Source organism: Fimbriimonadaceae bacterium (assembly GCA_019454125.1).
Classification (GTDB): Bacteria; Armatimonadota; Fimbriimonadia; order Fimbriimonadales; family Fimbriimonadaceae; genus JALHNM01.
Map to the genome: position 1 here is coordinate 1254666 of CP075365.1, position 230686 is coordinate 1485351.

228 protein-coding genes, 6 tRNA genes and 1 other RNA gene (2 of these 235 only partly in view) are annotated in these 230686 nt (G+C 63.2%); 119 read left to right on the top strand and 116 right to left on the bottom strand.

The window, feature by feature from the left end; all coding sequences use genetic code 11:
- The 4 genes from KF733_06190 to KF733_06205 form a co-directional block, all read left to right on the top strand.
- Positions 1-446 carry the 3' end of a GAF domain-containing protein gene (locus KF733_06190; protein QYK57069.1) on the top strand. It extends 1033 nt beyond the left edge of the window, so 446 of the gene's 1479 nt are visible here — the last part of the coding sequence; its start codon lies off the left edge, out of view; its stop codon occupies positions 444-446.
- A 17-nt stretch (positions 447-463) separates the two neighbouring features.
- A complete protein-coding gene (locus KF733_06195) occupies positions 464-1624 on the top strand; it encodes a sigma-54-dependent Fis family transcriptional regulator (protein QYK57070.1) in 1161 nt (386 codons plus the stop codon).
- Between the two features lie 110 nt (positions 1625-1734).
- Positions 1735-2328 (top strand): sigma-70 family RNA polymerase sigma factor, encoded by a 594-nt coding sequence (locus tag KF733_06200; protein QYK57071.1) that lies wholly within the window; start codon positions 1735-1737, stop codon positions 2326-2328.
- A gap of 125 nt (positions 2329-2453) precedes the next feature.
- Positions 2454-3911, top strand: coding sequence for a glycogen synthase (locus tag KF733_06205; protein QYK57072.1), 1458 nt, complete (start codon positions 2454-2456; stop codon positions 3909-3911).
- Here the strand turns inward: KF733_06205 and queG are convergent.
- The 12 genes from queG to KF733_06265 all read right to left on the bottom strand — a co-directional run bounded on the left by queG (position 3902) and on the right by KF733_06265 (position 15437).
- Positions 3902-4846 (bottom strand): tRNA epoxyqueuosine(34) reductase QueG, encoded by a 945-nt coding sequence (gene queG / locus KF733_06210; GenBank protein QYK57073.1) that lies wholly within the window; start codon positions 4844-4846, stop codon positions 3902-3904. The two genes, KF733_06205 and queG, sit on opposite strands and share 10 nt — an antisense overlap.
- A gap of 1 nt (position 4847) precedes the next feature.
- Positions 4848-5732 (bottom strand): ribosomal RNA small subunit methyltransferase A, encoded by an 885-nt coding sequence (gene rsmA, locus KF733_06215; protein QYK57074.1) that lies wholly within the window; start codon positions 5730-5732, stop codon positions 4848-4850.
- On the bottom strand, positions 5636-6292 hold the full coding sequence (locus tag KF733_06220) for a 3D domain-containing protein (GenBank protein ID QYK57075.1): 657 nt from the start codon (positions 6290-6292) through the stop codon (positions 5636-5638). The genes rsmA and KF733_06220 overlap by 97 nt, the downstream gene beginning before the upstream one ends.
- A 192-nt stretch (positions 6293-6484) precedes the next feature.
- Entirely contained in the window at positions 6485-7309 is an 825-nt protein-coding gene (locus tag KF733_06225) for a hypothetical protein (protein ID QYK57076.1), read from the bottom strand.
- Between the two features lie 11 nt (positions 7310-7320).
- On the bottom strand, positions 7321-8136 hold the full coding sequence (locus KF733_06230) for a hypothetical protein (GenBank protein QYK57077.1): 816 nt from the start codon (positions 8134-8136) through the stop codon (positions 7321-7323).
- Between the two features lie 68 nt (positions 8137-8204).
- Entirely contained in the window at positions 8205-10220 is a 2016-nt protein-coding gene (gene ligA / locus KF733_06235; GenBank protein QYK57078.1) for an NAD-dependent DNA ligase LigA, read from the bottom strand.
- 14 nt (positions 10221-10234) lie between these two features.
- The gene (locus KF733_06240) at positions 10235-11221 is read right to left on the bottom strand and encodes a hypothetical protein (protein ID QYK57079.1); all 987 of its coding nucleotides are present in this window, start codon (positions 11219-11221) and stop codon (positions 10235-10237) included.
- A 45-nt stretch (positions 11222-11266) separates the two neighbouring features.
- A complete protein-coding gene (locus KF733_06245; protein ID QYK57080.1) occupies positions 11267-12394 on the bottom strand; it encodes an AI-2E family transporter in 1128 nt (375 codons plus the stop codon).
- 69 nt (positions 12395-12463) lie between these two features.
- Complete coding sequence (locus KF733_06250) at positions 12464-12691, bottom strand: YtxH domain-containing protein (protein ID QYK57081.1); 228 nt, start codon at positions 12689-12691, stop codon at positions 12464-12466.
- 14 nt (positions 12692-12705) lie between these two features.
- Positions 12706-13053, bottom strand: coding sequence for a hypothetical protein (locus KF733_06255; GenBank protein QYK57082.1), 348 nt, complete (start codon positions 13051-13053; stop codon positions 12706-12708).
- 92 nt (positions 13054-13145) lie between these two features.
- Positions 13146-14270: a tRNA 2-thiouridine(34) synthase MnmA gene (gene mnmA / locus KF733_06260; GenBank protein QYK57083.1), complete on the bottom strand. Its 1125-nt coding sequence runs from the start codon at positions 14268-14270 to the stop codon at positions 13146-13148.
- On the bottom strand, positions 14271-15437 hold the full coding sequence (locus tag KF733_06265; protein QYK57084.1) for a vitamin K epoxide reductase family protein: 1167 nt from the start codon (positions 15435-15437) through the stop codon (positions 14271-14273). It lies immediately after the preceding gene.
- A gap of 133 nt (positions 15438-15570) precedes the next feature.
- On the opposite strand from KF733_06265, the gene miaB reads away from it, so the two are divergent.
- Positions 15571-16944 (top strand): tRNA (N6-isopentenyl adenosine(37)-C2)-methylthiotransferase MiaB, encoded by a 1374-nt coding sequence (gene miaB, locus KF733_06270; protein QYK57085.1) that lies wholly within the window; start codon positions 15571-15573, stop codon positions 16942-16944.
- Between the two features lie 1474 nt (positions 16945-18418).
- Here miaB and KF733_06275 read toward each other — a convergent pair.
- Positions 18419-19537, bottom strand: coding sequence for an erythromycin esterase family protein (locus KF733_06275; protein ID QYK57086.1), 1119 nt, complete (start codon positions 19535-19537; stop codon positions 18419-18421).
- A 147-nt stretch (positions 19538-19684) separates the two neighbouring features.
- Here KF733_06275 and KF733_06280 point away from each other — a divergent pair, with 147 nt between their 5' ends.
- Positions 19685-20263 carry a hypothetical protein gene (locus tag KF733_06280; protein QYK57087.1) on the top strand — a complete coding sequence of 193 codons (579 nt, stop codon included), beginning with the start codon at positions 19685-19687 and terminating at the stop codon, positions 20261-20263.
- Between the two features lie 657 nt (positions 20264-20920).
- On the opposite strand, the gene corA is transcribed toward KF733_06280, so the two are convergent.
- On the bottom strand, positions 20921-21889 hold the full coding sequence (corA, locus tag KF733_06285; protein ID QYK57088.1) for a magnesium/cobalt transporter CorA: 969 nt from the start codon (positions 21887-21889) through the stop codon (positions 20921-20923).
- 139 nt (positions 21890-22028) lie between these two features.
- On the opposite strand from corA, the gene KF733_06290 reads away from it, so the two are divergent.
- A complete protein-coding gene (locus KF733_06290; GenBank protein ID QYK57089.1) occupies positions 22029-22880 on the top strand; it encodes a hypothetical protein in 852 nt (283 codons plus the stop codon).
- A gap of 40 nt (positions 22881-22920) precedes the next feature.
- On the opposite strand, the gene KF733_06295 is transcribed toward KF733_06290, so the two are convergent.
- Positions 22921-23400 carry a hypothetical protein gene (locus tag KF733_06295; GenBank protein QYK57090.1) on the bottom strand — a complete coding sequence of 160 codons (480 nt, stop codon included), beginning with the start codon at positions 23398-23400 and terminating at the stop codon, positions 22921-22923.
- A 341-nt stretch (positions 23401-23741) separates the two neighbouring features.
- Between KF733_06295 and KF733_06300 the strand changes: the two genes are divergently transcribed.
- The 3 genes from KF733_06300 (at position 23742) to KF733_06310 (ending at position 25944) form a co-directional block, all read left to right on the top strand.
- Positions 23742-24173: a hypothetical protein gene (locus KF733_06300; GenBank protein ID QYK57091.1), complete on the top strand. Its 432-nt coding sequence runs from the start codon at positions 23742-23744 to the stop codon at positions 24171-24173.
- Between the two features lie 70 nt (positions 24174-24243).
- Entirely contained in the window at positions 24244-24750 is a 507-nt protein-coding gene (locus KF733_06305; protein QYK57092.1) for a DUF1579 domain-containing protein, read from the top strand.
- A 180-nt stretch (positions 24751-24930) separates the two neighbouring features.
- Positions 24931-25944 carry a PEP-CTERM sorting domain-containing protein gene (locus KF733_06310; GenBank protein QYK57093.1) on the top strand — a complete coding sequence of 338 codons (1014 nt, stop codon included), beginning with the start codon at positions 24931-24933 and terminating at the stop codon, positions 25942-25944.
- A gap of 103 nt (positions 25945-26047) precedes the next feature.
- Here KF733_06310 and KF733_06315 read toward each other — a convergent pair whose 3' ends face one another.
- Positions 26048-26377, bottom strand: a complete 330-nt coding sequence (locus KF733_06315; GenBank protein QYK57094.1) for a hypothetical protein — start codon at positions 26375-26377, stop codon at positions 26048-26050.
- A 66-nt stretch (positions 26378-26443) separates the two neighbouring features.
- On the opposite strand from KF733_06315, the gene KF733_06320 reads away from it, so the two are divergent.
- Together KF733_06320 and KF733_06325 are read left to right on the top strand one after the other, a co-directional pair.
- The gene (locus KF733_06320; protein QYK57095.1) at positions 26444-27619 is read left to right on the top strand and encodes a thiolase family protein; all 1176 of its coding nucleotides are present in this window, start codon (positions 26444-26446) and stop codon (positions 27617-27619) included.
- A gap of 261 nt (positions 27620-27880) precedes the next feature.
- Complete coding sequence (locus KF733_06325; GenBank protein ID QYK57096.1) at positions 27881-28975, top strand: hypothetical protein; 1095 nt, start codon at positions 27881-27883, stop codon at positions 28973-28975.
- Between the two features lie 73 nt (positions 28976-29048).
- On the opposite strand, the gene KF733_06330 is transcribed toward KF733_06325, so the two are convergent.
- Positions 29049-29486: a CBS domain-containing protein gene (locus KF733_06330; protein ID QYK57097.1), complete on the bottom strand. Its 438-nt coding sequence runs from the start codon at positions 29484-29486 to the stop codon at positions 29049-29051.
- A gap of 260 nt (positions 29487-29746) precedes the next feature.
- On the opposite strand from KF733_06330, the gene KF733_06335 reads away from it, so the two are divergent.
- The 3 genes from KF733_06335 (at position 29747) to KF733_06345 (ending at position 32327) form a co-directional block, all read left to right on the top strand.
- Positions 29747-30538: an ABC transporter ATP-binding protein gene (locus KF733_06335; GenBank protein ID QYK57098.1), complete on the top strand. Its 792-nt coding sequence runs from the start codon at positions 29747-29749 to the stop codon at positions 30536-30538.
- On the top strand, positions 30535-31725 hold the full coding sequence (locus KF733_06340; GenBank protein QYK57099.1) for an ABC transporter permease: 1191 nt from the start codon (positions 30535-30537) through the stop codon (positions 31723-31725). The genes KF733_06335 and KF733_06340 overlap by 4 nt, the downstream gene beginning before the upstream one ends.
- Positions 31726-31799: 74 nt before the next feature.
- Positions 31800-32327 (top strand): hypothetical protein, encoded by a 528-nt coding sequence (locus tag KF733_06345; GenBank protein QYK57100.1) that lies wholly within the window; start codon positions 31800-31802, stop codon positions 32325-32327.
- A 6-nt stretch (positions 32328-32333) separates the two neighbouring features.
- On the opposite strand, the gene KF733_06350 is transcribed toward KF733_06345, so the two are convergent.
- The 6 genes from KF733_06350 to trxA form a co-directional block, all read right to left on the bottom strand.
- A complete protein-coding gene (locus tag KF733_06350; protein QYK57101.1) occupies positions 32334-34070 on the bottom strand; it encodes a S8 family serine peptidase in 1737 nt (578 codons plus the stop codon).
- Positions 34071-34114: 44 nt separating this feature from the next.
- Entirely contained in the window at positions 34115-34870 is a 756-nt protein-coding gene (locus tag KF733_06355; GenBank protein QYK57102.1) for a glucose 1-dehydrogenase, read from the bottom strand.
- A 134-nt stretch (positions 34871-35004) separates the two neighbouring features.
- On the bottom strand, positions 35005-36540 hold the full coding sequence (locus KF733_06360; GenBank protein ID QYK57103.1) for a hypothetical protein: 1536 nt from the start codon (positions 36538-36540) through the stop codon (positions 35005-35007).
- 387 nt (positions 36541-36927) lie between these two features.
- A complete protein-coding gene (murJ, locus tag KF733_06365) occupies positions 36928-38505 on the bottom strand; it encodes a murein biosynthesis integral membrane protein MurJ (protein QYK57104.1) in 1578 nt (525 codons plus the stop codon).
- 77 nt (positions 38506-38582) lie between these two features.
- Positions 38583-38657 (bottom strand) — tRNA-Gly (locus KF733_06370).
- A 68-nt stretch (positions 38658-38725) separates the two neighbouring features.
- The gene (trxA, locus tag KF733_06375; protein ID QYK57105.1) at positions 38726-39049 is read right to left on the bottom strand and encodes a thioredoxin; all 324 of its coding nucleotides are present in this window, start codon (positions 39047-39049) and stop codon (positions 38726-38728) included.
- A 180-nt stretch (positions 39050-39229) separates the two neighbouring features.
- Between trxA and KF733_06380 the strand changes: the two genes are divergently transcribed.
- From KF733_06380 to KF733_06395, 4 genes are all read left to right on the top strand, one after another.
- A complete protein-coding gene (locus KF733_06380; GenBank protein ID QYK57106.1) occupies positions 39230-40063 on the top strand; it encodes a hypothetical protein in 834 nt (277 codons plus the stop codon).
- An 8-nt stretch (positions 40064-40071) separates the two neighbouring features.
- Positions 40072-41838: a DNA primase gene (gene dnaG / locus KF733_06385; GenBank protein QYK57107.1), complete on the top strand. Its 1767-nt coding sequence runs from the start codon at positions 40072-40074 to the stop codon at positions 41836-41838.
- Positions 41839-41900: 62 nt separating this feature from the next.
- A complete protein-coding gene (locus KF733_06390; GenBank protein QYK57108.1) occupies positions 41901-42803 on the top strand; it encodes a sigma-70 family RNA polymerase sigma factor in 903 nt (300 codons plus the stop codon).
- A gap of 119 nt (positions 42804-42922) precedes the next feature.
- Positions 42923-43348, top strand: coding sequence for a hypothetical protein (locus KF733_06395; GenBank protein ID QYK57109.1), 426 nt, complete (start codon positions 42923-42925; stop codon positions 43346-43348).
- Here KF733_06395 and KF733_06400 read toward each other — a convergent pair.
- From KF733_06400 to KF733_06410, 3 genes are read right to left on the bottom strand one after another with little or no spacing between them, the layout of a single operon-like run.
- Positions 43280-44023, bottom strand: a complete 744-nt coding sequence (locus KF733_06400) for a hypothetical protein (GenBank protein ID QYK57110.1) — start codon at positions 44021-44023, stop codon at positions 43280-43282. The two genes, KF733_06395 and KF733_06400, sit on opposite strands and share 69 nt — an antisense overlap.
- Positions 44024-44055: 32 nt before the next feature.
- Entirely contained in the window at positions 44056-44877 is an 822-nt protein-coding gene (locus KF733_06405) for a prepilin-type N-terminal cleavage/methylation domain-containing protein (protein QYK57111.1), read from the bottom strand.
- Between the two features lie 50 nt (positions 44878-44927).
- Positions 44928-45149 carry a hypothetical protein gene (locus KF733_06410; GenBank protein ID QYK57112.1) on the bottom strand — a complete coding sequence of 74 codons (222 nt, stop codon included), beginning with the start codon at positions 45147-45149 and terminating at the stop codon, positions 44928-44930.
- Positions 45150-45185: 36 nt separating this feature from the next.
- Between KF733_06410 and KF733_06415 the strand changes: the two genes are divergently transcribed.
- Entirely contained in the window at positions 45186-46076 is an 891-nt protein-coding gene (locus KF733_06415; GenBank protein QYK57113.1) for a diacylglycerol kinase family lipid kinase, read from the top strand.
- 49 nt (positions 46077-46125) lie between these two features.
- Positions 46126-46368: a hypothetical protein gene (locus KF733_06420; GenBank protein ID QYK57114.1), complete on the top strand. Its 243-nt coding sequence runs from the start codon at positions 46126-46128 to the stop codon at positions 46366-46368.
- Here KF733_06420 and pyrE read toward each other — a convergent pair.
- Genes pyrE through KF733_06440 form a run of 4 tightly spaced genes read right to left on the bottom strand, consistent with a single transcriptional unit; the run spans position 46365 to position 50091 of the window.
- Complete coding sequence (gene pyrE, locus KF733_06425) at positions 46365-46943, bottom strand: orotate phosphoribosyltransferase (protein QYK57115.1); 579 nt, start codon at positions 46941-46943, stop codon at positions 46365-46367. The two genes, KF733_06420 and pyrE, sit on opposite strands and share 4 nt — an antisense overlap.
- Positions 46930-47292, bottom strand: a complete 363-nt coding sequence (locus KF733_06430; GenBank protein QYK57116.1) for an aspartate 1-decarboxylase — start codon at positions 47290-47292, stop codon at positions 46930-46932. Before KF733_06430 ends, pyrE begins: the two co-directional genes overlap by 14 nt.
- On the bottom strand, positions 47264-49663 hold the full coding sequence (gene ccsA / locus KF733_06435; GenBank protein QYK57117.1) for a cytochrome c biogenesis protein CcsA: 2400 nt from the start codon (positions 49661-49663) through the stop codon (positions 47264-47266). The genes KF733_06430 and ccsA overlap by 29 nt, the downstream gene beginning before the upstream one ends.
- Before the next feature lie 29 nt (positions 49664-49692).
- Positions 49693-50091 (bottom strand): cytochrome c maturation protein CcmE, encoded by a 399-nt coding sequence (locus KF733_06440; protein ID QYK57118.1) that lies wholly within the window; start codon positions 50089-50091, stop codon positions 49693-49695.
- Positions 50092-50200: 109 nt separating this feature from the next.
- Here KF733_06440 and KF733_06445 point away from each other — a divergent pair, with 109 nt between their 5' ends.
- Together KF733_06445 and KF733_06450 are read left to right on the top strand one after the other, a co-directional pair.
- Positions 50201-50737 (top strand): hypothetical protein, encoded by a 537-nt coding sequence (locus KF733_06445; protein QYK57119.1) that lies wholly within the window; start codon positions 50201-50203, stop codon positions 50735-50737.
- A gap of 4 nt (positions 50738-50741) precedes the next feature.
- The gene (locus KF733_06450; GenBank protein ID QYK57120.1) at positions 50742-51569 is read left to right on the top strand and encodes a ribonuclease H-like domain-containing protein; all 828 of its coding nucleotides are present in this window, start codon (positions 50742-50744) and stop codon (positions 51567-51569) included.
- On the opposite strand, the gene KF733_06455 is transcribed toward KF733_06450, so the two are convergent.
- Positions 51480-52502 carry an aminotransferase class I/II-fold pyridoxal phosphate-dependent enzyme gene (locus KF733_06455; GenBank protein ID QYK57121.1) on the bottom strand — a complete coding sequence of 341 codons (1023 nt, stop codon included), beginning with the start codon at positions 52500-52502 and terminating at the stop codon, positions 51480-51482. The genes KF733_06450 and KF733_06455 overlap by 90 nt on opposite strands.
- Positions 52503-52527: 25 nt before the next feature.
- Positions 52528-53289 carry an alpha/beta hydrolase gene (locus KF733_06460; protein QYK57122.1) on the bottom strand — a complete coding sequence of 254 codons (762 nt, stop codon included), beginning with the start codon at positions 53287-53289 and terminating at the stop codon, positions 52528-52530.
- 43 nt (positions 53290-53332) lie between these two features.
- Here KF733_06460 and KF733_06465 point away from each other — a divergent pair, with 43 nt between their 5' ends.
- From KF733_06465 to KF733_06535, 15 genes are all read left to right on the top strand, one after another.
- Complete coding sequence (locus tag KF733_06465; protein ID QYK57123.1) at positions 53333-54112, top strand: hypothetical protein; 780 nt, start codon at positions 53333-53335, stop codon at positions 54110-54112.
- A 17-nt stretch (positions 54113-54129) separates the two neighbouring features.
- Positions 54130-55068 carry a thioredoxin-disulfide reductase gene (gene trxB / locus KF733_06470; GenBank protein ID QYK57124.1) on the top strand — a complete coding sequence of 313 codons (939 nt, stop codon included), beginning with the start codon at positions 54130-54132 and terminating at the stop codon, positions 55066-55068.
- Positions 55068-56168, top strand: coding sequence for a hypothetical protein (locus KF733_06475; GenBank protein QYK57125.1), 1101 nt, complete (start codon positions 55068-55070; stop codon positions 56166-56168). Before trxB ends, KF733_06475 begins: the two co-directional genes overlap by 1 nt.
- An 82-nt stretch (positions 56169-56250) precedes the next feature.
- Positions 56251-57273: a flagellar motor switch protein FliM gene (gene fliM, locus KF733_06480; protein ID QYK57126.1), complete on the top strand. Its 1023-nt coding sequence runs from the start codon at positions 56251-56253 to the stop codon at positions 57271-57273.
- Positions 57274-57276: 3 nt separating this feature from the next.
- The gene (fliN, locus tag KF733_06485) at positions 57277-58161 is read left to right on the top strand and encodes a flagellar motor switch protein FliN (protein ID QYK57127.1); all 885 of its coding nucleotides are present in this window, start codon (positions 57277-57279) and stop codon (positions 58159-58161) included.
- Entirely contained in the window at positions 58158-58646 is a 489-nt protein-coding gene (locus tag KF733_06490; GenBank protein QYK57128.1) for a hypothetical protein, read from the top strand. The genes fliN and KF733_06490 overlap by 4 nt, the downstream gene beginning before the upstream one ends.
- Positions 58643-59413, top strand: coding sequence for a flagellar type III secretion system pore protein FliP (fliP, locus tag KF733_06495; GenBank protein ID QYK57129.1), 771 nt, complete (start codon positions 58643-58645; stop codon positions 59411-59413). The genes KF733_06490 and fliP overlap by 4 nt, the downstream gene beginning before the upstream one ends.
- Entirely contained in the window at positions 59410-59673 is a 264-nt protein-coding gene (locus KF733_06500) for a flagellar biosynthetic protein FliQ (GenBank protein QYK57130.1), read from the top strand. Before fliP ends, KF733_06500 begins: the two co-directional genes overlap by 4 nt.
- Before the next feature lie 4 nt (positions 59674-59677).
- Positions 59678-60400 carry a flagellar biosynthetic protein FliR gene (locus KF733_06505; protein QYK57131.1) on the top strand — a complete coding sequence of 241 codons (723 nt, stop codon included), beginning with the start codon at positions 59678-59680 and terminating at the stop codon, positions 60398-60400.
- Between the two features lie 6 nt (positions 60401-60406).
- Positions 60407-61468, top strand: a complete 1062-nt coding sequence (locus tag KF733_06510) for an EscU/YscU/HrcU family type III secretion system export apparatus switch protein (protein QYK57132.1) — start codon at positions 60407-60409, stop codon at positions 61466-61468.
- A gap of 17 nt (positions 61469-61485) precedes the next feature.
- Positions 61486-62544, top strand: a complete 1059-nt coding sequence (locus tag KF733_06515) for a hypothetical protein (GenBank protein QYK57133.1) — start codon at positions 61486-61488, stop codon at positions 62542-62544.
- Between the two features lie 4 nt (positions 62545-62548).
- A complete protein-coding gene (locus KF733_06520; protein ID QYK57134.1) occupies positions 62549-63052 on the top strand; it encodes a hypothetical protein in 504 nt (167 codons plus the stop codon).
- Positions 63049-63888 carry a carboxylating nicotinate-nucleotide diphosphorylase gene (gene nadC / locus KF733_06525; protein ID QYK57135.1) on the top strand — a complete coding sequence of 280 codons (840 nt, stop codon included), beginning with the start codon at positions 63049-63051 and terminating at the stop codon, positions 63886-63888. The genes KF733_06520 and nadC overlap by 4 nt, the downstream gene beginning before the upstream one ends.
- Complete coding sequence (locus KF733_06530; protein ID QYK57136.1) at positions 63885-64580, top strand: biotin--[acetyl-CoA-carboxylase] ligase; 696 nt, start codon at positions 63885-63887, stop codon at positions 64578-64580. Before nadC ends, KF733_06530 begins: the two co-directional genes overlap by 4 nt.
- A gap of 9 nt (positions 64581-64589) precedes the next feature.
- On the top strand, positions 64590-65495 hold the full coding sequence (locus KF733_06535) for a hypothetical protein (GenBank protein ID QYK57137.1): 906 nt from the start codon (positions 64590-64592) through the stop codon (positions 65493-65495).
- A gap of 336 nt (positions 65496-65831) precedes the next feature.
- On the opposite strand, the gene KF733_06540 is transcribed toward KF733_06535, so the two are convergent.
- Together KF733_06540 and KF733_06545 are read right to left on the bottom strand one after the other, a co-directional pair.
- A complete protein-coding gene (locus KF733_06540; protein ID QYK57138.1) occupies positions 65832-66119 on the bottom strand; it encodes a DUF1844 domain-containing protein in 288 nt (95 codons plus the stop codon).
- 53 nt (positions 66120-66172) lie between these two features.
- The gene (locus KF733_06545) at positions 66173-66919 is read right to left on the bottom strand and encodes a type II secretion system protein (protein QYK57139.1); all 747 of its coding nucleotides are present in this window, start codon (positions 66917-66919) and stop codon (positions 66173-66175) included.
- A 91-nt stretch (positions 66920-67010) separates the two neighbouring features.
- On the opposite strand from KF733_06545, the gene sucC reads away from it, so the two are divergent.
- Positions 67011-68162 carry an ADP-forming succinate--CoA ligase subunit beta gene (gene sucC / locus KF733_06550; GenBank protein ID QYK57140.1) on the top strand — a complete coding sequence of 384 codons (1152 nt, stop codon included), beginning with the start codon at positions 67011-67013 and terminating at the stop codon, positions 68160-68162.
- Here the strand turns inward: sucC and mfd are convergent.
- From mfd to KF733_06575, 5 genes are all read right to left on the bottom strand, one after another.
- Positions 68149-71685 carry a transcription-repair coupling factor gene (gene mfd, locus KF733_06555; protein ID QYK57141.1) on the bottom strand — a complete coding sequence of 1179 codons (3537 nt, stop codon included), beginning with the start codon at positions 71683-71685 and terminating at the stop codon, positions 68149-68151. The two genes, sucC and mfd, sit on opposite strands and share 14 nt — an antisense overlap.
- Before the next feature lie 32 nt (positions 71686-71717).
- Positions 71718-72941, bottom strand: a complete 1224-nt coding sequence (locus KF733_06560) for a hypothetical protein (protein ID QYK54671.1) — start codon at positions 72939-72941, stop codon at positions 71718-71720.
- Entirely contained in the window at positions 72938-75052 is a 2115-nt protein-coding gene (locus KF733_06565; GenBank protein QYK54672.1) for a hypothetical protein, read from the bottom strand. The genes KF733_06560 and KF733_06565 overlap by 4 nt, the downstream gene beginning before the upstream one ends.
- 94 nt (positions 75053-75146) lie before the next feature.
- Positions 75147-76160 (bottom strand): endonuclease/exonuclease/phosphatase family protein, encoded by a 1014-nt coding sequence (locus tag KF733_06570; protein QYK54673.1) that lies wholly within the window; start codon positions 76158-76160, stop codon positions 75147-75149.
- Positions 76157-77542: an MBL fold metallo-hydrolase gene (locus KF733_06575; protein QYK54674.1), complete on the bottom strand. Its 1386-nt coding sequence runs from the start codon at positions 77540-77542 to the stop codon at positions 76157-76159. The genes KF733_06570 and KF733_06575 overlap by 4 nt, the downstream gene beginning before the upstream one ends.
- A 34-nt stretch (positions 77543-77576) precedes the next feature.
- Between KF733_06575 and KF733_06580 the strand changes: the two genes are divergently transcribed.
- The 14 genes from KF733_06580 to KF733_06645 all read left to right on the top strand — a co-directional run bounded on the left by KF733_06580 (position 77577) and on the right by KF733_06645 (position 95923).
- A complete protein-coding gene (locus KF733_06580; GenBank protein ID QYK54675.1) occupies positions 77577-78305 on the top strand; it encodes an MTAP family purine nucleoside phosphorylase in 729 nt (242 codons plus the stop codon).
- Positions 78306-78338: 33 nt separating this feature from the next.
- The gene (locus tag KF733_06585) at positions 78339-79187 is read left to right on the top strand and encodes a DNA-processing protein DprA (protein QYK54676.1); all 849 of its coding nucleotides are present in this window, start codon (positions 78339-78341) and stop codon (positions 79185-79187) included.
- Positions 79188-79228: 41 nt separating this feature from the next.
- Positions 79229-82051 (top strand): hypothetical protein, encoded by a 2823-nt coding sequence (locus KF733_06590; GenBank protein QYK54677.1) that lies wholly within the window; start codon positions 79229-79231, stop codon positions 82049-82051.
- A gap of 103 nt (positions 82052-82154) precedes the next feature.
- A complete protein-coding gene (locus KF733_06595) occupies positions 82155-86204 on the top strand; it encodes a hypothetical protein (GenBank protein QYK54678.1) in 4050 nt (1349 codons plus the stop codon).
- Positions 86205-86386: 182 nt separating this feature from the next.
- A complete protein-coding gene (locus tag KF733_06600) occupies positions 86387-87352 on the top strand; it encodes an ABC transporter ATP-binding protein (protein QYK54679.1) in 966 nt (321 codons plus the stop codon).
- Complete coding sequence (locus KF733_06605; GenBank protein ID QYK54680.1) at positions 87349-88143, top strand: ABC transporter permease; 795 nt, start codon at positions 87349-87351, stop codon at positions 88141-88143. The genes KF733_06600 and KF733_06605 overlap by 4 nt, the downstream gene beginning before the upstream one ends.
- A gap of 10 nt (positions 88144-88153) precedes the next feature.
- Positions 88154-89572, top strand: coding sequence for a hypothetical protein (locus KF733_06610; protein ID QYK54681.1), 1419 nt, complete (start codon positions 88154-88156; stop codon positions 89570-89572).
- Positions 89573-89607: 35 nt separating this feature from the next.
- Positions 89608-89706: signal recognition particle sRNA small type (ffs, locus tag KF733_06615), an RNA gene on the top strand.
- Between the two features lie 3 nt (positions 89707-89709).
- Complete coding sequence (gene dnaX / locus KF733_06620; protein QYK54682.1) at positions 89710-91344, top strand: DNA polymerase III subunit gamma/tau; 1635 nt, start codon at positions 89710-89712, stop codon at positions 91342-91344.
- Positions 91341-91676, top strand: coding sequence for a YbaB/EbfC family nucleoid-associated protein (locus tag KF733_06625; protein ID QYK54683.1), 336 nt, complete (start codon positions 91341-91343; stop codon positions 91674-91676). Before dnaX ends, KF733_06625 begins: the two co-directional genes overlap by 4 nt.
- A gap of 10 nt (positions 91677-91686) precedes the next feature.
- Positions 91687-92280, top strand: coding sequence for a recombination mediator RecR (gene recR / locus KF733_06630; GenBank protein ID QYK54684.1), 594 nt, complete (start codon positions 91687-91689; stop codon positions 92278-92280).
- A gap of 232 nt (positions 92281-92512) precedes the next feature.
- Positions 92513-93775, top strand: a complete 1263-nt coding sequence (gene purD, locus KF733_06635; protein ID QYK54685.1) for a phosphoribosylamine--glycine ligase — start codon at positions 92513-92515, stop codon at positions 93773-93775.
- Between the two features lie 119 nt (positions 93776-93894).
- On the top strand, positions 93895-94614 hold the full coding sequence (gene deoC / locus KF733_06640; protein QYK54686.1) for a deoxyribose-phosphate aldolase: 720 nt from the start codon (positions 93895-93897) through the stop codon (positions 94612-94614).
- A gap of 22 nt (positions 94615-94636) precedes the next feature.
- Entirely contained in the window at positions 94637-95923 is a 1287-nt protein-coding gene (locus KF733_06645; protein QYK54687.1) for a thymidine phosphorylase, read from the top strand.
- On the opposite strand, the gene KF733_06650 is transcribed toward KF733_06645, so the two are convergent.
- The gene (locus KF733_06650; protein ID QYK54688.1) at positions 95920-97167 is read right to left on the bottom strand and encodes a NupC/NupG family nucleoside CNT transporter; all 1248 of its coding nucleotides are present in this window, start codon (positions 97165-97167) and stop codon (positions 95920-95922) included. The genes KF733_06645 and KF733_06650 overlap by 4 nt on opposite strands.
- Positions 97168-97496: 329 nt before the next feature.
- Between KF733_06650 and KF733_06655 the strand changes: the two genes are divergently transcribed.
- From KF733_06655 to KF733_06675, 5 genes are read left to right on the top strand one after another with little or no spacing between them, the layout of a single operon-like run.
- The gene (locus KF733_06655; GenBank protein ID QYK54689.1) at positions 97497-97967 is read left to right on the top strand and encodes a sigma-70 family RNA polymerase sigma factor; all 471 of its coding nucleotides are present in this window, start codon (positions 97497-97499) and stop codon (positions 97965-97967) included.
- The gene (locus KF733_06660) at positions 97957-98634 is read left to right on the top strand and encodes a hypothetical protein (GenBank protein ID QYK54690.1); all 678 of its coding nucleotides are present in this window, start codon (positions 97957-97959) and stop codon (positions 98632-98634) included. The genes KF733_06655 and KF733_06660 overlap by 11 nt, the downstream gene beginning before the upstream one ends.
- Before the next feature lie 23 nt (positions 98635-98657).
- Positions 98658-99974: an adenylosuccinate lyase gene (locus KF733_06665; GenBank protein QYK54691.1), complete on the top strand. Its 1317-nt coding sequence runs from the start codon at positions 98658-98660 to the stop codon at positions 99972-99974.
- Between the two features lie 2 nt (positions 99975-99976).
- Positions 99977-101548: a hypothetical protein gene (locus KF733_06670; GenBank protein QYK54692.1), complete on the top strand. Its 1572-nt coding sequence runs from the start codon at positions 99977-99979 to the stop codon at positions 101546-101548.
- A gap of 9 nt (positions 101549-101557) precedes the next feature.
- Positions 101558-102232 carry an SOS response-associated peptidase gene (locus KF733_06675; GenBank protein ID QYK54693.1) on the top strand — a complete coding sequence of 225 codons (675 nt, stop codon included), beginning with the start codon at positions 101558-101560 and terminating at the stop codon, positions 102230-102232.
- Positions 102233-102250: 18 nt separating this feature from the next.
- Here KF733_06675 and KF733_06680 read toward each other — a convergent pair whose 3' ends face one another.
- Positions 102251-102916, bottom strand: a complete 666-nt coding sequence (locus KF733_06680) for a hypothetical protein (protein QYK54694.1) — start codon at positions 102914-102916, stop codon at positions 102251-102253.
- A 234-nt stretch (positions 102917-103150) separates the two neighbouring features.
- On the opposite strand from KF733_06680, the gene KF733_06685 reads away from it, so the two are divergent.
- The 3 genes from KF733_06685 to KF733_06695 all read left to right on the top strand — a co-directional run bounded on the left by KF733_06685 (position 103151) and on the right by KF733_06695 (position 104777).
- Positions 103151-104206 (top strand): M42 family metallopeptidase, encoded by a 1056-nt coding sequence (locus KF733_06685; protein ID QYK54695.1) that lies wholly within the window; start codon positions 103151-103153, stop codon positions 104204-104206.
- Positions 104207-104375: 169 nt separating this feature from the next.
- The gene (locus KF733_06690) at positions 104376-104576 is read left to right on the top strand and encodes a hypothetical protein (protein ID QYK54696.1); all 201 of its coding nucleotides are present in this window, start codon (positions 104376-104378) and stop codon (positions 104574-104576) included.
- Between the two features lie 39 nt (positions 104577-104615).
- Positions 104616-104777: a hypothetical protein gene (locus KF733_06695; protein QYK54697.1), complete on the top strand. Its 162-nt coding sequence runs from the start codon at positions 104616-104618 to the stop codon at positions 104775-104777.
- Between the two features lie 45 nt (positions 104778-104822).
- Here KF733_06695 and KF733_06700 read toward each other — a convergent pair whose 3' ends face one another.
- From KF733_06700 to KF733_06760, 13 genes are all read right to left on the bottom strand, one after another.
- A complete protein-coding gene (locus KF733_06700; GenBank protein ID QYK54698.1) occupies positions 104823-105203 on the bottom strand; it encodes a VOC family protein in 381 nt (126 codons plus the stop codon).
- Between the two features lie 60 nt (positions 105204-105263).
- Positions 105264-106130, bottom strand: a complete 867-nt coding sequence (locus tag KF733_06705; protein QYK54699.1) for a 5'-3' exonuclease — start codon at positions 106128-106130, stop codon at positions 105264-105266.
- A gap of 88 nt (positions 106131-106218) precedes the next feature.
- Positions 106219-106294, bottom strand: a tRNA-Arg gene (locus KF733_06710).
- Positions 106295-106316: 22 nt separating this feature from the next.
- Positions 106317-106823 carry a hypothetical protein gene (locus KF733_06715; protein ID QYK54700.1) on the bottom strand — a complete coding sequence of 169 codons (507 nt, stop codon included), beginning with the start codon at positions 106821-106823 and terminating at the stop codon, positions 106317-106319.
- 2 nt (positions 106824-106825) lie between these two features.
- On the bottom strand, positions 106826-107422 hold the full coding sequence (locus KF733_06720; protein ID QYK54701.1) for a lytic transglycosylase domain-containing protein: 597 nt from the start codon (positions 107420-107422) through the stop codon (positions 106826-106828).
- Positions 107419-107838 (bottom strand): flagellar FliJ family protein, encoded by a 420-nt coding sequence (locus KF733_06725; GenBank protein QYK54702.1) that lies wholly within the window; start codon positions 107836-107838, stop codon positions 107419-107421. The genes KF733_06720 and KF733_06725 overlap by 4 nt, the downstream gene beginning before the upstream one ends.
- Complete coding sequence (locus KF733_06730; GenBank protein QYK54703.1) at positions 107831-109141, bottom strand: FliI/YscN family ATPase; 1311 nt, start codon at positions 109139-109141, stop codon at positions 107831-107833. Before KF733_06730 ends, KF733_06725 begins: the two co-directional genes overlap by 8 nt.
- Positions 109141-109740: a hypothetical protein gene (locus KF733_06735; protein QYK54704.1), complete on the bottom strand. Its 600-nt coding sequence runs from the start codon at positions 109738-109740 to the stop codon at positions 109141-109143. The genes KF733_06730 and KF733_06735 overlap by 1 nt, the downstream gene beginning before the upstream one ends.
- A gap of 55 nt (positions 109741-109795) precedes the next feature.
- Positions 109796-110806, bottom strand: coding sequence for a flagellar motor switch protein FliG (gene fliG / locus KF733_06740; protein ID QYK54705.1), 1011 nt, complete (start codon positions 110804-110806; stop codon positions 109796-109798).
- Entirely contained in the window at positions 110803-112464 is a 1662-nt protein-coding gene (fliF, locus tag KF733_06745; GenBank protein QYK54706.1) for a flagellar M-ring protein FliF, read from the bottom strand. The genes fliG and fliF overlap by 4 nt, the downstream gene beginning before the upstream one ends.
- A 61-nt stretch (positions 112465-112525) precedes the next feature.
- On the bottom strand, positions 112526-112816 hold the full coding sequence (fliE, locus tag KF733_06750) for a flagellar hook-basal body complex protein FliE (protein ID QYK54707.1): 291 nt from the start codon (positions 112814-112816) through the stop codon (positions 112526-112528).
- Between the two features lie 17 nt (positions 112817-112833).
- Entirely contained in the window at positions 112834-113223 is a 390-nt protein-coding gene (gene flgC / locus KF733_06755) for a flagellar basal body rod protein FlgC (GenBank protein QYK54708.1), read from the bottom strand.
- Positions 113223-113588, bottom strand: coding sequence for a hypothetical protein (locus KF733_06760; GenBank protein QYK54709.1), 366 nt, complete (start codon positions 113586-113588; stop codon positions 113223-113225). Before KF733_06760 ends, flgC begins: the two co-directional genes overlap by 1 nt.
- Before the next feature lie 166 nt (positions 113589-113754).
- On the opposite strand from KF733_06760, the gene KF733_06765 reads away from it, so the two are divergent.
- The gene (locus KF733_06765; protein QYK54710.1) at positions 113755-115008 is read left to right on the top strand and encodes an aspartate aminotransferase family protein; all 1254 of its coding nucleotides are present in this window, start codon (positions 113755-113757) and stop codon (positions 115006-115008) included.
- On the opposite strand, the gene KF733_06770 is transcribed toward KF733_06765, so the two are convergent.
- Entirely contained in the window at positions 115001-115609 is a 609-nt protein-coding gene (locus KF733_06770; GenBank protein ID QYK54711.1) for a hypothetical protein, read from the bottom strand. The genes KF733_06765 and KF733_06770 overlap by 8 nt on opposite strands.
- A gap of 263 nt (positions 115610-115872) precedes the next feature.
- Between KF733_06770 and KF733_06775 the strand changes: the two genes are divergently transcribed.
- Positions 115873-116610: a hypothetical protein gene (locus KF733_06775; GenBank protein QYK54712.1), complete on the top strand. Its 738-nt coding sequence runs from the start codon at positions 115873-115875 to the stop codon at positions 116608-116610.
- A gap of 71 nt (positions 116611-116681) precedes the next feature.
- Here the strand turns inward: KF733_06775 and KF733_06780 are convergent, their stop codons facing one another.
- Both KF733_06780 and KF733_06785 read right to left on the bottom strand, forming a co-directional pair.
- Complete coding sequence (locus KF733_06780) at positions 116682-118097, bottom strand: DUF4139 domain-containing protein (GenBank protein QYK54713.1); 1416 nt, start codon at positions 118095-118097, stop codon at positions 116682-116684.
- A gap of 334 nt (positions 118098-118431) precedes the next feature.
- Positions 118432-118770 carry a hypothetical protein gene (locus KF733_06785; GenBank protein ID QYK54714.1) on the bottom strand — a complete coding sequence of 113 codons (339 nt, stop codon included), beginning with the start codon at positions 118768-118770 and terminating at the stop codon, positions 118432-118434.
- 212 nt (positions 118771-118982) lie between these two features.
- Between KF733_06785 and KF733_06790 the strand changes: the two genes are divergently transcribed.
- Positions 118983-119174: a hypothetical protein gene (locus KF733_06790; protein ID QYK54715.1), complete on the top strand. Its 192-nt coding sequence runs from the start codon at positions 118983-118985 to the stop codon at positions 119172-119174.
- A gap of 4 nt (positions 119175-119178) precedes the next feature.
- Here the strand turns inward: KF733_06790 and KF733_06795 are convergent, their stop codons facing one another.
- Both KF733_06795 and KF733_06800 read right to left on the bottom strand, forming a co-directional pair.
- Positions 119179-119565, bottom strand: coding sequence for a hypothetical protein (locus KF733_06795; protein QYK54716.1), 387 nt, complete (start codon positions 119563-119565; stop codon positions 119179-119181).
- Positions 119566-119670: 105 nt separating this feature from the next.
- Positions 119671-119853 (bottom strand): hypothetical protein, encoded by a 183-nt coding sequence (locus tag KF733_06800; GenBank protein ID QYK54717.1) that lies wholly within the window; start codon positions 119851-119853, stop codon positions 119671-119673.
- 236 nt (positions 119854-120089) lie between these two features.
- Between KF733_06800 and KF733_06805 the strand changes: the two genes are divergently transcribed.
- The gene (locus tag KF733_06805) at positions 120090-120281 is read left to right on the top strand and encodes a hypothetical protein (protein ID QYK54718.1); all 192 of its coding nucleotides are present in this window, start codon (positions 120090-120092) and stop codon (positions 120279-120281) included.
- 4 nt (positions 120282-120285) lie between these two features.
- Here KF733_06805 and KF733_06810 read toward each other — a convergent pair whose 3' ends face one another.
- The 10 genes from KF733_06810 to tadA form a co-directional block, all read right to left on the bottom strand.
- Positions 120286-120672: a hypothetical protein gene (locus KF733_06810; protein QYK54719.1), complete on the bottom strand. Its 387-nt coding sequence runs from the start codon at positions 120670-120672 to the stop codon at positions 120286-120288.
- A 105-nt stretch (positions 120673-120777) separates the two neighbouring features.
- The gene (locus KF733_06815; GenBank protein QYK54720.1) at positions 120778-120960 is read right to left on the bottom strand and encodes a hypothetical protein; all 183 of its coding nucleotides are present in this window, start codon (positions 120958-120960) and stop codon (positions 120778-120780) included.
- Between the two features lie 157 nt (positions 120961-121117).
- A complete protein-coding gene (locus tag KF733_06820) occupies positions 121118-121780 on the bottom strand; it encodes a transposase (GenBank protein QYK54721.1) in 663 nt (220 codons plus the stop codon).
- Between the two features lie 52 nt (positions 121781-121832).
- A complete protein-coding gene (locus KF733_06825; GenBank protein QYK54722.1) occupies positions 121833-122531 on the bottom strand; it encodes a hypothetical protein in 699 nt (232 codons plus the stop codon).
- A gap of 495 nt (positions 122532-123026) precedes the next feature.
- A complete protein-coding gene (gene dapA / locus KF733_06830) occupies positions 123027-123941 on the bottom strand; it encodes a 4-hydroxy-tetrahydrodipicolinate synthase (protein QYK54723.1) in 915 nt (304 codons plus the stop codon).
- Positions 123938-124618 carry a (d)CMP kinase gene (cmk, locus tag KF733_06835; protein QYK54724.1) on the bottom strand — a complete coding sequence of 227 codons (681 nt, stop codon included), beginning with the start codon at positions 124616-124618 and terminating at the stop codon, positions 123938-123940. Before cmk ends, dapA begins: the two co-directional genes overlap by 4 nt.
- 51 nt (positions 124619-124669) lie before the next feature.
- Positions 124670-125212: a DUF1579 family protein gene (locus tag KF733_06840; GenBank protein ID QYK54725.1), complete on the bottom strand. Its 543-nt coding sequence runs from the start codon at positions 125210-125212 to the stop codon at positions 124670-124672.
- Between the two features lie 81 nt (positions 125213-125293).
- The gene (locus KF733_06845; GenBank protein QYK54726.1) at positions 125294-126805 is read right to left on the bottom strand and encodes a type IV pilus twitching motility protein PilT; all 1512 of its coding nucleotides are present in this window, start codon (positions 126803-126805) and stop codon (positions 125294-125296) included.
- An 11-nt stretch (positions 126806-126816) separates the two neighbouring features.
- A complete protein-coding gene (locus tag KF733_06850) occupies positions 126817-127746 on the bottom strand; it encodes an HDOD domain-containing protein (GenBank protein ID QYK54727.1) in 930 nt (309 codons plus the stop codon).
- 4 nt (positions 127747-127750) lie between these two features.
- On the bottom strand, positions 127751-129466 hold the full coding sequence (gene tadA, locus KF733_06855; protein ID QYK54728.1) for a Flp pilus assembly complex ATPase component TadA: 1716 nt from the start codon (positions 129464-129466) through the stop codon (positions 127751-127753).
- Positions 129467-129599: 133 nt separating this feature from the next.
- Between tadA and KF733_06860 the strand changes: the two genes are divergently transcribed.
- Positions 129600-129686: transfer RNA gene (locus KF733_06860), tRNA-Leu, on the top strand.
- Positions 129687-129708: 22 nt separating this feature from the next.
- On the opposite strand, the gene KF733_06865 is transcribed toward KF733_06860, so the two are convergent.
- Both KF733_06865 and KF733_06870 read right to left on the bottom strand, forming a co-directional pair.
- Entirely contained in the window at positions 129709-130170 is a 462-nt protein-coding gene (locus KF733_06865) for a DinB family protein (GenBank protein QYK54729.1), read from the bottom strand.
- A 20-nt stretch (positions 130171-130190) separates the two neighbouring features.
- Positions 130191-131321 carry a choice-of-anchor D domain-containing protein gene (locus KF733_06870; protein ID QYK54730.1) on the bottom strand — a complete coding sequence of 377 codons (1131 nt, stop codon included), beginning with the start codon at positions 131319-131321 and terminating at the stop codon, positions 130191-130193.
- 485 nt (positions 131322-131806) lie between these two features.
- Here KF733_06870 and KF733_06875 point away from each other — a divergent pair, with 485 nt between their 5' ends.
- Positions 131807-133660, top strand: coding sequence for an exo-alpha-sialidase (locus KF733_06875; GenBank protein ID QYK54731.1), 1854 nt, complete (start codon positions 131807-131809; stop codon positions 133658-133660).
- 87 nt (positions 133661-133747) lie between these two features.
- Here KF733_06875 and KF733_06880 read toward each other — a convergent pair whose 3' ends face one another.
- Positions 133748-134191 (bottom strand): hypothetical protein, encoded by a 444-nt coding sequence (locus tag KF733_06880; GenBank protein QYK54732.1) that lies wholly within the window; start codon positions 134189-134191, stop codon positions 133748-133750.
- A 94-nt stretch (positions 134192-134285) separates the two neighbouring features.
- On the opposite strand from KF733_06880, the gene KF733_06885 reads away from it, so the two are divergent.
- The 5 genes from KF733_06885 to KF733_06905 all read left to right on the top strand — a co-directional run bounded on the left by KF733_06885 (position 134286) and on the right by KF733_06905 (position 141683).
- Positions 134286-134795 carry a PH domain-containing protein gene (locus KF733_06885; protein ID QYK54733.1) on the top strand — a complete coding sequence of 170 codons (510 nt, stop codon included), beginning with the start codon at positions 134286-134288 and terminating at the stop codon, positions 134793-134795.
- On the top strand, positions 134792-136273 hold the full coding sequence (locus tag KF733_06890) for a PH domain-containing protein (GenBank protein ID QYK54734.1): 1482 nt from the start codon (positions 134792-134794) through the stop codon (positions 136271-136273). Before KF733_06885 ends, KF733_06890 begins: the two co-directional genes overlap by 4 nt.
- Positions 136274-136431: 158 nt before the next feature.
- Positions 136432-140859, top strand: coding sequence for an SBBP repeat-containing protein (locus KF733_06895; protein ID QYK54735.1), 4428 nt, complete (start codon positions 136432-136434; stop codon positions 140857-140859).
- A gap of 93 nt (positions 140860-140952) precedes the next feature.
- Positions 140953-141150, top strand: coding sequence for a hypothetical protein (locus KF733_06900; protein QYK54736.1), 198 nt, complete (start codon positions 140953-140955; stop codon positions 141148-141150).
- Positions 141147-141683: a peptidylprolyl isomerase gene (locus KF733_06905; GenBank protein ID QYK54737.1), complete on the top strand. Its 537-nt coding sequence runs from the start codon at positions 141147-141149 to the stop codon at positions 141681-141683. The genes KF733_06900 and KF733_06905 overlap by 4 nt, the downstream gene beginning before the upstream one ends.
- Here the strand turns inward: KF733_06905 and KF733_06910 are convergent.
- Both KF733_06910 and KF733_06915 read right to left on the bottom strand, forming a co-directional pair.
- On the bottom strand, positions 141680-142288 hold the full coding sequence (locus tag KF733_06910) for a 2,3-bisphosphoglycerate-dependent phosphoglycerate mutase (protein QYK54738.1): 609 nt from the start codon (positions 142286-142288) through the stop codon (positions 141680-141682). The genes KF733_06905 and KF733_06910 overlap by 4 nt on opposite strands.
- Before the next feature lie 6 nt (positions 142289-142294).
- Complete coding sequence (locus tag KF733_06915) at positions 142295-143173, bottom strand: hypothetical protein (GenBank protein QYK54739.1); 879 nt, start codon at positions 143171-143173, stop codon at positions 142295-142297.
- A 120-nt stretch (positions 143174-143293) separates the two neighbouring features.
- On the opposite strand from KF733_06915, the gene KF733_06920 reads away from it, so the two are divergent.
- The 6 genes from KF733_06920 (at position 143294) to KF733_06945 (ending at position 150566) form a co-directional block, all read left to right on the top strand.
- Positions 143294-144544, top strand: coding sequence for a 2-oxo acid dehydrogenase subunit E2 (locus KF733_06920; GenBank protein ID QYK54740.1), 1251 nt, complete (start codon positions 143294-143296; stop codon positions 144542-144544).
- 132 nt (positions 144545-144676) lie between these two features.
- Positions 144677-145624, top strand: coding sequence for a MoxR family ATPase (locus KF733_06925; GenBank protein QYK54741.1), 948 nt, complete (start codon positions 144677-144679; stop codon positions 145622-145624).
- A 6-nt stretch (positions 145625-145630) separates the two neighbouring features.
- The gene (locus KF733_06930) at positions 145631-146827 is read left to right on the top strand and encodes a DUF58 domain-containing protein (GenBank protein QYK54742.1); all 1197 of its coding nucleotides are present in this window, start codon (positions 145631-145633) and stop codon (positions 146825-146827) included.
- Positions 146824-148914 (top strand): transglutaminase domain-containing protein, encoded by a 2091-nt coding sequence (locus KF733_06935; protein QYK54743.1) that lies wholly within the window; start codon positions 146824-146826, stop codon positions 148912-148914. The genes KF733_06930 and KF733_06935 overlap by 4 nt, the downstream gene beginning before the upstream one ends.
- A gap of 9 nt (positions 148915-148923) precedes the next feature.
- A complete protein-coding gene (locus KF733_06940; GenBank protein ID QYK54744.1) occupies positions 148924-150042 on the top strand; it encodes a hypothetical protein in 1119 nt (372 codons plus the stop codon).
- A 14-nt stretch (positions 150043-150056) separates the two neighbouring features.
- Positions 150057-150566: a glutathione peroxidase gene (locus tag KF733_06945; protein QYK54745.1), complete on the top strand. Its 510-nt coding sequence runs from the start codon at positions 150057-150059 to the stop codon at positions 150564-150566.
- A gap of 2 nt (positions 150567-150568) precedes the next feature.
- Here KF733_06945 and dnaB read toward each other — a convergent pair whose 3' ends face one another.
- Complete coding sequence (dnaB, locus tag KF733_06950) at positions 150569-151999, bottom strand: replicative DNA helicase (GenBank protein QYK54746.1); 1431 nt, start codon at positions 151997-151999, stop codon at positions 150569-150571.
- A 268-nt stretch (positions 152000-152267) separates the two neighbouring features.
- On the opposite strand from dnaB, the gene KF733_06955 reads away from it, so the two are divergent.
- Positions 152268-152822, top strand: a complete 555-nt coding sequence (locus KF733_06955) for a hypothetical protein (protein QYK54747.1) — start codon at positions 152268-152270, stop codon at positions 152820-152822.
- Positions 152823-152825: 3 nt separating this feature from the next.
- Here the strand turns inward: KF733_06955 and KF733_06960 are convergent, their stop codons facing one another.
- From KF733_06960 to flhA, 9 genes are all read right to left on the bottom strand, one after another.
- Positions 152826-153671, bottom strand: coding sequence for a neutral zinc metallopeptidase (locus tag KF733_06960; protein ID QYK54748.1), 846 nt, complete (start codon positions 153669-153671; stop codon positions 152826-152828).
- A gap of 6 nt (positions 153672-153677) precedes the next feature.
- A complete protein-coding gene (locus tag KF733_06965; protein QYK54749.1) occupies positions 153678-153887 on the bottom strand; it encodes an Rdx family protein in 210 nt (69 codons plus the stop codon).
- Positions 153888-153950: 63 nt separating this feature from the next.
- Positions 153951-154265, bottom strand: a complete 315-nt coding sequence (locus KF733_06970; GenBank protein QYK54750.1) for a hypothetical protein — start codon at positions 154263-154265, stop codon at positions 153951-153953.
- A gap of 31 nt (positions 154266-154296) precedes the next feature.
- Positions 154297-155013: a peptide-methionine (S)-S-oxide reductase MsrA gene (gene msrA, locus KF733_06975; protein ID QYK54751.1), complete on the bottom strand. Its 717-nt coding sequence runs from the start codon at positions 155011-155013 to the stop codon at positions 154297-154299.
- A 52-nt stretch (positions 155014-155065) separates the two neighbouring features.
- Positions 155066-155449, bottom strand: coding sequence for a fluoride efflux transporter CrcB (crcB, locus tag KF733_06980; protein QYK54752.1), 384 nt, complete (start codon positions 155447-155449; stop codon positions 155066-155068).
- Positions 155449-155934: a DinB family protein gene (locus tag KF733_06985; GenBank protein ID QYK54753.1), complete on the bottom strand. Its 486-nt coding sequence runs from the start codon at positions 155932-155934 to the stop codon at positions 155449-155451. The genes crcB and KF733_06985 overlap by 1 nt, the downstream gene beginning before the upstream one ends.
- Positions 155935-155959: 25 nt before the next feature.
- Positions 155960-156937, bottom strand: coding sequence for an acetyl-CoA carboxylase carboxyltransferase subunit alpha (locus tag KF733_06990; protein ID QYK54754.1), 978 nt, complete (start codon positions 156935-156937; stop codon positions 155960-155962).
- 3 nt (positions 156938-156940) lie between these two features.
- Positions 156941-157765, bottom strand: a complete 825-nt coding sequence (locus KF733_06995) for an acetyl-CoA carboxylase carboxyl transferase subunit beta (GenBank protein QYK54755.1) — start codon at positions 157763-157765, stop codon at positions 156941-156943.
- A 24-nt stretch (positions 157766-157789) separates the two neighbouring features.
- Entirely contained in the window at positions 157790-159871 is a 2082-nt protein-coding gene (gene flhA / locus KF733_07000; protein ID QYK54756.1) for a flagellar biosynthesis protein FlhA, read from the bottom strand.
- A gap of 379 nt (positions 159872-160250) precedes the next feature.
- Here flhA and KF733_07005 point away from each other — a divergent pair, with 379 nt between their 5' ends.
- Together KF733_07005 and KF733_07010 are read left to right on the top strand one after the other, a co-directional pair.
- Complete coding sequence (locus KF733_07005; protein ID QYK54757.1) at positions 160251-161786, top strand: hypothetical protein; 1536 nt, start codon at positions 160251-160253, stop codon at positions 161784-161786.
- Between the two features lie 4 nt (positions 161787-161790).
- Positions 161791-163311, top strand: a complete 1521-nt coding sequence (locus KF733_07010) for a hypothetical protein (protein QYK54758.1) — start codon at positions 161791-161793, stop codon at positions 163309-163311.
- Between the two features lie 405 nt (positions 163312-163716).
- Here KF733_07010 and KF733_07015 read toward each other — a convergent pair whose 3' ends face one another.
- Positions 163717-164760, bottom strand: coding sequence for a trypsin-like serine protease (locus tag KF733_07015; protein ID QYK54759.1), 1044 nt, complete (start codon positions 164758-164760; stop codon positions 163717-163719).
- Positions 164761-164908: 148 nt separating this feature from the next.
- Between KF733_07015 and KF733_07020 the strand changes: the two genes are divergently transcribed.
- The 10 genes from KF733_07020 to KF733_07065 all read left to right on the top strand — a co-directional run bounded on the left by KF733_07020 (position 164909) and on the right by KF733_07065 (position 171778).
- A complete protein-coding gene (locus tag KF733_07020) occupies positions 164909-165619 on the top strand; it encodes an ABC transporter ATP-binding protein (GenBank protein QYK57158.1) in 711 nt (236 codons plus the stop codon).
- Positions 165616-166071, top strand: a complete 456-nt coding sequence (gene rimI / locus KF733_07025) for a ribosomal protein S18-alanine N-acetyltransferase (GenBank protein QYK54760.1) — start codon at positions 165616-165618, stop codon at positions 166069-166071. Before KF733_07020 ends, rimI begins: the two co-directional genes overlap by 4 nt.
- Positions 166068-167069 carry a tRNA (adenosine(37)-N6)-threonylcarbamoyltransferase complex transferase subunit TsaD gene (gene tsaD, locus KF733_07030; GenBank protein QYK54761.1) on the top strand — a complete coding sequence of 334 codons (1002 nt, stop codon included), beginning with the start codon at positions 166068-166070 and terminating at the stop codon, positions 167067-167069. The genes rimI and tsaD overlap by 4 nt, the downstream gene beginning before the upstream one ends.
- Before the next feature lie 10 nt (positions 167070-167079).
- Entirely contained in the window at positions 167080-167592 is a 513-nt protein-coding gene (locus tag KF733_07035; protein QYK54762.1) for a hypothetical protein, read from the top strand.
- 71 nt (positions 167593-167663) lie between these two features.
- Positions 167664-168155, top strand: coding sequence for an Lrp/AsnC family transcriptional regulator (locus KF733_07040; protein ID QYK54763.1), 492 nt, complete (start codon positions 167664-167666; stop codon positions 168153-168155).
- A complete protein-coding gene (locus KF733_07045; protein ID QYK54764.1) occupies positions 168152-169294 on the top strand; it encodes a GNAT family N-acetyltransferase in 1143 nt (380 codons plus the stop codon). The genes KF733_07040 and KF733_07045 overlap by 4 nt, the downstream gene beginning before the upstream one ends.
- 73 nt (positions 169295-169367) lie before the next feature.
- Positions 169368-169637 carry a hypothetical protein gene (locus tag KF733_07050; GenBank protein ID QYK54765.1) on the top strand — a complete coding sequence of 90 codons (270 nt, stop codon included), beginning with the start codon at positions 169368-169370 and terminating at the stop codon, positions 169635-169637.
- Between the two features lie 99 nt (positions 169638-169736).
- Positions 169737-170957, top strand: coding sequence for a pyridoxal phosphate-dependent aminotransferase (locus tag KF733_07055; protein QYK54766.1), 1221 nt, complete (start codon positions 169737-169739; stop codon positions 170955-170957).
- A gap of 51 nt (positions 170958-171008) precedes the next feature.
- Entirely contained in the window at positions 171009-171323 is a 315-nt protein-coding gene (locus KF733_07060) for a YHS domain-containing protein (protein ID QYK54767.1), read from the top strand.
- A 278-nt stretch (positions 171324-171601) separates the two neighbouring features.
- On the top strand, positions 171602-171778 hold the full coding sequence (locus tag KF733_07065; protein ID QYK54768.1) for a hypothetical protein: 177 nt from the start codon (positions 171602-171604) through the stop codon (positions 171776-171778).
- A gap of 324 nt (positions 171779-172102) precedes the next feature.
- Here the strand turns inward: KF733_07065 and KF733_07070 are convergent, their stop codons facing one another.
- Positions 172103-173626, bottom strand: a complete 1524-nt coding sequence (locus tag KF733_07070; protein QYK54769.1) for a hypothetical protein — start codon at positions 173624-173626, stop codon at positions 172103-172105.
- 4 nt (positions 173627-173630) lie between these two features.
- Entirely contained in the window at positions 173631-175274 is a 1644-nt protein-coding gene (locus tag KF733_07075) for a hypothetical protein (protein ID QYK54770.1), read from the bottom strand.
- A gap of 88 nt (positions 175275-175362) precedes the next feature.
- On the opposite strand from KF733_07075, the gene KF733_07080 reads away from it, so the two are divergent.
- From KF733_07080 to KF733_07090, 3 genes are all read left to right on the top strand, one after another.
- Entirely contained in the window at positions 175363-176526 is a 1164-nt protein-coding gene (locus KF733_07080; protein ID QYK54771.1) for a PLP-dependent transferase, read from the top strand.
- Positions 176527-176530: 4 nt separating this feature from the next.
- Positions 176531-177799 (top strand): homoserine dehydrogenase, encoded by a 1269-nt coding sequence (locus KF733_07085; GenBank protein ID QYK54772.1) that lies wholly within the window; start codon positions 176531-176533, stop codon positions 177797-177799.
- Between the two features lie 608 nt (positions 177800-178407).
- A complete protein-coding gene (locus KF733_07090) occupies positions 178408-179436 on the top strand; it encodes a hypothetical protein (protein ID QYK54773.1) in 1029 nt (342 codons plus the stop codon).
- Between the two features lie 38 nt (positions 179437-179474).
- Here the strand turns inward: KF733_07090 and KF733_07095 are convergent, their stop codons facing one another.
- From KF733_07095 to KF733_07105, 3 genes are read right to left on the bottom strand one after another with little or no spacing between them, the layout of a single operon-like run.
- Complete coding sequence (locus tag KF733_07095) at positions 179475-180563, bottom strand: hypothetical protein (GenBank protein ID QYK54774.1); 1089 nt, start codon at positions 180561-180563, stop codon at positions 179475-179477.
- Positions 180560-181117, bottom strand: a complete 558-nt coding sequence (locus KF733_07100; protein QYK54775.1) for an N-acetyltransferase — start codon at positions 181115-181117, stop codon at positions 180560-180562. Before KF733_07100 ends, KF733_07095 begins: the two co-directional genes overlap by 4 nt.
- Positions 181118-181128: 11 nt before the next feature.
- A complete protein-coding gene (locus KF733_07105) occupies positions 181129-182244 on the bottom strand; it encodes an SPFH domain-containing protein (protein ID QYK54776.1) in 1116 nt (371 codons plus the stop codon).
- A 113-nt stretch (positions 182245-182357) separates the two neighbouring features.
- On the opposite strand from KF733_07105, the gene KF733_07110 reads away from it, so the two are divergent.
- Positions 182358-183317: a threo-3-hydroxy-L-aspartate ammonia-lyase gene (locus KF733_07110; GenBank protein ID QYK54777.1), complete on the top strand. Its 960-nt coding sequence runs from the start codon at positions 182358-182360 to the stop codon at positions 183315-183317.
- A 55-nt stretch (positions 183318-183372) separates the two neighbouring features.
- Here the strand turns inward: KF733_07110 and KF733_07115 are convergent.
- From KF733_07115 to KF733_07125, 3 genes are all read right to left on the bottom strand, one after another.
- A tRNA-Met gene (locus KF733_07115) sits at positions 183373-183449 on the bottom strand.
- Between the two features lie 74 nt (positions 183450-183523).
- Positions 183524-183886 (bottom strand): hypothetical protein, encoded by a 363-nt coding sequence (locus tag KF733_07120; GenBank protein QYK54778.1) that lies wholly within the window; start codon positions 183884-183886, stop codon positions 183524-183526.
- Positions 183886-186468, bottom strand: coding sequence for a hypothetical protein (locus KF733_07125; protein ID QYK54779.1), 2583 nt, complete (start codon positions 186466-186468; stop codon positions 183886-183888). Before KF733_07125 ends, KF733_07120 begins: the two co-directional genes overlap by 1 nt.
- A 197-nt stretch (positions 186469-186665) precedes the next feature.
- On the opposite strand from KF733_07125, the gene pyrH reads away from it, so the two are divergent.
- From pyrH to uppS, 3 genes are read left to right on the top strand one after another with little or no spacing between them, the layout of a single operon-like run.
- The gene (gene pyrH / locus KF733_07130; GenBank protein QYK57159.1) at positions 186666-187388 is read left to right on the top strand and encodes a UMP kinase; all 723 of its coding nucleotides are present in this window, start codon (positions 186666-186668) and stop codon (positions 187386-187388) included.
- A gap of 41 nt (positions 187389-187429) precedes the next feature.
- The gene (frr, locus tag KF733_07135) at positions 187430-187951 is read left to right on the top strand and encodes a ribosome recycling factor (GenBank protein ID QYK54780.1); all 522 of its coding nucleotides are present in this window, start codon (positions 187430-187432) and stop codon (positions 187949-187951) included.
- A 3-nt stretch (positions 187952-187954) separates the two neighbouring features.
- Positions 187955-188743 (top strand): di-trans,poly-cis-decaprenylcistransferase, encoded by a 789-nt coding sequence (gene uppS / locus KF733_07140; protein ID QYK54781.1) that lies wholly within the window; start codon positions 187955-187957, stop codon positions 188741-188743.
- Positions 188744-188752: 9 nt separating this feature from the next.
- Here the strand turns inward: uppS and KF733_07145 are convergent, their stop codons facing one another.
- Positions 188753-189703 carry a hypothetical protein gene (locus KF733_07145; protein QYK54782.1) on the bottom strand — a complete coding sequence of 317 codons (951 nt, stop codon included), beginning with the start codon at positions 189701-189703 and terminating at the stop codon, positions 188753-188755.
- Between the two features lie 55 nt (positions 189704-189758).
- On the opposite strand from KF733_07145, the gene KF733_07150 reads away from it, so the two are divergent.
- The gene (locus KF733_07150) at positions 189759-191282 is read left to right on the top strand and encodes an ATP-grasp domain-containing protein (GenBank protein QYK54783.1); all 1524 of its coding nucleotides are present in this window, start codon (positions 189759-189761) and stop codon (positions 191280-191282) included.
- On the opposite strand, the gene KF733_07155 is transcribed toward KF733_07150, so the two are convergent.
- Entirely contained in the window at positions 191279-191728 is a 450-nt protein-coding gene (locus KF733_07155; protein ID QYK54784.1) for a cyclic nucleotide-binding domain-containing protein, read from the bottom strand. The two genes, KF733_07150 and KF733_07155, sit on opposite strands and share 4 nt — an antisense overlap.
- Positions 191729-191817: 89 nt before the next feature.
- Positions 191818-192018, bottom strand: coding sequence for a hypothetical protein (locus tag KF733_07160; protein QYK54785.1), 201 nt, complete (start codon positions 192016-192018; stop codon positions 191818-191820).
- 590 nt (positions 192019-192608) lie between these two features.
- Here KF733_07160 and KF733_07165 point away from each other — a divergent pair.
- Together KF733_07165 and KF733_07170 are read left to right on the top strand one after the other, a co-directional pair.
- Positions 192609-193346 carry an electron transfer flavoprotein subunit beta/FixA family protein gene (locus KF733_07165; protein QYK54786.1) on the top strand — a complete coding sequence of 246 codons (738 nt, stop codon included), beginning with the start codon at positions 192609-192611 and terminating at the stop codon, positions 193344-193346.
- Positions 193343-194227: an FAD-binding protein gene (locus KF733_07170; protein QYK54787.1), complete on the top strand. Its 885-nt coding sequence runs from the start codon at positions 193343-193345 to the stop codon at positions 194225-194227. Before KF733_07165 ends, KF733_07170 begins: the two co-directional genes overlap by 4 nt.
- Before the next feature lies 1 nt (position 194228).
- Here the strand turns inward: KF733_07170 and KF733_07175 are convergent, their stop codons facing one another.
- From KF733_07175 to KF733_07205, 7 genes are all read right to left on the bottom strand, one after another.
- Entirely contained in the window at positions 194229-196748 is a 2520-nt protein-coding gene (locus KF733_07175; GenBank protein QYK54788.1) for a hypothetical protein, read from the bottom strand.
- Between the two features lie 4 nt (positions 196749-196752).
- Positions 196753-198264, bottom strand: a complete 1512-nt coding sequence (gene carB / locus KF733_07180; GenBank protein ID QYK54789.1) for a carbamoyl-phosphate synthase large subunit — start codon at positions 198262-198264, stop codon at positions 196753-196755.
- A gap of 1 nt (position 198265) precedes the next feature.
- Positions 198266-199393, bottom strand: coding sequence for a glutamine-hydrolyzing carbamoyl-phosphate synthase small subunit (gene carA / locus KF733_07185; protein ID QYK54790.1), 1128 nt, complete (start codon positions 199391-199393; stop codon positions 198266-198268).
- A gap of 30 nt (positions 199394-199423) precedes the next feature.
- Positions 199424-200308 (bottom strand): hypothetical protein, encoded by an 885-nt coding sequence (locus tag KF733_07190; protein ID QYK54791.1) that lies wholly within the window; start codon positions 200306-200308, stop codon positions 199424-199426.
- A gap of 260 nt (positions 200309-200568) precedes the next feature.
- Entirely contained in the window at positions 200569-203262 is a 2694-nt protein-coding gene (locus KF733_07195; protein ID QYK54792.1) for a HEAT repeat domain-containing protein, read from the bottom strand.
- A 43-nt stretch (positions 203263-203305) separates the two neighbouring features.
- Positions 203306-204418, bottom strand: coding sequence for a hypothetical protein (locus KF733_07200; GenBank protein QYK54793.1), 1113 nt, complete (start codon positions 204416-204418; stop codon positions 203306-203308).
- Entirely contained in the window at positions 204400-205080 is a 681-nt protein-coding gene (locus tag KF733_07205) for a VanZ family protein (protein ID QYK54794.1), read from the bottom strand. Before KF733_07205 ends, KF733_07200 begins: the two co-directional genes overlap by 19 nt.
- Positions 205081-205238: 158 nt before the next feature.
- Here KF733_07205 and surE point away from each other — a divergent pair, with 158 nt between their 5' ends.
- On the top strand, positions 205239-206021 hold the full coding sequence (gene surE / locus KF733_07210; GenBank protein QYK54795.1) for a 5'/3'-nucleotidase SurE: 783 nt from the start codon (positions 205239-205241) through the stop codon (positions 206019-206021).
- Here surE and KF733_07215 read toward each other — a convergent pair.
- Positions 206018-206710 (bottom strand): hypothetical protein, encoded by a 693-nt coding sequence (locus KF733_07215; protein QYK54796.1) that lies wholly within the window; start codon positions 206708-206710, stop codon positions 206018-206020. The genes surE and KF733_07215 overlap by 4 nt on opposite strands.
- 80 nt (positions 206711-206790) lie before the next feature.
- Here KF733_07215 and KF733_07220 point away from each other — a divergent pair, with 80 nt between their 5' ends.
- Positions 206791-207240, top strand: a complete 450-nt coding sequence (locus KF733_07220; protein QYK54797.1) for a hypothetical protein — start codon at positions 206791-206793, stop codon at positions 207238-207240.
- On the opposite strand, the gene KF733_07225 is transcribed toward KF733_07220, so the two are convergent.
- Positions 207135-208010, bottom strand: coding sequence for a hypothetical protein (locus KF733_07225; protein ID QYK54798.1), 876 nt, complete (start codon positions 208008-208010; stop codon positions 207135-207137). The two genes, KF733_07220 and KF733_07225, sit on opposite strands and share 106 nt — an antisense overlap.
- 99 nt (positions 208011-208109) lie before the next feature.
- On the opposite strand from KF733_07225, the gene KF733_07230 reads away from it, so the two are divergent.
- From KF733_07230 to KF733_07245, 4 genes are all read left to right on the top strand, one after another.
- Positions 208110-208778 carry a response regulator transcription factor gene (locus KF733_07230; GenBank protein QYK54799.1) on the top strand — a complete coding sequence of 223 codons (669 nt, stop codon included), beginning with the start codon at positions 208110-208112 and terminating at the stop codon, positions 208776-208778.
- Between the two features lie 3 nt (positions 208779-208781).
- On the top strand, positions 208782-210239 hold the full coding sequence (locus KF733_07235) for a HAMP domain-containing histidine kinase (GenBank protein ID QYK54800.1): 1458 nt from the start codon (positions 208782-208784) through the stop codon (positions 210237-210239).
- Positions 210240-210282: 43 nt separating this feature from the next.
- Positions 210283-210912 (top strand): hypothetical protein, encoded by a 630-nt coding sequence (locus tag KF733_07240; protein ID QYK54801.1) that lies wholly within the window; start codon positions 210283-210285, stop codon positions 210910-210912.
- A gap of 102 nt (positions 210913-211014) precedes the next feature.
- The gene (locus KF733_07245; GenBank protein QYK54802.1) at positions 211015-211497 is read left to right on the top strand and encodes a hypothetical protein; all 483 of its coding nucleotides are present in this window, start codon (positions 211015-211017) and stop codon (positions 211495-211497) included.
- Positions 211498-211588: 91 nt separating this feature from the next.
- On the opposite strand, the gene KF733_07250 is transcribed toward KF733_07245, so the two are convergent.
- Positions 211589-212365, bottom strand: coding sequence for a PEP-CTERM sorting domain-containing protein (locus KF733_07250; protein ID QYK54803.1), 777 nt, complete (start codon positions 212363-212365; stop codon positions 211589-211591).
- An 82-nt stretch (positions 212366-212447) separates the two neighbouring features.
- Here KF733_07250 and KF733_07255 point away from each other — a divergent pair, with 82 nt between their 5' ends.
- On the top strand, positions 212448-212858 hold the full coding sequence (locus tag KF733_07255; GenBank protein ID QYK54804.1) for a secondary thiamine-phosphate synthase enzyme YjbQ: 411 nt from the start codon (positions 212448-212450) through the stop codon (positions 212856-212858).
- Positions 212859-212863: 5 nt separating this feature from the next.
- Here KF733_07255 and ffh read toward each other — a convergent pair whose 3' ends face one another.
- From ffh to sdhB, 4 genes are all read right to left on the bottom strand, one after another.
- Entirely contained in the window at positions 212864-214213 is a 1350-nt protein-coding gene (ffh, locus tag KF733_07260; protein ID QYK54805.1) for a signal recognition particle protein, read from the bottom strand.
- Between the two features lie 39 nt (positions 214214-214252).
- Positions 214253-215086, bottom strand: a complete 834-nt coding sequence (gene kdsA / locus KF733_07265) for a 3-deoxy-8-phosphooctulonate synthase (GenBank protein ID QYK54806.1) — start codon at positions 215084-215086, stop codon at positions 214253-214255.
- An 11-nt stretch (positions 215087-215097) separates the two neighbouring features.
- The gene (locus KF733_07270) at positions 215098-216930 is read right to left on the bottom strand and encodes a thioredoxin family protein (GenBank protein QYK54807.1); all 1833 of its coding nucleotides are present in this window, start codon (positions 216928-216930) and stop codon (positions 215098-215100) included.
- Between the two features lie 94 nt (positions 216931-217024).
- The gene (gene sdhB / locus KF733_07275; protein ID QYK54808.1) at positions 217025-217798 is read right to left on the bottom strand and encodes a succinate dehydrogenase iron-sulfur subunit; all 774 of its coding nucleotides are present in this window, start codon (positions 217796-217798) and stop codon (positions 217025-217027) included.
- A 143-nt stretch (positions 217799-217941) separates the two neighbouring features.
- Between sdhB and KF733_07280 the strand changes: the two genes are divergently transcribed.
- Together KF733_07280 and gcvPA are read left to right on the top strand one after the other, a co-directional pair.
- Positions 217942-218775, top strand: coding sequence for a prepilin-type N-terminal cleavage/methylation domain-containing protein (locus KF733_07280; GenBank protein ID QYK54809.1), 834 nt, complete (start codon positions 217942-217944; stop codon positions 218773-218775).
- Positions 218776-218889: 114 nt separating this feature from the next.
- On the top strand, positions 218890-220179 hold the full coding sequence (gcvPA, locus tag KF733_07285) for an aminomethyl-transferring glycine dehydrogenase subunit GcvPA (GenBank protein QYK54810.1): 1290 nt from the start codon (positions 218890-218892) through the stop codon (positions 220177-220179).
- 51 nt (positions 220180-220230) lie between these two features.
- On the opposite strand, the gene nusG is transcribed toward gcvPA, so the two are convergent.
- From nusG to KF733_07300, 3 genes are all read right to left on the bottom strand, one after another.
- On the bottom strand, positions 220231-220758 hold the full coding sequence (nusG, locus tag KF733_07290) for a transcription termination/antitermination factor NusG (protein QYK54811.1): 528 nt from the start codon (positions 220756-220758) through the stop codon (positions 220231-220233).
- A 2-nt stretch (positions 220759-220760) separates the two neighbouring features.
- Positions 220761-220997 (bottom strand): preprotein translocase subunit SecE, encoded by a 237-nt coding sequence (secE, locus tag KF733_07295; GenBank protein ID QYK54812.1) that lies wholly within the window; start codon positions 220995-220997, stop codon positions 220761-220763.
- Between the two features lie 105 nt (positions 220998-221102).
- Positions 221103-221600, bottom strand: a complete 498-nt coding sequence (locus KF733_07300; GenBank protein ID QYK54813.1) for a transcription elongation factor GreA — start codon at positions 221598-221600, stop codon at positions 221103-221105.
- A gap of 231 nt (positions 221601-221831) precedes the next feature.
- On the opposite strand from KF733_07300, the gene KF733_07305 reads away from it, so the two are divergent.
- The 5 genes from KF733_07305 to KF733_07325 all read left to right on the top strand — a co-directional run bounded on the left by KF733_07305 (position 221832) and on the right by KF733_07325 (position 226251).
- Positions 221832-222560 carry a hypothetical protein gene (locus KF733_07305; protein QYK54814.1) on the top strand — a complete coding sequence of 243 codons (729 nt, stop codon included), beginning with the start codon at positions 221832-221834 and terminating at the stop codon, positions 222558-222560.
- Entirely contained in the window at positions 222496-223632 is a 1137-nt protein-coding gene (locus KF733_07310) for a PilT/PilU family type 4a pilus ATPase (GenBank protein QYK54815.1), read from the top strand. The genes KF733_07305 and KF733_07310 overlap by 65 nt, the downstream gene beginning before the upstream one ends.
- Before the next feature lie 44 nt (positions 223633-223676).
- Entirely contained in the window at positions 223677-224756 is a 1080-nt protein-coding gene (locus KF733_07315) for a type IV pilus twitching motility protein PilT (protein QYK54816.1), read from the top strand.
- A 191-nt stretch (positions 224757-224947) separates the two neighbouring features.
- Positions 224948-225268 carry a hypothetical protein gene (locus KF733_07320; GenBank protein ID QYK54817.1) on the top strand — a complete coding sequence of 107 codons (321 nt, stop codon included), beginning with the start codon at positions 224948-224950 and terminating at the stop codon, positions 225266-225268.
- Positions 225265-226251, top strand: a complete 987-nt coding sequence (locus tag KF733_07325; GenBank protein QYK54818.1) for a hypothetical protein — start codon at positions 225265-225267, stop codon at positions 226249-226251. Before KF733_07320 ends, KF733_07325 begins: the two co-directional genes overlap by 4 nt.
- A 17-nt stretch (positions 226252-226268) precedes the next feature.
- Here the strand turns inward: KF733_07325 and KF733_07330 are convergent, their stop codons facing one another.
- From KF733_07330 to KF733_07340, 3 genes are all read right to left on the bottom strand, one after another.
- A complete protein-coding gene (locus tag KF733_07330; GenBank protein ID QYK57160.1) occupies positions 226269-226970 on the bottom strand; it encodes a prepilin-type N-terminal cleavage/methylation domain-containing protein in 702 nt (233 codons plus the stop codon).
- 43 nt (positions 226971-227013) lie between these two features.
- Entirely contained in the window at positions 227014-227682 is a 669-nt protein-coding gene (locus tag KF733_07335; protein ID QYK54819.1) for a PEP-CTERM sorting domain-containing protein, read from the bottom strand.
- Between the two features lie 125 nt (positions 227683-227807).
- A complete protein-coding gene (locus KF733_07340; protein ID QYK54820.1) occupies positions 227808-228227 on the bottom strand; it encodes a hypothetical protein in 420 nt (139 codons plus the stop codon).
- Positions 228228-228287: 60 nt separating this feature from the next.
- On the opposite strand from KF733_07340, the gene KF733_07345 reads away from it, so the two are divergent.
- The 4 genes from KF733_07345 to KF733_07360 all read left to right on the top strand — a co-directional run.
- A complete protein-coding gene (locus KF733_07345; GenBank protein ID QYK54821.1) occupies positions 228288-229466 on the top strand; it encodes a type IV pilus twitching motility protein PilT in 1179 nt (392 codons plus the stop codon).
- Between the two features lie 127 nt (positions 229467-229593).
- Positions 229594-229670 (top strand) — tRNA-Asp (locus KF733_07350).
- A 6-nt stretch (positions 229671-229676) separates the two neighbouring features.
- Positions 229677-229752: transfer RNA gene (locus tag KF733_07355), tRNA-Phe, on the top strand.
- 111 nt (positions 229753-229863) lie between these two features.
- A protein-coding gene (locus tag KF733_07360; protein ID QYK54822.1) for an SLBB domain-containing protein crosses the window boundary here: on the top strand, positions 229864-230686 show its 5' portion. It continues 440 nt past the right edge of the window; 823 of the gene's 1263 nt are visible here — the first part of the coding sequence; its start codon is at positions 229864-229866; its stop codon lies beyond the right edge, outside the window.

The following is a 230686-nucleotide window of genomic DNA, read 5'->3' on the forward strand; positions in this document are numbered from 1 at the left end:
TGAAGCTGGCGCCGAAACTCTGCGATCTCGCGGAGCCCGTCCGGCGGGCGGTGGAGATGTGCCGGTCCCAGTTCGAGGAGAAGGGGGTCAGGATTTCCTTTGAGACAGGCGGCAAAAGACCGATGATCCAATTGGACGTCCGACGAGTCGAACAGGTGGCCCACAACCTGGTGCGCAACGCCCTGCAGGCCAGTGCGCCTGGTGGCACGGTCTGGGTCCGGGTTCGAGGGGCCTCGTTCGAGGTGGAAGACGACGGAGTAGGGATAGATCAGGAGACGATCGACAAGTTGTTCGCGCCCTTCTTCACGACCAAGCCGGGAGGCACTGGCCTTGGCCTGTGCAATTCGCGGCGGGTGGTGGACGCCCATGGGGGCTCGATCACCGTCGCCTCCGAACCCGGCGAGGGCACTGTTTTCACCGTGACGTTCCTGGAGGGTGGGCGTTGAGCAGCAAGAAACGGGTGATGATCGTCGACGACGAACTGAACATTCGTCGGATCCTGGAGATGGCTTTCGAACGCCACGGCTGGGCCGCAGTGACCGCCGCCGATGCAGACGAGGCTGTCGCCGTTCTGAGCCGTCATGCCGTGGACTGCGTCCTTACGGACGTAACGATGCCGGGCCGGACCGGCTTACAGCTTCAGGCCGAGATCGCCGAGCGGTGGCCGGAAACGCCGGTCGTGATCATGACCGCCTTCGGCACGATCCCGCAAGCGGTCCAGGCGATCCGCAACGGCGCTTTTGAGTTCGTCACGAAACCCTTTGACCTTGACGCCCTGAAGAAGGTCGTCGGAGCCGCGATGGAAGGGAGCAGGCCGACCAAGAAACCGAGGCGGGGACGCAAGGCGGGTGAGGCCGGCTCCAGCTTCATCGCCGAATCCCCTGCGATGCAGGAAGTGCTCGATACGGTTCGACGGGCCGCCGATTCTCGAGCGACCGTCTTGGTCACGGGTGAGAGCGGCACGGGCAAGGAAGTCGTCGCAAAGCTCCTTCACCAGTTGTCACCGCGGGCGGAGAAGCCGTTCGTCGCCGTCTCCTGCGCCGCCCTGCCGGAAACGCTGCTCGAAAGCGAGCTTTTCGGCCATGAGAAGGGGGCATTCACTGGCGCCCAGGCGGCGAAACCGGGCCGCTTTGAACTTGCCGACGAAGGGACCTTGTTCCTCGATGAGATCGGCGATGTCCCGATGGCGATCCAGGTCAAGCTCCTTCGCGTGCTGCAGGAACGCGAGTTCGAGCGCCTCGGCGCTACTCGCCCGACCCGGGTCGACGTCCGTCTGGTCACCGCGACCAACCGTGATTTGCAGACTGCCGTCGACGAGGGCATTTTCCGTCTCGACCTAATGTACAGGCTCCAAGTCGTGGAAATTGCCCTACCCCCGCTTCGGGAGCGGGTCGAGGACATCAAGCCCCTCGCGGAGCACTTCCTAAGCAAAATCAGCGTGGAGAACGACCGCGCTCTGGCCGAAGTCTCGCCCGAGGCCCTTGCCAGCCTTACGTCCTATTCCTGGCCGGGCAACGTGCGTGAACTGGAGAACACGATCGAGCGGGCCGTCGTACTCGCTGCGAAAGACGAGACGGTCCTGCTCCCGCGCCACCTCCCGAAGACCCTGCAAGCGGCGGCGTAGATTATTCGGGGTGCGGATCGGGACAATGAACCCCGGACCCTGGAACCGCCGTCAACCCTAGAGTGTTTTCTCAATGTGGCCGGTCCGAAAGGCGGCCACGCCCCGCTGAAATGTCCGCAACTGCCGAACTCACCGCTGATGAACAGACCCGCTTCGAAGAGCTGGTCGCGGGGAGCTATGCCAAGGTCTACCACCTGGCATACCGTCTGAGCGGCGATAGGAACGATGCGGAGGACCTTACCCAGGAGGCCTTCTTCCGGGCCTACCGAGGTTTTCCTGCCTACGAAGGCGACAAACCGTTTGAGAACTGGATTTTTCGTATTGTCACGAGGCTCTTCCTTGACCTGAATCGGGCCCGCCGCCGCCGCGTCAAGACAGTCTCCTACGACGCTCCGCTGAGATTGGACTCCGCCGAGAACAGCGTCCAGTTCGACAGTCCTGACCCTGCCCCGACTCCGGACGAGGCGGTCCTACGCGGCGAAATCGACGAAAAGCTCGAGCGGTCGCTGACTTACCTGACCCCGGAACAAAGGCGGCTGGTCTGGCTTGCGGACGTCGAAGGAGTCTCCTACAAGGAGATCGCCGAGATGACCGGCGCGCCGGTGGGCACCGTCCGCTCCCGTCTGCACCGGGCGCACCGCCGTCTGCGCCAGATTCTTGAGTCGTTCGGTTCGGGCGATTCGGCCAAGGCCTGCCCGGCCTGAGAAAGAAGCGGGCAATCCTGGCACCTTAACCGGCCCGAGCGGTCCGCGGAGAGCCGAGACTTGAGGGTAGGGTGTCTTTTCCATTCGGGCCCGAACCCCGATGCCGATAAGGCTTTTTCGAACTCATGCGAATTCTTTTCTTGAGCGCCGAGGTTGCTCCTTACGCCAAAGTCGGCGGATTGGCCGACGTCGCCGCCTCCTTACCCAAGGAGCTTCGGCAACGCGGCCATGACGTCCGCATCGTAATGCCGGCTTACCAGATGGTCTGCCGCGACCCCCGATGGGGTAGCCGGCTCGTCCGGCCGCAGTTCCCGGTCCGCATGAACGCGAAGACCACGATGCTGGCGGACCTCTATGAGTTCGAGCACGACGACCGGCATGTCTGGATGATCGACGGGGACGACTATTTCGACCGCATCGAGCGGAGCCAGGACGTCTACACGCCTTCCGTCGACGCTTATCTCTTCTACACGATGGCGGCCCTTCAAGCCTGTGTGGTCTCGGATTGGATCCCGGACGTCGTGCACGCGAACGACTGGCACACCGGTTTCGCCCCTGTCCTCATGCGCGAACGGTTCAGCGAGTTCGGCGCCACCGGAAGCTGTTACACGATCCACAACCTGGCCTACCAGGGCGAGTTCGGCAAGGAAGTCCTGGAAACGGTCGGACTGCCTGAGCGCCTTTGGACCATGGACGCGCTCGAGACCTGGGGCAAGGTGAACTTCATCAAGTCCGGTTGCGTGTTCGCCGACCAAGTCAACACGGTTTCCCCCACCTACGCCCGCGAGATCCAGACTCGGGGCTTCGGCTGCAACCTGCACGGCTTGATGCGGCACCTTGACGAGGAGGGCCGGTTGCGCGGCATCCTCAACGGGATCGACGAGCAGCGCCACGATCCCGCCACCGACCCGGAACTGCCCGCCCACTTTTCTGTCGCCGATCCCGCAGGGAAGGCGAGTTGCCGGGCTGAACTGATTAAAGAGTTGCGGCTAGACATAGACGAAACGACCCCGGTGATGGGCGTTGTCAGCCGCTTGAGCGACCAAAAGGGCTTCGACCTGATCGTCCACGGCGCGGCTGGCTACTTGAGCCTGGGAACGGCGCTGGTCGTACTCGGAACGGGCGATCCTTGGGCTGCAAACGAGTTGCGCCGCCTAGAAGAGCGTTACCCCGGGAAAGTTCGATTTGTTGAAGCTTACAACGCGGAGCTTGCACAAAGGATTTATGGGGGAAGCGACATGTTCCTGATGCCGAGCGCGTTCGAGCCCTGCGGCCTGGGACAGATGTTCGCGATGCGATACGGCACCATCCCTGTCGTCCGTAAAACGGGGGGACTTGCCGACACGGTCTTTGAGAACGAGAACGGGTTCGTCTTCGATGAGAAGAACCTTGGCGAATTCGTCGCGGCCATCGCTCGAGCGGTCATGGCTTTCCGCGACCCTTCGCGCTGGCAAGGCATCGTCCGCCGAGCGATGGAAGGCGACTACAGCTGGGCGAAGAGCGCGGTCGAATACGAGAAGCTGTACGAAGACGCGGTCGCGGTGAGGAAGCTCCGCGTCGAATCGACTCCGCGTCAAGCCTGACCGTTTTCGAGGTTGGTCCGCGCATTCCGGCGCAACCCCTCCAGCCCCGCGCGCCGCACAGGCGAGCCTTGCGTCAACACGTCCCACTCCTCGGGTTGGATCACGCGAAGGCGCTCCAAGGTTGGCCAGACGCGCGTGGCCAGGAAGCCAGGTTCGCGCGTCGGGACGGCTCGCAGCGGTTGGGACTGGCGCGGCTGGTTGAAGGGGCAAACCTCCTGGCATACATCGCACCCGAAGGTCCAGTCACCCACCAGCCCTTTCAGTTCGGGGTCGATGTCCCCCTTCTTCTCGATGGTGAGATAGCTGATGCAGCGCCGCGCCTCGATTTGCCACCGCCCGTCCTCGAACACGATGCACCCGGTCGGGCATGCGTCTATGCAGGCACGGCAACGCCCGCACCCGCCTATCGCCGGTCGATCCGGCTCCAGCGAGAGGCTCGTGAGGAGCAGGCCGATCAAGAACCAACTGCCCCGCTGCGAGTTTATGAGCATGCTGTTCTTTCCGAACCAGCCCAGGCCGGCTCGGTGCGCGAACTCACGCTCCAGGATCGGGGCGGAGTCAACGCAGACTCGCCAGCGGCAAGTTTCGCGCTCCTCAAGCCAAGTCCCGATGCGTTTAAGTTTAGACCTTAAGACTTTATGGTAGTCGCGACCCAGCGCATAGCGTGCGATCCGCGGCACGCCGTTTACAGGCGGGTTCGGCTGGTTGTAGTTGAGAGCGAAAGCGAGCACCGAGCGCGCTCCCGGCAAGAGCCCTTCCAGATCTTTACGCAGGTCCAGTGACTTCGCCAAGTACGTCATCTCGCCGTGGAAGCCCTTCGCGACCCATTCGGCGTATTGCGGCCAAGTCGCGGGTGCCTCGGCGGCGCAAACGCCGACCAAATCGAACCCTTCGGCTTGCGCGCGGCGGACGACCTCGTCCTTGATGCCTGCCATATCAACCTTCCCGGTCAATCGCCCGGCAAAGCGCGAGCCACTGGGCCTCGGCCAGTTCGTGCGGGCGCAGCGAAGGCGAAACGCCGGCCCTCTCAAAGTCTGCGGCGGCGACCGTGGGCAAATTGTTCTTCAGCGTCTTTCGGGGTTGACGGAAGGCGGCTCGCACTGTCGAGCGGAACGCCTCGAGGTTCTGAATCCGATCGGGTCTGGGGGCGAATTCCAGGACGATGCTCTCGACTTTGGGGGGCGGCAGAAACGCGCCCGGGGGGACGAGGCAGACCCGACGAATCTCGTAGTCGGCCTGCAGGACGACCGAGAGGGCTCCCCGGCCCGAATCCCCTGCGGCAGCAAGGATTTTTTCTCCCACCTCGCGCTGCATCATTAAGACCGCCCGGTCGATCAGTTCTGGCCGCGAGCAAATGCGGTCGAGCAAAGGCCCCGTTATGTTATACGGCATGTTCGAGACGATGGCCCTTGGGCGGGGAAGGGACGTGAGAAGCCCGTAAAAGCCGTCGCCAGGCTCCTCAAGGGCGTCCCCGAGTACGACGCGCGCGTCCGGCGCCGATTCGGCCAAGACGGGAAGGAAGCGGGGATCCAGCTCGATGGCGACGGTTTCCTCGACCAGCCGGGAGATGGGGCCGGTCAGGACGCCCGGGCCGGGCCCGACCTCGAGCACGCCACGAACGCCGCCCAGACGGCCCGTAATGGCGCCTGTGACGCGGGTGGACGTGAGAAAGTGTTGGCCAAGCCTCTTATCGGCCCGCAATCCGTGGCGGGCCAAAAGGGCGCTCAGCGGCTCTTGCCGCTCTGAAGCCGTTCCTTGAATACGTGCACCGTCACCTTCTTCCGGCCCCATCGGCGGCATTCGGAATTCGTCGGGAAGCACACGTCGATTTTATTCCCCTTGATCGCGCCGCCCGTATCCGCGGCAAGCGCGAATCCGTAGCCTTCTACGTAAACAAGGGTTCCCAGGGAGATCACTCTTGGATCTACCGCCACGATTCCATAGCCTGCGCGCCGACCTGTCGCAGTCCTTCCTGTACTGCTGCCGTCGTAGGGCGTGTAGGCTGTCGACGTCATCTGCATGACTCTAGCCCGCGAGAAGCTGCCGCGGCTCGTGTTGAAGCCTGGCCGGCCGATCTCGAAGATTTCGGGTTGCGCTTCGGTCTGCGAAACGACTGTCTCTTCGCGGAAAATCGGCTTGTCACCGACCATCACCGCGTCGACCCGAACCTTGATCTCTCCCTTCCGGCCTTCTTGCGCTTTGCGCATCCGGCCCCCGACGAGATCGCGGCTAAAACGATATTCAGTAGCGTGGTCCAGCACTTTCGTTCGATAGCGCTTGACCATCTGCAGTTTTCCTAGGCTCGTTACAATCTCCGCCCGGCCCGACATGGGCAGCATGAGCAGACAGACCGTCGTCGCCAATATGAGTTTCACTCGCATTCGGTTGTGCCTCTTGCGGGGGCACCCTCCGCATGGATGGGCGCGGCGGGACTCTACCCCCGTTTAAGGCGCATGGCCGTTGCAATAAGGGGTTCGCCCGGACTCTCGGCCCGGGCCTTAAGACCGAGTTTTAAGGCCCTTAATAGAGCTGCTTAGGTTCAACCGCCAGATTTTTGGAGGAAAGTTCGACCTTTATCTGGCCTTGGCCAAAAAGACAGGGCAGGGATTGCCCTCGCTCGTGACCAAAAGTCCCCTTCCGTCGCTGGTGAAGCAGATCGCCTCCGACTGGCTCATGACGGGCATGGCCACGGTTTTTGGCACTTCGCGCCACCAGTCACGGAACACGGTGCCGGGCTCGAAAACTAGGGCGCCGCTGTAGGTGCGGAGCACCACGGACTTGCGGTCCGGAGAGATGTCTCCGGCCGTCACATACTTGCCCCCCAGAGCTCCCGTGTCAAGGGGAATCACTCCGAGTTTCTTTAGCTCGTAAGAACCCGATTTCTGCGGGCTCGGCAGGTAGTAGACCCCCGTCTCTCCGTCGCGCGCCTTAGTGACGAGGAAGAGGCTTCCGGAGCCCGGTTCGACGAGAAGCGCCTCGCAATCCCGCGGTTTATCCGGATAGGTCAGCGTTAAGGTCAGGTTTGGGACAAGGGTCGAACTTGCCATCTCGGCGGGGTCGTCCACGCGATAAATGGCAATCGAACTCCGCTTGCGGTCGTTGTCGCCAATATCGCCTAAATAAACGTAGGCTTTACCGCCGATCATAGCGGCCGCCATGTCCTCGCAATCGCTTGTCTTAACGTCTTTTAGCCTGAATATCCCTGTGACTTCACCCGAACTGTTAAATCGGAAGAATCGTGCCGAGTCTCCACTATCGTTGTGTGTATAGAAAACGCCAGGTTTTAAGGGGCTGGCCGCAACTCCGCTGCTCTCGGTAACCCTCTCGTTCTTAATCTGGCAGAGCAGCTCGGGTTTGCTCCACGTTTGTTGGGCGAGCAACAAGACGGCAGGGATCATCGCCCCCGAGTCTACCGGGGCGCGGTTCTGCGGCGGTGCAGCTCGTCCACGAACAGGACTTGGTGGACGAGGCCGGAATGACTGCCGAACCTGGAACGGAGCCAGTCGCCGATTTCGTCGTAGCGACGGGCGGTGAGCGCCTTATCGCGCCAAGTCGGTTGGCAAAGGCGGCAATAGGCGTTTCGCACATGGACGTCGACCGGAACCGCCTCTCCATGCCCCAAGGCGAAGAGCGCGACGCAGTCCGCGAGCTTGGGCCCGATGCCAGGCAGGCGCACGAGCGCGGCATGGGCCTCTGCATAGGGGGCTTCGGCCAAGCCCCGCAGCCAGGCCGCGCCCCCAAGTTCGACCACGCGCTGCGCCACCAGCGGAATGGTCCGAGCCCGATAGCCGAAGGCCTCGGCGCGCAGGGCGCTTTCCGTGAGCGAGGCAAGTTGCGCTAGGCTCGGGAAGGCGTGCAAGGCGACTCCGTGGGGTGCGGCCAAGAACGGCCCGCGTCTGGCAAGCGACTCAACCATGGATGTGATTCGCGCAAGGTGGTTGTTTGCGGTGCAGAGGAAGCAGAAAAGGGTCTCGACGGCGTCGCTTGGCCGCATCAGCCTCAGTCCTCCCGTGGCTGCAAGAGCCTCCGCCAGGACAGGCAGGTGCGAAACCGCCTCCCGCCGAACCCTGTCTTGGTCCTCGCCCAGCGAAAAGAGCGCCCTGAAATCGCTCTCTGCCGCGTTCGACTCCACCGAGAGGCGCGGCCCGTCAGCCTGGACCGCGTACCAATTGCCCCCGTCCGCACCTACCCAAACGCCCGGCTTAGGCTCGCGCCACCGGAACACCTGGCCAGACGAAACGCACAACCCGAGGTCAAGGTCGGCCCTTTCGATCTCGAGTTCGAAGCGACAGGTCAGAGCGCCCCCTCGGGCAACATGGCGAGGAAGGTTTCCTCATCGATGACCTCTATGCCAAGTTTTTCCGCCTTCTCGAGTTTCGACCCGGCACCCGGGCCGGCGACGACGAGGGTCGTCGCCTTGCTGACGGAACTCGTGGCCTTGCCCCCTTGCCGCACGACCAAGGCTTCCGCATCGGCCCGGGCGAACCGTTCAAGACTGCCCGTGAAAACTACGACTTGTCCAGCGAAGAGCGTCCCGCTTGGAGCTTCGGCTTCGATTGGGCGTACACCCGCGGCAAGCAAGGCATCGAGCAGCCCTTGGCTCTCCGGCTGTTCCAGCCATTCTTCGATCTGGCTCGCCGTCAACGGGCCGATATCTGGCACGTTAAGTAGACGGTCGAAGGTCGCGTGCCGGAAGGCTTCAATGGAGCCGAAGGCCAAGGCGAGGTCATGGGCGGTGCGGGAACCGACTTGTGGAATTCCTAGCGCGAAGATAAATCGATCGAACGGACGCGTCTTGGAAGCCTCGATGGCAGTCAGGAGATTTGTAACACTTTGCTCCCCCATCCTTTCCAAATCGACCATCTCTGCGCGGCGCTCGTGCAAGTGGTAAATGCCGGGCACGTCTGCGAGCCACCCGAGCCCTAGAAACCTTTCGATCTGCTTGCTTCCAAGCCCTTCGACGTCCATGCCGCCGCGCGAGACGAAGTGTTCCAACTTGGCTTGGATCTGCGCGGGGCACCCGCGCTTGTTCGGGCAGCGGAGCGCCACCGCGCCTTCAGCGCGGACCAGCGGCGTCCGGCATGCGGGGCACTCGATGGGCGGGGTCGGGGGTCGAGCCTCGCTCGGCCGCTTCTCCAAGACTGGCCCCACGACTTCCGGGATGACATCGCCCGCACGCTGGACGATCACGGTGTCGCCCACACGAAGGTCCTTGCGGCTCAGCTCATCGTAGTTGTGCAAGGTCGCGCGGGTCACGGTAACACCGCCGACGAAGACCGGCCGAAGGACGGCCACGGGGGTGACGGTGCCCGTTCGGCCAACTTGGAGTTCAATGCCGTCCAACACGGTGAAGGCCTGCTCCGCAGGGAACTTCGCCGCAATGGCCCAGCGGGGACTGCGCGAGGTCCACCCGACTTCCTGCTGCAGGCGGACACTGTCCACTTTCACGACGAAGCCATCGATTCCGAATGGGAGGGCCTCGCGTTGCCCGCGGAGGGCATGGCCAAAGTCGATGACCTCTTGGATTCCGCGACAAATCCTCGCTTCTGGGCGGGTCGGGAATCCCTGCCCGGCCAGCCACGCCAACCGGCCGGATTGGGTGTCAGGCAATGCTTCCGGTCCCTCCGCCGCGCCGAACCCGTAGGCGAAAAACGAGAGCCGGCGCTCCGCCGTGAGCCGGCTATCCAATTGGCGTAGCCCTCCAGCCGCCGCGTTGCGCGGGTTGACAAAGGCTTCAAGGCCCCGTTCAACCCGGCTTGCGTTCAGCTTTGCGAAGACTGACTTGAACATAAGTGCCTCGCCCCGGATCTCCAGAACTCCGGGGTAGGGCTCCGGGAGCCGAAAGGGAATGCCCTGAACGGTCCGGATGTTCGCGGTCACGTCCTCGCCCGTGGTTCCGTCTCCACGCGTCGCCCCCACGGTCAAGTCCCCGTCGACATAAGTCAGGGAAATGGAGAGTCCGTCAAACTTTAGTTCTACAAAGTAGTCGATATCATCGGTGCGGTTGAGCAAACGCTTGATGCGCTCGTCGAACGCCACCAGGCTAGCGTCCTGGAAGGCGTTGTCGAGCGAGAGCATGGGCTCGCGGTGCTTGTGGGGATGAAACTTCTCGACCGGCGGCCCGCCGACCCTTTGAGTCGGGCTGTCAGGCGTGCGGAGGGACGGGTGCTCTTCTTCGAGCGCGACCAACTCGTGGAAGAGCCGGTCGTATTCATCGTCCGAAATCTGGGGCTTGTCCTCCAGATAGTAGAGCCGGTTATGCCGCTCGATCTCCTCTCGCAACCAGGCTGCGCGTTGCGCCGCTTCCACGAGCGGATTTTGCCCTAGCGGCCCAGGAGCCAAGGGAAACTTCGCCGGATGTCCTCGCGGAACGGTGCGATCCAGGCTTGGATGTGGCTCGGCAGGGCCTTCATTCCAAACATTGCGGCCAGCTGGAGCCATGTCCAAGCGTCGCGGCCCATCATGCCCGCCCGCGTCCAGAGGTCGCCCGGGTTGGATGCTTTCGGGGCCTTGCCGCCGCTTGCCGCAAGCTGTCCCTTAAGCGCGACCTTGAAAGTCGTGACAAGCTTTCGCTCCTTGTTCTCGCCTGAGCTCAGGTTCTTCGCCGTGCTCACGGCCGTGTTCCTCATTTCCGCGGACCGGGCGACCCCGTTCGCCAAATCGAGAACGACTGTACCGGAACCTGTCATTTTCGTTGTGACTTCGCTTACCGCGTCCTCGCGGTTCACAACCACTTCGAGCGCTTCGTTCTCCAGTACCGTATACTCCTGCTTTACTTCGACCTTTATCTCGGCTCCATTGTCGGTAAGGGCCACGGGAGTGCAGGTATACGTTAAGGGACTATCGCCGAAAGTCCGTACGAAAGTCCACGACTCACCGACTTCGAAACCCTCGGTCGGAAACTCCAAGGGGATATAGGTAATGTCCGGAAAACGTTTCACATCCAAGCCAGGGAGCCGGACGGGGAGTTTGCGGTCCGGAGCGTCGTTAGAAAGGATCTTGCCCTGTGGGGTGAGGCCCACGTTGGTCTTGGGGAAATAGTCGGTCACGTTGCTCAAGGTAAGGGGAAGCTTTGAGCCGTTGAACGTGAGGTCGAACGAGGTGATCTCGCTGGCCGCCTTAAGCATGCCCGGCTCAGCTTTCGCCCCCGTCACTTTGACGCCCATCTTGACGTCCACGACCCCTTCGTTACCGCCTAAGACGGGTAGAAAACCTTCAAACTGGACGTTTACGTCGTAGTCAACTTTTGTGTTCGGACCAAAGGAGTAGGCGAACGGGGCGAGGGCGACGGCGGCTAAGAAAACGGGCATTGATAGAACGTAGACGCTGCAGAGCAGCCTGACGCTCGCTGCGGCCTAGGCCTCGGCGAGCTGACGGTGGCGCAAAGGAACCGAAGGCAGCCGAAGCCCGGTGTCGTCGCTCGTGCTGACCCGAAGGAGCTTCATGACCGCGATCTTGATGGCCCCTGCGAGAGGGTAGGCGACGAGCATGCCGGGTAGGCCGAAAAGCGCGCTGGCGGCAAAGACCACGAATACACCGAGAAGGGGATTCAGCTTCACGGCACGCCCAACAATGTTTGGCGTGATGATTGTGTCGTAGGCAGTGCCGACAAGGAACATCACTGTGAGGATCGCGAGGCCATATTGCCACGGCTCGCTGAAGGAGAACCAGCTCCCTTCCGTGCCGGTCTGTCCGCCGATGACAAGCACGATAAAGACGATGATAGAGCTGATGATGTTGCCAATGATCGGGATGAGGTAAAGGGTGCCGACCACGACGCCTAGGACGAAATAATAGTCGACGCCTAACACGTAGAGCACCGTCGTCATGACCGTGGCGTAGAGCATAACGTTCAGGATAAGGCCCCGAATGTAGTTCTTAAAGACGGCTACGATCTGGCCGACCGTTTCGACTGTCCCGGCGCGGATGGAAGGTGGGACATAACTAGCCAGTTTCGCGCGCAACCGATCCATGTCCATCAACATGAAGAACACAAAGATCGGCGTTAATGAAAGCAGGAACAATTGGCCGAAGATGCTGAAGATCGAGGCGAATCCGCCCGTCAAGAACCGTTGTGCAGTCTCCAGCAAACGTTCCCGGTTTGGAACGATATACTTGTCAATCAGCCCCTGCCGCGTCGTCGGCAGGTCGAACTGCCGAAGCACCTCTTCGTTTCGGACAAGGAACTTGTCGACTTCGGCAAAGGTCTTGTCAGGAGACTGACTCTGCAATTCATCCCACTGTCTGGCCCCTTCGGAGTAAAGCACGGCCGCTTGGGTCGCGACGAAGGGCGCGGCGGAAACGATGGCCAGGCCGAGCACCGCGTAAAAGGAGATCGTGAGGACGCCGGCGGCAAGGGGAGAGGGGAGGCCGATGCGTCGCAACCCCTTCGCCAAGGGCTCGAGCATCACCGCGATAAGGCCCGAGAGGATGAAGGGAAGGAGCACACCCCTGACGGCCCAAAGGAAAAAGACCGCCGTCACGACGACGGCAATCCAAATCCCTATGCGCCACCAGTTCAAAGAGCGCTCCCTCGCCTCTTCGACAACGCCTTATGCGCCGATTTCTTCGTGGCCGTGGGTCAGCTTCTTAGAGCGCTGCTCGGCAATCCACTCTTCGGTCTTGCCTTTCAGGTCCTTGAGCCGATCGGCGAGTTGTTCGCGAGTCTCGGTGCCCGCCTTCGGGGCGAACAGCAGGCCAGCCACCGCGCCCAGGAGCGCACCAAGGCCAAATCCGGCCAGCAGGTAGACCAATGCGTTCTTATCGTCGTTACCGTTCATAGTTTTTTTGATCCTTAGCTCTTTGGCGCCGGCAGTGCAGGCGCCGCCTTCTTCTGGTGCAAGTATGACCCAACCAGGCGCGAGCCGACAGCGACAAGGGTCGCCAACCATCCGCGCGAACGGTATTTTTTGAACGCTTCGAAAGCCGCCGCGAAGGGTTCCTCGCCTCGGCGGGCCTGGGCCGCCTGCACAGCGGCGAGACGGGTCTCGATCGACTTCATATCGCTCTGGAGGCCGTCAAGCCGCTTTTCCAAGCCCTTGACGCTCGACTTGAGCTCGTTGACCATGCGCATCGCCGCGCCCACGACCAGCATAAGCAGGGCGAGGAGCACGACGACCACCCAAAGGAGGACCGTCTCCATAGTTACTATTCTGAACGACTGCCCAAGGCCGATGGGGCGGGCCTGTGCTTAGAGGCTGTCAAGGGGCTGTCCCGCATGTGGGGCCGCAGTATTCAACGAGGACACGGGTGAGACTGCGCGATCGTTCCGCCCGCGACCACGGTCATCCCGCGGTACGCGACCGCGATCTGGCCGGGAGTCACGGCGTTCACGGGCCTATCGAAGACGAGGCGAGCCGCATTGGCTGACGCCGCATCGGTGCCAGCGTGGCTTGAGCCTGCGAAGAGCCAGGCGTCGCGGGGCTCCATCATGTGGCGGATCTTCGCCTTCACCCGCATCGGCATCGCCTCGGGGGGGAAGGCGCTCCAGGCGACGTCGGTGACCGAAACTTCGCGCTGGCCGAGGTCTCCTTCATCCCCGAGCGTCACGCGGCGGGTGACGGGATCGATGCCGATGACGTAGAGGGGGCGCCCGGCCGCGATGCCGAGACCCCTCCGCTGGCCGATTGTGAAGTCCGCCACTCCCCCGTGCCGGCCGATCACCTGGCCCCCCACGCCCACCAACTCGCCTTCTTCGAACATTTCCGGCTTGGCCCGTCGCAAGAACTCACGGTATCCGCCCACCTCGCTGACGAAGCAGATCTCCTGCGAATCCGGCTTGTCCGCAACGGGGAGTCCGAGTTCGCGCGCCATCCGGCGCGTCTCCGTCTTGTCAGGCACCTCGCCCAGCGGGAACCAGACTGATTCGAGTTGCGCCTGGGTCATGGCATAGAGCACGTAGCTCTGGTCCTTCGCCGCGCCTCGCGCCCGCATCAACCTCTGCCGCCCCTGGATCCTGCGGATGCGGGCGTAGTGCCCCGTCGCCAAGACGTCGCACCCCAGCTCGCGCGACTTCGCAAGCAGCGCGTCGAACTTCACCTTTCGGTTGCAGGTGACGCAGGGGTTTGGCGTGCGCCCCCTGCCGTATTCCTCGATGAACTCGTCGATGACGGCCTCCTTGAAGGCGTCCTTGAAGTCGACGACGTAGTGGGGGATGCCCAGCATCCGGGCGGAACGGCGGGCGTCCTCGACCGCGCCGAGCGAACAGCAACCAGAATGGCGCGGGTCGCGCTGGCTCTCCTGCCAGATCTGCATGGTCACGCCGACGACGTCGTGGCCGCGGCGCACGAGCATCCCCGCCACGACCGCGCTGTCCACCCCGCCGGACATCGCGACGCAGACCGTCCGTCGCCGCGGCACCTACTTGCCCTCGATCAGCGAGAGGTAAGGCTCTTCCTTGAGCAGGGCTTCCAGCCGGGATATGGTCACGACCTTCGGTTCCGCGCCCTTGGCCAGGACGATGAAGGTCGGGGTCCCGCCGAGGTCGATCTGCTTGGAGAGGTTCAGGTCTGCGACGACGGAGGTCGCCTCAGGCGAATCCGACTGCATGGCGGCGCGGACCCCTTCCTCGTCCAGCCCCATCTCGGTGGCGATCTGGATCAAGCCCTCGGGAGACTTGACGCGGAACTCGTTCGCTTCCGAGAAGCAGGCGCCCAGGTACTGCCAGAACTTGCCGGACTTGGCTGCATACTCGGCGGCGACGGCCGCGTGCATGCTGGTCTCGTGCCCGGCGTGTTCCACCAGTGGAACGTGGCGGAAGGCGATGCGGATGCGGCCTTTGCCCTCGCGGAAGATCTGCTCGATGACCGGGGCAGCTCGACGGCAGGCGGGGCAGTTGACGTCGGCGAACTCGATGATCGTGACCGGTGCGTCGGCCGTGCCCTTCATCCTGGATTCGCCCGGGAGCAGCTCCTCGATGGTAATGCCCTGCAGGTTCACCCCCTTCACGATGTCCTCCGCCTTGGCGTTGAGGTACGCGCTATAGCCCCCCAGAGAGCCGAGGGCGAGGATCATGCCGCCCGCCGTCGCCATCATGTCCTGGCGCCCGCCCCGCCCTTCCGGCACAGGCATCTGCGACATCACGAGGGTCGCGAAGAATATGGCCGTCATGATGCCCGCCGAGGCCAGGCACCAAAGGCAGGTGGCCTGGATGACCGCGATCGAGGTGTAGACGAAGTACATGCTGGCCATGAAGCCAAAGCTGGCGACCACGAGCCCGGCTTGCGAGAGCGGCTTCCACATGTTCGGCGGGCCGAACGAGCGTGCCGCGGCCAATCCGGCCAGGAGAAGGTAGCCGATAAGGCCGACAAGGGCGACAGGAACCCCGAACCACGCCGCAGTCGGGTGCATGGCGACCGTGTCGCAACCTCCGGTGGTGCCGCAAGGAAGCGACTTGCCGAAGACGTGGGAAAAGCTCAGGGCGCCCGCGACGAAGACGCCGGCCCAGGAAAGGAACGCGACCACTCGGTTCACCATCGCGGCCGACCCGGAAGCCTTGACCGCCCCAGCTTCGGTAACAGTGCTCATCAGACTAAAGTATACGGCTCCGCAAAGCCTGGTTATGCTGACCAATTGCCAGCCGCCCCAGTTCCCGCGTCCCAAAGCGTCTTGCGAGGACGGCCCGCGCGAACCCTAATGGTATCCTTTTAGGTTCAGCCGAATGGCCGCCCTCCTCCAGCCCGGCATCCTTCCGAAGCGCAACAAAACCGTGCGCGGCACGTACTTCGTGCAGACCTGGGGGTGCCAGATGAATGAGGAGGACAGCGAACAGATCGCGCTCTACCTGGAGAACCTTGGCCTCGCCCGGGCCGAGAGCCCCCGCGAGGCACACGTGGTCGTGCTGAACACCTGCAGCGTCCGCAAGAAGCCGGAGGACAAGGCGTTCAGCTTCCTCGGATTCCTGCGCGAGATCAAGGCCTCGCGGCCTGAGATGGTGGTGGGGGTGGCGGGGTGCATGGCCCAGCTCCGCGCCGACGAGATCCGACAGCGCAATCCCCACGTGGACTTCGTCGTGGGCACCGCCCAGGTGAGCGCCATCCCCGGCCTCGTCGAGCAAGCCCTCCAGCAGAAGCGTTTCGAGAAGCGACTGGATCTCCCCGAGCGAAAGGGGGCGGTCGTCACCGACATTCCCCAGCGCCAGATCGAACGACGCGGCAAGCTCAAGGCGTTCGTGCCGATCCAGTACGGCTGCGACAAGTTCTGCACGTTTTGCATCGTGCCGACCACCCGCGGCCGCGAACGGTCAAGGCCGACCCAGCACATCGTCGAGGAGGTCCGCCGCCTCGCCGAGCTCGGAACCCGCGAGGTCACGCTGCTCGGCCAGACCGTCAACTCCTATGGCAAGAACCTGGCCGAGGGGAACGTGCCGTTCTCGACGCTCCTGCGCCTGCTCGCGGGCATTCCCGGCCTGGAGCGCATCCGCTACACGTCCCCCTACCCGCGCGACTTCAAGCACGACCTCATTGAGACGATCCGCGCAGTCCCCGAGGTCATGGAGCACTGTCACATGCCGCTCCAGGCGGGCGACGACGGGTTGCTGAAGCGCATGAAGAGGCTCTACACGGTCGAGTCCTATGCCGCGATCGTCGCGGAACTCAGGGCGGCTGTGCCCGGGATCGGCCTCACCACCGACATCATCGTCGGCTTCCCCGGCGAGACCGACCTGGAGTTCCAGGCCACCTTGGACGCGATGGAGCGGTTCCAGTTCGACGGGGCGTACATGTTCAAGTACAGCCCCCGCCCCGGCACCCCCGCCGCCGAGATGGAACAGGTCGACCCCCTGGTCGCCAAGACGAGGCTGGACAAGCTGATCGAGGTGCAGACCGCCATCACCTGTGCCCGCAACGCCGCACTCGTGGGACAATCGTTCGAGGTGCTGGTCGAGGGCCCGACCCCCAAGAACCCCTCCCTCATTCAAGGCTACTCCCGCTGCTTTCGCATGCTCCACTTCCCGGCGAAGCCGGAGTGGGTCGGCGAGTTGGTCACGGTACGGGCGACTGAGGGCCACCTTTGGGGATTGAGCGGTACGGCGTAGGGGAAGCTCCGTGGTAGCCGCAGGCTGTCGGCCCATGCGGCAGCAATGGGTCGATCCCTGCGGGCGGGAAAGGTGAGTCGCGGGACGCAGGGATCCTCCGGACAGCCTGCCACCCTCTCCTTCGGCGAAGGAGAGGGTCGGTGAGCGAAGCGAACCGGGGTGAGGTTTCCCGGTTCGGGGTTGCGCAAGCTCTAAGCGAGCCCTTTAGGTCCCCACCGCCGGGGAAACCTCACCCCCAACCCCCTCTCCTTCGCAGGAGGAGAGGGGGCTCCGGACTGCGTCCCGCGCAAGACCGGGCCGATCTGGCCCCCCGGCTGATCCTATGGATCTGGGCCACGGGGCCAGCTGGTCATCCCCTCTTTAACTCCCTAGAAACTCCCCAGAAACTCCCCAGAAGCTCCCCAGAAACCGGGTTTCTGGGGAGTTTCTGGGGAGTTGGAGGCCGCTTTCTGGAGGGGTCACGCCCACCCCCCACCGCCGGGGAAACCTCACCCCCCAACCCGCTTGCCGAAGCTGGCCCCCGGCCAGAGCCGCGGCCATGCTTTGCGTTCGTCACGATTTGGGCCACCGGTTACGGGGTGTCCGATGCTCAGCAGTCCCGTGGGCCTTGCCTTGCTGACTTAGCTGCCCCACCAGACAACTGCGGTACGCGCGGATTTTGCCCGGTTTTATTCGCTAATGCTTGCGCAACGAGGGGCTGGGGGGCTAAAGTCTAACTTGTGAGGGCAGTAAGAACTCTTAGTAGACACACCTTGGCGAGGTGCGTTGCGGCATTATTCCTTTTTGCCCTCGGCGTTCCAGCTCGTGCTGACTTCCTTTACGGACTTTCTACAAGCCGTGAACTGGTCAAGATCGATCTGGACACCTATTCAGTCGAGGTTGTTGGAAACCTGGGCAAAGGGGCTGCGGTGCAAGGCTTGTTTTAGGGCCCCGCCAACGGCCTGTACGCGGTTGGCAACAAGTCCGCCTTCTATTTACTTGACCAAAGGACTGGTCGGGCCAAGGAGATAGGGATCGCATGGGATCCGGAAGTAGCACAGTGGCCTACGATCTAACCAAGAACCAGTACATGGGGATCGCGTCCCCCAGCTTCTGTGAAGTTGACCCTGCCGATGGCTCGGTAGTGCGGATGTTTACCGGTCAGTCTATCTACCGCCATCTTCTTTTCGTCCCTGAGATTGGATTGGTGACATCCTCACAATTCGGTGACCTTTACCGAGTCGATTGGGACGCAACGTTTACCTTCTTGGTAAGTCCTGGGGTCATTTATGATTCATTGGCCTTTGACCCGGTTCGAAGAGTCGTCTGGGGCGAAAGGAACAATCGCCTTGTTAAACTCGAACCTTATAACGGATGGAGAGAGACCGAGGTCAAGCGACCATTCCCGACAATGTGGGCCCTTGCCTATTCGTCGCCCCTTCCCTCAAGAGCTAGGAAGTAGAACACGACCGGGCTACTCGCCAAACTGATCCATTTAGCGCGGCAAACGAGTCGGAGCGGTAGAACGGCTGACGGAGACGACCGCGTCGAAGCGGTCGGCGGGCACGAACGTGAGCACGCCACCGTTCTCTGGCTCGGCCGCGGCTAGCGGCTCGCGGAAGGCACTGGTCGTCGCGAACCAGGCCTCGCCTTCGGCGGGGAACTTAGAGGGGAGCCCGTCGGGTGCTGCGGGGAGAGGGCGAACCGCGCGCTCCCAGTGAGCGTAGAACTCGCCCTCCCGCGCGAACAGACCAATGGCGTAAGTCTTCGCCCCGAGTTTATCGCGTAAAGTATCGCCCAAGATTCGATACCCCAGGCCACGGCCAATATGGCCATTGTGCGCCCAGACAACCGCACGCCCCTTGCCCAAACCAGCAAGGGTTCGCTCGGCCATAATCTGGTCGCGAAGCGCCATCCTCTCTACGAGCGGAGTGTCGGGTCTGTAATTCCAATAACGTCGGAGATCCTTCACGGCCTGACGAAGAGTGGAAGACGCGACTCTCTCGGCAGTCTTGAAGCGGATCGAGCCCAACTTTTTGTCAAAGTCCTTGAGCCATTCGAGATAAGAATCGCGCGCTTTGTTGAATTCTTCTGGCTGGTCGGTCTTGCCAAGGAACTGGTACCCTTCGCCTAGCCGTTTTGCTGCCTCTTCGGCAAGGCTGGGCTCGTACGGCTTGATGAGGTCTGAGACTAGCGTGAGCACCGCGTCGGAAGAGAATTGCGGATCCATCCCCAGGACCCGTAGTTTGGGTCGCGACTTGATATAGGTGAAGAGGGGCAGCGCTTCCTTCCAACAGAAATTGTCGAACACCGTGCTCTCCATAAGTTCACGGTCGCTTAACCCATTCCGCTGCGCCATGGCAAGGTTCGTCTCCAACGCCCCGCTCTCTAAAATGAGGGTGTCGTAACCCAACTCATCGTGAAGAAACTTCACGAGACGGGTCTTCAATAAGTAGAACTCAGCCGTGCCATGGGTCGCTTCGCCCAACTGCACGAGAGACTTGCCTCGCAATTCTTGCCTTAAGAAGCCAAGGTCGGCGTAGTCGTCGCCTTCCAGCGCCACATGTTGGGCGACCAAGGTTTGCCCTATGGCGATCGCGGCGAGCCACGTCATTTAGCGGCATCCTACCTGGCCGATAGCCTGATCCCCTGTGTCGGATTGCCTGGTCCGGCTGCTCCAGAGACGGGCCGGGGGAGATTGCCCCGTAAGACGGTTCTTGCCCGGATCCGACATGGCGGCTAAGGCCAATATAATGAGGGCATGGCCAAAATCCTGATCGCCTATGCCACCAGCTATGGCCAGACGGCAAAGATCGCGGCGAAGATCGCCGATTGGGCCAACGCGCGGGGCCATGAGGCGGTGCTCTTCGACACGGGCGCCCGCAATCCGGAACCGGATTTGACCGGTTTCGACGCCATCGTGCTGGCGGGATCGATCGTGCAGGCCCGGCACCAAACGTCCTTGGTGTCCTGGGCAAAGCGCAACGCCTCCGCCTCAAAGGAGCGGCCGTCGCTGTTCCTCTCCGTGAGCATGTCCGCCCACGGCACCGAGCCCCGCCACCGCCAAGACGTTGCGAAGTGCATACGCGGGTTCTTGGAGGAGACGGGTTGGTGCCCGACGCTCTCGCTGCCGGTCGCGGGGGCGCTCGCCTACCGCAAGTACGGCTGGCTGATCCGGCTCATGATGCGGAGGATCGTGGCGAAAGAGGGCGGCGACACCGACACCTCCCGCGACTACGAGTACACCGACTGGGCGAAGCTGGAAGGGGACTTCGACGCCTTCCTCCGCGCGCTCCCGGAGGGCGCCCCCAGCCTCGCAGAGCCGGCCGCGACCCAGTAGCGGGGGCTCGCGGGGCCGAAGCCGGTCCCCCCCCCCTTGCCCAAGCCTGGGGGGGGGGAGAGGCGTCAACGGGTTCTTGGCGGAGACGGGTAGGGGCCTGACGCTCTGCCTGCCGGCCTCCCCTCCCCCTTGCCCCCTCCCCAAGCCTGGGGAGGGGGAGAGGCGTCAACGGTTCTTGGCGGAGACGGGTAGGAGCCCGACGCTCTGCCTGCCGGCCTCCCCTCCCCCTTGCCCCCTCCCCAAGCCTGGGAAGGGGGGGGCGGGCGCTTGGAGGAGACGGGTAGGAGCCCGACGCTCTGCGTGCCGGCCTCCCCTCCCCCTTGCCCCCTCCCCAAGCCTGGCGAGGGGGGGGAGGCGTCAAGGGGTTCTTGGAGGAGACGGGTTGGAGCCCGACGCTCTGCCTGCCGGTCTCCCCTCCCCCCTGCCCCCTCCCCAAGACTGGGGAGGGGGAGGGGCGTCAAAGGGTTCTTGGAGGAGACGGGTTTGGGCCTGACGCTCTCCCTGCCGGGCTCCCCTCCCCCTTGCCCCCTCCCCAAGCCTGGGGAGGGGGGAGAGGCGTCACAGGGCTTGGAGGAGACGGGTAGGAGCCCGACGCTCTGCCTGCCGGCCTCCCCTCCCCCTTGCCCCCTCCCCAAGCCTGGGGAGGGGGGAGAGGCGTCACAGGTAGCCGCGGCGCTTGAAGACCGCGATCACGACCAGGCTCGCGACCACCATGCTGACGAGCGCAAGGGGGTACCCGTAGCGGAGCTGCAGCTCCGGCATGTATTGAAAGTTCATGCCATAGATCCCGGCGATTAGGGAGCTGACCATGAGCAGGGTCGAGACCACGGTCAAAGTCCGCATCACCTCGTTCAGCCGGTTGCTCACGAGCCCGATCTGCGCGTCCATGATAGACGTCAAGATGTCGCGCCCAAGGTCAATGTTCTCGCTTAAGCGCATGCAATGGTTGTAGACGTCGTTAAACGCTAAGATCTGGTCTTTCGGCACAAGCGGTTCGCCATAGCGGACTAACGCGTTGATATTATCGCGGACGGGGGCGATCTGCTTTCGCATGACGAGCAAGTCCCGTTTCAGCGCGAGCGCAGGGCCGGGTTGCACCCGCGCCTGCTCGAAGACGGTGTCCTCCAAGTCCTCGATCTTCTCGTGGAAGGTGTCCAGCACCGGGAAATAGCCGTCGACGAGGGCGTCCAACAGGCTGTGCAAGAGGGTGCCCTGGTCTGGGCCGACGTCGTCGGTGTCCTCGATCCAATCCTGGAAGACCTCGTCCACCACTGGCACCGGTTCCCGCGTGAGCGTCACGATCCGGCGAGCAGAGGCGAAGACGGCGACCGGCTGATAGACAGGCTCGGAGGCGTAAAAGTGGGTGGCCGTCAGCATGAACCCGAAGACACCGTTGCGGCGTTCAATCCCGGCGCGCATGTGGCCGCTGAGGGCGTCCTCGATCGTCAGTGGGCAGAGATCGACCAGGGTCCGCGCGACTTCGGGCAGGTGGTCGAGGTCGCTTGCGACCGCGTTCACCCAGAGCAGCGCGTCCGGATCGACCTGGTCGCCCGGCAGGGCCAGCGGTCTTGCCTCCAACCCCACGAGCTGCGCCGCGCGTACGGAGCCGACCAAAGCCTCTGCCATCCTCAAACTTCTAGACGAGCCGACCGGTCGAAACGAGCCGGGCGTCCACCGAGTGGCAAGCCCTGGGCCCCCGGGCTCGTCGGCCAAATCTGGTGGAACCAAGCTGAGAGGGCGGCGGTATTGCTGACAGGTTAGGACAATGAACAAACCTCGTCGAACGATGATTACTGCCCTTGGTGTAGTCGGCCTTGGGAGCGCCTTTGCGATCGCCTTTGCCCAGACCGCGCCTCCTGCACCCGCGCAAGACCCGGTGCCGCCGCTTGCGGCACTCTCGGTCGCCCCTAGCGCGCAACAGGAGAAGAAGGTTTCGGTCAGCAAGACCGACGTGAGCGGCAGCGAACTCATCAAATGGCTTAAGGACCAAGGTGTGTCCTTTGCCGCGGAGACCGGCGGTTTCGACAAGGGCAGATATTCGGTGAACATCGTGAACCGACCCTTGAGCGAAGCGGTCGAAGCCATCGCCGAAATCCTGGGGATGAGCGTCAACAAGCACGGAGGGGTTTACACGCTAAAGCCCGGGTTCGCGTTCGGGACGAAGTCCATCGCCCCCGACATGAAGAACTTCACCTTTGACACGAAGGAACTTCAGAAGTCCATGGAGAAGCTGCGGGCCATGCCCGAGCTCAAAGAGTTCAAGGGTCTAGAAAGGATGCCAGAACTTAAAGAACTGGAGAAGCTGCGGGCGATGCCGGAGCTGAAAGAGCTGGACCCTGAGGCCCGCAAGGCGTTGGAAGAGGCCCTGGGCTCGGTGCGAGGCCTTAAGTTGGAAGACCTGAAACCTGGCGTGACGCCGTTAAGGGTCAAGCTCGGACCCGAGAACATGTCGCGCCTCCTGGATAGCCTAACGCCAGAGCAGAAGAAGCTTAACGAAGAGCAAGGCTTCTTGAAGTACGACGACCTTACGCCGCAACAGCGCGAGTTGCTGGGCGGAAGCGACTTCAGTTCGATCACCTACGAATCGCCGAAAGGCAAAGTCACTATTAAGAAGTGACCATCGCCCGAACCCCCTCAACCGTGAAGGGGGAGGGGGATTAAGCCGGCGGAGGAGAGTTTTGCTGCCTGAGCTCGGCGATTCGCTCCTCGACGTCCTTCTTTTTGAGTCCGAAGAAGCCCGCCTTAATACCATACTTCTTTATGCCGCCCAAAGCGAACTGTTGCATCACAATATAGCCGATAAGACCGCAACAAAGCGCGGAATTGAGGCCCATGAGCAAACTTGCCAAAAGCGCACTATAGGAGGGCCAGCCAAGGCCATTCGCGATGCGAGCGTTGGGCTTGAAAGTGAGGAATGCGACGATGATCCCAACGGCCGCGCTCCCCGCGAGCTGGATCCCTAACTGGTCTTTCTCCTCGACGCTGCGAACGGCAAGGTTCAATGCGACGACCATGACCACATTGACGATGAACACGGTGTTAAGCCCGAAGAAACCGTCTGCCAGCGACTTCAGCCTATCGGGGTCAAGGGTTTCGCGCGGGTAAGCGACGTAGCCAGGGGGCGGGGCGCCTGCCATAGGGCGGACTATAGTCCATCCCCGGCCCACGCTGCAACCTAGCGGCTTGGCCATTCGCACGTCTTCTCCACGCTTTGTCGTCCGGTCGTCGTCCGATTGTCGTCCGATTGTCGTCCGATCGCGATGGGACGACGATGCGGCGACGAAGGGCCGACCAAGGGCTTCCAAAACGGGCACGCTAAATGGGACGGCCGCGACGTGCGACGCAGTCCGGAGCCCCCTCTCCTCCTGCGAAGGAGAGGGGGTTGGGGGTGAGGTTTGACCGGCCCTCGGACGCGAAAGCCCCGGGTGACAGAAGTCCGTGGAGAAAGCTATTGCGGGGCGTGTAAGATTTAGGCTCCATGAAAGCTGCCCCTTGGGCGGTCGGGTTCGCGGTCCTCGCCGGGTGCCAGAACACCCAAATGGTGGTCGGCAAGTGGAAGGCGGAAGGCGGCAGCGACCTCCCAGACACCACCCTCGCCATCGAGTTTAAGCCGGACGGCACCTTCCGATCGGACTCAGAATCTTGGTCGGGCAGCGGCCAGACCGTCCAAACCTTGTGGGGCACGTGGACTCTTGAAGGCGACACGCTTGTGCTGGAGCATAAGAAGGTGGGGTGGGCTTTCCCTGGAGACAAGCGCCGAGAGGAGAGGTTGCGCAGGGAGCGAAGCGAGGCCGACCGCCAAGTCCTGGAAATGGCGGATTTGAACGGCCGTTGGAAGCTGGAATGGCACAACGAGAGCCAGTTCGCGGTCTCCCTTCCCATGGGCCGCTTTCTTTGGAAACGGCAGTGAGCCAAAGGATTGCTTGACTATTGGCTCAACCTTGCCTAGGGCCGAGGGACGCAGGCAACCATGATACGGCATGTCCGAAACGACAGGAAAAGAAGAATTCATGCCGGCGAAGCCGGGCGCGGAGCACGAGTGGCTCGGACGAATGGTGGGCGACTGGACCTTCACCAGCGAGTCCCAGATGCCCGACGGCTCCACGGTCATCGGCAAGGGCACCGAAACGGTGCGCTCCCTGCACGGGATGTGGTTCATCACGGAAGGGAAGGGCGGCATGGCGGAGGGCGACGATATGGCTTACATTTCCGTACTTGGCTACGACCAGAACAAGGGGGCGTACGTGGGCTCCTGGAGCGGCTCGCCCACTTCCCACATGTTCATCTATGAGGGCCAGCGCTGCCAGGAAGGCGACTGCCTGCCCCTGAAGAGCACCGGCCCGGACTTTAGCGACCCGTCCAAGACGGTGGAATACATCGACCGTATCGATTGGATCGACGAAGACACGCGGACGCTCACTTCGCTGCTGCCGGGCCCGGACGGCGCGCTCATCGAGTTCATGAAGGCGACCTATAAGAGGAGTTGACCTGCGGCGAAGGGGGACTGGAGCTCGCCGAGAGCAGCCGGCCCCCCTTTTAGCCCTGGTGAAAACACGAGAAACAATCGGCTTTTGCAGGTTTAACACTCCCTTAATCTCAAATCGACCTGCTCGCGACAATGGGATCGTACGCCGCTCCTGATGATGGGCCGGCCGACGAAGTCAGCTATGCGACACATCACGATCCTTTCCCTTGCGGCAGTCGCCGCCAGTTCGTTTGCCCAGTTCAGCGCGGGCAACCTCGCCGTCGCCGTCGTGGGTGACGGCCAGACCCCGACGTCCGGCAACCTCGGCATTTCTGTCCGCCAGTTCACGACCGCGGGTAGCCAGGTCGGCAGCGACCTCAGCCTGATCAACCTCTCGGGCGGCCGCAACATCACGACGACCTACGGTGAGACGAGCGAAGCCAACATCACCCTGAGCGGCGACGGTCGGTTCTTCATGCTCGGCGGCTATGACCTCTCGGTCCGCAACGCCGGTTTCAACACGATCAACTCTGACCGCGCCGTGGCCCGCATCGACATGAACGGCGGCGTCGATGTCAGCACTGCCTTCAAGCCGGCTTCTGGCGACGGCGTTCGCGCGGTCTATTCTGCAGACGGCACCGACTATATCGCCACCGGCGGCGACATGGGCCTGCTCCGCGGCAGCTTCCCGGGCGCGCCCACCCAGGTCGTCTCGGGCTTCACCAGCAGCCGCACAGTCAAGGCTTTCGGCAGCGGCTTCATGTTCAACGGCTCGAACGCCTTCCAGGGCGGTAACGGCTTCGCCTTCTTCGACGGCACGAACGTGACGGAGCTCTTCGGGACGCCGAACGGCGCGAGCGCCCGCGACTTCGAGGTTGTCAACAGCACGACGCTCTATCTCGCCACGAGCTCCGCCAACACCGGCCTCGTGAAGATGACCTTCGACGGCAGCGCCTGGGTTCAGTCCTACGGCCTGACGGGCACGGCCCTCTCCGGCGTCGCTTTCGACGGCAACTCGGTCTACGCCACCTCGTCGGACGGCACCCGCCTCATGGTCTCGACGGACACGGGCAGCGGCTTCACCGCGTGGTCGACCCTTGCCACGGCCTCGGCCAACACCCGCTTCCGCGGCGTGGAAGTCGTTCCCGAGCCGGGCACGATGATCGCCCTCGGCGCGGGCGTCGCCGCCCTCGCCTCTCGCCGCCGCCGCAAGTAAGGCGTCTCCGCTGTCAACGCCTCCCCCCGTGGGGTGGGGGAGGGTTGGCCAAAGCAGGCGAAAACCCGGACTGTCTTCTTGACGGGCCGGGTTTTTCCTTTGATCAGCGCGGAGCGTCCGGGAAGTCGCGGTAGAGCCCGCTCTTGTAGTTTGTCACGCGCCTGTAGACCTCGGCGTGCAACGCCTCGACCTCTGGGTGCCGCGAGGCCGCGGTGTGGAACGCATCGTCCGCCTGGGTCAGGTTCTTGAACTCGATCGTCACGTGCCATTCGCCCAAGGCCTCTGGGCCAAAGCCAAACTTGCGCCGGGAGAGCCGATACCCCTCGATCTCACCCCGCTCCTGCAGGAAACCGAGCCACCCCCGGATCGCTTCGACAAACTCGACGTCTCGCACCCCCGGCGCGAGATCGACCCAAATCTCGTAAAGGTCCACGCCCGAATCATAGCTCCGGTGCCCCCTCTCCCCCGGAGGGGCGAGGGGGAGTAAACTCCGACCACAATGCCTGACGTCGTCGTCCTCTCCGGGGTCCGCACCCCCATTGGCGCATTCCAGGGCGCTTTCGCGCCGCTTACCGCACCCCAACTCGGCGCGATCGCCATCAGGGCCGCGCTCGAGAAGGCGGGCGTCAGCCCCGACCAGGTCGACGAGGTGCTTATGGGCTGCGTTCTGCAGGGCGGGCTCGGCCAGGCCCCCGCTCGGCAGGCCGCCAAGGGGGCGGGCGTCCCCGACAGCGTGCCCTGCACCACCGTCAACAAGGTCTGTGGCAGCGGGATGAAGACGGTCATGATGGCGGCCCAGGCGATCAAGGCAGGCGACGCCCAGGTCGTGGTCGCGGGCGGAATGGAGTCGATGACCAACGCGCCCTACGCCATGCCTGCCGCGCGCGCTGGCTTCCGCCTGGGCCACGCCCAAGCGCTCGACCTCATGATCCATGACGGCCTGTGGGACCCCTATAACGACAAGCACATGGGCATGTGCGGCGACGCCTGCGCCAGCACCGAGAACTTTAGCCGTGAGGAGCTTGACGCCTATGCCGCCGAGAGCTACCAACGCGCCCTGCGCGCCCAAGAAGAGGGCCGGCTGGGCGAGGAGATCGTTCCCGTCCCCGTGCCCCAGCGCAAAGGCGACCCGCTCATGGTGACTGAGGACGAGGAGCCGAAGCGCGGCAACCCGGCCAAGCTGCCGGAGCTCCGCCCCGCCTTCAATAAGGACGGCGTCACCACCGCCGGCAACGCGAGCAGCCTCAACGACGGCGCCGCCGCCATGGTCGTCGCCTCGGCCGAATGGGCTAGCGCCCAAGGGCTGAGCCCGATCGGACAGGTCAAGGCCTATGTGCAGTACGCCCACGCGCCCGAGTGGTTCACCACGGCACCGGCCCATGCCATCGAGCGGCTGCTGGAGAAGGCAGGCCTCACCCTGGACCAGATCGACCTCTTCGAGATCAACGAGGCGTTCTCGGTCGTGCCCTTGTACGCGGCCCGCAAACTCGGCATCCCCCAGGCCAAGCTGAACGTGAACGGCGGCGCGGTCTCCCTCGGCCACCCCATTGGCATGTCCGGCACCCGGCTGCTGATGACGGCTTTGCACGAGCTCCGCCGCCGCCGAGGCAAGTACGCCATCGCTACGCCGTGTATCGGTGGTGGTGAGGCTACGGCGGTTCTGTTGACGGCTTAGCCAGTTTGCTTCTGAATTGCCGTTGGCGGGCGGGTGGCTTGGCCGTCTTGGCGACCCCGGGCGCCCCGTTCGTCGCCCCATCGTCGGCCCTTCGTGATCGGACGACAATCGGACGACAATCGGACGACGACCGGACGACAAGACTTGGGAAACAAGGGAGTGCGAAGGCTCGCGCTCGCTGGGGATGGGCCGCGCCGAGTCTGGCGCAGACCGTGCCACCCCACCCAAGACCGCAAAGTGCCGCTTCGCCATACTCAGGGCATGACCTGGGAGAAAACGCTTCAGGAGCTTCGAGAAGAGCTTGCCGTCCACGAGGCCTACCCGTGTGTGACCCTCACGATGCCCTCTGCCCGTAGCATGCCCGCGAACGCGGAGGATCCCATCCGGCTCAAGAACCTGCTCACCGAGGCGAAGAACCGGCTCAACGACGAGCTTGGCAAACGCCCCGCCAAGGGCACCCTGGAAAACCTCGAACGCGCCGCGGACTCGGTCGACCACGACCGCAACCTAGAGGGCATCGCCATCTTCGCCAACGAGACCCTGGAAGTCGTCTTTAAGACCCGCTTCCCGCTTCCTGAGAAGCTGACGATCGACGAGCGGTTCTCTCTGCGTCCGATCCTCCGCGCCGAGCGCCGGGCCGAACCCTACTCCCTGCTGGTCCTCTCGTTGCAGGATGCCCTGCTCTTCGAGGGGAGCCGCGACGACCTTTACGAAGTGAGGGGCCACGGCTTTCCCGCCGAGAACAAGGGGCCGGGAGGGGCGAGCAAGGTGCCAGGCGGAATTGGGGTCGACTCCACCGCCGCAGTTGACGAGTCGCGCCTGCGGTTCGTTCGCGAGTGCCTTGAGAAGGCGGCCGCCCTCCCGGGACTGCCGAGCAAGATCATTTTGGCTGGCACCGAGGAAGTTCTTTCGGCGGCCCAGAGCCACGTCCCTGCTTCGTTGGAGCTTGTCGCGACATTAGCAGGGAACCTGACCGAAGAGAACCCGGCCGCCCTCGGCAAGCGGGCCTTTGAGGCCCTGCGGAACGCCAGGCGCGAGATGGCGCAAGAACTGTTAGGCAGGCTCGACTCGGCACGAGGCGCTCAGAAATGGGAGGCCGGTGTCCAAACGCTCGCCCCTCTCGCCTTGGACGGCCGCATCGAACTCCTCGTCTGCGGGTTCGACTACGCCGTGCCAGGAAAATTCGACGAGGGCGCCCGGACGATGAACCTCATCGAGGTGCCCGGGGACTGGAACGATAGCGACGACGCCGTCGAATGGATCGTCCAGAGAGTGGTGCAGAGCGGCGGTACGGTGCGGTTCGTCGAGGACGAGCTCCTCGGCGAGGCACCTATGCAAGCCATCCTCCGATACTGAAAGGCCGCGAGAATCGGACGCTCGGCGAGGTATGCCTGAAGCTCTCGCCGAGCGCCGTGGGGCGGTGTAGGCGTCAGCCTGCGCCGTTGCCGTTCCGGTTTCGGTGGGCGAGGGTGCGTCCGACCTCTGCGCCCTTGTCCGCCGAGCAGTGGTCCAGCGCATCGCCCAAGGAAATGACGCCGCTCAACGTACCCTTCTCGTCGCAAACCACGAGCCGGCCGATCTGGGCTTCGCCCATCATGGCGAGCGCCTCGTCGACTTCGCAGTCGTCGCAGATCGTGCGGGCGGGGCTGGTCATCGCCCGGCTGACCGGGGCAGTCGGCGGGATTCCGGCGGCGAAGGCGCGGACAGTGATGTCCCGGTCCGTCAAAACCCCGACCGGTTGATTGTCCCGGTCCACGACCGGCAGCATGCCGATACCTTCGTTCCGCATGATCTGGGCGGCTTGGCCGAGCTGCGTTTCTGGGTCTACGGAAAAGACGTTCTTCGAGATAACGTTATTGAGTTGCATAGAAAGTTCTCCTATCTCCATTGACGATGCGTCCGGGGGCCGGGCCCAGCCCTGGAACCCTTGAACAACTGGCCTCGACCCTCGCCACCACCGAAACAATCTTTATGGCCTTCAGGCCGACGCTTACGAGTTTGTTTCGAAAAATGCCAGGCCTCTTCGAAGACGAAAACCGGCCCGGCCGTAAAAACCATAAGAATTGGCTCTCCGCGTGGCCCAGTCCATGCAACCTCTCGAAAAAACGGGGAGAATAAAAATTGTGATTGTTCGATGGTCTAACGGATTTCACGAGGCGTGCGGCTAGCATGGTGACGGTGCGCGATGTGCGCAAGGCGTTCGAAGTGCCTAAGAAGCCGCCGATCCAGGCTTTGACGGGGGTTGACCTGACGGCCGAGCCGGGGCGGGTGCACGGCCTCCTCGGTGTGAACGGGGCGGGCAAGACCACGCTGCTGCGGATCCTCGCCACCGTGATCCGGGCGGATTCCGGGACGGCCACCGTCCAGGGGTTCGACGTCGGCAGGGAGCCGGAGAAGGTGCGCGCCTCGATCGGGTTCCTTTCTGGTTCGACTGCGGTCTATGGGCGGCTCAATCCCGTGGAGACCCTGCGCTACTTCGGCTCGCTCTGCGGGATGTCAGAGGAGGCGCTCGACAAAAGGGTGGGATATGTCGTGGAGCGTTTCGGCATAGACAGCTTCAGCGACCAGCTTTGCGAGAAACTTTCGACCGGCCAAAAGCAGCGCGTCGGCATTGCCCGCGCCATCCTTCACGACCCACCCGTCGTGTTCTTTGACGAGCCGACTTCCGGGCTCGACGTGGTCACCAAGCAGGGGGTCATGGAGTTCATCGAGGAGTGCCGCGAGATCGGCAAGACAGTGGTCTTTTCCACCCACGTCATGAGCGAGGCAGACCGGGTGTGCGACGACGTCACGATCATCCATGACGGCAAGGTGCTGGCCGCGGGCACGAAAGAAGAGTTCCTGCGGCAGCACGGGGCGGTCGCCCTAGAGCCCGCGTTTTTGGCTGCGGTCGGCTACGGTTCGGCGGTGAAGGCATGAATCGCGCCCTGACGATTTTTTTGAAGGAGCTGCGGGAAACGTTCCGAGACCGTCGCGTGGTGCAGGCGGCCTTCGTCATGCCGGTCTTCATGATCCTCCTCATGGTCTTCCTCTTCGGCATGCTGGAGAAGAAACTGAGCGAGCCGCCACGACCAGAGATCGCGGTGGTCGGCCAAGAAGTCACCGGGGTCAGGGCGGCGCTCTTGAAGGGGTTGGCCGGGGAGACCAAGTACGTGGCCGACCGCGAATCGGGGGTCAAGATGCTTCGAGAAGGGAAGGTGAAGCTCGTGGTCCAATTCGATCCGGACTTCGAGGAGAAAGTCGCATCGGGGCAGACGAAGATGCAGATCGTCTTCGACCCGACGAACACCATGTCGCAGATTTCGGCCGGGACCGTGCGCAAGGCGGTCGAAGCTTTGAACGTCCAGCGGGCGCGCGCGACGTTCGAGGCGGCCGGGTATCCGGGTAACGCAGTGGAGCCGATCAAACTCCAAGAGAGCGCCGACAAACCGCCGGAGGGCTTGGGCGGGTCGCTGCTCGCGGGATTGCTGCCGTACCTGATCGTGCTGTGGGCCTTCTATGGGGGGATGAGCCTGGCGGCGGACATGGTCGCAGGGGAGAAAGAACGCGGCACCCTCGAGACGCTCCTCACGACACCGGTCTCGCGGATGGACATCGTCGTCGGCAAGGCGCTTGCGCTGGGCACGACGTGCCTCTGCAGCGCGGGCAGCAGCCTCATCGCCTTGCTCGTGGTCGGGGCTATGGGGTTGCCGGCGACGCGCGAGATGTTCCCCTCGGGACTGTCGCTGCCGGTCACTTCGGTCTTGACCCTGCTCCTGGTGATCGTGAGCCTGGTCGCGATGTTCACCACGATCCTGATGGCGGTCTCGTCCTATGCCAAGACCATGCGTGAAGCCCAGACCTACCTGACCCTGGTGAGCTTCGCCGTGCTCATGCCGGCCGTTTCGAGCCAGTTCATCGGGTTCACGGGGGCGGAGCGGGCCCCTTGGATCCGGTGGACCCCCGTGCTGAACGCGGCCATGAGCCTGCGCGACGCGCTGGTCGGGCGGATCGATTGGGGCAGCACGGTCGCGACCGTCGGGCTGAGCTTCGCGATCGCCGTGGTCTTCGCAATGTTAACAGTGCGCCTCTTCAAGGACGAGCGGATCCTAGGCAAAGGCGCTTGACGGCTAGGCCTTGGTGCCGGGTGAATCACGAGTCTTTGGTTAAGGCGTAATCTAACCGGGCAAAATCTTGCCCGGTGTCGCGTTTTGCTGAGCAAGAACGAGAAGTTCGGACCGGTCCAGGGGCCGCCTTCGTCGTGCGGGAGGCTTCTTTTGACGACCTTGACGGGATCGCCGATTTGACGGCGGGGCGGAGCGGTGTCGAGGTCGAGAAGCTCCCGCCCTGGGACCAGAGCGAGGTTCCGGCAAACCCTGGCGACCGGCGCCTCTTCATCGTGGAGTCCGACGGGGCAGTCGTGGGCTTTGGCCGTGTGGCGCGGCTGGAGATCCCGAGCTTGCCGAGCGGTTGGTACCTCGCCGGTGCCGTGATCGACGCCGACCACGCCACTTCAGAGCTTGGTCACGTCTTGACGCGCAAGCGGCTCGACTGGATCGGGGAGCGCGCGCCCGAAGCCTTTTCTTGCGCCGATTCTGACGACTCCGCCAGCATCATCCGGCATGCAGAACTCGGATTTGACGAAGTGGCGAACCCGGGACTTAAGGGGAACGCCCTCTTGTACCGGATCTCCCTGCCGTTGAAGCCTGCCTTCAAGAGTCGGAGATAAGGCGACTCAGGACTTGATGGCCGCGCGCAGGTTTGCGTACTGGAGGTTCGACTTGAACCGGTCCGGGACGCGGCCGCCGCGTGAGTAGCCGGACATCACCCGCACCCCGACTTTCACCTTTCGGTCGCTCGAGACGTAGGGGCCAATGTTGTCCACCAGCCGAAGCTTCAGGGTCGCACCCCCCGAGCGGCCGGTCTGTTGCGCTTGCAGGTAGTCCCAGCGGTTCGTCTTCGTGTTCCAGACGTAGAGGAACGCGGTCGTCGTGGCGGTGTTCGTCGCCGAGACGGTGACGGTCGGTTCGAGGTAGCGCAGGCTGCTGGCGGCGGTCGGCGCGTCAAAGGTCACGCTCGCCATGGCGGCTCGCTCGCCGCTCGCGTTGGCCTCGTCCTGCAGGACGTAGCCTGCGGCGTTGGGGCTCGCCACGTCGTCGAGGGTCCCGCTCACATAAGTTCCGAGCACTCGCGCCACCGAGGCAGGCCGAATGTCGTTCTTGCTGAAGCGGTTGGCATAGGCCATCGCCGCGGCTCTCGCGACGTTCACCCGGCCGTTGCTGAACGTGGAGGCTGGGCCGATCTTGTCAGCCGTGGCATAGAGGATGTCGCGGACATCTGCGGGTTCGAGGTTCGGGCTGATCGACCAGATAAGGGCCACCGCACCGTTGGCCACCGGAGTCGCCATGCTCGTCCCGCTGGCGAAGCCGAAGCCGCCGCCGTTGGTGGTGCTCAGGATGTTCACGCCCGGCGCGAAGATCGAGACTCCGCGGCCAAAGGCGGAGAAACCGGCCTTGCGGTCGGCCTCGTCCGAGGCGCCGACGACGATCGTCGACCGGTACTGGAACCCGGAGAGGTTGCGACCGTCGTTGCCGGCCGCGTAAAGGAAGAGCCCGCCCTTCGCCTCGACATACTGCGCAGTGGTCTCGACCGCGGGGTCGTCGACGCCGGTATAGCTCGCGCTGACCACCTTTGCGCCGTGGTCCACCGCCCATCGGGCGCCGGCCAGGATGTCCTCGCCGGACGCGCCGCCGCCAGGTTCGTTCGAGGTTCGGATCGGCATGATCCGGAACCCCCAACCGACGCCGCAGACGCCGACGCCGTTGTTGCCGACCGCGGCCGCGTCGCCCGCCACGTGGGTGCCGTGGCCGTTGATGTCCTGGACCTTTCCGCCTTGCGCTTGGGGCAAGCGGTCGACCGAGTTGTAACCCCGCACCATGGCAGCGCGGAGGTCCGGGTGGCCGATGTCCATGCCCGTGTCCACCACCGCGACGGTGACGTTGGACGTCCCACTTCCATAAAACCAGCCGAGCGGGCACTGCATGACGGTGTGGTGCCACTGCTGGCCGAACATCGGGTCGTTCGGGGTCACTGGGGCAACGGCGAGCGACTTCTTCCAGTTCGGGGTGACGTAGTCGAAGGCCCCTGTGCCCATGAAGCGCTTGCTCATGGCATTCTCGTTGTCGCCCCTGGGGACCTTGAGGATGAACTCGTTCACCTCTGGGTAGCTGCGGAGCGTCAGGGGCTTAATCTGCCTCAGGGCGGCATCGTAAAGGGCCTGCGCGCGGCTCGGGCTAGCGCCGAGCTTCATAAGTTCGCTGGGCAGGTAAGGGCGCGCGATCATCGTGCCCGTGAACTCCAGCTCTCCCTTTTCTTGGATGTAGGGCCCGAACCTTCCTCCAGCACCGAACGGCGACGCGACCGCAAGAGTGACCGCGGAAAGCGCGGCGAGGGTCAGAAGGGTTCTTGCCATGGACTAGGCCATGGTACCCAATCTAAGGCCCGGTTCGCGATGCGTCATTGGCAGATGTAGCCTCCGTCGATGACCAGCTCCGCGCCCGTCACAAACTTGGATTCGTCGGAGACGAGGTACACGATGCCCCAGGCGATGTCGTCCGGTTCGCCCACGTGGCCCACGGGGTGGCGCGCGTCAAGCGCCTTGCGACCCTCGGCTATGTCCAACCCCGCTTCGCGCAGGAAGCGTTCGACCAACGGCGTCCAAATGAAGCCGGGGTGGACCGAGTTCACGCGGATCTTGTCCTTTGCGTAGAGAAGGGCGTCGGTCTTCGTCATCGACCGCACGGCGCCTTTGCTCGCGTGGTAGGCCGGGATGTCCGGTGCGCTGATGATCCCGTAGATGCTCGAGACGTTGACGATGCTGCCGCCTCCGGCGCGGAGCATGTGCGGGATCGCGTGCTTCGTGCAGAAGAACACGCCTTTGGTGTTTACGGCTTGCACCCGGTCCCACTCCTCTTCGGTGAGTTCATGGGTCGGCTTGTTCGCCCCCTCGATGCCCGCGTTGTTCACGACCGCGTCGAGGCGGCCCCACTTGGCGACGACTTCGCTAAAGACGGTCTTCGTCTCTGCCTCGTCGGATACGTCCAGGTGCCAATAGGCTCCGCCGATCTCTTCGGCCAAGGCCCGGCCTTCTTCATCGAGCAAATCTGTCACGGCGACTTTCGCGCCTTCTTCGGCGAGCCTCTGGCAGGCCGCGCGGCCTATTCCGAGGGAGCCACCCGTGACGATGACGACTTTATCTTTAACGCGTGCCATATCGCCTCCATGAGCGGCGCTCGGCCCGGTCTTCCTTGTCGTTTCTTGGGCGTCGCGCCCTTCTCTATTGTACTCAGGGGGCGCAAATGAAACGCCCCCTCCGGAAGGGAGGGGGCGTCGGGTCTGACGGTCGCTTAGCGACCGACGGTCCAGTTAACGAAGTCGACTTCGTTGCACCAGAGGCTGAGGGCGGACGGGCCGGTCTGCTTGATGCCGTAGCGCATTCGGACCGTGCCGCTGCCGTCGGCGTAGCGGGCAAGGTTGCCGTCGCCGTTGACTTCACGGACGGCGTAGCTGCTCGTCACGGGGAACTCGGCGCGGTTCACCCAAGCGGCGTTCAGGAAGTCGCGGAGCTCGATCGCGATGCGGAACGCACCGGTGTTGCCCATTCGGACCTTCATGCCGAGCTTGAAGCTGCTCGGGTTGGCGACGGTCGTGCGACCCTCGACCTCGACCTGGACCGGATCCACGCTCTGGTTCGGGACGATGAACTTGCAGACGCGGAGAGCGTTGTTGTCATCGGCGGCGAGGCTGGCGAGGTTGCCCTGGTCGAGGCGGCCCAAGCGGACCACAAAGGCGGTCGGGACGACCGTCTCGGGGCTCTGGGCGCCCTGCGGAACGAGCGAGACGCCGCGGAAGCGGGTGTCGGCCGGGGCGCTGGCGATCACGGTGAAGGCCGAGAGCGGGCCCTGGTCGATCGTCGTCGCGAGGACGTTGTTCGCGTTGCCGCCGCTGGTCACGAAGATGCGGACGTCGTTTCCTTCCTTCCTGACCGTAAGGCCGCGGGCGGTGGCGACGTTGAGGCCGGCATTGAGCGTGTACTGGTTCACCCACTGCGAACCGTTGAACGTCCACTTAGAGACGCCGCCGAAGCCGGCGGCACCCGCGTCAGAGGCGACGTAGAGGGTGTCCTCGTCAGAGAAGGCGAACTCGTAGGGGCTGATCGGCGCGTTGGTGGACGGGTCGAAGCCGGGGAGCAGGATCGTGGCGTTGTCGGGGCCGGTCGGCAGACCGTTGCCCACCGTGTTCACGCCGCGGAAAGCGCCGGACATCGTGGAAACGAACAGCTGGCCGAAGAAGATGCGGACGACGCGGGTGTTCGTCGGCGAGGGGGAAACCAGGGTCGAAAGGAGGTCGCCGAGCTGGGCGCTGCGGACGCCGCCGAGGGTGCCAGCGGCGGTGCCGGCCGACCAGAACTGGACGCCGTCCGAAGACGTGCCGGAGCGGACGTTGTTCGTGTCGTAGGCGTCGGTCAGGGCGGTGCTGCTGTCCACGGTGCCGTCGGCAGCGATGCGGGCGATGACGCGGTTGACGCTGGAAACGCTCGTCGAAACGACGGCGGGGGTGCCGACCTCGGCGTCGTAGCCGACATGGACGAGGTACTTACCGTCGGCGCTCAGGCTCAGCCAGCCTTCGCTGGTCGCGCTGCCGCTGTTGGTCACGATGCGGTTGTTGCCGACGCGCGCCGTGGGGAGCATGATCGACTGGACAAGCACGCCGGCCGGGGTGTACTCGTCAAGGAAGACGGCAGCGGCGGCGTTATTGAGCGGCGCGGTGCCGTCGCCAACTCGGCTGACAACAATGTTGCCGGGCGTGAAGGGGGCGGCGTTGGCCGCGACGGCGGCAAGCGCCATGAGCGCAACAGCGCCAAACTTGATATTTAACTTCATTTTCCTTTCCTCGGTATAGACGTGAGGTAAATGTTAAGAACTCTTAACATTTCATGCTCAGCCTTCAAGATTGAGCACCCAATGGGTTTACCCTTTTGATAGGGGCCATGGGAACGTCCCGGGACGAATAGCTACTCTCTTGCGGGACCCCTTGCTGGAGGCCTTTTCTCGCCAGGAGATGGCGAGAATTGAGTCTACAACGGCAGGCACAACACCGGAGAATTAGGGCAGTCTTGGCAAGGCTTCTGTGCGGGGCCACCCAGTCGTCGCATTGAAGTTTTGCGTCGTTAATTCGTAAGGGTCGACGGGATTGCTCCGCCTTAACCTTTAGCCCATGAAACACCCTAATGCCTTGCCAGGCGAGTGCACGTCAGGGGTTCGTCGATGCTATGAACTCTTTGGCCCGACCCGCTTCAGCGCGCGGTCGAGGTAAGCCGTCTCTGGCATGCCGAGCCGCTTCGCTGCGAAATAGTACGCCCACGCGCCGGTCAGCCCACCAAGGAGCAGAACGGATCCCGCGACCAGCTTGCCCGGGTGCGGCTGCACCACGAGCGCGTCCAAGGCGAACCATAAGCCGGCGATAGGCGCCGTGGAGGCCAAGGCAAGGCCGAGCGTGCGCAGGATCCCACGGATATCGAGCCCGTCGACCTGCCTCTTGATCGCCACGAGCAGAAGGGCCGCCATCACGACGGCGGCGATCGAGCCCGAGAGGGTGAGCAGCGCGGGCGGCCACGCGAGAAGGTAGCTCAGGCCGCAGAGCCCGAGAAAGACGGCCGTCGCAATGGTGCCGAGGACGACGGGAGTCAACGTCTGTTGCACGGCGAAAAACGCGCGCATCAGCACGGGCTGGGCGCACCACGCCACGATCCCGATGGCGAAGGGGCGAAGCACCATGATCGTCCGCGCCGTCTCCTCCGGGCCGAACGCGCCGTGCTCGAGCAGCAGCCGGATGATCGCCGTCGGCATCGTGATCAAGAGGACGGTGGCGGGGACGGCGAGGAAGACGACCGTGCGGAGGGTGGAGGAGACCTGGTCGCGGAAGGCGTCCATCCGGCCTTGGGCGAAGAACTGGGCCAGGGCGGGGAAGGCGGCAATCGCCAGCGACTGGCCGAAGATGGCGAGCGGCGCTTGGACGAGCCGGTTCGCGTTGTCCAGGGCCGAGACCAGCGACTCGTCCTTATAGAACGTCGCGAAGACGTTCAGGATGAGCGCGAACACGCTCGGAAGAGAGAGCCCGAGGACGACCGGCAACATGAGTCGGAAGACTTTCCGCGCCCCTTCGTTCTTCAGGTCGAATGTGAGCTCGAACTTTGCGCCCAGGTGCCGCATCACGAAGAGTGGGATCACGATGTTCCCGATGAAGGCCCCTGCAAGCGCGCCCCATCCCAGGCCAAGGACGCCCGGGGTGAAGAAATGGGAGAGGACGAGCCCGCCCGTGATGATGCCGAGGTTGTAGACGTTCGGCCCGAGGCCAGGCACGGTGAAAACCTGGCGGGCATAGAGGGTCCCGAACATGATGCCCCCTATGAAGAAGGCGAACTGGGCGGGGAGCAAGACCCGGCTGATCGGCACAATGAGGTGGTGCAACTCTGGTTTGCCGGGGGCAACGAGATAGGCCAGTTGTGGTGCGAAGACCCAAGCGGCGGCGATCACCACGATCAACAGCACCGACATCACGCTGACCACGACGCTGAAAAGCTTCCACGCCTCCTCCTCGCGACCGGTGTGGAGGTACTCGCTGAAGACGGGAATGAAGGCGGAGCTGAGCGCACCGCCGGCGACCAGGAAGAAGATCAGGTCCGGGATGCCGAAGGCGAGGACATAGGCGCTGCGCTCGGCCGATTGGCCGAAGAGGCCTGCGATGACGGCGTCCCTCACCAGGCCCAAGACCCGGCTGCCCACCAGGCTCGCCATCATGATCCAGCCGGCGCGGGCGACGTTCGGCTTTGCTTCTGAAGCCTCCAAGGGAAGCGAGTTTAGCCGACCCCCAAAATGACGGAGGGCACGAGCGATGTGCCCGTGCCCGTGTCAATCCGAAGGGTTGGAGCGGGAAAAGAGATTCGAACTCTCGACCCTCTCGTTGGCAACGAGATGCTCTACCACTGAGCTATTCCCGCCTCCGGAATTTGATTATAGCCACTTCGGAACTGCTTTTCAAGGGCCCTGGGTGGCGGGTCCTAGGGAATCAGACGTGGCGCTCGAGGAACCCCTTGATCGTGTCCTTGCTGCCGGCGCCGACCATTCGGTCGACCTCTTGGCCGCCCTTGAAGACCACCAGGGCTGGGATGCTCATGATCCCGTACCGGGTCGCCAAGTCGCCCTCGGCGTCGACGTCGACCTTGTAGACCTTGGCCTTGCCGGCCATCTCAGACGCGATCTGTTCGATACTCGGGCCGATCGCCTTGCAGGGACCGCACCATTCGGCCCAGAAGTCGACTAAGACGGGGACGTCCGACTGGAGGACCTCTTTCTCAAAATCTGCGGTGGAGACCGCCATGTTCGCTGCCATTGTGTAGTTCCTTCTGCCGAGCAGGCGGAAAAGTTACCGAGGTATACCTCAGAGGCGACCGGCTTCGGCCTGTCGCGAACCTCCCGTCCTGCCGTATACGTCTATAGAAGGCTAACGGCAGAAGGACCGTTCCAAGAGGACTAAGACTTGAAGACGAACCCGAGAATCCTGACGTTGACCATGGGCCTCGCCCTGGTTTCCATGGGCGCGGTGGCCCAACAGCGTTCGACGCCTCAGAACTTCCGCGGCCCGGCGGAAACGGGGCTCGTCGGCATCAACCTCTTCGATCCAGGCACCCGGGTCATTGCCAAATACGGTTCGCCGGTCGAGATCCAGGCGCTCGCGATCGGGACTGGCGCAGGGCTCGGCGCGACAGCCTCGACCAGCGGCGGTGGCCGACAAGGCCCGGCCGGAGCCGGCGGCCAGCGAGCTGGTGGCGGTGGAGGCGGCGGCGGACGCCCGACGGCTTCGATCGACCAGATCCTGCCCGGTTCGCTCGGCGGCTTCATCGGCGACCCGTTCGGCGACGGCAGCGAGTGGAAGCAACAGGCTCCCAGCGCTCCGACGGCGGCAGGCGCCCAGGGCGGCCAGTTCGGCGGGGGCACCGGTGAGGGGGCGGCCCGTGCGGGCGGCGGCCAGATCGACCCAGGCGCGGGCGGCGCCGCTTCCGGTGGCGGTGGACTGCAATCGAGCGGCCTCGTCACCTTCACCCGATGGGTCTACAACCGTGGCCCCAGCCGCTACGCCTTCGTGCTGGACAACCACAACCGCGTGATCCAGATCGAAGCCGTCGGCTCGATCGATTCGCGGCCGGTCACGAAGCGGGGGATCTGCTTCAACAAGACGTTCGGCAACATTATCAACGCCTACAACGACCCCGACGGCTACGAGATCAACGGTGACACCATCGTCGTGCGCTACCTGCAGCGAGGAAACGTCGCGTTCCGGCTCCAGCGCACTGAGGCGAACAAGCCTCACCGGGTCACCGGCATCGTGGTCGCCGCAGGAAGCTAAGAGGCGGCGTGGACGACGTCGACCGGGTTCGCTCAAGGGCTAACCTTGTCGATTTGGTGCGACAGCGGGTCGCGCTCAAGAAAGTCGGTCGGACGTGGAAGGGGCTCTGTCCCTTCCACGACGATCGCAACCCCTCCTTCCAGGTCGACCAAGAGACGGGTCGCTACCGCTGCTGGTCCTGCGGGGCGAAGGGCGACTCCTTTGACTGGGTCATGCAGACCGATAAGGTCGATTTCGCCGAGGCTCTGCGCATCCTCGCTGCCCTAACTGGGGTCGAGCTCACTCGGCGGCAAGGGGAGAAAAAGACCGAGGTCGAACAGTGGCTCAGCGCCATGGAAGCCGCCCAGGACTTCTTTCAGAAGCAGTTCGCCCTTTCCGCGACTGCACGAGAGTACTGCCAGGCCCGAGGGCTCGACGCGGACACCGTGGCCCAATGGGGCCTTGGCTACGCCCCGGACGTAAACGCAGCCCTCGCCACCGTGTTGCAAAAGGCCGGGCACAGCCTGGCCGACTGCCGCAAGCTTTTCCTCGTCGAGGCGGATAGCGGCGGGGGCTACTACGACCGCTTTCGCGGTCGGCTCATGTTCCCGATCCACGATGAACGGGGGCGCCTGGTGGCATTCGGCGGACGCATCCTCGGGGACGGCCACCCCAAGTATGTCAACAGTGGCGATACCCCGCTTTTCTCCAAGAGCCGCGTGCTCTACGGCTTGGACCGCGCCAAGCCGACCCTCGTCGAAACTCAGACGGCCGTGCTTGTCGAGGGCTATCTGGACGTCATCGCGTGCCATCGGGCGGGCGTGACCGGCGCCCTCGCCAGCCTGGGGACTTCCTTGACCGAGGAGCATGCCAAGCTGCTCCGGCGGTGGGCCGAAACCGTGGTCGTCCTTTATGACAGCGACACGGCGGGCCAGAAGGCTTCGGAGCGGGCGTGCGAGGTGCTTCGGGCAGGAGGGTTGAAGGTGCGGGTGGCGGTGTTACCGGAGGGCGACGACCCGGACACCCTGCTCCGCAGGGACGGTCCGCAGGCCGTTCTGCGCGCGGTGGAGCAACCCGTCTCCGAGCTTCAATACCGCCTGGTCCAGGCAGAACGCCGGCACGGCCACACCTCGCAAGAGTTCTGGACCGAAGCGGCAAAGGCACTGGTGGAAGCCACCGACCCGATGGAGCGGGCGGGGGAAGTCGACCGGCTGGTGGCTCGGTATCCGTTCACCGCCGATCGGGCCTCGGCCCGGCGCGCCGTCGAAGAACTCATCCGTGCCGAGGCCGCCAAGTCGGAACCGCAGGGCTCGACGCCGAGGACGTCTGCGCGGGGGGGCCGGCGGGCGTTCCGGCCGAGGCTCCACATGGAGATGACCCAGGCCGAGGCGGCGATCCTGCGGTCCCTCCTGTCCGCCCAGCTTCGGCAGCGTGCCTGGGAGACCTGCTTGCGCGAGGACATCTTCTTCTCCGCGCCGGCCGCCAAGATCGCGGAATCGGTCCGACGGGCGTTTCCTGACCAGGCTCCCGAGGGCGAGCCGCCCGTTTGGCTGTCGAAGCTGGATCCGGACGATGCGGCGCGGCTGACCGACCTCGTCCGCGAAATGCACCTTTCGCCCAGCAAGGAGCGGCTCTTGGCCGAGCACGAGACCTTCGACGGCGCCATGGAGATCCTTGAGGAAAAGCTGGAATCCAGGAAACGGCAGACGGGGAGCTCGGCCGCCGTCGTCGACATGGACGCCTTCCGCGAATACAGCGCACGCCTGCGCGCGGCCAAGGGCGAGCCCCAAGACTAAAGTCCATTAAGATTCCTTTACCGAAAGTCCGAATCGCACGGCTTTTGTCGTATGGTTACTTCGTGGGCACGATTCCTGCGCTCCGAAGGCAACCCCGAAGATTTGGGGATGGCGGCGCGCAAAGAGCCGCGGGTGCGGACGACGCGGTCAAAGCTTGGCTTGAGCGCATCGGCGAGATTCCATTGCTGAGCGCAGAGCAGGAACGGCGCGTCGCCGAATGCAGCGCGCAGGGCTGCCCAGAATGCCGTCGGGAGTTGATCGAGCACAACCTTCGGCTCGTCGTCGGGATCGCTGCGAAATTTGCGGGGACGGGTGTCCCCCTCCAGGATCTTATCCAGGAGGGCAATATCGGCCTCATGAACGCGGCCGCGCGTTTCGACCCTTCCCGTGGCCACCGGTTCAGCACGTATGCGACCTGGTGGGTCCGGCAAGCGGTGAGCCGGGCGGCGGCCAACCAATCCGGCTTGGTGCGCGTCCCTGCCCATGCCCGCGACGCGAAGGCCCGGCTGCAGCATTTGGTCCGGCGAATGGCCCGAGAACTCCGCCGCGAGCCCAGCCTTGAGGAGCTTGGCTCTGCCGCTGGCGCCAGCATCGAGGACGTCCGGTTCCAGCTCTCTCCCTCGCCGGAGGTCTCGTTTGTCGGCTCAATGGAAGAAGATGCCTGGGAGCGGATCGCGCCGACGACGGCCGGGAACGACTTTGACGTGCTGGTGGACGAGGAGGTCGCGCACGTCGTGCGGCGGTTGATCGAGACGTTGCCGACCGCGGAACGCGAGGTGACGATGCGGCGTTACGGCCTCTCCGGCGAGAAGCCGCAGAGCGTGCGGGCCGTGGCGGAGGCCCTTCGATTAAAGCCGAGCGAGGTGCGCCAGGCGCAGGCAAGGGCTCTTGCGCGGCTCCGCCATCCGATGCTTTCCTCCGCGATCCGCGACGCCCTCAGCGGAATCTCGTATGGAACGGCGTGACCGCGCCTCACGTCGAAGTCCTGCTCGCCACGGGCGAACGCGTCCCCCTTTCGGCGCTCTATGCCGAGCCGCTGGCGCTCGTCTTTCTGCGGCATTTCGGGTGAGTGTTCTGCCGACGATTGGTCGCGCAGTTGCGCCGACACCCGGAACTGAACATCGTGCAGGTCTGCATGGCGACGCCTGAAGACGCCCGGAGCTTCGCCAATAAGTTACGGAGCCCGCATCGATTTATCTGCGACCCGGATGCGAAGCTTTACGAACGATTCGGGCTTAAGAAGGCGGGGACAGGGCAAATTTTGAACCTGAGGACGGTCTCGCGCTCTCTGGCCGAAGTCGGGATGGGGAATTTAGGGGGCAAACCAGTAGGGAACCCATATCAAATGCCGGGTGTCTTTGTACTTGCGAGCGACGGCGAGGTCGTATGGAGTTATTACAGTACGGACATCTCAGATAATCCGCGTGTGGAGGAGATCCGCTCAGCCTTGGAGCGCGCCGTCGGGCAGGATCGCGAAGTGCCCGCAGCTGACCGGCCGTGCAAAGCCTGACTCGTCAAACTCTCGCCCGTCGGTGTGTTGTACGCGCAGGCCGACCTCGCGGCAGACCACTAAGCTCCCAGCGGCATCGTAAAGGTGGCACCGGTGGGAGGTCATTCCCCGGATCCGCCCGGTCGCGGCGAACATCGCTTCGATCACGAAGGCACCGAGCATGCGGGGCTTTCCGCCAAGCACCTCGAACTCTGGGGCGACCTCTTCCGAATGGGCCATCAGCTCGGTGCGCTTCACCGGGCCCGGCACTACGTTTAGCAACCGATCGCCATTGAGGAAGGCTCCTTGGCCCTCGGCGGCGACATAGCTCTCGCCGAGGTCGGGCAGGATGACGGCGCCGCGGGTCAGGCGGCCCGCTTGCAGGAGCCCCGCGCTAATGCCCCAAAGGGGCTGGCGGTAAGCAAAGTTCGAGGTGCCGTCGATGGGGTCGACGAGCCAGGATCCGTTCTCGCCGGGTTCCTCATAGCCGAACTCCTCGCCCCAGACCGTGGTGCCCGGAACCATCGGGACCAAGCGCTCCCGCAGGAAGGTCTCGACCGCGCGATCCACGTTCGTGACCAGCGAGCCGTCGCCCTTGTTCTCGACCTTTAGCTCCTCTCGGGCGGCCAAGGCAATCTCCGCAGCCTCAGCCATGACTCGTTCAAGCTCGCGGAGGCTCTCAGGTAGGTCGGCCACGGCCTCCTAGTATGGGCAATCCGGGAGGGCGGTTACTGGCCCTCGTAAATGTCCTTGCGTACGCTGAACATCGGCCTCCGCAGCTGGCCGAAGACCATGCGGCGGGTGTGACCGTCGCCCCAGATCGTCACCGCCCCGTCCCGGTGAAGGAAGTTGAAATGGTCGCGGTATCGCTTGTCATAAGCGGGCGGCGCATTGAACCAGTCCGGCTGCTGCAGAAAGTTGCACACGACCACGTATGAGGCGTGCTCCCAGACGGCCAGCGTGTTCGCGGGGTCGTCGAGTTCGCCATTGTTCGCGCCGTCGCATTCCTCAACCCCCCACTTATAGCTTGTGCGGCAGTTCTTCGCGCCTGGGCCGAACTCGTTGTCCATCGCCTTTGGGTTGCGGTTGTAATAGTACGAGTAGCGCCCTTGGCGGAAGTAGTTGTAAGCCAAGGCGAGCTGCCAGCGGGCCTCTTTCTTCGGGCACACCTTCACCTCATAGCTCTTGAGGTACGGGTCGATCATGCCAGGTCGGATCGGGTTCACGGCGGGCTTCGTCATGTCCCCGCAGAACTCGTAACACCAGCTGTTGTTGTTGTCGTATCCCACCCACATCTGTTGGGGGGCGAACTTCGGGTCGCTGTCGACGATGTTCGCCACCGGCGCCCAGTTATCGTCGTTGTCCGGCATGTACATCTGCAGACCAAGCCCGATCTGCTTCATCTGGGCGATGCATTGGGTCTGCTTGGCCGAATCCTTCGCCTGCGCGAAAACAGGGAAGAGGATGGCGGCGAGGATGGCGATGATCGCGATCACGACCAACAGCTCGATCAACGTAAAGGCGCGACGAAGGCGGCGAGAGCCCTGCACTAGGGCATACTACCTAATACAAAGCTGATTTGCGCCACTCCAAAGAATATTCAAGCGGGGTGTTTGCGGCTGACGACCACAAAGCGGTTGCCCAGCGCCTTGGAGCGTCGGACGAAGAACTCGGCGTCCGGCGTGTGGGTCGCGAAATGGAGATCGGCGTCGTCGATGGTCACGATGCCGAGGCCGGGCACCTCATAGTCGCCTTGGGCGACGGGCTCGCCCAGTTCCTTCCAGGTGACCAAGTAGCGGTCAGCGACCACTGGCTCGCGCATTAACGGGAAGATACCCGTCGGGCTAGAATTGCGGCCGTGGACCGGGCCTGTCTGATCGTCAATCCTTTCGGCGGGTCTGGACGGACGGCACGTGTCTTTGAAGGGTTCCGCGCAGCTGGGGCGCTGGAGGGCATCGAAGTCTGCACGACCGAGCGCCCCGGCCACGCGACCGTGATCGCCCGCCGCGCGACCCAGGAGGGTGCGAAGCGCGTCATCGCCATGGGTGGGGACGGCACCCTGAACGAGGTCGTGAACGGCCTGCTCGGTTCAGAGGCGGTGCTCGGGATCGTCCAGGTCGGCACGGGGAACGACTACGCAAAGACGCTCGGAATTCCTACCGACCCAAAGGAAGCCCTGCGGCTGGCCCTGGAAGGGAAAGGCAGGGCGGTGGACGTCGGCATCGTGAACGACGAGCTGGCCTTTGTGAACGTGGCGGGAGTCGGGTTCGACGCGGAGGTCACGAAGACGTTCAACTCGAAGAATGCTGCATGGCGTCGCCTTCCGCCGCGCGTTCGGTATTACCTCGCCATCGCGTCCACGTTCGCAAAGTTCAAGGGTGTTCAGTCAAAGTTGGTCATAGATGGAGAGAGCTTCGCTGTGGACCAGCTCTTTCTGCTGGCCGTCGGGCACGCGCGTTTCTATGGGGCGGGGATGATGATCCTGCCCGATGCCGACCCCTTCGATGGCCTTTTCGATACCGTCTGGGCGAGCGACCTGCGGTTGGCCGAACTCGTCGGCTTGCTGAAGAAGATCGACGGCGGTGGTCACATCGGACACCCAAAGGTGGCGCACAGGCGGGCGCGGCGTGTCAGTCTTGCGACGAATCCAGACGCCCCGTTCCATTTGGAAGGCGACATCCAGGGAGAGACGCCCGCCGACTTTACAGTCCGACCCTCGGCCCTTTTAGTTTCCGTCACACTTGATTAGAAACCGATCTAAGGGTTGCTCCGTCGTTAGCAATACTGGAAGGCATTACATGCAGATTCTTGGTTCCCTTTTCGCCATTGTCAGCCTGGTTTGCTCGATCATCATCCTGATCGACGCGTTCAAGAGTGCCATTTGGAAAGGCATCGTGGGCATCCTTTGCGGCCTCTACCTGCTTTACTACGGCATCGTCGAGTTCAAGCACCCGAATAAAACCGTGATCCTCGCGGTGTGGCTCATCTCCGCAATCCTGGGGGGCGGCCTTTCCGTGATGAGTTCCTCGGGCCGGATCTAGGATCCCGCAGGACGTGTGCCGGGCTTGGTCACAGGAATGGCCGAGAGCCAGTCCGGCACCTCTTCGGTCGCGTAACTCGTGGCCGTGACTTTATAGGCGGCGTAGTGCGCGACGCCAAAACCGGGCGGGGCCCCGGACCGGTCGATCAGGACGCCGACTCCGGCGGGGACGCCCCCGTTTCTGCGTACGACTTCGAGGGTCTCCTGGACAGAGAGCCCGGTGGTCAGCACGTCGTCCACGATGAGCACCTTGGCGCCCTCACGGACGCTGCCGCCTCGGCGCAGTATCTTCACGCCCGCTTCGCTCTCCACATAGAGCGCCTGGACGCCGAGTTGACGGGCGACCTCGAACGCCACGATGATGCCGCCGGTAGTCGGCCCCGCCACGACCTCGATACCAGCCGAACGGTAATGAGCCGCGATCTCCCCGCAGAGCGCGCTCAGCACGTCCGGGCGTTCCAGCACGCGAAACTTCTCGAAGTAGACGTCGCTATGGCGGCCGCTCGTCAGGACGAAATGGCCACGGAGCACCGCGCCGCTGGATTCCAATAGCGCCCCGAGGTCAACCGAGGACATGGAAGGGGTTCATCTCCCGAACGACGCGGTTGTCGCCGTCCAGCAGCAGCACTTCGGGCACGACTTCCTCATCGGTGAGGGTGAAGGCGGCGATGATGACGCGCTCGCCCGCCTTGAAGAGGTGGGCGGCCCCGCCGTTGATCCCGACCACGCCGCTTGGGCCAGAGAACGCATAGGTCTGGATTCGCGAAGTGCCGTCGACGGACCAGACGTGGACCAACTCTCCGTCTTGGATTCCGACCCTCCTCAGGAGTTCGCCGTCCACCTCGATGCTCCCCACGTACTCCGGGTTGGCGTACGTGATATGGGCGTGGTGCAACTTAGCTTTTAGCAACTGGTTCAGGCGCATTCTCGCTCTCTTCTAAGGGGTCGATCGCGGCGGAAGTTTCCTCGGGCCGTGGGGCCGCGGGGCTTTTTGATCTCGGGCGGCGAGCCCAGGCGGCGGCCAGACCGCCTAAAGTCATGATACCGACACCCCACCAGACCAGCTTGGTCAGGGGCTTATAGAAGACTTCGACCGGATAGGCGGGCGCTTGGTATTGCACTTGTAGCGAGGCGCCGCCGGTCGCCGCGTCAATCTGCCTCAGCCGGATCCGGTACTTATCGCCGATGGCGGAAGGCAGCTCGATCATTTCGCCTTCGCCGAGTTGGATGGCCGGCTCCGCCGTCCACTCGCCGTCCGGAGTCTCGACCTTTACTTTCGCCGTGAACTTGGCGCCCGGCATGCCTGCCTCACCCTCGCGCTGCAGGCCCTCATAGGTGACGAGCATGTTCTCGTCTCGCACGAGGCGGGTCTCGCCCTTGGCCATCGGGGTGGTGTCAGTGGCGTCAAACGTGAGGTCGTGGACGACGACGTAGAAGTCATAAAGGGGCCGGGAAAGGATCCCCGGCCAGGCCATGGGCTGGGGCTCGCCTCCAGAGTTCATGCCGAGGTAGTAGAGGCCGGGTTCGACCTGGAACCGGTCGCCTGCGCGCGTCGCGACGACGGGCACTTTATTGTTCCGGTCGGCATAGTTCACGGTCGGCGCGCCCGCTTGCCATTGGTAGCCGAAGGCGGGCATGGGGCGCGTCGGGAGGAGCACCATCTGCTCCTTCTGTTCCAGGCTGCGCGAGACGAGGAGGCCGAGGACCGCGGTGAGGACGCCGACGTGGGTGAGCAAGCCGCCGACCGAAAGGCCCTTCTTGGGAAGGGTCTCGGCCAGCCGCCAGGCGCTCGCGACGATGCCGAAGAGCGTGACTCCGGCCACGAGTGCCGACCAGGACAGGTGGTTGACCTTGAGTCCGAGCAGCCGCGTCGTCGCCGTCTCCGAAGCGGGAAGCGCTTCCCACGCGTGCGGGAGCTGGAACCCCTTTAGCCAGAGCATCAGCACCCCGGTCAGGAAAATCGTGAGTGCGAGGACGTTCAGAAGCCGCGCCATGAGCTTGGCCAACCCGATTCCGCGCCATGAGAGAAACGGGCCGGCCGCCATCGCGACAATGAGCGGAAAGTACAGGAAAGCAAGCGTGGAGTTGTACAGTTTCTCGTCCACCACCTTCGGTGCCTGCCCCGCCAGCGACTGGAAGAGGGGAACGCTCATCCCGATCGCCGTCACCACCCCGAACGCTCCCATGATCCATGCGGAGGTGCCGAAGAAGACTTCGCGGTTCAGCCAGGACTCTGGCTTTGCCAGCGACTCCTCCTGTCGGTTGAGGTTCCGCGCGCGCCAGCCCCAAGCCGTCGCGAACACCAGCGTCGTGACGAACATAAGTGCGATGAGGGTCCAGAGCGCAGAGCGGTCCATCTCAGCGAAGCTGTGCACGCTCGTATCGCCCAGGAAGCCGGACCGGGTGAGGAACGTGCCGTAAATGAACGTCACAAGCGGAGCCGCGGCGAGGGCCACCGTAGTCATCGCCCACTTCTTCCGGGCGACCGTGACGAACGCGTTATGGATGAAGGCGACGGTGAAGCACCAGGGCACGAAACTCGTGTTCTCGACCGGGTCCCACATCCAGAACCCGCCCCAGCCGAGCGTCTCGTACGCCCAGAAACCGCCCATCGCGAGGCCAAGGCCGAGCAGGGTCGCGGAGAGGATCGCCCACGGGCGGACAGGGGCGAGCCATTCGGCCAGGTCGCCCTCTAACAAGGCGGCGAAAGCCCACGCGAAGAGCACCGCCAGCGAGCCGAACCCGAGGAAGATCGTGGGCGGGTGGATCACCACCCAGTAGTTCAGAAGGGACGGGGCGAGCCCCTTGCCGTCGGGAGGGATGATCGGTTGGCCGTGGACCAGCAAGAGCACGAAAGGAGACTCATAGGCCAGGATCGCGCAGATCGCAGCGAGCAAGGCCGCGTAGCTCGCCGTGAACCAACGGCGATAGCGCCCGGTGGCCGGGCTCGCAAGGAGGCCAAAGATCGCCGTCGCGGTTCCCCAGAGGAGGATCGAGCCTTCTTGGCCGGACCAGACCGCCGCGACCTTGTACTTCAACTCCATTCCAAGCGCGGAGTGGCCGGCGATGTACTTAAACTGGAACTGGTCGTTGACGAAGAGCGAGAGGAGGCAGCCGAAGGCGGTGAAAAGGCCCAGCACGCCCAGAGTGAAGGCCCAAGCCGCAGGTTTGCCGCGAAGGCTCAGGAGCGACGCGAGCAGGAACGCGCCGAGCGCCACAAAGACCGCGGCGTACCCGATTTGGCCGACCACGAGCGACCATTGCGGGGCAATGACCGCTCGCACTTCAGGTGTCACTGGTCGACCTTAACCTCCACCGGCTTAGGTTAGGAAGCCTTCGCTTCCGATTTGGCCATCGGGGTGTCCGAGCTCTCGTACTTCGAGGGGCACTTGAGCAGCATCTTCTCACTGGTGAAGACCCCTTCCTTCATGCCGCCGATAACGACTACGCGCGTTGCCGAAGCCATGTTGGCGGGCGGCGCGCCCTTGTAGAGGACCGGGAGGGTCTTGCCCTCGTCGTCCTTCACGATGAAGCGGACGGTCTGCGACGTGGCGGAGACGTCGAGGGTGCCGGGGACGATTTCGCCGGCGACGTGAAGGTTATCGGCCTGGGAGACCTGTGCCTGGGCGACGGTTACGTACGGGCTGGCATTGGTCATGAAGGCGTACACCACGGCGCCAATTCCCACGAACGAAAGGACAACGGCGAGTAAACCTGGTTTCATACGCTCTCGCCGCCTATTTTACGCGATCTTGCAACGCCGATGCGGGAACGAGACTAGAGCCTGCGGCGTCTACCGATACCGGGAGAGTAAACTCCCCACCCTCGGTCGCATGGCACTACGGAACGGACTTACCCTGGCAGGATTTCTTCTCGTCGCGGCAGCCTTTGGGCAACCCGCGACCCCAGCCCAAATGGCGGGGGTCAAGCCGGCGCCCGGGTACGGCACGATGCATTTCCAGACCCGCCTGGGCGGTTTCCGGAGTATTGACGGGCGCGGGCGGCTTGAGTTCACTTTCACGGGGACGGTGTTGCTCAGCCAGGTGAAGGGCGACGCCAAAGTCACCGGACAAGTCCGCAAGGAATGGGACAAGAACGACCGCCGGGTCTATACGGGCACGGGCCGCGTCGTGGTGACGGGGGAATGGCGGGCCGTCCAGTGGTTCGGCCGGGACATGCAGGGCGTCTGGTACGGCCGGGGCACCTTGCGAATGGGCGGAGAATTCGACCGGGACTTGAACACGGGCACCTATTGGTTCGACGACCCGAACGACAAGATGTACTGGCCCGCGGGCACGACCTTCGACATCAGCTTCCCGCGCAACATGCCGGGCGTCAACCCCGCCACCACGCCCCGCAAGAAGAAGTAGCCTCTTGCTCCGCCACACGTTCGTCCACCTTCCGGGGGTCGGCCACCAGGCCGAGCGGGCGCTCTGGCGACAGGGGTGCCACACGTGGGACGACTACCTCTCCGCGCCAAAGGAGTTTCGGATCGGGAGCGCGGACAGGGGCCAGGTCACGGAACTCTTGCACCGATCCGTCGAAGCCCTTGAGAACCGGGAGCACCAGTTCTTCGCTCGGTGGCTCGGCGCCCGCGAGGCGTGGCGAGCCTGGGAAGACTTTCGCGACTCCTGCATCTATCTGGACATCGAGACAGACGGCCGCGCGGGAGGAGACTCGGTCACGTGCGTCGGGCTCTACGACGGCAACACTTTTCGATGCCTGATCGCCGGGGAAGACCTGGCCGTTTTTGCGGACGCCATCACCTATTACAGCTATATCGTCACGTTTTTCGGCACAGGGTTCGACATTCCCGTGTTGCAGAAGGCCTTCCCCCACGTGATGTTCGACCACATCCACCTCGACCTCTGCCACGTGATGAAGCGGCTCGGGATGCAGGGCGGTCTAAAGCGCATCGAGTACGACCTGGGCATCACGCGGTGCGACGAGACGCGCGGTCTGACCGGGCGCGATGCCGTAAGGCTGTGGCGGAGGCACCTTTATGGAGACGAGTCCGCCTTGCCGATCCTCGTGGCCTATAACCGGGAGGACGTGGTGAACCTGGCGAAAATCGCCCAGATCGCCTACGACCGCCTCCGGATCCAGACGTCGCTAGACGACGAGCTCGGCAAGTTCCCGAAACGCGCCTTGAGAAAGGGCGAGCCCAGCCTCTTCGACGTCGTGGTGGAACACGGCCCTTAGCCGGTTCGGTCCCATCGCGATCAGATCCACCCCCTTCTCGCGCAGCGCCGCTTCCCACCGGTCCGCCGGGGCGACCGTGTCCACCATCAGGATGTTCGTTTGGGGCGGCACGGTCGAGAGCCCAGGCAGGCCGTCCAGGCTCTCGGCGAGGCGTCGGCACCGGTCGTGGTCTTCGGCCAGCCGGTCCACCATTTGCGTCAGCGAAACGATGCCGCAGGCGGCGAGGATCCCGGCTTGGCGGAGGCCGCCGCCCATTCTCTTGCGCCAATAGCGAGCCTCGCTGATGAAGTCGGCCGTGCCGCAAAGGACCGAACCGACCGGCGAGCAAAGCCCCTTGCTCAAGCAGAAACTCACGGAGTCGACCGTGCGCGTGATATCGTCGACGGGCGCTCCGAGCGCGACGGCCGCGTTGAAGACGCGCGCTCCGTCCAGGTGGACCTTGATTCCGAGTTCGTCCGCCGCCTGACGAAGGCGGCGATGGGTCTCCAGGGAGGTGACGGTTCCTCCCGCGCGATTGTGGGTGTTCTCAAGGCAGAGCAGGGTGGTGCCCGGCGTGTGCTCCGACCGGCGCAGGACGCGAGAGGCGAGCGCGTCCGGGTCGACCACGCCCTCGTGCGAAGGGACTGTCCTCGCCTGCACACCCGCGAACACGGAAGGGGCCGCCCCTTCGTAAAAGAGCATGTGGGCCTCGTCCTCGAAGAGGACGCTCTCGCCGGGGTTCGTGTGCGTGGCCAGCGCGACTTGGTTGCCCATCGTGCCGCTCGGCACAAAGATGGCGGCTTCCTTGCCGGTGAGGTCGGCGGCCAGCCGTTCCAGTTTCTCAACCGTCGGGTCGTGACCGAGGACGTCGTCGCCGAGTTCGGCGGCCATCATCGCCTCGTACATCGAGGGCGTGGGCCGCGTCACCGTGTCGCTTCGGAGGTCAACGCGCACGCGCCTAGGATACTTTCTGCTGTGGTCAGAGCCCGGCGAGGTGCGCGTGCGCCGCTTCGCGGACCTTCATCCAGGCGCCGTACGAGAACGCGTGGTGCTCGCCTTCCATCGCGAGAAGGCTCACCTGGTTGCCTGCCTGGCGAAGACGGGCTTCCATCTGGAGCGATTGCGAGAAGGGCACGATTTCGTCGGCGGTCCCGTGGACGAGCAGGGTGGCGGGCGCACCCGCCAGTGGCTGGCAGGCTGGGCTCGCATCTGCCCACCGCGGGTCTTCCGCAGAATAGCGGTCGCCCATGAACTGCTCGGCGAACCCGCGGGCGAGCGGTTCTTCGACGATTCCGGGGTCGGTCATGTCCGTGATCGGGCATACGGCCACCGCCCGCGCGGGCCGGACCGACGGTTCGTCGCCATCCAAGATTCGGCCCGCCAAGGCTGTCATCAGGGCCAGATGGCCGCCCGCGCTGTTGCCGAAGACGGCAGTCCTCCCCGGCGAAGTGCCGAACAAGCTTGGGTTCTCGGCGGCAAAGAGCAGGAACCGTTGGACGTCCGCGATCGGGATCGGGAACGGGAAGAGCGGCGCGAGCCGGTACGAGACGCATACGGCGGCCCAGCCATGCGAGGCCCACCAGAGCGCTTCGTCGCGATAGTCCTCCTTCTCGCCGCTGATCCATCCGCCGCCATGGATCAGCACCAGCAGCGGGAGCGCCTCGTCCGTGTTCCGCCGGAAGAGGTCGAAGGAAAGCTCCGCCCCTTTCACCGGAAACCGCTGATTAATGTCCGCCCGCATGGTTTTGATGCTATACCCGTTTCCGCGCGGGTAGAACACGCGGGTGTTTGTGCCCTGCTGCCTCTTGCTCCTGGCCCAAGTCCAGCCCTTGCCCCGCGCCTTTTCCCATAACGACTATTGGCGAAAGCAACCGTTGGCGGACGCTTTGGCCTTGGGGTTCTGCGGCGTGGAGGCTGACGTCTTCTTGCAAGACGGTGAGCTACTGGTCGGCCACAACCTCAGCGAACTTAAGAAAGGGAAGACCCTCCAGGCGATGTACCTGGACCCGCTCCTGGAGCGTGTCCGGCAAAACGGGGGGCGCGTCTATCCTGGCGGACCGGAGTTTCTGCTCTTGGTCGACGTGAAGCAAAGCGGGACGGCCGTTTGGGACCGGCTGAAGGAACTGCTTGCGGAGCGGAGAGAAATGCTTGCCACCAAGGCGCCCGGGGCGGTGCGGGTGGTGGTCAGCGGAGACCGCGATTCGCGGATCCTGAAAGACCCAGATGCCCTGGCCGGCTATGACGGCCGCAAGGAAGACCTGGCAAGCGACCTCCCTGCCTACCGCATCCCGCTGGTCAGCGAAGACTGGACCTCGCTCTTCCGATGGAAGGGGATCGACACGATGCCCAGCGACGAGCAGGACCAGCTGGCGGAGTTCGTCCGGCGCGCCCATGCCCGCGGCAGGAAGGTCCGGTTCTGGGCCATCCCGCACGGCAAAAGCGTCTACGCGACATTGGTCGGGGCGGACGTCGACTTCCTCAACGTCGACCGCCTGGGCGAGCTTGCCGACTTCCTGCGCGCCAGGGACTCGGGTGGGTCGTCGGGAACCGAACGGGAAAGGTAACCTCTTTCCTCCTACCGATGGCCCACAATGTGATCGTGGTCGGCTCCGGCCCGGCCGGCTACACCGCCGCCCTCTACGCCGCTCGAGCGAACCTGCAACCCCTCGTACTCGCGGGCCCTGAACCGGGCGGTCAGCTCATGATCACGACCGACGTGGAGAACTACCCCGGCTTTCCCGACGGCGTCATGGGGCCCGAAATGATGGATCTCTTTCGGCGGCAGGCGGAGAGGTTCGGATCCCAGATCGAGCACGACGTGGTCACGAGGGTCGACCTTTCCGCGAGGCCGTTCCGAGTCTGGACGGCGGAGAAGGAGCACACGGGCAAGACCTTGATCATCAGCACGGGCGCGGTGGCGAAGTGGATGGGCGTGCCCGGCGAGGTGGAGTTCGGCGGCCATGGGGTCAGCGCTTGCGCGACTTGCGACGGCTTCTTCTTCCGCGGCAAGCGGATCATCATCGTCGGCGGCGGGGACACCGCAATGGAGGAGGCGAACTATCTGACACGGCACGCGGAGATGGTGTACGTCGTTCACCGGCGCGATTCGCTCCGCGCGAGCAAGATCATGCAGAAACGTGCGATGGAAAACCCCAAGATCGAGTTTATTTGGAACACCGTGATCTCTGAAATCCTGGGCGATTCCGCCCCTTATAAAAAGGTGCACAGCGTGCGGCTGGAGAGCACGGTCGAAGACCGCTCCTGGACAATGCCGATCGACGGCGTCTTCGTGGCGATCGGCCACAAGCCGAACAGCGAAGTCTTCGCGGATTGGCTGGATCTTGACGAGCTGGGTTACATCAAAGTCGAGCCCTATTCGACGCGCACAAAAATCCCGGGTGTTTTCGCTTGCGGCGACGTGACCGACCGGACATACCGCCAAGCCGTTACGGCTGCGGGGACCGGGTGTATGGCGGCCATCGACGCGGAGCGGTTCCTCGAAGCCGAGGAAATGGGTTAGTGCGCTTTCCGGCCCTCGCCGTATGCCTTTGCATCGGGCCGGCTTTGTACGCCCAGCCCGTCCTCCACAAGTTTCCAAGCGTCCTCGATGGACAACCGAGGTTTGAACTGGAATATGAGCCAGAGCCCATGGCTTCTCCCAAGGCAGCCCCGGGCAAACCCTGGCCCTTTGACCGAAAGATCACCGCTCGCGTTTTGACCGAGCAGGGCCCGCGAACGAGGTTCAATGTCTATATCGAACAAGGGCTGCCGAAAAGCGAGCTGGACCGGGGCGTCTTAGCCGCCCGCTTTCTGCTGCGTCTTTACGATTTCAATGTCAGCTGGCTCCGCTTAGACCACAGCCCTCTTTACGGCGGAGGATCCATCGATGTTTATCTTTGCGCGAGCGGCCAACCGGGTGGCGAGCATCAGTTTACAGTCGATACAACTGCGACGGACTCGTCCCGACGCCCAAGGAAATCCAGCGTCATCTTTATTTACCGAATTGGCGAACTTCACGATCAGCTTGAGTTCGCGCGGGAGCTCGCCCACGAATATGGCCATGCCACCTTGCCCCCCTTCCGAATCGATGGCGGTCCCGAGGAGTGGGTCAGCGGAGACGTTGGCGAACGCTTATACCTTAACTGGATCCAGGATCTTTTGCTTTCTGAAGCGGCGGACTCTGCCGATGTCTTATCGGTGACTCCCAGCCAATTGGCGGCATATGCGAACAAGCGCGTCCTCCCAGCCATGGAAAAGGTCGCCTTGGAGGGGCCCAACTGGAGCTTGATCAAGACGGGCGGCCAAGAGGGGTATTCCTCGTTCCTCGGCCTCGTTTCCTGGTGTGCGCAAGTCCTGCCCCGCAAGGTTCTTTCCCGAGCGCTCGTCCTCGCGCCAAACCAAAATGCGATCTCTTTCCGAACCTCTCTTTCGGAGGCCGTTGACGAGTCCCCGGGTTTCCGCCCCACGATTCCACAGACGTATAAGGGCAGGGGCGTGTGGATTCCGACCGGGAGCGCGAAAATCGCGGGCGGCGCGGTGCTGCAGCAACGTGAGAACTGGACGAAGGTTACTGGCGCCGACGAGCTTTGGGTCGCTCCTTCGGCGAGCCGAGGGTCCTGATCCCACCTCTCTCCCCTGAGGAAAACCCCAGGGGCACCGACAACAATGCTGACGGCGCCGAAAGGACCTCAATCCAGCTGCGATGTCGGAAATCCTCTCCCAAGCTGAAATCGAAGCCCTTTTGACTTCGCTGTCTCCAGATTCTGGCGGCGGCGCCTCCGCACAGCCGGAACAATCGGGCGGCAAACCCGGGGCAAGTTCCGCCAGTGTCCGCAGCCTCCGTGCGGCAACGGCCTACGAAGTTTACGACTTCCGGCGACCCGACAAGTTTAGTAAAGACCAGCTCCGGACCCTGCAAATGTTGCACGAAACCTTTGCACGTCTGGCCGGCTCGTCCCTATCTGGACACTTGCGGACCCATGTCAGTGTCGACCTAATCTCCCTTGAACAGGTCCCTTACGAAGAGTATCTGCGCAGCATCAACCAATCTGTCTTTGCAGTGATGAACATTTCTCCTCTTAACGGACAGGCCGTTTTGGAGATCGAGTTCAGTATTGTCTTCACAATGATCGATCGGCTCTTAGGCGGCCCCGGCCGCATGATCGCTCGACAAAGCATTACTGAGATCGAACAACCTCTTGTGCGCCAGACTATAGAAAGGATGTTCGGGGCTTTGAAGAGTGCTTGGGAAGGCGTCGTCGTCATAAACCCAAGCATCGAAGCGATCGAGACGAGCGCACAGTTTGTACAAATCGCCCCTCCGTCTGACGTGGTGATCAGCGTCCTCTTCGAGATTCGCGTGGGCGATACGCGAGGCGCCATGAGCCTCTGCATTCCCTACATGGTTTTGAAACCGATCACGGTCAAGCTTAGCGCCCAAAAATGGTTTGCGAGCAGCAACCGAAAGCAGGCGCCTGCCTACCGAAGCACGCTGACCGGCCATGTCGCAGCGTCTAACGTGGAGTGCACGGCGACACTTGGGAAATGCCGCATGCAGGTCCGCGAATTCTTACAGCTTAAGGCCGGGGACATGCTCAGATTGGACCGGCGCGCTGACCGAGAGGTACTAATGATGGTTGCTAAGAAGCCGAAATTTGAGGGACGTCCCGCCCTCCATAACAAGAAGCTGGTGTTCCGCATCAGCCAGCCGTTCGCTGAACTTTAAACCATGAGCGTCTCACCAGAAATCATTGAGAAGTTTCGAGCCTACCAACCACAGGTTTGGCAGTCAGTCAAGAGAGTTATCACTGACCAGGTCGATCAATTCTCGTTGGACGATAGTAATGTCGAGGGACTATCCACCGCCGAAGCAACCAGGGGTCTCGCGACAGGCGTTCAGATAGCCTTCGCATTTGCTAACGCGCCAGAAGACAACATGGTTGTCTTCCTCCCGCAACTCACGGTCAATGCACTGTCTAACCGGGATGAAGCGATCACCCTCGATGACAATCTCGTCGCAGAACTTCGGTCTACCTTCGAAGGGGTTGTCCAGGGGATCTGCCTAGCGATAGGCACAATCCTTGACGAGCCGATGGTTGCTAGCGGCTTGCAGATCCGGTTGCAGGATCTCCACTTGCCCGAGAGCCTCGATCGATCTGAGGAAGTCGTTAAGGTATCGACGAGTGGCACCGTTAACGGACAAACCGTCCAGGTGTTCTGGTTCCTAAGCCGTGTCGCTGCCGCTACGATCTGTGGAGAATCCACACAGTCCGACGAGGGTAATCCCTTCAAACTTGTATCTGGTGGGGTGGAGGGCCGGCACGGTGACCCGAGTTTCCTGGAGGATGCCAGCCTAGAGATCATTATGGACATTCCCCTTGAAGTGAGTGTCGAACTTGGTCGCGTCAAGATGCCCGTAAAGGACGTGCTCGAGCTTGGGCCGGGTTCGATTGTCGAAATCGATAAGGCTGCGGGTGAACCTGTTGATGTCCTGGTGAATAACCGACTTGTTGCGCGTGGCGAAGTTGTCGTGATTGACGACAATTTTGGTGTGCGTATCACAGAGATCGTGAGCCTGCAAGAACGATTGCAAAAGTTGAACGAGGCAGCATGAAGTTGGTATCGCTTCTTCTCTTCACGGCTCTTGCTGCTCTTTGCCTTGGCCAAGGCGCGACAAGCGGCAAGTTCGGAACCAAGGTCGAACCAAGAAGCGAGAAACCGGTTGAGCAATCCTCCTCAGCGCAAAATATGCTCGTGTTGCCGATCGTAGCTATCGCCCTTTGTTGGGGCTGCGTCACGATCTATACGAAGTTTAAGAAGGGTGCCAGCACGATTGTCCAAAACCACGACGGTCTGCATATAGTCGCAAAAGGCAGTCTTGGATCTTGCAACGTAGCCATCATTCGACATGGCGGAAACCGCTGGCTAATGGCCACTAATGGCGTAAGCCAACCGACAGTTCTGGAAATTCCGGAGTGGGTTGAGCCCGTTTCGAGGAATGAGGTAGGTGACGCAGCCTTGGTTCATGAAGAGACTGGCGACGAGGTCATCGAAAGTGCGGACTTCGGCGACCGCTTGAAGGTGCTGCTCGAAGGATGAAGCGCGAATTCCGAGGTCCGCTGCTTCGTATTCTCCTCCTGCTGGCAGTTCTTGGGCTAGGCACAATCGCCTATACACAGTCCAATAGCATTACTCCGGTAATCAACATCGGCATTGCCGGTGACGAACAACGCTCTCAGATTAGCACGGGCTTACAGATCTTGGTGCTGCTGACGGTGCTGTCCTTGGCACCGGCAATTCTGATGTTGACCACGGCCTTTACCCGGATCGTGGTCATCCTAAGCTTTATGCGGACCGCGCTTGGAACGGCTTCCATCCCGCCGAACCAGGTTATAGTGGGTCTCAGCCTGTTTCTAACCTTCTTCGTCATGGAGCCTGTCTACAGCTCTGTTTACAATGAGGCATATGTTCCATATACACGAGATAAAGATCCGATTCCGTTAGAGGAAGCTGTCGCCCTGGCAGAAAGGCCTGTCAGGGCGTTCATGCTTAAGCATACGTATGAAGCTGATCTAAAGACGCTACTCGAGATCCGTCAAGAGAGGCCAAAGAATGGCGATGATGTTGCACTCCTGACCCTTGTACCTGCCTTCGTGATCAGCGAGCTCAAGACCGGATTTGTCGTGGGTCTCTATATTCTAATTCCATTTGTCATCATCGATATCATAGTGGCAAGTATCCTCATGGGTATGGGCATGATGATGATGCCGCCGACCGTAATATCTCTGCCGGCTAAGATTCTGATCTTCACAATGGCAGATGGTTGGTCCCTTCTGGTCAACTCAATCGTGATGGGCTATCGATGAATCATTCTGTTGTCCTTGGAGTTGTCCGCGAGGGTTTGATCGTGGCGGGATCCGTCGGCATGCCGCTATTGCTAACCGCCCTGGTGGTAGGTGTTCTAATCAGCATCTTTCAGGCTGTTACCCAGATCCAGGAGGCGAGCTTATCATTTGTCCCTAAGATCTTGGCCGTCGCCGCAGTGGGCATCTTGCTGAGCAACTGGCTCTTATCGACTCTGGTTTCGTTCCTAATCCACTGTCTGCAAGTTCCGGTTGGAGGATAATTAGGTGGCGGTCGACGTGTCCCTCATTCTTTCGGGTCTTCTCATCTTTTGTCGGATTGGCGCCTTACTCATGGCCATCACGTCGCTCGGGAACATGATTCCGGTTTCAATCCGCATCGGAGTGGCCGCATGTCTGTCGATATGTCTCACGCCAATCTTACGCGAACTTGTCGTTCCAATGGACTCTTGGGAAGCGCTCGCCCTACAGGCCTTAGGTGAGATTGCTAGAGGGCTCTGCTTCGGCGGTGCGGCTTCGCTCCTCATTTTGTCAGCAGGCTGGGCAGGCCAACTTATTGACACGCAGATCGGCATTAGTTCTGCGCAAGTCCTTAATCCGAGCCTGGGCGAAGCAATCACTCCGTTTGGCACGCTCTATAGAAGCGTGGGCGTCTTCGTTCTCTTTCTTTCTAATGGCCACAGCTTACTATTGAAAGGCATCATTCGTTCGTTTGAGATCGACCCGCTCAAGTTGACCGAAGTGTCACGAATTGGATCTCTCCTAGAACAGTGCCTGGGAATTGCTTTGACACTAGCGATGCCGGTCGTTATGGTGACGGTCATTGTCGACGTTACCTCAGCCGTTATCAACAAGGCGGTGCCTCAGGTGCAACCGTTCTTTCTCTCATTGCCCCTTAAGCTCGTTACTGGAATCGGTGTGGCATCTGGTTCCTGCATGTTGCTGGCGCCTGTGATGGACAAGGCGGGAATCGTATTATTGGGCGGGTAGCTCTTTATGTCCCAGAAAGATGCAAACGAGAGAACAGAGGAGGCAACGCCTAAACGTAGGCGTGAGGCCAGAGAGCGGGGACAAGTTGCCAAGTCCCAGGAACTAACAAATGCCTTGGGTTTTCTCGGATTCCTTGTGCTCACATGGCAAATGTTCGGAGCAGTCGGGATCAATTCGCTCTTGTACTTCTCCCAGTACTTAAGCTATTCTGGCACCGAAATAATAGATACGAAAAACTTTGCAGTCTCCTCGCTCTTTGCTCTGCTTGCTTCGGTCGTCCTTGTGCTCTTGGTCACGACTGTTATCGGAACGGTATCGAACGTAGGTCAAACAGGCCTGCTTGCCAACCGCGAAGCCTTCAAGCCTAAGTGGGATCGAATCAATCCAGCTTCAGGATTTAAGCGGCTATTCTCTAAGGTCGCCGCCTTCGACTCTGTTAAGGCTTTGTTGAAGTTAGGTCTTTTCCTGACCCTATGTTTGAAGAGCGTCGAATCCTTTCAGATCAAACACCAGGGGAGCGAGCTTTCCCCAACGGAGTCCCTCAAGCAAGGAGGCGAGACACTCCACGGGGTACTCGTCCAGATTGGGATTCTTTGGTTGATTTTCGCCGTGTTCGATTACATGTTCCAGAAGAAGGAATTTGAGAAGAGTATACGAATGACTAAGGCGGAGGTGAAGCGAGAAATGCGGGAACAAGAGGGCTCGCCTGAAGTCAAGTACGCCCAACACCGGCGAAGGTCGAAACTGTCGAAAGGCTCCTTGGAGTCGCGATTGAAGAAGGCGGACGTCATCGTCACCAACCCTACCCACTTTGCCGTTGCTCTTCATTACGACCCCCTCACAATGAAGGCTCCGATGGTTCTAGCAAAAGGTCAGGATGTCCTTGCTCAGAGAATTAGGGAAACCGCGAAGACGTACAAGATTCCGATTGTTGAAAACCGTGTTATCGCTCGGGCAATTTTTACCCGGTGCGAGGTTGGTGAGTTCATTCCCCGTGAGCTATTCTCCCCGGTCGCCGAGATCCTCGCATACGTCTACGGTAAAATTGGTGGCAAGCGATCTGAATAAGGTCACTTCGGCGGAAGATGCAGGGAGGGTCGGAAAAGTGGAAAGCGGCGGTGTTGCAGGGCATGGCACTGCCGGCATGGCTCACCGAGGTCTCCGACCTCGACGACGTCGTTGTGAGTTCGCGAATAAGAATGGCTCGGAACTATTCGGGGTACTGCTTTCCGAATGTGGCTCCGAACAGCGACTTGGAGGCAGTTTCCAAAATTGTGCGGTCTCGCTGCAACGAGGCTCCCGAGAAATGGTCTAGCACCTCTTCATTATCTGACCTCGAACGTTGGTATTTAGTTAGCTCCAGACTTGTTTCGCCGGAGTTCAAGTATCGCGCTGTCGGGCGGATCGTCGCGATCGATGCTGATCGACGCATTAGCATTCTGGTGAACGAGGAGGATCATGTGCGGCTACAGGTGATCTCTCGCGGCGGCAGATGGCAGCAGGACCTTGAGTTGTGCGACTCTACGCTCAACTTCTTGGAGCGTGGTTGCTCATTTGCGAGAGATTCAGAGGGCAACTTTCTGTCAGCCTGTCCTACTAATTGTGGTGCTGGATCCCGTTTTTCAACGTTGCTTCATTTGATCGGCTTGTCGCAGTGCGGTGACCTTCAAGGTGCTACCACTGAGTTGCGGGAGATGGGTGCGGTGGTGAGGGGTATTTTTGGAGAGACCAGCCGCGCTGTCGGCGCCTTTTTTCAGATTAGCTTCACCGGTACTAGTAGCGACAAGCTTCACGTAGCCATAGAGAAAGTGGTCGAGCGTGAACGTCTTGCGCGAGAGGCAGCAAGGCGGATACTTGTTTCGAGCTTGGAATCCATTTTGGCCACCGGCATCTCTACTCGTTCACTGAGTATGGAAGAGGCGATAAAGTTGCTCTCCTGGGTTCGTTGGGGAGCTTGCGCAAGGGAATTCGCAGACCTTAAGCCGGCAGAGGTCGACCAACTTATGGTCACCAGCGAACTTTTTGGCCACCAGTCCATTGCCGTGTCTGGTGCCCACCGGGCTTCGTCGATCCGGATTTTCTGCGAAAGCCTCCTGAAAGGCAACGGGCAGACGTCGATGACCGTAGGCAAGGTTCGAGTCTAGAACAATGGCAGAAGTGGATCAACCGAGTGGTGTCGTCACGTATAGGCCCGCTTCTGCGCTCAAGTGGGCCGAACTTGACAAGATCTCGTGGAAAGAAACACTGCAGAAGTCGCGCGGGGTTTCCCTTAACTCTTCTGAAGTGATCGGGGCGATTAAGGAGGCAGCTGGAAGAGCGACGGCCTTCGGCAAGTCTGCTGTTCGTGATTACACAACGCGACAGGCTGTCCAGGTGTCATATCATCTTCTGGATACATCGTTTCTCGTAGTGTCGTCCGGGGCACAAAGAGCGGTAGATTATACGGAGATCCGTGCAATCCGTGAGAGACCCGAGAATTCATTTGAACTGGTGACCGCGAGCGAGCCGGTGGTGATAAAACCTCCGGCCCTTCTATGTGTCGGTAAACAGAAGGTGCCTGTTGGTTGGGAACGAAACGGAATAGAAGTCCCGTACCTTTTCCTTGTTGAGGAATTGGTCTCGCGCACGGGCAAAGAGGTTTTGCAGGGATGACCGGCTGGTTTGAAACCCCTCCCTTTGGGTGGGAAAGTTTGGTCGAGCGCGCGCTTGAAGAGGACATCGGCACTGGCGACGTGTCAGCCGCTCTCGTTCCGAAGGGAATCTCCTCAAACTGGTATGTCGAGGTAGAACATACAGGTGTTCTATGTGGCATTGCCATCGCTGCAAATATCTTGTCGAGGGCACCCGGTAGTGTGCAAGTCCTTTACGAGGATGGATCTGGAGTCAAACCAGGACAGGTCGTTCTTCGTGGTAAAAGTAAAGCTTCGAGTCTCTTATCTTATGAGCGCGTTGCCCTGAATTTCCTTATGGTGCTCAGCGGTGTATCTTCAAAGGTTTCTGAGTATGTGGAAGCTGTGTCGGGCACTAGTGCCGCTATCCTTGACACGAGAAAGACAATTCCTGGACTTAGGAATCTCGAGAAGTATGCGGTTCGTTGTGGAGGAGGTTTAAATCACAGGTTTGGACTTTATGATGCAGTCATGATAAAGGACAATCACATACGAGCCTTGGGATCGATCACTCATGCAGTTCATTCTGCGCGGAGTCGTTATGGGCCCTTGATGGGCGTTGAGGTGGAATGCACGAGCGCAAAAGAGGTTGAAGAGGCGGTTGACGCCGGCGCTGATGTCGTCATGCTGGACAATATGTCGCTTGAGGCAATGGCCGGCTTGGTGCGCGACTTTAAGGGTAAATGTCGATTTGAAGCAAGTGGAGGTGTCTCGTTGGAAAGCGTGGCTGCGGTTGCCGGAACCGGCGTCGACTTTATCTCGGTGGGAAGAATCACGCATTCGGTGGCAGCTCTCTCGTTTCACTTAGAATTTGAATGAAGATCGGACCAAATTGGTTGCTTCTCGATGCCGTTGATTCAACGCAAAGAGTTCTTCAAGACCTGCAAGGGCTTGGCGTCCCGTGTGACGTCGTCTATGCAAAGGAGCAGCTGGCGGGGCGTGGAAGATTCGACAGGACATGGTACAGTCAAAAAGGCTCTTCGCTGACCTTTTCAGTCGCAATTGGCGTCGAGGAAAGCCACAACCAACCTTGGCTTTTTGGAATGGCTGCGGCAGTGGCGACCGCATCGGTCATCAACTGCAAAGTGCAATGGCCGAATGATCTGCTTCTCAGGAATAAAAAGGTAGGCGGCATCCTCTCTTCTATGGTTTCCAAGTCCACAGGCCAACGAGCCGTCCTGGCAGGGATCGGAATAAATCTGGGCGAAGGAAGTTATCCAGAAACGTTAGCGGAAAGTGCCACCAGCCTCAGCATCGCACAATGGGAAGGCTCGGCAATTGACTTAGCCGAGGCAATAGTCGCAAAGTGCAGGGACGTCGCAACCCCTCGAAATTGGTCGGAACTTCTACCACTATGGCAGTTGTTCGACGCTACGCCCGGCAAGGAATACCGGGAGGCGAGTGGGAGGGTTGTCACGGCAATTGGGGTTGGACCGAACGGTGAGTTGTTAGGAAGTGCTGACGGCGAGACCGTGAGCGTGATGGCCGCAGAAGCGCTCTGGGGTTCTTAATCAATGCAATTGACGGATACCGTTCTCATGGTTCTTCCGAACACCTTTGGATTCGACGAAGAGACGGCAAAGACAAACACTTTTCAAGAGCCGATATTCGATCGGAAGGTCGTGCAAACGGCTCGCGAGGAAGTTTTGGGCCTCAGTCGCACCCTGGAGGGCGCCGGAGTGAGGGTTCTCCTTTATGAGGATACCGACCGAGATCCTTTGCCAAACGCAGTTTTTCCGAATAACTGGCTCATCACCACCAATGATGGATACTGTTTATGTCCGATGGCGACTCCTTCCAGAAGAAGAGAGCGCAAGGAATCGATCCTGGCCTTTCTCAAAAAGTCTCATAGCATGGGGGCTGAGACGGATCTCTCCAAACTGGAAGTTAAGGGGCAGTTTCTTGAGGGGACTGGAAGCCTAGTATTGGACAGGAAGAACCGAGTCGCGTACGCAGCGGTTAGCGCGAGGACAAGCGTTGACGCTGCCAAGGAGTGGTGCAATTTGATGGACTACCGGTTACAGAGTTTCGTAGCCGATGGCCCTGGTGGCCTACCGGTCTATCATACGAACATCTTGTTAACGATTAGCGAGTCTCTTGTGGTGGTCGCGCTCGAGCTTCTTGATTGCAAGGAGGACGGGCGGGTCGCTCTCAAGGAGCTGGAACAGACTGGCCGGGAAATTATTGACATCTCGACACAACAAATGACTCGCTTTGCCGGGAACGTCCTTGGCTTAAGGTCTATAACCGGCGAAGAACTGATAGCAATGTCTAAGACAGCCGAACAGGCATTCACGCCAGAGCAGATGGATCGTATAAAGCATCATGCCCGAGTTGTTTCGGCAGACATAAACACAGTTGAGACCGTGGGGGGTGGTTCGGTAAGGTGCACCCTATGCGAGATCTTTTCGCCCAGGATCAGTTAACGCCTAGGCGCGAAGATTCGCAGAGCTCAAGGGCTTCTCGAATGTAATCAATGCGCGCTACTATTCGGCGTTGATCGCGCTGAAGAGCCTGGGAGAGCGTCGGGGGCTCTATAAGCTTCTCCAACGCATCGGCCGTCCTCTGATCGATGTGCGATCCAGTTTCGGTCCCATCGAGGAATGGGGCCAGCTCGTCACGAAGTGACTCGTACGTTTTAAGCATCCAGGATCTGTACTGGCGGTACTGTTGATCTACATGTGGAGTGGGTCCGTAGCGCATAGCATCCAACAAAATGCCCGAGATCTTTTCGTGCGCTGAGCGAAAGTCTGACAGGGTGTTCATGGTTGCCCTTGCGATTTCTCGACAAAGTTCAGCTTTAAGTTGGCATTGAGGTTCTCAAGCTGGCGCCGGTCTTCCCCCTCAAGGACAGGGGTTAGGATGGTGGAAAGGGCCTGCACTGAGTCGATGGCCATTCGCGCCTGGACTAGATCCTGGGCTAGTCTTCCCGTGACAGGATCCGGCTGCAATCCAAGCTTCTGCCAAGCTAAGGAGGAGAGCTGGTCGACCACTATCACCAGCACCTCAGGTACGGCAATCGGGCTCCGCTCGCTTTCCGGTTGCTCCACTATGGTGATTGACGGGCGCGGCGGTCAAAACGTCGCCTGCACACCCCAGAATACTAGGGAGAATGGTCGCGAGTAAAGTTGCTGTCTTTAACCTGCGCCTCTCGCTTTGTCGCTGAGTGGCCGTCACAAAAGACTAAGACTGCACGCCCTTCGGAGCGTACGGTTTTCGAGAGAGGATCGATAATTGGTGGTGAACCGTGGCGAAAGTCGACGTTCGGATTTCCCTGCCAAAGGCTCGGGGGATCAATGAAGCCGAAGTCAAATTCTTCGTCGTTTCCGCCCTCCCAAGACACGTCTCGGTAGATTGACGTAGCAAAAACGATTGTCCCAGAAGGATCTGAAAGTGCCGAACCTGTACTTGCATTCTGGCAGTTCGGGAAAGAGCTATAGTCCGCCGTCACGTGAAAATCGCTCCCAAGATATCCATAGTTGTATCCAAAGCCACGGCCGTCTCCTAGGTAAGGTTTCGCGCGGAAAGTCAAATCTTTTGCGAGAGCATTTCTGGTATATGCTGAGAGCAGCCCGCCTCTCAGGTCAAACGCTTCTGGGCCAGTCTGAAGCCCGAACCAAGTTACTAAAGACATGTCAGGGCCGTAGTACATTGCGATCGGGAAGGTGTCGTCATAGTCGGCCGTGTACTGCTTAGCAGCAAAGGCAAGTTGGGCCAACTGAGCAGAAGCCTGGGACTGATAAACCACTTGCTTTGTCGAAGTTATCGCGGGAACCGCGATGGCCGCAAGGACGGCAATGATGGAGATCGTCACAAGAAGCTCGACGAGGGTGAAGGCCGCTCTTGCCACATCATAAATATTTGGTCGGAAGCGGTAGGTTCTTATGGGCCCGGGCCAAGTTTGTGCTCCCGCGGTGAAGGGTAACCTGACGGCTCGTCAAATGAAGCTTCACGAATACCAGTCGAAGGCCCTCCTCCAGCAATTCAACGTGCCCGTGCCCAAGGGCGAGGTCGCAGAGGACGGTCATGCGGCACGCACCATTGCCAGGGACCTTGGGGGCAAGGTCGTCGTGAAAGCCCAGGTGCTGATGGGTGGCCGAGGAAGGGCCGGTGGAGTCAAGCTCTTTAGTGACGCAGATGAAGCCGGCAACTTCGCCGGTGAGCTAATCGGTAAGCGGCTCATCTCAATCCAAAACCCGGATGGAATGATTGTCGAAAAGGTGTTGGTCGCCGAGCAGGTGGACATCGCCTCGGAGTACTACCTTTCAGTCTTACTCGACCGTGCGGCCCAAAAGCTCCTCGTAATGCTTAGCAAAGAGGGCGGAATGGAAATCGAAGAGGTAGCCGCGAAAAGTCCGGAATCTATCGTGCGGCTGCACGTAGATCCTGCATGGGGCCTCGCCGACTTCGAGATTCGGGATGCAATCATCAAGGCTGGGATTCCGAAACCAGTCCAGCGCCAGCTCGCCTCAATGATTCGAGGCTTGGTAAAGGCGTATTTGGAAAACGATTGCGACATGGTAGAGATTAATCCGGTGGCGGTAACTCCGGAGGGCAAGCTCATTGCGGCTGACGCAAAAGTTAGCATTGACGAGAACGCGCTGTTCCGTCACCCTGAGTACGAAGCAACTAAATCGGACGCTGCCGGTGACCCGCTGGAAGCGGCCGCCGCCGAACTCGGGATTGCCTACGTAAGTCTTGGCGGCGACATTGGCATAATCGGTAATGGTGCAGGGCTCGTTATGTGCTCCCTCGACGAGGTTAGCGCGGCTGGAGGAAAGCCGGCTAATTTCTTAGACGTAGGAGGAGGAGCCAGCGCCGAACGTGTGAAAACTTGCGTCGAACTCGTTTTACGCGATAAGAACGTAAAGGGGTTGCTCATTAACATCTTTGGCGGCATTACCAGGGGCGATTTGGTCGCGCAAGGGATCATCCAGGCGCTTGCCGAACTGAATGTAAAGATTCCGGTCGTCGCCCGCGTTGAAGGCACGGCTGCGGCAGCGGGTCTCAAACTGCTAGAACCCACAGATATCGTCGGGGCCGCAACGATGCAGGAAGCCGCTGCGAAAATCGTTGAGCTTACGCGGAACTAGACGCGACACCGAGTGAAGCCCTTTGGGCCTCGATGCTTTCATAAGCGAATTGAATGGCCTCAAGAAGGCGTTCCGTCGCCTTGATTGGGTCACCTTCGAAGGGCCAAATTAGCTTCTCACCACTCATATAAGCGGACTTGTAGCGTTGTCGGATTATCGAGAACGCGCGCGGCGAAAACGCGGAACGGGGCTCGAAGAGTGCGGCCAGGCGGCCATCCTTGCCTTCAACCTTTTGGAGACCGAGCTCCGCGCAGCGGATGCGAAGGCGCATGACCTCCGTTATCATCTCAACTGTCACGGGCAAGGCTCCATACCGGTCACGGATCTCATCGCGCACATCCATCAATGTGCCTACTTCCCGACTTGACATAAGGAGCTTATAGTAGTAGAGTCTTTGGCCCTCGTCCGGGACATAGACGGTTGGAATCAGGGCCTTGACAGGTAACTCAAGAATGGGAAGGGGTGCCAAGCCAACGAGCGGATCCTTCATGTCCTGCGGTTCGGTGCCATCCGCGAAAGATTTGAGGAAATGAACCTCGCTGTCAATGAGTTGGCTATAGAGGTCAAATCCCACGGCTGACATTTGTCCGCTTTGCTTGGCACCTAGCAAATCACCCGCGCCTCGAATCTGTAAGTCGCGAAACGCTAGGGAATATCCGCTTCCAAGATGGTTGAACTCTTGAAGGGCTCCTAGGCGAGCAGTGGCGTTTTCAGTCAGGACTGTGTCGGCAGAATAGAGGAAATAGGAGTATGCTTGGACGTCGCTGCGTCCTACCCTTCCCCGTAACTGGTATAGTTGCGACAAGCCAAACTTATCCGCATTCTCTACGATGAGGGTGTTGGCGCTCGGAATATCGAGACCGTTCTCGACAATCGTCGTCGAAACAAGAATGTCGATCTCGCCATTGATGAAGCCAAGCATGACCGGTTCAAGTTCAGCCTCCGTCATCTGACCATGGCCTACGGCAATCTTAGCAGTCGGGACGAGCTTCTTCAATCTTTCGGCGACGTGATAGATGCCACTTACCCGGTTAAAGACGTAATAAACCTGCCCACCCCTTGTCAACTCGCGCAAGAGGGCTTCTCGGACGACTTCGGTGCTGAAGGGCCTTACGTAAGTGCGGATGGGTAGGCGTCCCGGGGGTGGGTCGTTTATGAGAGACATCGGCCTTATCGACATAAGCGACATGCTCAAAGTACGAGGTATCGGCGTAGCGGAAAGCGTGAGCACATCCGCCTGAGTCCGTAAGGTCTTCAGGGCCTCCTTATGCTTCACCCCGAACTTTTGTTCTTCGTCGACAATGATGAGTCCCAGCTTCTTAAAAGCCAATTTGTCGTTCAAAAGCGCGTGCGTTCCAATGACGATGTCTAGATCGCCTCTTTCCAGATCTTGTCTGAGGGCTTTACGTGCCGCAGCTTTCGTGAAGCGTGTTAGGCAGCCCACCCGTGTCGGGAATCCGGAGAGGCGTTCGCAAAAACTGCGATAGTGTTGTTCGCTCAGAATTGTCGTTGGGCACAAAACCGCCACTTGGCTACCGGCTTGGACAACCTTGAAGGCAGCGCGGATGGCAACTTCGGTCTTCCCGAAACCGACGTCACCGCAGATAAGGCGGTCCATAGGATATTCGGTCTCGAGGTCCTCTTTGACATCGATAATCGCCGCAAGTTGGCTGGGGGTCTCAACCCAAGGAAACGTGTGTTCGAGTTCGGCTTGCCATGGAGAATCCGAGCCGTAACTCGGGCGTGTCGTCTTCCGGCGTTCTGCGTAGAGCCTTATGAGTTCTCGTGCAAACTCACGTGCCTCCTCGCGGGCCTTTCCCACGGTCCGCTGCCAGTCACCTCCTGTAAGTCGGTTGATCTTCGGCGTTACGTCGTCCGGTGCAAGATACTTTTGCACTCGGTCCAGCTGGTCGGCGGGGACAAACAGCCGGTCAGGAGTCTGATAGTCAATGTGCAGGAATTCGCGTTCTGTCCCTTCCTGAACCCGCTTGACCAAACCTCGATAGATTCCGATCCCGTAATTGATATGCACGACAAAGTCGCCGGGCTTAAGGTCTAAGACGGTCGTGATCGGCACCCCTTCGCTAAACCGCCTTTGGGGAAGCTTTAGGCGGCCGACGCCGAAGAGCTCGTGATCGGTCAGGAGCGCGGCCCCATGAGCCGGAGCCACGAAGCCGCCGGCGAGGTTGCCCTCGAGGAGGCGAAGAGCGGCGGGTTCGGGCGTTTCGGATTCAGTAGGGAAGAGTTCGGCTTGGGCGAGCACGGCCTTGGCGCGGGTGGGCTGGTCGGTGGAGACTCCGACGGCCAGTTGCCCGGTCAACCAGTTCTGGATCGTTGCGGTAAGGATTGTCGGGTTAGACCTATACGGTTCCAATGATTGGAATCCGAGCTCGTGCCCCTCGCCACGCGGAAACCAGTTCGGCGCGGCGTCGCTCGCAGTGAGCATCGTTGCGGGACCGTGTTGGCCAAAACGCTCGGGCGGTAGCATGTAGTCGTGGGCATGGACTTCAAGGAACTCGCCCGCGGCAGCGCGTGCGGCCAGGGCCTGGCCGAGTTCCTCTTCGGCGCGGTTCGCCAACGCGGCGAGCTCGAAAGGCTCCTCCAAGACCAGCCACCCCTTTTCCCCAAGAAGGTCCACGGCACAGCCGGAATCCGGCTGGATGAACGGCCGATAGAGGTCTAGGCGGTCGAAATGGCGCATCGCCTCCAAGCTTCGAAGATCGTGGGCGACGGTTTCTCGCAGTTGGTCGCCGGCCGCTGGCGGCAACCGGTTCGCCTCGCTCTCCAAGGTCGACTGGAGAAGCTCCACGACCCCAGAGCCCGGCAGGGGAAGGATGGTCTCGCGCGCTGGAAGGACTTTGAGCGGAGGGGAAGAGCCGACGGAGCGCTGGCTCATCGGGTCGAAAAAGCGGAGTGTCTCGACCTCGTCGCCAAAGAGTTCGACGCGCACCGGGCGCTCCGCGCCCATCGGAAAGACGTCGAGGATCCCTCCCCGGCGCGAGAATTGGCCGGGCACGCGAATCGGGTCGGAGATTTCGTAGCCAAGCTTTGAAAGTCGGTCGACCGTGTCGTCGATATCTAGAGTCTGGCCAGCATAAAGTTGGACATAGTGTTCATCCAAAACTTCAAGGGGAAGGGTTCGTTCCAGGGCCGAAGCGGCTGTGGCTACCACAATGGTCGGCGTCTCGCCAGAAAGCGCGCGGAGCGCGCCGATGCGGTCTGAAAGGGCGGTGGTCTCCGGCGCCGCGTTCTCAAAGAGCGCGCTCTGGCCGCTCGGCAAGAGCCGGATCGCGTCCGCGGGAACGCCGCAAAGGGCCAACCGTGCTACCCAGTGGAGGGCGCGGTCGTAGTTCTTCGTCACCACGAGGCACGGGCCGGGGCTCATTTGCCAAGCGGCGGCGACAAGGGGCGGCCGGGCCTCAGGGCAAACGTCGTACCAGCGCTCCCCGGCAGACTTCTGCCCAAGAATCGGAGAAAGCGTGGCTCGCTCGCCCAGCCAGCGGCAAAAATCCTGCAGGCGCATGCGGACACCTGATGATACGCCCGAGGGCCGCGCTACTTCAGGACGTTCCAGGTCACGGCGCGCGTGCGGACGAGTTCCGCGCCGTTGCGGACTTGGACGAAGGCGGTCTGCTTGCCGGGCAGCAGCTTCACGTACCCTTCCCACTCGCCGTTCGCACCGACCGGGAAGCGCCCGACCCGCCTTGCCCCGACGATCACTTCGACGCTTTGCCCAGGCTTGGCCTTCCCAGAGACTTTGTTCATGCCTTGCGGAAGGTTGGCGCCATTGCGGGGCGTGTCCATCTCCGGGCCGGTCGGCGGCGCCGGGCGCTCCGCGGGACGCCCGGGAGCGTTGAACTCCTTCTTCTCGACCGTGTCGCCCTTCTCATTGAGCAGCCTGGCCGTCACCGAAGTCGGATCCGAATGGCGCGGCGGAACGTCCGCGACCCATTCACCAGAGTTCTGGATCGTCGTCTCGCCAAGGTCGTCGCCGTCGACGCTGATGCTCACGCGGCTTCCGGGCTTACCCTGGCCGCGCACCTGGACGATCTTCGTTTGAGGGCGGCGCAGCACGCCGCTGATCTCGAACTTTGGATCGTCGACAGATTCGCCCGGCTTCTCGACGCGCAGCGGCACTTTTTCCATCATGGCAATGCGCTGGCCCTTCCGACCGACCGCCTCGACTTCCAACTCATAAAGGCCGGTCTCTCGAAGATTGAGGACGACTTGCCACCTGCCTCCGGCGTCCGCCGTGATCTCATGCCAAAGCGCGTTGTTCACGCGGACCTGCAGCCGGGACTTCGGTTCGGCGATACCGGAAACCAGCGTCTTGCCGGGCTCGACGGTCGGATTCTTGGGGTCAGGGACCTTAAGCTGGATCGGCGAGGATTCGCCGGGGACTTCGATCGAGCGTTCTTGATGCGCGACCTCCGTTTTCGAGACTGGATCCAGAAAAAGGGCCTCGACCAGGACTTCTCCGGCAATCCGCGGGCTCCATTCGAAGGCCCACGTGCCCTCGTCGGAGACGGTCAGGTTCCGCTCGCCCGTCGAGATCGGCATCTCGTTGGCACTGAGCCGCACGATGTAGCCTGGCTTTCCGTGGCCCTCAAGCGTAATGGGCTGCCCAGCCACGGGTTTAATTTGTAGCGGTTCTATCGAAAAATCTGTACGGATCGCGACTCCGCCGCCATGGCCGCTGAGGGCAGCGCCAATGAAAGAGCCTGCGGCGACGAACGCCTTGAAGCCCGTATAGAGGTTGCTCGGCCCTCCTCGACTCAAGACGCTTCCTCACGCGCCATGGCCGCAGCCTGCCGGATCCACTCGTCGCAGTCCACGCCCTGCCATTCCTTAAGGTGGAGCGTCTCTCGCAGAACTTTCGGTCCGGCTGCCGCAAGATCCCCGAACGTGAGGATTCCCGCGTCCCACAGCATCTTCTTATAGACCGGGCCGAGCCCGGTGATCTCGTCGAGCGGGTCGCGACGAGAGGCGAGCGAGACGCCCGGCACGCGGCCCTGCCCCTGGACAAGCACCGGCTCCGGTTTGTTCCCGCTGGGCCTCGGTGGTTCTGGTTCCGAGGTGCCCCCGTCGAGGCTCTCCAGGATTCGCCGGGTCTCTTCGATTTCTTCCTGCAGCGCCTGGCTGACTTTGGTGGACTCTGCGGTGCGCTCGCTGGCCTTCTTCGCCTGAAGATCGGCGACGGCCGCTTGGAGTTCCGCGACCCTGCCGCTTTGCCTATGGGCCTCTTCTTGCGCGGTCGCCGCCGCTGCCTTAGCTTTGGTCAGAGCCTCCCGCAGTTCCTTGGCCTCGTTCGCTACCGCTTCCGCGGCCCGCCGGGACTCTGCGCTTTGGCCTTCCAGTTCGGCAAGTCGCGTGCTCGCCTGCTCCGCTTCGGCACGCCACTTGGCCTGCTCTTCGAGCTGCGAGTTCAAACGCTCGACCTCCTTGGCGGAGGCTGCCGCCGCTTGTTTGGCCGCCTCAAACCCTTTCCGGAGCGCCTCGCTTTCCTCAGTCGCGCGCTGGGCCGCTTCGGCTTGCTCTCGAAGCTTGGCGAGGTCGGCCGTCTGGGATTCCACTCGGAGAAGGGCGGTCTCTGCGTCGGAGGCCCGCTGGCGGGCGGAGGTCAGTTCTCCCGACATCGCCTTAAGCTTGTTGGCCGCTTCGACGAGCAGCTGTCGGGCCTGGCCGATCCCGGCCGCTTGTTCTCGCATCGCAGCGAGTTCGTCTTCCAGGGCGGAAGCACGACGCTCGGCTTGGTCGAGTTTGGCTCGGAGCTCCGTAGTCTCGGCGGGGGCGTCGTTGCCAAGTTCTCGCATCAGAGCCTCAATTGTGGCCGCTTGGCCGGCGGCCTGTTCGGCGAGCCGCTCATAGCGTTCGCGGTACTCCTCCGAGGCTCCAGAGGGCGTGCTGGCGCGGCCGCGCTGCTGGGTGAGTTCGGCTTGGCTCGCGGCGAGTTGGGCGCGCAACTCCTCAAGCTCACTCTGGACGTCTTTCCCGCCCCGTTCCATCGAGATGCGGGCGAGCTCGTTGTTTGCATCCTGCAGCCTCGCTTCGAGCAACGACGACCGAGAGGCGCGTTCCCGCAGCGCTTCGAGTTCCGCGACCTGCAAGGCGGGTGCCTTCTCCACCTGGCGGGTGAGCTTCTCGACCTGCTGCTTCGCCGCGGCAAGCTCGCTTTCCAGCCGGGGCAACATCTCTGCGCGGGCCTTTAGGCCGGCCAGTTCGGCAAGGTCCGGCGCGGGGGTCGGGGCAGCCTTCTTGCGCTCCAGTTCAAGCTCCCTACGTGCCTGGAGCAGTTGGGCCTCGAGGTTGGGGACGGTGGCGGCCCGGTCGCGAAGGGCGCGAAGCTCGGCAGGGTCGAGCGCCGCGTGCGCTCGTTCCGAAACCATCGCCTTCAGCTTCTCGAGCGTCGCCTTCAACTCAGCGTTCTCAGCCGCCAGCTCGGGGTCGATGCTGGCTTGCGTCGCCCGCTCGGCGACCACGGTGGCGTACTTGTCCTCCAGTTCTTCGAGCTCACGGAGGCGCGCACGGAGCTTGTCGGCTTCGTCCAGGGCCCGGCGGTGGCGCTCCTGCCACGTGCCGGAATCGCCAGAAGAGGCCCGTAGTTCTCTAAGTTGTTCTGCCAGCTTGTCGCGCTCTAAGGCGATGGGCTCCATCTCCGCGATGCGCCGCTGGGCTTGGAGCAGTTCCAGCCGAACGTTCTCGTCAGCCTCGGGAGGGGCGCCTGCCGCTTTCGCCCGTAGCTCGTCGATCTCGCGCTGGGCGGCTTCGAACCTTCGCTCCCAAGCCGCTTCCATCTCGTCCTTCGGCTTCCGACGGTAATAGAAAAGGTCGATCAGAAGCCAAATGACCGCTGACCCGCCGATCCCGTAAAAGAGTGACTGGATATCCATCGCGAAAGCCTTAGAACCTGCTCTAAGTATTGGCAGATTCTTGACAGCGCACAGGCCAATGGCCCGATAGCACGCCAAGGATCAAGTTCCCGACCTATTTGTCTACCAAAACATCGACGACCAAGGGATTATGGTCGGAGGCTCCTGAAGATTCGACGAACGCCGTGGCACATCCGGTACGCCCGAACAGCCAAACATGGTCGATCCTCTGGAGCGGAGTCCGGGAGGGCATCGTCCAGCCGGGGCCAATGCCGCGCTCAGCCCATGCGTCGCGTCCCCACCTCTGCAACTCGCGAAGGCTTTGGCCCGAAGGGGACCGGTTCATGTCTCCCGCGAGCACGGCAGGATCTCCGTGGCCCTTTGCGATCGGCACGACCTTGCGAAGGAGGCAAGCCTGCTCCGTGCCGACTTCGCCGAAGCGGCGCCAAAGTTGGTGGAGCGGCCGCCCGAGCATGACGTCCGTGCGGAAGCTGGGCATGTGCATGTTCACGACCCGGAGCGTGGCGCCGCCCTTTCTCACCTTTGTCTCGACACAGCTCCAGGAAAAAGAGAACTCTGTTAGCCAAACTTCGCGCTGCCACTCGATCGGTAATCGAGTGGCCGTCGTCCGACCGTTGCTGCAATAGAAGCGGTATTCGGGTAAAGCTTTACGAAGTGCGTTATACGTGGCCGCGTCCTCACCGCGCCAATCCAGCTCTTGCATGCACACAATGTCGGGGTCGCAGCGCCTTATCGTCGCCGCGACCTTCTCGACCCCGGCCCAGCAATGCTGGACGTTATAGGACATCACGCGAATCTGTCCAGGCTCGCTGGCAGCCGTGGAACGCGGGAAGTGCCACTGACCTGCATAAACAAAAAGGCCGGTTTGAAGCAGTATGGATAGGGCCAAGCGTTTCCAGTTCCTGCGTGCGAGAGCGAAGGGAAGGGCCAAGGCGAGAGGAATAAGACAAAGCGCAGAGTGCAAGGAGTTCGCGACGAAGCCGAGCGAGGTCGTATCGTCGCCGGAATAGCCATAGTAGACCAGAAAGGACACGGACAGAAACGCCAGCAGCACAAGGCCCGTCCACAACTGGTCAAAGCGCTTGGAGCCCTGCTTCCTTTCGGTCACTCCAATGAAAACGTCTCGTGGAGGTTGGGAATCCCCACATTCCACCCCAGCTCCCTTTCGATGCGGGCTTTTAGGGCTTCTTGGACGGGAAGTTCGCCATGGACAAGGAAGGTCTGCTTGGGCGGTTCTTTGAAGTGGCCGAGCCACGCCATGATCTCGTCCGCGTCGGCATGGGCGCTCATAGAATCGATCCGCTCGATCTTCGCCCGGATCGGCACGGCCTCCCCGAGAATCTCCACCGAATCCGCCCCGTCGATCATTCTGCGTCCGTTCGTGCCCTCGGCCTGGTAGCCGGTGAAAAGGACCGTCGTGGTGGGATCACCCAGCCGCCGCTTCAAGTGGTGCACGACGCGCCCGCCGCTCACCATGCCGCTCCCACTGATCACCACGAACGGCCCGTGGGAGTCGTTCAGCTCTTTTGAGGTCTGCCGATCGCGGACGAAGGTCACGAGGTCGTTCGAAAAGGGCGACCGCCCTTCGCTCAAGTCGATCTTCATCTGCTTGTCGTGGTCCTCGTCCTCCTTCAGGTAGAGCAGGGTCGTCGCGCTCGCCATGGGGCTGTCCACGTAGATCGGGATGCGGGAGATCTCCCGCCGTTCAATCAGCTCGTGCAGGTGCCAGAGAAGCTCTTGCGTACGTCCGATCGCGAAACTCGGCACGACCACCACGCCCCTCTCCGCCTGGGCGCGCTGGATCACGGCCTTCAGGATCGCCTTTGGGTCGTCCTTCGAGTGGAGCCGGTCCCCATAGGTGCTCTCCATGACGAGGAACTCGGCGAACTCCACTGGCGAGGGATCGTGGATGATCGGCCGGTCGTTCCGGCCGAGGTCGCCGCTCATAAGGATGCGCTGCCCGTCCGGGAAGTAGACCTCGGCGAAGGCGGAGCCCAGGATGTGGCCGGCGGGGATGAATCGGAAAGTGGCCCCTCGCGGCAGGTCCTGCCACTGGAAGTAGTGCACCGGGCGCATCGGCTTAAGCGCCTCGAAGGCGTCGGCCTCAGTGTAAAGCGGCTCGGCGGGGCGGTGGCGGCTGGTGCCGTGCCGGTTGTGATAGCGGGCCTCTTCCATCTGCAGCCGGCCCCCGTCGGGCAGGCTGATCCGGCAAAGGCCGATCGTGCCGGGCGTCGCATAGACGGGCCCTCGGAAGCCGAGCTTTATCAGCCTGGGCAGGTAACCGATATGGTCCGTGTGGGCATGGGTCAGGATCACGGCGTCCAGCGACGCCGGGTCGAACTGGAGCGGCTCCCAGTTCAGTTCGCGAAGCTCGCGCGGCCCTTGGAAGAGGCCGCAATCCACCAAGATCTGCTTGCCTTCGTACTCGATGACGTGCTTGCTGCCCGTGACGGTCCGGGCTGCGCCTTGGAAGGTGATCCGCTGGGGCACGCGCGCCAGTATGGCCGACCGGTAACATGTGCGTGTGGAGCGGGCGGACGCCGCCTTGGTGGGCGGCACAGGCATTGGTCGTCGTCTGACCCAGATGGCCGGGAAACAAATTCTCGTGCCAACGCCCTTCGGGCCGTTTCGTGGCCGCCTGTTCGAGCACCAGGGCGTGCGGATCGTGGCGGTGCAGCGCCATTCCATGGGCCATCGCACCCCTCCCCATTTGGTGAACTACCGCGCGGTGGCCGACGGCCTCGCCCGTATGGGAGTTCGCGCCTGCCTCTCCAGCGCGGCGGTCGGCTCGCTTCGCGCGGATTGGACGCCAGGCACGCTCGCTGTGGTCACCGACTTCCTCGACTTCACGGGCCGGCGGCTGACCCGCTTCGACCGTGAGTTTGCCCACGTCGATTTCTCGCGGCCCCTGCCCGCGGGGAAAGCCCTGGTCGAAGAAGCGGAAAAGCTCGGCCATATCGTCGAGCCGCAAGCGGTCTACGCCGCGACGGACGGCCCCCGCTACGAATCGCCCGCCGAAATCCGCATGCTCCAGCATGTGGGCGCCGACGTGGTCGGCATGACCGCCACCACGGAAGCGGTGCTGATGCGCGAGAGCGGAGTGGACTACGGTTGCCTGGCCGCGGTCACGAACCTGGCCTGCGGCCTCGAGGACGACGTTCTGGCCCATACGGGGGTCGAGGCCGTGATGAAGCGCTTGCAACAACCTGTGCTCGACCTCCTGCTCGGCGCCATCGTCCGGGCGGTCAGCTAACCCGCCATGCCCCTCTCCCGCAGAAGTCTGGCTTTGGCCCTTGCCCTTACGCCCGGAATCGGCGGCAAGTCCGTCACCCGAATCCTCACTCGCAACGACCTGCTAGGGCGGACCCCGGACGAGTTCCTCAGCTTCGGTTTCGAGACCCTGCGCGAGGAGTACCGCCTGAACCGCCCGGCGGCGGAGGCTTGGACTGCGGACGTGCAAAGGCGGGTGCACGACGCCCTGGCGCTGGAAGACCGCCTGACCCCGCTTGGCGTCCGCATGGTCACGGCCGCCGACGCCCACTATCCGCGCCGCATCGAGCAGATGGAGGCGGACCCGCCGGGCGTGCTCTTCCTCTATGGCAACCTGCGGCTGCTCGAAGCGGACACCTTCTGCGTCCTCTCCAGTCGCATGAGCGCGCCGGAGGCGCTGGACTGGGTGGAGCGGGTGGCCGAAGAGGGCGTCCTGGACGGGAAGGTCGTGGTCGCCGGGCACGACACGCCGGAGTACCAGCGGTCCGCCGTAGTCCCCCTGCGCTATGGTGCGCCGCGCGTGCTGGTGCTGGACCGCGGGCTCGTCAAGGCGCTGGGCGAAGACCTGCGCGAAGAGCCTTTTCGCACGGCCCGGCTCTGGCGCCACCAGTTCGACGACCGCACCGACCTGGCCGTCTCGTGCCAAGTGCCGGACCGCGATTTCCATCCGAACAGCAACCGCATGCGCGACCGGCTCGTCGGCGCCCTTTCGACGGCGCTTGCCTTTGCCGAAGTCCGCCCTGGGGGGAACATGGAGCGGATCGCCGTCGCGGCGCTGAAGGCGGGCCGGCCCGTTCGCGTTTGGGAAAAATCGGAGTCGAGCGCAACGATCGCCCGCCTCGGCGGCAAGGTCTCCGTGCAGTGATAAGATATGTCCTGGGCAAGCCCCTGGGTTAAGGACCGGTTGTGAGGGTCGCGTTTTTTGGCGGTCTGCGTGTCGTGGGGGAGCGGCCCGTCGAGTTCTCAAACCGACGGGTCGCCTCGCTCTTTGCCTACCTCGCCCTGCGGCCCGAACCCGTGAGCCGTGAGCTCGCGGCCCTCGCCATCTGGCCGGGCGATCGGGAAGCAGCCTTGGCGAGCCTTCGAAACGCCCTCCCCTTGCTCCGTCGCGACCTTAGCGCGGCCGGAATCGAGCCGGAGACATTGATGGTGATCGAGCGGGCTTCCGTGGGGCTGGCCTCGGCCGCTTTCGAGAGCGATCTGGCGGATCTGCGCGCGGCGGTCAAGGAAAGCCCGGAGGATTTGGTGGCCCGACTGCGCGTCTGCGCCGGCCCGTTCCTCCCGGAGTTCGAGGAGCTCTGGGCCGAGGCCGAGCGAGAGCGCGCATACCACGACGTCCGACGCGCAGTCGAAGGTGGCTGCAAAACGCTGGCCGGCGAGTGGCTCGACCTCTTGCGCCACCTTTCGGCGGAGCTTCCCGATGACGAGGAACGGCTTAGGTGGCTGATGGAGGCGCTGCTTGCCGAGGGGGAGACGGGCGAGGCGCTCCGGCGCTATCGCCGGTTTGAGGCCCAGCTCCGTAAGCGGCTCGCGGTTTCTCCGTCTCGGGCCACAGTGCTCCTGGCGCGCACTGCGCGGCGGCAGGCGTCACGGCCAAGCCTTCAGAGCCACCTGCCCGGGCTGCTGCCTCCCCTCATTGGCCGCGAAAGGGAACTGGAAGCCCTCAGGGGCACAGCGGGCCAAGGCGTGCGGTGCCAAACCCTATTGGGCACTGGCGGAGTTGGAAAGACCCGCTTGGCCCAAGAACTGGCCGTCTGCTTTCATCGCGAGACGCACCACCCGACTTGGTTCGTAGACTTGAGTTCGATCACAGACGCGGACGCGATCCTGCCGACGGTCGCCCAGGTCGTGGTCCCCGATGCGGATGGGGGGCGCCCCTTGGACGCCCTGCGGGAGGCGGTTGGGGACCAGCAATCCCTCGTGATCCTGGACAACCTGGAGCAGATCGGACCGGGAGCGGCGGGAGCGGTCAACGCGCTGCTGCAAGCCTGTACCCGGATAGCGGTCGTCGCGACGACCCGCACCGCCCTTGGCGTTCCCGGCGAGGTCGTCCACCGCCTGGAACCACTCCCCCTGCCGATGGCCAGTGAGGAGGCGCCGAGCGTCCTGCTTTACCGCCAGCGGGCAGAGGCGACGCAAGGCCGGCCCGTCATCGGGGCGGAAACGGAAATCGCGGAGCTCGTGACCAGGCTCGAAGGCCTGCCTTTGGCGATCTGTCTCGCCGCCGCCCACGCGGACGTCCTCACACCTGCCGAGACGCTGGCCCAGCTCGAAGACCGGTTCCGGTTGCTCCGCGACGAGCGGTCTGACTGGCCCGTCCGCCACCGCCGACTCTGGTCATGCATCGAATGGAGCTATCGCATGGTGCCAGAGGCCCACGCCTTGCTCGACCGCTTGGCCCACTTCAGGGCCGGCTGGACCCTGGCTACGGCCCAAAGCACGGTGCCCGATCGGCCGGTCGCCCCGCTCATGCAGGCCTTGTTGCGATCCTCGCTGGTCCACGAGATGCCTGGCGAGGCGAGGCGCTTCACGATGTACGAATCCGTTCGCGAATTCGTTTTGGCGTTGGCCGAGCCCGATGGGCGGGCTCTCGCGCGGGCCGACTTCGCCAGGGCGATGCGCGAGTGGATCGAAGACTCCCGGCTCCGCCAACAACCCTACAACGAAGGCTATATGAGCGAGCGCCAGGCAGAGTACGAGAACCTGCGCGCAGCCTTCGAATGGTCGCTGGAGCACCGTCCGGACTGGGCGCTCGACATCACGAATGGCCTCGCCTATTACTGGTGGAGCCGGACCATGAACCGAGAGGGAAGGGGGTGGTTCGAGAGGGCCATCGCCGCCGCGCCAGACGTATCCGGGGAAGCTCTGGCGATGGCTTACCGGGGGCTCTCCACGATGCTCGTGGGCCTGGGTGAGTACAAGGCGGCCGTCCACATCATCGAGGCGGGGCTGCGCCGCCTTCCCTCCGAAACCAGCCCGAACTTGCTCGGCCGCTACTACAACTCCTACGGCAACGCCGCCATGCACGCGGACGTCGAGGCCGCCGTGAAAGCGTTCGACGACGGGATCGCGGTTCTAAAGGAGGCAGGGGAGGTGCCTATGGCGAACGCCCTTCTCGGCAACAAAGGGTTGGCCCTCTACCTTGCCGGGCATTTGGAAGAGGCCGAGGCAATTCTGAGCACGGCCGTCACCGAAGCCGCTGCCCGCGACAACGACGATTGGACGGCGAACCACACCCACCACTGGGGTCTCGTCGCCCTAGTGAGGCAGGACTGGGCTAAAGCGGCCGAGCGCTTTGCCCAAGCGCGAGCCCTGGTGGAAAAGCATGGGATCGATCCGGCCCATCGGGCCTGGCTCCACGACGCCGCCCTGGCAGAGATCGGCCTCGGACGCCTGGGGGAGGCTTGGGAATTGATCCGGCGCAGCGCGGGTCAAGTCGGCAAAGCGCGGGGCAGGGAACAGATGGCCGAGTGCGTGGCCGCGGCCGCGCGGTGGTACGCCGCGACCGGGTATCCGTTCGAAGCCGTCAGCCTGCTGGGCTACCTCAGCTCACAAGGGCTGGAGCCCCAGCGGTCCAAGGGCGACCCCGTCCCCGACCTCGAAGGGCAGATCCAGGCCCTGCGCTCCAAACTGACCCCGGACGAGTTCCGTCTTGCCACAAAGGCGTACGAGTTCGTCCCCCTCGAAGACTTGCTTTTGGACATCAGCGAGCGCGACGCCTCTCCCTAGCACCGCGTCCTATCGCTTCTCTCAGTTGTCGCCACTTTGCGTTAAGTTTGCGGTCCGGTCGCCAAAGTGTGCGTTGGGGCTACCTCGCCCCAGAGGAAAGACAATGCTGACGACACTAATCGCGGCGGCGGCGCTCAAGGCACCGGGTGACGGTGTCGCCGGCGCACTTGCTGCCTTCAAACGGCCCCAGGCCCCTAAGCAACTGGACAACTGGCGGCATATCGACGACTACTTGGCCCAGGTTGAAAGGTACGAGGAGCGGTGCAAGGCCGCCGGACTCTGGGACGAGGAGAAGGACGAATGGGCTGAAGAGCAAGAAGAGTTCTTTGGTATGCGTTCCTACATGCTCCGAATGCGCGCATGGCCCAACGCAACCATAGACTCGGCCCGGGTTCGCAAGGCCATGAAGCAGCGTGACGCGATGGAGCCGATGGCTACTCCTGCCTACCCTGGCACGGCTTGGACCTTCTTTGGGCCGAGGGCGCTAGAGGCCTCCAACGGCGTCAGCGGCCTCGTCGGCGGTCGGTGCAACGACGTCGCCATCAGTCCGCAGAACTCGAACACTTGGTGGATCGTCGGCGCGACCGGCGGGCCTGCTAAGACCACGAACGGCGGCGCCGGCTTCACGATCTACGGCGGCGACTGGCCCTACACCTATGCAAGTTCGGTCGAGATCGACCCGACCAACGAAAACCGCGTCTATGTCGCCTCGGGCGATTATCCCGGTTGGTGGGGTTACGGCGTCGGCCTTTTCCGCACCCAGGACGGCGGCTCGAGTTGGACTAACCCGCTCGACGCCGATGACCTGAAGGGTTGCGAGGTCTCCGATGTGCTCGTCTGTCCGGATGCGCCAAACGTGGTCCTCGCGGCGGTCGGCCGGGGAACGATGGACGCAGCTGGTTGCGGGCTCTGGAAGTCCACGAACTACGGCCAGACCTGGAACCGGATCGTCTCTTCCACCGGCAGTGGGTTCACCACCCTGCGGGCGGGAATCAGCGGCAGCGGGAAGAGGTGGATCTACGCCACAAACTCCGCGACCCACGATGTGCTACGCAGCGACGACAACTTCACGTCGTGGAACACGCTTAAGAACCTTTCGTACGACAACGGCATCCTGACCGTCGCGACTTCGACAACCGCACGGGACACGGTCTACGTTGTGCAAACAAACGCCCACCGCATCCTTCGCAGCACCGACAACGGGACGAACTGGAGCGCGCTTTCCACTTCCGGCATCGAGTGGGGCCAAGAAGACTACAACTACGCGTTTGAGTGCGTGAACACGGTCGCAAACGGCACGGGCGAAGACATCCTCATGCTCGGAATGGTAGAGCTCTACGCCAAGAAGGCGTCGAATTCTGGCTGGACTCGCATCAGCCGCCCCGCGGACACCCGCTTGATCCACGTCGACTACCACAACATCGAGCCTCACCCGACCCTCAAGAACAGCTGCTTGATCGCAAACGACGGAGGCATCTACTTCGGCACCTACCTCGGTGCGGTGGGCTGGGGCTTTTCCGACCAGAACCAGAGCATTCGGTTCACCGAGCACGTGAACGCCGCCTACCACCCCAGCGCCTCCACTTATCCGAACTACTGCCTCACCGGCATCTGGCACAACGGAGTGGCACACTGCACCGTCGACCCGCAGAACTGGGCGCAGCGCTCCGGCGGTGACGGCGCCTACAGCATCATCGACGACCAGGCACCAGGGACCCAGCAAACGACTTGGCAAAACTTTGGGCTGGACAAGGACAACCGAACGTACCGGATCCAGGTTACTCGCGACGGGTGGGGCAATTCTGGAACCTTGACGCCGGCTTGGTTCAACTCGGAAGACACGGCCTTCATGGGGCCGATGACGGACATCCCCGGCAAGAGGGAGTCCTTCTATTTCGGCGGCGAGTACCTTCACCGCGTCTACCGCCACCAAAGCTCGGGGCTCTGGCTCTACGACATGAACTACGGTCGGACGCACCTCGCGAGCGATGCCGGTGAGGTCATTACGGCCATCGGCACCTACGTGAGCGCGACCGACGGTGCCTACGTCGGCACCAGCGACGGTAAGTTCTATTCCGCCACCGACCCATCGGCCGGCTTCACCTTTATCGACACCTTCGACACCGCGATCCGGTGTATCGACGTCAACCCGTATTTGCCGAGCGCCGTTCTTGTTTGCACCGGCAACAACCTTGCACCGGGGGCGGGCGGCGGCATTTGGGAGACCATCGCCGCGAACTCCGTCAACCCGACTTGGCATGACCGTTCCGGCGCCGGAGGTTCGAACCCCTTGCCCGAGATCGGTGTGAACTGGGTTGCCCGCGACCCTTATAACCCGGTTAGCGAGTGGTACGCGGCGACCGACATCGGCGTCTTCTACACTCCCGACCGAGGGGCCAACTGGTACAACGCGACCAACCCCCTCGGCCTGCCCAACGCCCTCGTCTCCCACGTTGGTGTGAGCGACGGCTATCTCTATGCGGCGACCTTCGGCCGTGGGATGTGGCGCATGCCGCTCCGCACGACAAAGCCCCGGGTGACGGCCGCAACTTTCTCCAGCGCGGAGGTCACGGGCGGTAAGACGGCCAACCTCCTCGTTACGCTCGACACGCCTGCGGGCCCCGGCCTTGAGATCTCGGTCAGCTCGAACAGCCAAGCGGCCATCAAGAACCAGTCGATCCCGTTCCCGGTCGGGCAGACGCAGGCGACTCTCTTCGTCCAAACTGAACAAACGTCGGCGGACATCAACACGACCGTGACGGCCACGTCGAACGGTGGTTCCGCCCAAGACTCCATCATCGTCCGCAAGATCAGCGTGACGGCGCTGGAACTGCAGGATGTCACCGGCGGCAACAGCTACCAGGCGCTCGTGAGGATCGACCGCGGCGCGCCTCCCGCCGGCGCAGTCGTCAACCTCGCCGACAACAGCCCCTTCGTCACCACACCCCAGCAGGTGACCATACCAAGCGGCGCTCTCGCCGCCTACTTCACGGTCACGACGAGCAAAGTCCCGCAGAACACCCTCGCAGGGATCCAAGCTTCGCGGCCGGGAAGCGGAATCCAATCCTCGTTCACGCTGTACTCGGTGAACCTCATCCGCATTCAGATTGTCCCGACCTCGGTCTACAACACTGAAGACTTCGCGGTCAGGGTGACGCTTAACCGGGCCGCCCCCACGGGCGGGTTCACCTTGAGCCCGCTGTCGGGCAACTCGAGCCTTGCCCAACTGCCGCCCAGCTTCGTCGTTCCCGAAGGGGCGAGCGGTGCCGACATCGTTGGCACGACCTCCTACACGGCGAGCGACCAAACCGTCGGGATTCGCGTTACGGATCCCTGGGCGAGCTTCTTTGAGAGTAGCCTTACGCTCTTAAACCTGGACATTACCGGCTTGAGCTACAACCCCAATCCGGTGGTCGCAGGCAACGACACGGTGGGCACGGTCCGCATCAACCGGAACCCGATCCGCAACGTCACCTTGCGCCTCGTTTCAAGCGATCCCTCTATCCTCTCGTTGCCGGCGACCGTGACCATCCTGCGCGGCACGGGCCAAGCCACGTTCACGGGCTCCACAGATGTCCGGCTCAACGGCAAGAAGACGGTCAAGACCTTGGCGGTCTTCAACCAGGCAGATACCCGCCAACAGCCCCGTCGCGAGGAAGAGGTGGACGTGATTGGGAGCCCGGTGACGGTGGTGCCGGACGCGTTCCAAGTGCTGCTGGGCAAGACGTCGGCCGGCAACCTGACGAGTCTTGCCGCGACCGACGGCAACACGTTACGTGTGTGCAAGTTCTTGGTGCCGAACTTAGTCGTACCTCCGATCCAAGTGCAGATCGAGGGGACGGCGCCCCTGCCCTTCATCAGCGACCTGAAGCTACAAGCGACGGCGCGCATGGTCCATGTCGGCTCGTTCCTGCAGACTTTGGAGCTCTGGAACTGGACCACGAACAACTGGGACACGGTGGATAAGCGCACGGACACAGTCACCACGACTATGGCGACGCGCGAGCTCGCGACCAGTGGGAACAAGCTGCGGTACGTCCAGAGTGGCACACTCAAGATGCGCGCTCGCTACTCGGTCAAGCAAAGCGGGCCCTCGAGCGTCACGCTCTGGTGCCACGAGGCTGACCGGACCGCCTGGGTCTATTCCTTCTAGCGCCGTGCGCGCCCCCGCCCCCTCTTCGAGTGCAATCGGGAGGGGGCGCGGGAACTTTGCAGCGCGAGCCTCGTCCCTTTCTCGGCGGCACTTTGTGCCGCCCAAAGTCGTTGAAGGAACTGTGCGGGCTGCTGAAGCGCCCGCACCGGTATAATCGCCACGCCATTTTTCGGAGGCCCTGATTGAGCCTTGCCATTGAGACTCGGAACCTAACGAAAACGTATAAGTCACGCAGCGGACAGGTCAACGTCGTCGACAACCTCAACCTACAGGTCGAGCCGGGAGAAATCTTCGGCTTTCTCGGCCCCAACGGTGCAGGAAAGACGACGACCATTAAGATTCTGCTGAACATTATCGAGCAGACTTCGGGCCAAGCCTTCGTGCTTGGACACGAGGCCGGCGACATTAGGGCCCACCGCGAGTTAAGCTACTTGCCGGAAAAGCCTTACTACTACGAGCACATGACGGGCCTCGAGATCATGCAGTTTTATGCAAGTCTCTTCGGCATTCGCGACAACGACCACTGTAAACGGTTGCTGACACGCGTAAACCTGGGGAACGACATGAACCGACCGATCAGCCAATACTCAAAGGGTATGCAGCAGCGTGTCGGACTGGCCCAGAGCTTGCTGAACGATCCCAAGCTCTTGTTCTTGGACGAACCGACCGGCGGCCTCGACCCCATCGCGCACATTGAGATCCGAGACCTTATCCTTCAGTTCCGCGACGAAGGGAAGACGGTCTTTATCTCCAGCCACGAGCTAAGCGACGTCGAGCGTATCTGCGACCGAGTCGCAATCATCAACAAAGGCGAGGTGGTCGCCCAAGGGCGGCTCGAAGAGCTCTTGATCGGCGGTCGTATTGAGATTACTGCGAACAACTGCACCACTGAAGTTGCGGACAAGATTCGCGACCTTCATACTATGGTGTCGATCAACAGCGGCCGCATGATTGTGGATATGCCGGACTCGTCGAGTCCGAACGACGTCGTTGCTATGGTCCAGGCGGCGGGCGGCGAGATCGTGAGCGTCATTCCGCGGCGTAAACGGCTAGAAGACTTGTTCCTCGAAGCCGTCAGCAGCGATGACAAGGTAAAAGGTCGAGAAAAGGTCAGCATGCTTGAAGACAAGGAGGTCACGAAGCCTTGAACGTCATCTTATCCATTGCCAGAACGACGCTCGGTGAGGCGATTCGCCGCCGCGTCTTGCTCGTCATCCTTCTCATCGGCGTCCTTTTCCTCGTCGTGGCCCCGGGCTTAGAGGCCCTCTCGCCTCGACAGGAATCAACCGTCCTCCGCGCCCTCACGCTGGGCGTTATCCAGCTCACAAGCGCAGTAATCGCAATTGTCCTTACCGTTTACCTTATCCCGAACGAGATCGAGCGAAGAACCATATACACCATCCTTTCCAAGCCTGTCCAAAGATGGCAGTTCTTGGTAGGGAAGTACCTGGGCGCGGTCGGTGCGCTCGGGCTGATGATGGCCCTAATGACGGGCACGATGTTGCTGGTCTTCATGCTAATGAAGCAAAACCAGCTGGACCAGCTCGGAGAACTCGCGCGCGTGCCAGTCTTGTTCTTCGCACAAATGGCGCTGCTCGCCGCAGTCGCAGTGTTCTTCTCCACATTCGTATCGCCCATCGTTAACTTCTTCCTTTCGGGAGGTGTCTACCTCCTAGGTTCTGTGTTCAACTCGTTGTTCGAGTCATTCGCGGATCCGGAAAGATCGGACATTAACCCCTTGGTCCGCGGCATAGCCGGGGCCATCCAGTTCGTGATCCCGAACTTTCAGAACTTTAACGTTCAAAATGCGGCGATCAACCAGGGAACTGCGATCCAGAGCGAGGCTGTTTACTATGCAGGGCTTGTCGGTTACGCGCTAGCGTATATCGGCGTGCTCCTCATAGCCGGCATCCTGATCTTCGACCGGCGTGAGGTCTAACGAAGGAAGAATGAAACGGAAAGTCGCCCCCCTGATCGCCGCAATGGCTGCCCTCTTCTTGGGGCAGGCCACGCTGCAAGGCACGACCATCTTCCCTTTATGGAAGAAGAACTTTGCGCCCTTGCGAGCTGACCTTACGGGATTGGACCCGAGCCAGTTGCTGTTCGCCTTCGCCGGTTTTCGCGAGCTCATCGCGGGCATTCTCTGGGTGCGCGCGGACGCGTTCTTCGACGAAGGGAACTTCGACGCCGTCTTGCCGATGATCTGGCTCGTTACTCGTTTAGACCCGCACCAGATCGACGTTTATGCCACCGGAATGTGGCACATTGCGTACAACTTTACAGACGAGGGGTCGCGGTCGGACCGGCGCTATATCCCCAGTGCGGTCGCGCTCGGCAGGGAAGGGGCGCGCAACAACGACCAGACTTACGAACTTTTCTTCGAGACGGGATGGCTCTACTACCACAAGATCGAGGACGACTATCCGGAAGCCGTCAAGTGGTTTGAACAAGCCGCCGGCCATAAGGATATCATGACGGCCCGCCGCAACCTCCTCAACAACGTTTATCAGCGGAACAACGAGGTGGACAAAGCGGCAAACTACCTGTACGGCTTGCTCGAAGAATCGCAAGAGCGCTATAAGAAGGCGCCGAACGAGTTCGTCAACATGCAGAACCGCGACACGATCGAGCAGAACTACGACAACCTGCTCGTGCGCATGGCCCAACGCGGTTACTTAGCGAAGAAGGAAGGATACTATCCCTCCTGGGACTACGACACGAAACCCCCCTTCGATGTAGGGTTTAGCGCGCAAGTGACCGTTATCGAACCGCGCGTGATAAAGATTGTCGGAACGTGGAACGTGCTGCCGGTGGGAACCAGGATCCGCGTCGTGATGCGCGACGCCGACTACCCGAACGCGATCCCGGCCGGGATGAAGTGGTACCAAGGCGAGAACATCAATCTGGACCCGCCGAAAGACCGCACATTTATGCAGGACCAGCTCTTCGTGAAAAACCAAAGGTTTAACCGCACGATCGATATGGGCCGCGACCGCACGATGTACCCGTTCACCTCGGACAAGTACGTCATCGAGTTCTATTACAACCCGCGCCAGGCGCCCGCCTACATCCAGGACAAGTTCGGTTGGAACGGCGAGGGCATGACCGATAAGAACTTCATCAACAATGAAGTGCGTCCCGGGAACCCGGTCGTTTACACTCGCATGGAAGTGAGCCGCGACCAGATCGAGCGCCGCGGTGAGTGGAAGGACGTCGCTCCTGTCTTCCAGACCAAGAACTACGCGGGCCTAGCCCCCACCCAGGTGGACCAGGGCGTGATCAAAGTCCCAGGCATTCTGGAGCAACCCAAGACCCAGTCCGCCCCCTCGACGCCAGGAAAGGCGCCGGGAATTTCGGCGAACGAGTGACGCGCCCGCCCGGCCCCACAGTGCTATCATCGAGGGGCCGGGAACTGCGCGGCAGCAGAACGGTGAACCCCGCCAGGGCCGGAAGGCAGCAACGGTAAGTCGTCTCTCTGTGCGACGCACCCTTCCCGGCACTTGCCATGCCCGACCTTGCCCTTTACCGGAAATATAGGAGCCAGACCTTCGGCGACCTAGTCGGGCAAGACCATGTCGTCCGGACCATCCAAAACGCCATCGGCCGCGGGAGGATCGCGCATGCTTACCTCTTCACGGGCCCACGCGGGACGGGCAAGACTTCGACCGCGCGTCTGCTCGCCAAAGCGCTGAACTGCCAGAGCGCAGATTCTCCCGTGTCCGAACCCTGCAACGTCTGCGAGACCTGTCTCAGCATAATGAATGGCAACTCGCTCGACGTCCATGAACTGGACGCGGCGAGCGAATCGGGCGTGGACAAGGTGCGGGAGAGCATCATCGAGGCGGTCGATTATCGGCCCGCGGTCGGGCGTTACCGCGTCTTCATCATCGACGAGGTCCACGATCTTTCGACTAAAGCGTTCGACGCGCTCCTCAAGACCATCGAAGAGCCGCCGTCGCACGTCGTCTTCGTCCTCGCCACAACGGAGTACAGCAAAGTTCCGCCCACGATCCGGAGCCGATGCCAGCGGCACGAGTTCCACCGGGGCACCGTGCAAGACCTGGTGAAGCGGCTCGAGACAGTCGCCAAGGCGGAGGGGATCGAGGCGGAGACCGCGGCGCTGGGCGCTATCGCGCGCATGGCCGACGGAGGCTATCGGGACGCCCTTACCTTGCTGGAGCAAGCGATGGTGACGAGCGACGGACCGGTCACCCTCCAGCACGTCTACGACCAACTCGGCCTCGTGCCGGACGAGACCGTGGACAATCTCCTGCGGTCGATCGCGGGCGCCGATGTGCCGCAGATCATCACGATGCTCGACAGTCTCTACCGTCTGGGCCGGGATCCGCGGGCGCTTCTGGAGTCGCTCCTCCTGCGGTTGGGCGACCTGACCCTCGCGGCATACGGGATCGAGGGCACGCATGTGGACGCGACCATCTCCGCCGCCATGACCTCGACCGCACGCACGATCGGCGTGGAAAGGCTCGGACACTATCGCAGCGAACTCGCGGTGGCGCACGCGAAAATCCGCGAGGTCACGATCCCTAAGGTTTGGCTCGAGGCCGAGATCATCCGCCTGACGCGGGAACCGGCAGCCGCGCAGCCCGTGAACCCAGCGCCGCCCGCCGCAGCGGAGCGAAAGGTGGAACGCGCGAAAATGCGGGAGCCAGAACCGCCCCGAGAGCCCGAGAAAAAGCGTGAGGCCAAGAAAGAGTCCCCGCCCGCGGCTGCGGTGGTGAGAGAAGCGGGACCGCCGCTCGTCGTCAATGAGCCGACCGGCATCGAGACGGTGTGGCGCCGAGTGGTCGCCGACGTCTCCGAGCTTTCGCGCACTGCGCGCGAACGCCTGATGGCGACGCGGGTCTGCGGGCAAGACGCGAAAACCGTCACCATCGAGTTCACCCGCCAGGTCGACGCGGACGGCGTGCGCGGCAATAGCAAGCTGATGCCAGCCCTCTTGGAGGCCTGGCAACGGCACGGGGGAGGAGACTTCGCCCTTGAGTTCGTCTCCGCGCCGAAGACCCAGGAACCTTCGAGGCCCCATGTGGAGAAGACGGCGGTAGAATCGATCCTCGAAGGGGACTCGCTGGTCGAAGCCACTCGCGAGATTCTCGGCGGCGAAACGTACCAACAGAAATGAAACTTCCAAAGGGATTCGGCGGACAAGGGTTTGGCGGGTATTTGAAGCAGGCTCAAGAGGCCATGGCTCGTGCGCAGAGCCTGGAACAGGAGCTGCAAGGCGAAACGGTCGAGATCGACAAGGGCCCGGTCAAAGCGGTGTTCAACGGTGCGGGCGAAATCCAGTCGATCAAGATTGATCCGAGCGTGGTCGACCCTGATGACGTCGAGGCCCTCGAGGACCTGATCGTCGGGCTCGTCAGGGACGGCTTCGCGAAGTCCACCGAGCTAAGGAACGCGCGCATCCAGGAAATCATGCCGAACGTGCCTGGAATGGGCAACCTCGGGCTCTGACGGTCGCCCGATGCACTTTGCCCGCCCGCTGGCGGAACTGATCTCGCGGCTGGAGCGCCTTCCCGGCGTCGGGCCAAAGTCCGCGCAGCGCTTGGCTTACCACACGCTGAAAATGCCGACGGACGATGTTCGCTCACTGGCGAACGCGCTCGTCGCCGCGCGCGAGTCCCTGCGGTTTTGCGAGGTCTGCCAGGACTTCTCCTCGGAGGAGACTTGCCGGATCTGTAGCGATCCGCGCCGCGACCCGCGCATGATCTGCGTCGTTGGGGAGCCCCGAGACGTGGCCGCGATGGAGCGGCTTAACGAGTATAAGGGCACCTATCACGTCCTTCATGGCCTGCTTTCGCCCATGGACGGGATCGGCCCCGAACAGATTCGCGTGCGCGAACTGCTCGAGCGTCTTCGCGCGGAGATCGACGAGGTCATTCTCGCGACCAACCCGACTGTCGAGGGTGACACGACCGCGCTCTACCTGGCCAAACTCATGAAGCCGCTGGGGGTCACAGTGACGCGCCTTGCGCACGGAATGCCGGTCGGGGGAGAGCTGGACTATGCGGACACCGCGACTCTTCTCAGCGCCTTCGAGTACCGCCGGCCCATCTAAAAAAGGAACCCTGCCGGAACGGCAGGGAAAGACACACTAATTGAGCTGCACTAATCAGCTTTCTCTTCTTTTGCATCGATGGGACTGGCCCGTAATCATGCCGTCCAACCTGCTATTGGATTGAGAACCATACTTTGTGACTTCTAAACTAAAAAAGTGATGGTTTTGAGTCGATTTATGCAGACGCCCCGAACTTACACTGAGTCGCGAACTGGGCGAGTATCCTGAGGACGTGCGCTTCTTGGTGGTGGGCTCTGGGGGGCGCGAGCACGCCCTTGCGCGAAAGCTCGCGCGTCGCGCCGAAGTCGTGGCGGCTCCTGGCAACCCGGGCATCGCCGAATTGGGCGAGTGCCACCCCGTCCCCGCGAACGACCTCCGAGGCATCGCCGAGCTCGCCGCCCGAATCGAGCCGGACGCGGTCGTCATAGGCCCTGAAGACCCCTTGATCGCGGGGCTGGCCGACACTTTACGGTCTGCTGGATTGGCCGTTTTCGGCCCCAGCGCCCGGGCCGCAGAGCTCGAGGGGAGCAAGTCCTTCGCGAAGCGGTTGATGGCTGAGGCCGGTGTCCCGACTGCGGCCGGAGCCTCGTTCACCGACGCCGGGGAAGCCGAAGCTTACGTCCGGGGCCGTTTCGCGGCCGGTCGACAGGTCGCCGTCAAGGCGAGCGGCGCCGCTCTCGGTAAAGGGGTTGTCGTGGCCGAGACCTTGGACGAGGCGCTCGCCACCGTCGACGCGTTCATGCGGAAAGGCGACCTTGGCGACGCGGGAAGAGTCGTTGTGATCGAGGACCGGTTGCTCGGCCGCGAGTTCTCGCTGCTGACCATGGTCTCGGACGGCCGGCTTCTGAGCCTGCCCATCGCGCAGGATCACAAGCGTGCGCTGGACGGCGACTTAGGGCCGAACACGGGCGGTATGGGCACTTACTCGCCCGTCCCCTGGGTCTCCCAGAGCTTGCTGGAGGCCGCCGAGGAGCGCGTCGCCAGACCGATCGTCGAGCACCTGGCCCGTCAGGGGATTTCGTACCGCGGCGTGCTATTTAGCGGCCTTATGGCGGTGGACGGGGATCCCTACTGTCTCGAATACAATGTTCGGTTCGGGGACCCCGAGACCCAAAGTGTCCTCCCACGGCTCGCGGATGATTTTTGCGACGCGATCCTGGCTGTCGCCCGCGGCGAAGAGATTCCCCCGGTCGCCATTCTGCCCGTCTGCGCCGTGACCGTGGTCCTGGCCAGCGGAGGCTATCCTGGCCCCTATGAGAAGGGGGTGCCCGTCGAAATCGGGCCCTTGCGGGAAGGGGCTTTTGCCTACCACGCGGGCACTGCCCGAACCGCCGACGGAACCCTCGTAACCGCGGGTGGGCGCGTCCTTGGTGTGACCGGTACGGCAAAGACACTGGGCGAAGCTCGAAACCTCGCTTACGAAGGCGCGGCGCAAGTCTCCTTTTCCGGAAAGTCATTCCGAAGCGACATCGCCGCCGACGCAGGGTTCGGCTAGGTTTTGGGCTTTGGGCGGCCAAGCCTGGCGAAGGCCGTCACGCCTCGGCACGCCACGCGCCGAGGATAAACTGATGCGGTGCAGACGCGACACAAGACGGACCGGGCCGGAGCGAGACCGTGAGCGAAGGCTCGCCGAACTTCGTCGGCATGGTCGATTTCGCTCTGTTGCACCCCACCCTGACGGACACCGAACTCCAGCAAGGTTGCGAGCGGGCGGCGCTGTTAAAGGTGGCCACTGTCTGTATAAAGCCGTATGCTGTCAAGCAGGCGGTGCAATGCCTAACGGGCACTGGCGTAGGGGTGGGGACCGTCATTGGTTTTCCCCACGGCTCGCACGCCACCGACATTAAAGCTGCCGAAGCGCGGCTGGCTTGCCAAGACGGCGCGACCGAACTCGATATGGTCATTAATGTCGGCAAAGCTTTGTCAAGGGATTGGGCTTACGTCGAGCAAGACATCGCGGCAGTGCAACGCGTTGCCAAAGAACACGGGGCGGTGCTCAAGGTCATCTTCGAAAACGACTATATTTCGGACGCCGCGGTCAAGATAACGCTTTGCAAAGTCTGCACCCAGCTGGGCGTCGACTATGTCAAGACTTCCACCGGTTTTGGATTCGTGAGACAGGCTGACGGCGGGGTTAGGGCGTTAGGGGCGACATTGTCGGACTTAGAGCTCATGCGCAAACATTGCGGCCCTGCTGTGAGGGTGAAGGCGGCTGGTGGTGTCCGCGACTTTGCCACCGCGCAAAGGATGTACGAGTTAGGCGTAACGCGGTTTGGCACGAGTTCGCCGGAAGCGCTGCAGCCCGATGCAAGGGACAAGAACACCGGCTACTGAGGAGTCGCGGTAAACAAAGTCGATGCTGCCCACAACAATCATCGCTAAGAAGCGCGACAACGGTGAACTTTCACCGCAAGAAATCACAGACTTCATTAACGGCTATGTCTCAGGTGACATCGCCGACTATCAAATGGCGGCGCTAGCGATGGCGATCTATCTACGCGGGATGAACGCCACCGAAACAGCCGCGCTGACCGATGCCATGCTGAACAGCGGCGTGCAGTTGACGTGGGAGTCGCCCTTCCCGGCCAAAGTCGATAAACATTCGACGGGCGGCTTGGGCGACAAAACGTCGCTGATTCTGGCCCCGCTTCTCGCATGCTGCGGCCTGCAAGTGCCCATGCTCTCGGGTCGGGGCCTGGGCGCGACCGGCGGCACGCTCGACAAACTGGAAGCCATTCCGGGCTACCGGACCGACCTCTCGCTGGAAGAGATCCGCCACCTGACCGAAAATGTGGGCTGCGTCATCACGGGGACCACACCGAATCTGGTTCCTGCTGACCGCAAGCTGTACGCGCTGCGCGACGTCACCGCGACGGTGCCGAGCATTCCGCTCATCACGGCCAGCATCATGAGCAAGAAACTCGCCGAGGGCCTCACGGCTTTGGTGCTCGACGTGAAGTTTGGAAGCGGCGCATTCATGAAGACCCTGGACGACGCCCGTGCCCTCGCTCGTTCGCTGGTGGCCACCGGCAAGCGCATGGGCGTGACCACAGTGGCGTTGCTGACCGATATGAACCAGCCATTGGGCCGCATGGTGGGCAACGCGGTGGAAGTGGACGAATCGATCGCCGCCATGCAAGGCGAAGGATCCGGCGATTTGATAGATGTGACGACGGCCCTGGGAGCAGAGCTCTTGGTGGCCACCGGCAAGGCGGCTTCGCAGGGCGACGCGAGAGCCCAACTTCAGGGGCACATCGCTTCGGGCGCGGCACTGGCCAAGTTCGAGGAGATGGTCACCGCCCAAGGCGGCAATCTGGCACTACCGAGACCGGTGGCTTCGGCCCACGAGGTTGGCAGCCCGTCCCAGGGCGTGGTCTCGGCCATCGACACGGAGCAACTGGGTCTGGCCGTCATCGAGCTGCGCGGTGGGAGACGCAAGATGGGGGACCAACTCGATCTTTCCACTGGGATAGAGATGTTGGTCCGGGTGGGCGACCGGGTTGAGGACGGGCAGCCCTTGGCCCGCGTCTTTGCCCCCTCCGCTTTGGCAGAAGAAGCTTGCCGGCGCATGCAGGCAGCGGTGCGGATCGGAGACCAGGCGGCGCCCCCGCTGCCCTTGATCGTCGATCGGATCAGCAGCTAAATCAAAATCCCCGCGATGCAGGCCGTCATGAAGCAGGCCAGGGTACCGCCGATCATGGCGCGCAGGCCCAAGCGGGCCAAATCGCTCCGACGTTCTGGCGCGAGCGCCCCAATGCCGCCGATCTGGATGCCGATCGAGCTGAAATTACAGAAACCGCAGAGGGCGTAAGTGGCCAAAATCTGGCTGCGCTCGGACAAGGCGTTGGGCTGCTTCATGAGCTCGCCCAAGTCGATATAGGCCACGAACTCGTTCAGCGCGGTGCGGGTCCCCAGCAGTTGCCCCACTGCGAAGGCATCTTTGAAGTCCACGCCGATCAAGAGCGCGAACGGGGCAAAAAGATAACCCAGAAGCGCCTTGATCGTCCAGCCCGGTTGGCCGAACAATTGCCCCACCGCGCCGACGATCCAATCGCCGCAGGCGATGAGGGCGATGAACGCGATCAGCATGGCCCCCACGTTGACGGCCAATCGCATGCCGTCCGTCGCGCCGATTGCGACGGCTTCGATGGGGTTGGTCGAGATCCGTTCGACCTCCATTTCGACTTTGCCCAGCGTCTTGGGTTGATCGACCTCGGGCTGCATGATTTTTGCGATGAGTAGCGCGGCCGGGGCCGAGATAACCGACGCCGTGAGCAAGTGCCCGGCACTGACGCCGAACTTGACGTAAGCCGCCATGACACCTCCGGCGACCGTGGCGAACCCGCCCACCATGACCGCCATCAGCTCGCTTGAGGTCATGACATTGAGGTATGGCTTGACCACCAGCGGCGCCTCGGTCTGCCCCACGAAGATGTTGGCCGAGGCCGACAGGGTTTCGGCCCCGGAGGTGCCCAACGTCCGTTGCATGAGGACCGCAAAGCCCTTCACGATGACCTGCATGACCCCAAGGTGATAAAGAAGCGACATGAGCGCCGAGAAGAACACGATCGTGGGAAGCACTCCGAAGGCAAAGGTGCGCATTAAGGTAATGCGCGCTGGCAAGTCCGGGTCGCCGTCACGTGGGTTGATGCCGAACATGAACATCGAGCCTTCATCGACGAACCCCAGCAGGGTGTTCACCGCCTCCCCCATTCGGGCGAACGCCCATTGGCCCGGCTCCGTCTTCAGCGTCACGATCGCGAACACCAATTGGAGGATCAATCCGCCAATCACGATCCTCCAGCTCACTTTCGTCCGATGGGTGCTGAGCAGCCACGCGATGAGAAGCATCGTGAGCAGGCCGCCAAAACTTATCAAGCGCTCCATGCGATGAGTTTCCTTAGGCTGAGCCCACGCGCCGTCGGCGAGCGGGCGAGCGTGCCTTGGGAGCTTGACACACCCGTCCCTTTGTCGGCACGGCGGCGTCGCTTCTCGCAAGGGACGGCAAAAACATTCGGCCGAGCGCCGGGCCTGCACTCACGCTGGGTCTGACCAGGCAACCTGGGAACGCAACTGCCCGGGGCCGCGTTACGGTTGGCGACAATGCGATTCGAGGTGGTGCCATGATCTTGACGATGGGCGGAAGAGCCCCTGCCGGGACTTCGCGCGGTCTGCTGGATATGTTTAAGAATCCTGTACGAGACTTTGAGTCGGCAGTGAGCTCTGAACTGAAAGTGCTCTACCGCGTGGCCCGCCGACTTGGCGCATCCGCCGAAGAAGCGGAGGACTTGGTCCAGGTCACCCTCGTCAAGGCTTACCAGAATTGGCAACGCTTCGACGGCCGCTATATCCGCAGCTGGCTCATCCGCATTTTGCGGAACGAGCGCCTCGCCACCCTGCGAGCCGTGAACCTGGAGGTCGAATGGGACGACGCCAGCGAGAACCGCGCCGTCGAACAGCCGTTCTGGTCCGGGATCGAAACGAAGCTCGAGGCCGAGCGAATCGTTGCCGAACTTGAGACCTTGCCCGAAATCTATCGGCTCGCCGTGCAGTTGTGCGACGTCGAGCAAATGAGCTACGAAGAGGCAGCCATCGCCATGGACGTACCCATCGGCACCGTCCGAAGCCGGCTCTTTCGAGCCCGCACCGAACTCAGAAAACGGCTGGGAGGAACGCTTGAGCCCTGACTGGCAGGCATATGAAGACGAGACTTTGACGGCGGCCGAACGAACGGCGGCCGATTCGCTCCTTCGGACCGACCCGGCGGCGCGGGCCGAACTTGCAGCCCTGCGCCGTCTGCGGCAAGCGACCCGCGAGGCGGTTCTCGCCGAAGAAGTCCCGGAAAAGGAGCTGAAGGCCCGTCTCGCCCAAGTCACCCGCTCTGCCCCGGAGCAGCTCAATCGAATGCGCGTTGTGTTCGCTTTTGCAGCCGCGTTCTTACTAATAGCCGTCTTTGCGACCTCGCGTCTTCGACCCTTGGAGCAGGGGGCGGTGATGGAACTCCGCACGGAAAGCGTGCAACTCGCGCGTGACTTTGCGGGGCGTAGCGCCCAGATCAACGCCCCCGTCCCTGCCCTTGCCGGGCTCGGCCAGTTCCAGCGTGTCCACTGCGGCAAGGACTGGGCCTGCTTTGATTATCTGGTCGATGGGCGCACGGTCCATGTGCACGTCCAACGCGACTCGGGTGGCAGTTTGCCGGGCGAAATGGTCGCTATTGACGGCTTTAACATGTACATATCGACTTCGATTACCTGGCGGTGCCACGGCATGGTGTACGAAGCCTCGGGCACGTCTTTGCCCACGCTGCGCCGGGTCGCCCTTCAGGCGGCGGCTGAAGTCGCAAGCCAGAGCTAAAGGGGCAGGTACCCTGCCCTTCGGTGATTGAAAGGTACTGCACGGACGCCATGACAGCGATCTGGAGCCGCAAAGCGAAGTACGAGCGCTGGCTTGAAGTCGAAGTGGCCGTATGCGAGGCCTGGGCTGAGGCTGGGGTCGTGCCAAAGGAGGACTTGGCCCAGATTCGAGAGCGGGCGGCGTTCAGCCTTGAGCGCTCGGACGAGATTGAGAAGGAGACGCGGCACGACCTGATGGCTTTCGTCCGCAACGTGAGCGAAGAGGTATCCAAAGGAGGGTCGGCGGCAAGCCGCTGGATCCACTACGGCCTGACCAGTTACGACGTCATCGATACCTCACTCGGCATGATGCTGCGGGATTCGTGCGACGTGTTGCTGAAGTCTTCCGAGCGCCTCGGCGAGGAGATGGCGCGCCTCTTTGAGCGATATGGCCAAGAGCCGTGTATCGGTCGCACCCACGGCATCCACGCGGAGCCGATCACTTTTGGCCATAAAGTCCAAGGATGGTATCTGGAACTTGAACGGAGTAAGGCGCGGCTTCGTGCAGCTCGTGACGAAGTCGCGGTCGGCAAGATCAGCGGGGCGGTGGGCATCCACGCTCATGCGGGCTTCGACCTTGAGCGCAAGGTTTGCGAGGCGTTGGAGCTAAGTCCAGACCCGAACAGCACGCAAATCGTCGCGCGGGACCGAATGGCAAACTTGCTCTGCGTCCTTGCCGTCTTCGCCGGGAGCCTTGAGAGAGTCGCGACAGAGCTTAGGAACCTGCAAAGGACAGAGATCCTTGAAGTGCAAGAGGCCTTCGCGAGCGGCCAGACTGGGAGTAGCGCGATGCCTCATAAGCGCAACCCTTGGAACAGCGAGACCGTTTGCGGGTTGGCAAGGGTTGTCCGTGCTAACGCCCATGCAATGCTCGAAAGCATCATGACTTGGCACGAACGGGACCTTAGCAGCTCTTCCGTGGAAAGGATAATCCTTCCCGACACCTTTCATCTCGTCGATTTCATGCTCGCAAGGCTCACCACAATCCTTAGTGGTTTACACGTCGATTCCGAGCGGATGATAGAGAACATTCGTCTTATGGGCGACCTCGTCTTTAGCGAGCATTTGATGATGGCTCTCATTGAGAAAGGGATGAGCCGCGAGGCGGCTTACAAAGTTGCGCAGCGTCACGCCAGCGCCGCCTGGTCCGGCAACGATTTCCGTGCGTCAGTCGCTGCCGACCCGGAAGTCGCGGCCCTGCTCGCGCCGGAGGAGCTGGAATCTGCGATGAACCTAGGCCATCATCTGCGTAACGCGCCCAAGGAACTCGGGGCTGGCCGCGTCCCTTGCGAGGCAAGCTAAGCATGGTTCTTGCCGCATTCTTGCTAGGCGCAACCTTGGCATCGGCACAGGATTGGCCCCAGTCCAAAGCCGAAAGGACTGAGTTTCGAGAAACGTCTAGTTACGAAGACGTCCTCGGCTTCTTAGACGGATTGCAAACCCAGTCTCCGGATCTAAGCGTCCAGTTCATCGGGGAAAGCGCGAGGGGCCAAAAACTGCCATTGGTCATCGCTTCGCGCCCCCTCATTACGAATCCCCTTGAAGCAAAACGGCTTGGAAAGCCTGTCCTTTACGTGCAGGCGACCATCCACGGGGGAGAGGTGGAAGGTAAAGAAGCCGTCCTCCATCTCTTGCGGAGATACCTTCAAGAAAAGACTGGAATCCTTGACAAGGCCGTACTCCTCGTTACCCCGGTTTATAACATCGATGGAAACGACTCTTTCGGCCCACAAGAGACGAACCGACCCGGACAGAATGGACCTGCCATTGTCGGTCAAAGAGCGAACGGAGACGGCCTCGACCTGAACCGAGACCACATCAAAGCCTTGAGCCCGGAAATGCGGTCCCTCCTTCGCGAGGTCTACACGAAATGGGAGCCGGACCTCATGATGGACCTCCATACGACGGACGGGACGCGGCACGGCTACCCCATCACCTACCTCACTCCGCTCAACCCTCTCACCAACTCGGAAATCGATAGGTTTGCTCGCGAAAAGTTAATGCAAACCGTGAAGAAGGGGCTCAACGACGACTTTAACTTGCCGATCTTCGACTACGGAAATTTGGAGACGATCGAAGGAAAGAAGGGCTGGTACGTCACCGGGGTCGAAGGGCGCTACAGCACGTCGTACCTGGGTTTAAGAAACCGCATCGGCGTCCTTTGCGAGTCGCTCGTCTACGTGCCGTTTAAGCAACGGGTTTTGGATACAGAGAGGTTTGTGGATGCAACCTTAAACACACTCTTAGCGCAAGCTGACGTTCTCCACGCGATATACGCCCGGGCCGACCGCGAGGCGGCGGATTCAGTCGGCAAGGAGTTCGCCGTCCGGTCAGAGTTCGGGAGCCGCGGCCAGGAGGCGGTCATGATCGAGAAGCCAGGCGCCCAGCCGCAAGGCGTGCCGACCGATTTGGAACCGCTGGACCTCACAATCTACGACCGCTACGTACCGACCAAGCTGGCAAAAATGCCGAGCGCGTACTTGGTTCCACCCCGGGAGACACGGCTGCTGGAGCTGCTCCATAGCCACGGCGTCCGTCTCGAAGTGGCCCTTGAAAGCTGGGAGGGCCGAGGCGAAACCTTCTCAATCGACGAGGTGAAGGTCGCCAGACAAGCCTTCCAGGGCGTCCGGATGACGACCCTAGAGGGCCGGTTCCAGCCTGACCGGACAACGGTCCAGGCGGGGGACGTCCTCGTCCGCACAAACCAGCCTCTCGCACTCCTGGCTTTCCATATCCTAGAACCTGAGAGCACCGACGGCGCCGTCGCCTGGGGGTTCCTCTCCACCGCTCCGGAAAAGGGCGCGCGCTATGCGATCGGCAAGCTCAGCGAAGCTCCGCTGGTGCCAAGCAGGGCGTGGGCCGCAGGAAAGCAATAAGCAAAAACCGTGTGCGCCCGATACGTCTTTTTTAACGGCAGGATGTTCGTGGATCGGTATGGCGTGCCTGTCGTGCCAGACCTCACCCCTCGATACAACATTGCGCCGACCCAGGAAGTCCCGGCCGTGGTCCAAGGTCGGGCGGGAAGGGAGTACCGACCCTTGCGGTGGGGCCTCGTGCCGAGCTGGGCTCGCGACCCAGCCGTGGGGCAACGCATGATCAACGCCCGTTGCGAGACCCTGCTTGAGCGTCAAGCCTTTAAGGACGCGTTCTTGCGTCGGCGCTGTCTTCTGCCCGTCGACGGGTTCTACGAGTGGGCCGGGGAAGGGAAATCGAAGCGCGCATATTACATTTCGTGGCCCGGCGGCCCGCGTGCCTTCGCCGGTCTCTTTGAATCCTGGCAGGGGCCCGAGGGCCTGCTCGAGACCTGCACCGTCATCACGACCGAGCCGAACGAGGTTGTCGCCCGGGTCCATGACCGCATGCCGGCCGTCCTGCATCCCGAGGACTACGAAGACTGGCTGGAGGCAGGACCAGAAGAGGCGCCCCGGTTGATGGCGCTCCTGCGACCGCTTGCGGTCGAGGAGACGGTTCTGACCGAGGTCGGCCGCGCGGTCGGCAATCCCCGCAACGAGGGGCCGTCGCTTATCGAGCCCGTCGTGAACCGCTCGCTCTTCGATTGAGGACGGCTCAACGGCCGCTCACCAGTCCACGGCCCGCCCGGCGAACCCTATCTTGGGGGAGGTGATCGCGCGGTGCCACCTTTCGGAGATCTTCGCTTGCCCGGCGGCGTTCGGGTGGATGTAGTCCGCAAGGTCGGTCGCAGGGTCCAGTGCGCTGAACATATCCACGTAAAAGACCTGCCGGCCGAGGGCCCGCTGCTCCGCACAAAGGAGGCGGATGAGCGAATCGAGCTGGGCGGCCCACACGTTCCGAGATTGGCCGTTCGGATAGTCGGTCTTGGTCACGGAACCCCAGTAGACCGTGGCCCCGCAAGACCCGGCCTCTTCGATGAGCCTCCGATACCGAGACTCCATCTCTGGTAGGGGGGTGAAGTAGTCGTTCGTTCCGGCCATTAGGAGGATGAGTCTGGGGCGGAACAAGGCGACCCATTTCGCGACGTTTCCCTTGCCGTCCCTGCCGTCGCAGAGGTCAAGCAGGGTCCATCCTCCGAAACCTGCGTGTTCCGGATCAATCATTCCTGCCGAATTCTCGACACTCGGGCCGACAAAGTCAAAGGAGTAACCGGAGGTCGTAAGCCGGTCTTGGAGGAAGCCACGGTAGCCTCCGGGGACGGGATAGCCCGAGGTGATGGAATCGCCCAACGGCATCGTCGGGCCAAGGTCCACGGCACTGGCACACAGCATTAAAAAAGGAAGCCACATGACCGGAAAGAACAATTGTAAGCCAGCCTTTGTTTCAGGTTTAGCAAAAATCATCTCTAGTAAACGGAAAAAAGGTAACCAAAAGTGGCGGGCGTGGCGCTACTCTTGCGGTTTGCCACTGGCCACCGGGCTGGGAGGTGGCTCGCTGAGAGGTCGGGCAGGACGCCGGATCGAGCCAGCGCTAAGCGGCGCCAAGAGTGAGTAACCTCTGCATCAATGAACATCGAGTTGTTCCGCGAGCTGACCGAGGCGCACGGCTCGCCGGGCCGGGAAGAAGCGATTCGCGACATCGTGATCCGCGAGCTCAAGCCGTTCTGCGAGCTGAGCTCAGATTCCATGGGCAACGTGATCGCCCTGAAGCGCGGTTCGAAGAGGGAAGGGGCGAAGAAGCTGATGATCGCTGGCCACATGGACGAGATCGGGTTCCGGGTGAAGCACATCAGCGACAAAGGGTTCCTGCGTATCGTGCCGACCGGCGGCTGGGATCCGCGCCAGATGGCGAGCCAGCGCGTGAAGGTCCACACCCGCGAAGGCTTGATCTCAGGATTGCTCATGATGAGCACAAAGCCAAAGCACATGCTTCAACCGGGCGAAGGAGCAAAGGAGCCTAGCATCGACGATTTCTTCATCGATATCGGCATGTCGGGCGACGCGGCGAAAGAGAGGGTGGAACTGGGCGACGCCGTGACGATGGACCGGACGTTCATCGAAATGGGCGAGCTATGCACCTGCAAGGCGATGGACGACCGCGTCGCCGTCTTCGTGATGATCGAGGCCATGAAGGCGGCGAAGGCGCACGAGGTGGACGTGTACGGCGTCGCGACCGTCCAGGAAGAAGTCGGGCTGCGAGGCGCGGTGGCCAGCGGCTGGGCGATCCACCCCGATGTCTGCGTGGCGCTCGACGTCACCTTGGCCAATGACATCCCGGGCTTGACGGACGAGTTCAGCGTCACCAAGCTGGGCGAAGGCACGGCGATTAAGATCCTGGACAGTTCGCTCATTTGCCACCCCAAGGTCGTCCGCCACTTCCGCGACCTTGCCGAGAAGAACGAGATCAAGTACCAGCTTGAGGTCCTGCCTTTCGGTGGCACCGACGCGGGCGGGGTCCAGCGCCTTCATGGCGGCATCCCCTCGTTCACTCTCAGCGTCCCGTGCCGATATGTCCACACCGTGAACGAGACGGTGCATAAGGGCGACGTCCAAGCGTCCATCGACCTCCTGGCGCGCTATATCGAGGACTGCCAAAACGGGGACTACGGCTACGGGGTGTAGCCCACGGGCTTCGTAGGGTAACTGCTTCCATCGCCAAGGGGCAGAGCCATGGGCTCATGCGCCGTCGCGAAGGAAGGCGAGAGCCGGGCAGGCGCGGGGCCGCTGTTTCTCCGTGCAACGGCCTTGAGGCTTCAAGGCTCCTCCGAAAACCCGGTAACATCTTACTGCTATGGTTCGAAGCACGACCATCACGGCCGCCTTGGCCGCGGTGCTTGGCCTGGCCATTTTTGGGTGTGCGCCGCAGGACTCGGAAATCTCCGAGTCCCCGGTCGCCCAGAAAGAGGCCGCCCAGCCGACCGCAACTGTCGCCGCTTCGGAAGCTGAGGCCAAGAGCTACAAAGCCGTCCTCAGCGTTCCGGGCATGACGTGAGCCTCCTGCCCCGCCACGGTGCGGTCCATCTTGGTCAAGATGGATGGAGTCAAAGACGTCAAGACCGACCAGCCGTCCCTCACGGCGACCGTCGTCTACGACGGAAAGGTCACGACCGCGGAGAAGATCGCCAAGGCGCTCGGTGACGAGCAGGCGCGTTACGCGGCCACGGTCAAGTCCAAGTCGGTCCAGCCCGGCTAAACCTCAGGGGCCTTCCGTCTTCGACCGGAGGGCCCCGATTCACCCCTAAGGGTTCCAGCGCTCGTCGCGGAACTGCTGGACCTCGATCCGGTAGCCGTCCGGGTCGTCGGCATAGAAGTGGTAGATCTGGTACTTCTTGTTCAGCCTCGGCGGCCCGTCGGTCTCCACGCCGTGGGCACTCAGGTGCCGGTGCCACTCGTCGACCTCGTCGGTGACGATGGTCAAGACGATCGCAGAGGCCGGTTCGGCCATCGCCTTACCGTCGGCACAGAAGCCGAGGAACGCCGATGTGCCCGCCCAGCGGTAAATCCGGCACCCGCCCTGCCCCAGCACGAGTTCCAGCCCGAACAAGTCCCTGTAAAACCGCCCGTTAGCCTCCAGGTCGCGCGTCCGCAGGAACGTTACGGCTTGATCGATCCTTGGCACGAACCATTATCTCCCCAAGGCATCTGCGCAGGGACCGTGCCACTTTCGGACAGCTTGCGCCTACGACTCCGATGTCCGGGGGAGGGGGGTGTCTTCGAGCGGAATGTCGGCAAGCCGATCGGCGAGGCCGTCGGCCCCGATCTTGCGCAGCGCCGCCGCCCCGGATTGCCAGTCGACGTTCTCAGTCGGCAGGTCCACGGGCAGATCGCACCGCATGCGCGCCACTTCGCGGAACATCAGGGCGAGCCGCGCGTTGGGCGTGTCTCCCCAGGCCTGGCAGACTCCATCCAGCGAGCCGTGCGTCTTCAGAAGGCCAGAAGCCGCCACTGGGCCGATGCCCTTGACGCCGGGGATACGGTCGGAAGAATCTCCGCTCAGGGCCTTGAAATCGGGCACAAGTTCCGGCGCCACCCCGAAGTAGTCCACCACCTGCTGCGGCCCGATCCGCGCCAGCTCGCGGGTCTTGCGCTGGGGCGAGAGCACCGTGACCCGTTCGTTCACAAGCTGGTAGGTGTCGCGGTCCGTCGTCAGGACCAGGGCCGTGCCCCCGCGGGCTTCCTCGGCCCGAGCCGCGCTCGCCATGTAGTCGTCCGCCTCGTGGCCTGGCCCCTGGCCGGTCGCTATCCTGAAGGCTTGGCACAGCTCGGGCAAGGCCGCCAGCTGTTCGACGATCTCGGGGTCGAACTCGCGGCCCCCTTGGTAGGCGGGCCAGAGCTCGTTCCGATAGGTGCCCACCCCCAGCGTGTCCCACGCCACGAAGATCCCGCGCGGCTGCTCTTCCTGCCAAACCCGGGCCAGCATGCTGAAGAACCCGACGATGGCATTGATCGGTCGCCCGCCCTCGCCCCGTGTCTCCTTGGGATACGAATGGTAAGCGCGGTGCGCCAGGTTGTCCCCGTCCACGATCAGCAGCGGCCGTTCCGTCACGTCCGCACTATGCCCGGTCTCCGCCGGACGCGGCTAGTGCCTGCGAGCGGGCGAATGCTGAAGGGGGGGCCGCTTTCGGGTTGAGAAGTGGCCCGGGCGGAGGGACTCGAACCCCCGACACCCAGTTCCGAAGACTGGTGCTCTATCCACTGAGCTACGCCCGGAGAAGCGCGATGGTACCTGCGATCAAGCCCCGGTTTTAGGCTCGACCTGGCTCGCCTGCTTCTGGATCTCCTTACTCAACTTGGCGGCGCGGGCCGAGTCCAGAGTGGAGAGCAACTCCGACGCCTTTTCCGGGTCCATTTGCAGGATGACCCCGGCGAGTTCCGGATCCTTATACGCCTTTGCCAACTCGGCAAGCTTCTGCCCGTCCAGGTTGTTCCAAAGCTGGGCGATGCGCTTGGCCCCTTGCTTCGGGTCGTCAGTTTGGTCCTGCGTCGGCGGCCTCTTGGGGGCAGGTTCGGGCGGCTTCTCGGCTACCGGCTCCTGCTCCAACGGCGTATCCTTCGTCTCCGCATACTGCCCGGCCGCTTCGCCGTAAAGCCCGGCGGGCCCGCCCTTCTTGGGCGTGACCCCTGGGATTTTCAGAATCCCCGCGAGTGCGAGCCCGACCACCGCCGCGGCAAGAACGACCACCGCGATCCCGGCGATGATGAAGACTTTGCCCTTTCCCTTGCCCTTTTCCTTCGCCATGGTTATCGTCCCCGCAAGGCGTTAACCCGACTCAAAACACGCTTCACGTATGCCTGGGTCTCGCCGAAGGGCGGTACGCCATTGTGACGCTTGACGTTGCCGGGCCCCGCGTTATAGGCAGCCAGGGCGAGTTCCTCGTCCCCACCGAATTGACGGAGCATTTGTGCAAGATAGGACGCTCCACCTTTAAGGTTTTGCCACGGGTCGAAGACGTCTTTGACTCCCATCAGTCGAGCTGTGCCCGGCATCAGCTGGGCTAAGCCGGACGCCCCTGTATGAGAGACCGACTTCGGGTCGTATGCGCTCTCCATCGCGACCAGCGAATCGAACAGCATCGGATCGACCCCGGCTTCGCCGGCCGCCCGCTGGATCAATTCGGCGAGGTGGGGAGGCGCCCCGATGCCCCGCAACCGCACGGCCGAGCTCATCGGGTCGAGCGGCGCGAACGAATCGCCGATCTGACCGGCCATGGGAGCGGGGAAGGGAGAGGGCGCCGTCATTTCCGGTTCCGACGGACGGCCGCGGAACTCGTCGAGTTTGTCCTTAAGCTCCTCAAACCGCCGTTTGGTCGCTTCATAACCCTTCGGCTGGATCGTCATAGTTTCCTCTGCTGGACGGCCCATTCGTCCAGTTCTTTCTGTTCAAACCTATCAAATTCTATCTGCCAAGCTTCTTGGGCCCGTTCGCGGAGCTTTCTTATGGCTTCAGCTTCTTTCTCCGATTCCCGCCATGCCGCCAGCGCGAGGGCCTCGTCTTCGAGCGCTGCCTGGACCACGCTCTCGGCGACCGCCCTTTCATCCTCCAAACGGTTCAAGAACGCCTCGTTTGAGAGTTTCTCGGGGAGGGTGCTGGGCACCTGACGCAAGGCATGCGCCAGCCGTTCCTTGGCCTCCTCGAGCGAGTGCTCCCGGCTGATCCTATCTGCCGCCGCCCCGAGGTAGGCGGCCTTGGCCTCGGAGGCGATAGCGTTTCTCCATTCAAGTAGCTTTTCGAGCCTAAACTTGAACTTACGCACCAACAACCTCCGCAAGTTGTCGCTGGGTTTCCGCGAACGGTGTCCCGTCCTCTCGCCCCTGGCGCAAGAAAGCGTTCAGCGCGTCCCATCGCTCGATCGCAAAGTCTGCGTCCGGCCTCGTGCCCGGCTTATAGGCCCCGACCGACACAAGGTCCTCGACATCGCTATAGGCGGCGATGAGCTCGCGCAGCCGCGCCGCCTGCCGCACCTGTTGCTGGTCGACGACCATAGGCATCACGCGGCTCAGGCTCTGCCCGACATCGATCGGCGGATAGTGGCCGCGGCTCGTCAGGCGGCGGTTCAAAACGATGTGCCCGTCCAAGATCGAGCGTGTCGCGTCAGCTATCGGTTCGTTTGTATCGTCGCCGTCGACCAAGACCGTGTAGATCGCCGTGATCGCGCCCCGCTCGCCGCACCCCGTGCGCTCCATCAGCTTCGGCAGAAGCGCGAACACGCTGGGCGTGTAGCCCTTTGCCGAGGGGGGCTCGCCGACCGCCAAGCCGACCTCGCGCTGGGCCATCGCGAAGCGCGTGACGGAGTCCATCATCAGGAGGACTTCGAGGCCTTGGTCTCGAAACGCCTCCGCTATTGCGGTAGCCGTCAAACTCGCTTTGATGCGCACAAGCGCAGGTTCGTCGCTGGTCGCGCAGACCACCACGGTCCGGCGCATGCCCTCTTTGCCGAGGTCTCGCTCAATGAACTCTCGGACCTCACGACCGCGCTCGCCGATGAGCGCGACGACGTTCACGTCTGCCTGCCCTTCACGCGCGATCATGCCGAGGAGGGTCGATTTGCCGACGCCCGACCCCGCGAAGATCCCCATGCGCTGGCCGACGCCGATCGTGAGGCAGCCGTCGATCGCGCGCACGCCGGTGGCAAAAGGCTGCGAAATCATCTGCCGGCTCAGTGCGTTCGGGGGAGGAGCCAAAATTGGGTACGTGTCGGCCGTGTTCAGCGGACCTTTTCCGTCGATCGGCTTGCCAAGGCCGTTGACGACGCGCCCCAACAGCGTATGGCCGACCGGCACACGGAGGCAGGTGCCCGTGCCGCGGACCAGGTTTCCGGCCTGGACGCCCGCCATATCGCCGAGCGGCATGAGCAACACGTTCGAGCCTCGAAAGCCGACAACCTCGCAGGGAAGCGGTTCGGCTCCGTCTTCCGGCTCGACGATGCAAACCTCGCCAATTCTTGCGCCCGGCCCGTCCGACTCGAGCACAAGCCCGACCACCTTTTCCACTCGACCAAGCGCCTCGAACCTACTTGTCGCGAGAATCGCCTCGCCGAGCCGCGATAACGCGCCCATTAAGCCGCCTCCTGCTCCAACCGAGCCAAATAGGTGTCTATTCGGGCGTCGACCACCCCGCCCTTCGAGACAACTTCGCAGCCGCTCCTGATGGAAGAATCTCCAACGACCTCGACCTTTCTTACGGAAGACACGGCCTTGAGAATGTCATCCCGATGGGCATGCAGAAGCCCGACATCTAACGGATTGACGCGAACGACAACCTCTTCGCCGTGACGAACTTCTGCGATTGCTTCTTGCGTAATCTTGAGGATCGCGTCTCGCGAAAGGCTTAGTTCCTGGCAAATCGCGCGGTTTGCGATTTGAATCGCGAGCGTCGCGAGCCGCTCTTCGGCCCGCAAATAGTACTCTTCGAGAGATCGCTCGATTTGCCGCACCAACTCTTCAAGCCCGGTCTTGAAATCGTCAAGAAGCTGCCGGTGCGTCTGCTCGAACTCTTCCTTACCCTGCCCTGCCCCAACCTCTAACCCTTCTTGATAGCCAAGCTCCTTACCAATTTGAAAACCCTCCTTTTCTGCCTGCTCCCTCATGATTGCCAAGCCCGACATCAGCCGGCTCGAACCCGACTTGCGCGACGCCTCGACCTCGGCCGTTGACACAGTCTCAAGGCTCTGGGACAAGGACACCGCATCCTTATCGATTGGTGGGCGCCATTTAGACAAGGATATCGTCCTCTCCGCGACCGATGTTGATCTCGCCGGTTTCTTCAAGGCGCCGGATAGCCGCCACCACCTTTTGCTGTGATTCTTCGACGACCTTAAGCTTTACCGGGCCCATAAACTCCATGTCTTCCTTTAGCATATCGACGGCACGCTCGGACATGTTGTGGAAGATCTTCTCTTGGACTTCTGCACTAGTTCCTTTCAGTGCAGTGGCCAAATCCTTGATGTCGATCTCCTTAAGGATCGACTGGATCGCGCGGTCGTCCAGGCCCACCAAATCTTCGAACACGAACATCATGTTCTTAACCTGGTCGGCCATCTCTGGGTTGTTTTCGGAAAGAGACTCGATAATGAGCCGTTCGGTCTGGCGGTCGACGCGGTTCAGCAAATCCACAAGAGCTTTCGGGCCACCCGCCTTGCTGAGTTCTTGGCTCAGAATCGCGGACATCTTCTTTTCGAGTACAGCCTCGACCTTGCGGATGACTTCAGGCGGGGTCTGCTCCATAACGGCTATCCGTTCAGCAACATCGCCGCGTAGCTCAGGCGGCAATTTTGTGAGGATCATCGCAGATTGGTTAAGCGGCATCCATGCCAGGATGAGAGCGATCGTCTGCGGGTGCTCATCCTGAATAAACGAAAGGAGCTGGGTCGGATCCGTCCGCTTAAGGAACTCGAACGGCACGACCTGCATGGCCGAAACGACCTTGCGCATAAGCGCGTCAGCCTGGTCATTGCCAAAAGCGAGTGCAAGCACCTTCTGGGCTTGATTAACGCCGCCCTCAGCAATATAGTCCTGAGCTTGCGCAAGCTCGTGGAACTCATGGACTACCTGCGTCCTAGTCTCGGAAGAAATCTTGTCTATGCGCGCCACTTCGAGCGAAAGAACCTCCACCTGTTCCTCGCTTAAGTGCTTCACAACCTCGGAAGCGATCTCCGGGCCAAGGATCGTTAGGATGATAGCCGCCTTCTTGCGGCTTGACAAGTCGTTTTGGATCTTTCTCATTTACGCTCTTCCATGAGCCAACCTTTGATCAAGAGTGCTATCGCTTGCGGTTTTTGGCGTGCCATCTTTTTAATCTGTTCCAGCGGAACGTCGATCCGGGCTCGGATTGCTTCGACGTCGACGGAATCGTCAATACTTTCAACTCCCATCTGCTGCAAAGCTTCTGCGATCTCCGGTTCGGTTCGAGCGAGTTCTGCGACCGTACGCGTATTTCCAGAATTGGGACTTCGCTCTAAGATGCCGCTGATTTCGTCTTGTTGCGGGTTTCCAGACGGCACCTGCATAGTGCCGCCAGCAGGCAACGCCATCGTTAAGGTCTTTCCGGGGATTTTGCCGAGCGCCTTCGTTACCATGAAGCCGACAAAGACGAGGGCGGCGATGGGGAGAAGGCTTATAATCTGTTGCACCTGTGCCTTGGCCGCCGAGTCGGCAAGCGCCTTCTTCTCCAGGTCTTTCATGCTCGTGTCGAAAGACACTGCCTGGACGCTTCCTGCAAATCCCGGAGTCCCTTTTCGATCTCCAAGATAGCTGTCGACTATCGATTGGACGGGAGCGACGTCCTTGATAGCGGTGTTGTTCGCGATGACGCTAACTGTCATCGCGATTAGCTTGCCTGGCGACTTCTTGAGTTCGCGACTGGTCTCGGTACTTGGGTATTGGTTAGAGACGACCTCGCTGGAGTATTTGGCAGACTTGGGAATATCGACTGCAGTGGGGGCGGAGGGAGTGTTGCTGTCGAGACCCGCAGCTCCGCCGACCGTGTTTCCGGAGCCGTCCGTCATCGTCTCTGTCGACTTTTGTGCGACCTTCTTGTCCCCAAACTCGAGGATCTTCTCGTGCTGGGACACAGAGTCCATGTCCAGTTCGACCTGCACCATGGCTACTGTATTGCCGGGCCCGAACGCCACGTCAAGTCGTCGCTGGAGGTCCCTTTCCCGTCGCTTCGACTCTTCGACTTCTGCCTCGATCTTCCTCGAGGCAATAGACTCGGAGCTGCCCTGCTGGTCACCATCGTAAATCAATCGTCCAGAAGCGATAACATTTACGCCACTAGACTTTAATCCGGTCACTTTGCTCTGCACCAGACGAGCGATGGCGATGGCCTGGTCTGAAGACACAGACCCCATGGATTGCTCGACAATGTTCACGGAAGCGGTCGGTGGTACGACTTCGTCCTGAAAGGGTGAATCTTTGCCTAAGGCAATGTGGACCGTCGCCTGGGATACGCCCGCGAACTTCAGTATTGAGTTCTCGAGTTCTCCCTCGATGGCCGCGATAATTTTTTCGCGTTCCTGCGCCGGAGTGTTAAACGAATTGATCCCATCGAGCAGTTCGAGACCTTTGCTTCCAGAGTTCGGAGTCTTACCGGATGCGGCGAGCCGCATCTTAACTTCGTCGATGCGGTCGGACGGCACCAGGACCGTGCCCTGCGTGCCGATCTGGACTGGGACGCCTAAGGCGTTAAGTTCATCGACGACAGCTCCCTGGTCTTTGGCGGTTAAGCCGGAGTAGACAGGTTGAAACCGTGGAGCAGTGGCAAAGTGGAATGTCAGGCCCATCAAGAGGGCCAGAATCGCCGCGCCAAAGATCGTGACCGTACGTTGAGTACGGTCCGCTCCCTCCCACCAATCTTTGATCCTTTGGACTATTGCACCCATTTATGAAAAATGCGAACGTCCACTTCCTGAAGATTCTGGTCGCTAGCGACCACGCGCAAAATCAGACTTGCATGCGGCTGATTTCTTGGTAGGCTTCCAGGAGCTTGTTCCTTACCTGAATGGTTAAGGACATTGCCGTGCTGGCGCGTTCCATCGCGATCATCAGGTCGTGGTACTCGACCGGTCGATTCGCCATGAGGTCGTTCTGGAGCTGCATAGCGTTCTGCTGCGACTCGTTCACGTCCTTCAGGGCGTCCATCAACAATTGGCCGAAATCTTGCGACTTGTCTGGAGTCGCAAGGCTCTTACCACTCTGAGCAAGATTGTTCGCGATCTGGGAGTTGATTCTCACTGCCTAGTCCTCTAGCTTTAAGCCCGGCCAATTGAAAGGGCTGAACGCACCATATTGCGCGAACTGTTATAAGCAGCGACATTCGCCTCATAGGATCTTTGGGCGGTGATCATATCCACCATTTCACGCAAAGGTTCCACATTACTGTACTGCACGTTGCCCTGGGCGTCTGCCTGCGGATTGCCAGGTTCGAAGACGTTGCGGAAGCTCGCCCGGTCTTCTTCGACCCGGCCGATCGAGACACCGTCTTCTCCACCCCTCAGGATAACGGCACGGCGACGATAAGGATCCTTTCCGTCGACACGCATGGAGTTGGCGTTAGCGATATTGGACGCGATAACGTCCATCCGAAACCGCTCCGCACTCATGCCGCTTGCACTAATGCCCATCGCAGATCGAATGTTCATTATCTACCTTCCCGGATAACTGTCTTCAGTCCGCTGAAGTAGCGGCTCGTTAATTCGATAAGCGTTTCGTACCGGACTTCCGATTCGCCGATAGCGACGACCTCCTTTTCCATATCGACGCTGTTTCCGTCGATGCGGTTGGAGCCGGACTTGGATTGGGGGTCACCTGTTCGGCGCAGGGATCCTGCCCGGCGTCCTTGCGCCCCTTCAAGCTCGATTCCAAAGTCGATGTCCCGTCGCTTGTAGCCCGGTACGTTGACGTTCGCCAGGTTCGTGGTCAAGAGGCTGTGCCGTTCCGCGGTCCGATCCAGCGCGCGCTCCAGGTTCAGGGAGTGCGGCCCCATCAGCTTGTTGAGTTGAAACATCTGCCTTACCTCGCGCGATCCGTCGCGGTTCGCCCTTCCGTGGCGGCCCACTGCGGGCCCGTGTCATCTGTCGGTCGAAAGGCGCCGTGGGCTTAGGCCGGCGGGGCATCTTGGCCCGCTTTTTTCCTGGCCCGAGCCGCGGGGAAAAGGCCCGTAAAATACGACCGTGAAGCCCGACGACTTTCTGGCGCAGGTTACGGACCAATATGCCCGGCACGTCAACCCCTACCAAGCGAGGCTGATGGCCTTCGCGGGTTTCGGGGTCGAGGTCGAGGCCGAGGGCTGCTACGTGACGGACCACGAGGGCCGCAAGTTCTTAGACTGCCTGGGCGGGTTCGGAGTTTTTGCCCTGGGGCACCGGCATCCGAAAGTCGTCGAGGCGGTCAAGCGACAGCTCGAAGCCATGCCGATGAGCTGCAAAACCTTCTTCAATTCGCGCCAAGCCGAGTTGGCCGAGCGCCTTGCTCAGGTTGCGCCGAAGGGGCTGGAGTTCACGTTCTTCAGCAATAGCGGGGCAGAGGCGGTTGAGGCGGCCATGAAGATGGCGAAGATCGCGACCGGGCGCGCAGGGTTCGTCTCCACAACCGGTGGCTACCACGGCAAGACGCTCGGCGCGCTCAGCGTGACCGGGCGGGACAAATATCGCAGTCCGGCCCAACCCCTTCTTGCCGGGGTCGAGTTTGTGCCCTATGGAGACGCAGGCGCGGCTGAGGCGGCCATGGGCGAGGGTGTCGCCGCTTTCATCGTCGAACCCGTCCAGGGCGAGGGCGGGGTGCAGATCCCCCCGCCGGGCTACCTCGCCGAGCTGCGCAGGGTCTGTGACAAGGTCGGCGCCCTGCTCATCGTCGACGAGGTGCAAACTGGCGTCGGGAGGACGGGCCGAATGTTCGGCAGCGAGCACGATGGAGTGATGCCGGACTTGATGCCGTTGGCCAAAGCCTTGGGCGGCGGGGTCATGCCGATCGGGGCGACGATGGGAACGGAGGCGGTTTGGCAAGGCGTCTTCGGCCAAAACCCGCTGATGCACACGTCCACCTTCGGCGGCAACCAGTTGGCTTGCGCCGCCGCGATCGCCACGCTCGACATCGTGCGGGAGGAAGGGTTGGTGGAGCGTTCCGCCCATGTGGGCGCCTTGTTCTTGGCGGCGCTGAAGGAGGCGCTGGCGGGACAGGAACTGGTCGCAGAGGTCCGCGGCAAGGGCCTCCTCATCGGGATCGAGTTCGCGGTCGACGAGATCGGAGAGCTGATCGTCGCCCTCGCGCTTAAGCGGGGGCTGATCGTGGCCTACACGCTCAACAACCCGCGGGTCATCCGGATCGAGCCGCCGTTGGTCATCACTGAGGAGCAGGCGCGTTGGGCGGTGCAGACCGTCGCGGAAGCCGTGACGGAAACGACCGAGATGGTGGCAAGCCTCACCTAAGGCTCACCTTCGGACCCCTCAGCGCCTTTGCTTCGAACGCCATCGCCATGGCCGTATCGCCACGGCTCCGCGCGTCGTCGCAGAGGATGTTCGCCGCTTCCTGGTAGAGCTTGTCCGCTTGCTCCCGCAAGGGGGCCAGCCAGGCGGCGTCAGTATCGGTCGCCAGCGGCCCGCCATAGAGCTCGACCGCCGATCGGAACAGCGCAAGCCGCCCCGCGTCCGGAGTCGAGTCACAATCCGCCAAAGCCCGGAAAAAGTGCTGCGCGTCGACGAAGACTTCCTCTGGGTCGAGGCGCACGTTGTGGCGGTCCACCTGCAAGGCGTCGCCCAATCCCGTGCCCGCCTCGGCGGCGGAGCGCCGCAGGTTATAGAGTGTGACGCTGAGCCGGTTGCGCGCCTCACGCGGCTCCACCATTGGCCACAGGATTCGGTTCAGCCAGAGCCGCGGCACGGGCTCCGATCCATGAAGACCAAGGTAGACGAGGAGCTCTCGAGCCTTTGCCGTGGGGAAGCGGTCGAGACGGCAATCCCCTTTGCGCAGGCACACCGTCCCAAAGAGGACCAGTTCGAGACGCCCGCGGGAAGCAGTTGCTGGAGACATAGACTTAAGACGCAGTTATAGCACGAAACTACTCGTCATGCGTACACCTGTTCGCCCTTTTAATGGCGACGCCGGACGACGTTCGAAGTCATTCGGGCCTCAGACGAAACGAGTCGTGCAGAAAATCGGTATCTTTTCATGAGATGCGAGCTTTTCGTCCGCTCCTGACCGTTTGCGCCCTGCTTGTCGCGGCTGGGTCTTTGGCCCAAAGCCAGCCCACTAAGCTGCGGTTTCAGCCTGGGGCCGGCCTTTACAAAATGACCATGTCCACGGACATGAAGATGTCCTTCAGCGGCATGATGGACCGGGAGATGAAGATGAAGACCGACACCTCCCAGAACATCGACTTTGGCGCCGATGCCGATGGGTGGAGCAAGTTCACCATCACGACCACAGACATCAAGATGGCGGGCGACGACCCGGGCCAAGGGATGGGCGGCGATCCGCAAGACATGGTGGACGGGCTCAAGAAGGTCAAGATCGTGGGCGAGGTGAATCAGCGGGGCGGGACGCGCAACGTGCAACTGGCCGACGCGGATAGTCTTGACCCGATGTCGCAGGGCGCCATGGTCCGGTCGGTCGAGCAGTTCACCCAGCTCGGCTTCTTCGGATTGGAGTTCCCCGAGGACGACGTCTCCGTCGGCACCAAGTGGTCGAAAGAGATGGACATGAAGAAGCTCCTGGAAGCGAGCATGATGGGCATGGCCCAGGACATCCAGGGCAAGTTGCCGACCACCTTCGAGGTCGAAGGGTTCGAGGACGTAGACGGCCAGCCTCACGCGAAAGTGAAGTTCTTCTCGGACGGAAAGGCGACCTTCAACATCAACGTCGGCAGCGGGGACACTGCGGGCAGCATGAGCATCACCGTCCTGGGCCACTCGTGGATCAGCCTCGGCACCGGCATGCCGACGAAGAGCGTCAGCGAGACCGCGCTCATGATCGATATGGGCATGCTTCAGATCCAGCAGGAAATGAAGTCCGAAGCCAAGATCTCCAAGTAACCGCCCCGACAACGAAAAGAAGCCCCGCTCGTTACGAAGAGCGGGGCTTTCCCTTTGGTTTTGCCCTTGCCTTACCAGGTCGTCTCGACCGTGTACTGGACGGTCTTGACCTCGTCCGCCTTCAGGTCGACCTTGAAGACGATCGTGTTCGAGTCTTCCTGGACGAACGGCAGGCTGTTCCCCGAGATCTTGTACTCGCCCCAGTGGCGCTCGTAGACGTGGACCGTCGTGGGCTCCTGCTTGCGGTTTCGAACCTCGATCTGATAGGTCTCGCGGGCGCCGGTGATGGAAGAACCAAACCGGATCCAGTTGAAGCTCGTCCGCTTTCGCGACGCGACGACGTCGAAGGAACGGCCGACCGGCAGTGAGATCCGCTCCTTGCGCGGCGTGTGGTCGATCGAGGCTTCCCCGATCATCTGCGACCCACCCGACGAGTCCCGCTGGTAGACCTTGACCGTCCCCTCGGGCAGCGGGATGCCGAGTTGGTTCGCTTCGGTGTTCTCGAATTCGACCAGGAAGAGGGGCGTGATCGGGCCTGTGCCGACCTCGCCCTCGCTGGGCCGCCACCCTGAATAGGTCCGCATGGCGTCCACGACCAGCTTCTTATCGACCTTCATGCCCTGGGCCTCGAGGAGCGAGATCTGCTTGATCTCTTTGTTCTTGAGGGTCGCCGGGCGCTGGAGCGTGTAAAGGTGGTACTCGGCGAAGGACTCCTCCTGGAATCCGCCTCTTCCGGCGTCGGCATCGAACCGCATGGCCTCGTTCTTGGCCGCCATCCGCATCCGCGGCACCACGCGGTAGACGTCGCCGGCCAGGAGCTTGAGCTTTGCGCCCTCGAAAGTCGCGCCGCTGTTGTTCGTCATCGTGACCCAACCGTTCAGGTCGCCTGCCGTGCCCTTCGCATCAAGGCTCAAGACGTAGTCCGCGCTCCAGTTCATTCCCTGGGTCAGGTAGCTCATCTCCACCTTGCTCTCGCCCGCGCGCGCCGAATCGACCATCCAGACGAGCGTCGGCTTGCTGATAAGCCCGTTCGGCAGGCTCGAGACCTCGATCTCGCCCGTGGGGTTGAGCAGGATCCGCCCGTCCTCGGTGCGGATCACCATGCCGTTCCAACTGCCGCTCTGGTTGCCGTATTGGTCGCTCACCGTGGCGTAGGGCGCGCTTAGGAGCGTGCCCCGCACGACTTCGCGCTGCCCGTTCGGAAGAACCCGGTTGAAGACGATGACCTGCCCGACCGCCTTGTTCAAGATGGCGCTGGGGCTGATGAGGTCGTACTGGTAGTTCTGCTCCAGGACGCGGAACCCCTTAGGATCAGTGAGGTTGCGGACGCCCACGGAGTTCGCCTCGATCATCGCGGCCACGTCTTCGACGCTGACCTCCTGCATCCCGCTCCGCAGGTTGAAGACCCTGCTCTCGCGGACGAGCGCGAAGCCCTTGTTGTAGACCGTCAGCTGGACGTCTTCGGGCTGCCCCTGCGCGATTGCCATACCTAGTGCCATTGAACCCAACATAGTGTTTCCCGGCTTTGAGACGCCTGACCGCGCCCTTCGATTCGTCGGCGGGAACTTTCGATGGGCCCCGGGCGGTACGCGCCTCGCCCAGCCTGCCTCAGACCAGGGTCGTCCAGCTCACCAAAAACCCTCTCCCTTGCGAGGGAGAGGGTCGGTGAGCGAAGCGAACCGGGGAGAGGGGTCTCGAGTTGGAAGGCGCCAACCGCCAACCGCCAACCGCCAACTGCCAACTGCCAACCGCCAACCGCCAACCGCCAACCGCCAACCGCGAACCGCTAACCGCCAACCGCTAACCGCCAACCGCCAACCGTCAGGCCGCCTTCTTCTTGCCGCCCGTGCGGGAAACGCCGTCCTCGAGCGCCAGCGTGACTTGCGAGACGCCGATCTGCCGCAGCTCGGTGGCCTCGCCCGTGGCTAGCTTAACGAACCGGTACGCCGCCGCATAGTAGCCCGGCGGCACCGTCACGTCCGTGCTCAACCCGCCAATGATGAATCGGAAGAACGCCTTCGAGCGGTAACCGCCCTTCTGCGGGTTGCGCAACTGGCTGGCGAGCGGCTGAAGCAGCAGTTCGGTGGTCACGCCGGATGCGTTCGGCTGGTTGCCGGTGAAGGTCACCTTGCCCACCCCCGCCGTGGCCGTCACCACCACGGCGTCACCTGTGAAAGGCGTGGTCGGCGGGGCCGTTTATGCCTCGGCACGCCCCGTGCCGAGGCTAAATGCTGAAGCACGAGAGCAAAAAGGTCGGCTGGTCCAAGTCGAATGCATCGCGTAGGAGGATGGACTAGACTGAGGCATGGCGCTCGCGGTGTTCAGCGTGGCCGAGCAGGATCTGTCGGTCGAGAATAGCCTCGGCACGGGGCGTGCCGAGGCATGAAAAAGGAACCACCGTCCGCGTGTACCATGCCGCGAGTGCGACGAATACGGTCGCCGTCCGTTTCGGCACCACCGGACTACCCGCGGCGACGATCGCGAGCGGCAAGTCGTCGGAGTTCGTGTTCGTCGGCGGGAAGTGGCGCTCCACCTACCACGACGTCGCGTACGTCCAGCAGTGAAAGCCTAGCGAGTCCAGGCCCTCTTCCTAGCCAGCAGGAGGGCTCCGGTGCTTGCCCCGAGGAAGCCAGCAGGCTCTGGCACGGCTCGAAACTCTGTAACGTAATGCACAAGCGGAATGTTGCGGGTGCCACTGAATGACTGCCGGAACATGAGGGTTCGGATGTCCGACCAGTCCACTTCCCCGACGAAGTTTTTCTGCTGAAACCTGATGCCGGTATCCGTCAGCCCAGGTTGAAAGTTCGTCGCAAGACGACCTGTGCGGTCACCGACCAAGATCATCCATGTTTGGGCAAAGAAGAACTGCGGCTCCATGTCGATGTCGAGCTCGAAGGTCGGGAGTTCGGTAAGGTTCATGCTAAACGAGCCGCCGAACCCTTGACCGTACGCCAAGATCTCCTCGTTGCTGACGGATTCAGGCCCGGGTGTTACGACCCGAGCTTCGCCGAGCCCAACCTCGAACGTTGTCGTGTACCCATAAATGTTTCCGCCGACCGTTTAGGCAGTGTAACGGTGGCCCGCGTACACCTGGTTGCGGTCGAGGTCGCGGGCGAAGTTGTCCTTGCTCCCGTTGCCGGTGATGGTGGCCTTGAAGTATCCGCCGTCAAGGCTGTCGATGAGGATTGCCGCCGGGCCCAGCGACGGAATGGCGAGGAGGGCGAGGCTGAGCAAACGACCCATGGCATCAGTATAACGGTCTCGAAGGGAAGTGCGATACCAGATTTGCTAACTGGCGAGTGTTCATGCCTCGGCACGCCCCGTGCCGAGGCTAAATGCTGAAGCGCGAGAGCAAAAAGGTCGGCTGGTCCAAGTCGAATGCATCGCGTAGGAGGATGGACTAGACTGAGGCATGGCGCTCGCGGTGTTCAGCGTGGCCGAGCAGGATCTGTCGGTCGAGAATAGCCTCGGCACGGGGCGTGCCGAGGCATGAAAAAGGAACCACCGTCCGCGTGTACCATGCCGCGAGTGCGACGAATACGGTCGCCGTCCGTTTCGGCACCACCGGACTACCCGCGGCGACGATCGCGAGCGGCAAGTCGTCGGAGTTCGTGTTCGTCGGCGGGAAGTGGCGCTCCACCTACCACGACGTCGCGTACGTCCAGCAGTGAAAGCCTAGCGAGTCCAGGCCCTCTTCCTAGCCAGCAGGAGGGCTCCGGTGCTTGCCCCGAGGAAGCCAGCAGGCTCTGGCACGGCTCGAAACTCTGTAACGTAATGCACAAGCGGAATGTTGCGGGTGCCACTGAATGACTGCCGGAACATGAGGGTTCGGATGTCCGACCAGTCCACTTCCCCGACGAAGTTTTTCTGCTGAAACCTGATGCCGGTATCCGTCAGCCCAGGTTGAAAGTTCGTCGCAAGACGACCTGTGCGGTCACCGACCAAGATCATCCATGTTTGGGCAAAGAAGAACTGCGGCTCCATGTCGATGTCGAGCTCGAAGGTCGGGAGTTCGGTAAGGTTCATGCTAAACGAGCCGCCGAACCCTTGACCGTACGCCAAGATCTCCTCGTTGCTGACGGATTCAGGCCCGGGTGTTACGACCCGAGCTTCGCCGAGCCCAACCTCGAACGTTGTCGTGTACCCATAAATGTTTCCGCCGACCGTTTAGGCAGTGTAACGGTGGCCCGCGTACACCTGGTTGCGGTCGAGGTCGCGGGCGAAGTTGTCCTTGCTCCCGTTGCCGGTGATGGTGGCCTTGAAGTATCCGCCGTCAAGGCTGTCGATGAGGATTGCCGCCGGGCCCAGCGACGGAATGGCGAGGAGGGCGAGGCTGAGCAAACGACCCATGGCATCAGTATAACGGTCTCGAAGGGAAGTGCGATACCAGATTTGCTAACTGGCGAGTGTTCATGCCTCGGCACGCCCCGTGCCGAGGCTAAATGCTGAAGCGCGAGAGCAAAAAGGTCGGCTGGTCCAAGTCGAATGCATCGCGTAGGAGGATGGACTAGACTGAGGCATGGCGCTCGCGGTGTTCAGCGTGGCCGAGCAGGATCTGTCGGTCGAGAATAGCCTCGGCACGGGGCGTGCCGAGGCTAGTCGCGACAGAGAGCTCAGTCTCTTCAATTCCGAATTCCTTCAGTGCCATGCTTAAGTCTAGCCCGTCCTCGCGGGCGATGCCCTCGACGAGGTAGAGCCGGGCTGACGACCATCGGTAGTCCTCCTCGCGTTCGCAGAGGCCCGCCCGGACAGGGTTTTGGTGGACGTAGCGGACTTTCTGGTCGAAGGTGGCGGTGTCCGCCACGGTCACCGACCGGAAGCCCGCCTGCCACATCGAGCGCCGGTTGAGCCCCGTCTGCTGGGCGAGGGCCGCGCGCTCCGCCTCGTCCAGGAGTGGCAGCACCAGCTTCGCCAGGTTGGACTTCAGCCGTTGCACCAACCACGACACCGTCTGGCCTGCAGGGCACTGCACAAGGAGGTGCAGGTGGTTGGACATCACGACGAAGGCGTGCAGCGGCGCCCGGTAGCGCTGGCAGTCGGCGAGCAACGCGGCTGCGACGAGGTCATGGGTCTCGGCCCTGCCGAACACTGGGGCGAAGTCAAGCGCCGTCGTTGTGACAAAGGCCACCTGCCCGCCTTCCGTCCAGTTGCGCCAGTGCCGTTGCCGCACGTTTGGAGTTTAGCCTCGGCACGGGGCGTGCCGAGGCATGCCGAGGCTATTCTCACCCGACCCAGACGGGGGGCAGGGGGACGAGGGAGGAGGCTTGGCCGGTGGCGGGGAAGACGAAGCGGTAGGCGGGGGCGTGCCAGCCCTGGGGCGCGGTGACGTCGCGGGACAGGACGCCTTGGGTGAACGTGGCGAAGGTTTGGGTGCGGTACTTTCCGGGGTCGGGGCGGGAGAGACTGGTGCGGAGCGGTTGGAGCAGGAGCTCGGTGACCACGCCAGGGGCATTGGGGGCTGAGGCCGTGAAGCGGACCCCCTCACCCCCCTGCCCCCTCTCCCCCAGAGGGGCGAGGGGGAGCGGTGCTGCCGTCACGACCAGTGCGTCGCCGAGAAAGCTCGCGGCCGGTGGGGTGCGCGGCGGCGTCGCCTCCGGGTCGACCTGCAGGATCTTGGTCGCCAGGCGGACGAAGGCGGACTGGGCGCGGGGGTCTGCGGGTTGGCCGTTAGCGGTTAGCTGCTCTGCTTCACGGCGGGCGTAGGCATGCCAGGAGAGGGCTTCCTCAGGGTTGAGCGTCCGGAAGAGCCGGGCGGCCCGGGTCAGCCGCTCTCGCGCTGCTTCTTGCAGGGGCGTCCTCGGGTTGCGGGGCGTGACCTTCTGGCGCACCTGCACCCGTCCGTCGCCGAACCGCACGACCACTGCGTTGCCGAGCGTGCCGCTCAGCCCCTCGACCAGTGCCCCAGGCCGCATCTTCGCCATACCCTTGTTATCGGCGCATAGGTGCCGTCACCCCAGGGCTGCCCCCGGGTTCCCCGAGCATTCCCCACGGCACCGGTGCCGTGGGGAACCCTCGGGGAGCGCGGGGGGAGTTGGCGGGGCTGTGGTCGAGGACGCGTTTTGTCTCGACGGGTGGCACGGCCCTCCGAGTGGGTGGCATGGTTATGGCCCTCACCAGTCGCTCCTGCCAACTCTCTGCCCACATGCGGGCCAGAGGCCCGCTAGCCGGGTTGCGGACGGGACGTCCGCGCTCCGGCGGAGCCTCTTGCCACATGCGGGCCAGGGGTCCGCTAGCCGGGTTGCGGACGGGGACGCCCGCTCTCTGGCGAAGCCTCCTGTCACATGCGGGCCAGAGGCCCGCTAGCCGGGTTGCGGACGGGGACGTCCGCGCTCCGGTGAAGCCTCCTGTCACATGCGGGCCAGAGGCCCGCTAGCCGGGTTGCGGACGGGGACGTCCGCGCTCCGGTGTTACGAACGTCAGGCCGTGGTCAAGGCAGGCAGCGCCCGTTCGAATGCGATCCGCAGCGTCGCCTTCTGGGCGGCTTCCAGTTCGACGAGCGGCAGGCGCACCGACTCGCAATCGAAGCCGGCCAGGCTGAGGCCGAACTTGACCGGCACCGGGCTCGGGGCGCTGAAGACCGCCTTGATCGCGGGTTGGAGCTCGCGGGCGATCCTTGCACTGGCCGCCGGATCAGTCCAGAAGGCCTCGATCATCGGCTTCATCCGGTGCCCGATAACGTGGGCGGCGACGCTCACCAGGCCGTGGCCGCCAAGAGAAAGGACGGGCAAGGTCAGGGCGTCGTCGCCGCTGTAGACCCGGAAGCCGGCCGGCGCCTGCGCGCAGACCTCGCCGATCTGCCCGACGTTGCCGCTCGCTTCCTTCACCGCCACGATGTTCGGCACGTCCTCGATCAGGCGCATCAGGGTCGGCGTTTCAAGGTTGATCGCGCTGCGCGGCTGGATGTTGTAGAGCATCACGGGGAGGCTCGTCGCCTCGGCCACCGCGCGAAAGTGCGCATAGAGGCCTTCCTGTCCGGGGCGGCTGTAGTAGGGGTTGACGACCATGATGCCGTGCGCACCGAGCCTTTCGCCCTCGCGGGCCATTTCGACCGATTCCGCCGTGTCGTAGGTGCCCGCGCCGAAGACGACCGCGGCCCGGTCGCCGACTTCTTCCAGGGTGGCCTCCAGCAGGGCGAGCTTCTCCTCGGCGCGAAGGGTGGGGGATTCGCCCGTCGTCCCGCTCACCACCAGCCCATCGTTCCGCTGCACGTCGACCAGGTAGCTGGCGATGCGCCTCGCCTCCGCTATGTTCACGCTGCCGTCTTGGGCAAAGGGCGTCAGCATCGCCGTCAGCAGCCGGCCCCAATCCCGCGAGCCCCTGAAGTCGCTCATGCAGGCAATTTACCAGTGTCCGCAAGGAGCCTGACGATTTTCTTCGTCACTTCTTCTGGGTCCAGCCCGAAGGTCTCCAGGATGACGGCGTCTTCGGCCAGGGTCAGCGGGCTGTCCGCCCGCGTGTAGTCTCGGTGGTCGCGTTGGACGACCTCTCGGACGACGTCCTGCAGGCTTGGCCCGCCGGGCCCCCTAAGCTGAAGCCAGCGCCGTCGCGCCCGCTCCTCGATGCTTGCCGTGAGGAAAATCTTAAGGTCGGCGTCCGGTGCGACGACGGTCGTGGTGTCGCGGCCTTCCAGAATGGCGGAGCGCCCCTGGATGTATTCCTGCTGCCTCGGCACCAGGCTCTTCCGGACGGCGGTGTGGGCGCTGAGGATGCTGGCCGCTTGGCCGACTTCCAAGCTCCTGATCTGGTCCCCGACGGGTCGCCCGTCCAGCAGGATCTCGGGAGGGAGGTCCGCAGAAAAGCTGATCTGCGTCTCCGCCGCGAGGTTGGCGACTGCGATCGGGTCGGCGGGGTCGATTCCTTGCCGCATCGCGGCGAGCGCCACTGCCCGGTACATCGCGCCGGTGTCCATCACCTGGATGCCGACGCTGAGCGAGAGCAGGGAAGCGACGGTCGACTTGCCCGAACCGGCGGGTCCGTCGATGGCGATGACAAGGCGTCTTTGGATCAAGTTGGCATTAAGATACCGGGGCGCGGACCCTTGCCCGCGCCCCGCCCGGGCTCACTTCTTCTTGTAGGTCCCTTCCATCAACGTGAACCACGTGTCGTCTGGCATCTTCATTTCGAGCTTCATGCCCATCTCGTCCGTGCCTTTGTGCGACAGGGTGTAGCGCATCACAGTCGGCTCCTCCATGCCGGGCATGGGGGTGGGGTCGCTCGTCATCTCGAGTGACTCTCCCTCTTTCTGCGCCGTTTCCACCATGCGCATCCCGGTCGCGCTGGTCTGGTCGAACCACCAACTGACCCACTTTTCCATGGTCTCGTCGTAGGTCAGCAGGAGCATCCCCGCCATCTTCACGCCCATGAAGTCATAGGTGTGCATCTCCTGGGCGAAGCGGCCGCCCAGCACCATGCCAGCCGTGAAGTTCGCCTTCACCTTCATCTTGGAGCCGTCCATCTCGGACATCGTGAGCTCGCCCTCCCAGGTGCCAGGCAGGTGCTTGGCGATCTCCTTCATCTGGGCGGGTGGCTCCATCATCTGGGCCATGTCCGTGCTGTCTTGCGCAATCGCGAACATCGGCACGAAGAAGCCGACGATGATCATTAGTTTTCGCATTTCCATCTCCCGGCGGCGTGCCGCCTGGATGCGAATGCTAGCACAAGTTATAGGGATGCGGAACCAGGCTTACGCTACATTTTTCGCCAGGCGGGCAAACGTTTCCTTGTCCACCGCTCGCATGAGGCACTCCTCGTAGGAGACTTGCCCTGTGCGGAAGAGCTCCGCCAAGTGGCTGTCCATGGTCTGCATCCCGATCTGACGGTTGGTCTCGATGACCGAGTACATCTGGTGCGTCTTGGCTTCGCGGATCAGGTTGCGGATGGCGGGAATGCCGATCATGATCTCCAGCGCCGCGCAGCGGCCGCCGCCAAGCTTCGGCAGAAGCTGCTGGGCGATGACTCCCTCGATCGTGTTCGCGAGAAGGACGCGGATCTGGTCCTGCTGGTCCGAAGGGAAGACGTCGACCACGCGGTCGATGGTCGAAGGCGCGTTCCTGGTGTGGAGCGTGCCGAAAACAAGGTGCCCGGTTTCCGCAAGGGTGAGCGCCGCCTCGATCGTCTCCAAGTCGCGAAGCTCGCCGACGAGGATAATGTCCGGGTCTTCGCGGAGGACGGCCCTTAAGGCATTGTGGAACGAATACGTGTCCGCGTGCATCTCGCGTTGGTTCACCATGCACTTCTTGTGGCGGTGCAAGTATTCGATCGGGTCTTCGATCGTCATGATGTGGCCCTGGAGTTGCGCGTTAATGTCATCCAACATCGCCGCGATGGTAGTGGACTTACCAGAACCCGTCGGCCCAGTGACCAAGATAAGGCCGCTGGTACGTTTTGCAATGTCACGGATAATCGAAGGAAGTTTGAGGTCGTCGTACGAAGGGATCCTGTTCGGGATCATTCTGAGCGCCGCCGCGACCGATCCGCGTTGCATGTAAACGTTCACACGGAAGCGGGCCACCGCCTTGGCCGTGTAGGCGAAGTCAAGCTCGCGCGTCTGCTCGAACTTTTGCAGGTGCTCGTCTGTAAGGACCTCGTAAATAAGTCGCTTGGCCGTTTCGGGGTTGACGACTTCGTAGGGCAGGGGAATGATCTCGCCGTCCACGCGAACCATGGGAGGAAGGCCCGTCGTGATGTGGATGTCGCTCGCCTTTCGTTCGACGCCGGCCTTAAGGATCTCGTCCAGGTGGACTTCCTTAAGCGGCAGCATATCGTCGGTCGTCTTATGATATGTCGGTTGTTGGATAAGCGAATCGACGTGGTACTTACCGTTGTTCGACTTGTTCGGCTCGCGTTCATGACCCGGCGGCGGGGCGCCAAATTCGTCTTCGTCACTCGCATGTGTCGGAATATGGGTTGCGACCGGTTCGACAAGGTCGCGGGGGATCGCGGCCGGCACGTAGTGTTCGCCGGTCGGGTTCTCAATGGACTTGGCGATGCGAGCATCGTGGCTCGCTAAGGTATCAGCCTGCTCGATCGTGAGTCCGGGCGTCGTCTCCTCTTCACCTGGTTCGTCACTACGACCGGTCAGCTTGCCGATCTGGCTCAGAATCTTCTCAAGTTCCGCTTCGCTGTCGACCGGCGGCGGAACTTCCCCAGATCCCCCTTCACCAAGCACTTTGTCCCAACTGAATTCGTTCGCCATTTTCGTCTCCCTTACGTGACCATCACGTGTTCCGCTTTCTCGATCGATTCGAAGGCCGCTTCCATTAACTTATCGGCATCCTCTTCTTGCAACATCAGGACTTCCATTGTCCAGGCTGGCAATTGGTTCGAGCTTAGCTCCCTTGTCGGCTTTCCAGTCGTCGTCAACTTCGCGATTCTGGAGGCTACGGCGGTCGTCGCCCTCAAGAGGTTCTCAGGCGTCCGATCGGTCACGGGCGAAAAGTAGTTGAGCCCTGCCACCAAGGATTCCGGGAAGCTCCATTTTTTAGCGGCGGCAAGGCCCACTCCGATATGGTCACAGTCAAAGACCGCACGTTCTGCCAAAACATCGGGAGCGCCCTGTTCCACAACTCCTTGAACCCTTTCATATTTCGCGGGATCATACCGACATAAAAGTGTCTTTCCGATTAAGTGCAAAAGCCCGCAGGTATAAGCCTCGTCAGCGTTAATCCCCCTCACCCGTTCGGCCACGACGCGGGCGGCGACGGCAGCGTCGAGCGAGGTGCGCCACCAGGTCCGGCGGCGCAACGACTCTTTGTCGGTTCGGCCGACGAAGAGGTCAAAGACCCCCACCGTCATCGCCAGCTGACGGACCGATTTGAACCCGAGAAAAAGCACGGCCTCGCGAATGGAGGTCACTTTCCGGGGCAACGCATAATAGGCCGAGTTCGCCTGAGCGATAAGCCGCGCCGAGAAACCAGGGTCGACGAGGATCGCCCGCTCTAGACTTTGGGTCGAGGCGTCGTCACTGCCCGTCATGTCCACAATTTGACAAATAACTTGGGGAAGAACCGCGATTTCACCGACCTTGTCCAATACAAGTTCCACCGGATCGACCGTCCGGCTCTCCACCTCTCCAGTTTCGCATAATCGTAGCTTTATGCGATCACTGCCGAATTGAGTACTGTGCTCTGTAGACATGATCTTATGCGTAAATAACCCTGAGAACTTCTTCGACGGACGTGACTCCAGATATGATCTTTTGAGCGGCGTCCATCTGCAACGTCCTCATTCCGGCGTCGATGGCAAGGTTTCGCAGAATGTGGGACGGAGACCTGCGCAGCACTTCGTCGCGGATCTGGTCGGTCATAACCATAAGTTCATGGACACCGGTGCGGCCCTTGTGGCCCGATCCCTTACAGAGGTCGCAACCACGCCCTTTAAAGATCGTCACGTTGTCGTTTTCGTCCACCGCAGTGTCCTCTGGAATCGGGAGGCCAAAGCGTTGAAGCGTTGCGATGGGCTCTTTGTAAGAGTCCTTGCAGTTCGGACATATTTGGCGCACGAGCCTTTGGGCGAGAACGCCGTTTATCGACGAAGAGATCAGGAAGGGCTCGACGTCCATGTCGATCAGCCGGGTCGGGGCAGATGGAGCGTCGTTCGTGTGCAGAGTGCTGAAGACCAAGTGGCCCGTCAAGGCGGCTTCCATCGCAATGGTCGCCGTCTCGGTATCGCGCATCTCACCGACCATGATTACGTCAGGGTCTTGGCGGAGCATAGCCCTCAGACCGGCCGCGAAAGTCATGCCCGCCTTCACGTTGACGTTACACTGGTTGATCCCGCTTAACTCATACTCGACGGGATCTTCAATAGTGATGATGTTTTTTTGACCGTCGTTGGTTTGATTCAACAACGAGTACAGCGTCGTCGACTTACCGGAACCGGTCGGTCCCGTGACCAGGCAGATACCGTAACTCTTTGCGGCCAAGTCCTCCAAAATCCGTAGGTTGTGGTCTAGGAAACCGAGTTTTGCTAAGCCGATGCTGATCCCGCCTTTGTCCAAGACGCGCATGACGATCTTTTCGCCATAGACAACGGGCAAGGTCGAGACGCGGAAGTCGAACTCCTTGCCACCAATGACCGCACTGATGCGGTTGTCTTGGGGCGCCCGCTTTTCCGCAATGTCCATGTTCGCGACGATCTTAAAGCGGCTTGTCAACGGCGCGACGACCTTCTTTGGAAGGCGCATGGCTTCGTTCATGACGCCGTCGATACGAAGCCGCACAACCATGCCGTCTTTGCGAGGCTCAAGGTGGATGTCGCTTGCCCGATCCGCGACCGCCTGGTTGATGATAAGGTTTGCCAAGCGGATGATGGGCGCGTCTTCGCCCATCCTCTTCAATTCTTCGGCGCTGACCTCGGGGTCTTCTTCTCGAATCGCGAGGTCGCCCTCGACGTCTGCCATGACGCCCGCGAGCATCTCGGTCATGCCCGTGTCGTCTTGGTAGACATCGTTGATGAGCTGGACGAGGTCGTCCTCAATGGTTATGAGCGGTTCTATCTCATAACCGGTCGCCATTCGTATTTCGTCGATGACGAAGACGTCCAGCGGGTTGGCCATCGCGACCAAGAGGCGCTTGCCCTGAAGGTCTAGGGGGAGCGCCTTGAACTTGCGGGCTTGCGGGCCCCGCATGAGCTGGGCGACCTCTTCCCGCACGGGAAGGCCCTTGACGTCAATGAACGGGATGCCCCAAACCTTGCCGAGGCAGCGCACGCGGTCGCGTTCCGCGATGAGGCCCATCTCGACCATGACCTTGGCGATTGGGTCGGTCCCGCCCAATTCCAGCTGCCGGAACACGGCTTGCTGGAGTTGGTCCTGCGTGACCAGCCCCTCATCGACAAAGATTTCGCCCGTCAGCATGAGCCCTTCAGGTTATGGTCGGCTTCCCGAGCAGCCGGCTTCACCTTAAGGCGACCCAAATCAGCAGGTGAGTGGGGCCTGCCCGGCCCCGCCGCCCAGGGTCGCAAAGGTATCATTCCACCCTTGCCGCTGTGCCCAGGTGGCGGAATTGGTAGACGCGCTAGTTTCAGGTACTAGTGCCAGCAATGGCGTGAAGGTTCGAGTCCTTTCCTGGGCACCATTTCCCGCGTAGTCGGCGGGGGCTAGCCCCAATGCCAGGCATCTTCGCCCAGCAGCGTTTGGATGAAGTTCAACTGGCCGCTGTGGTACCACATGTGCAAGACCATGAAACGGCAGCGCTCCTGGCGCGTGGTTTCGCCGTGCTCGGTGGTCACCGGAGCCATCAAGTCCTCTTCGCTGTAGGCTCCGACCTGGCTCAGAATCTTGGCTGACGACGCCCCCAAAGCGTCCAGGACGCTCTGCTTCGATTTCAAGCCGTCCGGAGCCCTCTGCCATCCTTCCGGCCAATCGGAAGACGGCTCCCCGCGCATCGAGGCGGCGACGTCGTCGTTCACCAAGTTCACCTCGTAGGCGATGTCGGCGACCGTCCGGGCCTTTCCACCAAGGTGCCTGTCGAACACATCCTCGGGCAGAGCCTCCAAGTCTTGTCGGAAGACTTGAAAGGCTCTGCTCAACGACCGAAGCGTCTGCTGGCTTTGCTCCACGGGCCAGAGGCTACCCTTGGTCAGTCGATGCTGTTGTTGATCCAACCCGGCGAAATCGCGAGGACGAAGGCTCGGACCTGAATCACGCGGGTCGGCTGATCCGGATCGTCGGACTGGATCGTTACGGTGCCTGTCTGCAGGCCCGGCTCGGTCGGGACGAAGAAGAGGGTGTGGTCGTTGGCTTGGCCAGGGGCCGCTTGGAACTGGCCGCCGTTTACGAAGAACGGAGAAGAGGCCTGCATCGTGTACTTGAGGCGAGCGATGCCGTCAAGGCCCCAAAGGTTGGTGTTCCCATTGTTCCTGACATTGAACGTTCTGCCCACCGGCCGGTTCAGCATTACCGTCCCAAAGTCAATGGCCGTCGTGCTATCGACCTTTGCCGGGACTCTAAGGTCTAGAAGTACCGGAATATGGCCTGCACCGTTGGCGGCGTTTCTGATCGCTGTCGCGATGTCCGGCCCCACCATCGTATTGTTGGTCACTGTCAAGGTGGTATTGAAACTTGTGCCGTCGTTCCCCCAGGCTCGGTAGGAATGGTTGGGGTCGTTCCACGTCGTCGTACTGTATGGCTTTGTGGGATCCCCTAAATAGTCGAACCCGTCACCATCGACAAGATCAGAAGAAAGAAGGATCTGGTCAAAGCGGTCGTCCATGCCCCCGGCTCCAATCGGGTCTTGGGTGTGGACGAACCGAAAAGCGCCGTTGTTGTTCCAGGTGCCAGGGGTCTTGATCGGGTCGAAGAATTGCCCGTTGTTATTGACTTGCGACCCCGTGAGTTCAACATAGGCCGGCTCTGTACTTCGGTAAACGTTGAAGTCTCCGGCAACCAGGAACGGTCGCCCGAGGACCTTGGCGTCGTTGCGAACGATCACGGCCTCGAGGCGCCTGCGCTCCGCGTCCGCCGGTGTGTCCGCCGCTTTCATGTGGCAGTTGTACATCGCGATCTTTGTCGCCTGGCTCGTGTAGCCAGTCAGGGTGAAGTCATAGCGCATAACGTTTCGCGGGTTTGCGCTCGAGTTCCCCGTCGCGACCACGGTCGCGGTCACCGAACTCACTTTGGAAGTGCGGTAAAAACAGGCTGCGTCCGAGTCCGGGCCGTTCACAAAGGTCGCGAAAGCCCAGTCTCCAGGGCTCCCGGGGGCGCTATTCAATAAGCTGCGGAACTCTGTGACGGCTGTAAGGCTCGCAAACTCTTGGCAAAGGACAACGTCTGGCCGCATGCTACGGCCTTGAAACGTCCCGTAAACAACGGTCTGTAGGTCCGCAACTCTGCCTCCAGAGTAGAAGGAGATGTTGTAAGTCACAACCCGGAGTTGTGCAGATGCAATGTTGGCGCTTATTGCCGCTAAGGCAAGCAAAAGGGTCGTGCTTCGGGTCACGTCGGCGGATTCTACCGTTGCGGAAGCAGGCGGCTAAGACTTAAGGTTACAGAGAAGAAAAGTTAGGCTGGGTGATCCTCTGCACTTCTCACGAGAGATCCAGCGTGAACAGCAAGGTTAGGAATAAATTCTTACCTCGTAAACCTGCCAAAGTCGGTTCGGTCGCCTAACCTGTCCTAGACATCGCCCACGTTCGTTCCGTAAACTGTCCTCCGGCATTTGGCGGACCCGCGAATTGCCTTGAAGGTCGACCTCTAATGAGAATTTCCTCGACATTACGCCTTGGAGCCCTCTCTGGCCTCGCGCTGGTCTCGGTTCTCTCCCACGCCCAAAAGTACTCACCGGCCGAGCTTCGCGAGATGGAGCTCGAGCGTGAGGATATGCCCTACATGCCGATGCCCTTCAAGGTCACGACTCCGCCCAGGATCGTGTCGGCCGGCGGCTTCACCAGCATCCAGGTCAACGTCGACAACAACGGCATGAACATCGTCAACGACGCGGCCAACGAGCCCTCGATGGCGATCAATCCGCTGAACCCGAGCCAGATCACGGTCGGCTGGCGCCAGTTCGACAACATCCAATCGAACTTCCGCCAAGGCGGCTACGGTTGGAGCAGCGACGGGGGCGCGACTTGGCGCTCGAGCAAGATCGAACCAGGGATCTTCCGTAGCGACCCCGTCCTGGACGACACTCCGAGCGGAGACTTCCAGTACAACAGCCTTCTCACCACGTTCTTCACGGACCAGTTCGGCTCCACCAACGGGGGCGCCACGTGGACCAAGCTTGGCCCCGCCACCGGCGGCGACAAGAACTGGATGATCGTCGACAGCGTCCCGGGGAGCCCCGGCAACGGGTTTGCCTACCAGATCTGGTCCACGGCGGGCAACAACTATGGCGGCCGCCAGTTCAGCCGGTCCACCAACGGGGGCAGCGTCTGGAACAACCCGATCAACTTGCCGAACCAGCCTGTCTGGGGAACGCTCGACGTCGCCAGCAACGGCGACCTCTATATCTGCGGTTGCGACTTCGGCTCGACGTTCTACTTCTTGAAGTCCACGAACGCCAAGAACAGCGCCGTCACCCCGACCTTCACCTCGACGACCGTCAACATGGGCGGTTCGATCCAATACGGCATCCCGATCAACCCGGACGGCCTCGGCGGCCAGGTGTGGATCGCGGTCGACCGCTCCGGCGGCCCGACCAACGGCTATATCTACATGCTCGCCTCGGTCCGGCGCAACACCAGCAACCCGCTTGACGTGATGTTCACGCGGAGCACGAACGGGGGCACGACATGGTCCGCCCCGGTCAAGGTCAACGACGACGCGGCCAACGGCGGCAAGTACCACTGGTTCGGAACCCTGGCGGTCGCCCCGAACGGCCGCATCGATATCATCTGGTACGACACTCGCAACAGCCCGAACAACACCCAGAGCGAAGTCCGCTATACGTCATCGACCGACGGCGGCCTCACCTTCGCGCCGAGCACCGTGGTCAGCCCGATGTTCACCCAAGGACTCGGTTATCCGCAGCAGAACAAGCTTGGCGACTACATCGCCATGGTCAGCGACAACACGGGTGCGAGCATCGCTTACGCCGCCACCTTCAACGGGGAGCAGGACGTTTACTACCTTCGCGTCCCGACGGCGGTGCCGACCGAGGTCTTGCCGCGGTCGTTCAGCCTCTTCCGCGGCGCGCTCGTCAGCGGCACGCTGCCTGACCTTTTCCAGGCCGACTCGAACTATGTGGTCGTGAGGCCGGGCATCGTGGTCAATCCGGCCGAGCGCCCCGTCCAGGTCGTCATCGAAGGCGCCTCGCCCTCGAACACCCCGTCCGCGCTCCAGTTCAAGTTGGTGGCGAAGACGACCACCTCGAGCGTCCGGCAAGACATCGAGCTCTTCAACTTCCAGACCAACGCCTACGAGATGCTCGACCAGCGACAGAGCACCACGAGCGACCAGACGGTGACCGTGACGGCCGCAGGCAACCTGGGTCGGTTCGTCGCCGGCGACGGCACGCTCCGGGCCAAGGTTGGCTATGTGGCCAACGCTCCGACCCCGGCGCTTTGGCAAGCCTCGCTGAACCAGACGGTCTGGACCGTCACCCCGTAACCCCTGTTCCCTAATAGAGACAGAGGACGCAAGGCGGCCCGCTCAGGACTTGAGCGGGCCGCTTCGCTTCGCCGGTCCCTGGCGCGCCTACCAAACGTAGCGGCGTCGGGGCGAGGCTGCGGGAACCGGCGAAGGAACGGTGGCGACCACCGGCTCGCTCCCGGCTAGGGAAGGATGTCCGTCGGCCAAGGGCGGAGCCTGGCCCTCGCCGATCACCCACTTGTCCTTTGAGAGCCCGATCACGATCGGCCCGAGGAGGCCGAGGATCCCAGTAGCGGCCAACCAGGGGGAAAGCGCCTTGCTCTTCGCCCAGGCGGCCAAGCCGGAAAACCACATGACGAGGCTCGCGACCGCCCCGAGCAGTCCGAGGCTCAGCATCACGAGGGCGCCCGTCCCTCCGTTCTGCGGCAAGAATAGGGTCAGGCCGTTCAAACCAACGTTAAGCACGATCGCCCCGACGATCAACTTGACCGCCTTCTGGCTCAGGGCTTTCTTTTCTGCGTAGCTGCCCATACGCAGGATGTGTTCCATCCTGGCCGACATTTGTTTACGGCATCTGCACGGGCTTAACGGAAGGTCTCTATGGCAGAACTTCCGGCTTTTCCTTCTGCGGCTAGAATCGGGCGTGCTTGGTGAGACTGAAGGTTGGAAGCCCCTCGACCCGCGGGTGAAACAGCTTTGGATCGTCCAGTCCATGATCTCGGCCGTTATCCTGCCCCTCGTCGCGTTCGTCTTGGACACGTTCCTGCGCAAGGAGGTCGAGGGCTATCGGGTGCCGTTCGGGGTCTTGCCCTTGGCCGTGCTGCTGGTCTCCGTTCCGCTGGGCATCTGGCTCGTCTCCGCGGGCTACAACAATTGGCGCTACGTTCTCCGTGACCACGACCTCGTGGTCGCCCACGGCATTTTCTGGAAGACCAGGCGCTACATTTCCCGGCCCCGGATCCAACACCTCGACGTGACGGCGGGGCCGATCGCCCGGGGGCTTGGCATTGAGCACGTGAACGTCTATGTCGGGGGGCACACGGGTCCGGTGGCCAGTATCCCCGGACTCGGCCCCCGCGAGGTCGAAGAGCTTCGGAGGACGCTGGTGAGGGTGGAGACCCCGCCGCCCCCTGTCGTGGGCGACCGTCTATGAGGCCGCCCGAGTTCCGACGCCTGCACCCGGGCACCATCGCCGTTGGCGTCGTCAACGTCCTCGCCCGCTTCATCTATGCGATCGCGATCTTCGTGGTGGTCTCCCTCACCGGGGGAAGAGGGGACAGCCTCGACATGTTTGTCAGCCTCGCGGGCGGCTTCGCCGTGGTCGTCTCGATCGTCCGCTACCTGACCTTCCAGTTCGCGGTCTACGAGGGGAAGCTCGTCATCAGGGAAGGGCTCATCGTCCGGACCGAACGGACCATCCCCATCGACCGCATCCAAAACATCAACCTCACCCGGAACGTCGTGCACCGCATGCTCGGCCTCGTAGACTTCCAGATCCAGACCGCGGCGGGCACCGGTGTCGAGGCCAGCCTCAATGCCCTGGGCGAGGAAGAAGCGGGGCGCCTTCAGGAAGAGCTCGGCGGGGCCAAGCCCAGCCACGCCAGCCTCAAGCCGGTCTGGCTCCGCGAAGACCAGCCGCTCTACGCCGCCCATGCCCGCGAGCTGTTCCTGCTCGGCGCGACCTCGAACCGCGCCATGGCGATCATCGGGACGGCGCTGGGCCTCACCTATATCCCCTCCGTGCGCGACCGCCTCTTCAGCGGCCGGCTCATCGAGAACGTGGTGGGGTCGCCTCTCCAGGGATGGGTCTTGCTCTCGGCGGTGCTGTTGCTCGCCGGTTGGCTGCTCTCCATCGGCACTGCTTTCGTGAACTACTGGGACTTCCACTTGGCCCTCGAAGACGGCCGGTTGCGACGTACTTACGGTCTCTTCAAGCAGATCGAGAACGTCATTCCCCTGCGACGCGTGCAGATCGTCCGCATTGTCGAAGGGCCGATCCAGAGGCTGCTGAAGCTGGCTAGGGCCTACGTCGAGACCGCGGGCGGCATGGGGATCGAGAACAAAGAGCACGGTCGCGAGCACGACTCGCACGCCCCGCTCGTGCCGCTGCTCGGGCTAGACGCATTGGAAGGCTTGGTGCCTCGGTTCGTGCCCTCGGCCGCGTTCCCCGTGGTCCAATGGCACCGCATCGCGACCGCGACCGTCTGGCGTTCTGTACGATTTTGGGTGGTTCCCGCCCTTGCTTTCACGGCCCTCGCCTATTGGCGGCTCGGTGTTTCGGGCCTCGCCGTGTTCCCCGCGCTGCTGATGTGGGGCTGGGTGCTGGGCCGCGTTCGGCTACGCACGTGCAGCTTTTCCGACCTTGAGACCGTCTTCGTCGCCCGGGACGGGGTCTTCACCCGTACGACCAGCTACGTCCCCGTGCAGAAGATCCAGAGCGTCCGCCTGACCCAGTCGTTGAGCCAGCGCGCCTTCAAACTCGCCACCGTGACGGTCTCGACGGCGGGCGGCTCGGTCCATGGTGCCCAGGCCGCCGTGGTCGATCTTCCCGTGGAAACGGCGGTCACCTTGGCCGAGTCTCTGCATGGCCGGAGCTTGGCCTCGGCGCACGAGAACCCCGATGGATTCTGACGACTGCCAAGAAAATTACGGGAAGTTTGAACAGGAGGGGCGTGGACTCTCGTCTTTGTCTTGGGCTACACTCCAGGGAATCGCCTGTCGGCGCATCTCTGGCAGGCCCGGGGCGCGCGCCCAAGGAAGGTCGGCGCGGGTCGGGAGTCATAAGGTTCATGAACTGGCATCATCGTCGCGTCCTCGCTGCGTTCGGTCTCGCAACCGCGCTCGTGGGCCCATTTGCACACGCGCAATCGCCCGACGTTAACAAAGCGGTCGCCGAGTCGAAAGTCTCCTTCCGCGAAAACCGCGGGCAATGGGACACTAAGGCTCTATTCGTTTCGCAACTTCCCGGGCTGGACTACTGGGTCACGCGCAAAGGTCTCGTCTTGGACTTCCACCAGACCGTGCAGGTGCCAGGCAAGACCGGCGCCCGCGAGGCTCACCGGCAAGGCCAAGTCGTCAGCTTTGAGCTGCGCGGCGCCGCCGAAGGCGCCCCGAAAGGCTTTAAGCCCACGTCCGACGTGGCCTCCTACTTCGTCGGCGGCCCCTCGCGGCATGCCGCCGAGGCCAAGGCCTACGCCCAAGCCCAGGTCTCGAACATCCGGCCGAACGTCGACCTGATGCACTACCATGACAAGGGCCGGCTCCGCTACGACGTCGTCGTGCGGCCCGGCGGCAACCCGTTGGACGTCGTCTTCGACGTCAAGGGCGCCAACGGCATCGAGATCGGCAAGGACGGCGACCTTTATCTGAAGACCTCGGTCGGCACGCAGAAAGTCGGCGACCTCTACACCTACCAGGTGGTCAACGGCAAGCGCCGAGAGGTCTCCTCCGAGTTCTACCTTCAGTCCAACGCCAGCTTCGGAGTGCGCGTCGGCGACTACGACCGGAACCTCCCGCTGGTCATCGACCCTCTCATCTATGGCACGTACCTGGGCTCTACCGGCGGCGACAACAACGACCGCGGGGTGGCCAGCGCCGTCGACAGCCGCGGCAACATCTATGTCGCGGGCACGACCACCTCGCTGGAGTTCCCGATCAACGTCGGCCTCTATAACCGCGTGGTCGCCGAAGGTGCGGACGCGTTCCTTATCAGGATCAACCAGCTCTCGATGAAAGTCGAGTTCTCCGGCGTGCTCGGCGGTAGCGGCGACGAGTCGGTCGCAGGTCTCCAGATCGATCGCACGACAGGCTCGCTCTGGCTCGCAGGCACCTCGACCTCGGCCAACTTCCCGGGGGTGGTCGGCGACCCGAAGGGCAACAACGAGCGCGTGTTCGTCACGAAGTTCGACGTCAACCTTGGCGTCGTGCCGCAATTCACCCGGTTCGTGAACGATATCGGCGCGATCTCGGTCCGCCGGATGTACGACGTGTTCGGCACCAGCTTGCGCGCGTTGCGCGTCTCGCGGGCCGGCACCGTCTACCTCTGCGGCAACCAGACCACGGCGAGCCTTGTTGGCTTCGATAACTACTTGCCGAACACCGTCACCGGTAACCAGTCCGGTTTCCTCGTCGCCCTCGATACCAACGGCGTCGTAAAGTACAAGCGGCAGATCGGTGGTGGCGTGGGCATTCGCGTCTACGGCATGGACGTCAACGCCAACGACGAGCCGGTCGTTATCGCGACCATCGCTTTCGACGGCGTCGAGGACACGTCCATCGCGAACCCGCCGACCTTCCGGACCACGGCCGGTGTCTACGACCTCGGACCGCAGTTCCAAAGCGGACGCTTCATGCAGGGCGTCACGGCCGGCATCGTTAAGTTCGGGAGCAACGGCTCCTGTCTCTGGGCGGCCACCCTCGGCGGCACCCTTGTCGACTACGGCATGAAGGTCGCCTACGGTCCGAGCGGCGACGTCTTCGCGGTCTGCTACTCGAACTCCTTCAACTACCCGATCACGAACGGTGCCTTCGGCAACGTCGGCATCGGATTTGGCGCAGGCCGCCAGCTCTGCGTCACGAAGCTCGCCCCAGACGCCAGCACCATCCGCTACTCGACCGGCCTGAACGTCACCAACTTTGTTTGGCGCGACGACGAAAACCCGATCCTGCAGTCACTCCGAGTCAACGACGCCATCGTCGACGGGCGCGACCAGGTCGTGATCGTCGGCGAAGCCGGCTTCATTCTCACGACTGGTCCGAACCCGGCACCGAGCGTTCCTGTCAGGCTGCCGATCACGCCCGACGCCATCGATGCGGACTATACCGACGGCGCCGAGACGGTGGACGCCAGCAACACCCCGCCTGACCCGACCGGTTTCCCCTCGTCCACCGACGGCTTCTATATGTACGTGGCCCCGGGCGGCGACCGGGTGACCTACTGCAGCTATGTCGGCGCGAGCTCGAACGATACGGTCAACAGCGCCCACCTCGACCCGGCCGGCCTCGTCTGGTTCACAGGCACCTCGAGCGCGACTCAGAGCTTCGCCGGCTTCCGCACGCCGTTCGGCATCGCGCCGCACGTGACGACGAACGCGGACCGGAACTTCATGACCGCCGGTGGCGGAACTGCCTGGGCGTTCAAGTTCAAACCGACGGGCCTGCCCGTCCTCCGATCCATCGCGCTTGGGCCGGCGACGGTCGCCGGCGGCAACGGGTCTACTTCGGTGGCAAGGGTCACCCTCTCCGACCCGGCGCCCATCGGCGGCGTCCGAGTCGACTTGCGCCTTACCAACGCCTCGAAGACATCCTTCAGCCAGACACCTGGCGTCACGACGAGCCAGATCACGATTCCTGAGGGCGAGACCTTCGGGGACGCCACCATCTACACGTCCAGCGTCACCACGCTGACGACTTCTGACATTATCGCGACCCTCGACCTGGACTCCATCCAGGCCCGGCTCACGCTACTGCCATGGCTCTCCGAGTTCAACGTGTCGCCGCCGGTCGTCTCGGGTGGCAACCCGATCACGGCCACGGTCATCTTGAACCAGGCTGCGCCCCCAGGCGGCGTTCGCATCACGGTCGCGACCGACCAGCCGGAAGCCATCACGCTTCCTTCGCCGGCGGTCATCACCGTCCCCGAGGGCGCCACCTTCGCCTCGGTGCAGATGGCGACCAGAGGCGTCGCCCAGGACACAGTGGCGACCATCAACGCCACGTATCTTGGAGTCGGCAAGACGAAGCAGGTCACGATCCTGAGGAGCTTCATCCAGTCGCTGGTCTTCGACCCCGTCCGTGTGAACGGCGGTGAGACCTCGACGGGCACCGTCACCCTTAGCGGGGCGGCCTCCACGGCTCGGACGATCACGATCAGCCGCATCTCTGGCGTCAACAACGTTAAGGTCAACGGCGTCGCCCTGCCCGTCAACGTGACCGTCCCGGCGAACCAGAAGTCGGTCGACTTCACCGTGACCACGGCACGCGTCACCCAGGAAACCTCGATCACGATGCGAGCCAGCGACGGCAACAGCCAGGCCAACGGCACGCTGTTGATCGACGACATCGACATCGCCGATGTCGTGGTGAGCGGGACCGACGTGGTGGGCGGTACAGACGTCCGCTGCCAGATCCTCCTGACCAGGCCCGCCGGGCCGAGCGGGTTCACCGTCCAGGTCTCGAACTCGAACTCGGTGGCGGGACGCCTCAACCGATCTTCGGTGACGATCCGCCCCGGCGAGATCGTCAGCCCGGAGTTCCTCCTGCTGACCAATGTGGTCAAGACCGACCAGAACACGAACGTCAACGCAACCCGCGCGGGCTTCTCGACTAAGTTCAAGTCCGTCAAGGTGCGGGCGATCACGCTCACGCTTGAACCGGAGAAGACTCGGGTCACGGGCGGGCTCGAGAACATCCGGTGCGTGGCTCGGATCAGCCGGGCAGCCGCCGCGGGAGGCGTGGACATTGACCTGAGTTCGACAGACTCGTCGATCAAGGTGCCGACGTCCGTGAACATCGGCCAGGGCAAGTCCGCGGTCGCCTTCACGATGCAAACGTCGAAGGTTCCGGTCCAGCGACAGGTCCGCGTGCGGGCCTCCATCGCGGGATCTATCACGGCAGATGTGACGATCACCCTTGACCCGGTCGCCCTGCAACGCCTAACCTTCGACCCGGACATCGTGGTCGCAGGGACGCAAACGCGCGGCACGCTGACCTTCGAGAGCGGCGTGGCGGCGGGAACCACCGTGACCCTGAGCGCGTCGCCCGATTCTGCGGTGACGATGCCGTCCTCGGTCACAGTCACCTCCGGCGCCCGCCAGTTCTCGTTCGTGGTGCGAACGCGTTCCGTAGCGCAGGACACCGTCGTGACGGTCACCGCGAACCGGGACGGCGATATCGTCACCGGTCAGTTCACCGTCCAGCGGCCCTCCGTGTTCTCCGTCACCTTTAACCCGACACGGGTGCGTGGCGGCGCGACCAGCGTCGGCACGGTGACACTGGAGCAAGCGGCTGGCGCCGGCGGCGTCCAGGTGAAGATCACGAGCAACAACACGGCCGTGGCCCGCGTGGTGGGTTCGGACACGATCACCATTCCGCAGGGCCAGAAGTCAGGCACGTTCAACGTCCAAACCCTCGCTGTGTCGCGGTCGCAGGCCGTGAACTTCACAGTCCAGTTCGGTAACGGGCAGAACGCGTCTGGTTCGCTCTTCGTCGACCCGTAAGGGCGCGAAGAGACCGACCGAAAGAAGGCGGATTCCGCACCAGCGGCGTCCGCCTTCCTTATGGCTTTCTCGAACCTAGACTAAAATAGGCGCGTGTCGAAGACAATGGCATCGCTCGGGTTCGGAGTTTTGACCGGAGTGGCCCTCGCGTTGCTCCTTATGCGCTTGCGCGAAAGGTCGGGAGACGACCTGGAAGGCCTGGCGGACAGCATCTCGGAACGCCTGGACATCCTTGAGGAACAGTTTCGCGCCACCGGAAGGTTTCAAGATTCGTCTAGAATTGGCGCATGATCGGTGGCCTGGTCGCCCTCACCGTCCTCTCGCCCCTCGCCCTGCCGCAAGTGACCTTCGTGGTGGAGGGCCGCGGCTCCTTCACGATGGAGGTGCGGATCGACCAGGCGCCGAAGATCGGCGGCCACTTCCTGGATCTGGTCGACCGCAAGTTCTACGACCGCATCCTCTTCCACCGGCTTGTGCCTGGCTTCGTCGTCCAAAGCGGCGACCCCGAGTCAAAGAAGGTGACGCCCGCCTGGGCGCGGAACCACCCAGGCGAAAGCGGCGGCACAGAGAACCTTGGGGAAGGCGGCAGCGGCAAATCGGTCCCCTTCGAGATCAACGACCTCAAGCACACGAAGTACTCGGTCGGCATGGCCCTCGAATCGCCCATGGACGATTCCGGCGACAGCCAGTTCTTCATCAACCTTGCCGATAACCACCGGCTCGACGGCTCTTACGTCGTCTTCGCGAGGGTGACAAAAGGGAAGGGCGTCGTCGACAAGATTCGCCGCGGCGACCGCATCAAGACGGCGCACCGAAGTGGTTAGTGGTCGAGCACCGAGACGCTTTGCACTGCGCCTTCGGGTGTGAGTTCGTAGACGCGGGCCACACCCGTGGGGAGCTCCAGGGCGAGGATCTCGTCCGGGGAGAGCCGCTCCAGCTCCATGACGATCGAGCGGTTCGAGTTCCCGTGGGCGACGACCAGCACGTTCTTGCCCTGGCGGATGTCACCTAGGATCGCGCGCTCGTAGAACGGGATCGTCCGCTCCTTAGTGTCCTTCAGGGCCTCGCCCCCCGGCGGGCGCACGTCGAAGCTGCGCCGCCAAATGTGGACCTGTTCGGCCCCATATTTCTCACGCATGGCGTCCTTGTTCAGGCCGGCAAGGTCGCCGTAGTCGCGCTCGTTCAGGGCCTTGTCGCTTATGACCGGTAACTCCATGGGAATAGTCTGGAGAATGATGTCCAGCGTCCGGGCGGCCCGCTTCAGCGCGCTGCTGTAGGCCACGTCAAGAGGCACGCCGCGGAGAAGCTCGCCCGTCCGCCGCGCCTCTTGCTCGCCCTGTTCTGTGAGGGGGACGTCGACCCACCCGGTAAACCGGTTCTCCAGGTTCCAGAGCGACTGGCCGTGGCGGACTAGGACGAGCTTGGGCATCAGGCTCTAGCCTACCCCTGTCGAGCCCGGCCAGAGGACGAAGTCCGTGTCAGGGAACTCATCGACCTGGTGCCGCTGACAAAGCCCGCGCAGCTGTCCCCGATGATAGGTCCCATGGTTGAAAACGTGCCAAGAAAGCACCCAGACCGGCCACGAGAGGGCGGGCTTGGCCACCCGCCGCCACGTGTAAGAAGCATCGTGGGGAAGCGACTGGACGACCTCGACCCAAGTCCGCGAGGAAAGTTCAGCCCACTCCGGCGGCATCTCGCGGGGAAGGCGCTGCGGCCGCCGGGATTGGACGGCGATCCCTGCAAGCCAACCCTGGAAGGCCCCGTAATCGTGGGCTTGGACGCGGGCCAGTTCCTTCAGCGGCACTCCCGCCCAGGCGTCGCTCGCCCAGCAATGGTAGTCGGCCATTCGCGTCCACCAACCGGGCTCCGGCGCTTTGCCGTCCCCCTTCGGCCACCAGATTGAAACGTCCGTCTCGGGGAAGGCGTCGCCGCGCTTGGCCAGGCCGCGCAGGTGGCCCCGATGGTAGGTGCCGTGGTTCGCGACGTGGAAGAGGGCCGCCCCCACGGAGTGGCGGTGTCGGGAACCGTCGCGCATGCGCGTCCACTCGAAGACGCGGTCAAGGTCTTCTGAGGCGGCCAGGGCTGAAAGCTCGGCCGTCCCTCGGTCGATCGCCGCCGCGATCTCCCCCTCCGGGATCTGGGTCAGGGTCGGCGTCTCGCCCCGGATCCGGCGGGCCCATCCCAGCATGGCCTGTGCCATATGCCCTAGGATCGGGACGGCTTCTTCACGATAGCGCAGATCGGGGAGCGCCTCAAGCCAACGCGCCGACGCCCAGTTGTCGTACTCAAGGGCCATATTGACAAACTCGCGCACCCCTCCAGTCTAGCCGCCCCGAGCGTAGGGTCGGAGAACTCAGGTGGAAAGAGACTCCGGTATCCTGCGACCTAACGACAATGAAGTCGGTCCGGATTCGTAAAGCATAGGCAGACCGCGATGACCGAAGTGATCATGCCCAAGATGGGCGACGGGATGGAGGAGGGCACACTCATTGAGTGGCTCAAGAAGGACGGCGAGGACGTTAGGTCGGGCGAGATAATCGGCACGATCCAGACCGACAAGGCGACTTTGGAGCTGGAGTCTCCGGGGTCGGGCAAATTGACCGGGTTCTTGATCGGCGCTGGCGACACCGTCCCCGTGGGCCGGCCCATCGCGGCGATCCTCGCTGGCGAGGAGAGGCTCCCCTCCGGTTGGGGCTCGGGCGAATCGAAAGCCCCGGCCCCGGCCGAAGCCCCTGCCAGTCTGCCGAAGGCCGAGCGGCCCTCCAACGGCGCCACCGAGCACCAACCTGCGCCCTCCGCCGAGAGGCAAGGCTCCGATAGGATCAAGGCGAGCCCGCTCGCCAAGCGAATCGCCAGTGAGGCAGGCATCGATCTCGGCACTGTCACCGGCACCGGGCCGGGTGGGCGAATCGTCGAAGCGGACGTCCGCGCGGCCCAGGCCGCGGGCCCGGCTACGTCCTCCGCGCCAGTCCGGGCAAAGTCCGCTGGACCTGCGCCCGCCGACCGAAAGGTCTCGCTCAACAAGATCCGGGCGTTGACGGCCAAGCGCACGGTGGAATCGAAGCGCGAGGCGCCCCACTTCTATGTCACCGTGGAGGTCGACGTAGACCGCTTGATGGCCCTGCGGGAGTTCTTCAAGGCGGAGGAAAGCGGCGCCGTCTCGGTCAACGACTTTGTGGTCGCGGCCTGTGCCCGCGCCCTTCGCGATATGCCGGAGGTCAACGCGAGCTTCGGCGGCGACCACGTCCTTGAGCACGGCCATGTGAACATCGGGCTCGCGGTGGCGCTCGACGACGGGCTGACCCTGCCCGTCCTGCGCGATGCGGACCAAATGACGCTCCGAGAGATCGCGGTCGCGTCCAAGGACCTCTCCAAGCGTGCTCGCGAGAACAAGCTTTCGCTCGAGGAACTCAGCGGGGCGACCTTCAGCATCTCGAACATGGGCATGCTGAACGTCGACTCCTTCTCGGCCATCATCGTCGGCCCGAACGCGGCCATCCTCGCCATCTCGACTGCCCGCAAGAAGCCGGTCGTCGTGGACGAAGAGGACGATGAGATCGAGGTGCGCTGGCGCATGAACGTCACCTGCTCCTTCGACCACCGTGTGGTCGACGGCGCCGTCGGGGCGAAGTTCGTGAACACCGTGCGACGCTATCTGGAGAGTCCGACCCGCTTGCTACAGTAGCTTACGCGGCAGTCCTTTCGGCCTGTGCCATCCCGGATGAACTCAGCGTATATCTTAGTGCGTCCTGACCATTGGAACGCGCCGGGTGTTTATAGCCTTGTCTTAAGGTAAGAGTTCGGCCAGGGGAAAAACTTGACAGCTTCAGAAGTAGCCCGCGTAGCGCAGACAGTCGTCGCAGAGGTCGAGAAGGCCATCATCGGGAAGAGGGAAACGGTGGAAACGGCCGTGCTCACGCTCCTTTGCGAAGGGCACCTCCTCATCGAAGACGTTCCCGGGGTCGGCAAGACGACGCTCGCAAAAGCGCTCAGCCGGGCAATCGGCGGCGAGTTCCGGCGCATCCAGTTCACGCCGGACCTTCTGCCGAGCGACATCACGGGCACGAGCATTTTCAACCAGGAGGCGCGCGACTTCGAGTTTCGCCCTGGCCCGCTCTTTTCGAACGTCGTGCTTGTCGACGAGGTGAACCGCGCAACCCCGAAGACGCAGTCCGCGTTGCTGGAAGCGATGGAGGAGCGCCAGATCTCGGTCGACGGCGTCACCCACGTCCTTGAACGGCCCTTTTTTGTCTTGGCCACCCAGAACAACGTCGAGATGACGGGCACTTTCCCGTTGCCAGAGGCGCAGTTGGACCGCTTCTTCGCCCGCGTGATCCTTGGCTACCCGAGCCGCGAAAGCGAGGCGGAGATGATCCGGGCCCAACAGACAGCGCACCCGATCGACGACGTCGTGGCCGCCGTGACGACCGAGGAAATGATCCGGGCCCAGGCCGCCGTCCGCGAAGTTTTCGTCCACGACTCTGTGCGTGAATATATTGTGGACGTCGTCCGGGCGACGCGCTCTTCGTCCCTGGTCTACTTGGGAAGCTCGCCGCGCGGTTCGCTCTACTTGATGCACGCTGCCCAGGCGCGGGCCGCGATGCAGGGATCCGACTACGTCCGTCCCGACGACGTCAAGTTCTGTGCGCCGTTCGTGCTCGGTCACCGGCTCATGGTCCGCGGCGAGGTCCGCGCCCGGGGCACCACCGGCGAGGACATCGTGCTCCAGCACCTGGACGGCGTGCCCGTGCCCATTCCTGCATAGGAGCCCATGAACCGTTTTGTCGCCATCGCTCTCAGCATCGCCGGACTCTTCCTGGTGGTGATGGCGGTGTTGGTGAACTCGCCGCCGCTCTTTTACATGACTACCGCAGTGATCGCGCTCCTCTTGGCCTCGCGGTTGCAGGCGTACCTTGCCGTGCGCGGCCTGCGGTTCGAACGGAGCCTGCCTCCGGCCGTGCGGGTCGGCGAAGAGGTCGTGGTCGATGTGACGGTCTGGAGCGAGCGACGCCTCCGCCGGCCCCTGGTGACGGTCATAGATGGGCTACCCAAGCGGATGCGCCTGCAGGACGTCACCCTCTCCTTGCCGATCGCCCCCTCCTTCGACCAGCCCGTCCGCTCGCGCTATACGTTCCGCCCCATGCGCCGTGGCCATTACACGTGGAACCGCCTGACGGTGCGGGGGAGCGACGCCCTCGGCATCGTGACTCTGGACAAGACTTACACGACCGATTCGGTCGAGCTCAAAGTCTATCCCGTCCCGCTCCCCGTCCCCATCGAGATCCGCCCGCAAGCGGGCTGGGGCCTCACCGATGTCGAGGCGGGGCGGGTGCGCGGCTCGGGCCTGGAGCCGCAGGGCGTGCGGGAATACGTCTCCGGTGATCCGATGCGCCACATCCACTGGAAATCAACCGCCAGAACAGGGCAGCTTATGGTCAAGGAGTTCGAATCAGGCTCCGGTGTCACCCTGGCGTTCCTGCTCCAACGCAGCCAGGGCACCGACGTCGGGACTCAAGCCCTCTCCACCTTCGAGTGCATGTGCGGCCATGCGCTCTGGCTCGCGAACGAGTTCCTCCAGAAGGGAGCGACCGTCAGCTTGCCCGGGCTCGAGGATCCGACCGCGGGGCTCCAGCACGCGGACGCCCGAATGCGCGCCATCCGGGAAGCCTTGACCTTGGTGACCCCCGAAGCGACCACAACGCTAGCTGAACAGGTCGCCAGCGCAAACCTGCCCAGCGGCGCCACGCTCGTCGTTTTTGCCGCCGTTCGAGACGTCCGGTTGCCGGACACCTTGGTGGCGAGGGGTGACCTCCGGCGTGTCGTCCTCGTCTATGACCTTGCCGACTATGTTCCGAACCGAGCGGTGCCCAGCAACCTCGTGAACGCCGCTGACCCTGCGTACCTCGCCCGGCTAGAGGCGGCCGGTGCCGAAGTCCACGTCCTGCCTCCCGTAGCCCCCTGGATATGACCGAAAGAACTCTCCGCCGCGGTTTGCTCGACCACCTCCTCGTGCTCTTTGGGTGCGGGATGGCCGTCTACGCCGTCGGCATGAGCCTCTCCAAGCCCGTGCTTGCCTCATTGCTGGCGCTCTCCGTCATGGTGTCGCTCACGACCGGTTATGTGATCGGGAAGGTTGCGGAAGGGAAGCGGTGGCAAGAGTTCGACGGCATCCTGTGGACGGTCCTTGCGTTCGCCTCGGCCTTTCTCGTTTGGCCCCTGAACTACGTTCTGCCGGAAGAGGGGTTCCCCTTTAACCTGATCGCGGGGGCATGGCTCTCGTGGATGATCATCCTTTGCGGCTTTGTCTCCTGGCGCGACCAGACCCTCTTGTTCCTCAATTTGCCGTGTCTTGCCCTCTTCGGCCTGGTCGGCACGTTCGACACGTACAAGCCCGCGACGCTGATGTTCTTCGCGTTCCTTGTCAGTTCCGCCTTGCTCTATGCGCGGATCCACCAGCGCGGCATGCTGGAGCGCGCGAAAATGGCCGGGGTCGGGGACCCTGCCATCCTCCGCCGGGACTCCTGGCGTTGGGTCGCAGGGCCGGAATGGGGCCTCGCCTCGGCCGCTGCCGTCGTCATCATCAGCTTGGTGGGCGCCCCCATCTTGCAGCTCTCCCTGCAGGAAGTGAGCGGCACCGTCCGCGTCCAGCTACCAAACCCGCCCACCAGCCAGAACCGCCAGACGCAGACCATGGCGACCAGCGAGCAGTTCGTCGGCCGTGGCCCCGTGAACCCCTCAAACGACCCCGTCTTCCAGGTCGACCTGCGCCAGATCGGCTACCTCCGCCGCGTGAACTACGCGATCTACAACGGTCGCGGCTGGAGCCGGGTGAACATGGACTTCGCCGGACACGAGAACTTTGGCGAGAACCTGCCCTCTAAGCGGAACAAGTTCGTGACCGAGAGGGGCGGGGTCGTCGCCTTCCCGAACGGCGTGCCGTTCGAGCCGCTCGACGACGCTCGGCTGAAGGAGATCCGGTACCGGCCTGCCGGGAACGTCCCCTTGGACGTGGTGGTCGGGCCGGGGCCGATCCGGGAGGTCTTGGGCTATCCGCGCGAGAACTTGACGTTCACCTATTCGGGCCAGGCCGAGCTCCGTCCGAACCTGATGGAGAACAAGCCCATCACGGCGACCTATTGGGACTCGACGGTCGACCCCGCTGAGAGGAAGGCCACCCTGCCGAAGTCCTTCGAGCGGATTCGCGAGTCGTACTTTAGCTCGGCTTCGATCGATGAGCGCATCCAAAGCTTCGCGAACGATGCCGTGCGCAAAGCCAACGCGAACACGGACTACGAAAAGGCCCGCGCCGTCCAGCTGGCGATCTCGGCGGCCGCGCGGTACAACCTAAACGCGGCTGCCGCGCCCCCGAACCAGGATCCCGTCGCCTTCTTCCTCTTCGAGTCGAAGGAAGGCTATTGCGACCTCTTCGCTTCCGCTATGGTGCTCGGTGCGCGCTCGGTCGGTTTGCCCGCCCGCTACGCCATCGGCTACATCGTGAACGATCCCAGCCGGGACAAAGACGGCTTCATGACCGTTCGCCGCCGAGACGCCCACGCCTGGGCCGAGATCTATTTCGAAGGGGCCGGATGGGTGGTCTTCGACCCCACCGAAGGCGCCCTTCCCGTGCCTGGCGGCGAGCGCGGCTCCGCGATCGAGTTGAAGCGCCCCTGGCTCAACGTCGATCTTCTCGGGCAGGGTTTCGGCCAGTTCGCTTTGGTCGGGTTCGGCACCGCGATCCTCGGGTTGATCCTCTTCCGAGGGCGTGAGTCGCTCGGCATCATGCCCCCGCGCCAGAGCGCGCTGGCCCGCGCCCATAGCAGCTTCGTCCGCACGATCGAGCGCCGGACGGGCTCCCCAAGGAAGTTCAGTCAGACCACGACCGAATACGTGGAGCAGTACGGCTTTGCCCTGGACGAGACCCTGCGCGAAGCCCGCCGACTTGCCAAGACCTTTGAGGACGCCCTCTATTCCCCGAACGGCGACACGGTCGCGCCCGAGGTGGCCAAGGAAGTCGCCGCGTTCCGAACGGCCGTCTCGCGCTTGCCAAAGGGATAAGCTTTGGCCGTGCGTGTCGACCCGGGCAAAGCCGCCGCTTCCACCGTCGTCCTCCTCACTGGGCAGGACGCGGTCCTGCGTCACCGCTTCTTGGGCGAACTCCTCACCGCGAGCCAAGCGGACGAGCTGGACACCGAGTCGATTGTCGCCGACGCCCGTCCGCCCGGCGACTGGGTCGGGTCCGCCTCGACGGCGCCGTTCCTTAGCGAACGTCGCGTGACCGTCGTGCGCAACGTCGCCCGGATCGAACCCAAGAAAATGTGGGGACAGGACAAGTTCACCAAGACCCACCCATTTGCCAAGCAACTTGCTTCGCTGCCTTCAAGCACCCTTCTTATCCTCGTGGCCGACGACGAGACGGGCGACCCCAACCGCCAGGCGCGCCTCTCCGCGAACGTCGCCCAGTGGACGACCCTGGTTAAGGCGGCCGAGGGGGCCGTCGTCAAACTCGAAATGGACGCCGAAGGCGTCCCCGAGGCGGCCCGGGAAGAGGCTAAGCGCCTCGGCAAGAAGCTCGGTGCGGCGGCGGCTCGCAGACTTTCGGAGATGGTCGGTGGCCATGCCGGCCGCGCGATCGCCGAAGTCGAGAAGCTTTCGCTCTACATCGGCGACGCGTCCGAGATCGACGACCGCATCGTGGCCGAGCTCGTGATCGCGGAGCCCTCGTACAACGTGTTCAAGATGGCCGAGGCGATCACCAGTGGCAACTCGGTCGCCGCGATCCGGTCTCTTCGAGAGTTCATGCGGAGCGCTGGCAAACTGGAGGACCAGGTTTACAGCCAGCTCTTCCCAAACCTAGGCAGGCAGATCCGGTTGGTCTGGCAGGGAAGGTTCCTGGTGGAAGAGCGCGTCGCGCCGCAGCGCCCGAGCGAACACGTGCTCGCTTGGCTGCCCGAGAAGAACGTGACGAGCCTGAAGCCTTGGCAACAATCGAGTCTCCTCGACCCCGCGCGCCGGCTGGGCTACGACCGCCTGCTGGAATGCCTGGCCGAGCTGGTCGATTGCGAGGCGCGGATGAAGGGTCGGCGTCCTTCGTTCTCCGGCCAAGACTCCTTGGAACAGGCGGTCCTTCGTATGTGCGCGATCTGCCGGGGTGAGACCTTTGAGCCCAAACTTTCGTATCTCTAGGCGTGGTTCCGTCCTTGCTCGCGCTCGCCCTTGTCGCAGGTACAACGATCTACGACTTCAAAGTCCCCGATATTGACGGGAGCGAGGTCTCACTCTCCCGCTACAAAGGCAAGGTTCTTCTCGTGGTTAACGTGGCCAGTCGTTGTGGACTAACACCACAATACGAAGCGCTTGAGGCGCTTTATCGAGACAAGAAGTCTCAGGGTTTCGAAATCCTCGCATTTCCAGCCAACGACTTTAAGGGTCAGGAGCCAGGCTCCAACGAACAGATTAAGGAGTTTTGCTCCTCGACCTATAACGTGACCTTTCCTCTTTTCGAAAAGTCCGTTGTCCTGGGAGAAAAGAAGTCTGCACTCTATAAGTGGCTTATCGCCTCGGCAGACCGCCACGACGAGATCGAATGGAACTTCGCTAAGTTTGTCATCGACCGTCGTGGGAACGTCGTCGCAAGGTTTGAACCACAGACCGTTCCGAACGATCCCAAGATTTTGGGAGTTATCGAGCACGAACTTGCAAAGGACTGAGGCTACTCGTCGGAGTTTTGGCTGCGTAAACGCCGCATGTACTCCGACTTCGAAGAGTCGTCCAAGAGCGTAAACCTTGTATAGGCCGGCTGGAATCCGAGCAACACGGTCCCGGTCGGCCCGTTCCGGTGTTTACCGATGATCAACTCGGCGACTTCGGCCGCGTCCGGGTTCCAACCCGCCTCTGGCGGGGCCTCCTTGCGCCGATAGTATTCGTCGCGATAGATGAACATCACCATGTCCGCCTCGGCTTCGATCGAGCCTGACTCGCGGATGTCGCTCAGCATCGGGCGCTTGTCCGGCCGGTTCTCGACGCCGCGGTTCAGCTGCGCGAGCGCGATCACCGGCACATTGAGGTCTTTAGCCATCCCTTTCAACCCCCGGGCGATCTCGCTTATCTCTTGTGTGCGGTTTTCGATGCGCCTGTTGCTTCCGCGCATCAGCTGCAAATAGTCCACCACGATAAGCGCCAAGCCACCGTCCGCCTTGAGCCTTCGGCACTTAAGCCGCATCTCTACCGGCGTACACTCGCTCGAGTCGTCGATCATGATCGGAAGGTCGTAAAGCTCCTCGCAACCATCGGTCAGGCGATGGAAGTTTTCGGACGTAAGGTTCGCTTTTTTGAGCGTGGCCATCGAGACGCGAGAAATGGTGGAAACGATACGGCGTACGAGCTGCGCGCCGGTCATTTCAAGAGAGAACACGGCGACGTTGCCCTTGCGCTCGCGCGCGACATTAAGCGCCATGTTGAGCGCCAAAGACGACTTTCCCATGGCAGGGCGCGCGGCGATGATGACCAGGTCTCCCGGATAGAATCCCGTCGTTAAATTGTCCAGGTCGGTGAAGCCTGTCTGTGTCCCAAGAATCGGCTCTTGGGTTTCAAAGAGGTGGTCGACGTCCGTAAAAAAGTCTTTGGCCAGGGACTTTACACTTGAGAAATACTTGCTGACCCGCCGCTCGCCGACTCGGAAGACCATGTCCTCGGCCGTGTCGACCTTTTCTTCCGCGTCCAGTTCGGGGTCGTGGACGAGGGACTGGATCTCGCGGCCGGCCGTTTCTAAGCGTCGCAAGGTCGCCAGGTCTTGGACGATCGAGGCGTAGTACTCGGCGTTTGTCGCGCTGGGAACGGCCTCGCCGATCTCCAACAGGTATGCCACGCCGCCCACTTCCTCTAGGGTCCCGCGCTGCTCCAGCTCGATCCGGAGCGTGACGAGATCGACCGGCTTGCCGCTCCGCTGAAGTTGCAGGATCGCGCGGTAGATCTCCGTGTGCGAGGGGTAGTAAAAGTCGTCCTCGCGCAGGATCTGCGTGGCCTCGACCGCGCCGCGCTCGCTCAAGAGCATCGCCCCAAGGGCCGACATCTCGGCTTCTGGACTGTTCGGCGGGACCTTTTCGTCCAGGGCAGGGGCTAAGGCAAATCGACTCGCGGACATAGAAGGAGACCATTATCAACGACGGGGGAGACCGGAAAGAAGCCGCCCTAGGAGGGTCGGCGTCTACTGCCGCGCGACCCGTGGGGAAAAGCGGACAGCAGCCTGGCCAAGGCAGGTTATCCCCCGCTTGTCCCCTCGCTTTCCACGTAGACGAGAAGGTCGGCCCGCGACCCTAAATTCGAAGCATTTTTCCCACAAGGTATCCCAGGGTGCCCTCGACCCGAAAGGTACAATAACCAATCGCGGCAAACTGCCCGAGGTTTACCCTTTGGTCACGATCAACCTTACCAAGCCGGAACTGACGTTCGACCTTATCCGCAAGCTCTATCCCGATCTCAAGCCGACCGACGTGGCCCTGGTCACGACTGCGCTCATCGAGACCGGTCGCTTTGCCATGGCCTCCCACGACGGCGTGGACTACGAGTGGGACGCGGAGTCCTACCAGGACATGACCAAATCGCTCTTCGCCGAAGTCGCCCAGGTCCAGGAGACCGTCGAAGACAAGAAGAAGGTCACCAAGACGGGCGAGGAAGAGCCCGTCACGTTAAGCGTCCTGCTCAAGCCGAGCCAGAGCTCGGGCGAGGCCGTCCTCGGCGATCGGGAAGACCTCAAGACGCTCGTCTCGGACATTCTTGCCGGCGACGTGGAGTTCCTCTTTTCCCCGACCGACATCGGCTGGCACTGGACCCTGGAGCGGGTGAACTGGTCGACCTTGAGCAGTGGCGATCTCAAGCGCCGCGTTAAGTTCAAGCCGACTTTCGAAGGCTCCGCCACCGCCGTCGAGCTTGGCCCGGGCGGCAAGCGCAAAGCCACCAAGAAGTAACCTTTACAGGTTGCGAACCGAGAACGTGTCGCCCCCACGCGGGTCGCCGCTCTCGAACCCTTTCATGAACCAGCGGACTCTTTGTTCGCTGGTTCCGTGGGTGAAGGCGTCCGGCACTACGTAGCCCTGGGCCTGCTTCTGGAGCGTATCGTCTCCAATGGCGTTAGCGGCTGTGATCGCCTCCTGGATGTCCGTGCGGTCCAGCTCCGCCATAGAGCGGGCGTGGTGCGCCCAAACCCCCGCGTAGTAGTCGGCCTGCAGTTCGAGCCGGACCGAAAGCGCGTTCGCGTCGCGCTCGTTCATCCTGCTACGGCGCTGGTTCACCTTGTCCATTGTGCCGAGAAGGTTCTGAACGTGGTGGCCGACCTCATGGGCCACGACATACGCCATCGCGAAATCGCCGCCCGCGCCGAACTGGTCGCGCATGGTCTCATAGAACGAGAGGTCGAGGTACACGTCTTGATCCGGCGCGCAATAGAACGGACCTGCCGCGGCGGAAGCCATGCCGCATGCAGAATCGACGCGACCGGAGAAAAGCACAAGCTTGGGGCTCTCATAGCGCCGCCCCATGCTTTGGAAAAGCTTGTCCCAGACGACTTCGGTGTCGCGCAGGGTGACGCCGACGAACTCGCGGAGCTCCTGCTCGTGCGCGCTGGGCGGGGCCGCAGGCACAGCGGCGCCGGGCGCGCCCCCGGCTGCCGCGCCGAAGAGCGCGGAGGGGTCGCCCGTGAGAAGGAACACGACGAGGGCGACCACGATGCCGAAGCCGCCAAGCCCCGCGGCTCTGCCCGCCGGCATCCCGCGACGGTCCTCTACGTTCTCGCTTTGCTCACGACCCTTCCAACGCATGACGGATTATAGGCTCCCGGGGCCCGAACGCTTCCGGACTTGATCTGAGATTTCAGACGCTTCCGGAAAGCGCCCCACCTGTCTTTTCGAGAAGACAAGCTCCCCATCTATGACAACGTCAAAGACTCCCCCGCCGGAGGGAACGAGGACAAGCTCACTGATCGGATGCCCCTTACCGACTATGCCGCGGAAATCCTCTACAAGTTTAGCCGCCAAACTGGCGGCCCGAGGAATGTAGTTTCACTCGACGCAGAACGTGATCTCGATACGCATCTCTTCTTACTTAACGTCGATATTGACGTCGCGGATGTTGCCGTTAGAGGACTTGATTTTCACGCTGAAGGTGAAGCGCCTGGACTTCTTGTCGATGATCAGACGGCCGTCCCCGGTCAAGCGGCGTTCGGCTATTGATAGGACTTTTGTCGAAATCTGGTCGACATTGATGTCCACGTTCTCGCCGTAGCGGTAGTGGAGCACCGCCGTGATGACCCGTCGGGCCAGCTCTTGTTCCTTGTCGGCAAAGGTCGGCGCGAAGGAAAGCGAGGCCAGGGCCAGGAGTGCTGCGGGAAGAACTGTCCGGGTGAACAACTTCATGGCCCCCTATTGTGTCCCAGCCCCGGTACCTTTAACCGTTCTTGCGGAGTTTCTCCGCGTACTTCTGTCGGAACTTCCGCACTTTGGGCTCGATGACGGCGCGGCAATAGCCGACGTTCATCCCCGCGACCTCCGCCGGAGAGCCGTTCTCGAACTTATCGTAGTAGTCCTGGTGGTAGTCTTCAGCAGGATAAAACGCCCTCAGGGGCTCTAAGGTGGTGACGATCGGGTCGTCCCAGATCTTCTCGTCCCCAACCTCATTGATCACCCGCTGTGCCCGCTCCTTTTCCTCTTCGGTCGAATAAAAGATGACCGAACGGTATTGCGTGCCGACGTCGCCGCCCTGGCGGTTCAGGGTCGTCGGGTCGTGGGTGGTGAAGAAGATGCGGAGCAGGTCGTCCGCGGAGATCTCTTTCGGGTCGAAGACGATGCGGACCACCTCGGCGTGGCCGGTCGTGCCTGTGCAGACGTCACGGTAGGTCGGGTTCTCCGATTCGCCCCCCGAATAGCCGGAAGAGGCGCTGTAAACCCCTTTCAGTTCCTCGAAGACAGCCTCGACGCACCAGAAGCACCCGCCCCCGACGACGATCGCGGCGGAACCGTCAGGGTCGGGCGGAAGAGCGGCTTTCGCCTTTGTTTCTTGCATATCGTTTTCAGCTTGGTTGGCCCGAGCCGGGTCCGCGGCGTAGAAGAGCCCGCCTCCCAGAACGACGGCGGCCAAAGCGACGACGGCTTTTATCGGGTTCACAACCCTCCAAAACGCGATAACGCCCGGACAGTTCCCGAGGCAAGCCTTCAGACTAAGGACCGGGGGCGACCGCATAACCCGCTGCGGCCGCCGCGAGGCCGAGCACGACCGATGCGGCCACGTATCCGATCGCAACGGGCAAGTTGCCCTCCCGCACCAGTTCCACCGTCTCAAATGCGAAAGCGGAGAAGGTGGTGAACCCACCGAGGAGCCCGGCGACCAGCCCGATCCGGGGTAGGGAACCGAGCACGCCGCGAGAAGCCAGCGCCATGGCGACCCCGATCAGGGCGCAACCCACGATGTTCGCGATCAGAGTGGGGAAGGGCAGGGTGGAACCAGGCCAGGCCGCGCGCATCCCGAGCGCCAGGAGCCAGCGGAGCAACGAGCCGATCCCCCCGAAGACGAACACGGCGAGGCCCTGGGCGAAGGTTGGCATCAGCCCTTCGGAAAGCCCGGCGACGACTTCACGATATGCGCCTGTCCTTGGTGGTACCCGGGATGGTAGGCGAGCCGCGCCAGGGCCCCCGTGCCATCGACAATTGGACCGAGCGCGCTCTTGATCTGGCGGGCGCGGATCTCTTCGGTGGGGTTCTTGGCGACTGGGGCGACCAGCGACCGCGCGAGCTCCAGGCTCTCTTTCACCAGGGCCGGCGTGATCTCGTCAACCGCGAACGGGAACGAGCCGTCGTTCACCACGCCGTCTGTCGCGGCGGACTTCAGGCGGGCGAGCAGCCCTTCTGGCTCTTGCCGCTGCAGCTGGGTGATGAAGGAAGCCTCCACCCCGGCGACGTGAAGCGCCATCTCGCCCAAGGTGAGCACGCCGGGCTGGAGCCGCCAGTTCAACTGCTCTTGCGTAAGGCCTTCGAACACTTGGTCGAAGCGGCCGCGCACTAGGGTCCACGTGGCCTCAAAGTCGTTCACGGCCAAGATCGTAGCACGGCCCGCCCTAGGCGGTCTCGTACATACCCATGCGTCGGAACCGCGAGTACCGCTGCTCGCGCAGCTCGCTCGGGGTGAACTTGGAGAGGGCTTCGAACTCCTCGACGATCGCTTTCTTTACGGTCTCGCCGACTGAGGCCGGGTCGCGATGGGCGCCCCCAAAGGGCTCTTCAAGCAGCCTGTCCACCAGCATGAACTCGTGCGCGCCCTTCGCTGTGAGCCGGAGCGCCGCGGCCGCCTCGGGCCCTTTCTTCGCGTCCCGCCAAAGAATCGCGGCGCAGCCTTCTGGCGGGATCACGCTATAGATCGCGTGCTCCAGCATAAGGACTTTGTTCGCGACGGCAATGCCGATCGCGCCGCCGCTCCCCCCTTCGCCGATCACGACCGAGACGACCGGGACGGTGAGCGAGAACATGACGCGCATGCTCTCCGCGATCGCCTCGCTGATGCCGCGAGACTCGCTTTCGACCCCCGGGTCGGCGGCGGGCGTGTCGACGAAGGTCACCACCGGCAAGCGGAACTGCTCGGCCATGCGGAAAAGCCGCATCGCCTTACGGTAACCCTCGGGCTTGGCCATCCCAAAGTTGCGGAAAGTCCGCTCTTGCAGGTTGCGGCCCTTCTGGTGCCCGACCACCACCACCGCCTGGCCGTCCAAGAACGCCGTCCCGCCGACGATCGCCTTGTCGTCGCCATAGCGCCGGTCGCCGGAAAGCTCGATGAAATCGGTGAGGCAGAGCTCGATATAGTCGAGCGTATAGGGCCGGGGCTCGGCTCGGGCCATGAGCACCTCTTCCCAGGGGCCCATGCGGGTCGTGATGACTTCCAGGACGACGTCGCGGCGGCGCTCGAACTCCTTAAGGCGCGCCTCGATGCGCTGGTGCTCGCTGGGCTCGGATTCCCGATCCAGGGCCTGGCGCAACTTCTCGATCAGCTCTTCGAGCTCGATCAGCCCCTGCATCCATTCCTTCCAAGTGTTCGCGGCCATGGCTTAGGCGACCACCTTTTCGGACACGGGCAGGGCCGCACCAAGGGCGCGGACCAAGGTCGCAAGCGTCGAGCGAAGTTCTCGGCGCGGCACGATCCGATCGACCATGCCGCTTCGGTGTGCGAATTCTGCAGTCTGAAAATCGTCAGGAGCTTTTATGACCTGGGCTTGTTTGCTGACGCGCGACCCGGCGAAGCCCACCAGGGCCCTCGGCTCGGCGAGGATGACGTCCGCGACGCTCGCATAGCTCGCGAGGACGCCCGCCATCGTCGGGTCGGTGAAGACGGCGATGAAAGGTACGCCCGACTCGCGGCACCGCTCCACCGCTCCGACGGTCTTCCCCATCTGCATGAGGCTCCAAAGCCCTTCCTGCATCCGGGCGCCGCCGCTCGCGCAGAAGATGACCGAAGGCATGCGCCTCTCCAGGCCAAGCTCCAGGGTGCGGGTGATCTTCTCGCCCGCGACCGAACCCATAGAACCCCCCATGAAGGCGAAGTCGGCGATAGCCACGCTCAGCCGGTGCCCTTCGAGGGTGGCCGTTCCGGAGACCACGCTGTCGCGCAGCCCCGTCTTGGCCTCCGACGCGCTGAGCTTCTCGCGGTACTCGGGGAAGGAAAGGGGATCGACGCTGACCAAGTTAACGTCGGTCTCCTCGAAGGAGCCCGGGTCAAACGTCCAGTCGACCCGCTCTTGCCAAGTGAGGCGATGGTGGTGCCCGCAATAGGAACACACCTTTTGCGCCGCGAGGAAATCTTTGGCGAAGAGTGTTTTGCGACAGTGCAGGCACTGGACAAAGCGCCCGGGTGCCGCGGTGGGGCCCGCCGACATGAAGGGAGAGATTACCAGGCCCGACTACGCCGCCAATGCCGGAGAACTAATCTGGCCCACGAACTCCACCTCTGCGCTGGCCGCGACCTCGTTGTACGCGACCACGGCAAGTTGGGGCAGGTGCCGCTCCATCAGCTTGCGAAGGGCCAGCCGCACCGTGGCCGAGGTAAGCAGGATGGGCGTGCTGCCGCCCATCGCCAGTCGCTCGAAGTTAGAGCGGAGGTCTTCCAAGAGCGACTGCTGCAGTCCCAAGTCGAGCGCAAGGTTGACCCCGCCCGCCGTTTGCTGCAGCGCGTCTTGAACCTGGCGCTCCAGCATCGGCTCGAGCGTGATGCAGTTCAGCCGGCCCGAGTCGTCCGAATACTGCCGCGTGATGGTGCGGGCGAGCGCGGAGCGGACGAGTTCGCCGAGCTGCTCGTTGTCCTTGACGCGGCTGCCATAGTCCGCCATCGTCTCCAGGATCGTGACGAGGTCGCGGATCGGCACCCGTTCGCGGAGCAGGTGCTGCAGCACCTTTTGGACGTCGCCCACCTGGACCACGTTCGGGATGAGCTCGCCCACCACCGTCTCGTTCTGCTGCTTGGCGTTCTCGATCAGGGTGTTCACGTCCTGGCGGCTCAACAATTCTGGGGCGTTCGTCTTGACGATCTCGCCAAGGTGGGTCGCGATCATCGCGCCCGGCTCGACCACGGTGTACCCGTTCGCCTCGGCATGGGCGCGCAGGCCAGGGTCGATCCAAACCGCGTCGAGGTTGAAGACCGGCTCCTTGGCCGGGATCCCATGAAGCGGGGAGCCGGCCGACTCACCGCCGATCGCCAGCAGCATGTCCGGCTCGGCGACCGACCGCGCGATCTCTTCCCCGCGAATCTTGATCGCGTACTCCTTTGGCGCCAGCAGGGCGTTGTCGCGGATGCGGACCGAGGGCATCACGAAGCCCAGTTCGGTGGCCATTTGACGCCGGGTCGCGGCGATCCGGTCGGGCAAGTCTCCGCCTAGCCGGCTGTCCGCCAGGCGGGTCAGGGCGTACCCCACTTCGATCTCCAGCGCTTCGACCGAGACAAGGGGCAGCACGGTTTCCGGACCGGTCGGGGCGGCCGGCTCCGCCTTCGGCGCCTGGGCCGGTTCTGGCGGCCGCGCGAGGTTCCTGCCCAGTTCGGGGTTTCGCTGGGCGAAGCGACTGGCGCCGAACGCCGCAGCGGCGACGCCCAGAAAAATCGCGCTCGGGAAGCCCGGGATGAAGGCGAACGCGGTGAGCGCCCCCGCCGTCGAGAGCAGCACCTTAGGCTGGTCGAGGAGCTGGCCCACCAGGGTGCCGCCCATGCCAGATTCCTGGCCGTTGCGGGTGACGAGCAAGCCGCTCGCGGTCGAGATGAGCAGGGCAGGGATCTGCGAGACCAGACCCTCGCCGACGCTCAGCATCGCATAGGTGCCGAGGATCGTCATGGGGTCGCCCTCGCCGCGCATGAACCCGACAACAAAGCCGCCAATGATGTTGACGATGATGATGAGGGTCGAGGCGATCGCATCGCCTTTCACAAACTTCGAGGCGCCGTCCATCGAGCCGTAGAAGTCGGCCTCTGCCTTGACCGCACGCCGACGTTCGCGCGCCTGCGCTTCGTCGATCGTGCCACTGGCGAGGTCGGCGTCGATCGCCATCTGCTTGCCCGGCATGGCGTCCAAGGTGAAGCGGGCGACGACTTCAGAAACGCGGGTCGCACCCTGCGTGATCACGATGAACTGCACGATCATCAGGATAACGAACGATACGAACCCCACGACGAAGTTGCCGCCCAGGACGAACTCGCCGAACGTTTGGATGACGTGGCCCGCATGCCCGGTACCGAGGATGAGCTTGGTCGCCGCGATGCTGAGCGCCAGGCGATAGAGCGTCGTGACGAGGAGCAGCGAAGGGAAGACGCTGAACTGGAGCGGCTCCTTGACGTTGACGGACGTGAGAAGGATGACGACCGAACTGGCGATCGCCACGACGAGGCCCAAGTCGAGCGCCCATTCCGGCAGGGGCAGGATGAGCATGGAGACGATGACCAAAAGGCCAGCGCCGACAAGCAAGTCTGTGTGCCGGAGTATCCGCGCGAGGAAGCTCATCTCAGGGGCGCAATCCTCCCCGTTGGAATTGTCGGTGCGAAATCTCCCGTCCTCAGGCGGCTCCGGGCCAACGCCCTTCCGGAGCCCCCCTCTCCTCCTGCGAAGGAGAGGGGGTTGGGGGGTGAGGTCTCCGGACGGTCGCCGGGGCGGCCGCCAAAACCTGGGAAAGGATAATGTTGATTACTTCAAGAAAACTGTGACAAATGTGTTATCATCTAAAGTGGCGCTGGGGTTACGGCTGCCTTGACCTGAACATGAAAACTATCAAATCCAAAACAATTGGCCACCAAACTAGACGGGGGGGGGTCTCTCTCTGTCGGGACTCAGTAGGGCCGCCGTACGGCTCGGGTTCCTAAGAGGGCCGATCCTTACGACGATCGTGCTGGCAAGTACCGTCGCGACTGCCATTGCACAGGAACTGCCGACACCCACCTTTGGAAGGCTCTACGAAGTCCACAAGCACGACCTGACCGGCACCTACAACACCTACCGAATGGGAACCTATGACCGCCTCGGCCTCGGCCTGGGCAGCCAGGGCGGCTACCTCACGACACAGCTCGTGAGCGGGAAAAAGCAGGTTCTTTTCGTGAACGGCTTCAACGGCCTGAGCGGGGCGACCACCGTCGCCGTCATCTACGCCGCCACCGAGTTCGCCGGGTTCTCCGACAAGGCAGGTTCGGGAATCCCGCTCCCTGTGCGGTGGACCGGCCCAGGCACCGCCAACGAGATCAACGTCAACTGGCTGGGCGGGCAGGCCCTCCGCGTCACCGACGACCTGGTCGTCGGGTACGGCGTGGACTCCTTTAGCGGCGATAGAATCTCATTCTACAACGTGGGATCGACTTGGACGAACCTAAACCGTGGGGGTTACGCCAACGGCATCGCCCAGGCGGTCTCCAACAGCAAGACGGCCATCGCGGGATCGCTCACGGACGGCTCCGGGAACGGCCTGATCGCCCTCTGGACCCGGTCGACCGTCGGCGGAAGCTTCGGCTCTCCGACGGTCGTCTCCGGGAGCCGGAAAGGCTACGTCACGAGCGTGGTGGGCGGGGAACTTGACGCCAAGGTCTACGGCTGGCTGGAAGCGTCCGGTTCGGACGGGGCCCAGCCGTTCGTCTATTCGGTCTTTAGCGAGACCCTGACCCTCCTGGGCAAGCCGAGCGACCTCGGCCCGATCGAGCAGAGCCAATCGGTCGGAACGACCGGCATCGCGGTGGGCAACCGGAGCGGCGAGCCGTTCCTCTTCTTCTGGTCGGACGAGGACGCGGGCTCGGGCATCGCCAACGACCTTGCCTCGGTCCTGCTTCCCGAGACCCCGTCCACGCTCTTGCCCCGTAACGGCACGTTCGTCAGCGGCGTCGCGTTCGGGGACGGCGCCTTCGGCGGCAAGGACATCGGCGCGAGCAGCGGCAACAACGCCTGGGTCGCGGTCACCCCGCAGACGGACGAGTACGACTTCAGCGAGCTCGACAGCAACGGCGTCGAAGGGGGACAAGTCACCGGGGGCGACTGGAACGGGAGCCGCGTGCCCGACGGGACCCGCATCCAGTTCGAAAAGTTCATCAACCCCGTTCCCAACGTCTACGTGCGGGCCCGCTGGGAGCACACGTTCGACTTCGAGCCCAAGAAGAGGGCCTGGTTCCGCCTGACCGCCCGGTGCAACACGACGGGCTTCAAGGCCTACGTGCTCCTGTACAACTACTCGACTTCTTCGTACGTCGAACTTGGCGAGCTCGCCGTCGGTCAACACATGAAGACCGTGGACGTGGAGCTGCCCGACGTCGCCGACTACGTCGGCGGGAGCGGCGTCCTGAACGGGGTCAAGGCCAAGGTCGAGCTGCGCCGCGTGACGCCGAGTTCCAACGACAACCCGGTGCTCGAGGTGGAGCAAGCCCGCTGGATCGCGGAGAAGTGAGGACATGAAACGTGCGGCGAGCCCCTTGAAGGGCCATCATCAGCTCATCGGGCGGCTCGCCGCCGCCCTTGCCCTAGCCGGGGCGCTCGCGCCGGCGGCTTCGGCTCAGAGGTACATCGTGGAACGGCTCGGCTTCCCCCCCGGACAGCGGTACGCCAGCGTCGCCCGGTTGAACAACCAGGGGGTGTGCCTTGTGCAAGGGGTTGGAGGTCGGTGCTTCTATTGGTCGGCCCTCCTCGGATTCATTCCCCTCCCCGGGCAGTCAGAGCCCCGCGAGCAGTTTCTTTCAGAGATCACCCAGGACGGGACTGCCTACTATTCGGACTTCGATACTGCCGGCACCCTTTCTGCGGCCGTATGGAGACCCGGAGGAACCGCGATCTTTCGAAAGTTTCCCGCTTTGCCGACAACGGAAGTTTACGGCGCCAACGAGCAAGGTCAGTTCGTTGGAAGAGGCACGAACTCCAACGACCGGGACTGGCCCTACCTCTTCACCCCCGGACAAGGGTTCCGGCGCATCGAGGCCCTGCCCACCTATCCTGGAGGCCACGCCCACGACATCAACGACCGGGGCGAGGTCAGCGTAGACAACCGGAGCCTGACCGACACCCAACCCGGCCTCTGGACGGCCCAGGGGGGCATGCGGGACCTCGGCCAGCCCCCAGGGACGGACCAGGCAACTGGCGTCCGCATTAACTCCCAGGGCCAAATCGGCGGGCCTGCCAAGCTCTTTCTCACCGTGTTCGGGTGGCGATGGGACCCGGTCGATGGGCACCGGGTCGTCTACTCCGAAGAGCCTAGGGGGGAGTGGAGGCCGTTAGGCTTGAACGACCAGGGGCACCTGGTAGGGCCCTATCCCATCAGTCTCGAACCGTTCGTGGTCGAGCCCTACCTTTGGCGCCCGGAATGGGAACGCGCCCGGCGCCTGAACCAAATGCTCGCACCCGGCCAAGGCCCCATCCGGGTCAACAGCATCGGCTGCATCAACGAGAAGGGCTGGATCGGCGGGAACGCCCGCTACGACGGCGGCGAGATGGAGCCCGTCATCGTGAAGCCTGAGACCTCGCCTGTTGCTGTGGACGCCTTCCAGGTCGCGACGGGCCGCCTCCTCGGGGGCGGTCTAGAGAGCCTCGCCTCGGTCGACGGCGACTCGTTGCGCGTGGCCCGCTTCATCGTGCCGAACGCCAAGGCGCCCGCCGTCTCCCTCGTGCTCGAAGGCTCCGCCCCCCGAGAGCTCCTTTACAGCTGGGTCAAGGTGCGCGCCCGGATCCTGGGCCTCCCCGACGCGTCGCTGCGCATCGAGCTCTACAATTGGACGACCGGCGGCTGGGACGCCGAGTTCGGGACGGTCACGCCGCTCGACGGCTGGACGGACGCCGAGTGCGTGGCGCGGCGGCCGAACAAGCACTTCCGCGGCCCGGACGGCACCGTCCGCGCCCGGGTCTCCGCGACCGGCCCCCTCGCCGGCCCCGCTTGGAGCCTGGAAGTGGACTACGCCGAGTGGGAAGCGACCTTTAGCGACTAGCCCAGGACGGCTCCGGAAGCCCCCTCTCCTCCTGCGAAGGAGAGGCGGTTGGGGGGTGAGGTTTCCCCGGCGTGCCGGCAGCGTTTGTCCCGGCAATCCGCCCGAGCCTCGACCGGGTAGACGGGGCGGGTGGGAGATGGGCGTGACCCCTCCAGAAACCGCCCTCCAACCGCCTTCAAACCGCCCAGAAGCGGTGTTTCTGGGCGGTTTCTGGGGAGTTTCCGGGGAGTTTCTGGGCAGATCGAAGAGAGGCAAGCGGACGCTCAATCCGAAGCCCCTCCCCTCCAGCGAAGGTGAGGGGGCCCGGCGGGGTCAAAAGCTCGGCCAAGCCACGCGACTTTGGCACGAAATACCCCCCGGGGGAGAGTCGGCCCCGGGGGAGTGCGTCGGAAAGGAGCCTGCGCCTTAGTTAGCCCAGCCCTTGATCGTATTGAACTTGGCGCTGGTGATCTTGGTGCCCCGGTTGTACTCCTCGAAGACCGGAGTGATGCCGACGAAGGACACGAAGTTCCAGCCGCTGTGCGCCGCCATCACGTACCGGTCGCTGCCGTTGATGCGGTAGACGCCGCTGCCGCTTTGGCCGCCGAAGGTGTCGATCTTGTAGTACAGGCGCTCGCCCGTGTCGTACTTCACCGTGTCGGCCATGTAGTACAGGCAGTTGCCGCCGTCGCGGTCGGTCGGGTAGCCGGCGATGTTGCCCATCACGCCCGCCACGTTGCTCCAGTAGCCGTAGCCAAGCCAGCCGGTCGTGTTGCCGATGTTGCTGGAGAGCCGGATGACGCCCATATCATGGTCGCTGCTGCCGTTGCCGGTCCAACCGGTCCAGCTGAGCAGGTTGCTCGCGTTGATGCGGCCGTAGGGCTCGCTGGCGCCGTTCTTGCCGGGAGCGACCTGGATCGTCGTGGCCCAGCCACCCTCGCCCTTGTCGTAGACGCAGTGGCCTGCGGTGATCGCGTGGTTGTTCTCGATCATGGTCGCGCTGCCGACGTACCAGTTGCCGCTCGGGAACTTGATGTAGATCTTGCACTGGGCGCGCCAGGGATAGGTCGTGGTGGCGGTGATCTTGGTGCGGCCGTCGCCCCCGAAGACCTTGTTGGTCTGCAGGAACTCCTGGTCGCCCGAGGGCTCGTGGAAGCCGGCCGTTCGGGAAATGCCGGCGCTGCCGAGCGCATACTCGCCGAAGGCGGTGCGGCGGACGTTCTTATCGCCGGCCATGACCGTCGAGTCCAAGCGCTGGGCGCTGCGGGTCACCATGTCGAAGCTGACGCCCTGGCCCTCGGACTGGGCCTGCTCGGCATTGTCCTTGACGGCCGGGCTCTTGACCGGAGGGATCGGGCCCAGCGGCGGCTGCTCGTTGTTGTTCGCGGCGCTCTGGCCGAAGGAGGTCGTGGCCAGCACGGCGGTGATGGCGAGGACGAAGAGGTTCTTGTTGTTGTTCAGCGATTTCATTGTTCTGATCCTTTGATGTCCCACCCATCCGGCGGGTACATCGGCATAGTACGGGGCGGGGTGTCACGGATCCGTTACACGGCCGGACCGGCCCTCCGTGACAAGCCGTAACGCCCCTGTCACGCTCGCGGCGCTCGTTGCGCGTACAATCGGGGCCATGCTGACGATTGAGAACCTGGACGTCTATTACGGGGCGATCCAGGCTCTGAACGGGGTGAGCCTCCACGTGGAACGCGGGGAGATCGTGGCGATCATCGGCTCCAACGGGGCGGGGAAGAGCACCCTGTTGCGCACGATCAGCGGCTTGAACCGCCCGCGGAACGGCCGCATCGTCTTCGAGGGCCAAGAGATCCAGGGCACGCCTCCGGACCAGATCGTCGTCAAAGGGATCAGCCAGTCGCCGGAAGGCCGCCGCATCTTCACGAACATGACCGTCCACGAGAACTTGCAGCTCGGCGCCTACACCCGCAAGGACGGAGAGGTCGAGGCGGACATGGAGAAGGTCATGAACAAGTTCCCTCGGGTCCGCGAACGGCTGCGCCAAAGCGCAGGCACCATGAGCGGCGGCGAACAGCAGATGCTCGCAATCTGCCGCGCCCTGATGTCCCGGCCCCACCTGCTGCTGCTGGACGAACCCAGCATGGGGCTCGCCCCCAACCTTGTCACCGAGATCTTCAACATCATCGGCGAGCTGAACCGCGACGGCACCACCATCCTGCTGGTCGAGCAGAACGCCCACCGCGCGCTGGAGATCGCCCACCGCGCCTATGTCCTGGAGACGGGGGAACTCGTCCTTGAAGGCAAGGGCAAGGAACTGCTAGAGGATCCGCGCGTGCGAGAGGCCTACTTGGGCGGATGAAGGGCCTGCGCTTCGAAGCGCTCAAGGAAAGCCACCTCAACGCCATCTTGGAGATCGAGCGGGCTTCGCAGGGGGTGCCGTGGTCCGAACAGGCCTTTCGCAACGAACTCGGCCACGATCACGGCATCTTCCTTGTCGCGATCGTCGATGGCAAGGTCGTCGGCTTCGCGGGCGCGTGGGTCTTGATCGACGAGGCCCACGTGACGACCGTCGCCATCCACCCCACGATGCGCCGCAAGGGGTTGGGGGAGAAGCTGGTCTTGGAGCTCCTTTCGCGCAGCCAAGAGAAAGGCGCCACCTGTGCCACCCTGGAAGTTCGCGCGAGCAATGAAGCCGCCATCCACCTCTACCGGAAGCTCGGCTTTGTGGACGCGGCGGTCCGTAAGAACTACTATCCCGACAACCGCGAGGACGCCCTCGTCATGTGGCGCTACGAACTGGGTGCCGCGTGACGTTCTTCCCAGGCGCCGTCCTTGGGTTGGAATCGAGCTGTGACGAGACGAGCGCGGCGCTCTTCGAAAGCGGCCGCGTCGTCACGAACGTCGTTTCCAGCCAGGCCGCCCTCCACGAAAAGTGGGGCGGGGTCGTGCCGGAAGCGGCCGCCCGCGCCCACGTCGAAGCCATCGTCCCCGTGCTCCAGGAAGCGCTCCAGGGCCGCCGGCCAGACGCGGTCGCCGTGACGAACCGGCCCGGGCTGGTGGGGGCGCTCAGCGTCGGGGTCTCGGCCGCAAAGGCCCTGGCGATGCTCTGGGAGCTGCCTTTGATCGCGGTGCACCATATAGAAGGGCACATCTTAAGCGTGCTGGCGGAGGCGCCGGACGTCGCTTTCCCCCACCTCTGCCTCGTGGTCTCGGGCGGGCACACGGAGATCGTGGAAGTCTTGGAGCCCGGGCGCTACCGGCTCTTGGGCCAGACCGTCGACGACGCCGCAGGCGAAGCCTTCGACAAAGGGGCGCGCCTGTTCGGATTGGGCTATCCCGGCGGGAAGGCGATCCAAGACGCCGCCGCCCAAGGGAACCCCGCCCGGTACCGGCTTCCCCGCGCCACGACGAGCGACCCGCTCGACCTCAGCTTCAGCGGCCTGAAGACGGCGGTGCTCAGGCTGGTGGAAAAGGAAGGCCCTGCCCTGAGCGTGCCGGACGCGGCCGCCTCGCTCCAGGCCGCGATCGTCGACGCCCTCGCCCAGCGCGTCCTTCACGCCCTCGACCGCCACCCCTACGCGGGCCTTTCGCTGGTTGGCGGGGTCGCCGCCAACCAAGCCCTCCGGACGCGCCTCGCCAAAGAGGCAGAGCGCCGGGGCCTTCCGTTCTGGGTGCCGTCACCCGGCCTCTGCACGGACAACGCCGCGATGGTTGCGGTGGCGGGGAGCGTGCGGCTGGCACGGGGGGAGAGGAGCGGTTTCGACTTCGATTGTGAGGCGGCGAGCCCCCTCCCCGGTCAGATTACGTAAACTAAGCGGGATGAGCGAGACCTCCGGAATCGAACCCACGGTAGAAAGTCCGAGCCAGGTGGAAAGGAAGAAGCACGAGCTTTCGCCCCAGATGCGCGGCCTCGCCCTGACCGGGATCGTGCTGCTCGCCCTCGGAGGCGTCTCCTGGGCGCTGGGCATCCGCGCAGATTCGATCCGGCGCGAGACGTTTGGCCGGGGGGTGGACGCGCTCGCCGCCTCGATGACCTATTCGGTCATCGAGCTTCAATCGCAGAGGTTCGAGAACCGCGGGGAACGGTTGCAGCTGATCGTGGACGAGGTCGCCCGGGCAGGCAGATATGAGAAGGTCGTCGTGGCCGACCCCCAAGGGGCGGTCCTCGCCACCACCGACTCACAGCTGCGCGGTCAAGTGCTAGAGTCCGTCAAGGATCTGAAGGCGCCCGCGAAGGTCGAGACGCGGGACGGTCGCGACAAGGCCTCGACCCCGATCCAGGCCAAGGGCGGCCAGACCCTCGGCTACCTTTTCGTGACGTCAAAACCGTAGCGAGGGACCGAAACATGGCGCGGTCCGGCCAGAATAGGGAATCGGTCGCCACAAGGCGGCGTAAGGCAAACATGGCCGAACGCGACGGGACGCTCAACGGGAAACCGAGGCTGGACGATGTGGACTTCGCCATCCTCCGGTTGCTCCAGCGCGACGGAAGGATGCCCAACGCGGACGTCGCCCGCAACGTCGGCCTCTCCCCGCCCAGCGTCCTGCAGCGCATTCGAAAGCTGGAGGCGTGCGGCTATGTGAAAGGCTACATGGCCCTCCTCGACCACGAGCGCCTGGGCTTCGGCTTGCTCGTGATTGCCATGGTGAGCCTGAGCCTGCACCAGGAGAAAGCCATCGACCGCTTCCGCTACGCCATCGTCCAGATCCCCGAAGTCGTCGAGTGTCTGCACGTGAGCGGCGAGCACGACTATCTTCTTAAGATCCTGGTCAAGGACATGGCGTCTTATGAGAAGCTCGTGCGCGAAGAGTTGAGCACCATCCCAGGAATCGGCAAGATCCACAGTAGCTTCGTCCTCGGGGTCAACAAGTCGTCTTCCCGCTTGCCCATATGAAGGTCACTTACGAGGACGTCGGGTTCGGCCAGATCGGGGACTGGCGCGAGGTCGTCAACTGGGTCTACAACCAGCACGGGCCGGTCGGCGAGCCTGACCCCTTTCGGACCGGAGAGAAGCGGTACCTGGCGCGGGTCGACGGCGAGGCGGCTGCGGCCTGCCGAATCTTTGACTACACGGTGGCGCGAAAGGACGTCGACTTCTCCTGCGGCGGGGTGGCCTCCGTCGCGACTCTGGTGCCGCACCGGGCGACGGGCGTGGCCGGCGGGCTGATGCGCGAAACCTTGCGGCGCATGCGCGAGAACGGCCAGGTGCTCGCCGCCCTTTACGCCTACAAGGAGTCTTACTATCGACGCTTCGGGTACGAGTTTTGTGGCTGGCGGTGGCAGATCAAGTGCCCCCAGCACCGCATGCCCGACCTCCGGTGCGACCTGCCCGCCCGCCGGGTCGACCCGGCCGAGGTCGCGTCGCTGGCGTCGGTCTATACGCCGTTTATCCGGGGCTTTTCCGGCTGCAACCTCCGCACCGAGGAGGATTGGCGCGACCGGATGGGGCTGCGGCCTCCTGTCATCTATGCCCTCGGCGAACCCGCCGAAGCCTACTTTTGGGCAAGCATGGAGGCTTTCTGGGGCGAGGCCTCGATCGGGGAGATCGCCTGGTCCACGGCAAGGGGCTATCGGAACGCGCTGGCCCTGATGCGGTCGCTCGCCTCGAACCAGTCCACCTTGGTGTGGAACGAACCGCCCGAGTCGCCGTTCCTGGCCACCTACTTGGACGAAGGCGTTTCCCCCACGATGAGCCGGCCCTCCATGTTCCGGGTCCTGGACGTCCCCGGGGCGCTGCGGCGCCTCCGCTCGGCCGCCGAAGGCACCTTCACCATGTTGGTCGCCGATGCCGAACTCCCTGAGAACGCGGGGCCCTGGCGGGTGAGCTTTGGCGCGAACGGGACGACCGTGGAGCCGGCCGAGGAGGCGAACCTTAGGATGCACATCGGCCCGTTCACCCAGGCCCTGATGGGCTCTCCCAGCCTGCGGGAGTGTGCCGCCCACGGGCTCGTCGAAGTCTTGAGCCTCGCCGAGCTTGAAGCGGCGTGCCACCTTCTGGGCCCCGTCCAGGTCGTCTGCATGGACTTCTTCTGAGGAATTTGGGGCCTCTGGGCCCGAGCCTTAAGGAGAACTTGGTATCATCCCGAATCCCCGTAAGGAGCGAGTTATGGCGAAAGTCTGTCAGGTCAGTGGAAAGAAGGCGAACAACGCGAAGCACATTCGCCACCGCCACTCGGGCCAGTGGAAGTTCCGCGCCCCGAAGAAGAACCGAACCCAGGACGCTAACCTCCAGTGGGTGAACATCAAGACCCCGAACGGCCGCGTCCGCATTCTGGTCGCGACTTCGGCCTTGAAGAGTCCCGAGTTTTCGGCCGTGCTCTGCGGCCTCAAGCCGGTGCCGAAGGCTTGGACTAAGAAAGTCACCTACGGCGTCTGATCGCCGGTCTCGGAACGGTCGGGACCTAGCGCTTTTTCCTTCTGGAAAGCGGCATGGCCAAGGGGGCCTAGGCCCGACCATGTATCCTCAGTGGCGAGCATGCCGAACCTGTCAGACCGCGCCGACCGCATGCCGGCATCGCCGATTCGACGCCTTGCCCCCCTTGCCGAAGCCGCCGCCGCCCGCGGGATCCGCATCTACCACCTGAACATCGGACAACCCGACGTCCAAAGCCCGTCCGCTTTCTGGAACGCGATCAAGGGTTGCACCCTCAGCGTCCTCGAGTACAGCCATGCGGCCGGCAGCGTCGCGCTCCGCACGAAGACCGCCGCCTACTATCGGTCGCTCGGCATGGGCATCGACCCGGCGGACGTGATCGTCTGCACGGCAGGCTCGGAGGCCGTCGCGTTCTCCTTTATGGTGGCCATGAACCCAGGGGACGAGGTCGTCATTCCCGAGCCGCTCTATGCGAACTACGTGGGCTTCGCGGAATACGCAGGCGTCAAGGTCGTGCCGATCACGACGACCATCGAGGACGGTTTCCGCCTCCCGGGCATCGAGGAGTTTGAAAAGCGGGTCACAGACCGCACGCGGGCCGTGCTCGTCTGCAACCCGAGCAACCCGACCGGCGCCGTCTATTCCCGCGCCCAGCTCGAGGGGCTGCGAGACCTCGCCCTGCGGCACGACCTGTTCCTGATCGGGGACGAGGTCTACCGAGACTTTAATTTCACCGGTGAGCCGGTTACGTCCATCCTCCAGATAGAAGGACTTGAACAAAACGCGGTGGTTTGCGACTCCGTTTCGAAGCGGTTCTCCCTGTGCGGGGCGCGGGTCGGGTTCTTGGTCAGCAAGAACCGCCGGTTCATGGACGCCGCCCTGCGCTTCGCGCAGGCGCGCCTTTCGCCCCCGACCCTCGAGCAGATCGGCGTCGAGGCGGCCATGGACTCGCCCCCTGAGTTTTTCGACGGCATCCGCGAGGAGTACCGTCGCCGTCGCGACCTTCTCGTCTCGCGGCTACGGGCGATCCCCGGCGTCGTGGTGCCGGAAATCCTGGGCGCGTTCTACGCCATGGTGCGCCTTCCAATCGATGATAGCGACAAGTTTTGCGCCTGGATGTTGGACACATTCCAGCACGAGGGGCGGACGGTGATGATGGCCCCCGGCACCGGGTTCTACGCCACGCCCGGGCTGGGCAAGGACGAGGTGCGCATCGCCTATGTCCTAGAGGTCGAGCGGCTGGAGGAGGCGATGGACGTGCTCGAGGCGGGCCTCGCCGCTTACCCGGGGCGGACTAACCGGCAGGTTGCGGTCGGCGGCTGACCCTCCCAACGAGGGCCCTGGGCGACCTGCGCGGCCAGCTAAAATGGCGGCATGCGCCTAGCACCGCTCTTCGTCGGCCTTGCCCTGATCATGGGTTGCGCGACCCAGCCAGAAGCGACCGCCTCGAACGACTCGGCCCCGATCGAGAAGAAACCGGTCGCGGCGAGCGACGCCTCGTGGCCGACCGAGGTCAAGGTCTATCGCAACGAAAAGGGAGAGGTTGTGTGCCCGGTGATGAACGACGTGATCGCATCTCCCGAGAAGGCTGACGGCTACCAAGACTACGAGGGCACCCGCTATTACTTCTGCTGCGGAATGTGCCCCGGCAAGTTCAAAGAGAACCCGGCGCTCTACGTCAAGAAGTGATCGCGGCCCTGCACCCTCTCCTTCTGCGAAGGAGAGGGTCGGTGAGCGAAGCGAACCGGGGTGAGGTTCCCCCGGCTGCATCTGCCAGGGTGACCGCCCGTGTGAGTTCCCTGGTTGCCGCAGGCTGTCGACCCGTGCGGTAGCAATGGGTTGATCCCTGCGGGCGGGAAGCGCGAGTCGCAGGACGCAGGGATCCTGCGCCTACGCCCCCTGCCTCAAGCCCCTGGATCCTCTCCTTCGCAGAAGGTGAGGAACTTTGGAGGGCCGTTAGGTCGTTTGTGCCAGCGGTGAGGGAGGCGCGCCGCCTTTGGGCGCGGTGCCGCGACGAGGGAATGAAGTCGAAGCTCCTTTCGATTCTGTTGCTGGTCTTGGGCGTGGGCATGGCCGTGACCGCCCCGGTGGTTCTCGTTGGCTGTGGCGAAGCGGCGGAAAGCGCGGAAGAGGACGACGACTAAGCGGTTGACCTGGGCGTCGGTTTGGGCGGCACGGACGGTCGGCCATGGCCGCAGATCGGTGAGGCCAGGGCAGACCCTGCCCCAAACGTGTTGCTGCCGAGCCCCTTCTGTCATCTCCACAAACTGCCCTCCTAATGCCCTCATCCCGCCTACAAAGCCGGTTTGTAGGCAGTTTCTGGGCAGTTGGTAGGCAGTTTCTGGGCATGTCGGCCATACCTGCCAGCCCGCTGACTCATGCTTGTGCCGAAATGGGAAAAGGTCAGACTCGCCCAGAGAACCTCACCCCCAACCGGAGAGGCTTTGTATCTGCGGAAGCGGAGCGGCTTATCGCTGCTCGCTCAAGGTCGCTTCCCACTCAGCGTAATCCAACTCTAGGCTCCAGGCCGGCCCTCCGAGCGGGCCAGTTACCAAGACCCTGGCGCGGACAGTGCCGTCGGGGCCGCGGAAGTGCTTGTTCGGCCGTCGTCCCACGCACTCGGCGTCCGTCCAGCCGTCGAGGGGCGTGGCCGTGCCGAACTCCTCGTCCCAGCGCTGCTCCGTCCAATCGTAGAGGTCGATGCGCAGCGAAGCATCGGACGAGCCTTGCGCCCGGGCACGTACTTTCAGCCAGCTGTAAAGCAGATCCCGGGGGGCGGCGCCTTCGAGCACGAGGGAGACGGCGGGCGCCTTGGCGTTCGGCACGATGAAGCGCGCGACACGGAGGGAGTCGCCATCGACCGAGGAGAGGCTCGCCGTGTCACCGCCCAGGAGGCGTCCGGTCGCGACCTGGACGGCCTTGACCGAAAGCGGAGAGGTCTCGGGCTTCACGATGACGGGCTCCATCTCGCCCCCGTCGTAGCGCGCGTTGCCGCCGATCCAGCCCTTCTCGTTGATGCAGACGATGCTGTTGACCCGGATGGGGCCCTGGCCGGGGGCGAGCATGTCGTTCAGCCGGCGGGCGCGTTCCCACTCCGGACGCCACAGGTAGGGCTCGACGACGTACGGGTCGAGGGTGATCGGGTGCAAGCCGGCGAGGTGCCCTTGGTCGTTGAACCCGAGGGGGGTCCACTCGCCCCGGGGGCCTTCGGAATAGACGACCCGCGGCCCTTCTGTGGGGTCCCAGACCCAACCGAAGACGGTGAGGAAGAGCTTAGCGGGCCCGCCGATCTGGCCAAGGGCGTTGATCCGGTACCCCGCCACCTGGTCTGTCCCGGGGGGTTGGCCGAGGTCGCGCATGCCCCCCTGCGCCGTCCAGAGCCCAGGCTGAGTGTCGACCAGGCTCCGATTGTCGACGCTGACCTCGCCCCGGTCGTTGATGTCCAGGCCCTGCCCCCCAGGGTAGCCCGGCAGGGTCTCGATCTGTCGAAAGCCTTGAGTGGGTGTGAAGATGTACGGGAGTTCCTGGTCGGATCGTACGCCTCTTCCCACAAATTGCCCCGCTTGATTAGCACCATAGACCTCGGTGTATTGAGAGCCGGGAACTCTTCTGAAGACTGCCTGTTGGCCCGGTCTCCACTCGGCGGCCGAGAACTGGGCCGCCGAGTCGCGATCCGAGTAGAAAACTGTGCCGTTTTGCGTGACTTCGGCCTCGTTTTGCCCGGGTACTTCCCGCTGGCTCGGCAAGGGCAAGAAGCCGATTTGGGCCGTCCAATAGAAACCTCGTGCTCCTACACCCTTGACAAGGCAGGCACCCGAGTTATTCAGCCGGGCGACACCGCCGTACTGTTGCCCTGGCGGGAAGCCGATCCGCTGAACAATGTACTTCTGGGCCGTGACCGCCGGGACGAGAGCCCCGGCTAGGGCAAGGGCGGCGGCGAGCCGCCCGATGAGCTGGTGATGGCCCTTCAAGGGGCTCGCCGCACGTTTCATGTCCTTACTTCTCCGCGATCCAGCGGGCCTGCTCCACCTCGAACACGGGGTTGTCGTTCGAGCTCGGGGTCACACGGCGTAGCTCGACCTTGGCCTTGACCCCGTACGGGACGCCGCTTCCGCCGACGTAGTCGGCGACGTTCGGCAGCTCCACGTCCACGGTCTTCATATGTTGACCGACCGCGAGCTCCCCAAGTTCGACGTAGGAGGAAGTCGAGTAATTGTACAGCTGGACGTAGGCCTTGAACCCCGTCGTGTTGCATCTGGCAGTCAACCGGAACCAGGCCCTCTCCGTGGGCTCGAAGTCGAACGTGTGCTCCCAACGGGCCCGCACATAGACGCTGGGCACGGGATTGATGAACTTTTCGAACTGGATGCGGGTGCCGTCCGGCAAGACGCTCCCGGGCCAGTCGCCGCCAGTGATTTGGCCGCCCTCGACGCCGTAGCTGTCCAGCGTGCTGAAATCGTACTTGTCCGTCTGGGGCGTCACCGCGATCCAGGCGTTATTGCCGCTGGTCGCGCCGATGCTCTTGCCTCCGAATGCACCGTTGGCGAATCCGACCCCGCTCGCGAACGTGCCGTTGCGGGGCAAGAGCGTGGACGGGGTCTCCGGGAGCAGCACCGAGGCCAGGTCGTTGGCGATGCCCGAGCCTGCGCCCTCGTCCGACCAGAAGAAGAGGAACGGCTCTCCGCTCCGGTTGCCCACCGCGATGCCGGTCGTTCCGACCGATTGGCTCTGCTCGATCGGGCCGAGGTCGCTCGGCTTGCCCAGGAGGGTCAGGGTCTCGCTAAAGACCGAATAGACGAACGGCTGGGCCCCGTCCGAGACGGACGCCTCCAGCCAGCCGTAGACCTTGGCGTCAAGTTCCCCGCCCACCACGCTCGTGACGTAGCCTTTCCGGCTCCCGGAGACGACGGTCGGGGACCCAAAGCTGCCGCTGACGTTCGGGCGCGTCCAGAGGGCGATGTGCCCGTTCCCAGAGCCGTCCGTGAGAGCACCGGCGATGGCCGTCTTCGTGCTGGAGACGGCCTGGGCGATGCCGTTGGCATACGCTCCTCGGTCTAACTCCGTAGAGCCTGTTCCGATGTTGAAGAACGGGATCTTGCTGCCGCTAAGTGCGTCCACGCCATACCCCACGATCAGGTTGTCAGTGACACGGAGCGACAGTCCGCCCACCCAGGCCGTGTTGATTTTATTTGCCGAGCCCGTCCCCGTCCACCTCACGGGCAATGGGATCCCGGAGCCGCTTTCGTCGGAGAACCCGGCGAACTCGGTGTCAGCGTCGATGACGGCGACGGTCGTGGCCCCGCTCAGGCCGTTGAAGCCGTTCACGAACAGGGCCTGCTTGTTACCGCCCACGACTTGGGTGGTGAGATAGCCGCCCTGGCTGCCCAGGCCGAGGCCGAGGCGGTCGGAGGTGCCCATCCGGTAAGCGTTGTAGGTGCCGGTGAGGTCGTACTTGAGGACCTCGTAGAGCTTGCCGAATGTGGGGGTCGGCAGTTCCTGGGCGTTGACGAAGGAGATTGAGCTTGCGAGTGTCAGCGCGACAATGATGGTTCTTCGGGTCAGGTGCACAATACTAAGAACGTGCGCTTTTCGATAGAAATCCTGCTGCAAGTGCAAGTTTGTCGTAAAAAATCTCGTCACGGTTCGATGCGGAGACTCCCGTCGCGCTCTGACCGCTGCATTGTACCGGGCCCGTCAGCTCTGCTCCCTGCCCGCTAAACTGCGCCCCGTGAGCAAGGGTTTCTCTACTCGCGCCGTACACCAGGCCGGGCATCGCGACGAGGCGAGCCGGGCTGTGACTTTCCCCATCTTCCAGACAGCGACGTTTGGCCAAACCACCCCAGGCCAGCCGATGGAATACATGGGCCGGAAGCTGAGCTACGCGCGGAGCGAGAACCCCACCCGCACCGCGCTGGAAGACGCCCTCGCCTCGGTCGAGGAGGCGCAGTTCGGGCTCAGCTTTGCCAGCGGGCTCGCCGCCGTCTGCTGCGTGATGAACTCGCTGAAGGCCGGCGACCGGGTGGTCGCTTGCAGCGACCTTTACGGCGGCAGCTACCGCCAGTTCACCCAGGTCTACGCCAAGCTCGGCATCGAGTTCGACTTCGTCGAGACCACGAACCTCGAATGCCTGAAGGCCGCGCTCGAGAAGCCGACCGCTGTCGCCTGGCTGGAGACGCCGAGCAACCCGCTGCTGAACGTCACCGACCTGGAAGCAGCCACGAAGATCGCCCACGAGGCGGGGGCGCTCGCCCTGGTCGACAACACCTTCGCCACTCCCTACCTTCAGCAGCCGCTGAAGCTGGGCGCGGACATCGTGCTCCACTCGACCACCAAGTACCTGAACGGCCACAGCGATGTGATCAACGGCGCGCTGCTCACCGATTCGAAGGAGCTCTGGGACAGGCTGAAGTTCGTGCAGAACGCCTGCGGCCTGATCCCCGGGCCTCAGGACTGCTACCTGGTGATGCGCGGCCTCAAGACGTTGGGCCTGCGCATGGAGCGCCACTGCGCGAACGCCCGTGCCGTCGCGGACTGGCTGAGCGACCACCCGAAGGTCAGCCGGGTCTACTACCCCGGCCTAGCCACCCACCCCGGGCACCAGGTCGCGAAGAAGCAGATGCGCGACTTCGGCGCGATGCTCTCGTTCGAGGTGACGAGCGGCTGGGACGGGGCGCGGCGGTTCATGGAGGAGGTTAAGCTCTTCACGCTCGCCGAGTCGCTCGGTTGTGTCCAGAGCCTGGTCAACCACCCCGCCTCGATGACCCACGCGAGCGTGCCGGCGGACGTGCGGAACGCGGTCGGCATCACGGACGGCTTGATCCGCCTCTCGATCGGCATCGAGGACGCGCCGGACATCATCGCCGACCTCGAGCAGGCGCTGGAGAAGGCGTAAGGCCTTGGCAAAGGTCGTTCGGCTCGGCCTGATCGGGCTCGGCACGGTTGGGGGCGGGTTGGTCGAGTTGATCAGTCGCAGTGCCGACACCATCGAGGCCAAGTCCGGCGTGCGGCTGGAGGTGGCCAGAGCACTGGTAAGGCGTCGGGGAGTCGAGCGGCCGGTCGGGGACGAGAAGCTCTGCTATGAGATCACGGAGCTTCTCGACGACCCGACCATCGACATCGTGGTCGAGGTGATGGGCGGCATCGAGCCCGCGAAGGACTACATCCTATGCGCGCTGAAGTCGGGCAAGGACGTAGTCACGGCGAACAAGGCCGTGCTCGCCACCCACGGGGCGGAGATCTTCGACCAGGCGACCCGGGCCGGGCGGCAGCTGGGCTTCGAGGCCAGCGTGTGCGGCGGCATCCCGATCATCCGGGCGCTGAGCAGCGGCCTCATCGCGAACGACATCGACGAGCTGGTCGGCATCCTGAACGGCACCTCGAACTTCGTGCTCTCGCGCATGAAGCAGGATCGGTTGCCTTATGACGAGGCCGTCAGGCTTGCCCAAGAGCGGGGCCTCGCCGAAGCCGACCCGACCTACGACGTGGCCGGGCTCGACGCGGCCCATAAGTTGATCGTGCTGGCCGAGCTGACCTTCCAGACCAAGGCGCGGGTGGAGGAGATCGAGAGGGAAGGGATCGAGCAGATCACTCCCCTGGACATCGAGGTCGCCGACCGGTTCGGCTTCGTGATCAAGCCGGTGGCGGTGGCGCGGCGGCACGGCGAGCTGCTGGACCTGCGCGTCCACCCGGCACTCGTGCCGTTCCTGCACCCGCTCGGCCCGGTGAGCGACGAGTACAACGCGGTGCTCGTGAAGGGCGACGCGGTGGGAGAGATGGTGTTTTTGGGCAAGGGGGCGGGCTCGCTGCCGACCGCGAGCGCTGTGCTCAGCGACATCGTCGAGATCGCGCGCAACCCGGGCGCGGGCGTCATGTGGAACCCCCTCGCCAGCCGACGCCTGGCGCACATCGAAGGCCGCTCGCGCTACTACCTGCGGCTACCGATCCACGACCGGCCTGGCCTCATCGGGGTCATCGGCACGGTGCTCGGGAACCATGGAATCTCGATCACCCACGCCCAGGCCGTGCTCTCCGGCGGGGACGCCGAGGGGAACGTGATGGTGATCACCCACGAGACCTCGGAGACCGAGGTTTGCCAGGCACTTGATGAAATTCGCGGGGCTGGTGTGCTGCGCGGCGAGCCGGTCTCGCTAAGAATCCTTGAGTGATCGGTAGGCACTTCCGCACGTCGCCACGAATGCCGACGTCAGAAACGCCCTTTCGTTATCTTTCGAGACAGAAGCTGGCCCAACGCGTGCACGGCACCTTGCCAATGGGGGTCTTTATGCCCATTTGGGGGGGGGGAGATTGACGGTAAAAATTTGGACGTGAAGAAGATACTTTTCGCTTTGAACCTTGGTTGCCTTGTATGCCTCGGCGTTGCGCAGCAACTCCTCATGGCTTCCAACTCTGCCGACACTCCACCGGTACCGATCTGCGGAGCACTTTGTCGGCGTAACGCGGGCGACGGGGACGGCTTCGTATACGAAACGAACAACAATTGTCCGTCGGGCTGCAACCAGAACAAGTATCACGCGGGAAGCTCGTGCTATGCATCTGGCTGGGGCCAGCCCAATTCGCAAAAGTGGTGCCAGGACGCCGTCGTTCTCATGCCCTATTGGTATAGAACGGCAGATTGCAAACAGAACCAGTGTGACTGGGCGAATAGCTCCTGGAGCGAGGGGCCCGCTATCGTAGAAACGCCTACTTGCGGCACTTACGGCTACTGTGATCCAGGGATAGCGGGGCCGGGGCAAGGGGGAGGGGCATGCGATCAATGCCGACTAAATTGAAGCTCCACGGCTTCCTCGTGCTGTGCCTATTAATTGTTGGGGGACGGGCAACGGCTGAGACTGCCTATGACCGTGCAAGCCGTGCATTTAAGGAGAGGCCCTTAAAGGTCGTCTACGCCCACACAGTCAAGAACCGCGGCTTCAAGTTGCCCTCTTGGCGTGACATTCCGACTCTATCCGAAGAACAGAACGAACGGAACCGTGAAGCTATCGCCAAGGAGAGTGCCCGGGTGGAGAAGGGCTTCGTCGAAGAGGCGGTGGTCACTGCCTTTAGTAACGGATCGACGACCCGTTTTCGACGAGTGATGACGAGGAAGAAATACGGTCAGGAAGACTGGATCGAGATGAAGTCTGCCCGAGACGACTTCGGGCGCACGGGCGAAGAAGCAAACTACGGCTCTTATGTTGACGGAGAAGTGGAGGGAGCTAAAGTGAAGCAAGTCCCGACATTCTCGCACACGGTGGGAACTCCTTACGCACCCTATGCGCTTGCTGGCGTCCATTGGAAAAGCTTGTTCGAGCCGGGACATGTCAAGGGGGAGAAGGACGGTAAGTTACTTCTCGAAAGGAAGTCGTTTACGGGCTCTGACGCTGTTGTGAAGGCCGAGGTCGAAATCAAGACGGGACGCTTGCTTTCCATCACGCAGCAAGCCGGGGAAAGACCGCAGTTTCGCGTAGCCTGTGAGTGGGACAACAACCGGAGCGTGCCGGCCAAGGTGGTCATGGAGATGCTTGACGGGCTTGGCAATGAGAAGGAACGCCGTACCTTCGAGCGGGCTTCGGTCGGGACGCTGAGCGAGACGGAACGGAAAGAGCTGGAAAGCTTCGCCCCGACGGGGGCCACGGTGGTGCAGTTCGGAGGGCCACCGGACGCCTCCGCGAAGCCGCAAGCCGCCGACCGCCTAGTTTGGCCCGCAATTGGTGGCGCGGTGTTAATGGCGTGTGGCGCCGCGGCGTGGCTCGTCCTTCGCAAGAGACGCTCCTTCGTCCATTATGTGCGCGGCAAAGTATAGGGAGTTTGCCCGTGCTCAGGGCTGCGGGCTTCATGGCCCTAGCCTGCGTTCTGGTTCTGCGAGACCAGCCAGACGACCACACCGAGCACGAGCAGTCCCAGCAAGACCGCGAACAAGACTTTCCAAAAGCTGATCGGCGCTTCGCCGCGGACTTCGCCGGTTTGGCCGTTCACCAAGAAAGTCCAAGACTTCTCGCGATAGCGATACGCGCCCGACCAGATTGGCAAGAGGACGTGCTTGAACGTCACGTCGAAATACTCCGTGCTCTTCGAATGGATCTGCTGGACGTCGCCACCGATGTCATAGCGGATAGCTTGGTCTATCGAGGGCTGCATCATGACCGTAGCCTTTCCCCAACAGGTTTGAAGGTCTAAGTCATAGCGCATTGCCCGAAAGCCGCTGAGATAACTTGGCTCGTAAGCAGTCAAACCTGTCAACCTCCAAGTGCTCAGGGACTGCGCGTACTTCTCAGGAAGGTGCGTGCTGCCCAGCACCAAGACATCGTCGAAAGGAACGTCGACGACTCCAGAGGCCGGGTACCAGCGCGTCTTTTGCACTTGTCGCGTCTGGCTCCGGCCTTCGCTGTCCGTATAGTATTCGGTCTCCCAATAGTGCTCGCCTCGCAGACCGGTGTAATGTGTGGTGGTCTGCGAGTCATAGGTCCAATAGGGAATGTAGACGCCTTTTATAGCGTGGTGTTGCAGCGCCAAGCGTTTAAGGTCGTTCGGCGCCCAGAATCGGCTTGTCACCCATTGGCGGTAGCTCTCCCTCGCGCGCTTCGCGTCGATCTCGAAGGGGAGGAGCGCGTTCGGGACGATGCGGTTCTCCGGCTTCGTGGGGACGACGACGTCCGACCCGCAAAAGGGGCACCGCCCCGCTTCTTGCGTCGGGGGCATCGTGTACTCCGCGCCGCACTGGTTGCAGTGCAGCACCTGGTCCGTCTCCACGGACGTGTTGTGGACGGCCTTGTCAAGGAACTGGTTGAAGTCGAGTTCTTCGACCAGCACCTTGGGGGGAGCGATCGCCTCCAGGTGCCCGCAATAGGGGCACCTCAGAGAAGTCGTGCCGGGGGCGAACTGCAGCTCCGCCCCGCATTGCGAGCAGGGGTACCGAAGGATCTCGCTCAAGCTGCCCCTCCGGCGAGGATCTGATCGAGGTTTTCCAGCTCGGAAACCGGGCGCAGCTCTCCGGCGTGAGTCTGGAGCACGCGCGACCACCAGCCGACGTCGTGCCAGCGCCCGAGCTTAAAGCCCGCTTGGGGAAAGACTCCGACCGCATCGAATCCCATCGCCTCGTGGAAGGCCACGCTCGGCGCGTTCGGAAGGGTGATCCCCGAGTACAGCGTGCAATAACCCTGCGCGAGAAGGCAGGCGAAGAGCCGCGAATAAAGCGCCCGCCCGACGCCCCGCCCCCTGGCCTCCGGTGCCAGGTAGATCGAGACTTCGGTGGACCAGCGATAGGCCTCGCGGTTGCGATGGGGGCCGCCATAGGCATAGCCGCACACCTGGCCCTCGCGCTCGGCGACCAGCCAAGCGTGCGTCCTGTTCACGGCGACGATCCGGGCCGCCATCTCGGCCCTGAGCGGGGCGCTGGACTCAAACGAGACCGCAGAGCCGTTCACGAACGGCGCGTAAATATGGGCGACGGAGTCCCCGTCCGCTTCGGTTGCGAGCCTAATCACGGGGCCGCATGTCACTCGCCAGGGATCGGGGGTGGCGTGTTCGCGAAGAGGCCCGCGACTTCCGGCACGTCGCCTGCCTTCATCCAGTTCGCCATGCCGCCCGTCCAGACCAGCGTCTCGCGCGTGAGCGTGCCGTCGGCGATCATCCCCGAAAGCTCGGCCGGGCCAAACGGGCCCTGTTGCTGGCCACCCACCACCACGTGGTACTGCATCTGGGTCGGAATCGGCGGGGGAGCCGGAGCAGCCGGCGGAGGGGAAGCCTGAGGCGGAGGTTGCATGCCTTGTGTCGCCATCTGCGCCGCGATCTGGCCGGCTGCCATCTGCGCGCCGAGCCCGCCGACACCGCCGGGATTCTCCGCGCCCTTGACCATGGCCTCGCCCGCCTGGACCTGCATGTACTCGGTCATCACGCCCCCCATCGCACCGATCTTCGAGCGGGTGTCGATGGCGGCTTCGACTTCGGCCGGGACGCTCACGTTCTCGATCAAGAGGTTCAGCAGTTCAAGCCCGTGCTCCCCGAACTTCGGCTGGATCTTCTGGGTCAGCATCTCGCCGACCTCGCGGTACTTCGAATAGAGGTCGAGGACCGGAACCTTCGTCTCCGCGAGCCCTTCGGCCAGAGTCGAGACGATGAAGTTGCGCATCTGCTCGGCGATCTGGTCGGTCGTGAACTCCCAGTTCGTGCCTACCACTTCCCGCAGGAAGAGCCCGGCGTCCTTCACCCGCATCGAATAGGTTCCGAACGCGCGCACGCGCACCATGCCGAAGTCGGCGTCGCGCATCATGATCGGGTTCAAGGTGCCCCACTTGAGGTCGGTGAACCGCTTGGTGTTCACGAAGTAGACCTCGGCCTTGAACGGAGAGTTAAACCCGTACTTCCAGCCCTGGATCGTGCTGAGAATGGGAAGGTTCTTCGTCTCCAGGGTGTACATTCCCGGCTGGAAAACGTCCGCGATCTGGCCCTCGCTGACGAAGACCGCGACCTGCGATTCGCGCACGGTCAACTGTGCGCCGTTCTTGATCTCGTTCCCGTGCCGCTCGAAGCGGTAGACCATCGTGTCCGACGTCTCGTCGGTCCACTGGATGATGTCGATGAACTCGCCGCGCAACTTGTCCCAGATGCCCATTCCAGCCAGAGTATACGCCGGGCCGCGGCCCGCGTTGCGAACCCGGCGCGCGCGACCCACCCGACGCTGAGAAACTCTTGCGGCGGCGCCTTGTGCGACAATGCCCCGTGCGCGTGACGATCGAAAATGTCCGCGAGGCGGCTGGGCGGATCAGCGGGCAGGCCCGTCGCACCCCCGTCCTCACCAGCCGCACGTTCGACGAACGCACCGGCGTGACCGCGTTCTTCAAGTGCGAGAGCTTTCAGCAGACCGGATCCTTCAAGTTCCGCGGCGCCTACAACGCCCTGTGCCAGCTCAGCCCTGACGAAGGGGCGCGCGGCGTCCTGACCTATTCCAGCGGGAACCATGCGCAAGCCTTGGCCAAAGCCGGACGGCTGCTCGGGATCCGGGTGACGGTGGTCATGCCTGCAGACGCGCCGGAGATCAAGCGGAAGGCGACCGAGGGGTATGGCGCGCGCATCGTGCTCTACGACCGCGATGAGACCACCCGCGAGCGGCTCGGCGGCCAAATCGCGCAAGAGGAGGGGCTCAATGTAGTCCCGCCCTACGACCATCCCGCGATCGTGGCGGGGCAGGGAACGGTGGGGTTGGAACTGGTCGACGAGGTCGGTCCCTTGGACTGGCTCCTCATCCCCTGTGGCGGGGGCGGGCTGCTCAGCGGATGTACGGTCTCGGCAAAGGCACTCAGTCCGGGATGCAAAGTGGTCGGGGTGGAGCCCGCGGCCGGCGACGACGCCTGCAGAAGCTTCAAGTCCGGCACGTTGCAGAGCGTGAAGGACCCCGCGACGATCGCCGACGGGGCGCGGACCCCGTCCCTCGGCGAAATCCCCTGGGAAATCGTCCGAACGCTGGTCGACGACATGGTGAGCGTGACCGACCCCGAGCTCATCGCCGCCACCGGCTTCCTCTGGGAGCGGATGAAGATCGTGGTGGAGCCGACAGGGGCTTTGGCCGCCGCCGCCGTTCTGACCGGCAAGGTGCCGGTCACGGGGCGCGTCGGGATAGTTGTGAGCGGGGGGAATGTCGACGTGGGCACAGTGGCGCGCCTGATCGCCGGACAGGCGGGTTCGTAAGTTAAAGAGCCCCGGCCAATCTGGCCAGGGCTTCTTTCGTCTGAGGTCGCAAACTTGGGTGCGGGGGCAGGATTTGAACCTGCGACCTCCGGGTTATGAGCCCGACGAGCTACCGGACTGCTCCACCCCGCGTATCGGACTGTGGACTATACCCACACTACGAGCGGCCCGCGGGAATCTCCGGCATTACTCCCAGGACCCTTGGCTCACCGTCGGCGCTTTCGACCCGAAAGGGCGCCGCGCAGCTTGATAAAGGCGGCGACGATGAAGAGCGCAGGGGCTGCGAGCTCCACTGCGCGCATGGCCGGTTCGACGCGCTCGTCGACGAGCCGTGCGATCCCGGTCGCCCGCGACCCGATCTCAGTCGTGACCGAATCCACTTTCTCAGCGATGCCCTTGCCCTTCTCCGTCACTTGCTCGATCTGTGCGGAGATCCGCTTGATGTGCTTGGACAGGGTAAGGGAATGGGCGATGACGATGCCCACCATGACAAGCAGGAGAAGCATGAAAGCGCTTCCCAAAAGCGAGAAGATTCCGACGGAGGTCGTCACCCAGGTCGGTATTTCCATTACGAGACCACTCTTCCTTTAACGACGACTTTTTGACCTGCTGGTAGGTGGATCGGGCATATGGCGACGCCGTCCGGCGCTTCCACCGCCGCCCCCTGTATGGCAACGTTGCGGCCCCAGAGGCCGCTGATCGTCAGTTTCGCCGTCACATCTTTGTCGCTGGGGTTCCAGATCCGCGCCTCAAACCAGCGCTTGCGCACGTCCAACTTCAGCTCTTCGCACCGGCCGAAGCTCAGGCGGAACTCGGCCCCGATCTGGCGCAGGACGATGCGCCGGCCCACGCCGTCCCACGGCCGGACGGTGTACGCCTCCTCGTCCGCCTCGAAGTGGCATCCGAACGTGTAAAGCCCGGTCGCCCGGTTCGGCAAGACGTACGAGGCGACCGCACGCAGATAGTGGAAATACCCCAGGCCCGAGCCGCCCGTCATCGAGTTATAGCCGGCGTGCCGGGACGCGAGGTCCGGGCAGTAGCACATCGAAGCGGCCCCGTCGCGCCGCACGAGCGCCCACGGCCCCATCATCCCTCCAAAGGCCATGCGCATGTACGCTTCGGGCAGGGCCAGGTAGTCGCGGTCCATGAGCCCGAAGAAGACCAAGGAGTTGGGGATGGTGGTGTGGGCGAGACAGGTCTCGCCACGGTCGACCATCGCCGCCAGCGGGGAAGAGTCGGCCCCGTCCCAGCAGCGCTTGTCGCTGCCGTACCACCACCAGCTGGGCGAAAGCGAGCGTGCGGCAAAGGCGCATCGGACCGTGCGCTCCAGGTGCTCGTCGTTCGCCAGATACTTGGCCGCCTCGAAGACCTCTTCGAGCCCGCCCGTGTCCATGACGGACTCGCCCGCATAGGGATAGGTGAGCTTCATCAGCTCGTTCGCCTTGAACTCGACGTGCTCGCGCAGGCGGTCCGCCTCCTCGTCCATCCCTTCCGCCTCCATATCGGCGAGCAATTCATAGATGCGCGCATATCCCAACACGCCGACCGTGCGGACATAAAGCCGCCACCCTTGCTGGAACATCGAAAGGGCGGTGAGGTAGGCCGACCGCAGGTACTCGCGTGGCTCCAGGGCCGTCTCGCCGTAGCTGACGGCGATCCGGTAGAACGCGTGGTACAAGTTGAAGACGTGCGGATAGCTGAGCGGCCGACCAAAGTGGCTCGCGAGGCCAGCCTCGTCCAGGACGCTCCCCACCGAGTGGTCGCCCGGGTTCTGCACGTCGTCCTGCAGGAACTCGGAGACGTAGCGGTTGAGGACGTCGATCTGGGCACGGTCGGGATAGAGCGAGTTCTTTTCCGCTAGGAAGAGCGCGTCGGCCAGGCTGCATTCCAGGCCGCTTGACTCAAGATATTCCTTCGGGTCGACGACTGGCTCGTTCCGCTTGATGTTGGTCAGCACGATCGCCCCGTCCAGGGTGCTGCCGGGCGTGCGCACCGTCTGGTGCTCGGCGATATAGGCCGCGCGCCGGTGGATGAGCTCGGCGATAGGCTCCGTGAACATCAGGTGCGCGTGACAGAGGGCGCCGTGGTTGTCCAGGAAGCTCACCCGCACGGGCCCGTTCTCGCGGGGCCGAACGAAGCAGAACGCGCTCTCCTCGTCCGTGTCGACCTCAACTTGCGCGTCCTTGGTGACGTGGAACTCGCGGGGAGCGGCGCCGCTCACCTCGAGCGCGATCCCGACGTCGCGCGGGGCGACCGCGCTCGGAAGCAGCCGGATCGAAGGTTTTCCACAGGCCACCAGCGTCTGGTGCACGCCCTCTTGCTTGTCGCTCTCGGTGGGGACGAAGCGCATCTGCAAGACGTGCCGGTCACCGGGTTCCAGGATCAAGGACGTGTGCTCGTTCGTCCAACTCGGCCACTCCTCTCGCTCGATGGTCGCCTTGCTATAGGCGTAGACCACGGGGATGCCCTCCCATTGGAAGGGCGTGTTGAGGCTGCTGCGCACGTGGGAGGCGAACTCCCAGCCGGTGCCGGGGCCGGGGAAGACGAGCAAGCCGGGCGTCTCTGCCGTCATGCGCTCGGCGAAGACCCAGCTCGCCGCCCCACCGATGAACTTGTGGACGTACACGCGGCTTTGCCAAAGGCGGCGCAACTGGTCGTCGCTCCACCCGAAACCGTCGTAAAAGTTGTTGAAGGCCAGCGGGAACCCGAGCTCGCCGATCTCGATCGTCATCCAGCCTTTATTGCGGATCTCGAGCTCCCAGACGATCTGCGGATATGGTGTCCGCAGTTCAAACCACTTGCCAGAGGCCGCGATCTGTTCTATGAAGGGGAACTCGTACTCGAATGAAACGGCGGACTGGTCGGGCTCCTCGTCGTCGCTTGGGACCAGGTGTTGCGCGTTCTGGTTCCGGCTCAGCATCCAGGGCTGGTCCGGGTCGGTGCGCGCACCGATGAGGATGGTGCCCGGCAGGTAGTCGTCGCTCGATTCCTCGCCGAACTGTAGGGGCGGCAAGACGAACTGGAACTCTTCGCTTTCTTCCGGCAAAGCCGGGTCACTGGCCCAGAGCTGGGAGACCCGCCCGCCATTCCCGAATTCCAGCGAGATGAGACTGCCGGTCAGCTCAGACCGGTCGTCGTCAAAGGGATCCATCGAGTTGAAGGCAGGATACCTACGGATCCCTCCGCGCGACCGCGTTTCCTCATAAGGCCGTGGTGCGGCGACGGGCCGGGACAAGTGGTCGCGAGACGCCCGCCCCACAAAGGAGCCCATAGGCACCTTGAGTGACGAGGCCTGAAGGCGGGTGCGATCCAGCGAGACTTGCAGGTAACGTTGCGAACGAGCCGAACGTGCCAGACCTCCATTACAAACGCGTGCTCCTAAAGATCAGCGGCGAAGCGCTCGCCGGCAAGTACGGGTTTGGGCTCGACGCCGAGACCCTCGCCTACATCTCTCGGGAAGTGGCCAGGGTGCACGAACTTGGCGTGGAAGTGGCGATCGTCGTGGGCGGAGGCAACTTCTTCCGGGGCGAGGTCTTCAGCGAGACCGGCCAGATCGACCGCACCGTGGCCGACCAGATGGGCATGATGGGGACCATCATGAACGGCCTGGCCCTGCAGAGCGCGGTCGAACGGCTTGGCCTTCCGACCCGCGTCCAGAGCGCCATCGCGGTCAGCGAGGTCTGCGAGCCTTTCATCCAGCGCCGTGCCATGCGGCACCTGGAGAAGGGAAGGGTCGTGATCTTTGCGGCGGGGACGGGGAACCCCTACTTCACGACGGACACCGCTGCCGTGCTTCGCGCGCTGGAGATCAAGGCCGGCTGTCTTCTTAAGGCCACCAAGGTCGACGGAGTCTATGACAAAGACCCGAAAAAGCACGCCGACGCCGTGAAGTATCACACGCTGGGCTACAGCGAGGCGCTTTCCAAGCGTTTAGCGGTTATGGACCAGACGGCCTTCACAATGTGCCGGGAACATAACCTGCCCGTCATCGTGTTAGACTTGCACGAGGCCGGCGGGATGGCGAAGGCAGTCCAGGGCCAGCCCGTGGGCACGCTCGTCGAAGGAGAATGACAATGGTCGCAGCCGACGTTATAAAAGACGCAGAACACCGAATGAAACAGGCCGTGGAGGCCACATTGCACGACTTCCAACGCATTCGCACGGGACGGGCCAATCCCATCGTGCTAGAACGCGTGACGGTCGAGTACTACGGAGTGGAAACCCCGGTGAACCAGGTCGCGAACATCTCGGTGCCGGAGGCGCGCCAGATCCTCATCCAGCCCTTCGAGAAGAACATGACGGGGGCCATCGAGAAGGCCATCTTGAAGAGCGACATCGGGGTCACCCCGAACAACGATGGCACGGGCATCCGCCTCAACTTCCCACCCATGAACGAAGAGCGCCGCAAGGAGCTCACCAAGCAAGTCCACCACCGGGCCGAGGAAGGGTGCGTCGCCGTGAGGAACATCCGGCGTGACGCGCTCCACCACCTGGCCGCCGCTGAGAAGGCGAAGGAGATCAGCGAGGACGAACTGAAGGGCCACGAAAAGAGGATCCAGGAACTCACCGACAAGTACGTCGATGAAGTCCACGACCTTCAAAAGAAGAAAGACGCCGAGCTGATGGAGATTTAAGGCTTGGCGGCGGTCCGCCATTCGGAGCGCGAAGCCCGTAACGCCACTCAGGCCAGGGCCTTGGACGCCGGGGTCGACCTGGCGCGGTTGCCGCGCCATGTCGCGGTCATCATGGACGGCAACGGCCGTTGGGCGAGCGGTCGGGGCTTGCAACGCCTGATCGGCCATCGGCAAGGCTATCGGACCCTCCGCGACATCTTGCTCGCCTCCAGCGAGCTCGGGATCGAGGTCCTCACCGTCTACGCGTTCTCAGTCGAGAACTGGCGAAGGCCGGAGTCCGAGGTAGGCGGCCTTATGCGCCTGATCGAGGAGGCGGCGAAGAGCGAGCTGCGCGGCCTGCGGCAGAACAACGTGCGCGTCCGCGTCGCGGGACGCCTGGACGAGCTCCCCGCCCCTGCTCGGCGCGCGCTCGATGACCTTGTCGAGACCACCCAGGAGTGCGACGGCATCACCTTCGTGCTGGCTATCAACTATGGAGGCAGGGCGGAGATCGTCGACGCCGTCCGCGCGCTCATCCGCGAGGGCGTGCCGGAAGCGGAGGTCACAGAGGAAGCCGTCGCCCGGCGGCTCTATTGCCCCGACCTGCCCGAGCCCGACCTCATGGTGCGGACGGCGGGAGAGATGCGCTGGAGCAACTTTCTTTTGTGGCAGGCCGCCTATGCCGAGCTCTTCGTGACCCAGGTGCCATGGCCCGAGTTCAATGAAGCCGAACTGGTCCGCGCCATCCTCGAATACCAGCGGCGAGACCGGAAGTTCGGCATGACCAGCGAGCAACGGAAAGCGGACGGCTGAGCATCGCCGCTAATCGGGCAGCACGCTCAACGACGGCACCGCGAACCCCGTGCCGCCCATAGATTCCGTCCGAAGCCGGGCCGGGGCGCGCACGTCCAGCCACGCATAGGCCTCGTCCCCTGCCGGGAGGCCCGCACCCGGCACCAGGCGCCACCGCTCCACATGCTCCACCGAATCGCCGGGGGAAAGGATTTGGTAGGTGCCCAACGACTCCACCTCCAGCATGTCGTGCCGCGTGAAGATCTCGAAGTTGCAGCCAAAGTCCGTGTACGCCTTGCCCGCTTCGGCGCTGAAGGACTTGATGAAGACCTCGTTGAAATTTGTGTGGGCCGCCCAACCTTGCTCGACGAACGAGCCGACCTTCTGTGCCGCCCCCTCCTTGCTTTGCCGGAGCCGCGCTATGCGGCGTCCAATCTCCCAGCGCGGGTCGCTCAGGTCGGTATAGCGCCAGAGCACGAGCGGCCCGCCCGGCTGGAGCGCGTCGCCGTGGTCGCGCGGCTCGGGCAGGGGGAAGAGGCAGACGCCGCCGGGCGCCATCACTGAGATCGCCCACGGGGCGAGCGGCCGCAAACCACTGCTCTGGTTCTCCACCCGATGGCGGACGACCAGCGCGTCCTCCTCCCAAGCCAGGGTCATCGACTTCGCGACTCCGGCGACGCCGATCGGCGTCGAAAAGCGAAGCCCGTCGTCTGTCTCCGCAAGGGCCACCGGCTGGTTGTCAGGCTCGTTCGTGATGCCGGGGATCTCCGGCGCGGTCCAGAGTCGGTGGCCGCCGTAGCTCCGATAGTCGTCCCCGCCCGTGAGGCCGGCGTGCCGCTCGTAAACGGCAAAGTGGTTCGGCCCGCCGGGCCGGCCGAAGCGCAAGACTCTAGGCCCGACCTCGAGGGTGACCACCGCCTCGACCTCGCCATTGCTCAGCCATGCGCAGCGGTCCCAACCCCCGAACGGCCTGATATCCATCGCTCGGAGTGTGGCACACCGCCGCCGACCTGGCCCCGTGCCAAAATCGCGCTTCATGTTCAAAAAGATCCTCGTGGCAAACCGGGGCGAGATTGCGGTCCGGGTGATCCGGACGGCGCGCGCCATGGGCGTGCAGACCGTGGCGGTTGCCAGCGTTGCGGACCGCGACGCCCTCCACGCGAAACTTGCCGACGAGGTCGTCGAGATCGGGGGGCCGGAGCCGGCCACAAGCTACCTCGACGTGGAGAAGATCCTCGACGCGGCCCGATCCACGGGGAGCGAAGCGATCCATCCCGGCTACGGCTTCCTCAGCGAGCGCGCAGAGTTCGCCCGGGCCTGCCGCGAGGCGGGCGTCACCTTCATCGGGCCGAGCCCAGAGGCAATGGACCGCCTTGGCGCGAAGATCGATGCGAAACAGCTCGCGGTCGAGAACGGCGTTCCCGTCACACCGGGCCTCTTCGAACCGGGCGCGAGCGACGAGCGACTCAAGCACGCCGCTAGCGAGATTGGCTACCCGGTCATGCTCAAGGCTTCGGCCGGAGGCGGGGGCAGGGGCATGCGCCTTGTGCGCGACCCGGCCGAATTCGACCATGAGATGGCGATGGCCCGCGTCGAGGCGGTAAAGGCGTTCGGCGACGGGGCGATGATGGTGGAGAAACTGGTCGAGCGTCCCCGCCATATCGAGGTGCAGGTGCTGGCCGATTCGCACGGCCAGGTCGCCTGCCTCTTCGAGCGCGAGTGCTCGATCCAGCGACGTCACCAGAAACTCATCGAAGAGGCGCCTTCGCCCGTGATGACCGAGGATCTCTGGGCTAGGATGGGCGACGCTTCGCGTCGGCTGGTCGCCGGGGCAGGCTATGTCGGGGCGGGCACGGTGGAATTCATGTACGACGAGCCGGCGGGCGAGTTCTACTTCCTGGAAGTCAACGCGCGCTTGCAAGTCGAGCACCCGGTGACGGAGGCGATCACCGGCCTCGACTTGGTCGAATGGCAGCTCCGAATTGCCGCGGGCGAGCCGCTCGCACTACCGGCCGGGCTCCTAGAAGGAGACCGAAGGCGCATCAACGGCCATGCGATCGAGGTGCGCATCGTCGCAGAAGACCCCGCCAAGGGGTTTCTCCCGAGCACGGGCGAGATCCTTGGTTGGGCGGAGCCTCACGGCCTGGGCGTCCGCTTCGACACCGGCTTTGGACTCGGCGCAGAGGTCTCGCGCTATTACGACTCGCTGATCGCCAAGCTGATCGTGCACCGTGAAAGCCGTGCAGCGGCGCTCAAGCGGCTGCAGGCGGCGCTCATGGACACCCACATCCTCGGCCCTGCCACGAACATCTCGTACATCCTGGACGTGTTGGCGCACCCTTCGTTCGGGGAGGGGCGGTTTGACACGGCCTTCCTGGGACGGGAGTTCGCCGACTGGACGGCTCCGACCGAGTTTCCGGCCGAGCTCGCGACCCTCGTCCATGAGGCGACGGCGCGGCCGGTCAGCCGCAGGGGCTCCGTCTCTCAGACACCTGTCTGGGACCGGATGGACGGCTTCCAGATCATCGATACGGTCGAACGGCCAAAGTTGCTTCCCTAGGCACCGAACACGCTGACAAGGCGCTCGATCTGGACGTTCGCCGAGCGGAGGCGCTGAGCGAGGGTCTTGCCGAGGTTGCGGTAGATCGCCATGCCGATTCGGGGCTGGGTTTCCATCAGGTCCATGAGCTTCTTGCCGTCCAGGTGCAAGAGCCGGCTGGCGCCGTTGCTCATCACCGTGGCCGATCGCTGGCCGTCTTCGAGCAAAGCGAACTCGCCTATGATCGCGCCGGGTTTCAGCCTCGTGATCACGTCGCCCGCAGGGGTGCGGACTTCGCCGCTGCCCTCGACCAGCACGTAGAGGTCGAAGGAGACCTCGTCCTCTCGGACGATGTCCTCCAAATCTCCGCGCTCAATGAACTCACCAAGCTCGCAGAGGCCCTTGACCTCTTCGTCCGTTAGGCCATCGGTGATGTAGTGGGTGCGGAACGTATCGAAGAGATCCATGCCGTTTTCCTTAGGATACCGGCACGGGGTGTCTCCCCTGAAGACGAGTGCCCCCCTTCCCGCTAGGCGGGAAAGGGGGCGGAGTGGCTCTACTTGCCGCAGCAACCGCCGCAGCATCCACCGCCGCAACAGCCGCTCTCGCAGCAATTGCAGGCAGCACAGGCGCAGTCGCTGCAGCAGCACCCGATGCTGGGGGCCTCTTGGGTGGCCCGCGCCGGGCCGAAGAGGTTTGCCGCGGGAGCGGCGACGACGAATCCGAGCACGAGGCTCGTCACGATGGTTTTCAGCATTGTGTTCTTTCCGTTCGATGCATCCGGGATTTGCCCGGGGACGTGAGGGGAACGACGAAACGACCTTAGCCAGGGACCTGGCTTTGGCAGCAGGGTTTCGTCAAACGAACGGAGGGGCACGGGGCGCACCCGGAGACCGGGCACGAGTCCCTGCAGTCAAGACCGGGTCGCAAAGCGGCCTGGCCTCGGGTAACTGAACGGTGCCTGGAACCGCAAAGGGAGTCGGCAGGGCCGCAGGCGTCTCTAAGGGGGGAAGGACCGCTTTCGCCGGGATGGCGACCTGGCCCTTGGCGGCGACGAGTTTCGCCTGTTCCGTGCACGCCGGGCATCCGCCCTCGTCCTTGTTGGACGCAGAACAGCACCCTTGTGCCTGGTTCGGCTGCTCAGGGCCGCAGAGCCCCACCGAGCATGCTATCGCACAGGCGCCCCAGCAACATGCCGACAGCCAAAGGCTGCCCGCCATGAGCCAAGCGGCGCGGAGGGAGCGGAACTTGCCCACCACCATCATTATGCCGCATTTTGGGGGGTGACCGGCCATAAATCCTGCCTTCCCAGGCCGACTTCTCGTCTCGCCGGTACGATCCCAAGCCGTGAGGATCATGGTTCCGGTCAAACGGGTGGTCGACCCCTACGCAAAGGTGCGGCCCTTGGCGGACGGCAGCGGCCTAGATGTGGCCAGCGTCAAATTCGACGTCAACCCATTTGACGAGATTGCGGTGGAGGAGGCCGTCCGGATGAAGGAAATCGACGCCAGCGTCCACGTGACCGCGGTCGGCATCGGCCCGAGCGACGCGGAAGAGCAACTGCGCAAGGCTTTGGCCATGGGCGCCGACGAGGCCATCCTGGTCGAGACGGACGACCCCATGGATTCGGGCGTCGTGGCAAAGGAACTCGAAACCGTGGCACGCGAGCTCCAGCCAGACCTGATCCTGATGGGGAAGCAGGCCACCGACGACGACAACAACCAGGCCGGGCAGATGCTAGCAGCACGGCTCGGCTGGCCACAGGCCACCTTCGCCTGCAAGGTCGAACGGGCAGAGGGCAGGCTCCGGGTCACGCGCGAGACAGACCACGGCGAAGAGACTCTCGAATTACCGATGCCTTGCCTGGTGACCGCCGACCTCCGGCTGAACGAACCGCGCTACATCGCCTTGCCAGGCATCATCAAGGCGCGGTCCAAGCCCCTGACGAAGCGGCCCCGATCCACCGATGCGGCGCCGAAGACCCGGGTCACCAGAATGGATTCACCCCCGCCCCGGGCAGCCGGCCGCCGAGTCGGCTCCGTCGACGAACTTGTCGCCGCCCTGAAGGAGGCGGGAGTCCTGTGAGGCTGTTGGGGATCGCCTTCGATGCCAACGACGCCCGGGCGTGCCAGGCCTTCGCGGCCGCCCTCGGCTGCGAGTTCGACCTCGTGCAACTCACCGGTGTCGCCGTGGCCGATGCGGGCGCGGGCAAAGTGATGGACGCGGGACTGGAAGACGTGCCCCCGGCGGACGCCCTTGCCGCAGCCTTGCAGGGAGCCACCTCCGGGTACACCCACGTCGCCGCCCCGAGCTCGATGCAAGCCAAGGACTTGCTCGCCCGCTTGGCCGGGCTCCTCGATGCAGCCATGGTCACGGACGCAACCGGCTTCACCGCGCCGAACCTGTGGGCCCGGCCGATCGTGGCGGGGACGGTGATGGCGACGGTCGAGACACTCACCGAGCCCGTGGTCGTGACGTTCCGGGCCGCGTCGTTCGCCAAGGTGGAACCGGCCGGGGCGTCGCCTGTCGAGGCCTTTCAGATCGCCGGTGCCAGCGCCGTCACACGGCTGGCAAAGACGGTTCGCGGCGGGTCGCGACCAGACCTCACCCAAGCGAAAGTCGTGGTCTCTGGAGGGCGCCCCCTGGGCGATGCGGAGACCTTCGAGAGGGTGATCGGCGGCCTTGCCGACAAGCTCGGCGGAGCGGTCGGCGCGACACGCGCCGCGGTCGACTCAGGCATCGCCGCGAACGAACTCCAAGTGGGTCAAACAGGCAAGATTGTCGCACCAGACTTATACATAGCAGCGGGAATAAGCGGTTCGACCCAACACATGGCGGGCATCAAGGACTCGAAGGTGATCGTGGCGATCAACAAAGATTCCGAGGCGCCGATCTTCGAGGTCGCCGACTTTGGGCTCGTCGCGGACCTCTTCGACGCGGTGCCGGAACTGACCTCGAAAGTCTAGGTCACCACGTCGTGACACCCAGGATGCGGACCCCGGCCAAGCGGTCGCGAGCCGTAAGCCGCACCTGGGTGACCTTGCCGAAGCCTTTCGGCAAGGGGAGCCGTATGGAGCAGGCCCCGGCGGACCGATCTGCCGCAACCAGGGGCCGCACGTCTTCCGGGGCGCGGACGTGGGCGCCGTAATAGAGGGTCTTCGTGAGCGTGGCCCCGCGTTCACCCTCGAGAGCTAGGTCAGCGACGGCCACCCCCTGTCCCATCCAGGCGACGCAGTCCAACGCCAGACCGACCTCGTTCGCGTCCGCCGAAAGGTTGAGGACGATCTCCGAGGCGCCGCTTTGGCCGGTAACGGTTAGAGGCGTGTAGAGGCCGAGAGGGGTGCCCAGAAGAAAGGTTGTGGGGCCGACCTTGGCGGGCCGGGTCGAGCCGCCCACCGACCACGCCTGGCCGGGACGGTCGTCGACCGGCGAGGGGGCCCCGAAGAGGAGGGAGCGGAGGCGCTCCATCGGGTCGTAGGGAAGTTTGTCCGGCGCGTCGGTACGGCCGCTCCAGGCATAGTCCCCAGCCAAAACATAGGCGGCGAATTGCTTGGGTTCTCGATAGACCGCGCCCTCGTCGGTGACCGTGCCTGCCCACGTGGTCTGAAGGGTTCCCGAGCCCGAGGCGACGGCCGCCAGAGTGTGACCCCGGATGTTCGCGGGCTTCCACCAGCTCGCTGCGATGGGCTTTAGTCCATCCGATTTAAACAGTTTCAGAGAAGGAAAATTGGTTGTTTCCTCGTAGTGCCAGTCACAGACCCAGGAGCCCGCGGGCAGGGTGCGCCGTCTTTCTGCGGCAGTGGCGCGGTCGGAAGCGTGGGCACCGGCCGAAGCCTCACTGGGGGCGAGCATCATGTCGCCCCAGAACATAGGTTCTGCGCCGAAACTGCGGGCGAGCGCACCGAGCCAGGGAACGTGGCGCTGCCAGAGCCGCGAGGAGAGGGCCGGGTCGTCCGGCATTCCCCGGCGGTCAAACTCGTCCAATCCGAAATGAATAGTTTTTGGCGCAAAAACTTCTACACATGCCTTCCAGATCTCGCGGATCTTGTTCAGAGCCGGTTCCTTTCGGGGGTCGATCGTGAAGGGGTTGTCCCGGCTCATCGCGAGCTCCAAGTTCTCACCACCGGCGAAGAACCAGCCCATATGGCCAAGGCTCTGAATGAGCGGCACAGGCTCCAGACCTTCGTGGCGATAAAGCGCGGCAAGGGTGGCCAAATCTTTGAGGGAAGTGGAATCGGAGGTCGCCTTGACACCGGGCCAGGCCGACCGGTCGCACTGGAGGACAACGTGGTTGAAGCGCATGGGCCCGACTAATCGCTCGACGAGCGAGGGCTGAAACTGGACTGCGCGCGGCCCGGCGAAGAGGTGGACTCCGCGCCAGGCGACGGAGGGCCAATCGCGGATCTTCGTGGCGGGCCACACGAGGACGCCCTGGCGAGGCTGGGCCAGGTCGACGAGCTTCTGGAGTCCGAACCGCAAGCCCGCCCTGTCCTCGGCCACGAGTCGCACCCGCCCTTCGGAAACGGTGAGCACGTAGCCATCCGGGCCGAGCCCGGTCGGCAAGATCTCCGTGTCGATCCGGACGGTCCCCGATGCGGCCGGGAGCATCCATCGCCTGCCGAGGTCGCGGGCCAGGTTCTCTGCGATCGGATCGTCCGCACCCAAGGCTCCGATGAACTCGAAGCCGGCAGGAACGGCGACCCATTCGCCTGTATCGAGCCGCTCCTTCGGCTTCGGCACCTCTGGGGACGGGGCGGTGGGCGCGGAGATCGCGGTGGCAAGAGGGCTCGCAACGGGCCGCAGCGTGTTCGCATTGGGCACGTGGAGCGGGCGGGCGTCGAAAGACCATCGGGCCACCGACTCGATCGCGTCGCCCGGTTTCAGGACAAGGGGAGCCTGGGTGAGTCGGAACAGGCTGTCGCCGCTGGCCCAGCCACCGTCCATTCCGCGCCCGTCAGCAAGCTGCGCGCGCGTCCCGGGCAGGTGCAAACCGATCTTGGCCAGCGGAGAGTCGAACTCGAAGCGCTCGCTTGCCGGGCCGAGCATCCGCCCCTCTTCGCTCCCGCGGTAGGGTTCCGGCCGGGGCGTGACCGTGAACTCGCCGATCCGGATCGAGCCGCTCGCGACCGCCGAGCCCCACAGGAAACCAGGTGTGTTCTCGACGCGCACCCGCCCCTCGCCGCGCCATTTGAACTCGTTTCGGACTTCCAGGAAGTCGAATCCGGGTTTGAAGGTCAGGGTGCCGTGCGCGAGCCCGTCCTTGCTTTGGTAACGGACCCGGATCGAAGCGTCGGGCAACCGCGCCACCTCTTTCGGCTGCCAGCGCGAGTTGTAGAGGCCCTTGCCAGAGCCGGCCTCGAAGTATTGGAAGCTGGACCCGCGCACCACGGGCACTCCGGAGACGCGCACCTGCAGACCCTCGAACTCCGCATAGTCGATCTGGACGGCCGCCAACGGGGCGCTCAGAAGGAGGGTTGCCAGGGTCACCCGGCTAGTCTATCGCAGTGGTCAGAGCCTCGTCCTCGGATTCCTGGGCAGCGTAGTAATAGGGGGTGCGAGATTCGAACTCGCCGGCACAGGTGTCGACCATCTTGTACACCGTCTTCTCCGGCCCGTCCCCGTTTTCCAGCAACTTCTTGATCTTGTTCAGGAACCAGGGGTCGACCCGGCTCAACCGGTTGACCTCTTCGACCGTCCACCCTCGTCGCAGGGCTTCGGCAAGGGCCCAAAGGCGCTCGTCGGTCGGCTGGGAGACGGCTTCCGCCAGCGCCTCGTCGCCTACCCCGGTGAACGGCCCTTCGAAAAGGGTCTTGCTGCGGACCTCTAGTCCGCGGACGGCCTTGCGCAGGGCGTCCTCGAAGGTGCGGTCGATGGCCATCACCTCGCCCGTCGCCTTCATCTGGGTGCTTAGGCGGCGGTCGCCTCCCGGGAACTTGTCGAAGGGCCAGCGGGGGATCTTGACCACGACGTAGTCCAGCGCCGGCTCGAAACACGCCTTGGTCGAGCGCGTCACCGCGTTCTCGATCTCGTCGAGGGTCTTGCCGACCGCGATCTTCGCCGCGACCCTTGCGATGGGGTAGCCCGTGGCCTTCGAGGCGAGCGCCGAGGAGCGCGAGACCCGCGGGTTGACCTCGATCACGTAGTAGTCAAACGACTCCGGGTTCACGGCGAGCTGAACGTTGCAGCCGCCCTCGATCTTCAGCGCTTCGATGATCTTGAGCGAGGCCGTCCGCAGCATGTGGTACTCGATGTCGCTGAGCGTCTGGGAAGGCGCGACGACGATCGAGTCGCCGGTGTGCACGCCCATCGGGTCTAGGTTCTCCATGTTGCACACCGTGATGCAGTTTCCGCGGCTGTCGCGCATCACCTCGTACTCCACTTCCTTCCAGCCCAGGAGCGAGCGCTCGACCATAAGCTGGGAGCGCATGGAGAGTTTCAGGCCCTTGCGGCCCGTTTCCCAGAGCTCTTCGCGGCTGCGGGCCACGCCTCCCCCGGTGCCGCCGAGCGTATAGGCGGGGCGGATGATGCAAGGGTAAGGCGCGATGTCGAGGAGCTTTTGGAGGTCGTCCTCGCTCTCCACGATCCAGCTTTCGGGCACGGGCTCTCGGATCTCGCGCATGAGCGAGCGGAACAACTCCCTGTCCTCCGCTTTCTTGATCGCGTCGAGCTGGGTGCCGAGCAATCGCACGCCGTAGCGTTCCAGGCAGCCACGCTCCGCGAGCTGGCTCGCAAGGTTCAAACCGGTCTGGCCGCCGAGGGTGGGGAGGAGGCCGTCCGGCCTCTCCCGCGCGATCACGCGTTCGCAAAACTCGGGCGTGAGCGGCTCGATATAAACGCGGTCTGCCGTCTCCTCGTCGGTCATGATCGTCGCCGGGTTGCTGTTGATCAGGACCACCTCGTGGCCCTCTTCCCGAAGGCTCTTGCAGGCTTGGCTGCCCGCGTAGTCGAACTCGGCGGCCTGGCCGATGATGATCGGGCCACTGCCGATCACGAGGATTTTCATGCTAGATTCCCCCGCCCGCGACGACCGGGCCGCGCTCCATCTGTTCGACGAACGCCCGGAAGTATTTACGCGAGTCCCACGGGCCGGGTGCGGCCTCCGGGTGGTACTGGATGCTGCTCGCGTAGCTCTTCGGCATGCGCACGCCCTCTACCGTGCCGTCGTTCAAGTTGACCTGGGTCACGTGCGCGCCCGTGCCCTCCAGCGAGTCCGGGTCGACCGCATAGCCGTGGTTCTGGCTCGTGATGGTCACGGTGCCGTCCTCCAAGTCTTTCACCGGATGGTTCGCGCCGCGGTGGCCGAACTTCAGCTTGTACGTGCGACCTCCGACGGCTTGGCAGAGGACCTGGTTGCCCAGGCAGATGCCGAAAACGGGGACGCGGCCGAGCAGGTCGCGGGCGGTCTCGACCACCTCGGCGAGCCGCGCCGGGTCGCCCGGGCCGGGTGAAAAGAGCACGCCGTCCGGCTTCCACGCCATCACCTCGTCCGCGCTCGTCGTGGAGGGGAGGACGATGCTGCGGACGCCCAGGGCGGCGAAGCGGCGCAGGATGTTGAACTTAAGCCCGCAATCGACCACGACCATCTTGAGCTTGAAGTCGGCAAGGGGTTGGTCGATCGGTTCGCGACCGCTCGGGCCCCAGGCGTAGATTTCGCGCGTTGTGACTTCCTGCACAAAGTCGCGCTGGCCGTAGTCCACGGCGCGCTCCACCGCCGCCCGGGCGATGTGCTCGCCCTCGGAGCTGACGGCGGCCATCATCGCGCCGGCGTCCCGTACACGCTTTGTCAGGGCGCGTGTGTCGACCCCTTGGATCGCGACGACCTTGCGATCGTGCAGAAAGGCGTCGAGGTTCTGGCTCGAGCGCCAGTTGCTGGGTTGTGCGCAGGCTTCGCGCACGACGATGCTCGTGGGCTGGATTCGGTCTGACTCGAAGTCGTCTTTGTTCACCCCATAGTTCCCGATGAGGGGATAGGTGAAGAGGACGATTTGGCCGGCGTAGCTGGGGTCGCTAAGAATCTCCTGGTAGCCGGTCATCCCGGTGTTGAAGACCAATTCCCCGGTAGCCGTCCCGGTCGCACCCAAGTGGTGTCCCTTGACGACGGTCCCATCCCCGAGGGCGAGGTACGCGTCCAAGTCGGAGGCGAATCATACCAGCCGGAGCCGTCAACTTTTCTCGCGGATGGTTACGGTGGCGTCGTCGGCCACCTTGGCATGGACCGTCGTGCCTACGCTTGCCTTGATGTTCGAGCCTTTGAAAGTGCCGCGCAGGGTCTTGTCGACGCTGCCGACGAGGTCGCCGATTTCTCCCGCCGCTTGGGCGGCGAGCACCAGGTCGACCCCCGCAAGGCTGCCGACGTTGCCGCTCTGCAGGCCCTTGATGGCGTCTGCCCACGTCCCTGACCCCTCGTTCCGCCCTTGCTTCTGGATCAGTTTCTCGGTGCGGCCCAGCCCGTGTTTTTCAGCGATCTTCTTCAGCTTCTGGTCGGGCTCCTTGCCCTGGGGCGTCTCGCCTTTAACGAGGGCGAGGAGGTAGTCGCGGGCTTCCGGGTCGTTCACCAGGGCCTGGATGTCGGCCGTGTCCTGGTCGAGCCGCGTGTTGGAGGCGGTGAACTCGTACTCGGCTTGACCCTCCCCTTGGCCGGAGGACAGGGCCAGTTTCTGGCCGTCCACAGTCTGGACCGAACCGAGTTCGACCACGAGTCGGGCTGGCTGGTTGCCCAGGGCCGAGGCGACGGTGCCCCCGCGGGACCGCGCCACCTTGCCTTCCACGAGGGTTCCTTGGGCAATGACGGTGTGCCCGTCCTTGGACTTCACATTGTCGCGGACGACGAGCTTCACTTCGTCGCCCACCTTGCTACCGCCCGAGGTGAGCGGGGTGAGGAGCAGAAGTGGCACGTCGGCCCCTTCTTCCAAGGCAGCGTGCACGACAGGGGCGGGCTTGAGCATGGCCGGTAGCTCGACCGGGAGGCGGTTCTCCTTCCAAGCGTAAGCCCCGTAGACGACACCGCCGATCACGCCCAGACCCAGGATTGCCCGAACCCACTTCATCCTAATCACTCCGACGCATGGACGGCTTGGCTGGCTTCAAAGTCCCGGGTGGGTTGGACGCAAAAAAGTGAGCGGGGCCCGCGCTCGCTTCACGGGCCCCGGCTCGGGGGAGGATCTCAGTTCTGCTTTTAGACCTTGCTCTCGCCAGTCGTGCCAATAGCAACAAGCTCTGCCGGCCAGGCGTTCCCGAAATTTCAAGAAAACTTCTGCAAAGGCCTTCGTCCAACTCAGAACGTCCCTTCGAAACGGGAGATTTGCCGTCACCTGCGGCGCTGGAACGACATGGCTGCGGCGGCCACGACCGGGATCGGGTCTTGGCGGAGCTTCGCCACGCTGGGGAGAAGTTCTTCCGGGCACCTTCCGTCAAGCTGCCGCAAGGCTTCCAGGCGAACCCCCGGCCGCGGGTCGAGAAGCATGGCTCCCATCTCGTAGATCCCGTCGTTCAGCTTCCCGAGAAGCTGGATCCCCACCCGTGCCCGGAATTCGTCCGGGTCGTTCAGGAGGGAAGTCGCGAAAGGCTTTGCCTGGTCCGGGAACTTGGAGAGGAGTTCAAGCGCCGCCATCCGGGTCAGGAAGTCCTGGTGGAACACCATCGCCTGGGCGGTCGAACCGGAGTCAGCGCTCCCGATTTGGTTGAGCGAGGCCATCGCCGCTCGGACCACCAAGGGGTCGGGGTCGAGGCAGAGCTTCATCAGCCCGGGGACGGCGCCGGCCGCCTTCAGGGGCCCCGCCGCGGTGGCCGCCTGCCTCTTCAGGTCGGGGTCTTCCAGCCAGTTTCCGATGAGGGCGCCGATGTCCCGGATCTCGGCGTCGGTCGCGATGCGGATCACGTTCAAGATCTCCGGCTTGCTGCCTTTGAGGGCCTTTGCCCCGAGCGGGGCCGCGGCCCCGATGCCGATGCCTTTGGCGACGGCGACGAAGGCGCGGATCTGCAGGCGGTCGGCCTGGGCGAGGCGGTGGTCGAGCATCCACTCGAACGCGGGCAAGCCGATCTCTTGGAGCAATTGGACGTTCTCCGCGACCTCCTTCTCGGCGCTGCCGACACCCCACTGGGTCGCCTTGGCGTAGATCTTCTCCATCTCCGCATCCGAAGGCTTCGGCTTGCTGCCGGGCACGGGAAGGGGCGATGTCTGGCGGGTGTCAGGGGCTTGGGTCGGTGCCGGGCCGAGGTCTATGGAAACGCCATAGGTCGAGCCCGCGAACACGGCAAAGTCCTCCAAACCCTTGCCGTAACTGTCGGGGCCGGCGAGGTCGACAAAGACGCCGAGCGAGCCCGTCCCCCGGGAGGCGTTGCCTTGACCGGGCGGCCCCTCGTAACGGTCTTGTCCCGCGGAATCTACGAAGATGCCGAGGCCGTTCGCCACGCCAAGGCCCGGCTGGCCGTCCCGCGCGCTGTAGACGTCGTTGCCCGCGCGATCGAGCAACATGGCGACGCCGTAATCGTGGCCGATCGCCTGTGAGGCGCCCACCTGGGCGATATAGGAATCGTCCCCGGCAAGGTCAAAGAGGAAGGCAGCCGTGCAGTGCATCGCGCTGGCCTGTGCGTAGTGGTAGGCGCTGTACGTATCCCGCCCGCCGCCGTCCCAGAGCACTCCAAGGCTGAACCAGTAGGAGCTTCCTTGGGCATAAGTGTCGGCGGTGTAAACGTCTTGGCCTGCAAAGTCGGTGAGGAGGCCGATGCCTCCGCTCACGCCTCCCGTGTCCTCTCGGAAGCCCGATGCGAACCCTTGGGCGAAGGAGTACGAAACGCCCGTGAAGAGCGGTTCGTTCATGCTGAGGCCGCCCGCTCGGTATGAGTCGTCGCCACGGAGGTCGGCGAGCCACCCCACTCCCTGCGTGCGCGCCGCCCCCTGGCCGAAGAGCCGCAAGCGGTAATCATCGTCGCCCGCCGTATCCAGCAGGACGCCGACCCCGAAGAAGCCGAACCCTTCGGAAAGCGAGACGGCGTCATAGCGGTCATGGCCTCCGTCCTTGCGCAGGAGGCCGACGCCGCAAACGCCTGCACCGAAGCAGAGCGAGCGGCCCCGGAAAATGTCCTGGCCGCCCATGTCGTACGCGATGCCGACGCCACAGACGCCCGCGCCGACGCTGAGGTCTGGCGCGAAATAGCGGTCGTCCCCGCCGACGTCGATGAGGACAGAGCTATAGCCGACCCCCGCCCCGCACCGCCCGGTGTAGAGGTCGTCTCCGCCGAGGTCTATGGTGATGCGCGCGTCGTTGTCGTCGTGGACCGTCGGGCCGCGTCCGCCGATCACCACGACGAGCCCGTTTACCACAAGGCGCAGCTTCGGCCCGGAGATATCCTCCTTGGCCTCGCGCAGATTCCGGGCGACTTGGACGACGACTTCGGACAGCTCGGCCCCCGCCGCCTGGATCTTGGCGAGGTCGACTCTGTCCATGAGTTGCAGGAGCCGGTCTCGCCCGGGCGGAGTGGACTTGACGAACTCAAACTTGACCTTCGGCTCTTCGACGGCTAGCGTCGGTAGGCCTTCAATGAGTTCGCGGAGCTCGGACGGAGTGAGCTTCGCGAGCGCGGCGCGGACTTCGACGTCCGAGCGCTGGGTCGCGGCGACAAGCTGCCCGACTGGCTCGCGCAAGCCGACGGGGAGGGAATTGACGGCGGCGGGCTCGGGTGCGGGCCGCGTCGGGCCCACCGGCTTCCCGGCCATCGCGAGCGCCTGCCGCACGATCTGGTCTAGCCCCTGTTTCTCCAATTCGCCGGGCACGGCCAGGAGCGTGTCGGCCGTCGCCAGGGGATCTCCCAGAGCTTGGGCGACGAGCGGCATCCGGTGCTTGTCCTGAAAGGGTTGTCGCGAATACTTCAGGTCGACCGGGCGTAAATTGCCCACGAGCATCGCGTCCGCGAGCCCTTGCTTCTCAGCGGCACTCAGCTGGCCGTGGGCGGCAAGGGCGAGGGTGGCGGCGGCGACTAAGACCGCGACGCGCAGGCTCATGTCCCGATTATGCCCGTGATCTTTGGAGGGGCCGTTGAGCCGGTCAGTCGGCACGGAGCACGCGCGGCCGCAAGAGGCGCTCGACGAGTTCGTGCGCGCGACCCATCGGGACGGACCGGTCGCCGATCACGCGCTCGTCCAGCGGCACCGCCGAGTCTCGAGGCAAGGCGCCGTCGAACTCCAGGGCCAGGCCCTCGCCGTCCTCGTGCGGGAGGATCAAGGTGAGCCGCCCTTCGGGGTCGCGGAGGATCGGCTCCAGAAGCCGCTCGCCGACCAGGCTCAAGTAGCGCTCCGCCTCCTCTTCACGTCCAAACTCACGGGCTTCGGCGACACCGTCCAGGGCGGTCACGGTCGGCCGCTCTTCGGCGAGCGCCGTCGCCAGGGCATCGAGCCGCGGGAAGACGGCCTGGCCCAGGGAGCCGGGCGGTTCGGCCTGATAGCCGGCAAGGCGCGCGAGGCCGAGCACGCGCAGTTCTCTCGAGAAGACCCGGGCCCGCTGCCCCCGGCGGAGGGCCAGGTTCGGCAGTTGGGGGCGAAACCCGGCCCCCCAAGGCCAAAGCAAGTTCGCCATGGGGAGCCCCTCGTCCGCACGTCGCAGGTTGAACTCGAGGTTGGAGAGGAAGTTGACGCTGTCGTCGATCAGGCGGCGTAACAGCGCCTCGCCGTCCCCGTCCGGGAGCCGCGCGCGGTAGTCCTCGCCCGCCGCCTCGGCGAGCGGCGTGAGCCCAAGCTCGATCGAGCCCGATTCCCAGACCAGACCGTGGTCGACCCCGTCGGCAGCGAGGAGCGTCAGCCGATCCGTGTCCAGGATTTTCGCAGCCTCGACCGCTTCCCGCCCGACCAGTAGGCCGCGGGGCGGCAAGGTGTGGATGCGGCCCGCTTCGTCCAGGGAAGCGAGGGAAAGGTGGATGTGCACGCTGCGCTCCGGGGGTTCGAAACCCAGTGCGGCGACGGTGAGGGGGCCCTGGGCCGGTGGGGCGCCTTCCGGGGCGATTCCGAGCCACGTGCGTTCGTCGAACCCGTCCGCGGGCGGCAAGCGGACGACGCGGCCCTGCTCGGGCAGGGACTTCCAGCCACCACGGAGGTCGGCGAGGAGAGAAGCCTGGCCCTGCCGGGCGATGACTCCGGGGATGACGACTAGCGCTTCCAAGGCCATGCCACGTCCCGCCAGGATAGCCCGTTTGCGCGAAGGTAGACCGTGAGCAGGGTCGCCATCCCGGCCGTATCGAGCAGCACGTCGTAGGGTGAGCCCGAGCGGTTCGGGGCGAAGCCCTGGTTCATCTCGTCGAAGACGGCGTGGGAAAGCGCCCAGGCAAGGCCCAGCGGCACGGACTTCGCGACGGACGTGCCAGCGCCGGCCGCCCCGCGCGCGGCGCTGTACGCGAAGATGCCGTACGCGGTGAAGTGCAACGCCTTCCGCACGACGAGGTTGATCGTGCCCGCCACCGGTTCGGAGAGATGCAGGATCTGGGTAAGGAAATACATGAAGCGCCCCGGGCCGCCCTCCGGACCGCTAATCACGGCGAGCGAGAGGCCGACCAAGACCGCCAGGAGGAGCCAGCCAGAGCGGGGGCCGGACCGAAACACCAGCCACAAAAGGGTCAGGCAACACAACGTCCCCGCGATCAAGAACGCAAGGGGCATCGGCACCTGCAGGTTCTCGCGCGAGCCGAACGCCCACCCGCCGAACAGTGCCCCTGCATAGAACAGCGCGGCCCATGGCCAGGGCTTGGTGACGCGGCGCCAGTAGGCCGTGACGGCCAGCCCGAGCGCCAGCGGCAGAGCGAACGGTGCCACGGGAACGGCGAGTGTGGCCACGGTCACGAGATTAAAGACGAAGGCCCCCTGGCGGCCCGGGGCGTTTGGGCGGCTTCCGCTTCGGTCACGAGGTGCAGAACAATCGGCTGCCCGAACGAGTTTCAAGACCCACCGCGACGCGGGAAGGGAAGCCTGGCCAGGCGGTACCCTGAAGCCCCATGCGAATCCTGGTGACGAACGACGACGGGATCCGTGCGCCCGGCCTCCTCGCCCTCGCGAACGTCGCCCGAGAGTTTGGCGAGGTGAAGGTCGTCGCCCCAGACCGGGAGCGGAGCGCCTGCGGCCACTCGATGACCATGCGAGAGCCGCTCCGCGTGACCGAGTTCGACGTCGACGGGCTGGAAGGATATATGGTGAGCGGCGTCCCCGTGGACTGCGTCAACGTGGGCCTGACCGTGGGTTGGCCGGATGGGTGCGACCTCGTGCTCAGCGGGTTCAACAACGGCCCGAACCTGGGGTTTGACGCCACGTACAGCGGCACCGTCGCGGGGGCGATGGAGGGCGTCATCAACGGCATCCGCTCGATCGCCTTCTCCATGAGCGTCTTCGCAGATGGCGCGCCGTTCCACTACGAGACAGGGGCCACCTGGCTGCGCGAGAACTGGGCGTGGCTCACGGCCTTGGAGTTGCCCCCGCTCTGTCTGCTGAATGTGAACGTCCCTGCGATCGCCGAGCCTGAATTGAACGGCCACCGCTTCGTCTCCATGGGGAAGCGGGTCTATGAGGACCGGGTCGAGCGAAGGGAAGACCCTTGGGGCCGGCCCTACTATTGGCAGGGCGGCATCGTCGTCATGCGCGCCGAGGAAGACGAGAACGACGTCTGGGCGGTGACGAACGGCTACGTCGCGGTAACCCCCATCACGCTCGACTGGACCGAATACGCCACGCTGCGGAAACTTCGGCAAAGCGATCCCAGCGCGGAACCGGCGGCAAGCCGCTAATCCAGGTCCAGCCACTCCCGCAGGGGGGAGTCCGAGGCTTCGAGAAGAAGGTCGCCAAGGCTCGGCTCGCCCAAGATCCAGCGGTGGATCTGGTGCGGCACCCGCCCCAGTTGGTCGGCGTCTATCGGTCGCGGCCAGTTCAAGAACGTGTGCTCCCGGTTCGGCACGACCCGCTGTTGGGCCACGGTGAGCAGGCGGGCTTTGGGCGGAAGGCTTTCCAGGATCAAGCCGGCGGCTTCCTGGACCACTTGGCTCTCCGTGCCGGTCTCGACGCTGGGCTGGGAGATGAGCGTCCGCGCGGCCAGGCTGAGCTTGTGGGGCGGGGTCGGCTTGTTCGGGTCGCCGCGGACCAGGTCAAGGTACGAGAACCCGAGCGGTTCCTCTTCGACCGCCTGGGGCTCGATCGGCACGCCGACCATGCGGCGGGCGCAGTCGTCGTGCAGGGCGAGGATCGCGTCAGTCACCTCTGCGCTGGCCTCTGCCAGGTCCGAGGTCGCCTTCACCATATGCCCAAGGCTTGTGCGGTCCAGGCACGTCCGGGCGAAACGGTCGAGCAGGTCGAGCCGCTCCTCGTTCGCATCGAACAGGCGGAACTCGACGTCCGATTCCGGTTGCCAGTTGCAGACGGTCGCGACGACCGCCGGCGAACTGGCCACGTTCCCCGCGCCATAGAGGCAGACGACGCGCATAGCCTTAGTTTAGTCGGATAGCCGTTGCCTGGTGAGGCGGGCGAAAACGACCGACAATTGTGCTGGGGATTGGCTCAGCGGTGAAGAACAGCATACGGAGCGGAGTTTACGAGGCGGACCGGGTTTTTGCGGCGTGCTTCGTCTCTGGCCTCGTCGCCTGCGGGCTGGCCGCTCCGTTCGCCACCGCGGACGACACGTCCGGGCTTGGGCTAGTCCTGGTGGTCGCGATGCTGCTCGCCTGGAGGCTGGGCGGCAAGGCGGCCGCGTTCTGGGCGACCCCGATCGTGGCGACCGTGCCGGCCGCCCTCCTTGCGGAACACCCCTTGCTCGCCACGGCCACCCTGATGGCGCACGCCGTCGGGTACCTCTCCTTGGTCTTCGTCGCAGAGGCGCTGGAGGAGCACTGGCTCCGCCAGGGACGGCTCTATCTGGGGAAGCTCTCCACCGGCTTCAGGGTACGGACCCTGAGCGTGCCGTCCGGCAAGATCGTGGCCCAGCGGTCTACCGTCACGAGCGCGACCCGGCCGTAAACCTCTTCCCATCCCGCGTCGTTGCCGATGTCCGGCAATTCGGCCCAACCCGCTAGCGAACCGCGGATGTTGTAAACGGCCAGGATCGGCTCCTTGCCCTCGCCCCGGAAGTGGACGACGGCAAACTTGTTGTACGGGGCGACGTTCACGACTGCCATGCGGCCGTCCGCACCGGCGGGAATGTCTTCCGGGCCGAAGAAGACGGCCTCTAGCGGAGACTTTGGGTCAAAGAGCGTGTCGGCCTTGTCAATGTCCCGGAAGATCAAGGTGGCGCCGCTCTCGCGCTGCCAGCCAGTGAGGGGCTGCGGTCGCGTCACCAGCCGTTTGGCGACCTGAACGACGTCCTCCTTCATCTCGCCCACCTGCGTCCACTTCACGTTTTCATACCGGTAGAGCGTGCGCTTTCCAGCTTGTTCGCCCCAGGCGAACACCCAACCGTCTTGGGACGAGACCAGGCCCTCCGGGCGGAATTCGGACGGCGGGTCGAGCGCTTCCGCCAGTTCGCCGTCTTCGCGCACGTAGCAGAACTTCGTCTCTTCCTCGCGCTTGCAGAACGTGGCGAACATCATCGTCCCCTGGATGACGACCGGGCCGAGCTGGCCCTTTTCAGGGTCGGTCTGGATCTTGTGGTCTCCGAGCGTGAGCTTTTCGACAGGGATGACCTTGGAGCCGCCGTCGGGGGAGATGACAAGGCAGGCCTTCTGATTGGGGACGAGCCGCCAAGTGGGGCCGGAAAGCGCGGCCGCAGCAAGCGCGATAAGGACCGTCATAAGGGTTCAAGGGTATCAGACGCCGCAGGAGCCGATACGTGACGCCAGGGACTGCCGTCCCTCATCAATCCCTCACAAGGACCGGATAAAGTCCGCTCTATGAGGGTGTTGGTCGTCGAGGACGACGAGGAGATCGCGGAGCAGCTAGCGATCGCCCTCCGGAACTCGGGGCACAAGCCCACCGTGGCGAAAGACGGGGTGGAGGGCGAGCGCGAGGCCCTGCTGAACCCATACGGGGTGATCCTCCTGGACGTCATGATGCCTGGCCGCAACGGGTTCGAAGTGTGCCGACGGCTTCGCCAATCCGGGGTCGAGACCCCCATTCTGATGCTCACCGCCAAAGATGCGGTGGAGGACCGGGTGACCGGTCTGGACACGGGGGCGGACGACTACCTCGTGAAGCCGTTCGAAATCGCCGAGCTTCTTGCCCGGATCCGGTCCCTCGCCCGCCGGGACTCACAGACCCGCACCGGCGTCGTCACGATCAACGACCTGGTGGTGGATTCCCGAACCCAAACGGCGACGAAGGCTGGCGAGCCGTTAAGGCTCACTCCCAGGGAGTTCAGCCTCTTGGAGGCCTTGGTCCGCAACGAGGGCCGCACCCTGACCCGCGAGGCGATCCTTGAGCGGGTGTGGAACAACGACGAGGCCCTGCCCAACACGGTCAGCTTCCATATGTCCTCGCTCCGAAAGAAGGTGGATCCGGAAGCGAAGCTGATCCACACCGTCCACGGCTTCGGCTACGTTCTGCGCCGGGGAGAGGGCTGAGCCATGGCGGCGCGGTCCTTCCGGTTCAAGCTGCTGCTCTGGACCGGGCTTTCGTTCTTTCTCGCGGTTTACGGGGTCGGCGCCGCGCTAGTCTGGGTGAGCGGTCGCGCGACTGAGAAGCTCTTCGACGAGGCGCTGATGGAGATGGCGCGGGTGGCCGCGGAGGGGCCCAACCCCTTACGGCACCGTGAGGAGCCACGCCGTGGCGAACCTTTTGGCCTTGGGGAACCACCCTTGGGGCGCCGCGGTCCAGATCAGGACCGCACACAGGACGGGCTTCCTCTGAAGTCGCCCCGCTTCGTCGGCGTGGCCCCTGACGGTGCCTTGGTCGGGGAGGGCTGGGACGACGCCCTCGCTCGGGCCGCCCTTAAGAAAGGAGCCTTTGTCGGAGACTCGCAAGGCGAGGGGAAGGTGCTCCGCGTCGCCTCCGTCCCGGTCCGGGGTCGCCAAGGGCGGGTCTTGGGCGTCGTCCAAACCGCCGATGACCCGGCGAGCCTCGCCCTCGGCCGCCAAGCCCAGCAAAACACTTTGCTGCTTGCGGCGCCGGTCTGCCTAGTCCTGGTCGCGCTCTTGGCGAAGGCGCTTTCGGACCAGGTCCTCCGCCCGGTGGGCCGTGCGACGGAGTTGGCCCGGGCCATCGCCGCAGACCCTGGCGCGGGGGTGCGCCTTCCCGTCGAGGGCGACGACGAGATGGCGCAGATGGCAGGGGCGTTCAACAAGATGACGGACGGACTGCAGGCTAGCAACCGCCGCTTGGCGGAGGCGCTGGAGGCACAGCGCCGCTTCACAGCGGACGCCTCGCACGAACTGCGGACGCCGCTCACGCGCATCACCCTCGCCGCGGAGAACGGCGCTGGCGAGAACGTCGACCCGGAAGGGCGGAAGACGGCACTTGAAACGGTCAAGCGCTCGGCCGCATCCATGCGACGGCTGATCGAAGGCCTCCTCGCCCTTTCGCGCAGCGACACAGGCCGGCTTGAGCTTGAACTTGGACCGGTCAAATTGAAACAGGCAGCTGTCGAAGCGGTCGCGGAAGCGGGTTTGGCGGCAGACCCCCGGGTCAGCGTCGAGGGGGCGGAGGTGACCGTCGGCGCCGATTCCGACGCGCTGAGGCGGATCCTCGTGAACCTCTTGGAGAACGCGACCCGGGTGACGCCACCGGAGGGCAGCGTGACGATCGCGGTGGAGGCGGTCGGCCCCAGGCTGACCGTCACGGACACGGGGCCGGGCGTCGCCCCTGAGCACAGGGAGCGCATCTTTGACCGCTTCTTCCGGGCGGACGAGTCGCGGTCCCGTGCATCGGGCGGGAACGGACTGGGCCTCGCCATCGCCCGCGAGCTTGCCCAAGCCATGGCTGCCAAGCTCTATTTGATGCCGGGAACGGGGCCCGGTGCTACTTTTTGCATCGATTTTTCGCCTTCTGACCCTTCCTCACAAGATTCAAACAGCGAAATTGTATGAATGGGAGGAAGCCGGCACAAGCCGGAACCAAAAGAGAAAAGCGATGAAACAGCGAAAAGGTCTTTCGAGCATTTTGGCCCTCGGTGCGGCCCTTGCCCTTGCCGGTTCGGCTCTCGCCCAGCAGGGCGGGCCGCCGCCCCAAGGGATGGGACCGGGCGGCCCGGGCGGCCGCGGAGGCCGTGGCGGCGGACTCGTGGCCGTCCTCCAGATGTCCACCGTGCAGAAGCACCTTGGGCTCACCGCGCAGCAGATCCAGCAACTTCAGCTCATGCGCCCGCCGCGACGCGGCGAGGGCGGTGGCGAACCTGGAAAGGTCGACAACCCGATCGAGAAGGTCCTGAACGCGAACCAGGCGGCCCGAGCCAAGCAGCTCGCCCTCCAGTTTGACGCTCCCATGTCATTGATGGGGCCAGAAGCGGAAGGCTTAAAGCTCACCGAGCAGCAGCGCGACGCCATCCGCCAGATCATTGAGAAGGCGATGCCGCGCCCCGAGCAAGGTGAGCGCCGCGACCAAGGTCAGCGCCTGGATTGGAACAAGATGCAGGCCGCCAAGGCGGGTGCCTACAAGCAAGCCCTGGCCCTGCTCAGCGCCAACCAGAAGCAGGTCTGGGCGAAGCTGACGGGCGATCCCTTCACCCAGTGGGTGGAGCCGCAGCGGCCCAACCGCGACTGACAAACATCAGCCCCCGGACTTCGGCCCGGGGGCTTTTTTTGTGCGCGGTCGGAACCGCTTTCGCCGTCTCGCGCGTACCTGGCCATGCAGATGAGAACTCGTATGGCTTTGGTTTGTCTCGCCCTCTTGCCTGGCTTGGCCCTCGCCCAGAAGAGCGACACAGATTCTATCGATTCGATCATCAACGCCCTCTATGACGTGATCTCGGGCCCGGCGGGCCAGAAAAGGGACTGGGGCCGGTTCCACAGGCTCTTTGCGCCCGGCGCCCGCATGATCGTCACCGCGAAGAGGGACGAGAAGATCGTCTCCACCGCGCTGACCCCCGAAGACTATGAAAAGCGGGGCGGGCCCATTCTGGAGAAAGACGGGTTCGAAGAGAAGGAGCTTTCGCGAAGGGTCGAGAGCTACGGCGCGGTCGCCCACGTCTTCAGCACCTATGACTCGCAGATCGGCGGCAAGCCCTACGATCGGGGAATCAATAGCATCCAGCTCACGTTCGACGGGGAGCGCTGGTGGATCCAAAGCCTCGCCTGGTCGGGCGAGCAAAACTTCGGCCCGATCCCGGAGAAATATCTGGGGGGCTAAGCGGGTCAGCCGGCGACCGGGCGACGAAAAAGAATGAGCGACTGACACCGCCTTTGGTCTCAGCCGCTCATTTTTGTCGCTTGACGCCTCTTTACTTGCGGCGGCGAGCGGCGAGGGCGGCGAGGCCCGCGCCAAGCACGAGCATCGTGGCCGGTTCCGGAACGACCGCCAGGCCGTCATGGGCGCCCAGTCCGCTCAGAAGCAGGTTGCGCGTGTAGTTGGCCGGGTTGTAGCTGTAAAGGTTTCCACTCCAATCGATGGCGAGGATGCGGTTCAGGTCCTGAACGTATGCCATGCCGCCGTTGTCCACGAAGCCGTCGCCGCCAAGGTTCGTCGCCGAACCATTGGTGCGGTCAAGGCTGTGGAAAGTGCCCGGGCCTGCGAACATGCCGAGCAATTCGCCGGTCGAACTGTTGTAGGTCATGGCGTCCAGGTTGATGAACGGGTTTCCGATCGCGGTGGCCGCGCCAGTGTTCATGTCGAGCTCGAACAGGCCCTGAGGGTTGTCCGTGGACTTGCCGGCGTAAAGTTTGCCGTTGCTCTGGTCATAGGCAAGTCCGAACAGGCTGGTGACGCCGGTCGATCCGATCGCAGTGGCGGCGCCGGTGTTCAGGTTGACCCGGTAAAGCGTGCTGATAGCGCCGAATCCGCCGCCCCAGCCGTCCACCATGTACATCGTGTTGTTTGCCGTGTTGTAGGCCAAATCCCCGAATTCAAAGCCGACGCCAAGAAGGCCGACGTTGCTGAACGCCAGGGTGTTGGAGTCCAATTTGCGGAGCATATTGTCCGACTCACGGACCGTGTAAAGATCCACGGCAAAGGCAGAGCTTGCGACAGCTGCAAGCGCGATAGCGAAAATCCTCTTCATATCCATCTCCAAGAGTACAAACTCCGATATATAGGATACACCCCAAAAGAGGCGCTTTACTATAAACGGTGCCAGTAAAATTATGAGAACTCATACCGAGTACCTAACTTTCGCTACAAATTCCCGCGAGGAGTTCGTGAGGATCACTGATGAAATCGCCGCGATCGTCGCGGAATCAAAGGTCCACGAAGGCATGGTCCTCGTCTCCGCGATGCACATTACGGCCGCGGTCTACGTCAACGACTGGGAGGGCGGGCTGATCGAGGACATCAAGGAATGGCTGGGCAGCCTCGCCCCAAAAAAGGACTACCGGCACCATCGAACTGGTGAAGACAACGGCGAAGCCCACCTGAAGAACCTCCTGTTGCACCACCAAGTGATCTTGCCGATCACAGCTGGGAGGCTGGACCTGGGGCCGTGGCAGCAGGTCTTTTACGCGGAGTTTGACGGCCAGCGTCGTAAGCGCGTCGTGGTCAAAGTCATGGGGGTCTAAGGGGGCTAGCGTCGGCGCTTGCCGAACTTCTGCATGCGCTGCTGCATCTTGGCCATCTGCTTCATGCCTTTCCGCATCTCGTAGAGCTGCTCGATCAGACGGTTGACGTCGGCTTGGCTGGTTCCCGAGCCTTGCGCGATGCGCTTGCGCCGCGAGCCGTTCAGCAGCTCGGGGTTGGCGCGTTCTTTCGGGGTCATGCTGAGAACGATGGCCTCAAGGTGGTCCAGGCGGCGCTCGTCGAGGTTCTCCAGGGCTTCCTCGGGGACCGCGTTGGAGAGGCCCGGGATCATCTTCATCAGGCTCTTCATCGAGCCCATCTTGCGGACCATGCGCGTCTGCTGGAGGAAGTCGTTGAAGTCGATCTTGCCCGACTTCATCTTGTCCTCCATCCCCGCCATGTCCTCGCCCTGGAAGGCGACCTCGGCCTTTTCGATGATGCCGAGCACGTCGCCCATGCCGAGGATCCGGCCCGCCATGCGGTCGGCCTGGAAGAACTCCAGCGCGTCGGTCTGCTCACCTGTCCCGATGAACCGTACGGGAACTCCCGTGGCTTGCCGGACGCTGAGCACGGCCCCGCCCCGGGCGTCGCCGTCGAGCTTGGTGAAGATCGCGCCCGTGAGGCTCAGCCGTTCATGGAAGGCGTTCGCGACGTTCACCGCCTCTTGGCCCGTGGTCGCGTCGAGCACGAGAAACGTCTCGCTCGGCTTGGTCTCCTGGGAGACGCGACGGAGCTCCTCCATCAGCGGCTGATCGATGCTCAGCCGCCCGGCGGTGTCGAGAACGACGACGTCGAGGAAGAGGTGGCGAGCCCGCTCCACGGCTTGGCGCGCGACCGTGACCGGGTCGGTGGCCGCCGCCCCCTCACCGGAATCCGGCCCCCAGACGGGCACGCCAACCTGCTCGCCCAGGACTTGGAGCTGCTTCACCGCAGCGGGTCGCTGAAGGTCGCAGGCCGCCAAGATCGGCTTCTTGCCCTGGCGGACGAGCCACTTCGCCAACTTCGCGCAGGTGGTCGTCTTGCCGGAACCCTGAAGGCCGCACATCAGCACGACGGTCGGCGGGGCGGGCGACCAATTGACCGGCGTTTCGCCTTGACCGAGCAGTTCGATCAGCTCGTCGCGGACGATTTTGATGATGGTCTGGTCGGCCGAGAGGCTGCCGAAGACCTCTTCACCCACCGCCTTCTCCTTGATCTGCGCGACAAACTGCTTCGCGACCTGGAAGTTGACGTCGGCCTCCAAAAGCGCCACGCGCACTTCGCGGAGCATTTGGTTGACGTCGTCCTCACTCAGACGGCCCTTCTTGCGCAGGCCGGCAAAGATCGAGCCGAGACGCTTCGTGAGGTTGTCGAGCACTGAGGCAAGTCTACCGGTTGGGGTAGATCCGGCCCCTTGCTAGCGGGCGCCGCTACTGGGCCCACTCGCTACCGGGCGGTCCAGACTTGACCGGATCGCCACGACCTGGCGCAGGAGCTCCTCTGCCATCGCGAGGGGCCACTGGGTGGCCGCGTCGCTCAAGGCGCGATCGGGGTCCGGATGGACTTCCAAGAAGAGCGCGTCGATGCCGACCGCCGTCGCGGCGCGGGCCAGGGCGGGGATCGCCTCACGGTTGCCGCCGCTTGCGGTGCCCGCACCGCCGGGGCGCTGGGCCGAGTGGGTGGCGTCAAAGCAGACCGGCCAGCCGAACGAGCGCATGGTCTCCAGCCCTGGCATGTCCACAACGAGGGTGTTGTAGCCGAATGTGGTGCCTCGTTCGGTCAGCATGATCCCGCCGGCCCCGAAGGCTTCCAGCTTCCGCACGATGTTTCCCGTATCGTGGGGAGCAAGGAACTGGCCCTTCTTCACGTTCACGGGCCGCCCCGTAGCCGCGCACGCCTCCAGTAGGTCGGATTGACGGCAGAGGAACGCGGGCACCTGCAGCAGATCGACCGCTTGCGCGACCGCGGCGGCTTGGTCGGGGAGGTGGACGTCGGTGGTGGTCGGAACTCCGAACTCTTGGCCGACAGTCTGCAAGATACGCAGCCCTTCTTCCATGCCCAGCCCTCGCTTCGAATCGACCGAAGTGCGGTTCGCCTTGTCGAACGAGGCTTTGAACACATAGCCGAGCCCGAGCCGGGCGCAGGCTTGGGAAACGCCCTCCGCCACCTCGCGGCAGAGACTGAGCGATTCGGCCATGCACGGCCCGGCGATCACGACCAGACTCGGTCCGCCGACCTCGACCGAACCCATCCGAAACGACTTCAAAGCTTGGCCCCCGCCTTGCGAAGCAGGGTCTTCAGTTCCTCCACGTTGTGGATCTCGAACCTCGTGTCGAGTTTTTCGCCGCCCGGCTTGAAGGTCATGAAGTGGGGAAGGCCCACGATGTTGAACTCCTTCGTGGTGGCGTCGATATAAGCCGGGTCGACCCCTGTGCTGTGGTCGATCTTGAGTGCGACGACCTCGTTCAAAGCGGCGATCCCCTGAGGCGTGCGAAACACGTTCTTGTCGGTCTCCTGGCACTTCACGCACCAATCGGCGGTGACGTCGATGAAGATCGGCTTGCCGCTCTCTTTCGCCTTGGCGAAGGTCTCCGCGTTATACGGTTGCCAATTGACGCTGATCGCTCCGGGGTTGCCGAGCTGCCTCAACTCTTCGTTGAAGAGCGCTTGGGAGCGCGCCTCAAGGGCGGTGCCCGCCATCAAACCCAGCGCTAGCAACGCCACGCCCTTGATCCCCATCACCAGCTTCGTGGGCTGTTCCTTTTCAAAGAACAGCAGGTAGGCGGCGGCGAGCCCATAGGCCGCGACCCAGCCAAGCAGGGTCCTCGGATCGTCGGGCTTCATGCCGAGCCCCTTGAAGAGGTAGTCCACCGCGAGCCACAAGACGACGAGGCCGAGGACGGACTTCACCGCCTTTAGCCAACCGCCAGATTTTGGCAAGACCTTGCTCGCTCCGGTCGAGACCGCGGCGAGGACGATGAAGGGGAGGCCAAGCCCGAGCCCGATCGAGGTGAAGACGAGCAGGCCGATCCCCAAGTTCTGGGTGTTGGCGACTTCGATCGCGACCGCGCTGACCAGCGCGCCCGCACAGGGCGCCGCGGCGAAGCCCATGAGCAGCCCCATGATCAGGGCGCCGGTGGGGCCGGAACGGCCCTTCAGGTGCTTGCCGATGAATGGGGGGATGCCGATCTCATACACGTCGAACATCGAGAGCGCCAGCACCACCATCAACGCTGAGAGCGCGAAGAGGAACCAGGGCATCGTGAAGAGCGCCCCCACGCCCTTGCCGAGCGCGGCGAAGATGGCCCCCACCGCCCCGTAGGTCAGCGCGATCCCCATCGCATAAGAAAGGCCGAGACCGATCTTGGCCCCCCGGTTGGTCGCGCTCTGGTTGGAGAAATAGCTGACCGTGATCGGGATCATCGGATAGACGCAAGGCGTCAAGCAAAGCGCGAGCCCGACGATCATCGCGCCCAACACGATGAAGAGGAAGTTGCGCTGCCGGAAGTTCTCTTGTAGCCAACCGGCCAAACCGGAGCCATGCGGTTCAGCGACCGGTGGCGCGTCGGCCGGGGGCTGCTCTCCAGGAACCGGGTTGGTGGGCGCCGTGACGGGGGTCTCGCTCCCCGCACCACCGGCGGTCACGGCCAGGGCCGCCTTGGCTTGGATCGTCTTCGGCGGGAAGCAACTGGTGGCGTCGCACTGCTGGAACTTCACGTCCAGCACGACCCTGTGCTCGCCCGTCTCCTTCGGCGCGACGATCTCGACCGGGATCCGCGTCTCGCCGGAATAGACCAAGACCGGTTCGGCAGACCCGCCGACCGCTTCGTTTGTGCCTTTCGGGTAGTCGACTTTCGAAAGCGTAGTCCCCTCGCCCGCCTTGACCTGGACCGGGATCATGTAGTCCTCGCTCGGCGGGTTCTGGTAGCCGTGCAGGCCTTCGGCAAAGGTCAGCACGACCGTTCCCTTCACGAGCTCGCCGGCCACAGCCTGCGGCTTCTCCAACTCCAGGCTAAGGGTCGGGGGCGTGTTCTGCGCCCAGGCGGCAATCGCCAGGAGGGTGGCGGTGACGAGGGCAAGGAGTCTTGGCTTCATGACGGGGGTCAGCTCCGGGAGTCTACTCTCGGCCAAAACGGCCTTCGACCCGTGAATGGTTCCCGAGGGCCTGTTTTGGCGCGGGGCCCCGGGGCTAGCGGCCGGCGATGCCGAACCAGCGCTTGATCTTCGTAACGGTGGTCTGGCGGTTGATCTCGGCGATCGCAAGCGTGAGGGGCACCTCTTTCGGGCACACCTTGACGCAGTTTTGGGCGTTACCGCAGTTGGTGATGCCTTCCTCGCTGGTCATGACTTCCAACCGGTCTGCAGCGAGCGTCTTGCCCACCGGGTGGAGGTTGAACAGCAAGGTCTGGCCCACGGCGGCAGGGCCGATGAACTTCGACCGCTCGTTCACTTGCGGGCACGCTTCGACACAGCATCCGCACGTGATGCACCGGGAGAGGTCGTACCGGAGCTTGCGGACCTCGTCGTCCTGGGGCGGGGCCATGCCGCGGTCGTACGAGCCGTCGATCGGCACCCAGCCCTTGATCTTGATCAAGTTCTCGAACATGCGGCTGCGGTCGACCATCAAATCCCGGACGAGCGGAAACTTCTTCATCGGCTCCAGCCGGATCTGCAGGACGTCGTCGATCTCCTCGCCGACTTCCTCGACCAGGGCCGTGCAGGACTGCCGGATGTGCCCGTTCACGTTCATCGTGCAGGATCCGCAGACTTCTTCCAGGCAGGCGGCTTCCCACGCGACCGGCTCGACCTTTTTGCCTTCGACCGTCGTCGGGTTCTTCCGGATCTCCATAAGGGCAGAGACCACGTTCATGTTCTGGCGATAAGGCAGCTCGAACGTGTCCCAAGTGACGGGCGCTTCAGCGTTCGCTTGGCGATGGATGATGAAACGGACTGTCTTCGCCATACGGCTACCCTCCATTCTACGCGGTTTGGGGGAAATCCATTTTATCGCGAGGCACGGGGGCTTTGGCGAACGAACTTGGACCTATCGGCGTCACGATAAAGAGTTTGGGGGACGAAGTACCCTCTTACTTGAGGTGTCCTTGCATGCGCCGCGCTTTTACGCTTATTGAGCTTCTGGTTGTGATCGCGATCATCGCGATCCTCGCCGCCATCCTGTTCCCCGTCTTCGCACAAGCCAAGGCTGCGGGAAAGCGGACGCAGAGTCTGAGCAACGTCAGGCAGATCTCGGTCGGCATGATGATGTACGTCGGCGACAGCGACGATCGGACCCCCTCGCTCTGGAACGACCTTCCCGCCGCGCCGCGCCGCACGGACTACTGGTACGTCCTGATGCCGTACCTGAAGAGCTACGAGGTTTTCTACAGCCCGGAGCGGACGGACGCGGTCTGCGACATGGGGGACATTGATTCCACGATCAAGAGCAAGCGCTGCTTCGGCTACGGCTACAACTGGGGCATCCAAACTTATTCGGGCGGAGGCCTGTTGCAGGCGGAGACGCCGATCCAGGGCGGCGGCCAGTTGCAGGTCGGGGTCGTCGTGACCCAGGCCGAGAACCCTGGCAGCATGTTCGCCTTTGGCGACACCTATGACACCCCCCGGTACACGATGGGCGTCTTCGACCAGTTCAACTTGGACACCTACAACGGGCCGTTCCGCAAGAGCGCGCTCCGCCATGGCGGCAAGTTCAACGTCGCGTTCTTGGACGGCCACGCAAAGGTGGTGGACTGGAACCTCTGCGCTGCCTACGGCCGGATGTCCCGGGAGAACTGGTACTCGATGCCGCCGAAGACTTCGGACCGCATGGGCTATTGCCTGACCGAAGACGTGATTGTAACCCTCGGCAATAACCGGGTGCTTTCCTGCGGGGACGCCGTCCGGGTGCCCGAGACCTACAACTGGGTCTGGGCGCCGAACTAGCGGGCACCGGGGCCCGGGACGGGTCCCGGACCAGGGTGATGGCTCCTCCGAGGGTTCGGAGGTACCTTTCACTTCATCCCGTACATCCCTCACACCGAGCAAGACGTCGCCGAGATGCTTGAGACTATCGGCGTCGAGTCGATCGACGACCTCTTCGTCGAAATTCCCGAATCTTTGCGCCTGCGGCGCGAGCTCGACGTTCCCCCCGCCATGGACGAGCGGCAGCTCTTCCAGCACCTCAAGGGCTTGGCCGACCGGAACCTGGACGCGACGAAGCTCGTGTGCTTCCTTGGAGCGGGGATCTACGACCGCTTCGTGCCTGCCTCGGTCGCGGCGGTGGTGTCGCGCGGCGAGTTCCTCACCGCTTACACGCCTTACCAGCCGGAGCTGAGCCAAGGCTATCTGCAGACGATCTATGAGTTCCAGACGATGGTCGCCGACCTCTTCGGAATGGATCTCGCGAACGCGAGCATGTACGACGGGGCGACGGCGCTCGCCGAGGCGGCGATCATGGCGACCGGCATCAAGGGCCGCGACGTCGTCGCGGTGAGCCAAGCCGTCCACCCCCACTACCGACAAGTGCTGGAGACCTACTGCTGGTCGCTCGGGGTCTCGATCCGGGAGCTGCCTTGCACGGGCGGAGAGACCGTGGACTTTTCTGCCGTCGACGATTCCGTGGCGTGCGTCTTGGTCCAGTATCCAAACTTTTTCGGCATCGTCGAAGACCTCGGCAAAGCGCGCGACGCGGCGCGGTCGGCGGGGGCGATGTTCATCGTCTCGGCAGACCCCACGGCTTGCGGCATCCTCACGCCCCCGGGCGCTTTTGATGCCGACGTGGTCACGGCCGAGGGGCAACCCCTCGGTGTCCCCATGGGCTATGGCGGGCCTCTGCTCGGCCTCTTCGCCTGCAAGCAGGAGTTCATCCGGCAGATCCCCGGCAGGATCGTCGGTCGCACCCACGACGCTCAGGGGCGCTCTGGCTATACAATGACCCTGCGTACCCGGGAGCAGGACATCCGCCGTGAGAAAGCCACCAGCAACATCTGCACGAACGAAGCGCTCATGGCGCTTGCGGCAACGGTCTACATGTCTGCGGTAGGCAAGAACGGGATCCGCCGCGTGGCCGAATCCAGCGTCCGCAACACCCAGTACGCCATCCAGAGACTAACCGAGGCGGGGGGCAAGCTGAAATATCCGGGCCGGGTCTTCGGCGAGTTCGTCCTAAGCCTGCCCCGCCCTGCCGCCGAGGTCCGTGACGCACTGATCGAGAAAGGCTATCTGGCCGGGCTGCCCCTTTCGGAGTACTACCAGACCATGGAGAACGACTTGCTCGTCGCGGTGACCGAGGTGCGGACCAAGGCGCAGATCGACGGCTTCGCCGCCGCGCTCAAAGAAGCGTTGTGACTTACGATTCACGGTTGACGCGACGGCCGTCAACCGTGAATCGTAATCACGCTACATCTTTTCGATCTGGTCGAACTTGAGTTCGACTGGCGTGTCGCGCCCGAAGATCGAGATAAGCACCTTGACCTGTTCCTTTTCCGGGTTGACCTCTTCGATCTTGCCGGTGTAATCGACGAACGGGCCGTCGATGACGCGGATGACGTCTTCTTTGTTGAACGCGACCTTGGGCGCCTCCTTACTGCTCTCCAGATTGCGCATGATCCGGTCCACCTCGTACTGTTCGAGCGGGATCGGCCGGTTGCCGCTCTGGACGAAGCCCGTCACCCCAGACGTGCCCTTCACGATCTTGTAGGTGTCGTCCGTCAAGTTCATTTGGACGAGGATATAGCCGGGGAAGACCTTCTTCTCGCGGGTCACGCGCTTGCCGGCGCGGGTCGTCATCTCCTGCTCCGTGGGGATCAGGATCTCAAAAATGTCGAGGTTCCACACGCGCTCCATGGTCGCGCGGCGCGTCAGCAGCTCCTTGACCTTGTTCTCGTGACCGGAGATGGTGTGGACGGCGTACCAGGCCCTGGCCACGCCTAGCCCCCTCCCCCTAAGCCCAGCATCCGAAGCGCGGCTTCGAAGAGGAACGACAAGACCGTGAGCATGAGCGCGATGAGGCCGCAGACCCCCAAGACCACACCGGTCAGCCGGGTGGTCTCTTGACGGGTCGGCCAGTTGACCTGGCGCATTTCGCGCTGCACGTCCCTAAAAAATCCGGTGAGGCCGCGTCTGCCGATCTTCACCATCGGCGCGCCTTCTGGGCGTTCACTCATTGTTCTTTCACGCTTTATCCAGGTACCGACGATCAGTCCGGCCGTCCGGCACCAGAGGGGAATAGCTGATCGTACCTAAGGGCCGGGGCCGGCCCGGGCCGTTTCTCAGCGGCTGATCGAGAGGATCTTGTAGGCGATCTTGCCCTGGGGAGCCTCGAACTCGGCCAATTCGCCGACAGCGCAGCCAAAAAGCGCCTGGCCCATCGGAGACTCTTCGCTGATCAAATCTTCGTCCGGGTTCGCCTCCACCGTCGAGACGAGGCGGACTTTGAACGAGATGCCCCGTTCGGCGTCCTCGACCTCGACCTGCGAACCGACACCGACCACGTCGGTCGGGATCTGGCTGGTCTCCAAAATCTCGGCGTTCGAAAAGATCGAGCGGAGCTCGCTGATCCGGTTCTCCACGATGGCCTGCTCCAGCTTCACCTCGTCAAGCTCCGAGTTGTCCTCGCTGAACTCGCCGTGGTCCATGCTTTCGCGCAAGCGTTCGGCAATCTCTGCCCGCTTGACGCCGGTGAGGCGCGTCAATTCAGCCTGGAGGCGGGCATGGCCCTCCGGGGTAAGCACGATTGGCGCTGACTGTTCAAGCTCGAGGTCTTCCATGGGAGCGGTATGGCGCGGCATTCTAGCACGACTTGGGAGTTAAGGGCCCAAGCGCCGAAAATCTACTGACGACTTTCGAGTTCGGCCGGTTCCTCCGGACAGGCCAGTTTTCCGCCATTTTCGGGACGAACCGCCGTCTTCTTTATGGGGAAAACGCGGTCAGGTACCTGAAAATGGGGAAGGTGGCTGCTTGGAAAGAGGCCTATCCTGGCGAAAGGTATCTTAACAAACGTGCGTTTGCTGCTCGTCTGGGTCTTGTTGGCCTCAATGGCCCTGGCCCAGTCCCCAGATCCGGCGCTGCAACCGCCCCAGGCGATCGTCACGGTCTGGAAGCACGCCACCGGGGCGGACATGGTCCAGGTCTCGATGGTCTCCTCCGCCTATCCCGGCGAGACCCTGCGCAACATTTGCCTGGCGATGGGCCGGGAACTCGGGTCGGAGCCCCGAGGCCTCGCCGTCACCCGTGACAAGTTGACGGCGGACCTTAGCGCGACCAAGGCACGCTTCGCGGTGGACGGGCTGATCGACCGCCAAAGCGGTGAGCTGCGGTTACAACCGGTCGTCCGAGCGTTCCTGGGCGTGCCCGCGCCCTTCCAAGTCTCTACCGTCCTCGTGAATTTCGACGGGGAGAAGCCGGTCGACGGGGTCACGTTAAAGGATTACGAGTCGGACACGGTGGTTCTGAAGGCCACTTACAGCGAGGCGCCGTTGGGGATCGAGTACCGGGTGGTCGCCCTGGTCCAAGACCCGGCCGCCCTCAAGATTCCGGCCCGGTTCCAGGAGCCGCAGATCCGGCAAAAGGCATCCAAAAAGGGCGCGGCCCCGCCGACAACCCTCCTGGTTGGCTTGGCAGGAGTATCGGCCCTTGCCGCGGTCGGATTGGTATACTTCGCGCTTGCCAACCGCGCCCGGCGGCGGCTTTCTGCCCGCCCTGGCCGCACAGGACGCCCACATGCGTGAACCGGCTTCGATCGAACTTCGCGACCTCATCCAGGAGGGTTACGACCTCGCTGCCTCTGACGTGATGATCAAATGCGGCCACAAGCCCATGATCAAGCAGTATTCCGCCGTTAAGGCCATGCCGGGCGAGTGGCCCACGCTTGACGAAGAGCACATCACACGCATGCTGTACTCGGTGATGAACGAGCGGCAACGGAAGAAGTTCGAGGCCACGAACGAGATGGACCTCGCCTTCCACCTGGAAGACAAGTGCCGTGTCCGCACGAACGTCTACCGCCAGCGGGGCGGCCCTGCCGCCGTCATGCGCATCATCCCATCGCGCATGCGCTCGCTGGAAGAGCTCGGCCTGCCGACCGTGCTCGGTGAGCAGACCAAGCACCGCCAGGGCTTGATCCTGGTCACGGGGCCCACCGGTTCGGGCAAGACCACGACCCTCGCGGCGCTGATCGATATCATCAACTCCACGCGCCCGGTCCACATCGTCACGATTGAGGACCCGCTAGAGATCGAGCACCAGGATAAGACCGGCTACGTCAGCCAGCGCGAGGTCGGCATGGACACCGACGACTTTATGCCGGCTCTGCGCGCCGTGGTGCGCGAAGCTCCGGACGTGATCCTCATCGGTGAGATGCGCGACACGACGACGATGCACGCCGCCATGCAGGCCGGTGAGACCGGCCACTTGGTCTTCTCCTCGGTTCATACCGCGAGCGCCTACGAGACGCTCGACCGCATCATCAACATGTTCCCGCCGCACGAGAAGGCGCACCTTTGCCAGCGCCTGGCCAACTCGCTTCGCGGCATCATCGCCCAGAAGCTTGTGCCGCGCGCGGACGGCAACGGCCGCGTGGTCGTGCCGGAGATCCTGATCTGCACGCCGACCGTCAGCAAGGCGATCGAGGACGGCCACTTCGGCGACCTCTACCACCTGATGAATGAAGGCGGCTTCTGGGGGATGCAGACGATGAACCAGGGCCTCGCCAGATACGTGAAGGCAGGGATCATCGCGGAAGAGGTCGCGCTGAACTACGCGGGCATCGTTTCCGAACTGAAGCAGATGCTGCGCCGCTGATATTGGTTTTGCGCGGGTCTTTTGTGGGACAATCGGGTTAGGCCATGCCTGAGATCCTAGACGACCTGCTCCACCGCCTCGTCGAGCTCGATGGCAGCGACCTTCATATCAAGGTCGACAATCCGCCGCTCATGCGTCTGCGCGGCGAGCTTGAGCGTCTGGACGTGCCGCCCCTATCCGAGCAGCAGGTTCACGACATGCTGTTCGGCATCCTGACCGAGGAGAAGCGCGACAGGCTCGAAAACTTTAAAGAGTGCGACCTTTCTTACGCCGTCCCCGGTCTCGCCCGGTTTCGTGTTAACCTTTATTGGCAGCGCCAACATGTCGGCGGCGTCTTCCGGTTGATCCCTTACAAAATCCGCACTATCGACGAGTTGCGGATCCCGCAAGTCACCAAGCGGATCGCCTTGCTTCCGCGCGGGCTTGTGCTCGTGACGGGACCGACGGGCAGCGGCAAATCCACAAGCTTGGCCGCAATGATCAACCATATCAATGAGAACTCCTTAAAGCACATCATGACGATCGAAGACCCGATCGAGTATGTGCACCAGGATAAGAAATCGGTGATCAACCAGCGGGAACTGGGGACCGACACCCATAGCTTTTCTGACGCGCTTCGCCACGTTATGCGCCAAAACCCCGACGTGATCCTGGTCGGCGAGATGCGCGACCTTGAGACGATCCAGCTTGCGATCACGGCCGCCGAGACCGGGCACTTGGTGTTCTCGACCCTGCACACGGTGGACGCGGCGCAGACCATCGACCGCATCGTCGACGTCTTCGACCCGGACCAGCAAGCCCAAATCCGCACACAGCTCAGCGTCACGCTGCAAGCGGTCGTGAGCCAGACCCTCTTGCCCACAAAGCAGGGCACGGGCCGGGTCGCCGCCTTTGAAGTCATGACCGCCACGCCGGCGATCCGCACCATGATCCGCGACGGCAAGACGCACAGCCTCTACCACGACATCCAGACCGGCCACGAACACGGCATGCAGACTTTGGACGGTTGTTTGCTCGGGCTGCTTAAGGACGGCCTAATCGATTACGAGCACGCGCTGGCCAAATCGAGCAACACGAGCGAGTTCGCTTCGCGCGCGGCCCACATGGTTGTCGCGGGCGCCTGACGCACGGAATTCCAGTGTAATTGCGGAAGTTTCTGTTCGCCTTGGGGGGGGGTATCATTACGGGGTGCTAAACACTTTGATTATAGCCCTTTCACCGATGATGGCGTGGCAACACGTCTCAACCATCCACATTGTGGAGACGGACAAGTACTACTGGAACAGTACGGTCGACAATGGGGGGCACAACTACAATGAACCTACCCGCATACCAGGAAACTGATGTTCGCGACGACTCAAAGTCTGGATCCCCGACCGAAAACCCGCCAACTTGGGAGAGCTGGCTTACGCCCGTCGAGGTGAGCAACATTGTCACCGCTTATGAGGACTTTGACGCGACAACCCTCCTTCCCGGATGGACGTTGACGACGTTCGCACTTTGGAGTTTCGAAGGCGGAAGCGAGACCTTCAAGTGGGTGTCGTCGGTCGACGACGAACAGAAGATCACAAGAACCGCTTCGCTGCACTCCAATGGTCGGGTTGACCGCGTCAAATCACCGGCGGTACCGGAATGAGTCTAATCGCCCTAGGAGCCAGCCTCTTCTTCATCACCGCAGACGAGGTTCCTAGGGCGACTCTCGTCGTCTCGGCGAGCGACCTGTCTTCTGCGGACCTCCAACGCGTCTACAGAGACGGCTCAGCTTCTCCAGAGTCTCGAAAGTCTTTGGAGAAGGAGGGTTATGGCGTTTGGCTCATAGGTGGCTATGCTGTAGTGGCGGCTCCCGATCTCACGAAGCACAAGTTACGCGAGGGTTTATTAGAAGAGTTAGTACGTGCTCGGTTACTGATCTCGTCGTCCGGATCCGTGCAAATAGCCAGCTCGTTGCCTCCGATCCTTGCGGAAGTTGCGAAGTTCAATGTCGGATCTATTCAGTCTTCAGAGGGTCGTTCCTCGCTCGGGCCAAACTCTATGGTTGGCTTAGCGCCTGCGGCCACCTTCGTGCTTTCCGATGGTGTTAAGACTTTCCGGTCTTCGCTTCTAGCCCCAGACGCCGGCGACCGCCGCAAAGCACTGGAGGGAGGTCCGGCCATCTTCGACAAGTCTGCACCCGAACCGTCGCTGCCGTCGTGGTACGACGCCCGGGTCGGAACCCCGTACTCGAATCTGAAAGTCAGGTCGTCTCTCTCTCTTACGTCAGAAACACAGCTTGATCTGACGTCCAAGGCTCTAGACGCGCTGTCGAAATCCATTCGAAATTGGAGTCTGAAGTACAGCGAGGCCATGTCCAACCTGTTCGTCGCGGCTGGCGGGGAGAATTGGTCCCTTGGCAATGCCATCGAAGGAGACATGTTCTCAATGCAAGATCGTGCTCTGCAAAAAGCGATTAGACAGCACCTTCTCGGCCATGTCAGCCCGAACGGTCCGTTTAGGAGCGAGGGCGATGTCGTGGAATTTCTTAGTACGGCAAGGTTGTCCAGGTTCCACAAGACCATCCAAGTGCAATCCTACGTTCCCGGAACACCGAGGGGTCACGTCGAAGGTACGATCTTGCCATAAGAGGCTTATAGGCGCGCTCAACGCGTAGGGTCGTAAAGGTCGGTGCCCCCGTCACCCGAAAACGTCGAGGAGAAGACATAGGACTTCGCATGTCCGTCGACGAAGAGATAGTTCGCGCGGTCGTTGTGCCTTTTTGTCGCCAGTTCTTTCAGCGGGTTGATATACACGCCTTCCACGTTGTCGGGGTACCAGAGGGCGGGATGAAAGTGTTCGTTAACGCTGTTATCGACTAATTCGGCCATATAGATGGTCGTCGAAGGCGACTTGATCGATGTCTCGGTGTTGTAGCCGCGCAGCGGCGAGGGGTCTCTAGGGTCCTGTGGACTCATCCAGAAGTTGACCGCATAACTCGTGGCTCGCGTCAACGTCCCGTTTCCAAGAGGTTTTTCAAAGTTCACGCTCGGGTCTCCCGGGCAGCGTGCGAGCAGGACTGCTCTTGTATAGGGCTGCAAGGTTGTGGGCCAAGCCCACTTCTTCCCATAATGCGAGTCGAGCGGGAAGGTGTCATCGAAATCTCCAAAGTACAGCTGTACGGCAATCCCAATTTGTCGCATGTTTGAGAGGCAAGAGGTCGCCTTGGCCGCGGTCTTAGCCTGGCCGAAGACGGGAAAGAGAATCGCCGCGAGCACCGCGATGATCGCGATCACGACGAGGAGCTCGATCAGGGTGAAAGCCGTGCGCTCTCGGCAATTTGGAAGTTCGGAAGTCTGGGTTTTCATCGGTGTCTTGGGCCGGCGTTGCCGGCCCAAAGGGAGGCCGTGCCTAACGGCGGCGGCGCAGCATCGCGGCGATCGTCGTCACCAGCGATGCGAGGGTGACCGGCTCGGGGACCGGGTTCCTGAGCGCGTAGTCGTAAGCCGCGTTGAAGCTCTCCTGGCTCGCCCCGCGATTGAGCACCAATCCAAACCCCGGATACCGGATGTCGTGGTCGTGGTGCTCGTGGCGTATGCCTTCCAGATTGATGCGGTAAACGGCGGTGTCCAGATCGCCTTGGGCGACGCCGAGCAGCGTGTAGCGGAAGTGCTTATGGTCGTCGGCGCCGATCACGGTGAAGAAGCCGGCGTTGTAGCCTCCCGTGGTGTCGATAGATTTCCCTTCGAGAGAGATCCGGAACTGCTGGCCCGCATTGACGAACTGGGCGCCGTCCCATCTCTGGACAGAAGTGAGGACGTTGAAGCCGAGCTCGTCGCTCGGTTCCCACTCATCGCTCCAAGTCCAGCCGGGAGAGGAAGTCGAGTACGCGTTGAGCGCGGCGTTCCAGGTGAACGTGCCTTGAAAGGCGCGCTGCTTCGTGACCTGGGAAGTCTCGTCGCGGAGGCCCATGGCGGGGACGCCATTGTCCAGGAAGAGGTGCATCGTCTCCCCGTGCGCAAAGGCGAGGGTGTTCCCGCCGATAACGGCGAGGGCGGCAAGTGTTGTCTTATTGAGCATTACCTTCATGTTCTTATGGTGAGGTCAAGGGGCATAACTGCCCAAAGCAGAGGCGCGTAAAGGCCTAAAGGACAGGCGCGATCACACCCGTCTTAAATTGAGGAAGAGCCGACTTACGGCAGCGGCTAAGCCGTTTGAGGGGGAGGGGAAGTCGGGCCGTCGTCCACTTCAAGGAAGTCGCGGACTTTGTACGCCACAAAGAGTGGCGGCTCTGCCAGGCGCTGGCCAACTACGACCGGTATCGGGGGCGGCACTATGCAAACCAAAGTGTCCGAGGCTTTCGAAAACTCGTTCTTTTGCTTGGCGAATTCCTTCTCCGTGCAGTGGCATTGAAGGAAGTCCTTCTCTCCGGCGACCGGCTTTCGGAGCGTGCCGCCCGCGCTTTGGACGCGTTGGACCGGGGCGGTCGGGCAGTGGATCCCGAACTGGGTGAGCGGCGCAAAGAGCGACGCCGAAGTCAGAAAGACGCACATCGCCAGCAACCCGGGCCAAACTTTTGCTCCGGACAAGGCGGCGATAACGGCGCGCACTCTCCGCACGGCCATGGAGGCTACCCGATCACGCCCGCGAGCGCAAGCTGGGACGTGCGGGCTACAATCGGGTCGATGCTTCCGGTCGAAGGGCTGCTCGAGCGTTGCGTGCGCATGCAGGGATCGGACCTGCACGTCAAGTCCGACACGGGAAAGATCTACGTCCGGGTCCACGGCGACCTCCACCCCTTAGACGACGTGCCGCACTTCACGGACGACGAGTTCCGCGCCGCCATGCGCCGCCTGCTCCGTCCCGAGCAGATCGAGCGGTTCGACCGCGACTTGGAACTCGACTTCGCGCTTGAGGTGAAAGGGCTTTCCCGCTTCCGCGGCAACATGTACGTGCAGCGTGAGCACGCCCAGGCCGCGTTCCGCGTGATCCCTTATGAAATCTCCTCGATGGAGGACCTGCAGCTCCCGCAGGTCTGCTACGACTTTATCGAACGGCCGCGCGGGCTCGTGCTCGTCACAGGGCCGGCGGGCAGCGGCAAGTCAACGACACTGGCCGCGATGATCGACCGCATCAACAAGAGCCAGAAGGTCCACATTGTCACGGTCGAGGACCCCGTCGAATTCGTCCATGACGACCACCGCGCCCTCCTGAACCAGCGCGAGCTGGACGTAGACACCCTCAGCTTCGCCAACGCGCTCAAGTACGTCCTGCGTCAGGACCCGGACGTGATCCTGGTCGGCGAAATGCGCGACCTGGAGACGATCCACCTTGCCATCACCGCGGCGGAGACCGGGCACCTGGTCTTCGCGACCCTGCACACTGTGGACGCGGTGCAGACCGTCGACCGCGTGGTCGACGTCTTTCCGATGCACTCGCAGCAGCAGGTGCGCATGCAGCTTTCCGTGAACCTCCTCGGAGTCGTCAGCCAGACTTTGGTGCGGCGCAAGGATGGGCGGGGGCGGGTCGCCGCTTTCGAAGTCCTGAACGCGGTCAGCGCCGTCCGCAACCAGATCCGCGAGAACAAGACGTACCAACTTTCTTCGATCATCCAGACGGGCTCGAAGCTTGGGATGCAGACGCTCGACCAATCACTGGCGACGCTGGTCGAGAAGGGTTTGGTCTCTGTCGAAGACGCCCGGTCAAAGGCGAAAGACCCGGGCGAGTTCGGCCGGTTGGTCGCGCTCTCCGATGCGGGGGGCAAGCACCCGGGGGCGGCCGCTAACGCGCCAGGCCCGGTCGGCCAGCAGCCCATGTCAGCCCCGTCGGCAGCCCGCAACTTGCCGCCTCGACCGGGCAACTGACCCGATCGCAAGGGAAGAGCGGGCGAAGGTCCGCCTCTCGGACTGCAAAGTTCCGGTGTTTGGCCCAGTCACACAGAGGGCCCTGCAGACGCGGTCGGTTTGGTGCGATAATTCCAGTCCCTAGCGCGGGGGTGTAGCTCAGTCGGTTAGAGCGCCGGCCTGTCACGCCGGAGGTCGCGGGTTCAAGTCCCGTCATCCTCGCCATCGAGTGCCGCGGTAGCTCAGTTGGTAGAGCATAGCACTGAAAATGCTAGGGTCGCCGGTTCGAGCCCGGCCTGCGGCACCACTCCCTTTTCCCCTGCCAGGGCGGCCCTTCGGCCCGCCCTTTGAGGCCCCGCGGGCCTACTGGGGAAACCGGCAAATCCTAACGGTCCCCCCAAACGTCCTTACCCACAGCATGCTCCGCGCGGCCTTCGTCGTGTTCCTTTTGCTGGGCGCCTTCGTTTCGTTCGCCCAGACCCGGGCGATCAAGCCAGGTGACAAACTGAAGATCACCTGTGCCGAAGAACCAGGCGTCGACAAGCTCGCCGAGGTCTCGCGGGACGGGGTCGTGCTCGTCAACTTCTTGGGCGCGGTGGTCGTCAACGGCCTCACAGAGCAAGAAGCGGCCGACCGGATTCGCGACCAGCTTGTGAAGGACCGCATCGTCCGCAAGGCGACGGTGGCCGTCCAGGTCGTTTCCTCGGTGGCGCTCGTCCGAACGGATCCTATCCAGTTCGTTGGGGCCGTGGCCGATGCGCCCGCGAGCTTGCCGTATACGGTCGGACAAACCCTTGGCCTCGCGCTGGCCAAGATCGAGCTTGAGAAAGGCGCGGATCTTGCCCGCGTGCAGGTAAAGAAGCTGGACGGCACCATCATCAACCTGGACGCGAACCGGGCGGACGGTCGGGCGGTGGCCCTGGATCCGGGCGACATCGTGACCATCCCGCGCGGGGAAACCCCGGTTGACCAGACGCCCACCCATTCCGTGCCCGATCCGAAGGCCAATCCGTTGCCTGGCGAGGTGCCGACGAAGCCGATCGAACAAGCACAGCCCGATCCCAGTCCGGCCGAGCAGCCGGAGCCAGAAGCCGAGGCCGAAGAAGGGGCTGCGGTCTCGCCGCAAAGCCTCATCTTCGTCACCGGCGGAGTCCGCGCGCCCGGCCCCATCATCTTTCGACCAGGCCTCACCTTGCGCGAGGCGATCGAAGAGGCCGGCGGATTGGCCGTCACTGGTGAAC

Coding starts and splice junctions, on each gene's coding strand:
- KF733_06780 (QYK54713.1), bottom strand. CDS start 118,097: ATGGCAATCGCGCAGGGGCAGCCCGAAGACGTCCAGCTGACGGTCTAC.
- KF733_06265 (QYK57084.1), bottom strand. CDS start 15,437: ATGAGCACTGTTACCGAAGCTGGGGCGGTCAAGGCTTCCGGGTCGGCC.
- KF733_07035 (QYK54762.1), top strand. CDS start 167,080: ATGAGCGAGACCTCCGGAATCGAACCCACGGTAGAAAGTCCGAGCCAG.
- KF733_07090 (QYK54773.1), top strand. CDS start 178,408: ATGCCGACTAAATTGAAGCTCCACGGCTTCCTCGTGCTGTGCCTATTA.
- KF733_06960 (QYK54748.1), bottom strand. CDS start 153,671: ATGCGTTGGAAGGGTCGTGAGCAAAGCGAGAACGTAGAGGACCGTCGC.
- fliN (QYK57127.1), top strand. CDS start 57,277: ATGAGCGTCTCACCAGAAATCATTGAGAAGTTTCGAGCCTACCAACCA.
- carB (QYK54789.1), bottom strand. CDS start 198,264: ATGAAAATCCTCGTGATCGGCAGTGGCCCGATCATCATCGGCCAGGCC.
- KF733_07245 (QYK54802.1), top strand. CDS start 211,015: ATGGCTTTGGTTTGTCTCGCCCTCTTGCCTGGCTTGGCCCTCGCCCAG.
- KF733_07010 (QYK54758.1), top strand. CDS start 161,791: ATGAAACGTGCGGCGAGCCCCTTGAAGGGCCATCATCAGCTCATCGGG.
- KF733_06845 (QYK54726.1), bottom strand. CDS start 126,805: ATGGCGAACGAATTCAGTTGGGACAAAGTGCTTGGTGAAGGGGGATCT.
- KF733_07145 (QYK54782.1), bottom strand. CDS start 189,703: ATGGATATCAGGCCGTTCGGGGGTTGGGACCGCTGCGCATGGCTGAGC.
- KF733_07240 (QYK54801.1), top strand. CDS start 210,283: ATGAAACAGCGAAAAGGTCTTTCGAGCATTTTGGCCCTCGGTGCGGCC.
- KF733_06720 (QYK54701.1), bottom strand. CDS start 107,422: ATGACGATCCAGCCGAAGGGTTATGAAGCGACCAAACGGCGGTTTGAG.
- KF733_06730 (QYK54703.1), bottom strand. CDS start 109,141: ATGGGCGCGTTATCGCGGCTCGGCGAGGCGATTCTCGCGACAAGTAGG.
- KF733_06670 (QYK54692.1), top strand. CDS start 99,977: ATGGTTCTTGCCGCATTCTTGCTAGGCGCAACCTTGGCATCGGCACAG.
- fliG (QYK54705.1), bottom strand. CDS start 110,806: ATGAGAAAGATCCAAAACGACTTGTCAAGCCGCAAGAAGGCGGCTATC.
- KF733_06760 (QYK54709.1), bottom strand. CDS start 113,588: ATGTTTCAACTCAACAAGCTGATGGGGCCGCACTCCCTGAACCTGGAG.
- KF733_06880 (QYK54732.1), bottom strand. CDS start 134,191: ATGGAACACATCCTGCGTATGGGCAGCTACGCAGAAAAGAAAGCCCTG.
- KF733_06500 (QYK57130.1), top strand. CDS start 59,410: ATGAATCATTCTGTTGTCCTTGGAGTTGTCCGCGAGGGTTTGATCGTG.
- KF733_06935 (QYK54743.1), top strand. CDS start 146,824: ATGACCGAAAGAACTCTCCGCCGCGGTTTGCTCGACCACCTCCTCGTG.
- KF733_06645 (QYK54687.1), top strand. CDS start 94,637: ATGCTGCCCACAACAATCATCGCTAAGAAGCGCGACAACGGTGAACTT.
- KF733_06295 (QYK57090.1), bottom strand. CDS start 23,400: ATGGCAGGCGCCCCGCCCCCTGGCTACGTCGCTTACCCGCGCGAAACC.
- KF733_06240 (QYK57079.1), bottom strand. CDS start 11,221: ATGCCCGTTTTCTTAGCCGCCGTCGCCCTCGCCCCGTTCGCCTACTCC.
- KF733_06250 (QYK57081.1), bottom strand. CDS start 12,691: ATGAACGGTAACGACGATAAGAACGCATTGGTCTACCTGCTGGCCGGA.
- KF733_07320 (QYK54817.1), top strand. CDS start 224,948: ATGAACCTACCCGCATACCAGGAAACTGATGTTCGCGACGACTCAAAG.
- KF733_06800 (QYK54717.1), bottom strand. CDS start 119,853: ATGGGTCGTTTGCTCAGCCTCGCCCTCCTCGCCATTCCGTCGCTGGGC.
- KF733_07150 (QYK54783.1), top strand. CDS start 189,759: ATGTTCAAAAAGATCCTCGTGGCAAACCGGGGCGAGATTGCGGTCCGG.
- KF733_07215 (QYK54796.1), bottom strand. CDS start 206,710: ATGCGCGTCGTCTGCCTCTATGGCGCGGGGAACGTGGCCAGTTCGCCG.
- KF733_06410 (QYK57112.1), bottom strand. CDS start 45,149: ATGCGCGAGCCAGTGGTCGCTGACCGCTACTTGGTCACCTGGAAGGAA.
- frr (QYK54780.1), top strand. CDS start 187,430: ATGAAACAGGCCGTGGAGGCCACATTGCACGACTTCCAACGCATTCGC.
- KF733_07335 (QYK54819.1), bottom strand. CDS start 227,682: ATGCTCAATAAGACAACACTTGCCGCCCTCGCCGTTATCGGCGGGAAC.
- corA (QYK57088.1), bottom strand. CDS start 21,889: ATGGCAGAGGCTTTGGTCGGCTCCGTACGCGCGGCGCAGCTCGTGGGG.
- KF733_06625 (QYK54683.1), top strand. CDS start 91,341: ATGAAACTTCCAAAGGGATTCGGCGGACAAGGGTTTGGCGGGTATTTG.
- crcB (QYK54752.1), bottom strand. CDS start 155,449: ATGCCAACCTTCGCCCAGGGCCTCGCCGTGTTCGTCTTCGGGGGGATC.
- KF733_07325 (QYK54818.1), top strand. CDS start 225,265: ATGAGTCTAATCGCCCTAGGAGCCAGCCTCTTCTTCATCACCGCAGAC.
- KF733_06815 (QYK54720.1), bottom strand. CDS start 120,960: ATGGGTCGTTTGCTCAGCCTCGCCCTCCTCGCCATTCCGTCGCTGGGC.
- KF733_06300 (QYK57091.1), top strand. CDS start 23,742: ATGAAAGCTGCCCCTTGGGCGGTCGGGTTCGCGGTCCTCGCCGGGTGC.
- KF733_06490 (QYK57128.1), top strand. CDS start 58,158: ATGAAGTTGGTATCGCTTCTTCTCTTCACGGCTCTTGCTGCTCTTTGC.
- KF733_06990 (QYK54754.1), bottom strand. CDS start 156,937: ATGGCCGCGAACACTTGGAAGGAATGGATGCAGGGGCTGATCGAGCTC.
- KF733_07190 (QYK54791.1), bottom strand. CDS start 200,308: ATGAAGTGGGTTCGGGCAATCCTGGGTCTGGGCGTGATCGGCGGTGTC.
- KF733_07105 (QYK54776.1), bottom strand. CDS start 182,244: ATGGGCATCTGGGACAAGTTGCGCGGCGAGTTCATCGACATCATCCAG.
- KF733_07340 (QYK54820.1), bottom strand. CDS start 228,227: ATGGCCGTGCGGAGAGTGCGCGCCGTTATCGCCGCCTTGTCCGGAGCA.
- KF733_06685 (QYK54695.1), top strand. CDS start 103,151: ATGAACATCGAGTTGTTCCGCGAGCTGACCGAGGCGCACGGCTCGCCG.
- queG (QYK57073.1), bottom strand. CDS start 4,846: ATGGCAGGCATCAAGGACGAGGTCGTCCGCCGCGCGCAAGCCGAAGGG.
- KF733_06920 (QYK54740.1), top strand. CDS start 143,294: ATGACCGAAGTGATCATGCCCAAGATGGGCGACGGGATGGAGGAGGGC.
- KF733_06350 (QYK57101.1), bottom strand. CDS start 34,070: ATGGCAAGAACCCTTCTGACCCTCGCCGCGCTTTCCGCGGTCACTCTT.
- KF733_06330 (QYK57097.1), bottom strand. CDS start 29,486: ATGCAACTCAATAACGTTATCTCGAAGAACGTCTTTTCCGTAGACCCA.
- flgC (QYK54708.1), bottom strand. CDS start 113,223: ATGAACATTCGATCTGCGATGGGCATTAGTGCAAGCGGCATGAGTGCG.
- KF733_07040 (QYK54763.1), top strand. CDS start 167,664: ATGGCCGAACGCGACGGGACGCTCAACGGGAAACCGAGGCTGGACGAT.
- pyrE (QYK57115.1), bottom strand. CDS start 46,943: ATGTCCTCGGTTGACCTCGGGGCGCTATTGGAATCCAGCGGCGCGGTG.
- KF733_06530 (QYK57136.1), top strand. CDS start 63,885: ATGAAGATCGGACCAAATTGGTTGCTTCTCGATGCCGTTGATTCAACG.
- KF733_06875 (QYK54731.1), top strand. CDS start 131,807: ATGAGAATTTCCTCGACATTACGCCTTGGAGCCCTCTCTGGCCTCGCG.
- KF733_07250 (QYK54803.1), bottom strand. CDS start 212,365: ATGAAGAGGATTTTCGCTATCGCGCTTGCAGCTGTCGCAAGCTCTGCC.
- KF733_07070 (QYK54769.1), bottom strand. CDS start 173,626: ATGAAACGTGCGGCGAGCCCCTTGAAGGGCCATCACCAGCTCATCGGG.
- fliF (QYK54706.1), bottom strand. CDS start 112,464: ATGGGTGCAATAGTCCAAAGGATCAAAGATTGGTGGGAGGGAGCGGAC.
- KF733_06380 (QYK57106.1), top strand. CDS start 39,230: ATGGGCCTCGCCCTGGTTTCCATGGGCGCGGTGGCCCAACAGCGTTCG.
- KF733_06360 (QYK57103.1), bottom strand. CDS start 36,540: ATGAAGTTAAATATCAAGTTTGGCGCTGTTGCGCTCATGGCGCTTGCC.
- KF733_07300 (QYK54813.1), bottom strand. CDS start 221,600: ATGGAAGACCTCGAGCTTGAACAGTCAGCGCCAATCGTGCTTACCCCG.
- gcvPA (QYK54810.1), top strand. CDS start 218,890: ATGCTTGAGACTATCGGCGTCGAGTCGATCGACGACCTCTTCGTCGAA.
- KF733_07045 (QYK54764.1), top strand. CDS start 168,152: ATGAAGGTCACTTACGAGGACGTCGGGTTCGGCCAGATCGGGGACTGG.
- KF733_06510 (QYK57132.1), top strand. CDS start 60,407: ATGTCCCAGAAAGATGCAAACGAGAGAACAGAGGAGGCAACGCCTAAA.
- KF733_06995 (QYK54755.1), bottom strand. CDS start 157,765: ATGTCGGCGGGCCCCACCGCGGCACCCGGGCGCTTTGTCCAGTGCCTG.
- dnaX (QYK54682.1), top strand. CDS start 89,710: ATGCCCGACCTTGCCCTTTACCGGAAATATAGGAGCCAGACCTTCGGC.
- dapA (QYK54723.1), bottom strand. CDS start 123,941: ATGAGCGACTTCAGGGGCTCGCGGGATTGGGGCCGGCTGCTGACGGCG.
- KF733_06355 (QYK57102.1), bottom strand. CDS start 34,870: ATGGCACGCGTTAAAGATAAAGTCGTCATCGTCACGGGTGGCTCCCTC.
- KF733_06320 (QYK57095.1), top strand. CDS start 26,444: ATGCCTGACGTCGTCGTCCTCTCCGGGGTCCGCACCCCCATTGGCGCA.
- KF733_07280 (QYK54809.1), top strand. CDS start 217,942: ATGCGCCGCGCTTTTACGCTTATTGAGCTTCTGGTTGTGATCGCGATC.
- surE (QYK54795.1), top strand. CDS start 205,239: ATGCGAATCCTGGTGACGAACGACGACGGGATCCGTGCGCCCGGCCTC.
- KF733_06205 (QYK57072.1), top strand. CDS start 2,454: ATGCGAATTCTTTTCTTGAGCGCCGAGGTTGCTCCTTACGCCAAAGTC.
- KF733_06565 (QYK54672.1), bottom strand. CDS start 75,052: ATGGATATCCAGTCACTCTTTTACGGGATCGGCGGGTCAGCGGTCATT.
- KF733_06420 (QYK57114.1), top strand. CDS start 46,126: ATGCAGATTCTTGGTTCCCTTTTCGCCATTGTCAGCCTGGTTTGCTCG.
- KF733_06440 (QYK57118.1), bottom strand. CDS start 50,091: ATGAAACCAGGTTTACTCGCCGTTGTCCTTTCGTTCGTGGGAATTGGC.
- mfd (QYK57141.1), bottom strand. CDS start 71,685: ATGCGCCTGCAGGATTTTTGCCGCTGGCTGGGCGAGCGAGCCACGCTT.
- sucC (QYK57140.1), top strand. CDS start 67,011: ATGAAGCTTCACGAATACCAGTCGAAGGCCCTCCTCCAGCAATTCAAC.
- KF733_06280 (QYK57087.1), top strand. CDS start 19,685: ATGGCCAAAATCCTGATCGCCTATGCCACCAGCTATGGCCAGACGGCA.
- KF733_07120 (QYK54778.1), bottom strand. CDS start 183,886: ATGGAAATACCGACCTGGGTGACGACCTCCGTCGGAATCTTCTCGCTT.
- KF733_06220 (QYK57075.1), bottom strand. CDS start 6,292: ATGCGAGTGAAACTCATATTGGCGACGACGGTCTGTCTGCTCATGCTG.
- KF733_06255 (QYK57082.1), bottom strand. CDS start 13,053: ATGGAGACGGTCCTCCTTTGGGTGGTCGTCGTGCTCCTCGCCCTGCTT.
- KF733_06290 (QYK57089.1), top strand. CDS start 22,029: ATGAACAAACCTCGTCGAACGATGATTACTGCCCTTGGTGTAGTCGGC.
- KF733_06430 (QYK57116.1), bottom strand. CDS start 47,292: ATGCGCCTGAACCAGTTGCTAAAAGCTAAGTTGCACCACGCCCATATC.
- KF733_07050 (QYK54765.1), top strand. CDS start 169,368: ATGGCGAAAGTCTGTCAGGTCAGTGGAAAGAAGGCGAACAACGCGAAG.
- sdhB (QYK54808.1), bottom strand. CDS start 217,798: ATGGCGAAGACAGTCCGTTTCATCATCCATCGCCAAGCGAACGCTGAA.
- dnaB (QYK54746.1), bottom strand. CDS start 151,999: ATGTCCGCGAGTCGATTTGCCTTAGCCCCTGCCCTGGACGAAAAGGTC.
- KF733_06460 (QYK57122.1), bottom strand. CDS start 53,289: ATGCGGGCGGACATTAATCAGCGGTTTCCGGTGAAAGGGGCGGAGCTT.
- KF733_06905 (QYK54737.1), top strand. CDS start 141,147: ATGATCGGTGGCCTGGTCGCCCTCACCGTCCTCTCGCCCCTCGCCCTG.
- KF733_06610 (QYK54681.1), top strand. CDS start 88,154: ATGAAACGGAAAGTCGCCCCCCTGATCGCCGCAATGGCTGCCCTCTTC.
- KF733_06970 (QYK54750.1), bottom strand. CDS start 154,265: ATGAAGTTGTTCACCCGGACAGTTCTTCCCGCAGCACTCCTGGCCCTG.
- KF733_07225 (QYK54798.1), bottom strand. CDS start 208,010: ATGACGGTCCTTATCGCGCTTGCTGCGGCCGCGCTTTCCGGCCCCACT.
- KF733_06770 (QYK54711.1), bottom strand. CDS start 115,609: ATGTCTCCAGCAACTGCTTCCCGCGGGCGTCTCGAACTGGTCCTCTTT.
- KF733_06890 (QYK54734.1), top strand. CDS start 134,792: ATGAGGCCGCCCGAGTTCCGACGCCTGCACCCGGGCACCATCGCCGTT.
- KF733_07235 (QYK54800.1), top strand. CDS start 208,782: ATGGCGGCGCGGTCCTTCCGGTTCAAGCTGCTGCTCTGGACCGGGCTT.
- KF733_06445 (QYK57119.1), top strand. CDS start 50,201: ATGGCACTACGGAACGGACTTACCCTGGCAGGATTTCTTCTCGTCGCG.
- KF733_07270 (QYK54807.1), bottom strand. CDS start 216,930: ATGAAGCCAAGACTCCTTGCCCTCGTCACCGCCACCCTCCTGGCGATT.
- KF733_06650 (QYK54688.1), bottom strand. CDS start 97,167: ATGGAGCGCTTGATAAGTTTTGGCGGCCTGCTCACGATGCTTCTCATC.
- KF733_06910 (QYK54738.1), bottom strand. CDS start 142,288: ATGCCCAAGCTCGTCCTAGTCCGCCACGGCCAGTCGCTCTGGAACCTG.
- KF733_06690 (QYK54696.1), top strand. CDS start 104,376: ATGGTTCGAAGCACGACCATCACGGCCGCCTTGGCCGCGGTGCTTGGC.
- KF733_06225 (QYK57076.1), bottom strand. CDS start 7,309: ATGATCCCTGCCGTCTTGTTGCTCGCCCAACAAACGTGGAGCAAACCC.
- nadC (QYK57135.1), top strand. CDS start 63,049: ATGACCGGCTGGTTTGAAACCCCTCCCTTTGGGTGGGAAAGTTTGGTC.
- KF733_07200 (QYK54793.1), bottom strand. CDS start 204,418: ATGGCCTTGGAAGCGCTAGTCGTCATCCCCGGAGTCATCGCCCGGCAG.
- KF733_06340 (QYK57099.1), top strand. CDS start 30,535: ATGAATCGCGCCCTGACGATTTTTTTGAAGGAGCTGCGGGAAACGTTC.
- KF733_07015 (QYK54759.1), bottom strand. CDS start 164,760: ATGAAATCGCTGAACAACAACAAGAACCTCTTCGTCCTCGCCATCACC.
- KF733_06595 (QYK54678.1), top strand. CDS start 82,155: ATGCTGACGACACTAATCGCGGCGGCGGCGCTCAAGGCACCGGGTGAC.
- recR (QYK54684.1), top strand. CDS start 91,687: ATGCACTTTGCCCGCCCGCTGGCGGAACTGATCTCGCGGCTGGAGCGC.
- KF733_07345 (QYK54821.1), top strand. CDS start 228,288: ATGCTTCCGGTCGAAGGGCTGCTCGAGCGTTGCGTGCGCATGCAGGGA.
- rimI (QYK54760.1), top strand. CDS start 165,616: ATGAAGGGCCTGCGCTTCGAAGCGCTCAAGGAAAGCCACCTCAACGCC.
- flhA (QYK54756.1), bottom strand. CDS start 159,871: ATGAGCTTCCTCGCGCGGATACTCCGGCACACAGACTTGCTTGTCGGC.
- KF733_06775 (QYK54712.1), top strand. CDS start 115,873: ATGTCCACGGACATGAAGATGTCCTTCAGCGGCATGATGGACCGGGAG.
- KF733_07255 (QYK54804.1), top strand. CDS start 212,448: ATGAGAACTCATACCGAGTACCTAACTTTCGCTACAAATTCCCGCGAG.
- KF733_06310 (QYK57093.1), top strand. CDS start 24,931: ATGCGACACATCACGATCCTTTCCCTTGCGGCAGTCGCCGCCAGTTCG.
- tadA (QYK54728.1), bottom strand. CDS start 129,466: ATGCTGACGGGCGAAATCTTTGTCGATGAGGGGCTGGTCACGCAGGAC.
- KF733_06840 (QYK54725.1), bottom strand. CDS start 125,212: ATGATCATCGTCGGCTTCTTCGTGCCGATGTTCGCGATTGCGCAAGAC.
- KF733_06275 (QYK57086.1), bottom strand. CDS start 19,537: ATGACGTGGCTCGCCGCGATCGCCATAGGGCAAACCTTGGTCGCCCAA.
- KF733_06850 (QYK54727.1), bottom strand. CDS start 127,746: ATGTCTACAGAGCACAGTACTCAATTCGGCAGTGATCGCATAAAGCTA.
- fliP (QYK57129.1), top strand. CDS start 58,643: ATGAAGCGCGAATTCCGAGGTCCGCTGCTTCGTATTCTCCTCCTGCTG.
- trxB (QYK57124.1), top strand. CDS start 54,130: ATGGCCCACAATGTGATCGTGGTCGGCTCCGGCCCGGCCGGCTACACC.
- kdsA (QYK54806.1), bottom strand. CDS start 215,086: ATGGGTTCGGTCGAGGTCGGCGGACCGAGTCTGGTCGTGATCGCCGGG.
- KF733_06930 (QYK54742.1), top strand. CDS start 145,631: ATGAACCGTTTTGTCGCCATCGCTCTCAGCATCGCCGGACTCTTCCTG.
- KF733_07195 (QYK54792.1), bottom strand. CDS start 203,262: ATGAGCCTGCGCGTCGCGGTCTTAGTCGCCGCCGCCACCCTCGCCCTT.
- KF733_06200 (QYK57071.1), top strand. CDS start 1,735: ATGTCCGCAACTGCCGAACTCACCGCTGATGAACAGACCCGCTTCGAA.
- KF733_07055 (QYK54766.1), top strand. CDS start 169,737: ATGCCGAACCTGTCAGACCGCGCCGACCGCATGCCGGCATCGCCGATT.
- KF733_07060 (QYK54767.1), top strand. CDS start 171,009: ATGCGCCTAGCACCGCTCTTCGTCGGCCTTGCCCTGATCATGGGTTGC.
- KF733_06515 (QYK57133.1), top strand. CDS start 61,486: ATGCAGGGAGGGTCGGAAAAGTGGAAAGCGGCGGTGTTGCAGGGCATG.
- KF733_06895 (QYK54735.1), top strand. CDS start 136,432: ATGAACTGGCATCATCGTCGCGTCCTCGCTGCGTTCGGTCTCGCAACC.
- KF733_06305 (QYK57092.1), top strand. CDS start 24,244: ATGTCCGAAACGACAGGAAAAGAAGAATTCATGCCGGCGAAGCCGGGC.
- KF733_06825 (QYK54722.1), bottom strand. CDS start 122,531: ATGGCGAAGATGCGGCCTGGGGCACTGGTCGAGGGGCTGAGCGGCACG.
- KF733_06715 (QYK54700.1), bottom strand. CDS start 106,823: ATGGCGAAGGAAAAGGGCAAGGGAAAGGGCAAAGTCTTCATCATCGCC.
- miaB (QYK57085.1), top strand. CDS start 15,571: ATGGCCGCCCTCCTCCAGCCCGGCATCCTTCCGAAGCGCAACAAAACC.
- KF733_07315 (QYK54816.1), top strand. CDS start 223,677: ATGCCTGAGATCCTAGACGACCTGCTCCACCGCCTCGTCGAGCTCGAT.
- fliM (QYK57126.1), top strand. CDS start 56,251: ATGTCGGAAATCCTCTCCCAAGCTGAAATCGAAGCCCTTTTGACTTCG.
- KF733_06695 (QYK54697.1), top strand. CDS start 104,616: ATGGATGGAGTCAAAGACGTCAAGACCGACCAGCCGTCCCTCACGGCG.
- KF733_06520 (QYK57134.1), top strand. CDS start 62,549: ATGGCAGAAGTGGATCAACCGAGTGGTGTCGTCACGTATAGGCCCGCT.
- KF733_07230 (QYK54799.1), top strand. CDS start 208,110: ATGAGGGTGTTGGTCGTCGAGGACGACGAGGAGATCGCGGAGCAGCTA.
- KF733_07125 (QYK54779.1), bottom strand. CDS start 186,468: ATGGATCCCTTTGACGACGACCGGTCTGAGCTGACCGGCAGTCTCATC.
- KF733_07330 (QYK57160.1), bottom strand. CDS start 226,970: ATGAAAACCCAGACTTCCGAACTTCCAAATTGCCGAGAGCGCACGGCT.
- KF733_06680 (QYK54694.1), bottom strand. CDS start 102,916: ATGCTGTGTGCCAGTGCCGTGGACCTTGGCCCGACGATGCCGTTGGGC.
- KF733_07160 (QYK54785.1), bottom strand. CDS start 192,018: ATGCTGAAAACCATCGTGACGAGCCTCGTGCTCGGATTCGTCGTCGCC.
- secE (QYK54812.1), bottom strand. CDS start 220,997: ATGAGTGAACGCCCAGAAGGCGCGCCGATGGTGAAGATCGGCAGACGC.
- KF733_07155 (QYK54784.1), bottom strand. CDS start 191,728: ATGGATCTCTTCGATACGTTCCGCACCCACTACATCACCGATGGCCTA.
- KF733_06195 (QYK57070.1), top strand. CDS start 464: ATGATCGTCGACGACGAACTGAACATTCGTCGGATCCTGGAGATGGCT.
- KF733_06325 (QYK57096.1), top strand. CDS start 27,881: ATGACCTGGGAGAAAACGCTTCAGGAGCTTCGAGAAGAGCTTGCCGTC.
- trxA (QYK57105.1), bottom strand. CDS start 39,049: ATGGCAGCGAACATGGCGGTCTCCACCGCAGATTTTGAGAAAGAGGTC.